Source organism: Pseudomonas fluorescens, from assembly GCF_900636825.1.
GTDB lineage: Bacteria > Pseudomonadota > Gammaproteobacteria > Pseudomonadales > Pseudomonadaceae > Aquipseudomonas > Aquipseudomonas fluorescens_BG.
The window spans coordinates 1,977,437-2,208,122 of the sequence record NZ_LR134318.1; the positions used below are offsets into that span (position 1 = coordinate 1,977,437).

Annotated in this window: 177 protein-coding genes, 10 tRNA genes and 6 pseudogenes (1 of these 193 only partly in view); 119 read left to right on the plus strand and 74 right to left on the minus strand. The window is 60.0% G+C overall.

Annotated elements, in window-relative coordinates:
* From EL257_RS09035 to EL257_RS09045, 3 genes are all read left to right on the plus strand, one after another.
* Positions 1–740: the 3' portion of an NADP-dependent oxidoreductase gene (locus EL257_RS09035; protein ID WP_126361794.1), read on the plus strand. The gene continues 295 nt to the left of window position 1, outside the view; the window shows 740 of its 1,035 coding nt (coding positions 296–1,035); its start codon lies beyond the left edge, outside the window; its stop codon occupies positions 738–740.
* A 66-nt stretch (positions 741–806) separates the two neighbouring features.
* Positions 807–1,409, plus strand: coding sequence for a recombination mediator RecR (recR, locus tag EL257_RS09040; protein ID WP_126361796.1), 603 nt, complete (start codon positions 807–809; stop codon positions 1,407–1,409).
* A gap of 311 nt (positions 1,410–1,720) precedes the next feature.
* Complete coding sequence (locus tag EL257_RS09045) at positions 1,721–2,869, plus strand: acyl-CoA dehydrogenase family protein (protein ID WP_126361798.1); 1,149 nt, start codon at positions 1,721–1,723, stop codon at positions 2,867–2,869.
* A 118-nt stretch (positions 2,870–2,987) separates the two neighbouring features.
* Here the strand turns inward: EL257_RS09045 and EL257_RS09050 are convergent, their stop codons facing one another.
* Positions 2,988–3,536: an adenine phosphoribosyltransferase gene (locus tag EL257_RS09050; RefSeq protein WP_007918333.1), complete on the minus strand. Its 549-nt coding sequence runs from the start codon at positions 3,534–3,536 to the stop codon at positions 2,988–2,990.
* Positions 3,537–3,611: 75 nt separating this feature from the next.
* The gene (gene fnr / locus EL257_RS09055; protein ID WP_126361800.1) at positions 3,612–4,346 is read right to left on the minus strand and encodes a fumarate/nitrate reduction transcriptional regulator Fnr; all 735 of its coding nucleotides are present in this window, start codon (positions 4,344–4,346) and stop codon (positions 3,612–3,614) included.
* Between the two features lie 153 nt (positions 4,347–4,499).
* Between fnr and EL257_RS09060 the strand changes: the two genes are divergently transcribed.
* Entirely contained in the window at positions 4,500–4,982 is a 483-nt protein-coding gene (locus EL257_RS09060) for a hypothetical protein (protein WP_126361802.1), read from the plus strand.
* On the opposite strand, the gene hemN is transcribed toward EL257_RS09060, so the two are convergent.
* From hemN to ccoG, 6 genes are all read right to left on the minus strand, one after another.
* Entirely contained in the window at positions 4,979–6,361 is a 1,383-nt protein-coding gene (gene hemN / locus EL257_RS09065; RefSeq protein ID WP_126361804.1) for an oxygen-independent coproporphyrinogen III oxidase, read from the minus strand. The two genes, EL257_RS09060 and hemN, sit on opposite strands and share 4 nt — an antisense overlap.
* 184 nt (positions 6,362–6,545) lie before the next feature.
* Positions 6,546–7,229, minus strand: a complete 684-nt coding sequence (locus EL257_RS09070; protein WP_126361806.1) for a sulfite exporter TauE/SafE family protein — start codon at positions 7,227–7,229, stop codon at positions 6,546–6,548.
* On the minus strand, positions 7,222–7,434 hold the full coding sequence (gene ccoS / locus EL257_RS09075; protein ID WP_039763029.1) for a cbb3-type cytochrome oxidase assembly protein CcoS: 213 nt from the start codon (positions 7,432–7,434) through the stop codon (positions 7,222–7,224). The genes EL257_RS09070 and ccoS overlap by 8 nt, the downstream gene beginning before the upstream one ends.
* 22 nt (positions 7,435–7,456) lie before the next feature.
* Entirely contained in the window at positions 7,457–9,907 is a 2,451-nt protein-coding gene (locus EL257_RS09080; RefSeq protein ID WP_126361808.1) for a heavy metal translocating P-type ATPase, read from the minus strand.
* A 213-nt stretch (positions 9,908–10,120) separates the two neighbouring features.
* Positions 10,121–10,660: a FixH family protein gene (locus EL257_RS09085; RefSeq protein ID WP_126361810.1), complete on the minus strand. Its 540-nt coding sequence runs from the start codon at positions 10,658–10,660 to the stop codon at positions 10,121–10,123.
* 11 nt (positions 10,661–10,671) lie between these two features.
* Positions 10,672–12,087: a cytochrome c oxidase accessory protein CcoG gene (gene ccoG / locus EL257_RS09090; protein ID WP_126361812.1), complete on the minus strand. Its 1,416-nt coding sequence runs from the start codon at positions 12,085–12,087 to the stop codon at positions 10,672–10,674.
* A 781-nt stretch (positions 12,088–12,868) separates the two neighbouring features.
* Here ccoG and EL257_RS09095 point away from each other — a divergent pair.
* Complete coding sequence (locus EL257_RS09095; protein WP_126361814.1) at positions 12,869–13,780, plus strand: metallophosphoesterase family protein; 912 nt, start codon at positions 12,869–12,871, stop codon at positions 13,778–13,780.
* 57 nt (positions 13,781–13,837) lie between these two features.
* Here the strand turns inward: EL257_RS09095 and ccoP (EL257_RS09100) are convergent, their stop codons facing one another.
* The 8 genes from ccoP (EL257_RS09100) to ccoN (EL257_RS09135) all read right to left on the minus strand — a co-directional run bounded on the left by ccoP (EL257_RS09100) (position 13,838) and on the right by ccoN (EL257_RS09135) (position 20,735).
* On the minus strand, positions 13,838–14,821 hold the full coding sequence (ccoP, locus tag EL257_RS09100) for a cytochrome-c oxidase, cbb3-type subunit III (protein ID WP_126361816.1): 984 nt from the start codon (positions 14,819–14,821) through the stop codon (positions 13,838–13,840).
* Positions 14,818–15,003, minus strand: coding sequence for a cbb3-type cytochrome oxidase subunit 3 (locus EL257_RS09105; RefSeq protein ID WP_126361818.1), 186 nt, complete (start codon positions 15,001–15,003; stop codon positions 14,818–14,820). The genes ccoP (EL257_RS09100) and EL257_RS09105 overlap by 4 nt, the downstream gene beginning before the upstream one ends.
* Positions 15,004–15,008: 5 nt before the next feature.
* The gene (gene ccoO / locus EL257_RS09110) at positions 15,009–15,617 is read right to left on the minus strand and encodes a cytochrome-c oxidase, cbb3-type subunit II (RefSeq protein ID WP_126361819.1); all 609 of its coding nucleotides are present in this window, start codon (positions 15,615–15,617) and stop codon (positions 15,009–15,011) included.
* Complete coding sequence (ccoN, locus tag EL257_RS09115) at positions 15,617–17,059, minus strand: cytochrome-c oxidase, cbb3-type subunit I (RefSeq protein ID WP_126361821.1); 1,443 nt, start codon at positions 17,057–17,059, stop codon at positions 15,617–15,619. Before ccoN (EL257_RS09115) ends, ccoO (EL257_RS09110) begins: the two co-directional genes overlap by 1 nt.
* A 481-nt stretch (positions 17,060–17,540) precedes the next feature.
* On the minus strand, positions 17,541–18,494 hold the full coding sequence (gene ccoP / locus EL257_RS09120; RefSeq protein WP_126361823.1) for a cytochrome-c oxidase, cbb3-type subunit III: 954 nt from the start codon (positions 18,492–18,494) through the stop codon (positions 17,541–17,543).
* Positions 18,491–18,688 (minus strand): cbb3-type cytochrome oxidase subunit 3, encoded by a 198-nt coding sequence (locus tag EL257_RS09125; protein ID WP_126361825.1) that lies wholly within the window; start codon positions 18,686–18,688, stop codon positions 18,491–18,493. Before EL257_RS09125 ends, ccoP (EL257_RS09120) begins: the two co-directional genes overlap by 4 nt.
* Before the next feature lie 3 nt (positions 18,689–18,691).
* A complete protein-coding gene (ccoO, locus tag EL257_RS09130) occupies positions 18,692–19,300 on the minus strand; it encodes a cytochrome-c oxidase, cbb3-type subunit II (RefSeq protein ID WP_126361827.1) in 609 nt (202 codons plus the stop codon).
* Between the two features lie 10 nt (positions 19,301–19,310).
* The gene (ccoN, locus tag EL257_RS09135; protein ID WP_126361828.1) at positions 19,311–20,735 is read right to left on the minus strand and encodes a cytochrome-c oxidase, cbb3-type subunit I; all 1,425 of its coding nucleotides are present in this window, start codon (positions 20,733–20,735) and stop codon (positions 19,311–19,313) included.
* 90 nt (positions 20,736–20,825) lie between these two features.
* On the opposite strand from ccoN (EL257_RS09135), the gene EL257_RS09140 reads away from it, so the two are divergent.
* Positions 20,826–21,506: an alpha/beta family hydrolase gene (locus EL257_RS09140; protein ID WP_126361830.1), complete on the plus strand. Its 681-nt coding sequence runs from the start codon at positions 20,826–20,828 to the stop codon at positions 21,504–21,506.
* 776 nt (positions 21,507–22,282) lie between these two features.
* On the opposite strand, the gene EL257_RS09145 is transcribed toward EL257_RS09140, so the two are convergent.
* The 6 genes and pseudogenes from EL257_RS09145 to inhA form a co-directional block, all read right to left on the minus strand.
* Complete coding sequence (locus tag EL257_RS09145) at positions 22,283–23,848, minus strand: methyl-accepting chemotaxis protein (protein ID WP_126361832.1); 1,566 nt, start codon at positions 23,846–23,848, stop codon at positions 22,283–22,285.
* Positions 23,849–23,950: 102 nt separating this feature from the next.
* Positions 23,951–24,742, minus strand: coding sequence for a CPBP family intramembrane glutamic endopeptidase (locus EL257_RS09150; RefSeq protein WP_126361834.1), 792 nt, complete (start codon positions 24,740–24,742; stop codon positions 23,951–23,953).
* Positions 24,743–24,958: 216 nt separating this feature from the next.
* On the minus strand, positions 24,959–25,147 hold the full coding sequence (locus tag EL257_RS28365) for a hypothetical protein (protein WP_419866593.1): 189 nt from the start codon (positions 25,145–25,147) through the stop codon (positions 24,959–24,961).
* A gap of 53 nt (positions 25,148–25,200) precedes the next feature.
* A pseudogene (locus tag EL257_RS09160) lies at positions 25,201–25,332 on the minus strand (DJ-1/PfpI family protein); the annotation flags it as partial.
* Positions 25,333–25,675: 343 nt separating this feature from the next.
* Positions 25,676–25,807: pseudogene (locus tag EL257_RS09170) on the minus strand (DJ-1/PfpI family protein); the annotation flags it as partial.
* Positions 25,808–25,916: 109 nt separating this feature from the next.
* Positions 25,917–26,603, minus strand: coding sequence for an isonitrile hydratase (gene inhA, locus EL257_RS09175; RefSeq protein ID WP_126361836.1), 687 nt, complete (start codon positions 26,601–26,603; stop codon positions 25,917–25,919).
* Between the two features lie 89 nt (positions 26,604–26,692).
* Between inhA and EL257_RS09180 the strand changes: the two genes are divergently transcribed.
* Positions 26,693–27,676 carry a GlxA family transcriptional regulator gene (locus EL257_RS09180; RefSeq protein ID WP_126361838.1) on the plus strand — a complete coding sequence of 328 codons (984 nt, stop codon included), beginning with the start codon at positions 26,693–26,695 and terminating at the stop codon, positions 27,674–27,676.
* A 203-nt stretch (positions 27,677–27,879) separates the two neighbouring features.
* On the opposite strand, the gene EL257_RS09185 is transcribed toward EL257_RS09180, so the two are convergent.
* From EL257_RS09185 to EL257_RS09200, 4 genes are all read right to left on the minus strand, one after another.
* On the minus strand, positions 27,880–29,706 hold the full coding sequence (locus EL257_RS09185) for a glycoside hydrolase family 15 protein (protein WP_126361840.1): 1,827 nt from the start codon (positions 29,704–29,706) through the stop codon (positions 27,880–27,882).
* The gene (locus EL257_RS09190; protein WP_126361842.1) at positions 29,699–30,499 is read right to left on the minus strand and encodes a glucose 1-dehydrogenase; all 801 of its coding nucleotides are present in this window, start codon (positions 30,497–30,499) and stop codon (positions 29,699–29,701) included. The genes EL257_RS09185 and EL257_RS09190 overlap by 8 nt, the downstream gene beginning before the upstream one ends.
* Before the next feature lie 90 nt (positions 30,500–30,589).
* Positions 30,590–32,158, minus strand: coding sequence for a family 2 encapsulin nanocompartment cargo protein terpene cyclase (locus EL257_RS09195; protein ID WP_331852536.1), 1,569 nt, complete (start codon positions 32,156–32,158; stop codon positions 30,590–30,592).
* Positions 32,159–32,235: 77 nt separating this feature from the next.
* Complete coding sequence (locus EL257_RS09200) at positions 32,236–33,222, minus strand: polyprenyl synthetase family protein (protein WP_126361846.1); 987 nt, start codon at positions 33,220–33,222, stop codon at positions 32,236–32,238.
* Positions 33,223–33,388: 166 nt separating this feature from the next.
* On the opposite strand from EL257_RS09200, the gene EL257_RS09205 reads away from it, so the two are divergent.
* Positions 33,389–34,561 (plus strand): MFS transporter, encoded by a 1,173-nt coding sequence (locus tag EL257_RS09205; protein WP_126361848.1) that lies wholly within the window; start codon positions 33,389–33,391, stop codon positions 34,559–34,561.
* A gap of 532 nt (positions 34,562–35,093) precedes the next feature.
* On the opposite strand, the gene EL257_RS09210 is transcribed toward EL257_RS09205, so the two are convergent.
* The gene (locus EL257_RS09210; protein WP_126361850.1) at positions 35,094–36,227 is read right to left on the minus strand and encodes a cupin-like domain-containing protein; all 1,134 of its coding nucleotides are present in this window, start codon (positions 36,225–36,227) and stop codon (positions 35,094–35,096) included.
* 130 nt (positions 36,228–36,357) lie between these two features.
* On the opposite strand from EL257_RS09210, the gene EL257_RS09215 reads away from it, so the two are divergent.
* From EL257_RS09215 to EL257_RS09235, 5 genes are all read left to right on the plus strand, one after another.
* Entirely contained in the window at positions 36,358–37,095 is a 738-nt protein-coding gene (locus EL257_RS09215; protein ID WP_126361852.1) for a thioesterase II family protein, read from the plus strand.
* Between the two features lie 847 nt (positions 37,096–37,942).
* The gene (locus EL257_RS09220; RefSeq protein ID WP_126361854.1) at positions 37,943–50,263 is read left to right on the plus strand and encodes a non-ribosomal peptide synthetase; all 12,321 of its coding nucleotides are present in this window, start codon (positions 37,943–37,945) and stop codon (positions 50,261–50,263) included.
* On the plus strand, positions 50,263–63,762 hold the full coding sequence (locus EL257_RS09225; protein WP_126361856.1) for a non-ribosomal peptide synthase/polyketide synthase: 13,500 nt from the start codon (positions 50,263–50,265) through the stop codon (positions 63,760–63,762). The genes EL257_RS09220 and EL257_RS09225 overlap by 1 nt, the downstream gene beginning before the upstream one ends.
* Positions 63,759–66,989, plus strand: coding sequence for a non-ribosomal peptide synthetase (locus EL257_RS09230; protein ID WP_126361858.1), 3,231 nt, complete (start codon positions 63,759–63,761; stop codon positions 66,987–66,989). Before EL257_RS09225 ends, EL257_RS09230 begins: the two co-directional genes overlap by 4 nt.
* A gap of 335 nt (positions 66,990–67,324) precedes the next feature.
* On the plus strand, positions 67,325–69,805 hold the full coding sequence (locus EL257_RS09235; RefSeq protein ID WP_126361860.1) for a TonB-dependent siderophore receptor: 2,481 nt from the start codon (positions 67,325–67,327) through the stop codon (positions 69,803–69,805).
* Between the two features lie 299 nt (positions 69,806–70,104).
* Here EL257_RS09235 and EL257_RS09240 read toward each other — a convergent pair whose 3' ends face one another.
* The 5 genes from EL257_RS09240 to pvdM all read right to left on the minus strand — a co-directional run bounded on the left by EL257_RS09240 (position 70,105) and on the right by pvdM (position 79,824).
* On the minus strand, positions 70,105–74,268 hold the full coding sequence (locus EL257_RS09240) for an amino acid adenylation domain-containing protein (RefSeq protein WP_232013071.1): 4,164 nt from the start codon (positions 74,266–74,268) through the stop codon (positions 70,105–70,107).
* A gap of 127 nt (positions 74,269–74,395) precedes the next feature.
* Positions 74,396–76,057, minus strand: coding sequence for a cyclic peptide export ABC transporter (locus tag EL257_RS09245; protein WP_126361864.1), 1,662 nt, complete (start codon positions 76,055–76,057; stop codon positions 74,396–74,398).
* A 161-nt stretch (positions 76,058–76,218) separates the two neighbouring features.
* Entirely contained in the window at positions 76,219–77,100 is an 882-nt protein-coding gene (locus EL257_RS09250) for a formylglycine-generating enzyme family protein (protein WP_419866616.1), read from the minus strand.
* A gap of 76 nt (positions 77,101–77,176) precedes the next feature.
* Complete coding sequence (locus EL257_RS09255; RefSeq protein WP_126361868.1) at positions 77,177–78,457, minus strand: aminotransferase class V-fold PLP-dependent enzyme; 1,281 nt, start codon at positions 78,455–78,457, stop codon at positions 77,177–77,179.
* Complete coding sequence (pvdM, locus tag EL257_RS09260) at positions 78,454–79,824, minus strand: pyoverdine-tailoring dipeptidase-like protein PvdM (protein ID WP_126361870.1); 1,371 nt, start codon at positions 79,822–79,824, stop codon at positions 78,454–78,456. The genes EL257_RS09255 and pvdM overlap by 4 nt, the downstream gene beginning before the upstream one ends.
* Before the next feature lie 249 nt (positions 79,825–80,073).
* Here pvdM and EL257_RS09265 point away from each other — a divergent pair, with 249 nt between their 5' ends.
* The gene (locus tag EL257_RS09265; protein ID WP_126361872.1) at positions 80,074–81,693 is read left to right on the plus strand and encodes a PvdJ/PvdD/PvdP-like protein; all 1,620 of its coding nucleotides are present in this window, start codon (positions 80,074–80,076) and stop codon (positions 81,691–81,693) included.
* 178 nt (positions 81,694–81,871) lie between these two features.
* Here EL257_RS09265 and EL257_RS09270 read toward each other — a convergent pair whose 3' ends face one another.
* The 3 genes from EL257_RS09270 to EL257_RS09280 are packed head-to-tail and all read right to left on the minus strand — an operon-like array spanning position 81,872 to position 86,420.
* Positions 81,872–83,266 carry an efflux transporter outer membrane subunit gene (locus EL257_RS09270; RefSeq protein ID WP_126361874.1) on the minus strand — a complete coding sequence of 465 codons (1,395 nt, stop codon included), beginning with the start codon at positions 83,264–83,266 and terminating at the stop codon, positions 81,872–81,874.
* Between the two features lie 7 nt (positions 83,267–83,273).
* Positions 83,274–85,247: a MacB family efflux pump subunit gene (locus tag EL257_RS09275; RefSeq protein ID WP_126361876.1), complete on the minus strand. Its 1,974-nt coding sequence runs from the start codon at positions 85,245–85,247 to the stop codon at positions 83,274–83,276.
* Complete coding sequence (locus tag EL257_RS09280; RefSeq protein ID WP_126361878.1) at positions 85,248–86,420, minus strand: efflux RND transporter periplasmic adaptor subunit; 1,173 nt, start codon at positions 86,418–86,420, stop codon at positions 85,248–85,250. It lies immediately after the preceding gene.
* A gap of 320 nt (positions 86,421–86,740) precedes the next feature.
* Between EL257_RS09280 and EL257_RS09285 the strand changes: the two genes are divergently transcribed.
* The 5 genes and pseudogenes from EL257_RS09285 to EL257_RS09305 all read left to right on the plus strand — a co-directional run bounded on the left by EL257_RS09285 (position 86,741) and on the right by EL257_RS09305 (position 93,512).
* Positions 86,741–87,223 (plus strand): sigma-70 family RNA polymerase sigma factor, encoded by a 483-nt coding sequence (locus tag EL257_RS09285; protein ID WP_126361880.1) that lies wholly within the window; start codon positions 86,741–86,743, stop codon positions 87,221–87,223.
* Between the two features lie 132 nt (positions 87,224–87,355).
* A complete protein-coding gene (locus EL257_RS09290; RefSeq protein WP_126361881.1) occupies positions 87,356–88,690 on the plus strand; it encodes a lysine N(6)-hydroxylase/L-ornithine N(5)-oxygenase family protein in 1,335 nt (444 codons plus the stop codon).
* Positions 88,691–89,105: 415 nt separating this feature from the next.
* Complete coding sequence (locus tag EL257_RS09295; RefSeq protein ID WP_126368037.1) at positions 89,106–89,528, plus strand: chemotaxis protein CheY; 423 nt, start codon at positions 89,106–89,108, stop codon at positions 89,526–89,528.
* A 135-nt stretch (positions 89,529–89,663) separates the two neighbouring features.
* A pseudogene (locus EL257_RS09300) lies at positions 89,664–90,289 on the plus strand (response regulator).
* A 7-nt stretch (positions 90,290–90,296) separates the two neighbouring features.
* Complete coding sequence (locus EL257_RS09305; RefSeq protein WP_126361883.1) at positions 90,297–93,512, plus strand: transporter substrate-binding domain-containing protein; 3,216 nt, start codon at positions 90,297–90,299, stop codon at positions 93,510–93,512.
* Between the two features lie 3 nt (positions 93,513–93,515).
* On the opposite strand, the pseudogene dkgB reads toward EL257_RS09305, so the two are convergent.
* Positions 93,516–93,605: pseudogene (gene dkgB / locus EL257_RS09310) on the minus strand (2,5-didehydrogluconate reductase DkgB); the annotation flags it as partial.
* Between the two features lie 147 nt (positions 93,606–93,752).
* Between dkgB and EL257_RS09315 the strand changes: the two are divergent.
* The 4 genes from EL257_RS09315 (at position 93,753) to EL257_RS09330 (ending at position 98,029) form a co-directional block, all read left to right on the plus strand.
* Positions 93,753–94,619, plus strand: a complete 867-nt coding sequence (locus tag EL257_RS09315) for a pirin family protein (protein WP_126361885.1) — start codon at positions 93,753–93,755, stop codon at positions 94,617–94,619.
* A gap of 153 nt (positions 94,620–94,772) precedes the next feature.
* The gene (locus tag EL257_RS09320; protein WP_126361887.1) at positions 94,773–96,215 is read left to right on the plus strand and encodes a mechanosensitive ion channel family protein; all 1,443 of its coding nucleotides are present in this window, start codon (positions 94,773–94,775) and stop codon (positions 96,213–96,215) included.
* An 84-nt stretch (positions 96,216–96,299) separates the two neighbouring features.
* The gene (gene xth, locus EL257_RS09325; protein WP_126361890.1) at positions 96,300–97,094 is read left to right on the plus strand and encodes an exodeoxyribonuclease III; all 795 of its coding nucleotides are present in this window, start codon (positions 96,300–96,302) and stop codon (positions 97,092–97,094) included.
* A 101-nt stretch (positions 97,095–97,195) separates the two neighbouring features.
* A complete protein-coding gene (locus EL257_RS09330) occupies positions 97,196–98,029 on the plus strand; it encodes an arylamine N-acetyltransferase family protein (RefSeq protein ID WP_126361892.1) in 834 nt (277 codons plus the stop codon).
* Here EL257_RS09330 and EL257_RS09335 read toward each other — a convergent pair.
* Together EL257_RS09335 and EL257_RS09340 are read right to left on the minus strand one after the other, a co-directional pair.
* On the minus strand, positions 98,026–98,361 hold the full coding sequence (locus tag EL257_RS09335) for a BrnA antitoxin family protein (RefSeq protein ID WP_126361894.1): 336 nt from the start codon (positions 98,359–98,361) through the stop codon (positions 98,026–98,028). The genes EL257_RS09330 and EL257_RS09335 overlap by 4 nt on opposite strands.
* Positions 98,362–98,364: 3 nt before the next feature.
* Positions 98,365–98,649 carry a BrnT family toxin gene (locus tag EL257_RS09340; protein WP_126361896.1) on the minus strand — a complete coding sequence of 95 codons (285 nt, stop codon included), beginning with the start codon at positions 98,647–98,649 and terminating at the stop codon, positions 98,365–98,367.
* A gap of 254 nt (positions 98,650–98,903) precedes the next feature.
* Here EL257_RS09340 and EL257_RS09345 point away from each other — a divergent pair, with 254 nt between their 5' ends.
* Positions 98,904–100,427 (plus strand): nucleobase:cation symporter-2 family protein, encoded by a 1,524-nt coding sequence (locus EL257_RS09345; protein ID WP_126361898.1) that lies wholly within the window; start codon positions 98,904–98,906, stop codon positions 100,425–100,427.
* Positions 100,428–100,653: 226 nt separating this feature from the next.
* Here the strand turns inward: EL257_RS09345 and EL257_RS09350 are convergent.
* Positions 100,654–100,729, minus strand: a tRNA-Asn gene (locus EL257_RS09350).
* Between the two features lie 219 nt (positions 100,730–100,948).
* Here EL257_RS09350 and EL257_RS09355 point away from each other — a divergent pair.
* Positions 100,949–101,179: a hypothetical protein gene (locus EL257_RS09355; RefSeq protein ID WP_126361900.1), complete on the plus strand. Its 231-nt coding sequence runs from the start codon at positions 100,949–100,951 to the stop codon at positions 101,177–101,179.
* Here the strand turns inward: EL257_RS09355 and EL257_RS09360 are convergent.
* Positions 101,176–101,376, minus strand: a complete 201-nt coding sequence (locus tag EL257_RS09360) for a hypothetical protein (RefSeq protein WP_126361902.1) — start codon at positions 101,374–101,376, stop codon at positions 101,176–101,178. The two genes, EL257_RS09355 and EL257_RS09360, sit on opposite strands and share 4 nt — an antisense overlap.
* 234 nt (positions 101,377–101,610) lie before the next feature.
* Positions 101,611–102,807: an amino acid aminotransferase gene (locus EL257_RS09365; RefSeq protein ID WP_126361904.1), complete on the minus strand. Its 1,197-nt coding sequence runs from the start codon at positions 102,805–102,807 to the stop codon at positions 101,611–101,613.
* A gap of 337 nt (positions 102,808–103,144) precedes the next feature.
* Here EL257_RS09365 and uvrB point away from each other — a divergent pair, with 337 nt between their 5' ends.
* Positions 103,145–105,160 carry an excinuclease ABC subunit UvrB gene (gene uvrB, locus EL257_RS09370; RefSeq protein ID WP_126361906.1) on the plus strand — a complete coding sequence of 672 codons (2,016 nt, stop codon included), beginning with the start codon at positions 103,145–103,147 and terminating at the stop codon, positions 105,158–105,160.
* Between the two features lie 104 nt (positions 105,161–105,264).
* Here the strand turns inward: uvrB and EL257_RS09375 are convergent, their stop codons facing one another.
* Together EL257_RS09375 and EL257_RS09380 are read right to left on the minus strand one after the other, a co-directional pair.
* The gene (locus EL257_RS09375) at positions 105,265–106,755 is read right to left on the minus strand and encodes an MDR family MFS transporter (RefSeq protein WP_172604545.1); all 1,491 of its coding nucleotides are present in this window, start codon (positions 106,753–106,755) and stop codon (positions 105,265–105,267) included.
* 49 nt (positions 106,756–106,804) lie between these two features.
* Complete coding sequence (locus tag EL257_RS09380) at positions 106,805–107,851, minus strand: HlyD family secretion protein (protein WP_126361910.1); 1,047 nt, start codon at positions 107,849–107,851, stop codon at positions 106,805–106,807.
* Between the two features lie 228 nt (positions 107,852–108,079).
* On the opposite strand from EL257_RS09380, the gene gltX reads away from it, so the two are divergent.
* The 10 genes from gltX to EL257_RS09430 all read left to right on the plus strand — a co-directional run bounded on the left by gltX (position 108,080) and on the right by EL257_RS09430 (position 114,115).
* Positions 108,080–109,561 (plus strand): glutamate--tRNA ligase, encoded by a 1,482-nt coding sequence (gene gltX / locus EL257_RS09385; RefSeq protein ID WP_126361912.1) that lies wholly within the window; start codon positions 108,080–108,082, stop codon positions 109,559–109,561.
* Positions 109,562–109,830: 269 nt separating this feature from the next.
* Positions 109,831–109,906 (plus strand) — tRNA-Ala (locus EL257_RS09390).
* A gap of 79 nt (positions 109,907–109,985) precedes the next feature.
* Positions 109,986–110,061 (plus strand) — tRNA-Glu (locus EL257_RS09395).
* 52 nt (positions 110,062–110,113) lie between these two features.
* Positions 110,114–110,189: transfer RNA gene (locus tag EL257_RS09400), tRNA-Ala, on the plus strand.
* Positions 110,190–110,269: 80 nt separating this feature from the next.
* A tRNA-Glu gene (locus EL257_RS09405) sits at positions 110,270–110,345 on the plus strand.
* Between the two features lie 182 nt (positions 110,346–110,527).
* Positions 110,528–111,067 carry a TetR/AcrR family transcriptional regulator gene (locus tag EL257_RS09410; RefSeq protein WP_126361914.1) on the plus strand — a complete coding sequence of 180 codons (540 nt, stop codon included), beginning with the start codon at positions 110,528–110,530 and terminating at the stop codon, positions 111,065–111,067.
* A 30-nt stretch (positions 111,068–111,097) separates the two neighbouring features.
* The gene (locus EL257_RS09415) at positions 111,098–111,931 is read left to right on the plus strand and encodes an alpha/beta fold hydrolase (RefSeq protein ID WP_126361916.1); all 834 of its coding nucleotides are present in this window, start codon (positions 111,098–111,100) and stop codon (positions 111,929–111,931) included.
* A gap of 47 nt (positions 111,932–111,978) precedes the next feature.
* The gene (locus tag EL257_RS09420) at positions 111,979–112,416 is read left to right on the plus strand and encodes an acyl-CoA thioesterase (RefSeq protein WP_126361918.1); all 438 of its coding nucleotides are present in this window, start codon (positions 111,979–111,981) and stop codon (positions 112,414–112,416) included.
* 176 nt (positions 112,417–112,592) lie between these two features.
* Entirely contained in the window at positions 112,593–113,552 is a 960-nt protein-coding gene (locus EL257_RS09425; RefSeq protein ID WP_126361920.1) for a tRNA dihydrouridine synthase, read from the plus strand.
* Positions 113,553–113,671: 119 nt separating this feature from the next.
* Complete coding sequence (locus EL257_RS09430; RefSeq protein WP_126361922.1) at positions 113,672–114,115, plus strand: Hsp20 family protein; 444 nt, start codon at positions 113,672–113,674, stop codon at positions 114,113–114,115.
* 49 nt (positions 114,116–114,164) lie between these two features.
* Here the strand turns inward: EL257_RS09430 and EL257_RS09435 are convergent, their stop codons facing one another.
* Positions 114,165–117,443, minus strand: a complete 3,279-nt coding sequence (locus EL257_RS09435; RefSeq protein ID WP_126361924.1) for a PAS domain S-box protein — start codon at positions 117,441–117,443, stop codon at positions 114,165–114,167.
* Between the two features lie 75 nt (positions 117,444–117,518).
* The gene (locus EL257_RS09440) at positions 117,519–118,403 is read right to left on the minus strand and encodes a LysR family transcriptional regulator (RefSeq protein WP_126361926.1); all 885 of its coding nucleotides are present in this window, start codon (positions 118,401–118,403) and stop codon (positions 117,519–117,521) included.
* Between the two features lie 139 nt (positions 118,404–118,542).
* On the opposite strand from EL257_RS09440, the gene leuC reads away from it, so the two are divergent.
* The 23 genes from leuC to EL257_RS09555 all read left to right on the plus strand — a co-directional run bounded on the left by leuC (position 118,543) and on the right by EL257_RS09555 (position 143,846).
* On the plus strand, positions 118,543–119,961 hold the full coding sequence (gene leuC / locus EL257_RS09445) for a 3-isopropylmalate dehydratase large subunit (RefSeq protein WP_126361928.1): 1,419 nt from the start codon (positions 118,543–118,545) through the stop codon (positions 119,959–119,961).
* 10 nt (positions 119,962–119,971) lie between these two features.
* The gene (leuD, locus tag EL257_RS09450) at positions 119,972–120,616 is read left to right on the plus strand and encodes a 3-isopropylmalate dehydratase small subunit (protein WP_025111182.1); all 645 of its coding nucleotides are present in this window, start codon (positions 119,972–119,974) and stop codon (positions 120,614–120,616) included.
* Between the two features lie 114 nt (positions 120,617–120,730).
* Positions 120,731–121,498, plus strand: coding sequence for a class I SAM-dependent methyltransferase (locus tag EL257_RS09455; RefSeq protein WP_126361930.1), 768 nt, complete (start codon positions 120,731–120,733; stop codon positions 121,496–121,498).
* 54 nt (positions 121,499–121,552) lie between these two features.
* Positions 121,553–122,635: a 3-isopropylmalate dehydrogenase gene (gene leuB / locus EL257_RS09460; RefSeq protein WP_126361932.1), complete on the plus strand. Its 1,083-nt coding sequence runs from the start codon at positions 121,553–121,555 to the stop codon at positions 122,633–122,635.
* Positions 122,636–122,701: 66 nt separating this feature from the next.
* A complete protein-coding gene (asd, locus tag EL257_RS09465) occupies positions 122,702–123,814 on the plus strand; it encodes an aspartate-semialdehyde dehydrogenase (RefSeq protein WP_007913448.1) in 1,113 nt (370 codons plus the stop codon).
* A gap of 272 nt (positions 123,815–124,086) precedes the next feature.
* A complete protein-coding gene (locus tag EL257_RS09470) occupies positions 124,087–125,097 on the plus strand; it encodes an aspartate-semialdehyde dehydrogenase (protein WP_126361934.1) in 1,011 nt (336 codons plus the stop codon).
* Between the two features lie 208 nt (positions 125,098–125,305).
* Positions 125,306–127,972 (plus strand): FimV/HubP family polar landmark protein, encoded by a 2,667-nt coding sequence (locus EL257_RS09475; protein ID WP_126361936.1) that lies wholly within the window; start codon positions 125,306–125,308, stop codon positions 127,970–127,972.
* 277 nt (positions 127,973–128,249) lie between these two features.
* Positions 128,250–129,074: a tRNA pseudouridine(38-40) synthase TruA gene (gene truA, locus EL257_RS09480; RefSeq protein ID WP_172604546.1), complete on the plus strand. Its 825-nt coding sequence runs from the start codon at positions 128,250–128,252 to the stop codon at positions 129,072–129,074.
* Between the two features lie 64 nt (positions 129,075–129,138).
* Positions 129,139–129,759, plus strand: coding sequence for a phosphoribosylanthranilate isomerase (locus tag EL257_RS09485; protein ID WP_126361940.1), 621 nt, complete (start codon positions 129,139–129,141; stop codon positions 129,757–129,759).
* A gap of 350 nt (positions 129,760–130,109) precedes the next feature.
* A complete protein-coding gene (gene accD / locus EL257_RS09490; protein WP_126361942.1) occupies positions 130,110–131,030 on the plus strand; it encodes an acetyl-CoA carboxylase, carboxyltransferase subunit beta in 921 nt (306 codons plus the stop codon).
* Positions 131,027–132,334 (plus strand): bifunctional tetrahydrofolate synthase/dihydrofolate synthase, encoded by a 1,308-nt coding sequence (folC, locus tag EL257_RS09495; RefSeq protein WP_126361944.1) that lies wholly within the window; start codon positions 131,027–131,029, stop codon positions 132,332–132,334. Before accD ends, folC begins: the two co-directional genes overlap by 4 nt.
* Entirely contained in the window at positions 132,318–132,968 is a 651-nt protein-coding gene (locus tag EL257_RS09500) for an SPOR domain-containing protein (protein WP_126361946.1), read from the plus strand. Before folC ends, EL257_RS09500 begins: the two co-directional genes overlap by 17 nt.
* Positions 132,969–133,066: 98 nt before the next feature.
* The gene (locus EL257_RS09505) at positions 133,067–133,627 is read left to right on the plus strand and encodes a CvpA family protein (protein WP_008083218.1); all 561 of its coding nucleotides are present in this window, start codon (positions 133,067–133,069) and stop codon (positions 133,625–133,627) included.
* 41 nt (positions 133,628–133,668) lie between these two features.
* Positions 133,669–135,174 (plus strand): amidophosphoribosyltransferase, encoded by a 1,506-nt coding sequence (gene purF / locus EL257_RS09510; protein WP_126361948.1) that lies wholly within the window; start codon positions 133,669–133,671, stop codon positions 135,172–135,174.
* A gap of 74 nt (positions 135,175–135,248) precedes the next feature.
* The gene (locus EL257_RS09515) at positions 135,249–136,460 is read left to right on the plus strand and encodes an O-succinylhomoserine sulfhydrylase (RefSeq protein WP_126361950.1); all 1,212 of its coding nucleotides are present in this window, start codon (positions 135,249–135,251) and stop codon (positions 136,458–136,460) included.
* Positions 136,457–137,233 carry an SDR family oxidoreductase gene (locus EL257_RS09520; protein WP_126361952.1) on the plus strand — a complete coding sequence of 259 codons (777 nt, stop codon included), beginning with the start codon at positions 136,457–136,459 and terminating at the stop codon, positions 137,231–137,233. Before EL257_RS09515 ends, EL257_RS09520 begins: the two co-directional genes overlap by 4 nt.
* 179 nt (positions 137,234–137,412) lie before the next feature.
* Positions 137,413–137,488, plus strand: a tRNA-Val gene (locus EL257_RS09525).
* A gap of 55 nt (positions 137,489–137,543) precedes the next feature.
* A tRNA-Asp gene (locus EL257_RS09530) sits at positions 137,544–137,620 on the plus strand.
* A 92-nt stretch (positions 137,621–137,712) separates the two neighbouring features.
* Positions 137,713–137,789: transfer RNA gene (locus EL257_RS09535), tRNA-Asp, on the plus strand.
* A gap of 482 nt (positions 137,790–138,271) precedes the next feature.
* Positions 138,272–141,103 carry a xanthine dehydrogenase family protein molybdopterin-binding subunit gene (locus EL257_RS09540; protein WP_126361954.1) on the plus strand — a complete coding sequence of 944 codons (2,832 nt, stop codon included), beginning with the start codon at positions 138,272–138,274 and terminating at the stop codon, positions 141,101–141,103.
* Positions 141,096–141,635, plus strand: coding sequence for a (2Fe-2S)-binding protein (locus EL257_RS09545; RefSeq protein ID WP_126361956.1), 540 nt, complete (start codon positions 141,096–141,098; stop codon positions 141,633–141,635). The genes EL257_RS09540 and EL257_RS09545 overlap by 8 nt, the downstream gene beginning before the upstream one ends.
* 2 nt (positions 141,636–141,637) lie before the next feature.
* Positions 141,638–142,873 carry a cytochrome c gene (locus tag EL257_RS09550; protein ID WP_126361958.1) on the plus strand — a complete coding sequence of 412 codons (1,236 nt, stop codon included), beginning with the start codon at positions 141,638–141,640 and terminating at the stop codon, positions 142,871–142,873.
* 1 nt (position 142,874) lies between these two features.
* Positions 142,875–143,846, plus strand: a complete 972-nt coding sequence (locus tag EL257_RS09555; protein WP_126361959.1) for an XdhC family protein — start codon at positions 142,875–142,877, stop codon at positions 143,844–143,846.
* A 45-nt stretch (positions 143,847–143,891) separates the two neighbouring features.
* Here the strand turns inward: EL257_RS09555 and EL257_RS09560 are convergent, their stop codons facing one another.
* Positions 143,892–145,175 carry an NAD(P)/FAD-dependent oxidoreductase gene (locus EL257_RS09560; protein ID WP_126361961.1) on the minus strand — a complete coding sequence of 428 codons (1,284 nt, stop codon included), beginning with the start codon at positions 145,173–145,175 and terminating at the stop codon, positions 143,892–143,894.
* Positions 145,176–145,357: 182 nt separating this feature from the next.
* Between EL257_RS09560 and EL257_RS09565 the strand changes: the two genes are divergently transcribed.
* Both EL257_RS09565 and EL257_RS09570 read left to right on the plus strand, forming a co-directional pair.
* Positions 145,358–145,434 (plus strand) — tRNA-Val (locus tag EL257_RS09565).
* Positions 145,435–145,618: 184 nt separating this feature from the next.
* Positions 145,619–146,041: an RDD family protein gene (locus EL257_RS09570; protein ID WP_126361963.1), complete on the plus strand. Its 423-nt coding sequence runs from the start codon at positions 145,619–145,621 to the stop codon at positions 146,039–146,041.
* A 523-nt stretch (positions 146,042–146,564) separates the two neighbouring features.
* Here EL257_RS09570 and csrA read toward each other — a convergent pair.
* Positions 146,565–146,759 (minus strand): carbon storage regulator CsrA, encoded by a 195-nt coding sequence (gene csrA, locus EL257_RS09575; RefSeq protein WP_003179932.1) that lies wholly within the window; start codon positions 146,757–146,759, stop codon positions 146,565–146,567.
* 249 nt (positions 146,760–147,008) lie between these two features.
* Here csrA and EL257_RS09580 point away from each other — a divergent pair, with 249 nt between their 5' ends.
* Positions 147,009–147,377: an SPOR domain-containing protein gene (locus EL257_RS09580; RefSeq protein ID WP_126361965.1), complete on the plus strand. Its 369-nt coding sequence runs from the start codon at positions 147,009–147,011 to the stop codon at positions 147,375–147,377.
* A gap of 104 nt (positions 147,378–147,481) precedes the next feature.
* Here the strand turns inward: EL257_RS09580 and EL257_RS09585 are convergent, their stop codons facing one another.
* From EL257_RS09585 to EL257_RS09595, 3 genes are all read right to left on the minus strand, one after another.
* Positions 147,482–148,171: an endonuclease gene (locus tag EL257_RS09585; protein ID WP_126361967.1), complete on the minus strand. Its 690-nt coding sequence runs from the start codon at positions 148,169–148,171 to the stop codon at positions 147,482–147,484.
* 4 nt (positions 148,172–148,175) lie between these two features.
* Entirely contained in the window at positions 148,176–148,466 is a 291-nt protein-coding gene (locus tag EL257_RS09590; RefSeq protein WP_126361969.1) for a DUF1654 domain-containing protein, read from the minus strand.
* 177 nt (positions 148,467–148,643) lie between these two features.
* Positions 148,644–149,732, minus strand: coding sequence for an asparaginase (locus EL257_RS09595; protein ID WP_126361971.1), 1,089 nt, complete (start codon positions 149,730–149,732; stop codon positions 148,644–148,646).
* A 349-nt stretch (positions 149,733–150,081) separates the two neighbouring features.
* On the opposite strand from EL257_RS09595, the gene EL257_RS09600 reads away from it, so the two are divergent.
* The 8 genes from EL257_RS09600 (at position 150,082) to EL257_RS09635 (ending at position 157,704) form a co-directional block, all read left to right on the plus strand.
* A complete protein-coding gene (locus EL257_RS09600) occupies positions 150,082–150,531 on the plus strand; it encodes a hypothetical protein (RefSeq protein ID WP_126361973.1) in 450 nt (149 codons plus the stop codon).
* Between the two features lie 199 nt (positions 150,532–150,730).
* Positions 150,731–151,687 carry a sugar ABC transporter substrate-binding protein gene (locus tag EL257_RS09605; protein WP_126361975.1) on the plus strand — a complete coding sequence of 319 codons (957 nt, stop codon included), beginning with the start codon at positions 150,731–150,733 and terminating at the stop codon, positions 151,685–151,687.
* A 57-nt stretch (positions 151,688–151,744) separates the two neighbouring features.
* Positions 151,745–153,298 (plus strand): sugar ABC transporter ATP-binding protein, encoded by a 1,554-nt coding sequence (locus EL257_RS09610; protein ID WP_126361976.1) that lies wholly within the window; start codon positions 151,745–151,747, stop codon positions 153,296–153,298.
* Entirely contained in the window at positions 153,295–154,272 is a 978-nt protein-coding gene (locus EL257_RS09615; protein WP_126361978.1) for an ABC transporter permease, read from the plus strand. The genes EL257_RS09610 and EL257_RS09615 overlap by 4 nt, the downstream gene beginning before the upstream one ends.
* Before the next feature lie 9 nt (positions 154,273–154,281).
* Positions 154,282–155,301 carry a LacI family DNA-binding transcriptional regulator gene (locus tag EL257_RS09620; RefSeq protein WP_126361980.1) on the plus strand — a complete coding sequence of 340 codons (1,020 nt, stop codon included), beginning with the start codon at positions 154,282–154,284 and terminating at the stop codon, positions 155,299–155,301.
* Positions 155,302–155,325: 24 nt separating this feature from the next.
* Positions 155,326–156,243, plus strand: coding sequence for a ribokinase (gene rbsK, locus EL257_RS09625; RefSeq protein ID WP_126361982.1), 918 nt, complete (start codon positions 155,326–155,328; stop codon positions 156,241–156,243).
* On the plus strand, positions 156,240–156,644 hold the full coding sequence (rbsD, locus tag EL257_RS09630) for a D-ribose pyranase (RefSeq protein WP_126361984.1): 405 nt from the start codon (positions 156,240–156,242) through the stop codon (positions 156,642–156,644). The genes rbsK and rbsD overlap by 4 nt, the downstream gene beginning before the upstream one ends.
* Positions 156,645–156,675: 31 nt before the next feature.
* Entirely contained in the window at positions 156,676–157,704 is a 1,029-nt protein-coding gene (locus EL257_RS09635; protein WP_126361986.1) for a nucleoside hydrolase, read from the plus strand.
* A 38-nt stretch (positions 157,705–157,742) separates the two neighbouring features.
* Here the strand turns inward: EL257_RS09635 and EL257_RS09640 are convergent, their stop codons facing one another.
* The gene (locus EL257_RS09640; protein ID WP_126361988.1) at positions 157,743–157,955 is read right to left on the minus strand and encodes a hypothetical protein; all 213 of its coding nucleotides are present in this window, start codon (positions 157,953–157,955) and stop codon (positions 157,743–157,745) included.
* A 130-nt stretch (positions 157,956–158,085) separates the two neighbouring features.
* Between EL257_RS09640 and EL257_RS09645 the strand changes: the two genes are divergently transcribed.
* Both EL257_RS09645 and EL257_RS09650 read left to right on the plus strand, forming a co-directional pair.
* Positions 158,086–158,388: a hypothetical protein gene (locus EL257_RS09645; RefSeq protein ID WP_126361990.1), complete on the plus strand. Its 303-nt coding sequence runs from the start codon at positions 158,086–158,088 to the stop codon at positions 158,386–158,388.
* Between the two features lie 168 nt (positions 158,389–158,556).
* A complete protein-coding gene (locus tag EL257_RS09650) occupies positions 158,557–158,874 on the plus strand; it encodes an I78 family peptidase inhibitor (RefSeq protein ID WP_126361992.1) in 318 nt (105 codons plus the stop codon).
* Between the two features lie 65 nt (positions 158,875–158,939).
* On the opposite strand, the gene EL257_RS09655 is transcribed toward EL257_RS09650, so the two are convergent.
* Both EL257_RS09655 and EL257_RS09660 read right to left on the minus strand, forming a co-directional pair.
* Positions 158,940–159,152, minus strand: coding sequence for a cold-shock protein (locus EL257_RS09655; protein ID WP_003179963.1), 213 nt, complete (start codon positions 159,150–159,152; stop codon positions 158,940–158,942).
* Between the two features lie 292 nt (positions 159,153–159,444).
* Complete coding sequence (locus tag EL257_RS09660) at positions 159,445–159,744, minus strand: hypothetical protein (protein WP_126361994.1); 300 nt, start codon at positions 159,742–159,744, stop codon at positions 159,445–159,447.
* Positions 159,745–160,114: 370 nt separating this feature from the next.
* Here EL257_RS09660 and thrS point away from each other — a divergent pair, with 370 nt between their 5' ends.
* The 9 genes from thrS (at position 160,115) to EL257_RS09705 (ending at position 167,567) form a co-directional block, all read left to right on the plus strand.
* Entirely contained in the window at positions 160,115–162,037 is a 1,923-nt protein-coding gene (gene thrS, locus EL257_RS09665; protein ID WP_126361996.1) for a threonine--tRNA ligase, read from the plus strand.
* The gene (gene infC / locus EL257_RS09670; RefSeq protein ID WP_172604547.1) at positions 162,037–162,588 is read left to right on the plus strand and encodes a translation initiation factor IF-3; all 552 of its coding nucleotides are present in this window, start codon (positions 162,037–162,039) and stop codon (positions 162,586–162,588) included. Before thrS ends, infC begins: the two co-directional genes overlap by 1 nt.
* Before the next feature lie 60 nt (positions 162,589–162,648).
* Positions 162,649–162,843 carry a 50S ribosomal protein L35 gene (gene rpmI, locus EL257_RS09675; protein ID WP_002553160.1) on the plus strand — a complete coding sequence of 65 codons (195 nt, stop codon included), beginning with the start codon at positions 162,649–162,651 and terminating at the stop codon, positions 162,841–162,843.
* 27 nt (positions 162,844–162,870) lie between these two features.
* Positions 162,871–163,227, plus strand: a complete 357-nt coding sequence (gene rplT, locus EL257_RS09680) for a 50S ribosomal protein L20 (RefSeq protein ID WP_002553161.1) — start codon at positions 162,871–162,873, stop codon at positions 163,225–163,227.
* A gap of 109 nt (positions 163,228–163,336) precedes the next feature.
* The gene (gene pheS, locus EL257_RS09685) at positions 163,337–164,353 is read left to right on the plus strand and encodes a phenylalanine--tRNA ligase subunit alpha (protein WP_126361998.1); all 1,017 of its coding nucleotides are present in this window, start codon (positions 163,337–163,339) and stop codon (positions 164,351–164,353) included.
* 26 nt (positions 164,354–164,379) lie between these two features.
* Positions 164,380–166,758 carry a phenylalanine--tRNA ligase subunit beta gene (pheT, locus tag EL257_RS09690; protein ID WP_126362000.1) on the plus strand — a complete coding sequence of 793 codons (2,379 nt, stop codon included), beginning with the start codon at positions 164,380–164,382 and terminating at the stop codon, positions 166,756–166,758.
* Between the two features lie 3 nt (positions 166,759–166,761).
* Entirely contained in the window at positions 166,762–167,064 is a 303-nt protein-coding gene (gene ihfA, locus EL257_RS09695; RefSeq protein ID WP_002553164.1) for an integration host factor subunit alpha, read from the plus strand.
* Complete coding sequence (locus tag EL257_RS09700; RefSeq protein WP_003179985.1) at positions 167,045–167,401, plus strand: MerR family transcriptional regulator; 357 nt, start codon at positions 167,045–167,047, stop codon at positions 167,399–167,401. Before ihfA ends, EL257_RS09700 begins: the two co-directional genes overlap by 20 nt.
* A gap of 89 nt (positions 167,402–167,490) precedes the next feature.
* Positions 167,491–167,567: transfer RNA gene (locus EL257_RS09705), tRNA-Pro, on the plus strand.
* A gap of 181 nt (positions 167,568–167,748) precedes the next feature.
* On the opposite strand, the pseudogene EL257_RS09710 reads toward EL257_RS09705, so the two are convergent.
* Both EL257_RS09710 and EL257_RS27915 read right to left on the minus strand, forming a co-directional pair.
* Positions 167,749–168,358: pseudogene (locus EL257_RS09710) on the minus strand (phage integrase Arm DNA-binding domain-containing protein); the annotation flags it as partial.
* Positions 168,358–168,569: pseudogene (locus EL257_RS27915) on the minus strand (hypothetical protein). The pseudogenes EL257_RS09710 and EL257_RS27915, both read right to left, overlap by 1 nt.
* A gap of 950 nt (positions 168,570–169,519) precedes the next feature.
* Here EL257_RS27915 and EL257_RS09725 point away from each other — a divergent pair.
* The 3 genes from EL257_RS09725 to EL257_RS09735 all read left to right on the plus strand — a co-directional run bounded on the left by EL257_RS09725 (position 169,520) and on the right by EL257_RS09735 (position 172,009).
* On the plus strand, positions 169,520–170,596 hold the full coding sequence (locus EL257_RS09725; RefSeq protein WP_126362002.1) for an acyltransferase family protein: 1,077 nt from the start codon (positions 169,520–169,522) through the stop codon (positions 170,594–170,596).
* Positions 170,597–171,438: 842 nt separating this feature from the next.
* Positions 171,439–171,570 (plus strand): hypothetical protein, encoded by a 132-nt coding sequence (locus EL257_RS28205; protein ID WP_269471995.1) that lies wholly within the window; start codon positions 171,439–171,441, stop codon positions 171,568–171,570.
* A 223-nt stretch (positions 171,571–171,793) separates the two neighbouring features.
* Positions 171,794–172,009, plus strand: coding sequence for a hypothetical protein (locus tag EL257_RS09735; protein WP_126362006.1), 216 nt, complete (start codon positions 171,794–171,796; stop codon positions 172,007–172,009).
* A gap of 488 nt (positions 172,010–172,497) precedes the next feature.
* On the opposite strand, the gene EL257_RS09740 is transcribed toward EL257_RS09735, so the two are convergent.
* Genes EL257_RS09740 through EL257_RS09750 form a run of 3 tightly spaced genes read right to left on the minus strand, consistent with a single transcriptional unit; the run spans position 172,498 to position 173,517 of the window.
* Positions 172,498–172,737 (minus strand): hypothetical protein, encoded by a 240-nt coding sequence (locus EL257_RS09740; RefSeq protein ID WP_126362008.1) that lies wholly within the window; start codon positions 172,735–172,737, stop codon positions 172,498–172,500.
* 53 nt (positions 172,738–172,790) lie between these two features.
* Entirely contained in the window at positions 172,791–173,189 is a 399-nt protein-coding gene (locus tag EL257_RS09745; protein ID WP_232013073.1) for a hypothetical protein, read from the minus strand.
* 43 nt (positions 173,190–173,232) lie between these two features.
* Complete coding sequence (locus EL257_RS09750; protein WP_419866594.1) at positions 173,233–173,517, minus strand: hypothetical protein; 285 nt, start codon at positions 173,515–173,517, stop codon at positions 173,233–173,235.
* 210 nt (positions 173,518–173,727) lie between these two features.
* Between EL257_RS09750 and EL257_RS09755 the strand changes: the two genes are divergently transcribed.
* On the plus strand, positions 173,728–174,057 hold the full coding sequence (locus EL257_RS09755; RefSeq protein ID WP_126362012.1) for a hypothetical protein: 330 nt from the start codon (positions 173,728–173,730) through the stop codon (positions 174,055–174,057).
* Between the two features lie 14 nt (positions 174,058–174,071).
* Here EL257_RS09755 and EL257_RS09760 read toward each other — a convergent pair whose 3' ends face one another.
* The 3 genes from EL257_RS09760 to EL257_RS09770 all read right to left on the minus strand — a co-directional run bounded on the left by EL257_RS09760 (position 174,072) and on the right by EL257_RS09770 (position 177,388).
* Positions 174,072–175,016 carry an alpha/beta hydrolase gene (locus EL257_RS09760; RefSeq protein WP_126362014.1) on the minus strand — a complete coding sequence of 315 codons (945 nt, stop codon included), beginning with the start codon at positions 175,014–175,016 and terminating at the stop codon, positions 174,072–174,074.
* A 112-nt stretch (positions 175,017–175,128) separates the two neighbouring features.
* On the minus strand, positions 175,129–176,127 hold the full coding sequence (locus EL257_RS09765) for an NAD(P)H-quinone oxidoreductase (protein ID WP_126362016.1): 999 nt from the start codon (positions 176,125–176,127) through the stop codon (positions 175,129–175,131).
* 61 nt (positions 176,128–176,188) lie between these two features.
* On the minus strand, positions 176,189–177,388 hold the full coding sequence (locus EL257_RS09770) for a YbfB/YjiJ family MFS transporter (RefSeq protein WP_126362018.1): 1,200 nt from the start codon (positions 177,386–177,388) through the stop codon (positions 176,189–176,191).
* Between the two features lie 112 nt (positions 177,389–177,500).
* On the opposite strand from EL257_RS09770, the gene EL257_RS09775 reads away from it, so the two are divergent.
* Together EL257_RS09775 and EL257_RS09780 are read left to right on the plus strand one after the other, a co-directional pair.
* The gene (locus EL257_RS09775; protein WP_126362020.1) at positions 177,501–178,370 is read left to right on the plus strand and encodes a LysR family transcriptional regulator; all 870 of its coding nucleotides are present in this window, start codon (positions 177,501–177,503) and stop codon (positions 178,368–178,370) included.
* Between the two features lie 218 nt (positions 178,371–178,588).
* Entirely contained in the window at positions 178,589–179,005 is a 417-nt protein-coding gene (locus EL257_RS09780; protein WP_126362021.1) for a hypothetical protein, read from the plus strand.
* A gap of 49 nt (positions 179,006–179,054) precedes the next feature.
* Here EL257_RS09780 and EL257_RS09785 read toward each other — a convergent pair whose 3' ends face one another.
* The gene (locus EL257_RS09785) at positions 179,055–179,777 is read right to left on the minus strand and encodes a pirin family protein (protein ID WP_126362023.1); all 723 of its coding nucleotides are present in this window, start codon (positions 179,775–179,777) and stop codon (positions 179,055–179,057) included.
* A gap of 217 nt (positions 179,778–179,994) precedes the next feature.
* Here EL257_RS09785 and EL257_RS09790 point away from each other — a divergent pair, with 217 nt between their 5' ends.
* Positions 179,995–180,945, plus strand: a complete 951-nt coding sequence (locus EL257_RS09790) for a GlxA family transcriptional regulator (RefSeq protein WP_126362025.1) — start codon at positions 179,995–179,997, stop codon at positions 180,943–180,945.
* 90 nt (positions 180,946–181,035) lie between these two features.
* The gene (locus EL257_RS09795; protein WP_126362027.1) at positions 181,036–182,493 is read left to right on the plus strand and encodes an ATP-binding protein; all 1,458 of its coding nucleotides are present in this window, start codon (positions 181,036–181,038) and stop codon (positions 182,491–182,493) included.
* On the opposite strand, the gene EL257_RS09800 is transcribed toward EL257_RS09795, so the two are convergent.
* Positions 182,470–185,373, minus strand: a complete 2,904-nt coding sequence (locus tag EL257_RS09800; protein WP_126362029.1) for an ATP-binding protein — start codon at positions 185,371–185,373, stop codon at positions 182,470–182,472. The two genes, EL257_RS09795 and EL257_RS09800, sit on opposite strands and share 24 nt — an antisense overlap.
* A 134-nt stretch (positions 185,374–185,507) precedes the next feature.
* Positions 185,508–185,939, minus strand: a complete 432-nt coding sequence (locus EL257_RS09805; protein WP_126362031.1) for a helix-turn-helix domain-containing protein — start codon at positions 185,937–185,939, stop codon at positions 185,508–185,510.
* Positions 185,940–186,149: 210 nt separating this feature from the next.
* Between EL257_RS09805 and EL257_RS09810 the strand changes: the two genes are divergently transcribed.
* From EL257_RS09810 to ycaC, 7 genes are all read left to right on the plus strand, one after another.
* Positions 186,150–187,073, plus strand: coding sequence for a LysR family transcriptional regulator (locus EL257_RS09810; protein ID WP_126362033.1), 924 nt, complete (start codon positions 186,150–186,152; stop codon positions 187,071–187,073).
* A 146-nt stretch (positions 187,074–187,219) separates the two neighbouring features.
* The gene (locus tag EL257_RS27715) at positions 187,220–188,998 is read left to right on the plus strand and encodes a hypothetical protein (protein WP_172604465.1); all 1,779 of its coding nucleotides are present in this window, start codon (positions 187,220–187,222) and stop codon (positions 188,996–188,998) included.
* Between the two features lie 436 nt (positions 188,999–189,434).
* The gene (locus EL257_RS09820) at positions 189,435–189,794 is read left to right on the plus strand and encodes a DUF6124 family protein (RefSeq protein WP_126362035.1); all 360 of its coding nucleotides are present in this window, start codon (positions 189,435–189,437) and stop codon (positions 189,792–189,794) included.
* 214 nt (positions 189,795–190,008) lie between these two features.
* A complete protein-coding gene (locus EL257_RS09825; RefSeq protein ID WP_126362037.1) occupies positions 190,009–190,425 on the plus strand; it encodes a DoxX family protein in 417 nt (138 codons plus the stop codon).
* Positions 190,418–191,044: an antibiotic biosynthesis monooxygenase gene (locus EL257_RS09830; RefSeq protein ID WP_126362039.1), complete on the plus strand. Its 627-nt coding sequence runs from the start codon at positions 190,418–190,420 to the stop codon at positions 191,042–191,044. Before EL257_RS09825 ends, EL257_RS09830 begins: the two co-directional genes overlap by 8 nt.
* 43 nt (positions 191,045–191,087) lie before the next feature.
* Positions 191,088–192,926 carry an amidohydrolase gene (locus EL257_RS09835; protein WP_126362041.1) on the plus strand — a complete coding sequence of 613 codons (1,839 nt, stop codon included), beginning with the start codon at positions 191,088–191,090 and terminating at the stop codon, positions 192,924–192,926.
* A 70-nt stretch (positions 192,927–192,996) separates the two neighbouring features.
* Complete coding sequence (ycaC, locus tag EL257_RS09840; RefSeq protein WP_126362044.1) at positions 192,997–193,620, plus strand: isochorismate family cysteine hydrolase YcaC; 624 nt, start codon at positions 192,997–192,999, stop codon at positions 193,618–193,620.
* A gap of 129 nt (positions 193,621–193,749) precedes the next feature.
* Here ycaC and EL257_RS09845 read toward each other — a convergent pair whose 3' ends face one another.
* Complete coding sequence (locus tag EL257_RS09845; RefSeq protein WP_126362046.1) at positions 193,750–195,177, minus strand: mechanosensitive ion channel family protein; 1,428 nt, start codon at positions 195,175–195,177, stop codon at positions 193,750–193,752.
* A 108-nt stretch (positions 195,178–195,285) separates the two neighbouring features.
* On the minus strand, positions 195,286–196,305 hold the full coding sequence (locus tag EL257_RS09850) for an alpha/beta hydrolase (protein ID WP_126362048.1): 1,020 nt from the start codon (positions 196,303–196,305) through the stop codon (positions 195,286–195,288).
* 233 nt (positions 196,306–196,538) lie between these two features.
* Here EL257_RS09850 and EL257_RS09855 point away from each other — a divergent pair, with 233 nt between their 5' ends.
* On the plus strand, positions 196,539–197,438 hold the full coding sequence (locus EL257_RS09855) for a LysR family transcriptional regulator (RefSeq protein WP_126362050.1): 900 nt from the start codon (positions 196,539–196,541) through the stop codon (positions 197,436–197,438).
* 76 nt (positions 197,439–197,514) lie between these two features.
* Here the strand turns inward: EL257_RS09855 and EL257_RS09860 are convergent, their stop codons facing one another.
* The gene (locus tag EL257_RS09860) at positions 197,515–198,702 is read right to left on the minus strand and encodes a type II secretion system F family protein (protein ID WP_126362052.1); all 1,188 of its coding nucleotides are present in this window, start codon (positions 198,700–198,702) and stop codon (positions 197,515–197,517) included.
* Between the two features lie 14 nt (positions 198,703–198,716).
* Positions 198,717–199,145: a type II secretion system major pseudopilin GspG gene (gspG, locus tag EL257_RS09865; RefSeq protein ID WP_126362053.1), complete on the minus strand. Its 429-nt coding sequence runs from the start codon at positions 199,143–199,145 to the stop codon at positions 198,717–198,719.
* A 205-nt stretch (positions 199,146–199,350) separates the two neighbouring features.
* On the opposite strand from gspG, the gene EL257_RS09870 reads away from it, so the two are divergent.
* From EL257_RS09870 to EL257_RS09975, 22 genes are all read left to right on the plus strand, one after another.
* Complete coding sequence (locus EL257_RS09870; protein WP_126362055.1) at positions 199,351–199,959, plus strand: lytic transglycosylase domain-containing protein; 609 nt, start codon at positions 199,351–199,353, stop codon at positions 199,957–199,959.
* A gap of 200 nt (positions 199,960–200,159) precedes the next feature.
* Positions 200,160–205,994, plus strand: a complete 5,835-nt coding sequence (gene mnxG, locus EL257_RS09875) for a manganese-oxidizing multicopper oxidase MnxG (RefSeq protein ID WP_126362057.1) — start codon at positions 200,160–200,162, stop codon at positions 205,992–205,994.
* Positions 205,995–206,172: 178 nt separating this feature from the next.
* A complete protein-coding gene (locus EL257_RS09880) occupies positions 206,173–208,086 on the plus strand; it encodes a YncE family protein (protein ID WP_126362059.1) in 1,914 nt (637 codons plus the stop codon).
* A 27-nt stretch (positions 208,087–208,113) separates the two neighbouring features.
* Positions 208,114–208,764, plus strand: a complete 651-nt coding sequence (locus EL257_RS09885; protein WP_126362060.1) for an SCO family protein — start codon at positions 208,114–208,116, stop codon at positions 208,762–208,764.
* Entirely contained in the window at positions 208,761–209,387 is a 627-nt protein-coding gene (locus EL257_RS09890; protein WP_126362062.1) for an SCO family protein, read from the plus strand. The genes EL257_RS09885 and EL257_RS09890 overlap by 4 nt, the downstream gene beginning before the upstream one ends.
* A gap of 9 nt (positions 209,388–209,396) precedes the next feature.
* Entirely contained in the window at positions 209,397–210,947 is a 1,551-nt protein-coding gene (locus EL257_RS09895) for an ABC transporter substrate-binding protein (RefSeq protein ID WP_126362064.1), read from the plus strand.
* A 15-nt stretch (positions 210,948–210,962) separates the two neighbouring features.
* Entirely contained in the window at positions 210,963–211,724 is a 762-nt protein-coding gene (locus EL257_RS09900; RefSeq protein ID WP_126362066.1) for a SurA N-terminal domain-containing protein, read from the plus strand.
* 219 nt (positions 211,725–211,943) lie between these two features.
* Positions 211,944–212,474 (plus strand): response regulator, encoded by a 531-nt coding sequence (locus tag EL257_RS09905; protein WP_126362068.1) that lies wholly within the window; start codon positions 211,944–211,946, stop codon positions 212,472–212,474.
* A gap of 81 nt (positions 212,475–212,555) precedes the next feature.
* Positions 212,556–214,262, plus strand: a complete 1,707-nt coding sequence (locus EL257_RS09910) for a GspE/PulE family protein (protein WP_126362070.1) — start codon at positions 212,556–212,558, stop codon at positions 214,260–214,262.
* Positions 214,243–215,046, plus strand: coding sequence for a hypothetical protein (locus EL257_RS09915; protein ID WP_126362072.1), 804 nt, complete (start codon positions 214,243–214,245; stop codon positions 215,044–215,046). The genes EL257_RS09910 and EL257_RS09915 overlap by 20 nt, the downstream gene beginning before the upstream one ends.
* Position 215,047: 1 nt before the next feature.
* Entirely contained in the window at positions 215,048–215,593 is a 546-nt protein-coding gene (locus tag EL257_RS09920) for a PilN domain-containing protein (protein WP_126362074.1), read from the plus strand.
* On the plus strand, positions 215,580–216,128 hold the full coding sequence (locus EL257_RS09925; RefSeq protein WP_126362076.1) for a GspMb/PilO family protein: 549 nt from the start codon (positions 215,580–215,582) through the stop codon (positions 216,126–216,128). The genes EL257_RS09920 and EL257_RS09925 overlap by 14 nt, the downstream gene beginning before the upstream one ends.
* Complete coding sequence (locus EL257_RS09930; protein WP_126362078.1) at positions 216,128–216,646, plus strand: hypothetical protein; 519 nt, start codon at positions 216,128–216,130, stop codon at positions 216,644–216,646. Before EL257_RS09925 ends, EL257_RS09930 begins: the two co-directional genes overlap by 1 nt.
* Positions 216,643–218,493: a secretin N-terminal domain-containing protein gene (locus EL257_RS09935; RefSeq protein WP_126362080.1), complete on the plus strand. Its 1,851-nt coding sequence runs from the start codon at positions 216,643–216,645 to the stop codon at positions 218,491–218,493. The genes EL257_RS09930 and EL257_RS09935 overlap by 4 nt, the downstream gene beginning before the upstream one ends.
* A 2-nt stretch (positions 218,494–218,495) precedes the next feature.
* A complete protein-coding gene (locus tag EL257_RS09940; RefSeq protein WP_126362081.1) occupies positions 218,496–218,969 on the plus strand; it encodes a type II secretion system protein in 474 nt (157 codons plus the stop codon).
* A 5-nt stretch (positions 218,970–218,974) separates the two neighbouring features.
* Entirely contained in the window at positions 218,975–219,349 is a 375-nt protein-coding gene (locus EL257_RS09945) for a type II secretion system protein (protein WP_007919395.1), read from the plus strand.
* Positions 219,324–219,863: a type II secretion system protein gene (locus tag EL257_RS09950; protein WP_126362083.1), complete on the plus strand. Its 540-nt coding sequence runs from the start codon at positions 219,324–219,326 to the stop codon at positions 219,861–219,863. Before EL257_RS09945 ends, EL257_RS09950 begins: the two co-directional genes overlap by 26 nt.
* Positions 219,860–220,252, plus strand: coding sequence for a curli production assembly/transport protein CsgE (gene csgE / locus EL257_RS09955; RefSeq protein WP_126362085.1), 393 nt, complete (start codon positions 219,860–219,862; stop codon positions 220,250–220,252). The genes EL257_RS09950 and csgE overlap by 4 nt, the downstream gene beginning before the upstream one ends.
* Positions 220,249–220,680 carry a curli assembly protein CsgF gene (locus tag EL257_RS09960; RefSeq protein WP_126362087.1) on the plus strand — a complete coding sequence of 144 codons (432 nt, stop codon included), beginning with the start codon at positions 220,249–220,251 and terminating at the stop codon, positions 220,678–220,680. The genes csgE and EL257_RS09960 overlap by 4 nt, the downstream gene beginning before the upstream one ends.
* Positions 220,681–220,709: 29 nt before the next feature.
* A complete protein-coding gene (locus EL257_RS09965) occupies positions 220,710–221,576 on the plus strand; it encodes a CsgG/HfaB family protein (RefSeq protein WP_126362090.1) in 867 nt (288 codons plus the stop codon).
* 1,776 nt (positions 221,577–223,352) lie between these two features.
* Positions 223,353–223,721 carry a DUF6124 family protein gene (locus tag EL257_RS09970; RefSeq protein ID WP_126362092.1) on the plus strand — a complete coding sequence of 123 codons (369 nt, stop codon included), beginning with the start codon at positions 223,353–223,355 and terminating at the stop codon, positions 223,719–223,721.
* A 74-nt stretch (positions 223,722–223,795) separates the two neighbouring features.
* Positions 223,796–223,999 (plus strand): antitoxin, encoded by a 204-nt coding sequence (locus tag EL257_RS09975; RefSeq protein ID WP_126368041.1) that lies wholly within the window; start codon positions 223,796–223,798, stop codon positions 223,997–223,999.
* Between the two features lie 83 nt (positions 224,000–224,082).
* On the opposite strand, the gene EL257_RS09980 is transcribed toward EL257_RS09975, so the two are convergent.
* From EL257_RS09980 to EL257_RS10005, 6 genes are all read right to left on the minus strand, one after another.
* Positions 224,083–224,376: a type II toxin-antitoxin system RelE/ParE family toxin gene (locus EL257_RS09980; RefSeq protein WP_081265248.1), complete on the minus strand. Its 294-nt coding sequence runs from the start codon at positions 224,374–224,376 to the stop codon at positions 224,083–224,085.
* Positions 224,357–224,563 (minus strand): hypothetical protein, encoded by a 207-nt coding sequence (locus EL257_RS09985; RefSeq protein WP_008077335.1) that lies wholly within the window; start codon positions 224,561–224,563, stop codon positions 224,357–224,359. The genes EL257_RS09980 and EL257_RS09985 overlap by 20 nt, the downstream gene beginning before the upstream one ends.
* 312 nt (positions 224,564–224,875) lie before the next feature.
* Complete coding sequence (locus tag EL257_RS09990; protein ID WP_126362094.1) at positions 224,876–226,327, minus strand: curlin; 1,452 nt, start codon at positions 226,325–226,327, stop codon at positions 224,876–224,878.
* A 26-nt stretch (positions 226,328–226,353) separates the two neighbouring features.
* Positions 226,354–226,818 carry a curlin gene (locus EL257_RS09995; protein ID WP_126362096.1) on the minus strand — a complete coding sequence of 155 codons (465 nt, stop codon included), beginning with the start codon at positions 226,816–226,818 and terminating at the stop codon, positions 226,354–226,356.
* A 73-nt stretch (positions 226,819–226,891) separates the two neighbouring features.
* Positions 226,892–229,120 (minus strand): Ig-like domain-containing protein, encoded by a 2,229-nt coding sequence (locus EL257_RS10000; RefSeq protein WP_126362098.1) that lies wholly within the window; start codon positions 229,118–229,120, stop codon positions 226,892–226,894.
* Positions 229,121–229,155: 35 nt separating this feature from the next.
* Positions 229,156–230,502, minus strand: coding sequence for a hypothetical protein (locus EL257_RS10005; protein WP_126362100.1), 1,347 nt, complete (start codon positions 230,500–230,502; stop codon positions 229,156–229,158).
* Between the last annotated feature and the right edge of the window lie 184 nt (positions 230,503–230,686).

Consider the following 230,686-nt stretch of genomic DNA (forward strand, 5'->3'; position numbering starts at 1 on the left):
CCACCGGTTGGCAGAGCCACAGCATCAGCGACGGCCGCAACATCATGCCGATCCCCGCCGGACTGCCGAGCCCGTCGATGGCCCTCGGGGTGCTGGGCATGCCAGGCATGACCGCATACATGGGCCTGATGGACATCGGTCAGCCGAAAGAAGGCGAGACGCTGGTTGTCGCGGCGGCGTCCGGTGCCGTCGGCTCGGTGGTCGGACAAGTGGCGAAGATCAAAGGCCTGCGCGCGGTCGGCGTGGCCGGTGGTGCCGAGAAGTGCAAATACGTGGTCGAGGAATTGGGTTTCGATGCTTGCGTCGACCACAAGGCCGATGACTTCGCCGAGCAACTGGCCAAGGCCTGCCCCGACGGCATCGACATTTATTATGAGAACGTCGGCGGCCATGTCTTCGACGCGGTCGTGCCGTTGCTCAATCCCAAGGCGCGCATCCCGTTGTGCGGCCTGATCGCCGGTTACAATGCCTCTGAAGCGCCAACCGGCCCCGATCGCCTGCCCATGCTGCAGCGCACCTTGCTGACCAAGCGCGCGCGGATTCAGGGCTTTATCGTGTTCGATGACTACGGTGATCGTCAGCCGGAATTCATCAGCGCCATGGTGCCGTGGGTGCGCGACGGCAAGGTGAAATTCCGTGAGGACGTGGTCGAAGGCCTGGAACAGGCGCCCGAGGCGTTTATCGGCCTGCTGGAAGGGCGCAACTTCGGCAAACTGGTGGTGCGGGTCGCCCAAGACTGAGTATTTGACGCTGGCCAGAGGCGCGGGTATAAACCGCGTCTCGTTGATTTGTCGGACTGTGTACCCATGAGCTTCAGCCCTTTGATTCGCCAACTGATCGACGCTCTGCGCATCCTGCCAGGCGTTGGCCAGAAAACCGCCCAGCGCATGGCGTTGCAGATGCTCGAGCGTGATCGCAGCGGTGGTTTGCGTCTGGCACAAGCGCTGGGCCAAGCCATGGAAGGCGTCGGCCATTGCCGCCAGTGCCGCACGCTGACCGAAGATGACCTGTGCCCGCAATGCGCCGACACCCGCCGCGACGACACGCTGCTGTGCGTGGTGGAAGGGCCGATGGACGTTTATGCCGTCGAGCAGACCGGTTTTCGCGGTCGTTACTTTGTGCTCAAGGGCCATTTGTCGCCGCTGGACGGATTGGGGCCGGAAGCGATCGGCATACCGGAATTGATGGCGCGGATCGAAGAGGCGGGCACGTTTAGCGAAGTCATCCTCGCGACCAATCCGACCGTCGAAGGCGAGGCTACGGCGCATTACATCGCGCAGTTGCTGCAGCACAAAGGCCTGATCGCCTCGCGCATCGCCCACGGCGTGCCGCTGGGTGGCGAGCTGGAACTGGTCGATGGCGGCACGCTGGCGCATTCGTTTGCCGGGCGTAAACCGATTTCTCTCTGATAAAAATCAAAAGATCGCAGCCTTCGGCAGCTCCTACAGGGAATTCCAACGTAGGAGCTGCCGAAGGCTGCGATCTTTTGATGCTCGATGTTTTTTAAACCAGGCTGATGGCGGCACGCTGGCGCATTCGTTTGCTGGGCGTAAACCGATCTCCCTCTGATAGAAAAATCAAAAGATCGCAGCCTTCGGCAGCTCCTACAGGGAATTCCAACGTAGGAGCTGCCGAAGGCTGCGATCTTTTGATCCTCTGTATCTTGTAAACCAAGCAAGCGCTCGGTTAACGTCGGCGAACCCTTCCGTGGAGCTCGCCCATGCCTGCCTTTCAGGAATACTTCGACCCCAGCCATCAACTGGTTCGCGATAGCGTCGGACGCTTTGTCGAACGCGAAATCCTGCCGGACATCGATCAGTGGGAAGAAGCCGAAAGTTTTCCTCGTGAGCTCTATCTGAAGGCTGGTGCTGCGGGCATCCTCGGCATCGGCTATCCCGAAGCGCTGGGTGGCAGTCATGAAGGCGATCTGTTCGCCAAGGTCGCCGCCAGCGAGGAGTTGATGCGCTGCGGCTCCGGCGGCCTGGTCGCGGGGCTCGGCTCGCTGGACATCGGATTGCCGCCGATCGTCAAATGGGCGCGGCCCGAGGTGCGTGATCGTGTTGTCCCTCAGGTGCTGAGCGGCGAAAAGATCAGCGCGTTGGCCGTGACCGAGCCGGGCGGCGGTTCAGATGTCGCCAACCTGCAAACCCGCGCCGTGCACGACGGTGATTTTTACCGGGTCAGCGGCAGCAAAACCTTCATCACCAGCGGCGTGCGCGCGGATTACTACACCGTGGCGGTGCGGACCGGTGCGCCGGGTTTCGGCGGTATCAGTCTGCTGTTGATCGAAAAGGGCACGCCGGGCTTCACCGTCGGCCGTCAGCTGAAGAAAATGGGTTGGTGGGCGTCGGACACTGCTGAATTGTTTTTCGATGACTGCCGCGTGCCGGCAGGCAATCTGATCGGCGCCGAGAACATGGGCTTTGCCTGCATCATGGGCAACTTTCAGAGCGAACGCCTGGCGCTGGCATTGATGGCCAATATGACTTCACAGCTGGCGCTGGATGAGAGCCTGAAATGGGCGCGCGAGCGTCAAGCGTTCGGCAAGCCGATCGGCAAGTTTCAGGTAATCAAACATCGTCTCGCCGAGATGGCCACGGCGCTTGAAGTGTCGCGCGAGTTCACCTATCGGCAGGCGGCGAAAATGGCCGCGGGGCAGAGCGTGATCAAGGAGATTTCCATGGCGAAGAACTTTGCCACAGACACATCCGACCGCATCACCACAGAGGCCGTGCAGATTCTCGGTGGGCTGGGTTATATGCGCGAAAGTCTGGTGGAACGGCTGTACCGGGACAACCGCATTCTGTCGATTGGCGGCGGGACGCGGGAAGTGATGAACGAAATCATCAGCAAGCAGATGGGGCTTTAAAGGCAAAAGATCGTCCGATCGGGGCCCGAGCCTTCGGCAGCTCCTACAGGGAAACGCACATTCCAATGTAGGAGCTGCCGAAGGCTCGGGCCGCGATCGGACGATCTTTTGATCTTGATTATTTATCGGTCAAAGCAAACTGCGTCAGGCAGAAGGTCGGAATGCCCATGTCCTCAAGACGCTGCGAACCTTGCAACTCCGGCAAATCAATAATTGCCGCCGCCTCATGCACCCGCGCGCCCATCCGGCGAATCAGGTTGGCCGCCGCGATCAGCGTGCCGCCGGTCGCGATCAAATCGTCGAACATCACCACCGAATCGCCCTCGCACAGGCTGTCGGCGTGCACTTCGAGAAAAGCTTCGCCGTATTCGGTCGCGTAGCCTTCGGCGAGCACGTCCGCCGGCAGTTTGCCTTGCTTGCGGAACAGCACCAGCGGCTTGTTCAACTGATAGGCCAGCACCGAGCCGATCAGGAAACCACGGGCGTCCATCGCGCCGATGTGGGTGAAGTCGGCCTCGACGTAGCGATGAGCGAAGCTGTCCATCACCAGGCGCAGGGCGGTTGGCGACTGGAACAGCGGGGTGATGTCGCGAAAAATCACGCCCGGTTTCGGAAAATCGATCACGGGGCGGATCAGGGATTTGATGTCGAAGGAGTCGAAGACCATCGGGGTGTCCTGGCAGGGCTGCAAACGGCGCAGTATACCCGCGGCTGAAACGATTCGCTCAACCGCGGGTCGCGATCAGCCTTCGATCGAGCCGCCGGCCAGCGCGCAGAGCTGGATCGGGTCGAGGATGTGAATCTCTTTGCCCTCGGCGGCAATCAGCTGGTTTTGCTGGAAGCGCGTGAACACCCGCGACACGGTTTCCACGGCGAGCCCCAGATAATTGCCGATTTCATTGCGCGACATGCTCAGGCGGAACTGATTGGCCGAGAAGCCGCGAGCGCGGAAGCGTGCGGACAGGTTGACCAGAAACGTGGCAATGCGCTCATCAGCGGTTTTCTTCGACAACAACAGCATCATTTGCTGATCGTCGCGAATCTCGCGGCTCATCACCCGCATCAACTGGCGGCGCAGCTGCGGCAATTGCAGGGCAAGCTCATCAAGGCGTTCGAAGGGGATTTCGCAAACCGAAGTGGTTTCCAGCGCCTGTGCCGATACCGGATGTTTTTCTGTGTCCATGCCAGACAGCCCGACCAGTTCGCTCGGCAGATGGAAGCCGGTCAGCTGTTCTTCGCCGCCGTCGCTCAGGCTGAAGGTTTTCAGGGCGCCGGAGCGTACTGCATAAACGGAATCGAACGTGTCGCCCTGGCGGAACAGGAACTCGCCTTTTTTCAACGGGCGCCCGCGTTTGACGATTTCGTCCAGCGCATCCATGTCTTCCAGATTCAGAGAAAGTGGCAGGCAGAGAGGGGCCAGGCTGCAATCCTTGCAATGGGCCTGGTTGTGAGCGCGCTGTTTGACTGGCTCGGACATTTCTTCAATCCTTGTGGGAAAACACACATAAGCCGTAAGGGTAACCCACCGAAGGACTCTCAGGCCAGCGCGTGCTATGCCGTCGCACCGAGATCAAGCCGCAGCAGATACGGCCGATAACCTGCTATCAGAACGCATGAAAGGAAGGATCCGATGACTGCCATTGGCACGCTGAACCCCGGGAACCATGGTGTTGCGACGTCACCGGAGGTTGCCACAGACGAATCTGCCGCAGACCGCCACGCCGATTCTGCAACGCAAACAACCCCGACCTTGGTCGAGGGCGTCAAAGTGTCGCTGTCCGGTGCGGCGATCGAAAAATCCGCAGCTGTCGGTGGCGAAAACAGCGACATCGACAACAGTGGTCTGCCAGAGAACATCCAGCAGTTGCTGAAAATGATCCGCAAAATCCAGAAAGAGATTGTCGAGAAGAAAGCCCGCATGGCAGCCGTCATGACCGACAAGACCCTCTCAAACGAAGAAAAAATCAACAAACTCGCGGCATTGCGTGGCGCCATCGCGGCGCTCAACAGCGGCTTGATCACTGCCAATCTGGCGTTGTCGAAAGTCATGAACCAATCCGCGCTGACGCCGGACCAGAACCTCAAGGTCGGTTCATTGCTGACCAAGCCCTAAATCACCCGGGAAAAACGCTGGCGATTCTGCTGGGCAAGGTAGGCATCGAAAATCATGCACACCGAGCGCACCAGCAAACGGCCCGCCGGCAACACTTCGATGCGCTCGCGCTCGACTTTGATCAGGCCATCGTCGGCCATGGCTTGCAGTTGCGGCCACAGCGCGCCGAAATAGCCCTGAAAATCGATATTGAACTGCTGCTCGATGGCGGCGAACTCCAGGCTGAAGTTACAGATCAGTTGCTGAATCACCGCGCGACGCAAACGGTCGTCGGCATTGCACACCAGGCCCCGACTGGTCGCCAGTTGCGCACTGGCGAGGCTGTTCTGCCAGGCATTGAGGTCACTGCTGTTCTGGCAATACAAGTCGCCAATCTGGCTGATCGCCGACACGCCCAAACCAATCAGGTCGCAATGACCGTGGGTGGTGTAGCCCTGAAAGTTGCGTTGCAGGGTGTGTTCTTCCTGCGCAATGGCCAACTCGTCATCGGGCAGGGCGAAATGATCCATGCCGATGTAGCGGTAACCGGCAGCGGTCAGTTGTTCGATGGTGCGTTGCAGCATCTCCAGTTTGTGCGCCGGGCTCGGCAATTCGCTGCTGTTGATCCGCCGCTGCGGCATGAAGCGTTCCGGCAGGTGTGCGTAATTGAACACCGACAGACGATCCGGTTGCAGGCTGATCACTTCCTCGACAGTGCGCGCGAAGTTATCCGGCGTCTGCTTGGGCAAGCCGTAGATCAAATCGATATTGATCGAACGAAATTGCAGAGTGCGGGCAGCGTCGATCACGGCGCGGGTTTCTTCCAGGCTTTGCAGGCGATTGACTGCGCGCTGCACCGCCGGGTCGAGATCTTGCAGGCCAATACTGACGCGGTTGAACCCCAGTTCTCGCAGCAGGCCCATGGTCGACCAGTCGGCTTCGCGCGGATCGATTTCGATGCCGTAATCGCCGGAATCGTCATCCAGCAAATTGAAATGCTTGCGCAAGTGCGCCATCAGCTGGCGCAACTCGTCGTGGCTGAGAAAGGTCGGCGTGCCGCCGCCGAAATGCAATTGCTCCACGGTTTGCGCCGGGTCGAGATGGCAGGCGATCAACTGGATTTCCTGCTCGAGCCGTTGCAGATAGGGTTGCGCGCGGCCGCGATCCTTGGTGATGACTTTGTTGCACGCGCAGTAGTAACAGATGTTTGCGCAGAACGGCACGTGCACGTACAGCGACAACGGCCGCTGCGCCTTGCGGCTGTCGCGCAGGGCGTGAAACAGGTCGAAGGTGCCGACCTGCCCGTGAAATTGCACGGCGGTCGGGTACGAGGTGTAACGCGGGCCCGCCAGATCGTAACGGCGGATCAGATCAGAGTCCCAACGAATGGCGTCGAGCATGCGGGCATTCCCCCGGATAGGCTGGCAGTGTGGCGAGTCTATCGAGGTGCGGCGATGGGGCTGTTGATTTGCGTCAACGGCACAGGATCAAAAGATCGTCCGAACGCGGCCCGAGCCTGCGGCAGCTCCTACAGCGGATTGCATTGCAAATGTAGGAGCTGCCGCAATCTGCGATCTTTTGATTCTAATGGCCCATAAGCCAATGTTGGTGAGGGCCCGGAAGGGTCCAGATTCCAAACAGAATCACCAGCACGCCGCCCGCCACGCGCACGCTGCGTTTGCGCAATATCGCGGTAACCCGTTCAGCCGCCAGGCCGGTGGCGAGCAGGACCGGCCAGGTGCCGAGGCCGAACGCAAGCATCAGCAGCGCACTGTCCAGCGCATTGCCCTGACTCGCTGACCACAGCAATGTGCTGTAAACCAGTCCGCACGGCAGCCAGCCCCACAGCGCGCCGAGCAGCAGTGCGCGCGGCAGGCTCGAAACGGGCAGCAAGCGATTAGCCACCGGTTGAATAAAGCGCCACAGTCCCCGTCCAAGCGACTCGATCCGCGTCAATCCGCTCCACCAGCCGGCGAGATACAAGCCCATGGTGATCAACAGCAGCCCGGCGAGCACGCGCATGAACATGGCCGCCGGGCTGTTGGCGACCGCCCAGCCGGCCAGGCCGATTAGCAATCCCGCCGTGGCATAACTGAGAATTCGGCCCAGGTTGTACGCCAGCAACAAGCGCAAGCGGCGGCTGCGCTGTTCCTTGGGAATCGCCAGGGTCAGCGCGCCCATCAAGCCGCCGCACATGCCCAGGCAATGACCGCCGCCGAGCAGGCCAAGAATCAGTGCCGAGACCAGCTGGGGCGCCAGTTCAAGCATGGGGCGGGGCCTTGTCGTCCGGTTTGCCGGCGTTGGCTTCGTCCACAGCAGCGGTGTGGTTCGGGTCCTGATCATCGAACAGGATGCTGTGGGCCGGGCCGTCGAGGTCATCGTACTGACCGCTGTCCACCGCCCAGAAGAAGATGTACACGGCGATGGCCACAATCAGCAAAGCAGCGGGGATCATCACGTAGAGAGCTGGCATCTGTACTCCAGGCCCGCGCGGCTCAGGCCGGTAGCGGGCGCGTTTCTGCCGAAGGGCGAGTGGCCGGCGCGCTCGGCAGGCGAGTCAGGCGCAGGGCATTGAGCACCACGGTCAGCGAACTGATCGACATGCCGACCGCCGCCCATATCGGGGTGATCCAGCCGAGGGCGGCGAACGGCAACATGAGGCCATTGTACAGCGCCGCCCACAGCAGGTTCTCGATGATCACCCGGCGAGTGCGTCGTGCCAGCGTGAAGGCTTGCACCAAGGCGTCGAGACGGTTGGACAACAACACCGCATCGGCACTGGTTTTCGCCAGATCGGTGGCCGAGCCCATCGCCACGCTGATGTCCGCCGCCGCCAACACCGGTACGTCATTGACGCCGTCGCCGAGCATCAAAACCTTGCGGCCTTCACGGTGCAATTGCTGCAAAACCTGGAGTTTATCGTCGGGACGCAGACCGCCACGGGCCTCGTCGATACCGAGTTCGGCGGCGACACTGGCGACCATCGGCGAACTGTCGCCGGACAACAGCAAAGTGCGCCAGCCCCGTGCTTTACAAGCTGCGAGCAAGGCCGGCGCATCATCACGCAGGCGATCGTCGAGGCTGAACCACGCCAGTGGGCCTTGAGCATCGCCGAGCAGCAGCCATTGCCCGGCTTCGTCGGGCATCGACGGCACGGCGGCACCGCTCAATGCGCAGGCGAATGCAGCCTGACCGATGCGCAAACGCTGCTCGCCGACCAACCCCTCGAGACCGAGCCCCGGAGTGCTGAGTACATCCTCGGCAGCCTTTGGCGCGCGGCCGAAAGCGCGAGCAATCGGGTGTTCCGAACGGTTTTCCAGCGCGGCGGCAAGGCTCAGGCATTGTTCGCTGTCGAGCGCGCCGAGCGGGTGGATCGAGCGCAGCACCAATCGGCCTTCGGTGAGCGTGCCGGTCTTGTCGAAGATTACCGTGTCGATCTGGTTCAAACCTTCCAGCACATGCCCGCGTGTCAACAGCAGCCCGAGTTTATGCAGGGTGCCGGTGGCGGCGGTGAGCGCGGTCGGAGTCGCCAGTGACAAGGCGCACGGGCAGGTCGCCACCAGCATGGCCAGCACGATCCAGAACGCCCGGGCAGAATCGAGTTGCCACCAGAGCAGGCCGATCGCCGCCGCTGCAATCAGCGAGAGCAGCAAAAACCATTGCGCGGCGCGGTCGGCGATTTCCGCCAGACGCGGTTTCTCCGCCTGAGCGCGATCAAGCAGGCGCACGATGGCAGACAGGCGCGTGTCTTGTCCGAGCGCCTGCACTTCAACGGTCAATGCGCCTTCGACGTTGAGCGTGCCGGCGGTGACCGTATCGCCCAGCGTGCGCGGTTGCGGCAGGTATTCGCCGGTCAGCAATGATTCGTCGATGCTCGACTGACCATCGATGATCTTGCCGTCGGCCGGCAGAATCGAGCCGGGCGGCACCAGAATCCGCTCGCCGAGGCGCAACTCGCTGAGCAGGATGCGCTCGCTCTGACCGCTGTCATCGAGGCGCAGGCACGAGGCCGGCAATAGATTGACCAGTTGCGCGGTGGCGGCAGCGGTGCGCTCGCGGGCGCGACGTTCCAGATAACGCCCGGCGAGCAGAAACAGCGCGAACATGCCCACCGCGTCGAAATACAGCTCACCCACGCCGGTGATCGAAGTCCAGATCCCGGCAAGGTAAGCGCTGCCGATGGCCAGGGAAACCGAGACATCCATGGTCAGGTGGCGAGTACGCAAATCACGTATTGCGCCCTTGAAGAAAGGCGCGCAGCTGTAGAAAACGATTGGCGTGGTCAGAAACAACGCGACCCAGCGCAGGATCGTATGCAGCTCCGGACTGAGATCGATGTTGAACTCCGGCCACGTTGCCATCGTCGCCATCATCGCCTGGAACCACAGCAGACCGGCGACACCGAGCTGACGCAGGGCCAGGCGGTTTTCGCTGGCCAGTTGTTCGCTGGCACGATCGGCTTGATACGGATGGGCGGCGTAACCGATATGGCGCAATTCGGCGAGTATCTGGCTCAGCGGCAGTTGCGCATCCGCCCAGCTCACATGCAAGCGATGGTTGGACAGGTTCAACCGAGCCTCGGCGATGGCGGGCAGGGCGCGCAGATGCTTCTCGATCAACCAGCCGCAGGCGGCGCAACTGATGCCTTCCATCAGCAGGGTGGTTTCGGCCAGTTCGCCGTCGTGGCGAACAAAGGGTTGCTGCACGTCGGCACGGTCATACAGCGCCAGTTCGTCGGTCAACTGCACTGGCAGCGCTTCGGGATTGGCCGAGGCTACGCTGCGATGCTGATAGTAGCTTTGCAGACCTCCGGCGACGATTGCTTCGGCCACGGCCTGGCAACCCGGGCAACAGAACTCGCGGGATTCGCCGAGGACGACGGCGGCGAAGCGGCTGCCGGAGGGGACGGGCAGGGCGCAGTGGTAGCAGGGAAGTGGGGTGGTCATGGCATTGTTGAGGGTGTGAGCCCTTGCATTGGGTGTGTCCGCTTGCCCTCACCCCAGCCCTCTCCCGGAGGGAGAGGGAGCCGATCGATGTGAGCCGGAAAAGCGGCTTCAGTCCCCGACATTGTCACTGTCATAAGCCCCGCTTCCAAGCAACCGAGATCAGTCCCCTCTCCCTCCGGGAGAGGGCTAGGGTGAGGGGCTCTTGATTTTGATTCACTTCTTCAAGTCTTCCGCGCCCTGCAGCGGTTCATCGCCGAGCAGCAGATCCTTGTCGTGGCTGACCAGTTCTTCTTCAAACATGCGCCAGATATGCTCATCTTGCGTGCCGAGCAGTTCCACGAAACGACGCCCTTCAACCTTGTCGTTCAGTTGCCCGATGTAGCGCCCGGTCTCGCTCTCGCTGCGGGTCAGAACGATCTTGCGATCCTTTTCCGGCTGGGTCGGCGAGATCAGGTTCAGTTCCAGCGTCTGCGGCTGGCTGGCTCCGCTCAAACGCAGATCCACTTCGCCGGTGACGTCATCCAGATGCACCGCCGCGCGCAGTTTCAGGTTCTGCGCGAGCAACTCGCGATCCAGCGAACGGTTGATGCCTTTGCCCGCCTCGTAGTAGTTGTCGTTGACCAGGTTGTCCGGGTTGTTCACCGCGATAGTCACCATGGACAAGGTCAGCGCCACCGAACAGGCCAGAATCGCGATGATGATCCATGGCCAAAGATGCTTGTACCAGGGACTTGCGGCGTTTGCTGCGGGCATGTTCAGTTCTCTCAACGGATTTGTGGGCCGATGAATCGGCTCTTGGCTTCAACGTGGACGCTGTCGTCATCGGCGTCCCTGAGGATAAATTTCACCTCGTTGGTGCTTGATGGCATTTGTTCCGGCGCACTTGATAACTCGACCGGCATGCTGAAAATTTCCCCGGCCGCGACCTTGATCTCGCGCTTGCCTTGCAGGCGCAGGTCCGGCAGACCTTCGGCTTGCAGCACGTACGTGTGGTCGCGCTGATCCTTGTTCATGATCTTCAGGCTGTAGACGTTTTCGATCCGGCCTTCGGCGTTTTCGCGGTACAGCACACGGTCCTTGCTGACATCGAAACCGACCAGCGAACGCATGAAGAATGCTGTCACCAACAGGCTGATCATCGCCAGCAATACCACCGCATAGCCGATCAGGCGTGGCCGCAGTTTATGGGTTTTCTGCCCCGAGAGGTTGTGTTCGGTGGTGTAGCTGATCAGCCCGCGCGGGTAATCCATTTTGTCCATGATGCTGTCGCAGGCGTCGATGCACGCGGCGCAACCGATACATTCGATCTGCAGGCCGTCGCGAATGTCGATGCCGGTCGGGCACACTTGCACACACATCGTGCAATCAATGCAGTCCCCCAGGCCGAGGGCCTTGTAATCGATGCCTTTCTTGCGCGGGCCGCGGCTTTCACCACGGCGCGGGTCGTAGGAAACGATCAGCGTGTCCTTGTCGAACATCACACTCTGGAAGCGCGCGTACGGGCACATGTAAATGCACACTTGCTCACGCAACCAACCGGCATTGCCGTACGTGGCGAGGGTGAAGAAACCGACCCAGAAATACGACCAGCCATCGGCTTGCCCGGTGAAGAATTCGAAGACCAGTTCGCGGATCGGCGAGAAGTAGCCGACGAAGGTCATGCCAGTGACAAAACCGATCAGCAGCCACAGCGAATGTTTGGCCGCTTTGCGCAGGAACTTGTTGGCGCTCATTGGCGCCTTGTCGAGTTTGATGCGCTGGTTACGGTCGCCTTCGGTGACCTTTTCGCACCACATGAAAATCCACGTCCAGACGCTTTGTGGGCAGGTATAGCCGCACCACACGCGACCGGCGTAAACGGTGATGAAAAATAGCCCGAACGCGGCAATGATCAACAGGCCCGAGAGCAGAATGAAATCCTGGGGCCAGAACGTCGCACCAAAGATGAAGAACTTGCGCTCCGGCAGGTTCCACCAAACCGCTTGGTGCCCACCCCAGTTCAGCCACACCGTGCCGAAGTACAACAGGAACAATGCAGCCCCGCCGAGCATCCGCAGATTGCGGAACACTCCGGTGAAAGCGCGGGTGTAGATTTTTTCACGTGAGGCGTAAAGATCGACGCTGTTGTTCGGGTTTTTGTTTGGCGGAGTTACGTCGTGTACCGGAATCTGATTGCTCATCGTTGCATCCCACGGCAGTGGAAAAATGCCTCGGTCGATACGTGCCCACCAAGGTCAAAAAAGGCTGTTGCAATGGCGCAATGATACGCCTGCAGGTCTGAATCATGGGTGCGACCTTTGGTCGCGTTGGGGGAAATCAATTGATGGTGTAATGACCTGGATCAATTGACTTGTGAAGTATGGACGCTATTGGGTGAAACCGACGGCCAATCGCTGCGTTGAGTGAATGGCCGTTGCTCATGCCTTTCGTGCCGGTTCAGGGCAAGCGGCCGCCCCCAAGGGAGTCGAGCCCGCTGGTATTGGTCGCGCGTCGGTCAGGGTTGGCAGAACGAGTGGGCCGCGAACGACCTTCTTCAGCATTCGTTGGTGCGAGCGGTTCGAGCTCTGGCGTGATGGATGCCGGCGCTGCGGATTCCGTGTCTGGCGGTGTATCGCTATTTTGCATGCTCGTCATTATTTCGTCCTTGATAATGCTCTCGCAGTCATTTGCGGGCGTAGCGGAAAATTAGGCTGAAGCAGATTTCAAGTCCAGCGCATAAGTGTCGCAAAGTATTGAATGATCGTTGAAATATATTAATTCAATTGGCTTACATCTGGCGTTTGCCAGCTTTGCCGGTTTTGCATAAGTTGTATCTCGCCTGTTCTTATAAATACGGCAACTTACTTAATTGCAATGGAAATGGAATTCAATGAAACTTAAAAGGCTGATGGCAATTGCCATGCGGCAACTTCGCTATTGCTGATCTCTTGCGCTTATGCGATTGAAGGAACGCCACGTCACATGGTATTCGCCTCGGATCCGCAGTACCCCTGGACCGATAAGACCGATACCGATGAACCAGAGGCGGACAACGTTTACGAAGTGCGCGCCAAATGGTTTATCGAGGCCCAGTTTGCGAGCATTTCCGAGTTCAGAAACAACATGGGCGGGCTGGCGCAGGTGCCGCTGATGATCAATGGCGACATGACGCACTTCGGCCACGGTTGGCAGCGGGCTTATCTCAACACGGCATTGAAGCGCCATTTTGGCGATGATTACCTATATGGTCTGGGTAATCATGATTATGAAAACAATGTAGACGATTGCTTTAGCAACAACTGTGCTGCGGGTAGTATCGTCGAGTTCAAAGAACATCATGAGAACAAGGTCGATAACTTTGATCTCAAGATATCAGGCTGGTTTCTGAATAAGCTGTACACTGGTAGTCTGGCTTACTCCAAGAACGTCGGCGAAGTTCATTTGGTGCAGCTCAACAATGAGCCAACCTACACCCGTTATATTGCTGATCCGCTCAATCCGACGACATTTGCAATTACGGATGCATTGGACTGGCTCGAATACGACCTGTCGGTGGCTCGCACTCAGGGCTACGCCATTATCCTCAACATGCATAAGCCTTATAACTGGGGCGATGATCCGAAGCAGTACCAGCGGTTTGTCGACATGATCAAAAAATATCAGGTGACGGCGATCTTTGGCGGGCATTTCCACTTTGACGGCGGTGAAATGCGAAGAATAGGTGATGTCCCGGTATTCGTGAGCGGCAGCGCTTCTCAGCAAACCTACCTGACCGCGACCTTTTCCGAGGACCGTAAACTACTGCACGTATCGCTGGTGAGAAACAATGACTGGCGGAACCGTAAGCTGATTGAGACCGTCCCTGTGAAATCGATCTTCGCCAACCGCCCGTAATGAAAAGCCCCCGCACAAGTCAATGGGCGGGGGCTTTGTCGTTGCCGCGGTGGTCGCTTACTGTGCTTCGGTTTCCGGTGCTTTCTCACCATGTGACAGGCTGTAAACATACGCCGCCAGCAGGTGAACTTTGTCGTTGCCTTGCAGTTGCTCCTGCGCCGGCATCTGGCCCTGACGGCCGTAACGGATGGTCTGTTGCAGTTGCGCGAAGCTCGAACCGTAGATGAACGCGCCCGGATGAGTCAGGTCAGGTGCGCCCATGGCTGGGGTGCCTTTACCGGCCGGGCCATGGCAGGCCACGCAGTTGGCAGCGAAGAGTTTCTGTCCATTGGCCGGATCGGCCTTGGTGCCTTCCGGCAGTTTGCGCCCATCAAGGTTGGTCACGACAAATGCTGCCACGTCGGCCACGCCTTGCTCACCGATTACTTCCGCCCAGGCCGGCATCACCGCGTGACGGCCGCCCATGATGGTGGTCTTGATGGTTTCCGGTTCACCGCCCCAGCGCCAGTCGGCGTCGGTCAGGTTCGGGAAACCATAGGCACCTTTGGCGTCGGAACCGTGGCACACCGAGCAGTTGGAGGCGAACAGACGGCCGCCCATTTTCAGTGCTTGCGGATCCTTGGCGACTTCCTCGATCGGCATGGCCGCGAACTTGGCGAAGATCGGGCCGAAGCGCGCGTCCGAACGGGCCATTTCCTTTTCCCACTCGTGGACGCCGGTCCAGCCGGTCTTGCCGTTGGCAAACGCGGTCTGCTTTTCGGTATCGAGATAGTCGTAGCCCGGCAGCAGGCCTTTCCAGTTGCCCAGACCCGGGTACAGCACCAGATAACCCAAGGCGAAAATGATCGTGCCGACGAACAGCATGAACCACCATTTCGGCAGCGGGTTGTCGTATTCCTCGATCCCGTCGAAAGAGTGCCCCACTGTCTCGTCCGTCTGTTCGCTGCGCTGGCCCTTGCGGGTCGACAGCAGCAGCCAGGTCAGGGCGAAGATCGTACCGAGACTGAGGACTGTGACGTACAGACTCCAGAATGTAGTCATTCTTTGTTACTCCTAGAAGCTTGCTCGACGTGCTTGATGGCTTCGGGATCATCCGCGAAAGGCAACATGGTCGCGTCTTCAAACTCCGACTTGCGCTTGGGGCTGAAGACCCACAGCGCCAGACCGATGAACGCCACCATCACGACAACGGTGCCGAGGCCTCGAATCATCCCGATATCCATCAGATTCACCGTTTGCTTTTGATGATGGTGCCCAGGCCTTGCAGATAGGCCACCAGCGCGTCCATTTCGGTTTTGCCCTTCACGGCATCCTGTGCGCCGGCGATGTCTTCGTCGGTGTAGGGGACGCCGAGGGTGCGCAACACTTCCATTTTTTTCGCGGTTTCCTTGCCGTCGAGCTTGTTTTCCACGAGGAACGGATAAGCCGGCATTTTCGACTCTGGCACTACGTTGCGCGGGTTGTACAAGTGCGCGCGGTGCCAGTCATCGGAGTAACGCGCACCGACGCGGGCGAGGTCCGGGCCGGTACGTTTGGAGCCCCACAGGAACGGGTGATCCCAGACGCTTTCGCCAGCCACCGAGTAATGCCCGTAGCGTTCGGTTTCAGCGCGGAACGGGCGGATCATCTGCGAATGGCAGCCGACACAACCGTTGGCGATGTAAACGTCGCGGCCTTCCAGTTCCAGCGCCGAGCGCGGCTTCATGCCTTCGACCGGCTTGTTGGTGACATCCTGGAAAAACAGCGGAACGATTTGGGTCAGGCCGCCAACACTGACGGCGATGACCATGAAGAAGGCCAGCAGGCCAATATTCTTCTCGACAGCTTCATGCTTCATCAGTGAGCTCCAACAACGGCGATCTGGGCAGCGGCTTCGGCTTCAACCGGGTTCGAGGCGCGTACGGTGCGCCATACGTTGTAAGCCATCAGGAACATGCCGCTGGCGAAGAATGCACCGCCCAGAGCACGAACGATGTAGCCAGGATGGCTGGCCTGCAGCGCTTCAACGAAGGAGTAGGTGAGGGTGCCGTCGTCGTTGATGGCGCGCCACATCAGGCCCTGAGTGATGCCGTTGACCCACATCGAAGCGATGTACAGCACGGTGCCGATGGTGGCGAGCCAGAAGTGCGCGTTGATCAGGCCGACGCTGTGCATCTGCGCCCGACCGAACAGTTTCGGGATCATGTGATAGATCGCGCCGATCGAGATCATCGCGACCCAGCCGAGCGCGCCGGCGTGAACGTGGCCAATGGTCCAGTCGGTGTAGTGCGAGAGCGAGTTGACGGTCTTGATCGCCATCATCGGCCCTTCGAAGGTCGACATGCCGTAGAACGCCAGCGACACCACGAGGAAACGCAGGATCGGGTCGGTGCGCAATTTATGCCACGCGCCCGACAGGGTCATCATGCCGTTGATCATGCCGCCCCAGCTCGGCGCCAGCAGGATGATCGACATTGCCATGCCCAGCGATTGTGCCCAATCCGGCAGCGCGGTGTAGTGCAAGTGATGCGGGCCGGCCCAGATGTACAGGGTGATCAGCGCCCAGAAGTGCACGATCGACAGGCGATAGGAATAGATCGGACGTTCAGCCTGTTTCGGCACGAAGTAGTACATCATCCCGAGGAAGCCGGTGGTCAGGAAGAAACCCACCGCGTTGTGGCCGTACCACCACTGGATCATCGCGTCGGTCGCGCCGGAATAGGCGGAGTAGGACTTGAACAGGTTCACCGGCAGGGAGGCGTGGTTGACGATGTGCAACATCGCGGTTACGACGATGAAAGCGCCGTAGAACCAGTTGCCGACGTAGATGTGCTTGGTCTTGCGCTTGGTAATGGTGCCGAAGAACACCAGCCCGTAGGTGACCCAGACAATGGCCAGCAAAATGGCGATCGGCCATTCCAGTTCCGCGTATTCCTTGGTGGTGGTGTAACCCAGCGGCAAGGTAATGATCGCGCCGACAATCACCGCCTGCCAACCCCAGAAGGTGAAGGCCGCGAGGCTGTCGGAAATCAGTCGGGTCTGGCAGGTTCGCTGCACGACATAGTAGGAAGTGGCAAACAGTGCACAACCACCGAAGGCGAAAATCACCAGGTTTGTGTGCAACGGGCGCAAGCGTCCAAAGCTCGTCCACGGCAGACCGAAGTTCAATTCCGGCCAGACCAGTTGCGAGGCGATGAAGACACCGAGCCCCATGCCAAGGATCCCCCAGACCACCGTCATGATGGCGAACTGGCGGACTACCTTATAGTTATAAGCAGTCGGACTGATTGCTGTGCTCATTCTAAGGTTCCACGGTTTAGGTGTTTTATTAGGATTAAAATCGGCCGCAAGTATGCAGAGAGCAGGGGGTCAATGCAACGCGCCATGACCTGAGTCAATGCTTTCCAACGCTGATTCTGCGGCCTTTCCATGCGCCGCGTAAGGTCAAAAATGGCCTCTGACAAAATGTCGCATGGAACGAAAAAAGCGCGGGGTCCGGATCGCCGTCATCAATGCCTGTTCGCAGGTCGTGTTCGGGGGACTGAGGGCAATCGGCGCAACAGCCGTTAACTGCCTGCCTTTGCGGCTAATCCATCAACCGGTGCATGGCGCGCATCGTTCGGGATTGATCTGAAGACCGACTTCAGCCGGTCCGCTTCGATCAAGCGTAGACCCGAATCCGGGGTTCCGAAAGGAGAGGTTGCGAGGGGTGCGACAATGCGTCGCAAGGGGGCGGGAAACTGCCGCGACAAAAAAGTCGCGACAGTTGTGTGTTCAATATCTATTTTGTATTGGCTTCACTTGTGAGTTTATCTTCATTCAATCCGTGGCTAAGGCTGTATACATAAGCAGCGAGCAATTGCACTTTATCGTTCCCCAGCAATTCATTCTGCGCAGGCATGTGTCCCTGACGACCATGGCGGATGGTCTGTTCCAGTTGGGTCAGGCTGGTGCCGTAAATGAAGCTGGCCGGATGGGTCAGGTTCGGTGCGCCCATCGCCGGCGTGCCTTGACCGCTGGCGCCGTGGCAAGCAACGCAAGTGCTGCTGAACGCTTGCTGCCCGGCCTGCAGATCCGCCTTGCTGTCGGCGGTCAGCGGCAGGCCGGCCAGTTCGTGGCGCACATAGGCGGCAACATTTTTCACCCCAGCCTCACCGAGCACTTCGCCCCACGCAGGCATCGCCGCCATTCGCCCACCCATGATGGTGGTCTTGATCGTCTCGGCATCGCCGCCCCAGCGCCAGTCGCTGTCGGCGAGGTTAGGGAAGCCGAACGCGCCCTTGGCATCGGAGCCATGGCACACCGAACAATTGGAGGCGAACAGACGACCGCCCATTTTCAGCGCCTGCGGATCCTTCGCCACTTCTTCCAGCGGCATCGCAGCGAACTTGGCGAAGATCGGGCCGAATCGGGCGTCAGCCTTGTTCATTTCCTTTTCCCACTCGTGCACGCCGGTCCAGCCATCCTCGTAGCCGGGCAGGATGCCTTTCCAGCTGCCAAGGCCCGGATACAGGACCAGATAACCCACGGCAAACACCAGCGTGCCGGCGAACAGCATGAACCACCACTGTGGCAGCGGATTGTCGTATTCCTCGATGCCGTCGAAGCTGTGGCCCATGGTCTGGTCGACGCTGCCCTTGGTTTCGCCCCGGCGCGTGCCGATCAGCAGCCAGGTCAGGCCGATCAGGCTGCCGAGGGTCAGTACGCAGATCCACGTACTCCAGAAGGTGGTCATGGCCGGGTACTCCTTGTTTCAGGGGCTGAATGTGTTTCGGGTTGTGGTTCGTCGGCGAACGGCAGCAGGCGTGCTTCGGCGAATTCCGGGGTGCGCTTGCGGTTGAACACCCACAGCGTCAAACCGACGAAGGCGACGAACACCACAACCGTGCCGAGGCCGCGGATCAGGCCTGCACTCATTTCAATGACCATGGCTCACCTCTTGCTCTTGATCGCAGTGCCGAGCACTTGCAGATAGGAAACGAGGGCATCCATTTCGGTTTTGCCCTTGAGGCTGGCCACCGCGCCGGCGATGTCGTCGTCGGTGTACGGCACGCCGAGGGTGCGCATGGTTTTCAACTTGGTTTCGGTGTGGCTGCTGTCGACCGCTTGGGTAACCAGCCACGGATAGGCCGGCATTTTCGATTCCGGCACGACGTTGCGCGGGTTGTACAAATGCGCGCGGTGCCAGTCATCCGAGTAGCGTGCGCCGACTCGCGCCAGATCCGGCCCGGTGCGTTTCGAACCCCAGAGGAACGGGTGATCCCAAACGCTTTCGCCGGCCACCGAGTAGTGCCCGTAGCGTTCGGTTTCGGCGCGGAACGGGCGGATCATTTGCGAATGGCAACCGACGCAGCCTTCGCGGATATAGATGTCGCGGCCTTCCAGTTGCAGCGCGGTGTAGGGCTTCATGCCTTCCACCGGTTTGTTGGTGACGTCCTGGAAGAACAGCGGGACGATCTGGGTCAGGCCGCCGATGCTCACGGCGAACACCATCAGCAGCATCAGCAGGCCGACGTTCTTTTCAATGGTTTCGTGTTTCATGGCGGACTCCTCAGGCCATCTGCGCGGCAGCGACGACTTCGGCAGGCTGCGAGGCCCGCACGGTGCGCCAGGTGTTGTAAGCCATCAGCAACATGCCGCTGAAGAAAATCGCCCCGCCGACCAGCCGCACGACAAAGCCCGGATGGCTGGCCACCAGAGTTTCGACGAAGGAGTAGGTGAGCGTGCCGTCCTCGTTGACCGCGCGCCACATCAGGCCCTGGGCGATGCCGTTGACCCACATCGAAGCGATGTAGAGGACGGTGCCGATGGTCGCGAGCCAGAAGTGCGCGTTGATCAGGCCAACGCTATGCATCTGCGCACGACCGAAGATTTTCGGAATCATGTGATACAGCGCGCCGATGGAAATCATCGCCACCCAGCCGAGCGCGCCGGCGTGAACGTGGCCGATGGTCCAGTCGGTGTAGTGGGAGAGGGCGTTGACAGTCTTGATCGCCATCATCGGCCCTTCGAAGGTCGACATGCCGTAGAACGCCAGCGACACCACGAGGAAGCGCAGGATCGGGTCGCTGCGCAACTTATGCCAGGCGCCCGAGAGGGTCATCATGCCGTTGATCATGCCGCCCCAGCTCGGTGCCAGCAGAATCAGCGACATCACCATGCCCAGCGACTGCGCCCAGTCCGGCAGCGCGGTGTAGTGCAAATGGTGCGGACCGGCCCAGATGTACAGGGTGATCAAGGCCCAGAAGTGCACGATCGACAGCCGATACGAATACACCGGACGTTCGGCCTGTTTCGGCACGAAGTAGTACATCATCCCGAGGAACCCGGCAGTGAGGAAAAAGCCTACGGCGTTGTGGCCGTACCACCATTGCACCATGGCGTCGGTCGCACCGGCATAAACCGAGTACGACTTGGTGAAACTCACCGGCAACTCAAGGTTGTTGACGATGTGCAGAATCGCCACGGTGATGATGAACGCGCCGAAAAACCAGTTGCCCACATAAATGTGTTTGGTCTTGCGCTGCATGATCGTGCCGAAGAACACGATGGCGTAGGCGACCCAGACGATGGTGATCAGGATGTCGATCGGCCATTCCAGCTCGGCGTACTCCTTGGAACTGGTGTAACCCAGCGGCAGGCTGATCGCCGCCAACAGAATCACAAGCTGCCAGCCCCAGAAGCAGAACGCGGCGATTTGCGGCGCGAATAATTGCGTCTGGCAGGTGCGTTGCACCGAGTAGAAAGAACTGGCGAACAGCGCGCAGCCACCGAACGCGAAGATCACCGCGTTGGTGTGCAACGGGCGCAGGCGGCCGAAACTGGTCCAGGGCAAATTGAAGTTGAGTTCGGGCCAGACCAATTGAGCGGCGAGAAAAACCCCGAGCCCCATGCCGACGATGCCCCACACCACCGTCATAATGGCGAATTGGCGGACCACCTTGTAGTTGTAGGCGGTACTGATAGAAGTGTTCATGGTTCCCCATCCACGGTTCAGCCGAAGTGAGCGCGCAAACCGCGCGAATCCTTCGCCTGGAGTTATAGGCAGACTAAAAGCGAGGCAAGCATGGACAAACAGCACAAGGCCAGTATTGACGGGGATCAATGGGCGCAGTGTGTGCGGGATCATGGGTGGCTTTGGGATGCCGCTGTTGGTGAGGCTTCGGCGACTCTGATCCTTGCTCACGGTGCAGGTGCGCCGATGGATAGCGACTGGATGAACGACATGGCTGGGCGGCTTGCCGGGCTTGGGGTCAATGTGTTGCGGTTTGAGTTTGCGTATATGGCGCAGCGGCGGGTTGATGGGGTTAAACGCCCGCCGAATTCTGCGGCGAAGTTGCAGGATTGCTGGCGGGAGGTGTTTGCGGTTGTGCGGCGTCATGTCGCTGGGGTTTTGGCTGTAGGCGGGAAGTCGATGGGCGGGCGGATGGCTAGTTTGCTGGTGGATGAGTTGGGGGCTGATGCGCTGGTGTGTTTGGGGTATCCGTTTTATGCGGTGGGCAAGCCGGAGAAGCCGCGGGTTGAGCATTTGGCTTCGTTGCGTACGCGGGCGTTGATTGTGCAGGGGGAGCGGGATGCTCTGGGCAATCGGGACGCTGTCGAGGCTTACGATCTATCGCCGAGTATTGAGGTGTTTTGGTTGGCCTCCGGGGACCATGATTTGAAACCGCTCAAGGTTTCCGGGTTTACGCATTCGGGTCATTTGGCGAGTGCTGCGCAGAAGGTGGCTGAATTTGTCCGTGACTGAGTTATAGCCGGGCCGAAATTTTGAACTTCATGAAGATAAGCCCCCTTTCCCCCTCGCCCCCTTGGGGGAGAGGGTTGGGGTGAGGGGGTTCGCTTTTGATCTTGGCTCTTGAGGGCATATCCGTTGCTGCGGTAACGGCTGCTTAGGGTTCCGCCCTTACGGCGGGTCACCTTTTTCAAACGCCAAAAAGGTAACCCAAAACGCTTGCTCCTACGTCCGGCCCTCGCAGGCTCGGGTCCCTTCGCTCCGGGATCAATCCGGGCGCAGCGGCTACGGTTTGCTTCGCTGCACCTCCTTCCGCTGTGTCTGGCTGCGCCAGACGGTCGCTGCGCTCCCACGCCCGGATCAATCCCTGCGCTCAGCCTTCCGACGTCGCCGGTGGATCAAGATCAAAAGCGGTACTCGAGCTTGCGCTCATTGTTGAGTGGGGCGGCTTCGCCGCGGGCAGCTGCGCTGCTTTGCTTTTCTGTGGGAGCGAGCCTGCTCGCGATGACGTCCTGACAACCGACCATTATCTACCGGCTGGACTCAATCCCTGTGGGAGCTGGCTTGCCAGCGATGGCGACCTCCCAGTCGACCAATCCCTCACTGACGTACTCGGTCCAAATGTGGGAGCGAGCCTGCTCGCGATAGCGGTCTGCCAGAGGCCACAAATCTCGGATCAAAAAAAGCCCGGACAGCTCTCGCTGTCCAGGCTTCCAAAGTCGAAAGATCGCAGCCTGCGGCAGCTCCTACAATGATCGGTGTAGGAGCTGCCGAAGGCTGCGATCTTTTACTTAGCGATTAAACCGCGCCACCAACGAATATTGCGTATTCGCCGTCTTGGTCAGCTCTTCACTCAGCAACGCCGAGTTATGCGCCTGTTCCGACGTCTGGTCCGCCAATTCCGAAATATTGCTGATGTTGCGGCTGATCTCTTCAGCCACGGCACTTTGCTCTTCGGTAGCAGCAGCGATCTGCGTGGTCATGTCGGTGATGTTGGCCACTGCTTCGCTGATGCCGACCAGTGCCTGATCCGCTTCCAGCACCCGCGCCACACCTTCTTCGGCCTGGCGATGCCCGGCTTCCATGGTTTGCACGGCGCTGGAGGCGGTCTGTTGCAGCTTGGCGATCAGGGCATGAATTTGCCCGGTGGATTCGCTGGTGCGTTGCGCCAGTTGGCGAACTTCGTCAGCTACGACCGCGAAACCACGGCCCATCTCGCCGGCGCGGGCCGCTTCGATGGCGGCGTTGAGGGCGAGCAGGTTGGTCTGGTCGGCGATGCCTTTGATCACGTCGACCACGCCGCCGATTTCGTCGCTGTCCTTGGCCAGTTGCGTCACTGTCAGGCCGGTTTCGCCGACCACTACGGACAGGCGCTGAATGGCTTCGCGGGTTTCCCCGGCGATGTCGCGGCCGCGGCCGGTGAGGCGATTGGCTTCCTGGGTAGCATCAGCGGTGCGTTGGACGTGGCTGGCGACTTCCTGGGTGGTGGCGGCCATCTGGTTAACGGCGGTGGCGACCTGTTCGGTTTCCACGCGCTGGCGTTCCAGCCCGGTCGAGCTGTTGTGCGCCAGCGCGTCGGACTGTTTGGCCTGATCGGTCAGGTGTTCCGCGGTGTCCTGCAAGCGGGTCAGGCAGGTTTTCAGACGTGCTTCCTGGCTGAGGATCGACATTTCCAGACGCGCCTGGGCGCCACGGCTGTCGGTGTACATCTGGGCGATCAGTGGGTCTGAAGTGGTCTGTTCGGCCAGGCGCAACAGGCGCTTGAGCCCGCGTTGCTGCCATTGCAGGCCCATCAGGCCCAGCGGCACCGACAGCGCAGCGGCGAGGGCGAAGCCCCACTGCGAGGTCAGCGTCGCGCCGATCATGAAGCTCAACTGGCTGACCAGAATGAACGGCAGCCAGTCCTGCAGGATCGGCAGCCATTTATCCGTCGAAGGAATCGCCGACTTGCCTTGGTTGATGCGTTGATAGAGCGCTTCGGCGCGGCGGATCTGCTCGGCGGTCGGCTTGACGCGCACCGACTCGTAACCGATCACCTGATTGCCTTCGAAAACCGGCGTGACGTAGGCGTTAACCCAATAGTGGTCACCGGATTTGCAGCGATTCTTGACAATGCCCATCCATGGCAAGCCTTGTTTCAATGTGCCCCACATGTGCGAGAACACCGCCGACGGCACGTCAGGGTGACGGACCAGATTGTGCGGCGCGCGGATGAGTTCTTCACGCGAAAACCCGCTGATTTCGACAAAGTCGTCGTTGCAGTAGGTGATCATGCCCTTGGCATCAGTGGTGGAGATCAACCTTTGCTGAGCCGGAAAAGTCCGCTCGCGCTGTGTAATGGGCTGGTTGTTACGCATGGTTTTTCAATCCGCAAGGCTTTCACAGGTTGTCGGCGTCGACAGGTTTTTATTGAAATTTTTTTTCAGATTCATGTACGGCGTCGCAAAATCGGGCTTGCCTCAGCTGGCCAGCATCGGATAGGTGAACAGGCTGAAATGCAGCAGGTTCAACCCGAAATGCGTGGCGATTGCCGCGCCGAGCCCGCCGAAACGATAGGCCAGACCATAGCCGACCCCGGCCAGTCCTGCCAGCAACACCCAGGTCCAGCCTGCACCCGCGTGGACCAGGCCGAAAATCAGCGAAGCGAGCAGCAGCGCAAGGTTTTCGCCGTAGGGCAGATGCTTGAGTCTGCGGCTCAGACCGCCCTGTATATAGCCGCGAAACAGCGCTTCCTCGACCAGCGTCACCAGCAGCAGGTTGTTCAGAACCCACAACCACGCCTGATCCGGCCACTTCGGCGCCCAACCGATCACTCCGAGCATCACCGCGCCGCCGAGGGCGAGGATCACGCTCAAGGGCAGGGCGAGGGCAGTCGCGCAGACCGTCAGGCGGAACGAGCGCCGCGCAACGATCCATGGGCAGACCAGCAGCAGCCAGAAGCCAATCAGCGGTTTATCCAGATTCAGGTACATGGCGAACGGCACCGCATTGTCGGTGAACCGTTGCGGGTGGATCGCCCGTCCGTTGAAGAATCCCGGCAGCCAGTGCAGAGCCAGGGCCAGCGCCAATACGATAAACAGGCCATGGCCGAGCCAGCGCGCGAACGGCACGTGTTGCTGGCGCACGGCAAAAGCGGCGATCGCCAGCAGCCCGATCGAGATCAGCGCGAGCCAGCCGAGTCGGCCATAGCTCAGCGCCAACCCGTAACCGATGCTGAGAAGCGCCAGATGAAGCCATGGCAAAGCCTTCATCGAAAGTCCCTGTGCACATTTGTGGAAGGGCTTTCTACACGGACGAGGGCGTGGGGACAAGTAAAGGTGTGGCGGAAAGCGGGGCGGATACCCACGACACGAACCTGTAGGAGCTGCCGAAGGCTGCGATCTTTTGATCTTGATCTTGAAAAAGCAAAGTCAAAAGATCGCAGCCTTCGGCAGCTCCTACAGGAGGATTTGTGCAGGGCTTGGGTTTTAGCGCAGGTTGAGTTTCGCCGCCGCGCGCTCGGTAATTTCTGTGCGCAGCTTTATCGATGGCGCGGCGCGCAACCTTGCCTCATCAACAACTGCGCTCGGCGCATACTCCAGCTGCAATTGCACCAGTTTGTAGGAGCTGCCGAAGGCTGCGATCTTTTGATCTTGATCTTGAAAAAGCAAAGTCAAAAGATCGCAGCCTTCGGCAGCTCCTACAGGAGGATTTGTGCAGGGCTTGGGTTTTAGCGCAGGTTGAGTTTCGCCGCCGCGCGCTCGGTAATTTCCGTGCGCAGCTTCAGCGATGGCGCGGCGCGCAACCTTGCCTCATCAACAACTGCGCTCGGCGCAGATTCCAGCTGCAATTGCACCAGTTTGTAGGAGCTGCCGAAGGCTGCGATCTTTTGATCTTGATCTTGAAAAAGCAAAGTCAAAGGATCGCAGCCTTCGGCAGCTCCTACAGGGGATTTGTGCAGGGCTTGGGTTTTAGCGCAGGTTAAATTCGCCGCCGCGCGCTCGGTAATTTCCGTGCGCAGCTTCAGCGATGGCGCGGCGCGCAACCTTGCCTCATCAACAACTGCGCTCGGCGCAGATTCCAGCTGCAATTGCACCAGTTTGTAGGAGCTGCCGAAGGCTGCGATCTTTTGATCTTGATCTTAAAAAGTCAAAAGATCGCAGCCTTCGGCAGCTCCTACAGGGGATTTGTTCAGGGCTTGGGTTTTAGCGCAGGTTGAGTTTCGCCGCCGCGCGCTCGGTAATTTCCGTGCGCAGCTTTAGTGATGGCGCGGCGCGCAACCTTGCCTCATCAACAACTGCGCTCGGCGCAGATTCCAGCTGCAATTGCACCAATTTGTAGGAGCTGCCGAAGGCTGCGATCTTTTGATCTTGATCTTGAAAAAGCAAAGTCAAAAGATCGCAGCCTTCGGCAGCTCCTACAGGGGATTTGTGCAGGGCTTGGGTTTTAGCGCAGGTTGAGTTTCGCCGCCGCGCGCTCGGTAATTTCCGTGCGCAGCTTCAGTGATGGCGCGGCGCGCAGACGGGCTTCATCGGCAATTGCACCCGGCGCAGTCTCCGGGCTGCCCGAGTTGAACGGCGGCGCCGGCGCATACTCCAGCTGCAATTGCACCAGTTGCGCAGTGTCGGCACCGACCAGTTCAGCGGCAAGCACCAGCGCGAAGTCGATCCCGGCGGTGATCCCGCCACCGGTGAACAGATTTCCGTCACGCACCACTCGATCCTTCACCGCTATTGCGCCCAGGGTTGGCAGCAAATCGTGGTAAGCCCAATGCGTGGTCGCGCGTTTGCCTTGCAGCAGGCCCGCCGCACCCAGCACCAGCGAGCCGGTGCAAACCGACGTCACATACCGAGCCTGCGCCGCCTGGCGCTTGATGAAGTCCAGCGTTTGTTCATCTTCCATCAGCGGCCCGACACCGCCGCCACCAGGGATGCAGATCACATCCAGCTGCGGGCATTCTTCGAAGGTTGTGGTGGGTTTCAGCAGCAGGCCGGTGCTGGACGTCACCGGCATCAGATCCTTCCAGACCAGATGCACCTGGACGCCTGGCAACGAGGCGAGCACATCATAAGGGCCGGTCAGGTCAAGTTGCTGAACTTGGGGAAACAACAAAAATCCGATCTGCAGCGTCATCGTTTTTGCTCCGTTGAAAGAAGTGGACGACTTCACTTTAGGCGCGTAGGTTCTGGCGCATACGCCAATAACCCCACGAATTACGCCAAATGCCCAAAGCCATTCACGTACTCGCGTTTGCCAACATGCAGATCCTCGACGTCACCGGGCCGTTGCAGGTGTTCGCCTCGGCCAACGATCTTTGTCGGCAACGCGGTTTGCCGACGCCCTATGCGCCGAGCGTGATCGCCAGCGGTGGCGGGGCAGTGATGTCGTCGGCGGGGCTGGCAGTGCTGGCCGACCCGTTGCCGCAAACGCCGAGCGATACGTTGATTATTGCCGGCGGCTGGGGCATTTATCCCGCCGCCGAAGATGCGCCGTTGGTGGACTGGGTGCGCGAACATGCGGCGAACTGCCGACGCGTCGCCTCGGTGTGTACCGGTGCCTTTCTGCTCGCAGCCAGCGGCTGGCTCGACGGCCGCCGTGTAGTCACCCACTGGACGCGCTGCGAACAATTGGCGCAGCAGCATCCAAAGCTGCAGGTCGAGGCCAATCCGATTTTCATCAACGACGGCCCGGTGTGGACCTCGGCCGGGGTCACGGCAGGTATCGATCTGGCGCTGGCCATGGTTGAGCAAGACTTGGGCAGCGACATCGCCCTCGACGTCGCTCGGCATCTGGTGGTGTTCCTCAAACGCCCGGGCGGTCAGTCACAATTCAGCGTGACCCTGTCGCTGCAGAACAAGGGCAACCGTTTTGATGAATTGCACGCATGGATCGCGGAAAACCTGACCTGCGACCTCGGCGTCCCGACCCTCGCCGAACAGGCCGGGATGAGCGAACGCAGCTTCATCCGCCATTACCGCGCCGACACCGGCCAGACCCCGGCCCGGGCTATCGAATTGATCCGTGTCGAAACGGCGCGGCGGTTACTGAGCGATACCGGTTTGCCGGTGAAACGCATCGCCGTCAACTGCGGATTTGGCAGTGAAGAAACGCTGCGCCGCAGCTTCCTCCGTGCCATTGGCGTGACGCCACAGGCTTATCGCGAGCGCTTTTCGGTTAACGCGGCCGCAGATGCTGTATTGCCTTGAAAGATGATTGACCGAGTGACGCCTTCAACCGGTGATGCCTTCCCTTAGGCCGCAGCTTCCACAACCAGATTGACGGGAGTGGTGAGCGATATTTCGGGGCCGCTTTGCGACCGATCTGGAGCAAGCTCCCTCGCCACAGGGGTGAGTGTTTGCCGTGTTTGTCTGTATTGAACACCGCGATTTCTTACAAGCCTCGCCGACCATTACGGCTGCCAGGAACTCTTTTCTCCATTCAATTTGCGATCAAGAAATGTCGCCGCACTGATCAATGCCAAGTGCGTCAACGCTTGCGGCGTGTTGCCCAGATGTCGGCCTTGGCTGTCGAACTCTTCGGCGTACAGCCCCAGCGGATTGGCATAACGCAATAATTGCTCGAATTCCAGATGGGCCTTATCCACTTGGCCGGCGCGGGCCAAGCATTCGACGTACCAGAACGAGCACGCGGCAAACGCGCCTTCGGTGCCGGTCAAACCGTCGATGTTGCTGTCTTCATTGCGATAGCGGTACACCATACCGTCGCGCACCAGGGTTTTTTCAATCGCCTCGAGTGTCGACAGCCACCGCGGGTCTTTGGCGCTGACGAAGCGCACCAACGGCATCAACAACAGTGAGCCATCGAGCGCCGTGCCGCCCTTGTACTGAACGAAATGCCCGCGTTCTTCATTCCAGAAATTGTCCCAGATGTCGCTGTAGATCGCCTGCCGGGTCTGATCCCAGCGGGCGAACGGCGCCGGCAGCGAGCGTTTCGAAGCCAGACGGATGGCTCGATCCAGCGCGACCCAGCACATCAGGCGCGAATGCAGAAAATGATGGGTTTCGCCGCGCATCTCCCAGATGCCGACGTCTTCGGTCTGCCAGGTCTCGCAGACCTGATCGACCACTTCGCCGACGTGCTTCCAGCCTTCATGGGAAATCGCGTCGCCATATTTGTTGACGAGATAGACCGCGTCCATCAACTCGCCAAAGATGTCGAGCTGGATCTGGTCATAGGCGCCATTGCCGATGCGCACCGGTTGCGCGCCGCCATGCCCGGCAAGGTGCGTCAGTTCGGTTTCCGGCAATTCCTGACGACCGTCGATGGCATAGAGGATATTAAGCTTCATCGGCTTGCCGCAGCAGTCGCTGACCCGTCCCCGGAGCCATTGCATGTAGGCATTGGCTTCGTCGACAAAGCCCAGGCGCATAAAGGCATAGACGGTGAACGAGGCGTCGCGGATCCAGGTATAGCGATAGTCCCAGTTGCGTTCGCCGCCCGGCGTTTCCGGCAGGCCGAAGGTGGCTGCGGCAAGGATCGCGCCGTGCTGGCGCGAGGTCAGCAGCTTCAGCGCGAGGGCCGAACGGTTGACCATTTCCCGCCAGCGTCCGCGGTAGTTGGACTGGCGAATCCAACCGCGCCAAAAACTCAAGGTACGTTCCATGCACAACTGCGCGGCGTCTTCGGCGAAGCGTGGATCATCTTCGCCACCCAGCAGGAACGACGCAGTCTGATCGCGCTGCAAAGTGAACGAAGCCACAGCCGCCTCGCTGTCGATCTGCAACGCTTGATCGGACGCCAGACGCAGCGACGGTTGACCCTGTGCACTGAAAATCACCGTCTGCCCGTCCATCTGCGCGCGGGTCTCGGCGCGGGCGTAGTCGTGGCGCACGGCGCAGCGCATCTGAAAAGTCGCCTCACCGCTGACCACTCGCACCCGGCGCATCAACAACGGCAGGGCGTCGGCGTGATCGCCAATCGGCAGCAGGTCGGTGATTTCCACCACGGCTTGGTCGCTCAGCCAGCGCGTTTGCAAAACGTTGGTGTCGGGCAGGTAAATCTGTTCACGCCGCGCGTCGGGCAAGTCCGGCGTCAGTTGGAAGATGCCCGCGTCAGGGGTATCCAGCAGCGAACAGAAAATCGACGGGCTGTCGAATTCCGGCCAGCAGAAAAAATCCACGCTGCCCTTGTCGTCGACCAGTGCCGCACTGCGCATGTCGCCAATTATGCCGTGGGCGTCGATAGCGCTTTGTCCTTCGTTCTGATGCTCAGCCATTGCCGCGAAACTCCGGATAAAGGCTCATCCCGCCGTCGATGAACAGCGTCGTGCCGACGATGTAGTCGGAAGCATCCGATGCAAGAAAAACCACCGCGTTGGCGACATCTTCGACATCGCCGAGGCGCCCGTAGGGGATCAGTTCCAGCAGTTTTTCACCCGCCGCGTCTTCGGTGGCTTTAGCGTTGATCGCCGTTCGGATTGCGCCCGGGGCAATGCTGTTGATGCGAATGCGCTGGTGACTGACTTCCTGGGCAAGGCTCTGCATCAATTGATCGACACCGCCCTTGGACGCCGCGTAATTGACGTGCCCGGCCCATGGAATGCGCTGGTGCACCGAACTCATGTGGATGATTTTTCCAGCTGCTCGGGACACACCCTGGCGAATGCCCTGACGCTGAAAAATTCGCAGCGCCGCGCGAGCGCAGAGAAACTGGCCGGTGAGATTGACACCGATCACGGTGTTCCAGTCTTCCAGCGTCATGTCCACCGCGGCCGCGTCTTTTTGCAGACCGGAATTGGCGAGCAGAATGTCCAGCGAACCGAAAGCGTCGAGGGTCTCGCGGAACAGCCGTTCCACCTCGTCTTCCTTCGAAACATCGGCACCGATGGCCAGTGCTTTACCGCCGTCGGCAATGATCTGTCGGGCCAGTTCCTCGGCCGGTTTGGCATTACTGTTGTAATTGATGACCACGGCGGCGCCGGCGGCGGCCAGTGCCTTGGCGGCGCCGTGGCCGATGCCGGAACTGGCGCCGGTGATCAAGGCTACTTGCTGGGCGAGGGAGATCTGCATGTCAAATCGCGCCTTGGGTCGGAGAGCTTATGTAGCTGACTGACGAGCGACGACGAGAGTTCAGCCGCAATCATGAAAAGATCGACAGCTTCAGACCTGATAACGCCCGCTGGTGCGGTGCCATTCGAGATTGCCGGCCAGCCAGCTCTTGATTCCGTGCAGATAGCGTTTGAGCAGCGGCGAGGCGTGCGGCAATACCGCACGTTCCGCCGCCTCGTACAGATGCATGATCTGGTCGTGTACGGCAGCACTTTGCATCATCGCTTCTGCGGGCGAACAACCCTGTTCACGGATCAATAACAACGGCAGGTTGAAATCGCCGATGCCGGCCTGCTGTTCCTTCAGCGCCGAAAACAGATCATTGGCGATAATCGTGGCGCTGGCGGCGAGAGCGGTGATGCGCCGCACATCGGGGGCGCTGTAGACATTGGCGGGCAATTCATAGCCGCCAATGATGTCGATCAGCGACAGGCAGGGCAGGAAACTGTTGACCTGACGGTGTGCCAGATATTCCCAGAGCGCGGGCGTCAGTCCTTCGATTCGCCACGCCGCTTCGGCGGTCATGGTGACAAACATGGCAATGATTTCATGGCGAACGCGGGCAACCTGCGCCGCTGTCGCCAAGCACTCCACCCGCGTCAGGTATGCACGCAGAGCGACCAGCACCGGATCGCTGTGCAATGCCAGCTCAAGCCCCGGCTGAAACTGTTCGCTCAAATAAACCGGTTCCAGCGCTGCCAGCGCCAGGGACAGGCGCGGCCCGACCATTCGTGGTTCAGACCCGGTTCGCTCATCATCGCAGTAGTAATCGTCCACGGCGAACAGAGCGGCAAAACATTGCGCTGCCAGCAGCAGCCGATCGGGATCATCGGTGTCGGTGTGACACAGCATGGCGAAGCGCCCGAAACCCATGGCACGAACCTTGTCGTGCTGACCCGGAAAAATGCCCACCTCGGCGATCCACGGCAGGAGGCGGTCGTCGACCTCCGCCGTCAGCGCGGCGTCGATTCGAAAAGGTGCCAGTGCGTACAAGGCTGGAACGGCCCAGGGTGATTTTTTCCGAACACCCGAACGTTGGGCTGATGATGGGTTCGCTGAGCTTCGGACGGCCTCAAACCACTCTTGCATGCTCTCGATCCCGAAGTGCTCAACCATCCGCCGAAACCACACCGTGAAAATGTCGGGCCGATGCTCGATCCGCTCGGCTATCTCCTGCAGTGACAGCCACTCCCAGTCTTGGGCTTCCTCCGGATTGATCTGCGGATCTGTCTGACTTACACCGATGAAGACATGATCGAATTCATGCTCGACCAATTGATTGGACACCTGTTCGTGATAGAGCATCGAGGCGACTTTCTGCAGTTTGCATGTCATGCCCATTTCTTCGTGCAATCGGCGGCGCGCGGCGGCCGCCGTCAGTTCTCCCGGACGAGGATGTCCGCAGCAGGTGTTGGTCCACAAACCTCCAGAGTGATACTTGCCCGATGCGCGTTGCTGCAGAAGAAGTCGCCCTTGCGGATCGAAAAGCAGGATTGAAAACGCTCGATGACGCAGGCCCTCATGATGCACTTGCAGCTTCGGTGCAACGCCGATCTGGCGGTCTTTGGAGGAGACGAGAATCAGCAAATCATCCATGGCGAGACTCCATAGCATTTGCATCGCTGACCTGGCCAGATTTCGTCCTTTATACCCGTACAGGCGTGCAGGCAACGTCGGGCGGGAGGCAACGACGACTGTCAGGGCAAGTGGCGGTGGATCATATCGGCCAGACCATGCAAAGGCGTGGTGTTGCCCGGCAGCGTTTGCAAGGAATCGTGGGCCTGTTCAATCAACTGTGTCGCGTGTTGTCTGGACATTGGTAATCCGTGCACCGATACGTAGGTGGCTTTGCCGTCTCTGGCGTCCTTTCCGGCGGTTTTGCCAAGCGTGGCACTGTCCAGGGTGATGTCGTGAATGTCATCGATGATTTGCAGAGCCAGGCCAATTGCGTTTGCGTAATGATCAAGTTCGGGAATGAGGGGATGCGATGACCCAGCGCACAGCGCAGCCATGCGCACACTGGCCCGAATCAGTGATCCGGTTTTCATCTGATGAAGGGTTTGCAATTGCATGACGTCGAGTGTCCCGCCAACAGCCGCGAGATCAAGCGCCTCGCCGCCCGTCAGCCCGATGGACCCGGACGCCCCGGCCAACTCTTTGACCAGTCGCGTCAGGCATTCGGCTTCGGCGGGCGTTTGACTCAGCACGTTGAACGCCTGTGCGAACAATGCATCGCCGACCAGAATTGCCAGCGCCTCATCGTACTGAACATGCACCGTCGCGCGTCCGCGGCGCAAATCATCGTTATCGAGGGCCGGAAGGTCGTCATGGACCAGCGAAGCAGCGTGGATCAATTCCACCGCGGTGGCGGCGTGATCCAAGGCGTCGGGCGCGACCGAGAATATTTCACCTGCTGCGTGACACAGCAGTGGACGCAGGCGCTTGCCCGTTCCGAGGACCGCATAGCGCATCGCATGATGCAGGCGCGGAGGCTCCGTGGTCGCGGGCGGTAATGCGCACTCCAGGGCAAACTGAATGCGGGGCAGCTTGGCCTTGCGCCATTGCTCGAACGACGCAGGCGTGCGGTCATACGCGACGTTGTTGAGCCTGAGAAATCTGTTCATCGGCTGTTTCTGCGCAGAAGATCGAAGCGTCATGAGAGCGCGATTGGCAAGAAAAGACACCTGTCAGATCTGACAGGTCAGTACGGGTTTTCGACAAATGGTCATCGTCGTTCAGCGGCTTCGCCAGTTTGAGGGCGCGGGGGATTTCACACTCCACCAACAATTCCCCGCTTCCACGCCACTCGCCGCTATGGCAACTTGGCCGCCCCTGATGAGGCTGCAATCGATGGCAAACCCCTACCGCGAATTATTCAACGCACCCGGCGCGGGCAAGTTTGTGCTGGCCGGGATGATCGCGCGCATGCCGATCTCCATGACCGGCATCGGCCTGATTACCATGCTCTCGCAGTTGACCGGGGGCTATGCGTTGGCCGGTGGTGTGGCGGCGACTTTCGCCTTGGCCACGGCATTTTGCGCACCGCAGGTGTCGCGTCTGGTCGACCGTTTCGGGCAGAGCAGAATCCTTCCGCTGTCGGCATTGATCGGTGGCGGCGCGCTGTTGATGGTGCTGTTGTGCACGCGGGTGCAAGCGCCGAACTGGACGCTGTTCATCTTCGCCGCGCTGGCCGGTTGCATGCCGAGCATGTCGGCGATGGTGCGGGCGCGCTGGACCGAAATCTATCGCGGGCAGCCGCAGTTGCGGACGGCGTACGCGCTGGAATCGGTGCTCGACGAGGTGTGCTTTATCGTCGGGCCGCCGTTGTCGGTGGGCCTGTCCGTTGCGGTGTTTCCCGAGGCCGGACCGTTGGCCGCGCTGGTGGCGTTGGCCGTCGGCGTGACGGCGTTTGTCGCCCAGCGCAGCACCGAGCCGGCGGTGCATCCGCGCGAGTCCGAGGACCAAGGTTCGATCATTCGCTCGCCTGACGTCCAGTGGTTGCTGGCGTTGATGCTCGCCATGGGCATTATTGTCGGGGTGATCGATGTGGTCAGCGTCGCCTTTGCCCGGCATCAGGGCCAGCCAGCGGCGGCGAGTATCGTCTTGTCGGTGTACGCCATTGGTTCGTGCCTGGCCGGTATAGCCTTCGGAGCGATGCGTTCGAAACTGCCATTGCCGCGGCTGTTTCTGTATGGCGGTGTGGCGACGGCGGTGACCACGTTGCCGCTGCTGCTGGCGAGCAATATCGTCGGCTTGTCGATCGCGGTGTTCATCGCCGGACTGTTCTTCTCGCCGACGCTGATCGTCGCGATGGCGTTGATCGAGCGCATCGTGCCGCCAGCCAAATTGACCGAGGGCCTGACGTGGCTGGTGACCGGATTAAGCATCGGCGTGGCGATTGGCGCCGCCGGGTCCGGTGCGCTGGTGGATGGATTTGGCGCGCGCAGCGGATTCTGGCTGGCGATTGCAGCGGGCGCGGTGGTGTTGGGCTCCGCGATACAAAGCTTCCGCCACCTGAAATGACGAGCTGCGGCACGCTGCGATCTTATGAGCTGATCTTCAAAAATCAAAAGATCGCAGCCTCGTTGCACCCGACAGCTCCAACAGGGGATGTGGGGTTATCGATGTAGGAGCTGCGGCACGCTGCGATCTTTTGATCCTGGTCTTCAAATCAAAAGATCGCAGCCTCGTTGCACTCGACAGCTCCTACAGGGGATGCGGGGTTATCGTTGTTGTAGGAGCTGCGGCACGCTGCGATCTTTTGATCCTGATCGTAAAAAATCAAAAGATCGCAGCCTCGTTGCACTCGACAGCTCCTACAGGGGATGCGGGGTTATCGTTGTAGGAGCTGCGGCACGCTGCGATCTTTTGATCTTGATCGTAAAAAATCGAAAGATCGCAGCCTCGTTGCACTCGACAGCTCCTACAGGGGATGCGGGGTTATCGTTGTTGTAGGAGCTGCGGCACGCTGCGATCTTTTGATCTTGATCGTAAAAAATCAAAAGATCGCAGCCTCGTTGCACTCGACAGCTCCCACACGGGGATGTGGGTGGGGTTACCAGCCTCGGCCGGAATTGACCCAGAAGTTTACCGACAATGATGTCGACACTGACTCCACCTGATGGAACCAGCCTTCCGGCAAGAACAGCAGATCACCAGCCTCCAGCGTCACGCGCAGAAACGTGACGTCCCGTGCCGCCGGGAAGCGTTCGTAATCCGGCGCATCGGGGTTGAAATCACAGCCGTCGAGCCCACCCTTCGGCGCGGTCGACCAAGTGCCCAGGGCTTCCCGATGATGCGGCGCGGCGAGGGTGAATTTTTTCTGGCCCCAGACCTGGGCAAACAGATTGTCGGTGTCATCGCGGTGCAACGGTGTCAGCGTGCCTTTGGGCCCGATCCAGATACGCGGCGGGATGAACAGCGACGCGTCGAAGTAGGGCGGGTATTGGATCTGCTGCATCAACTGCGCGGGCAAAATGTTGTTGCCCATATACGCAGGCGGCTCGCCGTCCGGGCCTTTGACCGCTGGCTTATCCAGCGAGGCGATGAAATCGGCCATCGATGTGGAGCGGAAATCACGCTCGGTGGAAAACGTCTTCTTCACGTAATCGCCATGGCGGGTGATGCCTTGCAGCTCGGCGAAATGCACCAGTGATTCTTCGCGGCTGAGCTTGAACAGCGGCCAGTCGTGCAGCGCATTGCTGATGACCACCGGGATGCCGTTGGGCAAATATCGACCGTGGAAATCGGTCACCGACAGATCCGCGCGCGCAACGCGTTCGATGCTGCGTTGGGTCGGCAGACTGGCGGTGAGTTTTTCGCTGAAGCGCGGCGGCGTTGGGTAGCGCTTGTTCATGTCGACTTTTTCCGCGACCCCGCCGCCATGCATCGCCTGCTCGATGATCTGTGGCAACAGCGTCGCCAGGCCCATGTTGCCGCCGATCTTCAGACGCCCGCTGGCGAACAGTTCTTCGACGTTGGCAATGCCACCCATGATGCCGAGGAAATCCTTTTCCGCGACTTCGATGGTCACGTCCGGGCTGGCGTGGCGCCCGGGCACGGTGCGGCTGCTGGCCTTGACCTCGGACCAGTAGGCCTGCTGCGGGCCAAACACGAATTGAAAGACGCCTTCGATGCCGACAGCGCCGGCATTGGCGAACAGTTTGCCCAGGATGCTCTGCAGGTCCACGGTGATCCCTCATTATTGGTTTTGACCTGAACACTTAACGAGCACCCGATGGGCGAATTTACTGGCGCGCGACTAATTTGCCCGGCAGGCCGTCCGTTTCTTCCTACAGATGAATTTTTCGAGGAAAAGCGTGGTGATCAAGCTGACCCTGCTGTGTCTGCCGTATTCCGGTGCCAGTGCCATGGTCTACAGCCGCTGGCGGCCGAAGCTGCCGCAATGGCTGCACTTGCAACCGGTGGAGCTGCCGGGGCGCGGCGCGCGTTTCGGTGAGCCACTGCACACCGATATGCGTGCCTTGGCGATGCAACTGGCCAAGGAGTTGCGCCCGACGCTCAAGACTCCTTACGCACTGTTCGGCCACAGCCTCGGCGCGCTGCTGGCCTGCGAAATGGCCCATGCCCTGCGCGCGCTGGGTTGCCCGGAACCGGTGGCGTTGTTCGCCTCGGGCACGGCAGCGCCAACCTTGCGTGCCGATTACGATCGCGGGTTTGCCGAGCCGAAGACCGATGCCGAGCTGATCGATCAGTTGCGTACGCTCAACGGCACAAGCGAAGAAGTCCTGGCCAATGCCGAATTGATGAACCTTACCCTGCCGATCCTGCGCGCGGATTTCCAGCTGTGCGGCAAATTCGAGCCGTTGCAGCGCCCGTTGCTCAACTGCCCTGTGCACGTGCTCGGCGGCAAAGCCGACCGCGCCACCACCGAACAACTGATCGGCTGGAGCCAGGAAACCCGCGGCAGCTTTTCGGTTGACCTGTTTGCCGGCGGGCATTTCTTTATCCATGAACACGAAGCCAAAGTGCTGCGCCTGATCAAGGATCATCTCGACGTGCACCATCGCCGCCACGCCATGGCCGCCACCGCCTGACCAACCGCCCCCGTGTAGGCGCTGCGGAACGCTGCGATCTTTTGATCTTGATCTTCGAAAGCCAGATCAAAGATCGCAGCCTCGTTGCACTCGTCAGCTCCTACAGGGGTTATGTAGGAGCTGCGGAACGCTGCGATCTTTTGATCTTGATCTTCGAAAGCCAGGATCAAAGGATCGCAGCCTCGTTGCACTCGTCAGCTCCTACAGAGGTTGTGTAGGAGCTTCGGAACGCTGCGATCTTTTGATCTTGATCTTCGAAATCCAGATCAAAGATCGCAGCCTCGTTGCACTCGTCAGCTCCTACAGGGGTTGTGTAGGAGCTGCGGAACGCTGCGATCTTTTGATCTTGATCGTCGAAATCCAGGATCGAAAGATCGCAGCCTCGTTGCACTCGTCAGCTCCTACAGGGGTTGTGTAGGAGCTGCGGAACGCTGCGATCTTTTGATCTTGATCTTCGAAATCCAGGATCAAAGATCGCAGCCTCGTTGCACTCGTCAGCTCCTACAGGGGTTGTGTAGGCGCTGCGGAACGCTGCGATCTTTTGATCTTGCTCTTCGATATCCAGGATCAAAAGATCGCAGCCTCGTTGCACTCGTCAGCTCCTACAGGATTGTGTAGGAGCTGCGGAACGCTGCGATCTTTTGATCTTGATCTTCGAACTCCAGGATCAAAGGATCGCAGCCTCGTTGCACTCGTCAGCTCCTACAGGGGTTGTGTGTCGCTTGAAAAGCCTCGTTTTACCGCCTGCCTGACAGTTGTTCTCATTCGCTAATTTTTCCGGTCTGCATTCGTTTTATAGGGACGACGTGCCTTTGTGCTGCCTGCCTACTGATCCGGATGCCAAGAAATGAATGCAGAAGACTCCCTGAAACTCGCTCGCCGGTTTATCGGGTTGCCCCTGGAAAAACGCCAGATGTTCCTCGCCGCCCTGCAGAGGGAAGGGGTGGATTTTTCGCGGTTTCCGATTCCGGCCGGGGTTGAGGCCGAGGATCGGCAGGCGCTGTCTTACGCCCAGCAACGGATGTGGTTTTTGTGGCAGCTCGATCCGCAGGGCGGCGCCTACAATCTGCCCGGCGCGGTGCGACTCAATGGCCGGTTGAATCTGGATGCGCTGGAGCGAGCTTTCGCCAGCCTGGTCGAGCGCCACGAAACCCTGCGCACCGTGTTCCAGCGCCAGGCTGACGAGAGTCTGCTGCAAGTGCCAACCAGTGCGCCGCTGCTGATTCGCCACCAAGACTTCAGTGCGTTGCCGGCCAGCGAGCGTGAGCAGGCCGTGGTCAATGCCGCCGAGCAACAATCGGTGCTGCCGTTCGATCTGGCTGTCGGCCCGCTGTTGCGCGTGACCTTGCTCAAACTCGCCGAGCAGGAACACGTCCTGCTGCTGACTTTGCATCACATCGTCTCCGATGGCTGGTCGATGAACGTGTTGATTGACGAGTTCATTCGTTGCTACGACGCCTTCGATGCCGGTCAGCCGCCGCAATTGCCCGCGCTGCCGATCCAGTACAGCGACTACGCCCTGTGGCAACGGCGCTGGCTGGAAGCGGGCGAGCAGGCGCGTCAGCTCGAATACTGGCAGGCGCAATTGGGCGACGAACATCCGGTGCTGGAGTTGCCGCTGGACCACTCGCGGCCGGCGATGCCGAGCTATCGCGGCACGCGCTACGAGTTCGCCGTCGACGAGCAACTGGCCGAACAATTGCGCAACACGGCGCAGCAGCATCAAGTCACCCTGTTCATGTTTTTGCTCGGCGCCTTCAACGCGCTGCTGCATCGCTATACCGGCCAGACCGACCTGCGCGTCGGCGTGCCGATTGCCAACCGCAACCGGGCTGAAATCGAAGGGCTGATCGGTTTCTTCGTCAACACTCAAGTGCTGCGTACGCAACTGGATGGGCAAACCCGCGTTGATGATCTACTGCGCGCGATCAAGGACACCGCGCTAGGTGCGCAGGCGCATCAGGATCTGCCCTTCGAGCAACTGGTCGAAGCGCTGAAACTGGAACGCAGTCTCAGTCACACGCCGCTGTTCCAGGTGATGTACAACCACCAGCCGCAAGTCGCCGATATCGCCGCGCTCAGCACCGCTTCGGGCCTCGTGCTCAATAGCCTCGACTGGCAAAGCCGTACCACCCAATTCGACCTGACCCTGGATACCTACGAGAAGGGCGGCAAGCTGCACGCCGCGCTGACTTACGCCAGCGACCTATTCGATGCCCCGACCATCGAACGCATGGCCCGTCACTGGTTGCGTCTGCTCGCGGCGATGGTCGCCGATCCGTCGCAGCGCATCGGCGAATTGCCGTTGCTGGAGGCCGATGAGCAGCACACGCTGGTGCATGAGTGGAATAACGTTCGCGCGGCGTATCCGAGCGAAACGCCGCTCCACCAACTGATCGAAGCGCAGGTCATGCGCACGCCGCACGCGCCGGCGCTGGTATTCGGCGAGCAGACCCTGAGCTATGCCGAACTGGATGCCCAAGCCAACCGTCTCGCCCGTCTGCTGCACGACCACGGCGTGCGCGCCGACAGTCTGGTCGGCGTTTGTGCGCTGCGTTCGGTGGAAATGGTCGTCGCGCTACTGGCGATCCTCAAGGCGGGCGGTGCGTATGTGCCGCTGGACCCGGAATACCCGCAGGAGCGTCTGGCGTACATGATCGAGGACAGCGGCATCACTTTGCTGCTGACCCAGTCTGAGTTGCTGCCGTCGCTGCCGACTGGCGGGGTGAAAGTCATCACCCTCGATCAGCCAGGTTTGCTCGACGAGTTTAGCGACACTCGGCTGGAGATCAGTGTTGATCCACTGAATCTGGCTTATGTGATTTACACCTCCGGCTCAACCGGCAAACCGAAGGGCGCCGGTAACAGCCACGCGGCGCTGGTCAACCGTTTGTGCTGGATGCAGGACGCCTACGGGCTGCACGCCAGCGATTCGGTGTTGCAGAAAACCCCGTTCAGTTTCGACGTCTCGGTATGGGAATTCTTCTGGCCGCTGCTGACCGGTGCGCGGTTGGTGGTCGCCGCGCCGGGCGTGCACCGCGATCCGCTGCAGCTCATCGATACGATCAATCGCTACGGGATCAGCACGCTGCACTTTGTGCCGTCGATGCTGCAGGCGTTCATTCATGAGACGGGCGTCGAAAGCTGTGTCGGCCTCAAACGTATCGTTTGCAGCGGTGAGGCACTGCCACTGGACGCGCAGAACCAAGTCTTCGCCAAGCTGCCGAACGCCGCGCTCTACAACCTCTACGGCCCGACCGAAGCGGCCATCGACGTGACCCATTGGACTTGCGTTGATGAAGGCGCGGACAGCGTGCCGATCGGCCGGCCGATCGCCAACCTGCGCACCCATGTTCTTGACGCCGAGCTGCTGCCGGTGCCGAGTGGCGTGGCCGGCGAACTGTACCTCGGTGGTGCGGGGCTGGCGCGCAGTTATCACCAGCGTCCGGCGCTGACGGCTGAGCGCTTCGTGCCGTGCCCGTTCCATGACGGCGCGCGCCTGTACCGCACCGGTGACCGTGTGCGACAGCGTGCCGACGGTGTGATCGAATACCTCGGTCGCCTCGACCACCAAGTCAAACTGCGCGGTTTGCGCATTGAACTCGGCGAAATCGAAACCCGCCTGATCCAGCATTCGCTGGTGCGCGAAGCGGTGGTGCTGGTGCAGGGCGGCAAACATCTGGTGGCTTATCTGGTGCTGGAAAATTCGCAGCCGGACGAGCAATGGCAGCAGGACGTCAAGGCGTGGCTGCTCGGCAGCCTGCCGGAATTCATGGTGCCGACTTACCTGATGACCCTGGCCAAGCTGCCGGTCACCGCCAACGGCAAACTTGACCGCAAAGCCTTGCCGCAACCGGACGCGGCGCCTCAGCAAGCCTTCGTGGCACCCAAAGATGCCCTGCAAAAAGCGCTGGCGGCGATCTGGGAAGATGTGCTCGGTCTCGAACGCGTCGGCCTGGAGGACAACTTCTTCGAACTCGGTGGCGACTCGATCATTTCGATTCAGGTGGTCAGCCGGGCACGGCAGGCCGGGATTCGCATCAGCCCGCGCGACCTGTTCCAGTACCAAACTGTGCGCAGCCTGGCGCAGGTGGCGACCCTGGAACAGCAGACGGCGGTCGATCAGGCGCCGGTGACCGGTGACGCCATTCTCGGGCCCATTCAGCAGGATTTTTTCAGCCGCGCCATGCCGCTGCGGCAACACTGGAACCAATCGCTGCTGCTGACCCCGCGCGACAGCTTGAACGCGCAGTGGCTCGATGCGGCGCTCACGCAAGTCATCAATCATCACGACGCCTTGCGCCTGCGTTTTGTCGAGGCTGCCGACGGTTGGCAGCAAAGCCACAGCCCCGTGGTTGAAAGTGCAGACCTGTGGCTGCGCGACGCCGAGTCCGCCGAGCAACTGACTGCGCTGTGCAACGACGCGCAACGCAGCCTCGACCTGAAGAACGGCCCGCTGCTGCGCGCCATGCTGGTGACGCTGGCCGATGGCACTCAGCGTCTGGCGTTGATCGTTCATCACTTGGCGGTGGATGGCGTGTCCTGGCGGGTGTTGCTTGAAGATCTGCAGCAGGCCTATGAACAATTGTCGGCGGGCGGCGGCGTTCAGTTGCCGAGCAAAACCAGCGCGTTCCAGCGCTGGACGGCACGTCTTGCCAGCGACGCATCGCGTTTCGACGAACAAGTTGCTTACTGGAAAGCCCAGCATTACGGCGCAAAGGATTTGCCTTGCGAGCGTCCGCAGGGCAGCCGGCGCAACGCCGATGGCGAAAAAATCGAATGGCGCCTCGACGCCGAGCGAACCCGCCAGTTGCTGCAACAGGCCCCGGCGGCGTATCGCACGCAGGTCAACGATTTGCTGCTGACTGCGCTGGCACGCACTGTCAGTCGCTGGAGTCAGCAGCCGAGCACGTTGATCGAACTCGAAGGGCACGGCCGCGAAGACCTGTTCGAGGACATCGACCTGAGTCGCACGGTGGGTTGGTTCACCAGCCTGTTCCCGGTCAATCTGAGCGCTGCCGACGATCTCGACGGTTCGATCAAGGCAATCAAGGAGCAACTGCGTGCAGTGCCGGACAAAGGTCTGGGCTACGGCGTGCTGCGTTATCTGGCGGCGCCATCGGTGCGCGCCGAACTGGCTGAGCTGACGCCGCCACGCATCACCTTCAACTACCTCGGCCAGTTCGACCGTCAGTTCGACGACGCGGCGCTGTTCGTGCCGTCCGCCGAAACCAGCGGCGTCGCACAGGATCCGACGGCACCGCTGGCGAACTGGCTGACCGTCGAAAGTCAGGTGTATGGCGGCGAACTGTCGATGAGCTGGGGATTCAGCCGCGAGATGTTCGACCGTTCGACCGTGCAGCAACTGGTGGACGATTACGCCAGCGAGCTGCACGCACTGATCGACCACTGCTGCAATCTGCCCGCCGCGCAAGCGACGCCATCGGACTTCCCGCTGGCTCGCGTGAGCCAGGCGCAACTGGACGCGTTGCCGGTGCCGGCCGGTCAGCTCGACGATGTGTATCCGTTGTCGCCGATGCAGCAGGGGCTGCTGTTTCACACCCTCTACGAGCAAGCGGCAGGCGAGTACATCAATCAGTTGCGTGTCGATGTGCAAGGCCTTGACCCTGAGCGGTTCCGCGCCGCGTGGCAAGCCACGGTCGACGCGCAGGACATTCTGCGCAGCGGTTTCATCTGGCAGGGTGAGTTGGCGCAGCCGCTGCAGATTGTCCACAAGCACGTGCAATTGCCGTTCACCACGCTCGACTGGCGTGAGCGCGACGACCACGCCACAGCGCTCGCGGCGCTGGCCGAGGCCGAGCGTCAGCAAGGTTTCGATCTGACCCGTGCACCGCTGTTGCGGCTACTGCTGGTGCAGACCGGCGCCGCGCAATGGCACCTTATTTACACCCATCACCACATCCTCATGGACGGCTGGAGTAACTCGCAGTTGCTCGGCGAAGTGTTGCAGCGCTACAGCGGTCGCACGCCAACGAATGGCGGCGGGCGATATCGCGATTACATCGCCTGGCTGCAACGACAGGACGCAGCGCTGAGTGAGGATTTCTGGAGCGCTCAGTTGGCCGCGCTGCAGGAGCCGACCCGACTGGCGCGCGCGGCCACCGCTAATGAGAGCGGCAGCGGCCACGGCGATCACTACCTGACCCTGGACGTGCCGGGCACGCAGGCGCTGGAACATTTCGCGCGCCGGCAGAAAGTCACCGTCAACACCTTGGTGCAAGCGGCATGGCTGTTGTTGCTGCAACGCTATACCGGACATGAAGCGGTGGCATTCGGCGCGACCGTGGCCGGGCGTCCGGCGGATCTGCCAGGCATCGAGCAACAGGTCGGTCTGTTCATCAACACCTTGCCGGTGATCGGCGCGCCGCGTCCGGATCAGACCGTTGGCCAATGGCTGCAAGCCGTACAGGCGCAAAACCTCAGCCTGCGTGATTTCGAGCATACGCCGCTGGCCGATATCCAGCGTTGGGCCGGGCAGGGCGGTGAAGCGCTGTTCGACAACATTCTGGTGTTCGAAAACTACCCGATTGCCCAAGCGCTGAACCAGGCCGGGCAAGGGCTGACATTCGGTGAAGTCGGCAACTTTGAACAGACCCACTATGCATTGAGCGTCGCGGTGACCCTCGGCGCGCAATTGGCCTTGCACTTCAGCTACGATCGCAGCCAATTCGCCGGCGCGGTCATCGCTGATATCAGTGCGCACCTGCTGCAATTGCTTGAGCAGTTCGCCGTGTCCGCCGAACGCAACCTCGGCGAAATTGCCTTGGCCAGCGCTGCGGAACAGGCACGCCAGCAAGCCGACAATCAGCCGCAGCCGTATCCGATCGATCTCGGCGTGCACCAGCGCATCGCCGCGTTGGCCGCCGAACGTCCGCAACGCACGGCGGTGATTTTCAACGGCCAGCACTTCAGCTATGGCGAAATCGACCAGCGTGCCAATCAACTCGCTCATGCGCTGATCGCCCGTGGCGTCGGCGCAGAAACCCGCGTCGGCGTGGCCTTGCCGCGCAGCGAAGCGGTGATTGTCGCGCTGCTGGCCGTGCTCAAGGCGGGCGGCGCTTATGTGCCGCTGGACACCAGTTACCCGCGCGAGCGCCTGGCCTATCTGATCGAGGATTCCGGGCTGGCGCTGCTGATCAGCGACTCGTCGGTATCGGCGCAATTACCGCTTGCCGAGTCGGTGCCGTTGCTGGAACTCGACCGTCTCGACTTGCGCGAATTGCCGATCACGGCGCCGACGGTGCAAGTCGATCCGGACAATCTGGCGTACGTGATTTACACCTCCGGCTCCACCGGTAACCCGAAAGGCGTCAGCGTCGCCCATGGCCCGCTGGCGATGCATTGCCAGGCCATCGGTGAGCGCTATGAAATGCGTGACAGCGACTGCGAATTCCATTTCATGTCGTTCGCCTTCGACGGTGCCCATGAGCGCTGGCTGACCAGCCTGACCCACGGCGCCTCGCTGCTGATTCGCGACGACACCCTGTGGACGCCGGAGCAGACCTATAACGCGATGATCGAACACGGCGTGACCGTGGTCGCCTTCCCGCCGGTGTACCTGCAACAACTCGCCGAACACGCCGAGCGCGTCGGCCATCCGCCGAAGGTACGTATCTATTGCTTCGGCGGCGATGCGGTGCCGAACGCCAGTTTCGAGCGGGTCAAACGCGCTCTCGATCCGGACTACATCATCAACGGCTACGGCCCGACCGAAACCGTGGTCACCCCGCTGATCTGGAAGGCCGGACGCGAAGTGTCGTGCGGCGCTGCCTACGCGCCGATCGGCAGTCGCATCGGCGATCGCAGCGCCTATGTGCTGGATGCCGATCTGAACCTGCTGCCGCAAGGCATGGCCGGTGAGCTGTACCTCGGTGGCACCGGGCTGGCGCGCGGTTATCTGAACCGTCCGGGGCTGACCGCCGAGCGCTTCGTCGCTGATCCGTTCAGCAGCACCGGCGGCTTGCTTTATCGCACCGGCGACCTGGTGCGTCAGCGTGTCGACGGCACATTCGATTACCTCGATCGCATCGACAATCAGGTGAAGATCCGCGGTTTCCGCATCGAGTTGGGTGAAGTCGAAGCGGCGCTGCAAGCCCTCGACGGCGTGCGCGAAGCGGTGGTGGTGGCGCAGGAAGGCAGCGCCGGCAGCGGCAAGCGTCTGGTGGCCTATGTCGTCAGCGATACGACGCGCACCGACTTCACCGATGAGCTGCGTGCGCAACTTCAGGCGACGTTGCCAGCGCATATGGTGCCGGCGTATGTGCTGCGACTGCAGCGTCTGCCGCTGACACCGAACGGCAAACTCGATCGCAAGAACCTGCCGAAACCGGACGTCAGCCAATTGCAACAGGCTTACGTCGCGCCGCAAACCGAGCTGGAGCGGCAACTGGCAACGATCTGGCAAGACGTGCTCAAGCTGGAACAGGTCGGCAGCAGCGACAACTTCTTCGAACTGGGCGGCGACTCGATCATTTCCATCCAGGTGGTCAGCCGCGCCCGGCAGGCCGGGATTCGCTTCACGCCGAAAGACCTGTTCCAGCACCAGACCATCGCCGCGCTGGCGGTGGTCGCGCAGACCGGCGAAGCGCTGCAACAGATCGACCAGCGGCCGGTGACCGGCAGCACAGCGCTGTTGCCGATTCATCAGGAATTTTTTGCGCAAGCGATTCCTGATCGTCACCACTGGAACCAGTCGGTGATGCTCAAGCCGACGCAGACGCTGGATGCGCAGGTGCTGGAACAGGCGCTGGACGCGTTGCTGCTGCATCACGACAGCCTGCGTCTGGAGTTTGTCGAGCAGGCTGACGGTTGGATCGCGCAATACCGTGATGTTGCCACGCAGGCGGGCGAGACCATTCTGTGGCAGGTCGAGGTCGCTGATCTTGCTGCCCTCGAGGCGCTGGGTGACAAGGCGCAGCGCAGCCTGCAATTGAGCGGTGGCTCGTTGGTTCGCGCGGTGCTGGCGAACCTGGCGGACGGCACTCAACGCTTGCTGCTGATCGTTCATCACCTGGTGGTCGATGGCGTGTCGTGGCGGATCCTGTTCGAAGACCTGCAGAACGCTTATCGGCAGATTGTTGCCGGTAACGCTGTGCAATTGCCGGCCAAGACCAGTGCGGTCAAAACGTGGGCGGCGGCTTTGCAGGAATATGCCGCGACGCCTGCGTTGCAGGCCGAACTGGGCTTTTGGCAGCAGCAGTTGCAGGGCGCGTCGGCAGCGTTGCCGTACGACCATGCCGATGGCGGGCAGCAACACGACCAAGCAGCGACGATCCGCAGCAAACTGGATCAGAACCTGACCCGCCAGTTGCTGCAAGAGGCGCCCGCAGCCTATCGCACGCAAGTCAACGATGTGCTGTTGACGGCATTGGCGCGGGTGATGGTGCGCTGGACCGGCGGCGACCATGCGCTGGTGCTGCTGGAAGGCCATGGCCGTGAAGATCTGTTCGACAGCGTCGATCTCACCCGCACCGTGGGCTGGTTCACCAGCGTGTTCCCGGCACGGCTTTCGCCAGCCGCTGACCGGGGGGCGTCGCTCAAACAGGTCAAGGAACAATTGCGCGCGATACCGCACAAAGGCCTCGGCTTCGGTGCACTCGCGCATCTGGGCGATGCGCCGGCGCGCGAAGCATTGCGCGGGCTGCCGGCACCGCGCCTGACGTTCAACTACCTGGGCCAGTTCGACGGCAGTTTTGCCCAAGCGGACCAGGCGTTGTTCGCGCCGACTGGTGAATCCGCTGGTGCTGAAGTCAATCTGCAGGGGCCGCTCGGCAACCCACTGGCGCTGAACGGCAAAGTCTTCGGCGGCGAGCTGGATCTGAGCTGGACTTACAGCGCTGCGATGTTCGATGCCGCGACCATCCAGCGTCTGGCCGATGATTATGTGCAGGAACTGACGGCGCTGATCGGCCACTGCTGCGATGCCAACAACCGTGGCGTGACGCCGTCGGACTTCCCGTTGGCGCGACTGTCACAAGCGCAACTGGATGCGCTGGTGCTGGAGCCGCAAGGCATCGATGACATTTACCCGCTGTCGCCGATGCAGCAGGGCATGTTGTTCCATTCGCTGCTCGAACAGGGCAGTGGCGACTACATCAATCAGATGCGCCTGGACGTCGATGGTGTCGATCCACAGCGTTTCCGCGCCGCCTGGCAAGCGGTGGTGGGTGCCCATGACATTTTGCGCACCGGGTTCTTCTGGCAAGGCGACTTGCCGCAACCGGTGCAAGTGGTGCAGCGGCAGGTAGAAGTGCCGTTCAGCGTCCTCGACTGGAACGGCAAGGCCGATCTGCACGCGGCGCTGCAAACTCTCGCCTCTGAAGAACGCGCATTGGGCCTCGACCTGACCTGTGCGCCACTGCTGCGTTTGGTGCTGGTGCGCACTGCAACTGATCGTCATCACCTGATCTACACCAACCATCACATCCTCATGGATGGCTGGAGCAGCGCGCAGTTGCTCGGCGAAGTCTTGCAGCATTATCGCGGCGAAGAGGTGCCGCGCCCGGTGGGTCGCTATCGCGATTACATCGCTTGGTTACAGGGTCAGGACGCGACGGCCGCTGAGCATTACTGGCTGTCGACATTGGGCAATCTGGATCAACCGACGCGCCTGGCGAATGTGATTGCGCGGCCACACGATGATTTACCGAGCGTCGGTTACGGCGATCATCACCACGTACTGGACGCCGATCTGAGCGCACGTCTGGGTGAATTCGCCCGGGCCTCGAAAGTCACCGTCAACACGCTGGTGCAAGCCGCGTGGCTGTTGCTCTTGCAGCGTTTTACCGGCAAGGACCGGGTGGCGTTCGGTGCGACGGTAGCCGGGCGCCCGGCGGATCTGCCGGGGGCCGAAGCGCAGATCGGGCTGTTCATCAACACCCTGCCGGTGGTCGCCGCGCCGCAATCGCATCAGAGTCTGGCCAGTTGGCTGCAAGCGGTGCAGGCGCAGAATCTGGCGTCACGCGAGTTCGAACACACGCCGCTGGCGGACATTCAGCGCTGGGCCGGGCAGGGTGGCGAGGCGCTGTTCGACAGTTTGATGGTGTTCGAAAACTACCCGATTGGCGAAGCTCTGGAACGCGGCGCGCCGCAAGGGCTGCGCTTTGGCGCGGTGGCCAATCAAGAGCAGACCAATTACCCGCTGACCTTGTTGGTGAGCATGGGCGCGCAGTTGTCGGTGCATTTCAGTTATCAGCGCGACAGTTTCACCGCGGAAAGCGTGACGCAATTGGGCGCTACTCTGCAGCGTCTGCTCGAGCAGATGGCCGAGCCGGGTGAGCGTTCGCTGGGCGAGTTGCAGTTGATCGACGTCGCACCGCCAATCGATTCCCGCTTTGATACCGAGCAGTGCATTCATCAGGCAATTGCCCATCAGGTGGCGACAGCGCCGGATGCACCGGCGGTGACCTTCGGCGCGTTGCAACTGACTTACGCCGAACTGGATGCGCAGGCCAATCGTCTGGCGCACCAACTGATCGAACTTGGTGTCGGCCCGGAAGTGCGCGTCGGCGTAGCGATGCCACGTTCCGAGCAGTTGCTGATCGCATTGCTGGCGGTGCTCAAGGCCGGTGGCGCTTATGTGCCGCTGGATCCGGACTATCCGGCTGAGCGCGTCGCCTACATGCTTGAAGACAGCCGTGCGCGCGTGTTGCTCACTGAGCAGGCGGTCGCTGCGACATTGCACGTGCCAAGCGCAACCCACGTGCTGCTGCTCGATCAGGTGTCGCTGAGGGATTATCCGCACAGCGCACCGCAAACATCCGTCGCACCGGACAACCTGGCCTACGTGATCTACACCTCGGGCTCCACCGGCAAACCGAAAGGCGTGGCGATTGCCCATCGCAATGTCATGGCGCTGATCGACTGGTCGGCCAAAGTCTACAGCCGCGACGATATCCAAGGCGTATTGGCCTCGACTTCGGTGTGTTTCGACCTGTCGGTGTGGGAGCTGTTCGTCACTCTGGCCAATGGCGGCTCGCTGATCATCGCGCGCAATGCGCTGGAGCTGCCGAACCTGCCGGCGCGAGATCAGGTGCGCCTGATCAACACGGTGCCATCGGCGATCGCTGCGCTGCAACGCGCCGGACAGATTCCGCCGAGCGTGCGCATCATCAATCTGGCCGGCGAGCCACTCAAGCAAGGGTTGGTCGACGCGCTGTATCAGCAGGCGACGGTCGAGCATGTCTACGACCTGTACGGCCCGTCGGAAGACACCACTTACTCAACCTGGACCCGCCGCCGCGCCAATGGCCAGCCACGCATCGGTCGCGTCCTCGAGCACAGCGCCAGCCATCTGCTCGACGCCGATCTGCATGCGGTGCCGTCAGGGGTGTCGGCTGAGCTGTACCTGTCTGGCGCCGGCATCACTCGCGGTTATCTGGGACGCGCCGCGCTGACCGCCGAGCGCTTCGTACCGAATCCGTTCGTCGGCAACGGCGAGCGCCTGTACCGCACCGGCGACCTGATTCGCCAGCGCGAACAAGGCGAACTCGAGTACATGGGCCGGATCGACCATCAGGTGAAAATTCGTGGCTTCCGCATCGAACTGGGGGAGATCGAGGCGCGATTGCTCGGCCAACCGGCGGTCAGTGAAGCGGCGGTGCTTGCCGTTGAGGGGGAGGGCGGTGCGCAACTGGTGGCCTACGTGGTCGCGCCGGCACTGGATCGGGATGACGACGCAGCGCAGCGGCAATTGCGCGACGGACTAAAGACTGGCCTCAAGTCTTCGTTACCTGACTACATGATTCCCGCGCACCTGTTGTTCCTTGAACAGTTGCCACTGACCCCCAACGGCAAACTCGACCGCAAGGCCCTGCCCGCGGTCGATGCCAGCCAGATGCAGGCCGCCTATGTCGCGCCGCAGAGTGAGCTTGAGCAACAGGTCGCGGCGATCTGGCAGCAAGTGCTCGAGGTTGAACGCATTGGTCTGAGTGATCACTTCTTCGAACTGGGCGGGCACTCGCTGCTGGCGGTCAACGTGGTGTCGCGCATGGCTCTTGAACTGGGCCTGACGCTGACCCCGCAACTGTTATTCCAGCACCCCGTCCTGAGCGATTTTGTCGCTCGACTCGATACAGGAGGCGGGGCAATCAACGAACAGAAACTGAGCAAGCTGGAAGCCCTGCTTGACGATATGGAGGAAGTCTGATGGACAAGAGTGTTGCTTTGAGGGTTGCCAAGCGCTTTATCACTCTGCCGCTGGACAAACGCAAACTGTACCTGGAGAAGATGCTCGAAGAGGGCGTCTCTCCGGCCAATCTGCCGATCCCGGAAACACGTTCCGGGTTTGCGGCGATTCCTCTGTCGTACGCTCAGGAGCGCCAACTGTTCCTTTGGCAAATGGACCCGCACAGCAGCGCGTATCACATTCCCAGTGCCTTGCGCCTCAAGGGGCAACTGGATGTCGCGGCGCTGGAGCGCAGCTTCAATGCAGTGGTCGCGCGCCACGAAAGTCTGCGCACCACGTTTGCCGAGCACGGTGAAACCTTCTGCCAGGTGATTCATCCGCAATTGTCGCTGACCATCACCTTGGCTGCGCTGCCGACAGACCTCGACGCCACTGGCGAAGAGGCGGCGATCAAGGCGTTTGTCGAAAACGAAACGGCGCGCCCGTTCAATCTGCAACAAGGCCCGCTGCTGCGCGTGGCATTGCTGAAAATCGCGCCAGACGATCATGTACTGGTGCTGATCCAGCACCACATCATTTCCGATGGCTGGTCGATCAAAGTGCTGGTCGATGAGTTGATCCAGCATTACGCCGCCGACACCGCCGGGCAGCCACTGGCGCTGCCGGAGCTCGATGTGCAATACGCCGACTACGCGATCTGGCAACGTCACTGGCTGGAAGCAGGCGAGCGCGAACGGCAACTGGCGTACTGGATCAAGACACTGGACGGCGAGCAGCCGGTGCTGGAGTTGCCGATCGATTTCCCGCGCCCGGCCATGCAAAGCCTGCGCGGTGCGCGCCTTGAGCTGAACCTGCCGACCGCCCTTGGCGATGCCCTCAAACAATTGGCCCAGCGCGAAGGTGCGAGCCTGTTCATGGTCTTGCTGGCCTCGTTCCAGGCGTTGCTGCATCGCTACAGCGGCCAGGCGCAGATTCGTGTGGGCGTGCCAACGGCCAACCGCAACCGGGTCGAGACTGAAGGCCTGATCGGTTTCTTCGTCAACACCCAAGTGCTGAATGCCGAGGTCGACGGGCAATTGCCGTTCAACCAATTGCTGGCTCAGGTCAAGCAAGCGGCGATGGCGGCTCAGGCGCATCAGGATCTGCCGTTCGAGCAATTGATCGAAGCCCTGCAACCGGAACGCAGCCTCAGTCACAGCCCGGTGTTTCAGGTGATGTTCAACCACCAGACCCGCCGTGATCAGGGCCGCGGCGCGGTACAACTGCCGCAGCTGAGCGTCGAGGATGTGCAGTGGGAAGGGCGCACCGCGCAGTTCGACCTGACCTTGAATACCTATGAATCGAATGACGGTCTTGCCGCCGAGCTGAGCTACGCCACCGATCTGTTCACGGCGCAAACCGTTGAGCGCCTGGCCCGTCACTGGCAGAACCTGTTGCAGGGCATCGTTGCCGCGCCAACCCAGCGTGTCGGCGAATTGCCGCTGCTGGAAAGTGCCGAACACGGCGTATTGTTGCAGGACTGGATGCGCGTTGCCGATCACAGCGCGCAGGCCGAATGCGTGCAGCTGGATTTCGCCGCGCAGGCACAGCGAAATCCGCAGGCCACGGCGCTGATCATTGGCGACGAGGTGCTGAGTTACGGCGAGCTGGATGCCCGCTCGAACCAACTGGCGCACCGGCTGATCGAGGCCGGCGTCTGCCCGGATCGACTGGTCGGCATCGCCGTTGAACGCAGCGTTGAAATGATCGTCGGCCTGCTGGCGATCCTCAAGGCTGGCGGCGCCTATGTGCCGCTGGACCCGGCGTATCCAGAGGATCGCCTGGCCTACATGATCGAGGACAGCGGTCTGCAAATACTGCTGACCCAGGCTCATCTGCAGGCGCAATTGCCGATCCCGGCGGACGTGCAAACCCTGTTGCTGGACCAGCCGAGTGCGTGGCTGGCGGCTTATCCACACACCGCGCCGAACGTCGCGGTGAACGCCGAGCACCTGGCATACACGATCTACACCTCCGGCTCCACCGGCAAACCCAAAGGCGTGATGGTTCGCCATGCGGCGCTGAGCAATTTTGTCGCGAGCATGAGCCGGCAGCCAGGCATTGCGGCGACCGACCGCATGCTGTCGCTGACCACGTTCTCGTTCGATATTTTTGGCCTGGAAATCTATGGCCCGCTGCTCGCCGGTGCCTGTGTGGTGCTGACCGGCAAGGACGTGCATCAAGACCCGCAAGCGGTGCTGGAGCTGATCGAACGTCATGCCGTGAGCATGCTGCAAGCCACGCCATCGACCTGGCGCATGCTGCTCGATCAGGAACACGCAGCGATTCTCAAGGGTCGCACGTTCCTCTGTGGCGGTGAGGCGCTGTCGCAGGAACTGGCCAATCGCATGCTCGCGCTGACGCCGAGGGTGTGGAACCTCTATGGCCCGACCGAAACCACTATCTGGTCAGCGCAACATGCGCTGAGCGCGGACGACAGCCGTGCATTCCTCGGCACGCCGATCGACAACACCGCGCTGTACATTCTCGGCAGTGACCTTGAGCTCAATCCGCTCGGTGCGCCGGGGGAATTGCTGATCGGCGGCGATGGCCTGGCGCGCGGTTATTCCCAGCGCCCGAGCCTGACCGCCGAACGCTTTGTGCCGGACCCGTTCTCGAAAAACGGCGCGCGCCTGTACCGCACCGGCGACCTGACCCGTTATCGCGCCGAAGGCGTCATCGAATACATCGGGCGGATCGACCATCAAGTGAAAATCCGTGGTTTCCGTATCGAGCTCGGCGAGATTGAAGCGCGTTTGCTCGCCCTCGACAGTGTGCGCGAAACCGTCGTGGTCGCGCAGGATTCCCCGATCGGTGCGCAACTGGTCGGGTACGTGGTGCCGTCCGCCAGCGGTAGTGACGAAGTCGACCTGCGCGCTGCGCTGAAAGCCAGTCTCAAGGCGGAACTGCCGGAATACATGGTGCCGGCGCACCTGTTGTTCCTCGCGCAATTGCCACTGACGCCTAACGGCAAAATCGACCGCAAGGCTTTGCCAGCACCCGACGCCAGCCAGTTGCAGTCGACCTATATCGCGCCACAAACCGCGACCCAACATACCGTCGCCGAGATCTGGCAAGCGGTGCTCAAACTGGAACGTGTTGGCCTGAGTGACAACTTCTTCGAACTGGGCGGACATTCCCTCCTGGTTACCCAAGTGGTCTCGCGAGTGCGCCAGGCGCTGAATGTGCAAGTGCCGCTGCGCACGTTGTTCGAACACAGCACGCTGGAAGATTTTGTTGCCGCGCTGGGTGTCGATCAGGCGGATCGAGAGCCTGCGCTAGTGGCGTTGCCGCGCCTGCAACCGCTGGCACTTTCCTATGCGCAGGAACGCCAGTGGTTCCTTTGGCAACTCGATCCGGCCAGCACCGCCTATCACGTCCCGGCCGCGCTGCGCTTGCGTGGCGAGCTGAATCTGGCGGCGTTGCGGCAGAGTTTCGAGGCGCTGATCGAGCGTCATGAATCTTTGCGGACCTGCTTCGTCGCGCAACAGGGCCAGACCCTGCAAGTGATTCAGGCCCATGGCACGCTGGATCTGCAAGTGCAGGACGCGGCGGGGCTGGACGATGCGGCGCTGCAAGCGCTGGTCGGCGAAGAAACCCTGCACCTGTTCGATCTGCAACGAGGCCCATTGCTGCGGGTGAAATTGCTGCGGCTGGCCGCCGATGACCATGCGCTGGTGATTACCCTGCATCATATCGTCTCCGATGGCTGGTCGATGAACATCATGGTCGATGAGCTGGTGGCGTTGTACGGCGCTTTCAGTCAGGGCCAGCGCGCGCAATTGCCGGCGCTGCCGGTGCAGTACGCCGACTACGCCGTGTGGCAAAAACAATGGATGGACGCTGGCGAGCGCGAGCGTCAGTTGAGTTACTGGACCGCGCAACTGGGCGACGGCGATCAGCCGCTGCTGGAGCTACCGACCGATCGCGCGCGCCCGACCGAGCAAAGCTACCGCGGCGCGCGTCGCGACATCCCGCTGAGCCACGAACTGGCGACAGCCCTCAAGCAGGTCGCGCAGGGTGAAAACGTTACGCTGTTCGCGCTGTTACTGGCCTCGTTCCAGACCTTGCTGCATCGCTACAGCGGTCAGGCCGATATTCGCGTCGGCGTGCCGGTGGCCAACCGCAATCGGGTCGAGACGGAAGGGCTGATCGGTTTCTTCGTCAACACCCAAGTGCTCAGAGCCGAGTTCGACAGTCAACAGACCTTCCGCAGCCTGTTGCAGCAAGTGCAAAACACGGTGCTCGGCGCGCAGGCGCATCAGGATCTGCCCTTTGAACAACTGGTCGATGCGCTGCAACCGGAACGCAGCCTCAGCCACAGCCCGCTGTTCCAGGTGATGCACAATCACCAGAGCCAGGCGCGTCAGGCACAAGGTGCAACGCGCCTGCCGCAGCTGGAGATCGAAGGTCTGCCGTGGGCTGCCAACACCGCGCAATTCGACCTGACCCTGAACACTTTCGAATCGACCGATCATGTCTGGGTCGAGCTGACCTACGCCACCGATCTGTTCGACGTCGCGACCATCGAGCGCCTGTCGCAACACTGGACGAATCTGCTTCACGGCATCGTCGCCGACAGCGCCCAGCGTATCGCTGAACTGACGCTGCACGACGCCGCCGAACGTGAGGCGAGCTTGCTGCAATGGAACCCGGCCGTGGCCGATTTCTCCAGCGAAGAATGCCTGCATCATTTGATCGAAGCCCAGGCCGCCCGCGCGCCGCAAGCGGTTGCGGTGACGTATGCCGAGCAGTGCTTGAGCTACGGTGAACTCAACAGCCGCGCCAATCGGTTGGCCCACCAGCTGATCGCCAGCGGCGTCGGCCCGGACGTGCGCGTGGGCCTGGCGGTGGAACGCAGCCTCGACATGCTCATCGGCCTGTTGGCGATTCTCAAGGCTGGCGGTGCCTACGTGCCGCTGGACCCAAGCTATCCGGAAGAGCGCCTGGCCTACATGATTGGCGACAGCGGCATTGCGCTGCTGTTGACCCAGAGCCATCTGCTCGGTCGTTTGCCGGTGCCGGATTCAGTGCGCAGCCTGATGCTCGATCAGGATCACGAAGACCTCGAAGGCTACAGCGATAGCAATCCGCACGTGCGCATGAGCGCCGACAACCTGGCGTACGTGATCTACACCTCCGGTTCGACCGGTCAGCCAAAGGGCACCTTGCTCGCGCACCGCAACGTGCTGCGCCTGTTCGAAGCCACCGGTGCCTGGTTCGATTTCGGCCCATCGGATGTGTGGAGCCTGTTCCATTCCTACGCCTTCGACTTCTCGGTGTGGGAGATTTTCGGTGCGCTGCTGTACGGCGGCAAGCTGGTGGTGGTGCCGTACGAGGTCAGTCGCTCGCCGGAAGATTTCTTCGCCTTGCTCTGCCGCGAAGGCGTTACCGTACTCAATCAGACCCCGTCAGCGTTCAAGCAACTGCTGCAAGTCGCTTGCGCCCCGCAACAGGCGGCGCAATCGCTGTCGCTGCGTTATGTGGTGTTCGGCGGCGAAGCGCTGGAAGTCAAGAGCCTGCGACCGTGGTTCGAGCGTTTCGGCGATCAGGCGCCGCAACTGGTCAACATGTATGGCATCACCGAAACCACCGTGCACGTGACCTATCGGCCGTTGTCGATGGCCGATTTGCAGCGCGACGCCAGCAGCCCGATTGGCGAGCCGATTCCGGACCTGTCGTGGTACCTGCTCGACGGCGACCTGAACCCGGTGGCCAAAGGTTGCATCGGTGAGCTGTACGTCGGTCGCGCCGGTCTGGCGCGCGGTTATCTGAACCGTGCCGATCTGACCACGTTGCGTTTCATTCCCGATCCGTTTGCCGCTGACGGTGGTCGTCTGTACCGCACCGGCGACCTGGCGCGCTATCGCGCTGACGGCGTGATCGAATACATCGGGCGGATCGACCATCAGGTGAAGATTCGCGGTTTCCGTATCGAACTCGGCGAGATCGAAGCGCAACTGCTTGAGCAAACGGGCGTGCGCCAAGCCGTGGTGCTGGCGCAACCGGCGCTCAGCGGACAGCAACTGGTCGCATGGCTGGTGCCAAGCGATGTCGCGTTGCTCGACGCCAGTCCCGCCGAACAGGCGCAGTGGCGCGATGGCGTGCGCGCGGCACTCAAGGACAATCTGCCGGATCACATGATCCCGGCGCACCTGTTGCTGCTGGCGCAATTGCCGCTGACGGCCAACGGCAAGCTCAACCGCAGCGCGTTGCCGTCGCCGGATGCGAGCCAGGCGCAACAGGCTTATCAAGCTCCGCAAAGCGAGCTGGAACAACGCTTGGCGGCGATCTGGCAAGACGTGCTGAAACTGCCGCAAGTCGGCCTCAACGATAACTTCTTCGAACTCGGGGGCGACTCGATCATTTCGATTCAAGTGGTCAGCCGCGCCCGTCAGGCCGGGATTCGCCTGAATCCCAAAGACCTGTTCCAGCACCAGACCGTGCAGCGTCTGGCGCTGGTCGCGCAGTGGGGCGCCGACGAGTCGAGCATCGATCAACAAGCGGTGACCGGCGCGGCGCTGCTGCTGCCGATTCAGCAGCAGTTTTTCGAGGACGACATCCCCGAGCGGCATCACTGGAACCAGTCGGTACTGCTCAAACCGCGTCAGCCGCTGGACGCCGATAAAATCGAGCAAGTGTTGCGTGCACTGGTTGCCCATCACGATGCCTTGCGCCTGAGCTTCACTGAGCGCGACGGCGTGTGGCAGGCCGAGCATCGTGCCGTTGAAGCACAGCCGCAAAACCTGCTGTGGCAGGAAGAGGTCGCCGATGCGGCTGCTTTGGAAGCCTTGGGCAACCGTGCCCAGCGCAGTCTGGATCTGCACAACGGGCCGCTGTTGCGCGGGGTGTTGGCGAATCTCGCCGATGGCACGCAGCGCTTGCAGTTGGTGATCCATCACCTGGCTGTCGACGGCGTATCGTGGCGGATTCTGCTGGAAGATCTGCAAAACGCTTACCAGCAGTTGCTCGACGCTCAGCCGCTGAATCTGCCGGCAAAAACCACTGCTTTCAAGGATTGGAGCGAGCATGTGCAGGGCTACGCCAACAGCGCGGCGTTGCAGCAGGAATTGGCTTACTGGCAGGCGTGCCTGAGCGATATCAGCGCCGATCTGCCGTGCAAACGTGTCGATGCTGCACAGAGCAATCGCGTGGCGCAAACGGTACAGACCCGACTTGGCGCTGAGTTGACTCGCCAGTTGCTGCAAGAAGCACCGGCGGCCTATCGCACCCAGATCAACGATTTGTTGCTGACTGCATTGGCGCGGGTCATCGGGCGCTGGAGCGGCCAGCTGTCGACGCTGGTTCAGCTCGAAGGTCATGGTCGCGAAGAACTGTTCGACGGCGTCGATCTGACTCGCACGGTCGGCTGGTTCACCAGCCTGTTCCCGGTGCGCCTGACCCCGGCGGCAACCCCGGGTGATTCGATCAAGCAGATCAAGGAACAGTTGCGCTCGATCCCTAACAAAGGCATCGGTTTCGGCGCACTGCGTCATCTCGGCGATGATCAGGCACAACAGAGCCTGCGCGCTTTGCCGACCCCGCGCATCACCTTCAACTACCTCGGCCAGTTCGACGGCAGTTTCGAGGGTGATGACGGCGCGCTGTTTGCACCAGCGCCGGACAATGCCGGCCTCGATCAGAGCGCGGACGCGCCGCTGGGCAACTGGCTGACCCTTAACGGTCAGGTGTATGGCGGCGAATTGCGCGTGGGCTGGACGTTCAGCGGCGAGCGTTTCGACAGTGCCGTGATCGAGGGACTGGCGGCGGAGTATGCCGAGGAGCTGGCCGCGTTGATCGGCCATTGCCTGACGCCGGGGGTTGAAGGTCTGACGCCATCGGACGTCCCGCTGGCCGGACTGACCCAGGCGCAGCTCGACGGCTTGCCAATCCGCCCCTATCAGGTCGAAGACATTTACCCGTTGTCACCGATGCAGCAGGGCATGCTGTTTCACACGCTCTACGCGCAGCAGTCCGGCGACTACATCAACCAGATGTGCGTCGCGGTCGATGGCTTGCAGGTCGAGCGTTTCCGCAACGCCTGGCAAGCGGCGCTGGAAAGCCACGAAGTGCTGCGCAGCGGTTTTGTCTGGGAAGGTGATCTGCCGAACGCGCTGCAAGTGGTGCACAAAGGCCTGCAAGTGCCGTTCAGCGTGCTCGACTGGCGTGATCGCAACGATCTGGCGGCTGACCTGAAAGCGCTGGAACATCAGCAACGCCAGCAAGGTTTCGATCTGCACGCCGCGCCGTTGCTGCGTCTGCTCGTGGTGCAGGTGGCAGCCGAGCGCTTCCATCTGATTTACACCTCGCATCACATCCTGATGGATGGCTGGAGCAATTCGCAGCTGCTCGGCGATGTCTTGCAGCGCTACCACGGCCACGCGCCGGCGATGGGCGCGGGGCGCTATCGCGACTACATCGAATGGCTGACGCAGCAGGACGCGCAGGTCACGGAAAACTTCTGGAAGGGCCAACTGGCCGACTTCGAGACACCGACCTACCTCGCCGATGCAGTGCCGCACGTCGCAGACGGGACTGCGGCCGGTCAAGGTGAATATCTGCTCACACTGGACAGCCAGCAAACAGCAGAACTCAACCGTTTTGCCCGCGCGCAAAAAGTCACGGTCAACACCTTGGTACAAGCGGCGTGGCTGTTGCTGTTGCAGCGCTATACCGGGCAAGACACCGTCACATTCGGCGCGACCGTATCGGGGCGCCCGGCGCAGTTGAACGGCGTCGAAGCGCAGATCGGCTTGTTCATCAACACTCTGCCGATCATCGCCAGCCCACGCGCCGAGCAGCCTGTGTCGCAATGGTTGCAACAGGTGCAGGCGCAAAACCTGCTGCTGCGTGAGCAGGAACATACGCCGCTGTTCGACATTCAGCGGTGGGCAGGGCAGAGCGGTGAGGCGTTGTTCGACAACATTCTGGTGTTCGAAAACTACCCGATTGCCGAAGCGTTGCAGCAGGCAGAATCAGCTGACCTGCGCTTCGGCGAGGTCGACCGTTACGAGCAGACCAACTACCCGCTGACGTTGATGGTCAACCTTGATCAGCAGTTGACCGTGCATTTCAGCTATCAACGCACGAGTTTTGCCGCGGCCACTGTGGCCAAGCTGGCCGCGCAGTTGCAGCAATTGCTCATCGAACTGCACGCCAGTGTCGACGGTTGCCTGGGCGAATGGAACCTGCTCGAAGCGGGCGACGAACAACGCGTTCTGCGTGACTGGAATCCGCAGCCAAGCCATGGCCTCGAGCCGATTTGCATCCACCAGGCCATCGAGCGGCAGGTGGCAGCGCAGCCAGATGCGCGCGCTGTGACGTTCGGTCATCAGGCGTTCAGCTATGGCGATATCGATGCCCGGGCCAATCGCCTGGCTCACCGTTTGATCGCCATCGGCGTTGCTCCAGAAGTTCGCGTCGGCGTGGCCATGCAGCGTTCCGACAGTCTGCTGGTGGCGTTGCTCGCGGTGCTCAAGGCCGGTGGCACTTACGTGCCGCTCGATCCGGATTATCCAGCGGACCGGCTCGCCTACATGCTCGAAGACAGCCGTGCCCGTGTGCTGCTGACCGAGACCGATGTCGCCGCGAGCTTGAGCCTCACCAGCGACACGCAGGTGTTGCTGCTCGATCAACTCGATCTTTCCGGCTACAGCACCGCTGCGCCTGTCACTGCGGTGAGTGTGAACAACCTCGCCTATGTGATTTACACCTCTGGCTCTACCGGTAAACCCAAAGGCGTATCGATCACTCATCACAACATCATGGCGCTGAGCGACTGGTCGAAAAATCTCTACAGCCGCGAAGACATTCAGGGCGTGCTCGCTTCGACTTCGGTGTGTTTCGACCTGTCGGTGTGGGAGCTGTTTGTCACCCTCGCCAATGGCGGTTCATTGATCATTGCGCGTAATGCTCTGGAGTTGCCGCAGCTGCCGGCACGGGATCAGGTGCGCCTGATCAACACCGTGCCGTCGGCCATCAATGCATTGCAGGACGCTGGCGATATTCCTGCTGGTGTTCGCATCATCAACCTGTGCGGCGAGGCGCTGAAACAGAACCTGGTAGACACGCTGTATCAGCAGGTCACCGTCGCCGATGTGTTCGACTTGTATGGCCCCTCGGAAGACACCGTTTATTCCACCTGGACCCGTCGCGAAGCGGGTGGCACAGCGAACATCGGTCGGCCGATGATGCGCACCGCCAGCTATGTTCTGGGCGGCGATTTGCTGCCGGCACCGTTGGGTGTTGCGGCGGAGCTGTACCTTGCCGGTGCCGGCCTCAGCCGGGGTTATCTGGGGCGGGCGGCGATGACGGCGGAGAAGTCCGTGCCCAATCCGTTCGCCGGCACTGGCGAGCGCATGTATCGCACGGGCGACCTGACCCGCTATCTCGCCGACGGCGCATTGCAATATGTCGGGCGTATCGATCACCAGGTAAAGGTGCGCGGTTTCCGTATCGAGCTGGGCGAAATCGAATCCCGTCTGTTGCAGATCGACAACGTCAGCCAGGCGTTGGTGGTAGCGCAACCGATCGCCTCCAGCCATCAGTTGGTGGCGTACGTGGTGGTCGATGATGCGGCGCTGGCCAGCGCCGAAACGTTGAAGACTCGACTCAAGGCGCATCTGCCGGACTACATGATCCCGGCGCACATGCTGTTCCTCGCCAGCCTGCCGCTGACCCCGAACGGCAAGGTCGATCGCAAGGCCTTGCCGAGTGTCGATACGTTTGTGCCGGCGGGAGATTTTGTCGCCCCGGTCGGTGAACTGGAACAGCAGATCGCCGCCATCTGGCAAACCGTGCTGGAGCTCGATCAGGTCAGCCGCGACGATCATTTCTTCGAACTGGGCGGGCATTCGCTGTTGGCCACTCAGGCCGTGTCGCGCTTGCGCCATTTGAGCGCCAGCACATTGAGCTTGCGCGATCTGTTCAATTATCCGCGCCTCAAGGATCTGGCGGCGTGGATGGCCGAGCAATCGACCAGCGCCCTCGACGGTTCGGCCAGCCAGGCGGTACCGCTGAAGGCCTGGGGCGCCAAGGCGACCGCGCCGCTGTCGTTGGTTCAGCGTCGCCTGTGGGTGGCAGAGCAATTGTCCGGCGGCAGTTCGGCGTACGGCATGCCGCTGGCGTTGCGCTTGCGCGGTGAACTGTCGGTCGCGCGCTTCATCGGCAGTTTTGCCGAAGTCGTGCGTCGCCACGAGGTGCTGCGCACTGCCTATACGCAGGATGACGAGGGCGATCCGATTGCGCTGATCGCCGAACAGGTCGAGGTCGATTTCCCGGTGCTCGATTTGTCCGGCCTGTCGCGCAGTGCGCAGGAAGAGCAGGTCGCGCAGGCGGTGCTGGAAAACGCGCGGACCCCGATCGATCTGGAGCAGGCGCCGTTGTGGCGCGGGCGCATTCTGCAGCTGTCAGCGACCGAGCATGTGCTGCTGTTTTCCATGCATCACATCATCTCCGACGGTTGGTCGATGGGCGTGCTGGTCAACGAACTGGTGCAGATCCATGAGCTGAGCAAGGCCGACGATGCCACGCCGTTGCCGGCGCTGGAGGTGCAGTATTCGGACTTTGCCTTGTGGCAACAGGAGCTGGAACGCCAGGGCATTCTCGGCCAGCAGGCGGATTACTGGCGAGAGGCGCTGCGTGGTTACAGCGGCCAGCTCGAACTGCCGCTGGACACGCCGCGCGGGGCGGTGGCGTCGTACGACGGCGACGCGGTGCAGTTCCGTCTGCCGGCAGCTTTGAGCCAAGCCTTGCGTGAGGTTGCCAGCGACGCGGGCGTGACCTTGTACAGCGCGCTGCTGGCATCGTTCCAGCTGCTGTTGCATCGGATCAGCGCCGGTGACGATGTGCTGGTCGGCGCCGACGTCGCCGGGCGTGAGCGAGCGCAACTGGAGCCTCTGATCGGCTTCTTCGTCAACGTCTTGCCGTTGCGTTCGCGCTTCTCGCCGGACACGACTTTTTCGGCATTCCTGGCGCGCACGCAGGACATCTTGCTCGGTGCGCTGGAGCATCAGGACCTGCCACTGGACATGATCGTCGAGTCCTGCGGCGTGCCGCGGCACAAGGGCATGAACCCGTTGGTGCAGGTGTTGTTCGTGATGAACAACCTGCCGGGCCGCACCCAGTCCATGGGCGGTTTGAGTGTCGAGCCACTGGCGGCGGTGCAGAGCCATTCTAAATTCGACATGGCATTGTTCGTTGACGAAGAAGAAGGGCAATTGCTGGGTAATTGGCAATTCGCCACAACCTTGTTCGGACACGAGCGCATTCAGTACCTGGTGAAGGCCTGGATAGCCCTGTTGGAACAGATCGTCGCTGATCAGGACATTCAATTGGGAGCTATCAGCATGCCAGTCGACAATTCAGCCGTGACCGCCACACCGGCGGTCGCCGCGCCCAGGGCCGACAAACTGGGCAAATTCCTCAAGCGTGGCGCGGCCCCGGTGGCCAGGGTGCGCCCGGCGCCGATCCGCGAATCGCTGATCGCTGCGCCACAGCCGTTCCCGCTGCTGATGGAGCCCAATGAGCCGCAGCTCGATCTGATCGAGTGGATCAAGCACAACCGGCCGCTGATCGAAGAAAAACTGGCGACTCACGCCGGCATTCTTTTCCGTGGTTTCGAACTCGATGGCATTCAGGGCTTTGAAGCGTTCGCCGAAGCGATCCAGCCAGGTCTGTACGGTCAATACGGTGACTTGCCGAAGAAAGAGGGCGGCAAGAATACCTACCGCTCCACACCGTACCCGGAACGCAAGATGATCCTGTTCCACAACGAGAGTTCGCACCAGGATCGCTGGCCGCGCAAGCAGATGTTCTATTGCGAGCAAGCGGCGCCGGTTGGCGGTGCAACGCCGGTGGTGGATTGCCGCTTGATGTACGAAAAACTGCCGGCTGCGCTGCGCGACAAGTTCGAGTCGAAAGGTTTGCTGTACGTGCGCACCTTCACCGACAACCTCGATGTGTCGTGGCAGCACTTCTTCAAGACCGAGGACCGTGCCGAAGTCGAAGCCCGTTGCCGCGCGGGCGGCATCGAATGGCGTTGGCTCGACAATAACGAACTGCAAACCCGCACCCCGGGGCCGGCAATCATTCGTCATCCGCTCACCGGGGCCAAGTCGTTTTTCAATCAGGTGCAACTGCATCACATCTACTGGCTTGAGCCGGATGTGCGTGAAGACCTGTTGTCGATGTTCGGCGCCGAGCGCATGCCGCGTCACGTGTATTACGGCGACGGCACACCGATCGAAGACGAAGTGATGCAACGCATCGGCGAGTTGTATGAAGAGTGCGCCGTGCGGTTCGACTGGCAGAAGGGCGACGCGATCCTGCTCGACAACATGCTGGTGGCGCATGCCCGCGACCCTTTCGAAGGTCCGCGCAAGATCGTCGTCGCCATGGGCGACATGTACGACCACAGCCGCCTCGAGCGCCCGAGCCTCGGCGCCCAGGTCGCAATGAACACTGAGGAAACCGGAGCATGAGCGAAGTGATCATTGACGCGCAGGAGGCGAATTTCGCACTGACGCCTGAGCAACAGGCGTCATTCGAGCGGCTCTCAGACACCGCCACTTGCGGCGAGGCTCTGCGCTGGTTGAGCGTGGTCGTCGACGGCGAGCTTGACCCGCAACGCTTGCAAGTCGCGTTCGACACGGTGCTGGTGCAACAGCCGATGCTGCTGGCAAGGCTGGGCAAGGTTGCCGGTTTCCATGGTTGGCGTCAGGCGGCGGCTGCTGCTGAGCATTTCCCGCTGACGGTTCATGCCGACGAACAAAGCGCCGACGCGGTTCGCGGGCAAATCAGCGAATCGCTGGGGCGCGCTTTTATTGTCGGCAAATCGGCCAGTGTGCAGGCAGTGCTTTATCGCCTGGCACCCGCGCAATGGCAATTGTTGCTGGGGGTCGCGCGCTACAGCGCTGACGCGCCTTCGCTGGATCTTTTACTGACGCACGTACAGCGGGCCTATGCCGGTATGCAGGCGGGGGAAGACGATGAACCTGGCGAGTTTGCCCAGTATCTGGAATGGCGCAGTGAAGTGATCCTCGATGAGGACGCCGCCACGGCTCGAACCTATTGGCAGCAACACTTGCAAGGCCAGCATGCGGACATCGCGACGCCGTGGCTGGCCGCTCGCCGCGCCGGGCCTGGAACAAGTGTCGCCGATTGCTGCGTGTCGCTGACCCTGCCACCAACGCAGTGCGATGCGCTGCAAGCCGTGGCCGAGCAGCTTGGTCAGCCTGTCTCGATGGTGCTGCAAGGGGCGTGGTGGCTGTTGCTCGGGCGCCTCAGCGGACTTGATCAGGCACTGGTCGGTCTGCAGCACGACAGCCGTGGCGACTACGACTATTTCGCCAGCGCCGTAGGGGTGTTCGAGAAAACCCTGCCGTTGTCGCTGGAGCTGCCGGCTAACGCACGCTTCAGTGATTGGCTGGGCCAACTGGCCACGCGTCTGGAAGAGCATCGCACCTGGCAGGAATATTGGGCACCGGAACTGGCGGCCGACGCGGCACGCCCGGCGTACGGCTTCAGCGTCGGCCGTATCGGCGTTGCCGCGAGCGGCGGCGGTTTGCGCTGGAGTGCTGCGCAGGCAGTGCACAGGCAAACGGACGCGTTTGAATTGCTGTTGCAGCTGCAGATGGACGAAAAGCTGCGTCCTGGCGGCGTTGATCTGCACTTCGCCAGTTCGCGTTATCCGGTCGCGGTAGCCGACGCCGTGCTGGAACAATTCGGCGAGCTGTTACGCGCGATTGTCGCCGCCCCGCACGGCGCGTTGGGCCAATTCAATTTGCTCAGTCACCCCGCAGCGCAACGCCTGCTGGCGATCAACCCGGCACCGCAGGCGCTGGCTGACCTGCGTTATTTGCCGCAGCGCATTGCCGACCTCGCGCGACTGACGCCAGACGCGGTCGCCTTGACCGATGCGCAGCAGCAGTTGAGTTACGGCCAGTTGCAGGCCCGCGTTGAAAGCGTCGCTCAAGGCCTGAGCCAACAGGGCGTCAGTGCAGGCTCGATTGTCGCGCTGGCATTGCCACGCTCGGCGGATCTGGTCATCGCGATGTTGGCGAGCTGGCGCATTGGCGCGGCGTATCTGCCGCTGGACGTGCAATGGCCGCAGGCGCGCCAGGCATCGATGCTGGAACAGGCTGGTGCGACATTGCTGATGACCGATGCGATGCATGTCTCGGCATGGCAAGGTCAGCCGCACAACGCGCTGACCCTGGCCGGCCTGCCGGCCTCGGACGCGCAATTGCCAGCGCTGTCGACCCAAGGTAACGACAGCGCTTACGTGCTGTTTACCTCCGGCTCGACCGGCGTGCCGAAAGGCGTGGTGATCGAGCATCGGCAGCTGCTCAATTACGTCGCTCAGGCCAGTCAGGCGCTGGGCCTTGAGCAGTGCCAGAACTTCGCTTTCAGTTCCACCGTTGCGGCGGATCTGGGCAACACGGCGTTGTTCGGCGCGCTGTTCAATGGCGCGACCCTGCACGTTGCCAGCGATGCGCAGATGCGGGACGGCGCCTTGTTCGCCGAGTACCTGCAGCAACAGCAAATCGATTGCCTGAAAATCGTGCCGTCGCATCTGGCGGCGTTGCTCGACCATCCGCAGCCACAGCTGCCGCGCACGCTGGTACTGGGGGGCGAGCCGATTGCGCCGACGCTGATCGAACGCATCGCGCAGTTGCGCAGTGATTGCCGGGTGTTCAACCACTACGGGCCGACCGAAGCAACGGTGGGAGTGATGATTCATCCGCTGCTGCTCGACGGTTCGGCCAGCGATTGTTCGGCGCTGAGCCAAGTGCTCGGCAACAATCAGGTGTTTGTTCTGGACGCTGATTTGCGTCTGGCTCCGGTGGGCGTGCTGGGCGAGCTGTATCTGGGCGGCGCGCAATTGTGCCGTGGTTATCTGAATGTCGAGGCCGATGCGCAGACCTTCATTCAAAGCCCGTTCGATTCGGCGCAGCGTCTCTATCGCAGCGGTGATCTGGCGCGCTATCGCGCCGACGGGGCGATCCAGTTGCACGGTCGGCGTGATCAGCAGGTCAAGGTCCGCGGGTTCCGTATCGAGCTGGCGGAAATCGAAGCCGAGCTGCTGCGCCTGCCTTCGATTGCCGAAGCGCTGGTGTTGCCTGCTGCGTCGGCCGAGCAAGGTCTGTTGGCGTTTATCGTGGCGCAGCAGGGCGCCACGGCGGATCTGCTCGACAGTGCGCGGGCTGGGTTGGTGGCGCGGCTGCCGGCGGTGATGATCCCGCAGCATCTGCAACTGATCGAACGGTTCCCGCGCCTGGCCAACGGCAAGATCGATCGCAAAGCATTGCAACAGTTGGCTGACAGCGCCGCCGATGATGAAGGCGCTGCGCCGCGCGATGCACTGGAGCAATTGCTCGCTGCGCGGATGGCGCAACTGCTCGGCGTTGAACGCCTGGGCATCGACCGAGATTTCTTTGCCGCCGGTGGTCATTCGCTGCTGGTGATCAAACTGGTGGCCGGTATCCGCAAGTTGCTGCAGTGCGAAATTCATCCGGGGCTGGTGTTCGATCATCCAACCGTGGCGGCCCTGGCGTTGGCGTTGCGCGCGGTTGAGAGCAGTCCCGGTCAACTGGAGAAAATGGCGCAGGTGCGCCTGCGCATGGACGCGATGACCCCCGAGGAAAAGGCTCGCCTGGCCGAACAGGCCCGGCAGCTGCAAGCCGCCAAGGCCGCGCAAATTAGCTGACATAGCAGGAAACAAAAGGCCGGCGCCAATAGCGCCGGCTTTTTTTGATTTTTTACGCTAATGATAAATAAACGCATTCCGGTTTTTGACAGATGCTGCGTCTTACTTAGGTATGTGGGCAAATCCGCACAGGCAAGGCAGCCAGTTCACCGGGTTTGTTCAGCAGAAAATATTTCGCCGTTGTCCAGCCGGATGACCGTGCCCGGGGAGGGGCCGGTCGGCCACGCACTGCCAGTCGCCCAAGCGGCGATCGACAGTACGCGGTTCACCTGTGCAGGCAGCGGCGGGCCCTTTGGCCCAATGGACTTTAACTTCTACCAATAATAGAGAGCACGATGTCAGCAATTCATGAGTTGAAACCTCTGTTCAAGGCACTCGTCATGTCGCGCAGCCTGCGTTCGCACCGAGTGTTGACCGGTTTGGGACTGGTCTGTGTATTGCCGTTCAGCGCTCAGGTGATGGCTGAAGACGTCAGCATCAATATTCCTGCGCAATCGCTGCCGCAAGCGCTGCAGGCGTTCGGCCAACAGACCAACCAGCAAGTGATCTACAACGCTGACGACATGACCGGGCTCAGAAGCCATGCGGTCAACGGCAAGATGAGCCCGCAGGCGGCCATCGCCGAAATGCTCCGTGGAACTGGCGTGCGCTACAGCATCGAGGGCAACACGCTGATGCTGGTCCGCGGTACCGCCACCCAGGGTCTGGAGCTGGGTGCGACCAGCATCAGCGCGCAGCAGGTCGCTGCCACCACTGAAGGCAGCAACTCGTACACCTCCAACGCCGTCACCATCGGCAAGGGGACCCACACCCTCAAGGAAATTCCGCAGTCGGTCACGGTGATGACCCGCAAGCAGATGGACGACCAGGATCTGGTTGACCTGAAAGACGCGCTCAACCAGACCACCGGTGTAGTCGGCCTGCAAGGCGTGGGCAAGGGCTTGATCATCTCCTCGCGCGGTTTCCAGATCGACGATTGGCAGTACGACGGTGTGCCGATCCCCCGTAACACCTATTCGCTGGGTAACTGGGCGACCCAGGATCTGGTCTTCTTCGACCGCCTGGAAATCCTCCGCGGTGCCTCCGGTTTGCTGCAAGGCACCGGCAGCCCGGGCGGCGCCATCAACCTGGTGCGCAAGCGCGGTCAGGCTGCGCCGACTGTGAGCGTGACCGGCAAGGCCGGCTCTTGGGATCATTACGGTCTGCAAGTCGATGCGGGCGGGCCGCTGAACCAGGCGGGCACCATCCGTGGTCGCCTTGTCGCCGATCAGGATCAAAGCAACTCGTTCATCGATTCCGAATGGGGTCGGACGCTTTCGCTGTACGGCTCGCTGGACTTCGACCTGAGTGAAGACACCACGCTGGGCCTGGCGGTCAGTCGCTCCGATGGCGACTCGCGCCCGATGATCCGCGGCTTGCCACGTTACGCTGACGGCAAGATGCCGGATGTCTCGCGCTCCACTTACACCGGTGCGCGCTGGAACAGTTCGGATATCGACGTCACCACGCTGTATGCCGACCTCGAACATCGCTTCAACGAAGACTGGGCGTTCAAGGTCGGTGCCGTGCGCATGACCGAAAGCAACAAGGCGAAGAACCAGCGCGTGCAAAGTGCCGGCGACGGTCTGGAAGCGGATGGCAGCGGTGTGCAGTACGCCAACTTCGTCACCGATTTCGACTCCACCAAAGTCGGCATCGACATGAACCTCAATGGCAAATTCGAAGCCTTGTCGATGCAGCAGGAAGTGATGTTGGGCGGCAACTTTTCCCAGCTCGAAACCGACGACCAGCTCGCTCGCACCTTCACCAACAGCAGCGACACGATTTTCAACCTCAACAAGGACCGTACCGATATCAGCTATGACAGCCTGATCGCCGCGAACGGTCGCGGCACGCTGAGCAAATATGACGTGCGCCAGAAAGGCCTGTACGGCACCTGGCGCGTCAAGCCGGTCGACGATCTGACTCTGGTGCTCGGTTCGCGCGTCAGCTGGTATGACTTCAGCTACAAATCCAAGGCGCAGTCCTCGTTCGGCGGCATAACACCCAACGATCCAAGCACCGCGACCGAAACCGGGGAAGTCACGCCATACGCCGGTATCGTCTATGACCTGAGCCGCGAGTGGGCGGTTTATGCCAGCTACACCGACGTGTTCCAGCCGCAGACCAACCGCGATGTCGGCGGCACCGTGCTCAAACCGGTCATTGGCAGCAACTACGAAATCGGCCTCAAGGGCGAGCTGATGGATGGCCGGGTCAACACGTCGTTGGCGGTGTTCCGCTACGACCAGGAAAACCGTGCGGTCAACGACATTGCCGGTGGCTTCGAGTGCGATGGTTCGTATTGCTCGACGGCCTCTGGCAAGGTGCGCAGCCAGGGTATCGACGCTGAGATCAGCGGCGAAGTGGTGGAAAACCTGCAACTGTTTGCTGGCTACACCTACAACACCACCAAGTACATCGAAGATCCTGTCAACGAAGGTCGTGTGTTCAGCACCTGGACCCCGAAGCACATGCTGCGCATGTGGGCCAACTACCAGTTGCCGGGTGAATGGGAACGCGTCAGCACTGGTCTGGGCTTCGTCACTCAGAGCCATACGCTGGGTTATGAAGGGACCTACGATGTCGCGGGCTACACCGTGTGGAACGCCCGTGTCGGTTACCAGTTGACCCCGGAAGTCGATCTCGCTGTGAATGCCAACAACCTGTTCGACAAGAAGTACATTGCCGCCGGTTACAACCAGCTGGACGGCAACAACAACTTCGGCGATCCGCGCAACCTGATGTTCTCCGTGAAATGGACCCCAAAGTTCTGATGCACTGAAGGGTCTCACCGAACCGGCCCACATTCTCGAGAGAGGGTGTGGGCCGGTTTTTTTTGGGGCGATATCCAGCCGAATCCATTGGGGAGCCGGGTACACCCACAGGGATTTGGTGTGACAAATAATCATTGTGGGAGCCAGCCCTGCTGGCGATGGCGGTGGGGCGGGTGAAATAGACGTTGGCTGATCTGATGCTGTCGCTGGCAGGAGCAGTTCCTGCAGGTTATGTGTCTGATCGGCAAAAAAAAACGCAGAAGCCAGCGCTTCTGCGTTTTCGTTTGCCGAGGTGGTGGTCAGCGGTTCAGTGCCGCCTCACACGCCAGAAACACCGATTCAAACGATTCCAGCAAAGATTCCCCGTAGATCATGCTGCGATGCGGCAGGGTCGAATGCACCGAGCCTTGCAGTCGTCCGCTGACGGTGTGATCACGCAGCACTTGTTCCGAGTGCAGCACCTGCTCGAGGGTCTTGTGTGACAGCGACCACCAGCAACTGGCTTCGACCTTGAGGGTCGGCAGTGTGAAGGCGTCATAGGACTTCACCAGCCGATCATGGATCGCGAACGCCTGGGCGTTCATGATTTCCTGTTTGATCGCTTCCAGCGTTGTCACCATTTCCTGCTCGCTGGTGGCGGCCTGTTGACTGGCCCATTGATAGAAGGCCTTGAGATCGCTCTGCGGATTCTCGGCGAGAAAGTGTGCCGCCGGTTCTGCCAGATGCGCAAACATCAGGCTGAACATTTCCGCTGCCGTTGCCAGTTCGTTTTGCGCGCTGAAGTACTCGGGATTCTCTTCCTCCAACGGTTTGCGCGGCAGATCTGCCGGCAACAGGCTGTCCGGCAGCGTGGTATCGACTAGGCCGAGGAAGCTGACTTCGCGCCCCTGACGCTCCAATTCGGCAGCAATGTCCATGGCGATGGAGCCGCCCAGCGACCAGCCCATCAAGCGATACGGGCCATCGGCCTGCTTGTCGATGATCTGTCGCGTGTAGTCGCTGATCATTTGCGCCCAGGTCTGCGCGTGCGCGTCTTTGTCGGCGAAGCCCTTGTGCATTACGCCAAACGTGCGCGCGTGTTGGCTCAGACGTTTCGCCAGCGGCTGATAACAGAACACGATGCCACCGCTGGGATGCAGGCAGAACAACGGCGGCGCAGTGGAGGCCGAGGTCGACAGTTCGACCACGCATTGGGCTTGCTGCTGATGTTCCATGGCAATGAACTGCGCCAGGGCTTCGACCGTAGCGTGGGCGAGCATTTGCTGAAGCGCGAGCTTGATGCCCAGGCGTGCATTCAACGCCGCAATGAACTGAATCGCCAGAATCGAATGTCCGCCCAACTCAAAGAAATTGTCATCGAGGCCGACCCGTTCAACGCGCAGCGTCTCTTGCCAGAGTTCGGCCAGTGCCTGTTCCAATGGGGTTTGCGGCGCTTTGAAACGATGGTGCGGCTGACTGAAATCCGGCAGAGGCAAGGCCTTGCGATCGAGTTTTCCACTGGGGCTGACGGGCAGGGCTACCAGCACCAGCAGGTGGCTGGGCACCATGTAAGCGGGTAGGCGACTTTTCAATTGCGCCTTGAGTGACGCGCTCAACACGTCAGGCGCTAGAGCACTGTCGCTCGGCACGACATAGCTCACCAATTGCATCCCGGCCAAACCTTCGCGGGCAATGACCACTGCTTCACGAACGGCTGACGATTGCAGCAGGCACGATTCGATCTCGCCCAGTTCGATACGGAAGCCGCGCACCTTGACCTGATGATCGAGCCGGCCGACGTATTCGATCACGCCATCGGCGCGATAACGGGCCAGATCGCCGGTGCGGTACAGGCGTCCGCCAGCGCCGCTGAAGGGATCGGGCATGAAGCGTTCGGCGGTCAGGTCCGGGCGCTGGAAATAACCTCGGGCCAACAGATCGCCGGCGATCACCAGCTCGCCGACAACGCCCACCGGTACCGGTTGGCCACCGCTGTCCAGCAGGTAAATGCACCGTCCGCCCAGCGGCCGGCCGATCGGCATGGTTTTCGGCAGCGGCGTTTGCCCGGTCACGTAGTCACTGCAATCGAGCACCGTGGCGCTGACCGTGGTTTCTGTCGGACCGTAGGTGTTGAGCAGGCGCACATGACCGAGACCGGCCTTGCCCCACGCGGCCACACCTTCCGGGGGCATGGCTTCACCGCCGACGATCACCTGACGCAATGAACCGTAGTCACGGACACCGGCGGCGGCAAAGTCCCGCGCCAGCATGTTCCAGTAGGTGGTGGTGAGGTCACTGACCGTGAATTGCTTGTCGAGCAATTGCCGATACCAGGTTTCGCTGTCCCAGATGTCTGCCCCGCGCACCACCACCGATGCGCCGCAAATCAGCGCCGGAAACAGCTGTTCGACGAAGGCATCGAAGTTGAACGTGGCAAATTGCAGTGAGCGATCCGCAGGCGTCAGGTCGAGGAAATCCAGGGCCACTTGCGCGTGGCGTGCCAGTGCTGCCTGAGTGATGCCGACGCCTTTTGGTCGGCCGGTCGAACCTGAGGTGAACATCACGTACGCCAGGTTATCGCCTTGGGTGTGGCAGGCCGGGTTGTCAGTATTCGCGCTGTCGAGGAGGTCGATGTCATCGACGCACAAAACACTGACTGCAGGCGACGCCGGCAGACGCTCGAGCACTGAACGCTGGCTGAGCAGCACGCTCAGGCCGCTGTCTTCGATCATCCAGGTCAAGCGTTCCTGAGGGTATTCGGGGTCGAGAGGCACGTACACACCGCCGGCCTTGAGCACCGCCAGCAGGCTGACGATCATCTGCGCCGAACGTTCGACCGCGATGCCCACGCGGACTTCCGGGCCCACGCCGCAGCCGAGCAGAGTGTGCGCCAGACCATTCGCCGCCGAGTTGAGTTGGGCGTAGCTCATGTGCACGTCATCGCAGATCAGCGCAAGGGCTTGCGGAGTGGCCCGTGCCTGGCGCTCGAAAAGCTGATGGACGCCTTCGCTCGGCAATGGCGTCGCCGGCGGGTTCCATGCTTCGCGTTGCCGGTGGCATTCAGCGTCGCTCATCAGCGGCAATTCGCTCAGGGCGACATCGGTGTGTGCGGTGATGGCGTGCAGCAAATTCTGCCAATGCTCGGCCAGGCGCTCGATGGTTGTCGGGCTGTACAGGTCGCAGCTGAACTCGATGTTGGCATCGATGCGGTTTAGGGAATAACTGACATCCAGCGACAGATCGAACTTCGCCGGCCCGCTGCCGGCATCGAGAAAGTCCAGCGTCAGCTCGCCCAGATTCATTGGCAGCGAGGCGCCAGCGTCGGTGCGCCAGTTGAACAATACCTGGAAAAGCGGATTGATGTGCTGACTGCTGTGCAGTTGAAGATCGTCGAAACTCAGTTCCAGCGGGTAGTCGGCATGGTCGAGTGCGGCCAGCGATTCGCGGCGCAAACGCAGCAGAAACTCCTTGCACGGCATCTGCCGATCGATGCGCACGCGGTAAACCTGAGTGCTGACAAAAAAACCGACCAGATCCTGAGTTTCACTGCGGTTGCGTGAGGCATTAGGCACGCCGACCGTGAAATCGTACTGGCCGCTGTAGCGGCTCAAGAGCAGTTGCCAGGCGCCCAATGCGACCACAAACGGCGTCAGGCCATGCTGTTGGCAGAAGCGATTGAGCGCTTGCGTCAGCGCATCGGGCAGGCTGAAGTCATGCTTTCCGGCCGGATGGCGATGCTGTTCATTGCGCGCAAAATCCACCGGCAGATCGAGTGGCGGCAGGGTCTGGCCCAAATACTGTTGCCAGTATTCAGCGCTGTTTTTGCAGGCGGGGCTGTGCAGGTAGGCGCCGCGCTGCCAGTCGGCGTAGTCGGCATACTGAATGGGCGGACGCGGCAGGGGCGTATCGATGCCCTGCACAGCTTGTGCATAGGCGCGCGTCAGATCCTGCAGCAGGATCGCGTTGGACCAGGCATCCGAAGCGATGTGATGCATGTTCAGCAGCAGCAAATGTTCGGTGTCGGCGACTTGCAGCAAGGTTGCCCGCATCAACGGCGCCTGCTTGAGATCGAAGGGCGCGCCGGCCTCGCTGGCGATGCGCTGAGCAATCTGTTGTTCGCGCGTGTCAGCGTCGAAGTCGCGCAGATCAGCGAACCCCAACTGCAGAGTCGCCTGCGCATCGACCACTTGCATGGCGACTCCGTCGATTTCGACAATCGCACTGCGCAGGACATCGTGGCGATCGATGACCTGGTTCAACGCGCGCTCCAGACGCTGTGCTTGCAAGACACCGCGCAGGCGCACGGCGCGTGGCAGGTTATAGGCGGCACTGTCGGGCGTCAGCTGTTGCACGAACCACAATCGCTGTTGCGCGAAGGAGAGGGGGGCCGGGGCGCGGTGGTGGCGGGCGGTGATGCCCTGGGATTGCTCGCCGGCATCTGCCATCAGCAGCGCCAGTACCTCATCATCGAGTAAGTCGTTCATCGGGCTCTCGTGGTTGGCAGCACCGTGAGCGCTGACGGCATGGCCGTCAGTCGGGTCCACGGCGATAAACATTCGGATTGAAGGGCCGGCGGGACAGTTGCCCGACCGGCTGCAAAGGTGCAATCGATCAAGCGGTCTCGAGCGGCTTCTTGTGGGTGACGACCCGGCCACCCTCCATGCGCACCAACTGATCGGCGACGTCGAAATAACGATCATCGTGGGAGATGACGATGATGGTCTTGCCCATCTGCTTCAGCTCCGGCAGCAGCTCGGTGTAGAAAATCCGGCGGAAGGCCGGGTCCTGATCGGCAGCCCATTCATCGAACACCAGCACCGGACGCTCTTCCAGCCAGGCGTTGATCAGCGCCAGGCGCTTGCGCTGGCCGGTGGACAGGTCAGTGGTGCTGAAAACACCGTCGTGAATGCTCACCTTGTGGGCGATTTCCAGACGTTCCAGATAACGGCTGGTGTCCGCTGGCACTTGCTGATCGCCCTGTACCAGCTCATCGAACAGGTAGTAGTCGGCGAAGATCGTGGTGAACAGTTGGCGGTAGTCATCGCGGGCCTGGGCATCGACCACCTGGCCATTGAGCAGCACCTCGCCGCGCTGTGGCGCATAGAGGCCGAGCAGCAATTTGATCAAGGTGGTTTTACCGCCGCCGTTCTCGCCGACGATGAACACGATGTCACCCTGGGCAATGTTCAGATTGACCGGGCCGAGTTCGAACGCGGCGCTGCCCTTAACCGCCGGGAAGGCGTAATGCACATTGCGCATTTGCAGCTGTTGTACTGCCGTCTGGTTCGCAGGAGCGGATTCGCGCAGCAGCAAGTGCGGTTCTGGCGAGGAAAACTGGTCGGCCAGTTCGGCGATGCGCTTGAAGGCAATGTTCGCGCGACTGACCACCGGCAGCGTGGTGACCAGGTATTCCAGCGGGCCTTTCATGTACAGCAGCACCAGCACGAAGCCGCTGAGTACGGCTTTGTCAGTGCCCAGCCAGAACGATTGCAGAGCCAGCGCCAGGCCGATCACCACGAAAAACAGCATCGAGCCGAAAGTCTTTGCCACGACGAATGTGTTGATCGAACGGATGTGCGTGTTGCAGATGTAATCAGCGGTACCTTCGATACGCTGGCTGAACATGCGCTGGCGGCGCGGGCGGTGGATACGCAATTCCTTGGCGCCCGCTGCAATCGCGCTGTAATGCTTTTGCAGTTCGTCCTCGGCCTCGCGCGCTGCTTCGAAACCTTTGATGCCTTTGGCGCGGGCAATGTATTGAACGACGGTGCCGATCACGATCGCGATCAACAACAGGGCGAACATCGGCAGCGACAGGTAGGCCAGGTAGCCCAGGCAGCCAAGGGTCACGGTGAAAGCGATAGCCAGCGGCGCGAAGGAAAAGGCGAAATCACTGACGGTGTCGACATCGTGGGTCAACACCGGAATCAGGCGGTGACTGCGAAACCGCTCGATCTGCTCGATCGGCGCCAGCAGGACTTTTTCGCCGAGGGATTTACGCAGACCGGCGATGATGTGCTGGCCGACATGGTTGGTGCCGATGTCCGACAGAATCGACGTCAGCAGGGCAAACGCGCAGAGACCGGCAAATGTCGCCAGCACCGTGACCGACGGTACGCCTGTGCCGTTCAGGGCTTTGTTGATGGTTGCCAGCAGCGCGGTGACGCTGACGCCGCCGAGCATGCCGAGCAGGATCGACAGCACCACGACGACCCGATAAGGCTTGAGCAGGCCGAGGACTTCGCTGATGGCTCCGCGCGATTTTGTGGTCATGGAGGTTTCCGCTTCTAGTGCCGCTAACGGCATCGTTTCAAGGATTGGGCTGGTTAAAAGACGAAACCCGCGGGCGGCGATTTAGCCGCCCACGGGTTTATCGAGGCTGAGGCGACGAGTGAGCGGCCAGCGACGCCCGGTGAGTGCCGTTACAGCTGTCTTTACAGATCGCGCGCTACGCGAAAACCGATCCAGTCGCCGCGCGTGTCGCTGTAGGTCGCATTGCGATTGCCCGAGCGCGAAAACACCGGTGCTTCGCCCCAATCGTTGCCTCGAATGCGGCGCACCTTGCAGTCGCCGGTCAGCCAGGCGCTGCCATCACTCGGCGCACCGACGTAGTTTTCGTTGTAGCAGTCAGCCGTCCATTCATAGATGTTGCCGTGCATGTCGTAAACGCCGAATGCGTTGGCCGCAAACCGGCCCGCCGGGGCGGTGAAGTTGTAGCCATCGGCCGCGCCATAGGTGTTGGCGTGTTTGGCGATGCTGTATTCCTTGCCTTCATCGAAAGGGAAGGGGAATGGCCCGGCGCTGCCGGCGCGAGCGGCGTATTCACGCAGTGATTCGCTGACCAGCCGGTACGCTTTGCCGGTTTTCTTCGACAGCCAGGCCACATAGGCCTCGGCCTCGGAGAAATCCATGCACACCGCTGGATGCTTGTCGGTGTACTGCTTTTTCGGATCGCTGCCCGCGTAGTCGGGAATGCCGGCCTTGCACGCGCGACCGGGACGTTTGTCGCCATCGGGCATCTGATAGCCGGTGTCAGCCAGGTAGGCGTCCCACTGTCCTTTGAGCACCTGGAACCGGCTGATCGCCAGCGGTTTGGCGAAGGTCACCGGGTGCATCGGGCCTTCGTCCGGCTCGCGGCCCACTTCGTCATCCGGGGTGCCCATGGTGAACGTGCCAGTGGGCAGCACGACCATTTCCGGACAGTCCTTGCAGTCCTTGAAGACTTTGCCCGGCTTGAGCGGCTCGGCCGCTTGCGCGGGTGCGCAAAGGACCCCGCCGAGCAATGCGGCCAGACCCAGCGCCGGCAGCCTCTTCATAGAAAAAATACGCAGTTCACTACTGTTCATCAGGATTCTCGATAACAGGTTGAAAGGAAAACCGGGGGCGGGGCGCTTAGAGCTGTCTGGCCAACAGCGCCATGAAACGATCAATCTGTCCTTCGTCGTTGAGCAGACCGGGTGCCGTGCGAATCACCGGTCCGACGTCGCGATTCACCGCGTCGGCAATCACCCGGTTCTGCATCAGATACGCAGCGACCTTGTCGCCGTCCTGGCCCTTGACCCGGAAGAAGGTGAAACCGGCCGACAGTTGCGGACTCAGCGGCGTGACCAGTTCGATTTGCCGGTGTTCCAGCAGGCGTTTTTTCAGGTAACTGTTGAGCGCGTGGATGCGCGCTTCGACGTCGGCTTTGCCCAATTGCAAGTGCAACTTGAAGGCTTCGTCCAGCGCCCAGCGATGTTCGAACGCGTGATAGCCGCCCGGCGTCATGGTGGTGGAAAACGCGGTGGCCTCGGAGAAGGTCGGGGTGATCGGCGTAACGTATCTGACTTCTTCAAAGCGGCTGCAGACGATGCCGGTGCCCCGTGGGCCGAACATCCACTTGTGGGTACCGGCGATGAAGAAGTCGCAGTTCATCTGCGCGAAGCTCAAATTGTCCACGCCGAAACCGTGCACGCCGTCGACCACGTAAATGATCCGGTCAGCATCGCTGCGGCCACGGTTGTGTTTGTCGACGATGGCGCCGATGTCACCGATCGGCAGTTTCATGCCGCTGCCTGAATGCACCCAGCACATGCCCAGCACGCGGGTTTGCGGGCGGATGGCGGCGTCGATGGCGGCGAGGATCTGTTCTTTGGTGGCGGTCTGCGGATCCTTGAACAGGCGGATCTTGCGCACCTGTGTACCCTCACGTTCCTTGCGCAAAGCGAGGATGGTGTGGGTGGCATAGTGTTCGTGGACGGTGGTGAGAATTTCCTGATCGGGGCGCACGTGCGCGCCACCGTAGATCATCGTCAGGCCTTCCGTGGTGCTGCCGGTCAGGGCGATCTGTTTTGCGCTGGCTTGCAGGTATTGGCCGGCCCAGACGCGGACGTTTTCCTCGCGTTGCTCGATCACGCCCAAGTCCCAGTCCATGGCCAGACCTGGGTTTTTGTCGAGGTCGGCGCGATGCCGTTCGATTGCGTCGCGCACTGGTTTGGGGTGCGAGGTGATCAGGAAGTTGGAAAAATGCAGGCAGTCCGGATCCTGATCGAACAATTGCTGCAACTGCGCCCACTTGTTGCGCGGCGTTGGCGCTGTCGCGGCGGCACTGGCGATGTTCGGCAGGCTGGCGCCCAATGGCAGCGCGGCGGCGAGCAGTCCCGCCTGTTTCAGGAAATCACGACGATTACTCATGGCTGCGTCGTTCCCTGAGCGTTGGCCAGCGCGGGTTTTGCGGCTTTTTCGACCTCATCCCAGACGCGCAGAAAGTTGCCGCCCCAGAGCTTGCCGATGTCCGCCTCGGAATAGCCACGCGAGAGCAGTTCAGCGGTGACGTTACGGATCTGGCCGACGTTCTCGAAACCTTTGACGCCGCCGCCCTCGTTGAAGTCGGAGCTGATGCCGACATGGTCGATGCCGATCTTGCGCACCGCGTACTCGATGGCGTCGCCGAGATCCTTGAGGCTGGCTTTGGGTTCCTCTTCGAGGATCGCGTAGAGGCGGCTGGCATACAGGCCGAACTTTTGCTCGGACCAGGCGGCGATGATCGGGTCGCCCGGCATCAGTGCCATCGCCAGATTCGGCAGGGGGGGCAGATCGAATTCCGCGCGCAGCTCGTTGAGGCGATCCTGGGTCTTTTGGGTCAACGGACGCAGGTATTGCGAGAACGCCACGATCTGTACCACGCCGCCGCTGTTCTTGATCAGCTGCATTTCCTTGTCGCTGAGATTGCGCGGAATGTCGACCATCGCCCGCGGCGCCGAATGCGAGGCAATCAGCGGCGTGCGGCTCAATTGCGCGACTTGCTCGAGGGCCTTGGTCGACATCTGCGACACGTCAATGATCACCCCCAGATCGTTGAGGCGCTTGACCGCCTGCTTGCCCAGATCGGAGAGGCCATCAAGGGCATCCGGCGAATCATTCAGAAACGGCAGCGGGCGCGACGAATCGGCCCAGTCGTTGTTGCCGATATAACTGAAGCCGAACATGCGCATGCCGCGCGCCGTCCACAGGTTCAGCAAGTCGAGATCATGCCCGAGCGGGTAGGCGTTGAGCATGCTGATGAAAATCGCGAACTTGCCTTCGCCATGCAGGCGGCGCATGTCGTCCGGGGTATAGGCGATTGCCACTTGATTGGGAAAGTCGCGCACCATGCCGGAGATGATCTTGTAACGGATCTCCTGCTGATTGCGCGCTTCATCGATGAAGCCGGCGGTAGGTTTGTGAGGCGCGTCGGGGCCATTCCACATTTCCGGCCAGCCGAATATGGTCAGCGCCGCTCCGGACAGGCGTCCGCGGCTGGCCTTCGCCAGATCGAACTGGCCGCTGCCATCCTTGTCGGCTTCGTGACCATCGGTGCCGAAGTTCTGGGTCAGGCTGACGTGGCTGTCGAAGGACAGCATGCGTTCGTGCAATTCATCGGCCTGTTTCACGATCTTGGCGGAATAGCCGAGGTCGTCCTTGAACCAGTGATGCCATACGGCAAAGCCTGCGCCGGCACTGATCGCCAGCGCCAGCGGCAGGCCGATGAATAACGCTTTTTTCGAACGTGGTTTTGTCATTGCCATCTCAGTCGGGTTCGCCATCGAGTGCAGGCGCAAAGCCTTTGCTATCTGGGAAGAACGAGCGGATGACCGGGGAATTTAGCTTGCCAGCTTAAAAGATCGCAGCCTTCGGCAGCTCCTACAGGGATATGCATTCCATGTAGGAGCTGCCGAAGGCTGCGATCTTTTCAAACCACATAAATTTACCTGCGCAACAAACGTTCTAGCTTGGATAAAGCCTGCTTCATGGCTGACACAGGTAGGGCAATGAAGATTTCTCGACGATGGTTCATGGCGGGCCTGGCGCTGACCGGCGCAGCCGTGCCTGCAGCTTATTTTGGGCATCGCGAATGGACGAAACCGGATCCGACGATCACCCCTGGCGAAGCGTCTTTCGACGTCGCCGACCTCGCCGGGCAACGCTTGGCCAGCGCTTTGCGCGGTGTCTGGGATATTCGTTTCGAAGGTCGGGATGCGGGCCTGGACGGGTTGCCGCCGACCGGTTTGCAGGTGTTTCTCGACATCGGCCAAAAGGGCCGTGGCGTCTGCGGGTTCCTCGATACGCCAGAGCGTCTGCGTTCCGGCGAAACGCCGCGTTACCGAATTGTCGGCGATCTGGCCGGCGCCGATGCGGCGAAGCTGACGTGGCGTTTGATAGGCGCGCAGGGCCAGATCAACTATGAACTGGAGATGATCCTTGATGAGGTCTGGGCCGATTTCGGCAACGCCGGCAAAGGGACGTTGAGCGGCAAAGCCTGGCGCCTGGATCGCCCCTTGGCCCTGCCGGAACAGGACAACGGCTTCGTCGCGGTCAAGCGCCTGTTTCCCGAGGCGCGCCAGCGTACGCCGCTGAATCCGACACTGCTGGCTTGGTTGATTTCTCCCGAGCACCGACTGTTTCACCAGTTGTGGCATGCAACGCGAGACAAGTGGCACACCCTGGCCGAGGACAAGCGCGAAGCACTGCGCGGCATCGGCTGGCAACCCGGGCCGCGCGACAAGGAGCGCGACGCCCGTGGCCCGCGCAAGGATCGCAACGGCTCCGGCGTGGACTTTTTTTTCATGCACCGGCACATGCTCGGCACTGCGCGCTCGATGCAGGATCTGCCGTCGTGGGAGTTTTTCCCGCTGCCCCAGCCGGAACTGCTCCGTGATCGCCCGGGTTTCGCTCGTTACTTCGACAATCACGATGGCACGGCACTGCCGCCCCCATGGCTGGCCGACGGCGACGACGAATACAGCAAGTGGGTCAGTGATCTGAAGACCGCCGAGACTTACGAAAGCAACTTTCAGGTCTGGGAATCGCAATACCGCGATCCGGCCTATCTGGCCAGGCTCACACTCGGCCAGTTCGGTTCGGAGGTGGAACTGGGGCTGCACGACTGGCTGCACATGCGCTGGGCGTCGGTGCCACGCGATCCCTCCAACGGTCAGCCGGTGCCTTTCGCCCGTGATCCGGCGGACTTCGCTGCGCGCTGGTACGGCCCGGAGAATGACTTCCTCGGCGACCCGTTTTCATCTCACGTCAATCCATCGTTCTGGCACTTCCATGGCTGGATCGATGACCGCATCGAAGACTGGTTCCGGGCGCACGAGCGGTTTCATCCGGGCGAGGTCAGTCGTTTGCAGGTCAACGGCGTGCCGTGGTTTGCGCCGGGACGCTGGGTGGAGATCGATGATCCGTGGCTGGGGCCAGTCACCCATGGCTGTAGCACCACGCCGGGATTGCAGACCGGCAAAACCGTAGAGATGGATCCGGAAACCATGAAGCTGGCGTTGCGCATCACCTTCCTCAATGACGAAGACAAGCTCGCCGGACTGTTTCGTCGTGTTCCGCAACGGCCGTGGTATGCGCGTAATCTCAAGCCAAAACAAACCTCGGCTTGAGACCGCGTCATTGTTCTTCGCGAGCAGGCTCGCTCCCACAGGTTTTGTGTTGGGCCGCAATTGCTGCAACACCTTGAGTCATTGTGGGAGCTGGCTTGCCAGCGATGGCGTTGTGTCAGGCAACTTTGATGTTGGGAGTGGCGGCCTCATCGCTGGCAAGCCAGCTCCCACAGAGTGATTACAGTGCCTGCCACCCGCCGCCAAGTGCCTTGTACAAGGCAATGCTCGCCTGCATGCGTGAAAGCCGCAGTTGCACGTTCTGGTCCTGGGCCGCATACAGCGTGCGCTGGGTTTCGAGCACGGTCAGCAAGTCTTCGGCGCCGGCCTGATAGCGGCTCTGGGCAATGTCGAATGCGCTTTGTGCCTGATTCAATTCTTCGCTTTGCCACCGCCGCTGTTCATCGAGGCCGCGAATGCTGTTGAGGGCTTTTTCGACGTCGGCGAAACCGTTGATGATTGCCCCTCGATAAGTCTCCAGCAACTCTTCCTGGCGGGCCGTGGCCTTGTCGCGTTCGGCGCGCAGCCGCCCATTATTGAAGATCGGAGCGATAAGCCCGCCAGTGAGGTTGTAGAACGGACTGCGCCACAGATCGCCCGCCTGGTTGGCGCCTGAGCCGATACTCGCGCTCAGGGTGATTTTCGGCAGCATCGCCGCGCGGGCCACGGTGACATTCGCTTGGGCTGCGGCCAGTTGCGCCTCGGCACGGGCGATGTCCGGGCGGCGGGTCAGCAGTTCGCTGGGCAGGCCGGCGCTGATCTGCGGCCATTGCAACTGATCGAATGACTCGTGAGTGTCCGGCAAATCTTGCACCGGGCGACCGAGTAGTGCGGCCAGCGCAATGCGGGCGTCCTCGGCCTGTTGCCGAACGGTCGGCAATTGGCGTTGTTGCGCGGCCACCAGACTTTTCTGCTGAGCCAGTTCCAATGCGGTGGCGGAGCCGGCGTCGTAACGCGTCTGCACCAGTTGCAGAACGTTTTGTGCGTTGGCCAGATTGAGTTGGGCAATTCGACTTTGTTCCTGCAGCGACAGCACCTGCGTGTAGCTGTTGGCGACGCCGCTGAGCAGGGTCAACTCGACGGTGGCGCGATCGAACTCGCTGGCTTGCAGGCTGAATTGCGCACTGTCGCGAGAGGCGCGCTTGCCGCCCCAGAAGTCGATTTCGTAGCTGGCGTTGAGGCCGACGTCGAAGTAATCAACAGCCTTGTTGCTGCTGTCGGCGTCCAGCTGGCGGTAGCCATCGCCACGCAACAGCTTTTGCCGATTGGCATTGCCGGTGCCCTGGATTTCCGGCAGCTGCGAGCCGCCGGCAATCGCCGTATCGGCACGTGCCTGGCGCACGCGAGCGATGGCAGCGGCCAGGTCGTAACTGCCGACCCTGGCCTGATTGATCAGTTGATCGAGTTGCGGGCTGGCGAAGCGCGTCCACCAGCGCGACGCATCTAGTTCGGCGTCGGCGCGGTGCGGCGATTGCCAGGCAGCGGGCGGCACGATATCGCTGTCCGGGCGTTGCGGGGAACTGCCGCAAGCGCTGAGCATCAGGCAAGCGGTCAATAGACTGAGGCGCGGTTTCATAGAGCGATCATTCACTGGTAAGGGCCGTAACCGGGTCGAGCCGGGCTGCTTTGCGGGCCGGCATGAAGCCGAAGACAACACCGGTAACCAGGGCGCAGCCAAAGGCACCGAGCACCGCCATCAACGAAAACGCTACGGCGACTTCACTGAGCACCAGCGCACCGCCGACTATCAAGGCCAGGACGATGCCGGCGATGCCGCCCACCACCGAGAGCATCACCGCTTCGGTCAGGAACTGGCGCAGGATGTCGCGCTGGCGAGCGCCAGTGGCCATGCGAATGCCGATTTCGCGGGTTCGTTCGCGTACGGTCATGAGCATGATGTTCATCACGCCGATGCCGCCGACCAGCAGCGAAATCGCCGCAATCGAACCAAGCATCAGCGACAGGGTGTTTTGTGTGCGCGCCTCGGCCTGGATCATCGCGGCGTTGTTGGTCAGTTCGAAATCCTTCTTGCCGTTATGCAGGCGCAACATCAATTGTTCGATGGCGTGTTCGGCTTCCTTGACCTTGCGCGCGTCCGCAGCGGCGATCACGACATATTCGGGATTGCGCGTGCCGAAGAGGCGGACGCTGGCGGCGGAGTAGGGCACGGCGATGCGGTTGTCGCTGTCCGAGTCGCCGGAGCTTGCACCTTTTTCTGCCAGCACCCCGACCACCTGGAACGGCACGTTCTCGATCAGGATGTATTGGCCGATGGGGTCGGCGACATCCTTGAGCAATTTGCTCCGAACCTTGTGACCGATCACCGCGACGGCGGCGGCGTTGAGCTCATCGGCTTCGGTGAAGTAGCTGCCCTGAACCACCGGCCAGTTGAAGATCGCCGGGAAATTGGTGTCGTTGCCGCCGACATAACTCAGGTGGTCGGCATTGCCGAAGCGCACCCCGGCGTCGGCACCGTTGACCGGCATGATGCGCTGCACTTGCGGCAGACTCGCCAGGGCATGCACATCGTCGAGGGTGACGATGCCTGACGGCGTGCGCGGGTTGGGGGCCGAGCCGCTGAGGTAAATGATGTTGGAACCGAACGCGCCCATTTGTGCCATGACCTGGCGCTTGCTGCCTTCGCCGACCGCGAGCATCACCACCACGGACGCGACACCGATGATGATGCCGAGCAGGGTCAGCGCCGTGCGGAAGCGGTTGATCCACATTACCCGCCACGCCGCATGCAACGCGTCGACCAGTTCGCCTTTCCAGGCGCCGGTGGCTTCGGCGCCCTCGCTCAGGCGTTTGCGCAGATCGACGGCCTGCAAGGCGCCGGGGTTGGCGGTGGTCTGCGCGCTGGGGTTGTCGCGGGCGCTGTCGCTGATGATCAGGCCATCGCTGATTTCGATGATGCGCTTGGCGCGGGCCGCGACTTCCCGGTCGTGGGTGATCAGGATGACCACGTGGCCCTGGCTCGCCAGCTCATCGAGCAACGCCATGACTTCTTTGCCGCTGTGGCTGTCGAGGGCGCCGGTCGGTTCGTCGGCGAGGATGATGTGGCCGCCGTTCATCAAGGCGCGGGCAATCGACACTCGCTGTTGCTGGCCGCCCGACAGTTGATGCGGGCGATTGCCCGTGCGTGAGGCCAGTCCCAGGCGTTCGAGCAGGGCGGCAGCACGCGCATGGCGTTCGGCGGCGGGGGTGCCGGCATAGATCGCCGGCATCTCGACGTTTTCCTGAGCCGAGCCGGACGGGATCAGATGGTAGCCCTGAAATACAAAACCAAAGGCTTCGCGGCGCAGCCAGGCCAACTCGTCGCTGTCCAGGCCGGCAACGTTTTCGCCGGCGAAGCGGTATTCGCCAGCGGTCGGGCGGTCGAGGCAGCCAAGAATGTTCATCAGCGTTGACTTGCCGGACCCGGACGCACCGACAATCGCCACGAATTCACCCGCGTGGATCGACAGGTCGATACCGCGCAGTACGTGCACTTCAGGTGCATCGCCGCCGCCGTAGGATTTGCGGATGTCCTGCAGGTCGATCAGGGGCGTTTGCATTCAGCCTCCGCTGCCATCGGCCGGACCGATCAGCAAGTGATCGCCTTCCTTCAGGCCCTCGAGAATCTGCACCTTGAGCCGATCACTGATCCCCGTCCGCACTTCGCGCCGCTGGATCTCGCCATTGGCCGCGACGACCTGCGCCGTTTGCCGATTCTCTGCACTTGCGCTCTGCAGGGCCGCGACCGGGGCGGTGAGGACGTCTTTCGCCTGATCGGCAACGAAGAACACCTGCGTGGTCATTTCGGCCATCAAGGCGTTGTCGCCGTTGTCGACATCAAGCAGCACGGTATACAGCACTACCCGGGCGCTGCCGCTTTTGTTCGAGCTGGCGGGACTGCCGCCGCCCTGGCTGGTCTGGTCCAGCGGTTTGGGCGGCACGGGCAGAATCTGCCGAACAGTGCTGCTCCAGCGCCGGCTACCGCCGCTCAGCGTGGTGAAATAAGCCGTCATGCCGGGTTTGACGTGGCCGATATCCGCTTCGGAGACCTCGGCCCACACGGTCATCGGCGACAGTTTGGCAATGCGTAAGATCAGCGGGGTCTGTTGTTGGGCATTGAGTGTCTGGCCTTCGCGGGCATCGAGGGCGACCACGGTGCCTTCCATCGGCGCGTAAATGCGCGTGTAGCCAAGCTCCGCCTGATCGCTGCGCAGGCTCGCTTCGGCCTGCCGGATCTGGGCGCGGAACATGTCGATACGCGCCTGCGTGGCCTTGAGTTCGGCGCGCGCGGTTTGCACGTCTTCTTCGCGAGTCGCGCCACCCGCCGCGAGATGCTGCTGGCGCTGATACTTCTGTTGCGCAAGTTCGTGCTGCGCCTGTTGTTCCTGCAATTGCGCCTTGAGGTTTTCAATCGAGAACTGGCTGGCGTCGAGTTTGGCTTTTTGCGTCGATGGGTCGATTTCAACGAGCAATTGCCCCTGCTTGACCACATCGCCGACTTCGACGTGAATTTTGCGGATCTGTCCGGACGCCTGGGCGCCGACATCCACGTAGCGCCGCGGCTGCAACGTGCCCAGCGCAGTCACGCTGCTTTCAATATCACCGCGACTGACTTGCACGGTGGCGTACTGATCCCGCCCCGGCGGCAGAATTTGCCAGGTGGCGACGGCGACGACGGGAATCAGACAAAGGGCTGCGAGCAGGGCGCGTCGGGCGGGGCGGGGACGTTTCATGCAGGGTTCCGGCCAGTGGAAAATCGATCCGTCATCCAGTCGGCACCGCACGCGGGGCCACGACCGGACGCTGGCGCGCAAAGCGACAGATACGGGGAGCTGTCCTTTAAACGAGGGACGCGAGAGTTTATTTAAGCCTTGAAATGCGCGGCAACAGGTATAGCTGCCAACAATTTATCGGGCAAATCGAAACAGCGCTTTAAATCTATATGAGAATTACTATAAATTACGCATCTGAAACTGCCAGCATCGTGCCACTGTCGTTTTGACGTGGCGGATGTGGCTCAAGGATCGAAACCGCAGTGCTGCGGCCGGGAGTCATGTTGGAAAACTACTATCGCGAGCTGGTGTGTTTCCTGAACGCCAAGCTGGGCAACCGCCAGGTTGCCGAGGATGTGGTGCATGACGCCTATCTGCGGGTGCTGGAGCGTTCCAGTGACACGCCCATCGAACAACCCCGGGCGTTTCTTTATCGCACGGCCTTGAATCTGGTCATCGATGATCATCGACGCAATGCCTTGCGCCAGGTCGAGTCGCTGGAAGTGCTCGACAATGAAGAGCGCTATTTCACCCCGTCGCCACATGGCAGCCTCGATCACGGTCAACGCCTGGAAATGCTCCAGCGCGCACTCGCGGAACTGTCACCGCTGTGTCGCGAAAGTTTTCTGCTGCGCAAGATCGAAGGCCTGTCGCACAACGAAATCGCCACAAGCCTGGGTATTTCCAAAGCACTGGTGGAAAAACACATCGTCAATGCCATGAAGCATTGCCGGTGGCGCATCAAACAATGGGACGCCCATTGATCCTCGCCTGGTAAATTTTGTTTCACCGTCCTCGTTCCTACTCAACAGACGATCTGCTGCCCTGCTTCGGGCCGGTCAGGTCACCCAGGCTTTATCCCCACGGTTGAGGGGTTCATCCAGAGGACACTGGAAATGACACAGGCAATTGCATCGCCCATCGTTCACGACCTGATCGGCGTCGGTTTCGGCCCTTCGAACCTGGCGCTGGCCATCGCTCTGCAAGAGCGCGGTCCGACCCAGGGCGAACTGGATGTGCTGTTTCTCGACAAGCAGGCCAACTACAGCTGGCATGGCAACACGCTGTCGACGCAAAGCGAGCTGCAGATTTCCTTCCTCAAGGATCTGGTGACCCTGCGCAATCCGACCAGCCCGTATTCGTTCGTCAATTATCTGAAGGACCATGGCCGTCTGGTCGACTTCATCAATCTCGGCACCTTTTACCCGTGCCGCATGGAATACAACGACTATCTGCGCTGGGTCGCCGGGCAGTTCACCGAGCAGAGCCGTTACGGTGAAGAAGTGCTGACCATCGAGCCGGTGCTGCATAACCATCAGGTCGAAGCGCTACGGGTGATTTCCCGTGGCAGCGACGGCCAGCAATTCGTGCGGACTGCGCGTTCGGTGGTAGTCAGCGCTGGCGGTACGCCGCGTATTCCGGAAGCTTTCAAGGCGCTCAAGGGCGACAGTCGCGTATTCCACCACTCGCAATACTTGTCACAAATGGCCCGGCAGCCGTGTGTGAACAACCAGCCGATGAGCATTGCGATCATCGGCGGCGGCCAGAGCGCGGCGGAAGCCTTTATCGACCTGAACGATTCGTTCCCGTCGGTGCAGGTCGACATGATCCTGCGCGGTTCGGCGTTGAAGCCTGCGGACGACAGCCCGTTCGTCAACGAAGTGTTTTCGCCGGAGTTCACTGATCTGGTGTTCCAGCAGAACAGCGTCGAACGCGAGCGCTTGGTCAACGAATACCACAACACCAATTACTCGGTGGTCGACATCGATCTGATCGAGCGTATCTACGGGATCTTCTATCGCCAGAAGGTTTCCGGGGTTGCCCGCCATGCGTTCCGCACCCTGACGACCATCGAGAAAGCCACCGCCACCGAGAACGGTATCGAACTTGCCGTGCGCAACAACGCTACCGGCGAAGTGACCGTGCGCCATTACGACGCCGTGGTGCTCGCCACCGGTTACGAGCGCCAGATGCACCGCAAATTGCTGGCGCCGCTGGAAGAATATCTGGGCGAATTCGAGGTTGATCGCAATTACCGCGTGATCACTGACGAACGTTGCAAGGCGGGTATCTACATGCAGGGCTTCTGCCAGGCCAGCCACGGTCTGAGCGACACGTTGCTGTCGGTGCTGCCGATTCGTGCCGATGAGATCGCCGGCTCGCTGTATGAGCACGGCAAGCACCGAGGGCACCGGTCGATGGCGGATCTGCTGTTGGCGACGGCCAGCTGAATCGGCATTGCTTGATACACCGCCTTCGCGAGCAGGCTCGCTCCCACAATGGTTCTGTGTACGCAGGACAAATGTGGGAGCGAGCCTGCTCGTGAAGGGGTCATCAAAAACGGCACACATTCTGTTCCTGAATCCTTCCTGAGTACCCGCAATCTTCGACATCACCACGTTTGCCTTGATGTGATACGTGTTCGATGCCACCACCCCGAATCAGCAGACGCTGATCCAGTCTGGCCGGTTCGTGGTCGGGCTCCTGCTGATGACCGCCATCATGATGGCGGTCGGCATTTTCCTGCAGATTGACAGAGCAAACCTCGGATCAATGACCGGTTTTTTAGGAATAGTCCTACAGATCCTGCCTTGGTCCTTGCGTAGTCTTGCGCCATCGAAAAATCTGACCTCCGGGAGTTTGATCATGATCAATAAAGCCCTGCGCATTCTGATCGCTGATCCGCAGCATTTTCAGCGAATGAAAATCGAGCGTCTGTTCAACGGGCTGGAGTATTACCGAGTGGCGCCAGCGCAAAATCTCGCCGAACTGTTGACGCTGGTGGACTATGGCTGCCAGCCATTCGATGTGGTGGTGATCAATGCGGAGCTTGCGGCGCACTCGCTGGATCTGCGCGGGTTTTTCCTCGATAACCCCCAGGTTCGTCACGCCTTGATTTACAACGAACCTTCGGGGCCCGCGGATACGACCTCCGGCGTCGTGCGGGACAACCTGCAAATCAGTCATATGGCATTGCCTGGTGCGCAGCTCATCAGAGACTTGATGGCGGTGGTCGATGCCCTCCGGTGGAAGCAGGAACGGCCGTCGCCGCAGCGCGCTTATGCATAAATTCCACTGTCTCGCAACTGTCAGGTCTGACAGGTGAACCCCGAGCTGTTCCGTGCAACAGTCCGTGCGCAGCCACAACGTCAGCAATCCGCGACGACCGTGGCGTCATCGTCATGTCTTGCACTGGGAGTATTCATGAAGTCAGCGCTGATCGTCGACGATCATCCAGTAGTGCGGGCCGCCATCAGGATCGTCCTGCAAAACGAGGGCTTCAAGGACATTCGCGAAGTCTCTAACGGCAGCGAGGTGGTGCCGCTGATTCGCGAGTTCAAGCCAAGGCTGGTGGTGCTGGATCTGCGTTTGCCAGCGCTCGACGGCCTGGATGTGCTGGCCAGAATCAAGGCCAACGAGCTGGACTGCCGGGTGCTGATCTTCAGCTCGCACGACCCCATGTTCTATCAGGAACGCTGCGTTCGCGCCGGCGCCATGGCCTACGTGACCAAAACCAATGACCTGCAACAATTGCACAAAGCCATTCAGGCGGTGATGTCGGGTTACACCTATTTCAGCTCACTGCCTGACAGCGCCAATACGCTCAATACGATGCAACTCACCGAAAAACAGATGATTGATCAGCTGTCCGATCGCGAGTTGAGCATTTTCCAGCAACTGGCGCAGGGCAAGGCCAACAAGGCCATTGCCGAAGAGATGCTTCTGAGCCACAAACCATCAGCACCTATAAAACCCGACTGATGAAAAAACTCGGGTTGAATTCAGTGGTGCACCTGCGTGGTTTTGCCAAGCGCAACCAGTTGATCTGAGGCGGGTATGAGGCTGACGTGGCTGATCGGCTTGCTCGGGTGGGGTTTTGCAGCGAGCTGCGGGGCCGCTGAAGCGCCGCAAGTATTGGAGGTACTCACGCGTTCGGCCCTGAATAACGTTCAATTGCGGCTGGACGTGCAGGACCGCCAATGGCTGCTGCAGCATCCGGTATTACGCATGGGCGTTTCCGGGCGTGACTATCCACCGTTTGAAATCACCCGCAACCAGCATGAGCTCGAAGGCCTGACGGCCGATTACGCCGATCTGCTGGCGCAACTGCTTGGCGTCAGGATTGAAGTACGCCGCTATGAAAACCGTCAGACTCTGATGGCGGCGCTCAAGGACGGCGAGCTGGATCTGTTGGGCACCTCCAACCAGTTCGAAACCGCCGACCCCGAAATCGTCCTGTCCAAGGCCTACGCGGAAGATCAGCCAATGCTGGTGACGCCGGTCGAAAAACCGCAGCTGGCGGAACGCGCTGGCACACGCATCGCCATGGTCGAGGACTACCTGCCATTGTCCACCGTGCAGAGGGTTTATCCGCAGGCAGATGTGCGGCGCTACTCCTCGGCGATGGATGCCTTGGGCGCCGTGGCGTTTGGTGCGGACGATGTGTACCTGGGCGATTTCATCAGCGCCAATTACCTGATCAACACCAATTATCGTAACGACCTGCAACTGGCCGGGCCGGCAGGTCTGGATGCCAACCCATTCGGTTTTGCCTTGCTGCGCCGCGATGTGCGACTCAAGCGTATTGTCGACAAGGCGCTGGCCGCGATCCCGATGGAGCTGCGTCAGCGTATCGAGCTGCGCTGGAGCGCCGGTCTCGCGGAGATGGCCGAGCTGTCGCGGGTACAACTCAGTGCCAGTGAACAGGCGTGGCTCGATCAGCATCCGCGGGTGCGGGTTGGCGTCATCGGAGATTTTGCGCCGCTGACATTCTTTGACGCCGACGGCCGCTTCAGCGGCTTGTCAGCACAACTGCTGAACCTGATCAGTCAGCGCAGCGGGTTGCAATTCGAAGTGGTGCGCGGCAGCTCGCTGGATCGGCAGATCGAACAGCTCAAGGCCGGTGAAATCGACGTGTTGCCGGTGGTCACCCCCAGCAGCGAGCGCGAAGCCGAACTGCATTTTACCCGCGCCTATTTGAATAATCCGTTTGTGCTGGTCGCTGCGGCTGCGGCGCAAAAACCGCTCACGCTGGATGATCTTCAGGGCAAACGACTGGCGATTTATCGCGGCCATCCGTTACGCACATATTTGTCGGCGAACGCACCTCGAATCCGTTTCATCGACGTCAGCAGCCCGGCCGCTGGCATGGCGCTGATCGCCAAAGGTCACGCCGACGCGACGGTAAGCTCTTTGCTGGTGGCGCGTTATCTGATCGCGCGTCAATACCGGGAGCGCCTGCGCATCACCGGCACGGTGGGTGATCAACCGGCACGTATTGCGCTCGCCACGTCGCCGCAATCCGCGACGCTGCACTCTATATTGAACAAGGCCTTGCTGAGCATTGCGCCGCAGCAAATGGATGAGCTGGTCGAGCGCTGGAGCCACGATGTGGTGGTGGATGAAAGCTATTGGCTGCGTCATCGCCGCGAAATCGTTCTCGGATTTGCCGCTGCTGCAGCCTTGCTGGTGCTGGCGCTGGTGTGGATCGGGTTTCAGCGCCGGCAGATTCGCCAGCGCCAGCACTGGCTGCAACGGTTGCAGGAAGCCAAGGATATTGCCGATGACGCCAATCGGGCCAAAAGCACATTTCTGGCAACCATGAGCCATGAGATCCGCACACCGATGAATGCCCTGATCGGCATGCTCGAGCTGGCGCTGAAACGCGCCGAGGAAGGCGTGACCGATCGCCTGGCGATACAGGTCGCCTCGAATGCCGGGCAGCAATTGTTGGCGTTGATCGGCGACATACTCGATATCTCGCGGATCGAATCCGGGCACCTTTCACTCGCCCCGGAGCGCGCCAATTTGCGTGAAATGGTGCTGTCGGTGTGCCGGGTTTTCGAAGGGCTGGCACGCCAGAAGCGCCTGCTCTGGCACATTGATGTGGATGCGCAGAGTGACGTCGATGTGCTGATTGATCCGACGCGTTTCAAGCAAGTGCTGTCGAACCTGCTCAGCAACGCGATCAAGTTCACCGAAGAAGGCGAGGTGCGATTGCAACTTGGGTTGGCCGCGAGCAACGCCGAGCGATTGGCCGTGAGGGTGATCATCGAAGACAGTGGCATTGGCATCAGCGCCGAGGATCGACAGCAGCTGTTCAACCCGTTCGTCCAGGCGGGCAATCCTTCTGACGCACGTAGCGGCTCTGGCCTGGGGCTGGTGATCAGCCGCAGCCTCTGCGAAATGATGGGCGGTACCCTGCGCCTCGACAGTCAACCGGGTCGCGGCACGCGGGTTGAGGTGAGGCTCGACTTGCCGTTGCTGGAGCCTCTGGCGCCGCGCCCGATTGGGCCTGAAACTCCAGCAGTACCGGCACGGTCACTCAACATTCTGGTGGTGGACGATCACCCTGTGAACCGTTTGTTGCTGTGCTGGCAATTGAGTGAACTGGGGCATCGCACCGTCGACACCCCCGACGGTGAACTGGGACTCGAGCGCTGGCGAGCGCAACCGTTCGATGTCTTGATCACTGACTGCAACATGCCCCGGCGCAATGGCTACGAACTGGCGCGAGCGATTCGTGAAGAGGAGGCGCGGAGCGGGCGCGTGCCGTGTCTGGTTCTCGGCTTCACCGCGAATGCGCAGGCCGAGGAGCGCTTGCGCTGTTTCGACGCCGGAATGGACGATTGTCTGTTCAAGCCGATCCGCTTGAGTGATCTGGAACAGGCGTTGAAAAGTTTCAGCCAGGTTGATGATCAAGACGAACCGACGGTGGAGACTGAGTTGCCGGAAATTGACCTTACCGCGCTGGAGCAGATGTCCGGCAACGATCGCGCGGTGATGGATCGCTTGCGCAACGAAGTGTTGAACAGTTTGAACCACGACCTGCGACGGCTCGCCGACTTCATTCACACGCCTGACCGCAGTGGTTTGCGTGATCTGGCCCACCATATCAAGGGTGGCGCGCAAATGGTCGGTGCGGCGCGGTTGGTCTCGGCTTGCGTTGACCTCGAACGCGCTTGCCAGGCAACCGAGGCGGTAGCGGTCGACTCTGCCATCAGCGCGTTGCGCGAGGTCATGCAACAGCTCGCGCAACGTTTGCGGGTTTGAGCGTCAATCCCAGGCCGGCGCGATGCCTTTTGGACTGGTCAGACGATGGCCGCGATCCAGCGTGGCAATCAGCGCGATATCCGCGTCACTCAAGGCCTGATGGCGATCAAGGCACCGCCGACTCAAACACTGTCATCGTCCCCCAGATAGAACGCTGAGGCCGATTTTTACGGTCTAGTGCATCGGTCGTCAGGGATTTAAGCTCAATCCATTGCGTCACACACTCAATCGGAGACGACCTTGAAAAAACTCATCGGCATCTATACCAGCCCGCGCGGCCATTGGGTCGGCGATGGTTTTCCGGTTCGCACGCTGTTTTCCTACGACAGATCAGGGCAACACATCAGCCCGTTCCTGTTGCTCGATCATGCCGGGCCCGCCGACTTCACCGCGACGACCGAACGGCGTGGTGTCGGCCAGCATCCGCACCGTGGTTTCGAAACCGTGACGATTGTTTACGACGGCGAAGTGCAGCACCGCGATTCGACCGGCAGCGGCGGCGTCATCGGCCCAGGCGATGTGCAATGGATGACAGCGGCGTCGGGAATCCTGCACGAGGAGTTTCACTCGGAAAACTTTGCCAAAACCGGCGGCAAACTGGAAATGGTGCAATTGTGGGTCAACCTGCCGGCCAAGGACAAAATGGCCGCGCCGGGCTATCAGACCATTCTCGACAGCGACATTCCGAATATTGCGCTGAAGGACAACGCCGGCCGCCTGCGCCTGATCGCCGGCGAGTTCGATGGTCGCACTGGCCCATCGCGCACCTTCACCCCGATCGACCTGTGGGATCTGCGCCTGAACGCCGGCAAGTTGCTGACGCTGGATGTGCACGCAGGTCGCAACACGGCGCTGGTGGTGTTGAAAGGTTCGGTGCAGCTCAACGGTGAGGAATCGATGCACCAGGGACAGTTGGCCCTGTTCGAGCGCGACGGTCATCAGCTGACCCTCGAAGCCAGCGAGGATGCGACGGTGTTGCTGCTCAGCGGCGAGCCGATTGACGAACCGATCGTTGGCCACGGCCCGTTCGTGATGAACACCGAGCAGGAAATCCACCAGGCCTTCGCCGACTTCCAGTCCGGCCGCTTCGGCCGCATGCACGCTTGACGCGCCACCGCCACGTACAACGCGCAATCCAACGGTAGCTCTGCGACTTTTGACTTTGTTTTTTAAAAATCAAAAGATCGCATCGTGCCGCAGCTCCTACACTTGCCCGATCTGTGCGATCTTCTCGCGATTGGCCTTCGTCGGAGTGGTTTGATGCTGTCTCTGCTCACTGAACACCCGTTGGTTTGTGCGTTGATCCTGATCGTTGTCGATCTCGGTCTGTGGCGCTTGATCAGTTCCCATGGCAGCGAGTGGAAACTGTTGGTGCGCGTGCTGATTTTCAGTCTGTTCAGCGTGTTGCTGTTCAACGAAGGCCTCAATCCGATGGAGCCTGCGCCGTGGGCGGACAATGTGCCGCTGCATCTGGCGGCGACCGGGTTGCAGATCGGCTGGTGGCTGTTCGGGGCACGCACCCTGACCGTGTTGATCGGCGCCGTGATGATGCAACGCGTCGGCCACACCGGGCGGCTGTTGCAGGACTTGCTTGGCGCAGTGATTTTCCTGATTGCGATCATCGCGGCGCTTGCCTACGTCCTGGATCTGCCGGTCAAAGGCGTGCTGGCGACCTCCGGCGCCTTGGCGATCATCGTCGGTCTGGCGTTGCAAAGTACCTTGAGCGACGTGTTTTCCGGGATCGTCCTCAACACCACCAAGCCTTATCAACTGGATGACTGGATTTCCATTGATGGCACCGAAGGCCGGGTCACCGACATTGATTGGCGGGCCACACGTCTGCAAACCAGTCAGGGCAGCATGGCCGTGATTCCCAATTCCCTGGCGGCCAAGGCGAAAATCATCAATTTCAGCCGACCGAGCAACATGTTCGGTGTGGCAGTCAGCGTGCAGGTCAGCCCCCATGCGCGCCCCAACTCGGTCATCGATGCGTTGGAGCGGGCGATGCAGGGTTGTCGGCAGTTGCTCGACACGCCGGCGCCCAGCGTCGCCTTGAAAAGCTCCGGTAGCAGCGGCGCGGAATATGAAATCAGCGGGTTTGTGGCGTCGATGGGCGAGAAACGCGTAGTGCGCAATCAGTTGTTCGATCTGGCCTATCGGCATTTGCAGGCATCCGGCGTGAATCTGCTGTCGAGCGATGAGAGCAGTGCGCCGAGTCTGCTGTCGCGGCCAAGGGCATTGCTCGACAGTTCGCCGATATTTTCCACGCTGCGTCAGGAAGAGAAAGACACGTTCAGCCAGAACATGAGTCATCAGACTTTCCGCGCGGGAGAAATCATTCTGGCGGGCGGCGAGGTCAGTGATCACCTGTTCATTATCGAGTCTGGCGTGGTCTCGGTGACTCTCATGCGCCATGGCGCGCCGTTCGAATCCGGACGCATGGGGCCGGGCGAGGTGATTGGCGAGGCGGGGATTCTTTCTGACACCGCATTGCCAGCGGATTTCTCGGCGAAGACCTTCTGCGTGCTGTATCGCATCGAGAAGACTTACCTCAAGCCTTGCCTTGATGCCCGCCACGACATCCATGACGCGATGCAGACGCTGCTCGATTACCGCCTGCACAAAGCGCAAGCGTTGACCGAGGAAGCACCGGTGGCCGTTGCGAAAAAAGGTTTTCTGCAATGGCTGCGCAATCGGGTCTGAGGCAACCCGCGAAGATTGAATGCAACCCGCACGGCGCTGCCACGGTCACAATTTCTAATCCCCACCGGGCAGGAGTTGCGGACGATGAAAAACCTGCGGATTGCCACTTACAACGTCAACGGCCTGCGCGCGCGGTTGCCGAATTTGCTTGATTGGCTCAAACGCGAGCAGCCGGACATTGCCTGTCTGCAAGAACTCAAATCGGTCGACAGCGCGTTTCCCGCCGCCGAGCTGGAAGCCGCCGGTTACGGCGCGATCTGGCATGGCCAGGCGTCCTGGAACGGCGTGGCGATTCTTGCCCGTGATGCGCAACCGTTGGAAAGCCGGCGCGGTTTGCCGGGCGACCCTGATGACAAGCACAGTCGTTACCTGGAGGCCGCGGTGCACGGCGTGCTGGTCGGTTGCCTGTATTTGCCCAACGGCAACCCCCAACCGGGGCCGAAGTTCGATTACAAACTGGCCTGGTTCGAGCGGCTGATCAGCTACGCGAAAGACCTGCAAAGCAGCGATCATCCGGTGGTGCTGGCGGGTGACTACAACGTTGTGCCCACCGACATGGACATCTACAACACGCGCTCATGGCTCAAGGACGCCTTGTTGCAACCAGAAAGCCGCGAGTGTTACCAGCGTTTGCTCGATCAAGGCTGGACCGATTCGCTGCGCCATCTGTATCCAAACGATCGCCTGTATACGTTTTGGGATTACTTCCGCCAGCACTGGCAAAAAAACTCCGGTTTGCGCATTGATCATCTCCTGCTCAATCCGGCACTGAGCCCGTATTTGCATGAGGCTGGCGTCGACGCCTGGGTGCGCAATGAACCACACGCCAGCGATCATGCGCCGACATGGATTCGCATTGGCTCACGCAAGAAGCGCTAAACGCGATTGGCGAAAGCAATTGTCGAAATTGGCGCCGGATCCCGTATACATGGCGGACCAACCGCGCAGTGACGTGCGGCCCGATGCCTAAGGAACGAGCAATGAGCGAGCCACGCCTGAAGAATCTGAAGCTGTACCTGCAACGCCTGGGTTTCGATGCGCCGCCGGCAGCGACTCTCAAGACTTTGCGCCAACTACAGTCGCGCCACACCGGCGTGTTTCCTTTCGAGAATCTGGCGACAGTCACCGGCGCGCCGGTGTTGATCGATCTGCCGTCCATCGAAGGGAAAATTCTCGTGGGCGGGCGCGGTGGTTACTGCTATGAACTCAATTATCTGTTCTATGCACTGCTGAGTGAGTTGGGCTTCGAGGTTCGGGCCATCAGCGGGCGCGTGGTCATGAATCAGCCCGAGGGCAGTTGGACGGCACGCACGCACCGCTTGAGCGTGGTGATCCTCGACGGCGTGCGCTACATCACCGACGTCGGCTTTGGCGGCATGGTCCCGACTGCGCCGCTGCTGCTGGACACGGACGCCGAGCAAGCTACCCCGCACGAACCCTATCGCATTGAGAAACAGGCCGATGGCTACCTTTTGCGTGCGTACGTGACGGGCGAGTGGCGGCCGATGTATCTGTTCGATCTGCAACGCCAGGAAGACATCGATTACACCGTTGGCAACTGGTACGTCTCGACCCATCCAGATTCACCGTTCGCCCAGCGCTTGATGATTGCACGCACCGGTGATGGCTGGCGCAAGACGCTCAACAGTGGCAGTTTTGCTCTGCATCGCACCGGTGCGGACAGCCAACGGCGCGAGCTGGCGGATGTCGACGAACTGCTCGGCGTGATCGAGCATGAGTTTGGCGTTAAGTTGTCTGACTCCGCGCCAGTACGGCAATCGCTGGCGCGGGTGATCACGCCAGTCTCGGTCTAGGGCTTCACAACCGGCTCCAGCACCCGGCGAATTTCACCGATGGCCGCCGACAGCTTGCGCTCGAGACTCTTGAGGTCAGTGGCTGTAATACCTTTTTTGAACTGCCCGGAAACGCCCGCATCCTCAGCCCGATCCGCTGCGCGAGGGTTGTCGAGCAACGCCTGTCGGAGCGTGTTGTTGATCACGGTCTGATAACCGAACCCTTCATTTTCCGCAGCGGTGCGCGCCGCCTCGATCACTGCGTCATCGAGCATGATGGTAATGCGGGTCTTACCCTTGTTGGGCGCCACAGCACCGCGTTTGCCTTGGGAAAAGTCGTATTCATCTTTCATTGATCAAGCCTCCAGAAAATAGGTGCGCCGTTCGCTCGGTGTCGCGAGACGTGCAGAAATAATTCGAACGACATTTGTTTCACGGTAGCTGTATGCGATGACCAGCAAACGTCCTTTGCCATCGAGCCCAAGGGAAATCCAGCGTTGCTCGTCATGGTCATTGTCCTCGACGGTCAGTGCGCGTTCGTCGTGCAAGACCGGTTCTGCCTCAGCGAGGCTGATGCCTTTGTGCTTGAGTTTGTTGGCTGCGTTCTTGCTTTTGTCGTACTGAATCTTGAATGACTTCATTATGCATACTTTATATGTATAAAAAAGGGCGCGACCGCACCGTCGGTCGCCATGAGCACTTCAGCGTAGTAACAGCGAACGACGATGCCGGAGGGGATGTGTTGCCGGATTTGTGGGGGATGGAAGAGGCGGGCTAGAAGGTTGGATGGCTACCTATTCAATTTGTGACTGATAAGTTGTATACAACTCTATGGACATTTGTCCCGAGTATTGAATACAGTGTGCCCATAACAAAAACCAGGGAACCCCCCACCATGAAAACGCCCCATGTTTCACACCAACGGCCCGAGGACGAAAATCTCGGGGTCGGCGCGAATATGGCTTACGGCCTGCAACATGTTCTGACCATGTATGGCGGCATCGTCGCGGTGCCATTGATCATCGGTCAGGCTGCCGGGCTGTCGCCGGCGGATATTGGTTTGTTGATTGCTGCTTCATTGTTTGCGGGGGGGCTGGCGACGCTGCTGCAAACCCTGGGTCTACCGTTTTTTGGCTGTCAATTGCCGCTGGTGCAGGGCGTGTCGTTCTCCGGCGTAGCGACCATGGTTGCGATCGTCAGCAGTGGCGGGGAGGGCGGTTTCCAGTCGGTGCTGGGCGCGGTGATTGCGGCGTCATTGATCGGCTTGCTGATCACGCCGGTGTTCTCACGCATCACCAAGTTTTTCCCGCCGCTGGTAACGGGCATCGTGATCACAACCATTGGTTTGACATTGATGCCGGTGGCCGCACGTTGGGCCATGGGCGGCAATAGCCACGCGCCGGACTTCGGCAGCATGCAGAACATCGGCCTGGCCGCCGTGACACTGGTGCTGGTATTGCTGCTGAGCAAGGTTGGCAGCTCGACGATTTCACGGTTGTCGATTCTGCTGGCCATGGTCATCGGTACGGTGTTGGCGGTGTTTCTCGGCATGGCGGATTTCTCCGGGGTCACTACCGGCCCGATGTTCGGCTTCCCGACGCCGTTCCATTTCGGCATGCCGACTTTCCACTTCGCAGCGATCCTGTCGATGTGCATTGTTGTCATGGTGACTTTGGTGGAAACGTCGGCGGACATCCTCGCCGTCGGTGAGATCATCGGCACCAAGGTCGATTCCAAGCGCCTGGGCAACGGTCTGCGCGCCGACATGCTGTCGAGCATGTTCGCGCCGATCTTCGGCTCTTTCACGCAAAGCGCGTTTGCCCAGAACGTCGGGCTGGTGGCAGTGACCGGCATCAAGAGCCGTTTCGTGGTGGCCACGGGCGGTCTGTTCCTGGTGGTCCTCGGCCTGCTGCCGTTCATGGGGCGGGTCATCGCGGCGGTGCCGACTTCGGTGCTGGGTGGCGCCGGCATCGTGCTGTTCGGCACCGTGGCCGCGAGCGGCATTCGCACGCTGTCGAAGGTGGACTATCGCAACAACGTCAACCTGATCATCGTTGCCACTTCGATCGGCTTCGGCATGATTCCAATTGCCGCGCCGAACTTCTACGATCACTTCCCTAGCTGGTTCGCGACCATTTTCCACTCGGGGATCAGTTCGTCGGCGATCATGGCGATTCTGCTCAACCTGGCCTTCAACCACTTCACCACGGGCAACTCGGATCAGCAGTCGGTGTTTGCCGCAGCGGAAGAGCGGACCCTGCGCTATCGTGATCTGGCGGCGTTGCGCGAAGGCGATTACTTCAGCGACGGCAAGCTGCATGATTGCGATGGCAAGGAAGTGCCGGTGATCGAGCCCGATGACCACGATCATGGGCATGGCGCGCCGAAGGTGCTGGTGAAAAGCAGCGAACATGTCTGACGGTTGTAGCTGAGTAGAGAAGGGCCGATCTGTTTGTACAGGTCGGCCCTTTTTCATTTTGAGATCAAAAGATCGCAGCCTTCGGCAGCTCCTACAGGTGCGGTGTTCATCCGCAAATGGGCGGAATATGGAACCTGTGTAGGAGCTGCCGCAGGCTGCGATCTTGTATCTTTTCGAGCGCCCACAAAAAAGCCCCTGAACCTTGCGATTCAGGGGCTTTGCTATTTGGCTCCACAACCTGGACTCGAACCAGGGACCCAGTGATTAACAGTCACTTGCTCTACCAACTGAGCTATTGCGGAATTGGTGCGTATGTTACTGATTCAAAAAGAGAAGTCAAGCATCGGTTGGTGACTTTTGCGATTCCTCGGGACGAACGGCATTTTGTCAGCGATTGGCGGTTACCAGAAACGCCTCGGGGGTCTACCATGGCAGCCCGGAAGTGGTGACACGCGCTGCCGGCCATTCGCCGCATAGGTACGCGCCATGACTCAAATCACTCGCAACAACGAGGTGCTCGCATGAGCACTGCACAGATCAGCCTGCCCAAAGGCATCGGCCCGCACGCTGAAAAACTCTTCGACGCCATCATTCAGGCCAGCACCGCCGACGAATTGAACCGCGCGGGCGGCAAGGCTGAAGGTTTCGTCCTCGGTCTTGAAAGCGCCAAGGCTATCAAGAGCCAGGTTGCCGAATCGCTGTATGTGATTTACGACGATGCCGCCAGCCAGCGCTCGTCGGAACTGGCTTAACCGCCAAAGGTAATTGTGCCGAGCATCAGCTTGGCATAGGCCGCCGTCGCTGCCAGTTGCACCAGCCACAGGACCAGGCCACCGAGGAATACCCCGGCGGCGATTTGCAGCACCAGACTTTTTTCGCGCTTGGCCGGTGCGCGCGGGATGAAATCATCCAGATCGTCACGGTCGGCGCGCAGGTTGTCGTTTTTCATCAGGCTTCTCTTCAATATTCTCGGGTGTAGACAAAACCGGTAGGAGCTGCGGAACGCTGCGATCTGTTGATCCTGACCTTGATCTCGAAGACAAGATCAACGGATCGCAGCCTCGTTTCACTCGTCAGCTCCTACAATTTGAATTGTGTGCAGTCTAGAGGTTGCAAGGAGTTTTCCGGGCAAATAAAAAACGGGAAGCCATCATGGCTTCCCGTTTTTCATCGCAGGGCGAAATCAGATGACCTGAACAATCGCGTCTGTCACAGCCTTGATGTTGCTCTGGTTCAGCGCGGCCACGCAAATGCGGCCGGTGTCCAGGGCATAGATGCCAAACTCGTTACGCAGGCGATGCACTTGTTCAGTGGTCAGGCCGGAGTAGGAGAACATGCCGCGCTGACGGCCGACGAAGCTGAAGTCGCGGCCCGGTGCTTTCGCTGCGAGCAGATCAACCATCTGCGTACGCATGCCGCGAATCCGCAGGCGCATTTCCGCCAGTTCGGCTTCCCACTGCGCGCGCAATTCCGGGCTGTTCAACACAGCGGCGACGATGCTCGCGCCATGAGTCGGCGGGTTGGAGTAGTTGGTACGGATCACGCGTTTGACCTGCGACAGCACGCGTGCGCTTTCTTCTTTCGATTCGCTGATGATCGACAGAGCGCCGACGCGCTCGCCGTACAGCGAGAATGACTTGGAGAACGAGCTCGAGACGAAGAACGTCAGGCCCGATTCGGCAAACAGACGCACGGCAGCGGCGTCTTCATCGATGCCGTCGCCGAAACCCTGGTAAGCCATGTCGAGGAACGGCACGTGACCTTTGGCTTTGACCACTTCCAGGACGTTGCTCCAGTCCGCCGGGGTCAAATCGACGCCGGTCGGGTTGTGGCAGCACGCATGGAGGATCACGATCGAGCCGTTCGGCAGGGCGTTGAGGTCGTCGAGCATGCCGGCGCGGTTAACGTCGTGAGTGGCGGCATCGTAATAACGATAGTTCTGCACCGGGAAACCGGCGGTTTCGAACAGCGCGCGGTGGTTTTCCCAGCTTGGGTCGCTGATTGCCACAACGGCGTTCGGCAGCAGCTGCTTGAGGAAGTCAGCACCGATTTTCAGTGCGCCGGTACCGCCGACGGCCTGAGTGGTGACGACACGACCGGCGCTGATCAGCGGCGAATCGTTGCCGAACAGCAGCTTCTGCACGGCCTGATCGTAGGCAGCGATGCCATCGATCGGCAGGTAACCGCGCGAAGCGTGTTGAGCGACGCGAATCGTCTCGGCTTCGATCACCGCGCGCAGCAGGGGAATTCGCCCCTCTTCGTTGCAGTAAACGCCCACGCCCAGGTTGACCTTGGTGGTCCGGGTATCGGCGTTGAATGCTTCGTTGAGGCCCAGGATTGGATCGCGGGGTGCCATTTCGACAGCGGAGAACAGGCTCATTATTACGGCGGCTCTGAATGGGGAGTGGAGGGACGTGTCGCGCTCCAGCCGGATGCACTAGAGCGGTGCACAAACGGGGAGCTAGTATAGAGGCCATTACTCGGCGATGGCGACAGGCGATTCGGCTTTTCCGCTAACTTTTCCCGAATATTTGTCGACCGTTAGTCGCTTGGCCTTGTCAGAGTCTTTACCGGATGTAGGACGTTTGCCTTGAAAGGTGAGGCAGTCGCCACCACATTGAGCACAATCCAGGTTTTTTCTTGCGCGACACCGGTCGTTTGCGGTCGTCCACGTGGTGCTCCGCTTTGCTCGGAAGGCCGCGATACCAGAGGTGTGTATGTCTCAATTCCAGCTAGTCACCCGCTTCGAGCCTGCCGGCGACCAGCCGCAAGCGATCCGCCAGTTGGTCGAGGGTATCGAAGCCGGGTTGGCACACCAGACGCTGCTCGGTGTGACCGGCTCAGGCAAGACCTTCAGCATCGCCAATGTCATCTCGCAAGTGCAGCGTCCAACCTTGGTGCTGGCGCCGAATAAAACCCTCGCGGCGCAGCTGTACGGCGAGTTCAAGGCGTTCTTTCCGAACAACGCCGTTGAATACTTCGTTTCCTACTACGATTACTACCAGCCCGAAGCGTATGTGCCGTCGTCCGACACCTTCATCGAGAAGGACGCTTCGATCAACGACCACATCGAACAGATGCGTTTGTCCGCGACCAAGGCGCTACTGGAGCGCAAAGACGCGATTATCGTCACCACGGTGTCGTGCATCTACGGCCTGGGCAGCCCGGAAACCTATTTGAAGATGGTGTTGCACGTCGATCGCGGCGACAAGCTCGATCAGCGTGCGCTGCTGCGGCGACTGGCCGATTTGCAATACACGCGCAATGACATGGATTTCGCCCGTGCGACCTTCCGTGTGCGCGGCGATGTGATCGATATATTCCCGGCGGAATCCGACCTGGAAGCGATCCGCATCGAACTGTTCGATGACGAAGTCGAAAGCATTTCCGCATTCGATCCGCTGACCGGCGAAGTCATCCGCAAGATGCCACGGTTCACCTTCTACCCGAAAAGTCACTATGTAACGCCCCGGGAAACCCTGCTCGACGCCATCGAACACATCAAAGTCGAACTGCAGGAGCGCCTCGAGTACCTGCGCTCCAACAATAAGCTGGTCGAAGCCCAGCGACTTGAGCAGCGCACCCGTTTCGACCTGGAGATGATCCTCGAGCTGGGTTATTGCAACGGCATCGAAAACTATTCGCGCTATCTGTCCGGGCGGCCGGCCGGTGCGGCGCCGCCGACGCTTTACGATTATCTGCCGGCCGATGCCTTGCTGGTCATCGACGAATCCCACGTCAGCGTGCCGCAGGTCGGTGCGATGTATAAGGGCGACCGTTCGCGCAAGGAAACTCTGGTGGAATACGGCTTCCGCCTGCCCTCGGCGCTGGATAACCGGCCGATGCGGTTTGACGAGTGGGAAGGGGTCAGCCCGCAAACCATTTTCGTCTCGGCGACGCCGGGCAATTACGAGGCTGAACACGCCGGCCGCGTGGTCGAGCAAGTCGTGCGCCCGACCGGGCTGGTAGACCCGCAGGTCGAAGTACGGCCGGCACTGACGCAGGTCGATGACTTGCTCTCGGAAATCACCAAGCGCGTGGCCGTCGAAGAGCGTGTTCTGGTCACCACACTGACCAAACGCATGGCCGAAGACTTGACCGATTACCTCGCCGACCACGGCGTGCGCGTGCGGTATCTGCACTCGGACATCGACACCGTCGAGCGGGTCGAGATCATCCGCGACTTGCGCCTCGGCGTTTTCGATGTGCTGGTCGGCATTAACCTGCTGCGCGAAGGCCTGGATATGCCAGAAGTGTCGCTGGTGGCGATTCTCGATGCCGACAAGGAAGGCTTTCTGCGCTCCGAGCGCTCGCTGATCCAGACCATTGGCCGCGCGGCGCGGAACCTCAACGGCCGGGCGATTCTTTACGCTGACCGTATGACCGGTTCGATGGAGCGGGCGATTGGCGAGACCGAGCGTCGTCGCGACAAGCAGATAGCGTTCAACCTGGCCAACGGCATTACTCCGAAAGGCGTGTTCAAGGATGTCGCCGACATCATGGAAGGCGCCACGGTGCCGGGCTCGCGCAGCAAGAAGCGCAAGGGCATGGCCAAGGCCGCCGAAGAAAACGCCAAATACGAAGCCGAACTGCGCTCGCCGAGTGAGATCACCAAACGCATTCGCGCGCTGGAAGAGAAAATGTATCAATTGGCGCGGGATCTGGAGTTCGAAGCAGCGGCGCAGATGCGTGATGAGATTGCCAAACTGCGCGAGCGATTGTTAGCGGTATGACAAGTCCTGTAGGAGCTGCCGAAGGCTGCGATCTTTTGATCTCGTTTTTACAATCAAAGTCAAAAGATCGCAGCCTTCGGCAGCTCCTACAGGATTGAGTCGGATCAGTGAGATTCGCCGGCCTTTAGCCCCGCCGGGAGCTTTTTGGTCAGTAGAATTGCCAGCATACTCACCCCCAGCGCAATCCCGACAAAGTGAAACGCATCGTTATAAGCCATGATCGCCGCCTGCTGATGGACGATCTCGCTCAACTTGGCCAACGCTGCCGTGTCACTGCCAAATCGATCGGTCATCGACGCCAGCCGCTCGGCCACTTGCGGATTGGTCGGCACCACCGCTTCACGCAAATAATCGAAGTAAGTCTTGGTCCGCGCATCCAGCAATGTTGCGAGCAACGCGATGCCGATTGCGCCACCGAGGTTGCGCAAGATATTGAACAAACTCGAGGCCGAGCCAGCGTCCTGGGGCAGGATGTAAGCCGTTGCGATCAACGAAATGGTGACCATGATCAACGGCTGCCCCAGCGCGCGGATGATCTGGATCTGATTGAACTGCGGGCCGGCAAAGTCCGGGTTCAGCACCCCCGAGGAAAAACTCGCCAGACCAAACAGGCCGAAGCCGATCGTGCACAGCCATTTCGGCGAGACGAACTTCATCAGTTGCGGCACCAGCGGAATCAGAAACAGTTGCGGCACGCCCATCCACATGATCACTTCGCCGATCTGCAGGGCGTTGTAGTTCTGGATCTGCGCCAGATACAGAGGCAATAAGTAGATCGAACCGTACAGACCTACGCCCATGCCCAGGCTGGAAATACTGGATAAACCAAAATTGCGATTGCGCAGAATTCCCAAGTTGATCAGCGGGTTGGGCTTGGAAATCTGCACGATCACAAAGGTGATCAGGCTCAACAGGGCGATGCTGCCCAGGGCCACGATCAGGCTCGATTCCAGCCAGTCCTTGCGATGGCCTTCTTCAAGAAATACCTGCAGGCAACCCAGGCCAATCCCCAGCGACAGAATGCCGGTGTAGTCGGTGCTTTTCAGCAATTCCCAGTGCGCTGCTTTTTTTTCCAGGCCGTAGAGCAGCCCGGCGATCATGATCAGCCCTGGCGGGATGTTGATGTAGAAGATGTATTCCCAGCCCCAGTTTTCCGTGAGCCAGCCGCCGAGCGTCGGGCCGATTGACGGCGCGAAGGTCGCGGTCATGGCAAACATCGCCATGCCTTTGGCGCGATGATGTTCGGGGAGTTTGATCAGCGTCAGGGTGAACGCCAGCGGAATCAACGCGCCGCCGGTGAAACCCTGCATGGCACGAAAGACGATCATGCTCTCCAGGCTCCAGGCCATTGAACACAGCAGCGATGAGACCAGAAACCCCAGCGATACCCACACCGCCAGGCGCCGCGCCGAGAGCAACTGCACCAGCCAAGCGGTCAGCGGGATCATGATGATTTCCGCCACCAGATAGGACGTGGAAATCCACGAACCTTCTTCTAGCGTCGCCGACAGCGCACCCTGAATATCTTTCAACGAGGAGTTGGTGATCTGGATGTCGAGCACCGCCATAAAGGCGCCAAGCATCACGCTCATCACCGCAATCCAGTCGCGCCGGCTAGGTTCGTCCACCGGGCGGATCAGTGAATCACCGGCCATCGGCGGCGTCCTGGATATTCACAGTGGCGGTGACGGACATGCCCGGGCGGATTTTCCCGCGCAACGGGTTATCCGCCTTGAAGGTCAGTTTCACCGGAATCCGTTGCACGACTTTGGTGAAGTTGCCGGTGGCGTTGTCCGGTGGCAGCAGACTGAACTGTGCGCCGGACGCGGCGAACAGACTGTCGACCCGCGCTTCGATCGGCGTATCGCCATAGGCATCGAAAGTCAGCTCGGCTTTTTGTCCGGGCTGCATGTGGCCGATCTGGGTTTCCTTGAAGTTGGCCTGGACCCAAATATCCTCGTCGGGAACGATCGACAGCAGATAGGCGCCAGCCTGCACGACCTGGCCGTTGCGCGCGGCGCGCTGGCCGACGAGGCCGCTGATCGGTGCGTGGATTTCGCTGCGGGTCAGATTGAGTTCGGCTTGAGCGAGATCGGCGCGGGCGTTGGCGATCTGCGCGTCGAGGCGTTTGATCTCGGCGCTCAGCGCGTTGACCTGCTGCCGCTGGCTCTGCGCATCCGCCTGCGCCTTGGCCACTTGCGAGCGGGCGATATGGGCATCGGCGGAGAGGGTGGTGACCCGTTCTTCGGAGACGTAACCGGGTTTGCGCAGGGTTTCTGCGCGAGACAGATCCATCTGCGAACGGCCGAGCGTGGCCTGCGTGGTCGCCACCTGCGCATCGCTGGCGGCGATCAGGCTCGATTGCTGGGTCAGCTTGCTTTGCGCTTGCAGGCGTTCGGCCTCGCGAGTGGCGAGCGCCGCATTGGCGCGGTCGACCGCGAGGCGGAAATCATTGGGTTCGAGGCGCAGCAGCAGTTGGCCTTTTTCCACGTGCTGATTGTCCTGCACCAACACTTCGTCAATTCGCGCGCTCAGTTGGCTCGAGACACGGGTGATTTCGCCCTGGACATAGGCGTTGTCAGTGCTTTCATAAAAGCGTCCCTTGAAGAACCAGTGAGCGAAGAAGCCGCCGGCGATCAGCAGGACGAGCAGTAGGAAAATCAACAGGCGACGCTTGAGTTGGGCTGGCATGGGCAAACTGTAGTCGAGTAATTGTAAGGAAAGTTATCAGCCGGCGAATCTCGCATACAGCCGATAAGCGGTAAATGCCTGCGTTTGATATTCGGCCATTCACCGCGCCTTACGGGCGTTCCAGGCGCAAACTTGGCTTAAATGCCCTGCCTGCTGGAGCGGGGCGGGTGTCGCCTGTTACCATTCGCCGCTTGATCGTTTTGCTTTTCATTCTTTTCGAGACATGCCATGACCACCGTCCGCACTCGCATCGCGCCATCGCCTACCGGGGACCCCCACGTAGGTACCGCTTACATCGCATTGTTCAACTACTGCTTTGCCAAGCAGCACGGCGGTGAGTTCATCCTGCGCATCGAAGACACCGATCAATTGCGTTCGACTCGCGAATCGGAACAGCAGATTTTCGACGCCCTGCGCTGGCTCGGTATCGACTGGAGCGAAGGTCCGGACGTCGGTGGCCCGCATGGTCCTTATCGCCAGAGCGAGCGCGGCGACATCTATCAAAAGTATTGCCAGCAACTGGTCGACATGGGGCACGCGTTCCCATGCTTCTGCACCGCCGAAGAACTGGATCAGATGCGCGCCGAGCAAATGGCTCGTGGCGAAACTCCGCGTTACGACGGCCGTGCGCTGCTGCTGTCGAAAGAAGAAGTGGCAGCTCGCCTGGCGGCAGGCGAGCCGCACGTGATCCGCATGAAGGTGCCGAGCGAAGGCGTTTGCGTGGTGCCGGACATGCTCCGTGGCGACGTCGAGATCCCATGGGATCGCATGGACATGCAAGTGCTGATGAAGACCGACGGCCTGCCGACGTACTTCCTCGCCAACGTGGTCGATGACCATTTGATGGGCATCACTCACGTTCTGCGTGGCGAAGAGTGGCTGCCATCGGCGCCAAAACTGATCCTCCTTTATGAATATTTTGGCTGGGAACAACCCGAGCTGTGCTACATGCCGCTGCTGCGTAATCCGGACAAGAGCAAGCTGTCCAAGCGCAAAAACCCGACCTCGGTGACCTTTTACGAGCGCATGGGCTTTATGCCGGAAGCGATGCTCAACTACCTCGGCCGCATGGGCTGGTCGATGCCGGACGAGCGCGAGAAGTTCTCGCTGCAGGAAATGGTCGACAACTTCGACCTCAAGCGTGTCTCGCTTGGCGGGCCGATCTTCGATATCGAGAAACTGTCCTGGCTCAATGGCCAATGGCTGCGCGATCTGCCGGTGGAAGAGTTCGCCGCACGCGTGCAGAAGTGGGCGTTCAATTCCGAATACATGATGAAGATCGCGCCGCATGTCCAGGGCCGTGTTGAAACCTTCAGCCAGGTAGCACCGCTGGGCGGGTTCTTCTTCGCCGGCGGCGTCAATCCGGACGCCAAGCTGTTCGAATCGAAAAAACTCTCGGGCGATCAGGTTCGCCAGTTGATGCAGTTGATCCTGTGGAAACTGGAAAGTCTGCGTCAGTGGGAGAAGGACAACATCACCGCAACGATTCAGGCGGTGGTGGAATCCCTTGAACTGAAACTGCGCGACGCTATGCCGTTGATGTTCGCGGCGATCACCGGTCAGGCGAGTTCGGTTTCGGTGCTCGATGCGATGGAAATTCTCGGGCCGGATCTGACCCGTTTCCGTCTGCGCCAGGCGATTGATTTGCTGGGCGGCGTGTCGAAGAAAGAAAACAAAGAGTGGGAAAAGCTTCTGGCCGCCATCGCCTGATAGCTTTACCCCCTGTAGGAGCTGCCGCAGGCTCGGGCCGCGATCGGACGATCTTTTGATCTTGTTTTCAAAAGGCAAAGTCAAAAGATCGCAGGCTGCGCCAGCTCCTACAGGTCTGCGTACGTTGTGAACCTCCCGGTTTACGGGAGGAGGGCGGTAAGTGATTGTTATGCCGACGAAAAATTTTGAAAAATTTCAAAAATAAGTTTGACAGGCTTTCGATACGCCCTTAAGATTCGCCCCGTCCTCAGCGATGACATCAACGATGAGGGGCTATAGCTCAGCTGGGAGAGCGCCTGCATGGCATGCAGGAGGTCAACGGTTCGATCCCGTTTAGCTCCACCAATTTACACTTCAAGGCCTGGCCACACCGGCCTTGAAGCGATCAACACTCAGCGTTGGTCAGTTGTATAGAAGGGTTTGCGTCCCCTTCGTCTAGTGGCCTAGGACACCGCCCTTTCACGGCGGTAACAGGGGTTCGAGTCCCCTAGGGGACGCCAGTTTTACAGAAGTGATGTTGCAAGATGTCACTCCGCCGTGAGGCGAAAAATCGGGGCTATAGCTCAGCTGGGAGAGCGCCTGCATGGCATGCAGGAGGTCAGCGGTTCGATCCCGCTTAGCTCCACCAATTTTACAGTTCAAGGTCTGGCCACACCGGCCTTGAATCGATCAGATCTCAGCACTGATCAGTTGTATAGAAGGGTTTGTGTCCCCTTCGTCTAGTGGCCTAGGACACCGCCCTTTCACGGCGGTAACAGGGGTTCGAGTCCCCTAGGGGACGCCACGATTACCCGCTCTGCGGGATTTTATAAGGGTCATTCAATTATTGAATGGCCCTTTTGTTTGTCTGGCGTTTGGCCAATTCTCCTTTTTCCTTACACTGTGCTTCAGACCAGCGGTCATATTCTTGACTTGCAGATTATTATTATGCGAATAATATTCTAATCGTAATATTCGGAGGCAACGATGAACGATAAAAAAGCTCAAACCCGCGAACGCATCCTCAAGGCTGCCAGCGCCGCACTGATCCAGCGCGGCCCGGCCGACCCGAGCGTGGGCGAAGTGATGGGCGCGGCCGGCCTGACAGTCGGCGGCTTCTACGCTCACTTCGAAAGCAAGGACGCGATGATGCTCGAGGCGTTCAAGCAATTGCTCGGTCGCCGCCGCGATCTGATTGCCGACATGGATGCCGACCTGACCGGTGAGGAGCGTCGCGCCTTGGTGGCGGCGTTTTACCTGTCGCGCAAACACCGTGATTCGAGCGATGCAGCGTGTCCGATTCCAGCCTCGATCGGCGAATTGGGCCGTTTGCCGGATTCGTTTCGTATCGCCCTGAACGAGCATCTGGAGTTGATGGTTGCGCAGTTGGCGGCCAGCCCAGAGGACACCGACAAAGCGCTGGCCGATGTGGCCTTGATGGTCGGAGGTCTGGCCCTCGCCAGGGCGCTCGGCCCTGGTGATTTATCCGATCGATTGCTGCGCGCTGCCAAGTCGGCGGTGCGTTGACCTGAAGGCAAAACGCCTGAGGAGAGAGCGATGAACACGTTGAAGTGGGTTCGTGGCGTTAATGGCACCTTAGGCTGGATCGCACCGGAACGGGTGGCGAGCAAAATGCGCCTGGCATTCATGACGCCGCGCGCGCTGCCGCTGCGTGATTGGGAATTGCCCATGTTGGCCAGTTCGGAGCGCATCACTTTGCGTTTCGGTCTCTCGGCGCTGCGCTGGGGCCAAGGCCCGACGGTGCTGCTGATGCACGGTTGGGAAGGGCGGCCAACCCAATTCGCCTCGCTGATCACCGCGCTGGTCGATGCCGGTTATACCGTCGTCGCGCTTGATGGCCCGGCGCACGGCCGTTCTCCAGGACACGAAGCCAACGTCGTGCTGTTCGCCCGCGCCATGCTCGAAGCGGCTGCCGAATTGCCGTCTCTGCAAGCGGTCATCGGGCATTCCATGGGTGGCGCCAGCGCGATGCTCGCCGTGCAACTGGGTTTGCGCACCGAAACCCTCGTCAGCATCGCCGCTCCGGCGCGGATTCTCGGCGTGTTGCGCGGTTTTGCCCGCTACGTCGGTATGCCGCCCCGGGCGCGATCGGCGTTCATTCGCCAAGTCGAGCAAGATGTCGGGATGCGCGCGGCGACGCTCGATGTCGCGCACTATCAACTGGATATGCCCGGCCTGATCGTACACGCCGAGGACGACAACTTCGTCTCGGTGAAGGAATCGCAACTGATCCATGAAGCCTGGTTCGACAGTCGTTTGCTGCGTCTCGAAAGTGGTGGCCATCAGCGTGTACTCGCCGACCCTCGCGTGATTGATGGGGTGTTATCACTGCTGGCGGGCCGCAGCCTGCAGGCGCGCCAATCAGCGTGAGCATCCGTTACACTGCCCCGGTTGAATAAATTGACCGGGAGTGGGGCATGGGTTGGGATCGGGCAACGCCGTTTACTATTGATCTGCAAGTCGGCGCCGAAGACATCGACGGGCTGGGCCACGCCAACAATGCGGTGTATGTCACGTGGCTGGAACGTTGCGCCTGGCGCCATTCGCAGCGTCTGGGTCTGGATCTCGTGGAGTATCGGCGACTCGACCGCGCGATGGCGGTCGTGCGTCATGAAATCGATTATCTGGCGGCGGCCTATGAGGGCGATGAGCTGCAATTGGCAACCTGGATCGTCGATTGGGATCAGCGCCTGAAAATGACCCGACATTTTCAGCTCAAGCGCCCCAGCGACAACGCCACCCTGTTGCGCGCCCAGACCACGTTCGTCTGCATCGAATTGTCGACGGGCAAGCCCAAACGCATGCCCGCCGAGTTTATCGACGGCTATGGCCCGGCGATCCAAATCCCAGCCTGACACAATCCCTGTAGGAGCTGCCGAAGGCTGCGATTTTTTGATCTTGATCTGCAAAAACCAAAATCAAAAGATCGTCCGAACGCGGCCCGAGCCTTCGGCAGCTCCTACAGGGATCTGCGGTTTTGCGCGATATCCAGTAAACTGCCGCACGTTTTTTCTTCAAGTAGTGTTTCTCCATGCAAATTGCTCTGGCGCCCATGGAAGGGTTGGTCGACGACATCCTTCGCGACGTGCTGACCCGCGTTGGCGGCATCGATTGGTGCGTGACCGAATTCATTCGGGTCAACGATCAGTTGCTCACCCCGGCCTATTTCCACAAATTCGGCCCGGAATTACTCAACGGCGCACGAACCGCTTCCGGCGTGCCGCTGCGTGTGCAATTGCTCGGTTCCGACCCGGTGTGCCTGGCGGAGAACGCTGCATTGGCCTGCGAACTCGGCTCTGAAGTGATTGACCTCAACTTCGGTTGCCCGGCCAAAACCGTGAACAAATCCCGTGGCGGTGCGGTGTTGCTCAAGGAGCCGGAACTGCTCAACCAGATCGTCGAGCATGTGCGCCGCGCAGTGCCAGCGCATATCCCGGTGACGGCGAAAATGCGCCTGGGCTTCGACAGCCCGGACGGTTCGCTGGTCTGCGCCACGGCGCTGGCCGAGGGTGGCGCCGAGCACATCGTGGTGCACGCCCGAACCAAAATGGACGGCTACAAACCGCCTGCGCATTGGGAGTGGATTCCGCGCGTGCAGGAGGTGGTCAAGGTGCCAGTGTTCGCCAACGGTGATATCTGGAGCGTCGACGACTGGCGCCGCTGCCGGGAAATCAGCGGCGTCGAAGACATCATGCTCGGTCGTGGCCTCGTGTCGCGCCCGGATCTGGCCAAACAGATCGCCGCTGCGCGCGCCGGCGAAGACGTCGTCGAGATGACCTGGGCTGAACTGATGCCGCTGATTCAGGACTTCTGGCTGCAAGCCAAAGCGCAGATGACCGCACGCCAATCACCGGGCCGATTGAAGCAGTGGCTGGCGATGCTGACGCGCAATTATCCTGAAGCCGCCGAGCTGTTTACTGTTTTGCGCCGCGAAACCGAGCCGGACCAAGTCTCGCGCTTGCTCGGTTTGTCGCTCGTCGAGGTTGCATGAAAAATTTGAAAATAATCTCTTGAAATCAAAACAGCGGTCCCTATCTAAGGGTTACGCGATGCCGAATTCGGGTCGCGGAGACACAAAACCTTGCTGATTGTTTTCAGGAGATTTGAATCATGAGTACTGCATTTTCCCTCGCGCCACTGTTCCGTTCCTCGGTGGGTTTCGACCGTTTCAACGACCTGTTCGAAACCGCCCTGCGCAACGAGCCAGGCAGCAGCTATCCACCCTACAACGTCGAAAAACACGGTGATGATCAATACCGTATCGTCGTCGCGGCCGCCGGTTTCCAGGAAGAAGACCTGGAGCTGCAAGTCGAGAAGGGTGTGCTGACCATCAGTGGTGGCAAACGCGATAGCAACGAAGGCGTGACCTTCCTGCATCAGGGCATTGCCCAGCGTGCCTTCAAGCTGTCCTTCCGTCTGGCTGATCACATCGAGATCAAGGCCGCCGATCTGCGTAACGGTCTGTTGAGCATCGACCTGCTGCGCGTGATCCCGGAAGAGGCGAAAGCCAAGCGCATCCCGATCAACGGGGAGCAGAAGCCGGTTCTGCAATAACACCGGGCAATGAAAAAGGGCGCCATTGGCGCCCTTTTTTTGTGCCTCGTTACTTCAGCAGCACTTTCAAATCCTCCAGCGCAACCGGCCGACTGTGCAGATAGCCCTGATACAAATGGCAGTCCAGACCTTGCAGGAACGCCAGTTGTTCCACGGTTTCCACGCCCTCGGCAATCACCTCCAGCTCCAGGCTGCGCGCCATGGCGACAATTGCGCGAATGATCTCGGCGTCGTTCGGGTCGGTCGTCGCGTCACGAATAAACGACTGGTCGATTTTCAACGTATCCACCGGCAGCCGCTTGAGGTACGTCAGCGATGAGTAGCCGGTGCCGAAATCGTCCATGGCGAAGCTCACGCCGAGCTTTTTGAGGCGGCGCATTTTACTGATGGTGTCTTCCAGATTCTGGATCACGATGCCTTCGGTGATTTCCAGTTTCAGCAGCGAACAGGGCAGGCCGTGACTGGTCATGCTGTGCTCGATGCGTTCGACGAAGTCGTTCTGGCGGAACTGGCGCGGGCTGATGTTCACGCAGAGGCTGAAATTCAGAGGATCCACCAGTTTCAGCGCGATCAGTTGTTTGAACGCATCGCAGGCCTCGTCGAGAATCCAGGTGCCGACCTCGAGAATCAGCCCGCTGTCCTCCAGCACTTTTATAAACTCGGTCGGCGATTGCGCGCCGAGCTGCGGATGATTCCAGCGCACCAGCGCTTCGGCGCCGATGATGCGGTTATCACGGGCATCGATCTGCGGCTGAAAGTGCACGTTGAATTCGCCGCGCGACAGCGCCAGGCGCAAGTCGGTCTCCATGCGCAGGCGTTCGCTGGCCGCTTTCTGCATGGTGTTGTGATACATCTGCGTGGTATTGCGCCCGGAATCCTTGGCCCGGTACAGCGCGATATCGGCGCGCTTGAGCAGGTCGGTCGGCGTTGAGCCGTGATCGGGAATCAATGCCACGCCGATGCTGGGCGTTACCTGCAAGCGTTGGCCGTCGAGGAACATCGGCTCCGAGAGCAATTCGCGCAGGGTGTCGGCGAGCGTGCGAACCTGCTCGGTGACGTCACTGCGCGACCCTTCCAGCCCGCTCAGCAGCACGACAAATTCGTCACCGCCAAGGCGCGCGACGGTGTCTTCCATGCGGACGCTGGCCTCGAGCCGCGCGGTGATGATTTTCAACACCGTGTCGCCGACCGGGTGGCCGAGCGAATCGTTGATGTGTTTGAAGTGGTCGAGGTCGAGGAACAGCAAGGCCCCGCGCAGATTATGGCGCTTGAGTAGAGCGATCTGCTGGCTCAGACGATCCATCAGCAGGGCGCGGTTGGGCAGGTTGGTCAACGGGTCGTGATAAGCCAGGTGGCGAATCTGTGCTTCGGCATTTTTCAACAGGCTGACGTCGCGTGCGGTCAGCAGCAGGCACGCGGTTTCATTCAAGGTGATCGGCTCGACCGAGACTTCCACGGTTAGCAGTTCGCCGCGTTTGTTGCGTCCGAGCATCTCCTGATGGTGTACGCGACCTTTGATCTGCAGTTCTGCAAGCAAAGTTGAACGCTGTTTCTCCTCGGCCCAGATGCCCACCTGATACACGGTTTTGCCCAGCACTTCGTCGGCGCGATAATCGGTGAGGCGGCAGAAACCGTCGTTGACCTCCAGATAGCGCCCGGTATCGCGTTCGGTGATCGTGATCGCGTCGGGGCTGGAGTGAAACGCCTTGGCGAATTTTTCCTCGCTGGCCTTGAGTGCTGCCTCCGAGCGCTGTTGCTGGGTGATGTCGCGCAGGGTGGTGACGATGCACGGCTGGTCGCCGACGCTGATCTGCCGGCTGGAGATCACGCACGTCAGCGACTGGCCGTCCTTGTGCTGGACGATGATCGCAACATTGCTCAGGCCTTGCTCGCGAATCACCCGTTCGATGCGTTGCAGGCTTTTCGCCGAGGCATCCCACAAGCCAATTTCTTCGGCGGTGTGGCCGATAACGTCGGCGGCGCTCCAGCCAAACGTCTGGCTGAAGCTGGAATTGATCTCGATGAACTCACCGGTTTCCTGACGAGTGACGCAAATCGGATCGGGGCTGACCTGGAACAGCGTGGCGAATTTTTCTTCCGAGGCGACCAGGCGTTGTTCGCGTTCGACTTGATCGGTGATGTCCAGCAGCGTGCCGGCCATGCGCAGCGGTGCGCCATTATCGTCGCGGTAAAGACGGGCGCGGCTTTCCAGATAACGTGAGCTGCCGTCGGGCAACTGCACGCGGTAGGTCAGCTGGTAATTGCCCGCCGGGCCCTCGCGCAAGCTGCGGTAGGCGTCGCGCATGGTGTCGCGTTCTTCGCCGGGCACGCCTTCGAAAAACTCTTCGAAGGATTCGTGAAACGGAATCGGCTCCAGCCCGTGCAGTTGCGCCGCACGCGCCGAGCCATAAAGCATGCCGCTGGGAATGTGCCAGTCCCAAGTGCCGAGCTGCGCCGAATCCAGCGCCAGGTCGAGGCGTTCCTGGCTGTCTTTCAGCGCATGTTCGGCAGCCTTGCGTTCGGTGGTGTCGAGGAAAGTGCTCAGCAGATAGGGCTGGCCTTCGAGTTCAACCTTTTGCGCGCTGAGAATTCCGTCGTGAACCTGGCCGTTGCTGGCGCGAAACTGCACCTCCATGCTGATCAGTTCACCCTTGGCTTTGGTCTTCTTCACCAGTTCGGCGCGTTGTTCGGGGTGCACCCACAGACCCAGCTCCAGCGTGGTGCGGCCAATCGCGCTCTGCACTGGCCAGCCGAACAGGCTTTCAAAATACTGATTGGCCTCGCTGATCAGGCCGTCTTCCTGACGGGTCAGCAACACCATGTTCGGGCACAGATGAAACAATGTGGCAAAACGCTTCTCGGAGCTGCTCAACGCCTGTTCGCGTTGGCGCTGGTGCGTGATTTCACGGATCACGCCGATCATGCGCGGACGGCCGTTTTTGTCCGGCAACAGGCTGCCGCTGATTTCCAGCCAGTGCAGGCTGCCGTCCGGCCAGCGGATGCGGTGGTGCATGGCCTGTTCCAGTGGTGCGCCGGCGATCACCGCATGGAAAGCGCGAATGGTTTTCGCCCGGTCTTCCGGGGGCAACAGGTCGAGATATTCCAGGTCCTTGGGCAGCGGTTGCCGGGGATCGAAACCGAACAGTGCCTGCGTTCCCCGTGACCAACTGATCTGCCCGCGCTCAATGTCCCAATACCAGGCGCCGAGCCGGGCGCCGTTCAGCGCGGCGAGCAACTGCGGCGCGCTCTCCCAGCTCTGCTCGGAATGACGCGGGTCAATCGCCTGAATACGCGGCATCGGCGGAGTTCGGTCAACAGATTTCGGCATTGTGGACGGGCCTTGAGCGGGTGGTGGCGTTAGGCACAGGGGCAGCGGCTCTAATAGGAGTAGCACAAGTTGGCCTCAAGTCCCTGGCAAGTCGATTTGTGCATCCAGCAATGCCATAAAGGCTTTTGCTGCATTCGATAGCGTCCGTTCGGTGTGCAGGATATAGCCTAGCTGGCGACTGAGCTGTATGCCCGGCAAAGCGATGCTTGCCACTTGATCATCGAGCATGGTGCGCGGCAGAACGCTCCAGGCGAGGCCGATCGAGACCATCATCTTGATGGTTTCCAGGTAGTTGGTGCTCATGGCGATGTTCGGCGTCAGGCCCTGGGCCTCGAATAATCGCTGAACAATATGGTGGGTAAAGGTATTGCCGCCTGGGAACACCGCCGGATGGCCGGCAATGTCTTGCAGGCTGACCGCGCCGTTATTGATCAGCGAATGCTCGGGGGCGACGACAAAATCCAGCGGGTCAGCCCACACGGGCGTCGCTTTGACCAGTGCGTGTGGCTCCGGCGCGAGGGTGATGACCGCCAATTCCGCGCGACCATGGAGAATTTCTTCGTAGGCCACTTCCGAATCGAGAAACTGAATATCCAGCGCGACCTGTGGGTAGCGACGGGTGAACTCCCTTAACAAGGGCGGCAACCGGTGCAAGCCGATGTGGTGACTGGTGGCCAGTGTCAGGCGCCCGCTGACTTCGCCAGTCAGATTGGTCAGCGCGCGGCGAGTGTCGTCGAGCACATTGAGAATCTGATAAGCCCGCGGCAGCAAGGCGCGGCCGGCTTCGGTCAGGCCGACTTCGCGACCCAGGCGATCGAACAGGCGCACCTTTAATTGCTGTTCCAGACCGGCAATGCGTTTGCTGATGGCCGGTTGCGTCAGGTGCAAACGTTCGCCAGCGCCGGAGAAACTGCCGGTCTCGGCAATGGCGATAAAAGCCTTGAGGTTAGCCAGATCCATGTCGCATTCCAGTTGGTTATCCAAAGCATAAAAAATATGAATTTGAGTTATTTAATCTAACCCCATAGGATCGGCCTCACAAGCCAAAGGGTTATAGATAAGCCCAGGGCATAGAAACAAGCTGATGAGGAACCGTCTGATGGCCGGCAAAACGCTCTACGACAAGCTCTGGGATTCGCACTTGGTCAAGCAGCGCGACGATGGCTCGGCGCTGATCTATATCGATCGTCACATCATCCACGAAGTGACGTCGCCGCAAGCCTTCGAAGGTCTGCGCCTGGCCGGGCGCAAGCCGTGGCGCATCGATGCCAACATCGCGACCCCGGACCACAACGTACCGACCACGCCGGAGCGCAAAGGCGGCATCGAAGCCATTGCCGATCAGGTTTCGCGTTTGCAGGTGCAGACCCTCGATGACAACTGCGATGAATACGGCATCGTCGAGTTCAAGATGAACGACGTTCGCCAGGGCATCGTCCACGTCATCAGCCCGGAGCAGGGCGCGACCTTGCCAGGCATGACCGTGGTTTGCGGCGACTCGCACACCTCGACCCACGGCGCATTCGGCGCATTGGCCCACGGCATTGGCACGTCCGAGGTCGAGCACGTACTCGCCACCCAGTGTCTCGTTGCCAAGAAAATGAAAAACATGCTGGTGCGTGTCGAAGGCCAATTGCCGTTCGGCGTGACCGCCAAGGACATCGTCCTCGCGGTGATCGGCAAGATCGGCACCGCTGGCGGCAACGGCCACGCCATCGAATTCGCCGGCAGCGCGATTCGCGACTTGTCCGTTGAAGGCCGCATGACCATTTGCAATATGTCCATCGAAGCCGGTGCCCGCGTCGGTCTGGTGGCCGCCGACCAGAAAACCATCGATTACGTGAAGGGCCGCCCTTTTGCTCCGAAAGGCGCCGAGTGGGACATGGCCGTTGAAGCCTGGAAAGACCTGGTTTCCGACGCGGATGCGCAGTTCGACACCGTGGTTGAACTCGACGCCACGCAGATCAAGCCGCAAGTCAGCTGGGGCACTTCGCCCGAGATGGTTTTGGGCGTCGATCAGAATGTGCCGGACCCGGCCAGGGAAATGGATCTGGTCAAGCGTGACTCGATCGTCCGCGCCTTGAAATACATGGGTTTGACCGCCAATCAGGCGATTACCGACATTCAATTGGATCGCGTTTTCATCGGTTCCTGCACCAACTCGCGGATCGAAGACTTGCGCGCCGCGGCGGTGATCGCCAAGGGTCGCAAAGTGGCGTCGACCATCAAGCAGGCCATCGTCGTGCCGGGCTCGGGTCTGGTGAAGGCGCAGGCCGAGGCTGAAGGTCTCGACAAGATTTTCCTCGAAGCCGGTTTCGAATGGCGTGAACCGGGTTGCTCGATGTGCCTGGCGATGAACCCGGACCGTTTGGAATCCGGTGAACACTGCGCTTCGACCTCCAACCGTAACTTCGAGGGCCGTCAGGGTGCCGGTGGTCGTACGCACCTTGTCAGCCCGGCGATGGCGGCGGCGGCAGCGGTGAATGGTCGTTTCATCGACGTTCGTGAATTGATTTAAGGAGCGCAGCATGAAAGCTTTTACCCAGCACACTGGACTCGTTGCGCCTCTGGATCGTGCCAACGTCGACACCGACCAGATCATCCCGAAACAATTTCTCAAATCGATCAAGCGCACCGGTTTCGGTCCGAACCTGTTCGACGAGTGGCGTTATCTGGATGTCGGTCAGCCGTACCAGGACAACTCCAAGCGCCCGCTGAACAAGGACTTCGTCCTCAATGCCGAGCGTTATCAAGGTGCCAGCGTGTTGCTCGCCCGCGAAAACTTCGGTTGCGGCTCCAGCCGTGAACACGCGCCGTGGGCGCTGGAAGAATACGGTTTCCGCAGCATCATCGCGCCGAGCTACGCCGACATCTTCTTCAATAACAGCTTCAAGAACGGCTTGCTGCCGATCATCTTGAGCGACGCTGAAGTCGACGAATTGTTTAAGCAAGTTGAGGCCGAGCCGGGGTATCAATTGCAGGTCGACTTGCAAGCGCAAACCGTGACGCGTCCGGATGGCAAGGTGTACCGCTTTGAGATCGATGCGTTTCGCAAGCATTGCCTGTTGAACGGTCTGGACGATATCGGCCTGACCCTGCAAGACGGCGATGCGATTGCGACGTTCGAGGCCAAGCATCGGGTCAGCCAGCCGTGGTTGTTCCGCGACGCCTAATGATTTGTGGTGATACCGAAAAGATCGCAGCCTGCGGCAGCTCCTACATAGAGCACCGTGTAGGAGCTGCCGCAGGCTGCGATCTTTTGATTCTTCAAATGAAAGGAAACTGCCATGACCAGCACCGCCCAACACACTCAGGTCGTACAAAGGCAATTCGGTGAACAGGCCGCCGCCTACCTGAGCAGCGCCGTTCACGCTCAAGGCACCGAATTCGCACTGCTACAAGCTGAGCTGACAGGGCAGGGCGAGGCTCGCGTGCTGGATCTGGGTTGCGGCGCTGGCCATGTCAGTTTTCACGTCGCACCGCTGGTCAAGGAAGTGGTGGCCTACGACTTGTCGCAACAAATGCTCGATGTGGTCGCGGCCGCTGCGATTGACCGCAACATCGGCAATGTTTCCACGGTCAACGGTGCCGCTGAACGTATGCCGTTTGCCGACGGCGAGTTCGACTTCGTGTTCAGTCGTTATTCGGCGCACCACTGGAGCGATCTCGGCGTGGCCCTGCGCGAAGTGCGTCGAGTGCTGAAGCCGGGCGGTGTGGCCGCTTTCGTTGACGTGTTGTCACCGGGCAGCCCATTGTTCGACACTTACCTGCAAAGCGTCGAAGTGCTGCGCGACACCAGCCATGTGCGCAATTATTCCGCCGCTCAATGGCTGCGTCAGGTCAGCGAGGCCGGTTTAAATGTCCGCAGCACCAAGCGTCAGCGCTTGCATCTGGAGTACACCAGTTGGGTTGAGCGCATGCGTACACCGCAAGTGATGCGTGCCGCGATCCGCCAGTTGCAGCAGTCGATGGGCAATGAAGTACGTGACTATTTTGAGATTGATGCCGACGGCTCGTTCAGTACGGATGTGATCGTACTGATGGCTGAACGCTAAGAATTTTTCCGGGCGCGCCTTGGCTGGCGCCCCGACTGAAGACACGAGGAAAGCATGAGCAAGCAGATTCTGATTCTCCCAGGCGACGGCATTGGTCCGGAAATCATGGCCGAAGCGGTCAAAGTGCTGGAACTGGCCAACGACAAATACAGCCTGGGTTTCGAGCTGAGTCATGATCTGATCGGTGGCGCAGCCATCGACAAGCACGGCGTGCCGCTGGCCGACGAAACCCTCGACCGCGCCCGCGCAGCCGACGCGGTATTGTTGGGGGCGGTGGGCGGGCCGAAATGGGACACCATCGAGCGTGACATTCGCCCTGAGCGCGGTCTGCTGAAAATCCGCGCGCAACTGGGTCTGTTCGGCAACCTGCGCCCGGCGATCCTCTACCCGCAACTGGCTGAAGCTTCGAGTCTGAAACCGGAAATCGTTGCCGGTCTGGACATTCTGATCGTCCGTGAACTGACCGGCGGCATCTACTTCGGCGCGCCGCGCGGCACCCGCACTCTGGACAATGGCGAGCGTCAGTCTTACGACACGCTGCCGTACAGCGAAAGCGAAATCCGCCGCATCGCCCGCGTCGGCTTCGACATGGCCATGGTTCGCAACAAAAAGTTGTGCTCGGTGGACAAGGCCAACGTGCTGGCGTCCAGCCAGCTCTGGCGTGAAATCGTCGAAGAAGTGGCCAAGGATTATCCGCAGGTCGAGTTGAGCCACATGTACGTCGACAACGCCGCCATGCAACTGGTCCGCGCGCCGAAGCAGTTTGATGTGATCGTCACCGACAACATGTTCGGCGACATCCTGTCCGACCAGGCCTCGATGCTCACCGGTTCCATCGGCATGCTGCCATCGGCCTCGCTGGACACCAATAACAAGGGCATGTACGAGCCTTGCCACGGCTCGGCGCCGGACATTGCAGGCAAAGGCATCGCCAACCCGTTGGCAACCATTTTGTCGGTATCGATGATGCTGCGTTACAGCTTCAACCTGCAGGATGCGGCCGATGCCATTGAAAAAGCCGTCAGCGTCGTGCTTGATCAAGGGCTGCGCACCGGCGACATCCATTCGCCCGGTTGCACCAAAGTCGGTACGCAGGAAATGGGCGACGCAGTAGTCGCCGCGCTGCGGAATCTGTAATCTCTCGGGCCCGCTGCGAAATTCAATACAAAGCAGCGGCCCACTTTTCAAGAAGGTGTAGTTGCGATGAAACGTGTAGGTCTGATCGGTTGGCGCGGGATGGTCGGTTCCGTGCTCATGCAGCGGATGTTGGAAGAGCAGGATTTCGATCTCATCGAGCCGGTGTTTTTCACCACGTCCAATGTCGGTGGCCAGGGCCCGTCGGTGGGCAAGGACATTGCTCCGCTCAAGGATGCTTACAGCATTGACGAGCTGAAGACCCTCGACGTGATTCTGACCTGCCAGGGCGGCGACTACACCAGCGAAGTGTTCCCGAAACTGCGCGAAGCCGGCTGGCAGGGTTACTGGATCGACGCGGCGTCGAGCCTGCGCATGAACGATGACGCAGTGATCATTCTCGATCCGGTCAATCGCAAGGTCATCGATCAGCAACTCGACGCGGGCACCAAGAACTACATCGGCGGCAACTGCACCGTCAGCCTGATGCTGATGGGCCTGGGCGGTCTGTTCGAAGCCGGTCTGGTCGAGTGGATGAGCGCCATGACTTATCAGGCGGCCTCTGGTGCCGGCGCGCAGAACATGCGTGAACTGATCAAGCAGATGGGTGCGACCCACGCCGCTGTCGCCGATCAACTGGCCGATCCGGCCAGCGCGATTCTCGATATCGACCGTCGCGTGGCAGATGCCATGCGCAGCGAAGCGTATCCGACCGAAAACTTCGGCGTGCCGTTGGCTGGCAGCCTGATCCCCTGGATCGACAAGGAGTTGCCGAACGGCCAGAGCCGCGAAGAGTGGAAAGCTCAGGCTGAGACCAACAAGATTCTCGGTCGCTTCAAAAGCCCGATCCCGGTCGACGGCATCTGCGTGCGCATCGGCGCCATGCGTTGCCACAGCCAGGCGCTGACCATCAAGCTGAACAAAGATGTACCGATCGCCGATATCGAAGGGCTGATCAGCCAGCACAACCCGTGGGTGAAACTGGTGCCGAACCAGCGCGAAATCAGCATGCAGGAGCTGAGCCCGACCAAGGTCACCGGCACGCTGAATGTTCCGGTGGGTCGTCTGCGCAAGCTGAACATGGGTTCACAATTCGTCGGTGCCTTCACCGTCGGCGATCAGTTGTTGTGGGGCGCGGCCGAACCGCTGCGTCGCATGCTGCGGATTCTGCTCGAGCGTTGATCGTTTGAAGTTGTGAAAGAACCCGTGCCTTGAGAGGTGCGGGTTTTTTTATGCATCGATTTCTCGGGGTGTTTGTACCGACCCCATCGCTGGCAAGCCAGCTCCCACAGTGTTCAGTGCTGTACACAAAATTTATGCACAACACAGAAACCTGTGGGAGCTGGCTTGCCAGCGATGAGGCCGGTGCAGGCCCCGCAAAACCCGGCAGAAATTGCCTGTGCGGCGGTCACCCGGTAAAGTGCCGCTCCCCCCGTTTTGCCAGAGGTAGTTCCATGACCCAGACTTTCGATATCGCCGTTATCGGCGCCACCGGTACTGTCGGCGAAACCCTCGTACAGATTCTCGAAGAGCGGGATTTCCCGGTCGACAACCTGCACCTGCTCGCCAGCAGTGAATCGGCCGGCAGTTCGGTGCTGTTCCGCAATAAAAACGTACGCGTTCGCGAGGTCGACGCGTTCGATTTCAGCAAGGTCAAACTGGCGTTTTTCGCCGCCGGCCCGGCCATCACGCTGAGCTACGCCGCCCGTGCCCACGCCGCCGGCTGCTCGCTCATCGACCTGTCCGGCGCGTTGCCGGCCGAGCAAGCGCCGCAAGTGGTGCCGGAAGCCAATCCCGCCGTGCTGGCCGGTTTGCAAGCGCCATTTCAGGTCAGCAGCCCGAGCCCGTCAGCGACTTCGCTCGCCGTGGTGCTGGCGCCGCTGCTCGATCTGATCGACCTGCAATACGTTAATGTCACCGCCAATCTGGCCGTATCCGCGCAAGGGCGCGAAGCGGTCACCGAGCTGGCGCGGCAGACGGCCGAACTGCTCAACATGCGTCCGCTGGAGCCGACTTTCTTCGACCGGCAGATGGCATTCAACCTGCTGGCTCAGGTCGGTACACCGGATGCGCACGGTCACACGCTGCTGGAAAAACGCCTGGTGCGAGAGCTGCGTCAGGTATTAGCGAAACCTTTATTGAAGATTTCCGCAACTTGCGTTCAAGCCCCGGTGTTTTTTGGCGATAGCTTTAGCGTGACCTTGCAGTCAGGCAGCGCTGTTGACTTGGAAAAGGTTAACGCCGCGCTCGAAGCGGCGCCGGGGATCGAGCTGGTTGATGCCGGCGATTACCCGACGGCTGTCGGTGACGCGGTGGGGCAGGACGTGGTCTACGTCGGGCGCGTGCGTAGCGGTGTCGACGACCCGGCGGAACTTAATCTGTGGCTGACGTCAGATAACGTACGCAAAGGGGCGGCGCTCAATGCTGTGCAGGTGGCCGAATTGTTGATAAAAGACCTGCTGTAAAAGATACTTGGCAACAATTTGTCGACTGATTCTAGGTGAGCGCTATGCTTGCCCGAAGCACTTGATGACGTGTCACCCTCCGGGACATTCCGGGGCATCAAAGAAATGATCGCGCGCGACATCTGTCGTCGTCGCGCGCAATGCCTTACGGCAGCGGTATTCAAAAGCTTCTCGCTGGCCGAGGAACGTTCAAACAAAGGATGAGGCTATGGTTCAAGTTCGCAAACTGGTGTTAGCAATAGCGGCCGCCTCGGCGCTGTCCTCCGGTATGGCGCATGCCCTCGGGCTCGGGGAGCTGACCCTGAAGTCGACCCTGAACCAGCCGCTGGTGGCTGAAATCGAGCTGCTCGATGTCAAGGATCTTACTGCCGCCGAAGTGGTGCCGAGTCTGGCTTCACCCGAAGATTTCGCCAAGGCCGGCGTTGACCGTCAGGCCTTCCTCAATGACCTCAGCTTCACACCGGTAATCAACGCCAGCGGCAAAAGCGTGCTGCGCGTCACGTCGAGCAAACCGTTGTCCGAGCCGATGGTGAAATTCCTCGTGCAGGTGATGTGGCCAAACGGACGTTTGTTGCGCGATTACAGCGTTCTGCTGGATCCGTCGAAGTTTTCTCCGCAAACCGCTGACGCCGCCGCGCAACCTGCGCCGTCGCAAACCATCACCGCGCCGACGACTGGCGCTACGCACTCGGCGCAATACACCACCACGCCGCGCGACACCCTGTGGGAAATTGCCGCGAAGGCGCGTAACGGCGGTTCGGTGCAGCAGACCATGCTGGCCATTCAAGCGCTGAACCCGGACGCGTTCATCGGCGGCAACATCAACCGCTTGAAAACCGGTCAGGTGTTGCGCATGCCCGATCCGGTGCAAAGCACTGCGTTGCCGCAGTCCAAAGCGATTGCCGAGGTCGCGGCGCAGAACGAAGCCTGGCGTCAGGGCCGTCGCTATGTGGCGAAGCCGGGGAGCGGTCAGCAACAACTCGATGCCACCAATCGTGGGCGCGGCAATACCGGCGCGGCACCGAACGCTCAGGACAATCTGAGCCTGGTCTCCGCCGAAAGCGCCAAGACCCGCGGCAACGGCCCGGCGGGTGATGCCAAGGCGCTCAGCAACAAACTGGCGGTCACTCAGGAAAACCTCGACACGACGCGTCGTGACAATGAGGAACTGAAAAGCCGCATGTCCGATCTGCAGAGTCAGCTGGACAAGCTGCAAAAACTGATCGAGCTGAAGAACAACCAACTGGCGAAACTACAGGCCGAAGGGGCGGGCGCTGCACCGGGCGTCAATGGCGCGGTGGCACCGGTTCCAGCCATCACCGCCGAGTTGGCCGCGACGCCACCAGCGACCCCGGCTGAAGCGGCCGCGGCCGCGCCGACCCCAGAGTCAGCGATGGCGCCACCTGCCGAAACGCCGGTTGAGCCGGTCGTCGAGCCTGTGGTCGAAACGACTCCCGCCGCTGCGGACGACGAGAAGACCTTCAACGAGCTGCTGACCAATCCGATTCTGTTGGGGTTGATCGGTGGCGGCGCAGTGGTGCTGTTGCTCTTGCTGCTGTTGCTGGCACGCCGCCGCAAGGCTCAGCAGGAAGCCGAGAAGCACGTGCGCATGGCGCGGGCGCTGGCTGAAGAACAGGAATTCTCGGCGGAACAGGATCTGCCGGAAAGCAGCTTCGCAGGTCTGGAAACGCCGGCAGCGAGCGTCACGCTCAATACGCCTCCGACACCAGCACCAGCGCCGGCACCGGCACCGGTCGTGGCGCCGGTGGTGATGACCACGCCGATTGCGGCGCCGCTAGTGGCACCGGCCGCCGAACGTTCTGACGACGTGCTGGACAAGGCCCAGTCGCACATCAACGCCGGTCGCTTGAATCAGGCTGCCGCGCTGCTGGAAGAGGGCGTCAGCCTGGAGCCGCAACGCAGTGATCTGCGCCTCAAGCTGATGGAGGTTTACGGTCAGCAGGGTGACCGCGATGCATTCGTCGGCCAGGAGCGCCAGTTGGTAGCCAATGGCGAAAACTTTGCCAAGGTCGAAGCGCTGAAAAGTCGCTTCCCGGCCATGGCACTGATCGCCGCTGGTGGTCTCGCGGCGGCTGCGGTCGCGGCCGAGCTGGACGCGCAATACGTCAAGGATTTGCTGCTGGATGAGCCTGAAGCCCCAGCGCCAGCGCCCGTTGAAGAGGATCTGGATAGCGCATTTGACCTGAGCCTGGACGATCTCGACAACATAACGCCAGTGGCGCCAGCGCCGATCGCCGAACCTGAAGCGCCGGTCGAGCTGGACGCATTCCCGGCGGACGATGACCTGAGCTTCGAATCGGTCCTGCAACAGCAAACCGCAATGAAAGACAATCTCGACGATCTGTCTGATTTCGACCTGGACATGGATCTCGGTGCCGAGCCGACGCCAGCGGTGAATCTCGCGGACGACGATTTCCTTCTGGATCTGGACGACGGCGTGAAAGATCTGCCGCCAGTCGAGCCGCCGGTGGTGGCTGACGTACCGCAGGATGATCTGGAGTTGCCGGCCGATTTCGATCTGTCGCTGGCCGACGAGATGGACAGCAATACGGCTGCAGAGCCTGACGCCTTCGGCGCAGAGCTGGACGACGTCAACGCCGAGCTTGATCGCCTGTCGCAGAGCATCGCCGAGCCGACCTTCACCGAAGCGGACGCCGCGATGGGTGACGATCTTGGTGAAGACGACTTCGACTTCCTCGCCGGCACTGACGAAGCGGCGACCAAGCTCGATCTGGCTCAGGCGTATATCGATATGGGCGATGCCGACGGCGCTCGCGACATCCTCAACGAAGTGTTGACCGAGGGTGACGAAAAGCAGCGGGGCGAAGCCAAAGATATGCTGTCCAGCCTGTAGTAAGTTCAGCGGTAAATGAAAACGGCAGCCCATTGAGGCTGCCGTTTTTGTTTGTGCTGGATGAAGGGTTATCAGTGCTGTCGTCATCGCTGGCAGCAGCCCGCTCCCACAGGTTGGGTGCACGCCGCAAATCAATGTGGGAGCTGGCTTGCCAGCGATGGCGGCAGATCAGGCGACAGAGAACCTCTGGCATCCCCCGCCCACCACCTTATAATGCCCGCCTTTGCAAATCAGCAGGCTGTCCCACTTGGCAAACATAGATAACCCGGTCGCCGAAATGGCCCCCGACGGCTTTTACCGCGTCGCCCTGGGCGTGGAGTACAAAGGTTCGCGCTACAGCGGCTGGCAGCGGCAGTTGACCGGTGTGGCAACCGTGCAGGAAGAACTCGAAAAGGCCCTGTCGAAAGTCGCCAATTCGCCGGTTTCCCTGCAATGCGCCGGACGTACCGACGCTGGCGTACATGCCTGCGGACAAGTGGTGCACTTCGACACGCAGGTTGATCGATCGCTGAAAGCCTGGGTCATGGGCGCCAATATCAATCTGCCTCACGACATCAGTGTCAGCTGGGCGCGAGTAATGCCGGCGCATTTTCATGCGCGGTTCAAGGCCATCGCCAGGCGTTATCGCTACGTGATCTACAACGATCAGATCCGCCCGGCGCATCTCAACGAAGAAATCACCTGGAATCATCGTCCACTGGATGCCGAGCGCATGGCGCAGGCGGCGCAGTATCTGATCGGCACCCACGATTTCAGCGCCTTCCGTGCTGGCCAGTGTCAGGCCAAGTCGCCAATCAAGAAGATGCATCACCTGCGCGTGACCCGACACGGCAAGATGATCGTGCTCGACATCCGCGCCAATGCCTTCCTGCACCACATGGTGCGCAATATCGCTGGGGTCCTGATGACCATCGGCGCTGGCGAGCGCCCGGTGGAATGGATGAAGGAAGTGCTGGAAAGCCGCGAACGCCGTTCCGGCGGCGTGACGGCGCATCCGTACGGTTTGTATCTCGTGCAAGTGGAGTATCACGATGAATTTCCGTTGCCCGAGCGTTTCATCGGGCCACATTTCCTTACGGGTTTCTCCGAACTTGACGGCTGACGCCTTCCGACGCTTTTGTTACCATCCGGGACGTTTTCGGCTTTTGCCTTGAGGTTTTCCTGACATGTCAGCCGTTCGCAGCAAGATCTGTGGCATTACTCGCATAGAAGATGCGCTGGCCGCCGTCGAAGCCGGCGCCGATGCGATCGGTCTGGTGTTTTACGCCAAGAGCCCGCGTGCGGTGAGCGTGCAGCAGGCACGGGCGATCATTCAGGCGTTGCCGCCGTTCGTGACTACCGTGGGTCTGTTCGTCAACGCCAGCCGCTGCGAGTTGGGGGAAATTCTCGATGCCGTGCCGCTGGATCTTTTGCAGTTCCATGGCGATGAGACCGCAGAAACCTGCGAAGGCTGGCACCGTCCGTACATCAAGGCGCTGCGGGTCAAGGCTGGCGATGACATCGGCGCTGCCGTCGACGCCTTTCCGGGCGCCAGCGGCGTGCTGCTCGATACCTACGTCGAAGGTGTGCCGGGCGGAACCGGTGAGGCGTTCGATTGGTCATTGATCCCGCGGGGTTTGAGCAAACCGTTCATCCTCGCGGGTGGCCTGACGCCGGAAAACGTCGGCGACGCGGTGGCACGGGTAAAACCTTACGCGGTCGATGTCAGCGGCGGGGTGGAAGCGAGCAAGGGCATCAAGGATGCCGCAAAGATTCGTGCATTCATCAACGCAGTAAAAAGCGCATAGGAATCTGTAGGAACCTGTAGGAACCTGTAGGAGCTGACGAGTGCAACGAGGCTGCGATCTTTTGATCTTAAAAAAACAGAATCAAAGGATCGCAACCTCGGTGCACTCCTCAGCTCCTACCACTCCCACACGGGTTCCGATAATGATGTGACGGCTGGCAGTCTGCCGCCGTCCATCAATGCACTTGCACAAAGCAGGCGCGGCTGAGGGTTTCCAGATGGCACGCAGGTCATGTTTCGCGCTGACCGTGGCTGTTCGGCAACCATCGCCACACACATGAATTTAGCTCAAGGGCATACGCGGGGCTGCGAACCAGAGCGTTCGGGCCGCCGGTACTGGAGAAAGAAAGCATGAGCAACTGGTTAGTAGACAAACTGATCCCTTCGATCATGCGTTCCGAGGTCAAGAAGAGCTCGGTGCCTGAAGGTCTGTGGCACAAGTGCCCGTCTTGCGAGGCGGTGCTGTACCGTCCTGAGCTGGAAAAGACCCTGGACGTTTGCCCCAAGTGCAATCACCACATGCGCATCGGCGCACGTGCACGCATCGACATCTTCCTCGATGCCGAAGGTCGCAATGAACTGGGCGCCGATCTGGAGCCGGTTGACCGTCTGAAATTCCGCGACGGCAAGAAGTACAAGGATCGCCTGACCGCAGCGCAGAAGCAGACCGGCGAGAAAGATGCGCTGATTTCCGTCAGCGGCACTTTGCTGGGTATGCCTGTGGTGGTGTCGGCATTCGAATTCAACTTCATGGGCGGTTCCATGGGCGCCATCGTCGGTGAGCGTTTCGTCCGCGCCGCCAACTACGCGCTGGAAAACCGTTGCCCGATGATCTGCTTCGCCGCTTCCGGCGGTGCGCGCATGCAGGAAGCGCTGATCTCGCTGATGCAGATGGCCAAGACTTCGGCAGTATTGGCGCGTCTGCGTGAAGAAGGCATCCCGTTCATCTCCGTACTGACCGACCCGGTTTACGGCGGTGTTTCCGCGAGTCTGGCGATGCTCGGCGACGTCATTATCGGTGAGCCGAAAGCCCTGATCGGCTTCGCCGGTCCGCGTGTCATCGAACAGACCGTGCGCGAAAAACTGCCAGAAGGCTTCCAGCGCAGCGAATTCCTGCTGGAGCACGGCGCAATCGACATGATCATTCACCGTCAGGAACTCCGTCCGCGTCTGGGTAACCTGCTGGCACAAATGACCGGCAAGCCGACGCCGAAATTCGTCGCTGCGCCAATCGAGCCGATCGTGGTTCCGCCGGCACCTGCCAACGTATGACCGAGCGCACCCTTGGCGAATGGCTCGCCTACCTTGAGCAGTTGCATCCGTCGGCCATCGATATGGGCCTGGAGCGTTCACAACAGGTAGCGTCCCGTATGGGGCTGGGTCAGCCGGCGCCTCGGGTGATCACGGTCACCGGCACCAACGGCAAGGGTTCTACCTGCGCGTTTGTGGCTTCGTTGCTGCGCGCGCAGGGCCTGAGCGTTGGTGTCTACAATTCTCCGCACCTGCTGCGTTACAACGAGCGGGTGCAAATCAATGGCGTCGAAGCCACTGATGCTCAGCTGTGCGAAGCCTTTGCAGCGGTCGAAGCCGGGCGTGGCGAAACTTCCCTGACTTATTTCGAGATGGGCACCCTGGCGGCGTTCTGGCTGTTTCAGCAGGCCGGGCTTGACGCTGTGGTGCTGGAAGTCGGTTTGGGCGGGCGCCTGGACACAGTCAACGTCGTCGATGCCGATATTGCGCTGGTGACCAGCATCGGCGTCGATCATGCCGATTATCTGGGCAGCACTCGCGAATCCGTGGCTTTCGAAAAGGCCGGGATTTTTCGTCACGGCAAACCGGCCTTGTGCGGCGATTTGAATCCTCCGCAACCGTTGCTCGACAAGACGCGTGAGCTGGCCTGTCCATTCTTCCTGCGCGGGCGTGATTTCGATCTCGGCATCACCGATCAGCACTGGCAGTGGCGCGGCGCCGATGCGCAGGGCAAGGTTATAGAACTGCGGGATTTGCCGTTGCTGGATCTGCCAATGGAAAATGCCGCGCTGGCATTGCAGGCGTATCTGCTGAGCGGCTTGCCATGGGATGCCGAGCAGATTGTCGCGGCCTTGCGAGCGACTCGCGTGGTCGGTCGTCTGGATCGGCGCTCGTTCGACTGGAACGGCAAGCGCCTGAATCTGTTGCTGGACGTTGGCCACAACCCGCATGCTGCCGAGTATCTGGCTCGTCGGCTGACCGCGCGGCCGCCGGTTGGCAAGCGTCTGGCGGTATTCGGTCTGCTGGCGGACAAGGATCTGGATGGTGTTGTCGGCGAATTGAGTGCTAGTGTCGAGCATTGGGCGGTGGCGCCGCTGGATTCTCCGCGCGCCCGCCCGGTTGCTGAGCTTCACGCGACATTGCAGGGTCTGGGTGCCTCGGTCACGTCTTATGACAGTGTTGCTGCCGCGCTGGAAGGGCAGTGTGAAGTGGCCACCAGCGACGACGAGATTCTGTTGTTCGGATCATTTTATTGTGTCGCCGAGGCCCTTGAATGGCTGGCCCGGCGCTCCACGGAGGAAGCGGCAAATGGCTTTGCTGGATAAAGCGTACAAGCAGCGCATGGTTGGCGCGTTGGTGCTGGTTGCGCTGGCGGTGATCTTCCTGCCCATGCTGTTTTCCCGTCAGGATGAGCAGCGTCAAGTGACCGTCGAGGCGCCTTCAGCGCCGCAAGCGCCGTCCTTGCCGCAGGTGCAAATGGATCCGGTGGCGGTTCCCGAACCCCAAGCCTTGCCACAAGAGCCTGTGCCGACTGACGAAGAAGTCGCTGAAGAAACCGCACCTCCCGCACCAGTGGCCGCGGCGCCGACCATACCCGCGCAGATTGCCCGTCCCGCGACACCGCCGCCAGTGGCCAAGCCGATCCCGGCGCCTGCCCAGCCGATCACATCGGCGACGAGCAAACCTGACACCACGCAGAGTCGCGTAGATGCCAATGGTCTGTCGGTCAGCTGGTCTGTGCAATTGGCCAGCCTGTCGAGTCGCGCGAGCGCCGAGAGCCTGCAAAAAAACCTGCGTAGCCAGGGCTACAATGCCTATATTCGCTCGGCTGATGGCAAGAATCGGGTCTTCGTCGGTCCGCTGATCGAGCGCGCCGAAGCTGATCGTCTGCGTGATCTGTTGAGCCGTCAGCAGAACCTCAAGGGCTTCGTTGTCCGTTTTCAGCCTGAACGTGGCTGAAATCTATCACCCCGATTGAAAAGCACTGACAATCGCAGCTTACCGACAGCCATGCGCTCTGCTAAAATGCGCCGCCTTATCCGTCTGTAGGCTGCACTGTGCCATTTACCTGGGTTGACTGGGCGATCGTTGCAATCATCGCCATCTCCGCTTTGATCAGTCTGAGCCGCGGCTTCGTCAAAGAAGCATTATCGCTGGTGACCTGGATCATCGCAGGAGCGGTTGCCTGGATGTTCGGTGGCTCATTGTCCGAGTACCTCGCCGGATACATCGAAACCCCATCGGCTCGCGTGATCGCGGGCTGTGCCATCATGTTTGTCGCCACACTGATCGTTGGCGCAATGATCAATTATCTTATCGGCGAGTTGGTTCGCGTCACCGGGTTGTCCGGGACCGATCGATTCCTCGGCATGGCCTTCGGCGCTGCGCGTGGCGTATTGCTGGTGGTCGTGGCAGTCGGGCTGTTGAGCCTGGGGCCGGTACAGCAGGACGGGTGGTGGAAAGAATCCCAGCTCGTGCCGAAGTTTCTATTGGTCGCCGATTGGTCCAAAAACCTGATCCTTGGGTGGAGCAGTCAGTGGCTTGCCAGCGGAATCAGCGTACCCGCTGATCTTCCGTTCAAGGAGCAACTCTTGCCGTCGGCGAAAACGCCTCAGTGAGTGTTGTTCAGTTCAGATCCATTAAGTAGGGGTTGCGTCGCATGTGTGGCATCGTCGGTATCGTCGGTAAGTCGAACGTCAATCAGGCGCTGTATGACGCGCTAACCGTGCTCCAGCACCGCGGCCAGGACGCTGCCGGTATCGTGACCAGCCATGATGGCCGGTTGTTCCTGCGCAAGGACAATGGCCTGGTGCGTGACGTGTTCCAGCAGCGTCACATGCAGCGCCTGGTCGGCCACATGGGTATCGGCCACGTCCGTTACCCGACCGCCGGCAGCTCGACGTCGGCCGAGGCCCAACCGTTTTACGTCAACTCGCCTTACGGCATCACTTTGGCGCACAACGGTAACCTGACCAACGTTGAACAGTTGGCCAAGGAAATCTACGAATCCGATCTGCGTCACGTCAACACCAGTTCCGATTCGGAAGTGTTGCTCAACGTGTTCGCCCACGAGCTGGCCCAGCGCGGCAAGCTGCAGCCGACCGAAGAAGACGTGTTTGCTGCCGTAACCGACGTGCACAACCGCTGCGTGGGTGGTTACGCCGTAGTGGCAATGGTCACCGGTTACGGCATCGTCGGTTTCCGTGACCCGCACGGCATTCGTCCAATCGTGTTCGGCCAACGTCACACCGACGAAGGCGTCGAGTACATGATCGCTTCCGAAAGCGTGTCGCTGGACGTGCTCGGCTTCACCCTGATTCGCGATCTCGCGCCGGGCGAAGCGGTGTACATCACTGAAGACGGCAAGCTGCACACCCGTCAGTGCGCAACCAACCCATCGCTGACTCCGTGCATTTTCGAACACGTCTACCTGGCGCGTCCGGACTCGATCATCGACGGCGTGTCGGTGTACAAGGCGCGTCTGCGCATGGGCGAGAAACTCGCCGAAAAGATCCTGCGCGAGCGTCCAGAGCACGATATCGATGTGGTCATCCCGATTCCGGACACCAGCCGCACCGCCGCGCTGGAACTGGCGAATCACTTGGGCGTGAAGTTCCGCGAAGGCTTCGTCAAGAACCGTTACATCGGCCGGACTTTCATCATGCCGGGCCAGGCGGCTCGCAAGAAGTCGGTACGCCAGAAGCTCAACGCCATCGAGCTGGAATTCCGCGGCAAGAACGTAATGCTGGTCGACGACTCGATCGTGCGCGGCACCACCTGCAAGCAGATCATCCAGATGGCCCGCGAAGCCGGTGCGAAAAACGTCTACTTCTGCTCGGCGGCCCCGGCGGTACGTTTCCCGAACGTGTACGGTATCGACATGCCAAGCGCGCACGAACTGATCGCGCACAACCGCTCGACCCAGGACGTGGCTGATCTGATCGGTGCTGACTGGCTGATCTATCAGGACTTGCCTGACTTGATCGAAGCGGTGGGTGGCGGCAAGATCAAGATCGACAACTTCGATTGCGCGGTGTTTGATGGCAAGTACGTCACCGGTGACGTCGATGAGGCTTACCTGAACAAGATCGAGCAGGCACGCAATGATGCCTCGAAGGTCAAGACCCAGGCGGTCAGTGCGATCATCGATCTGTACAACAACTGAGTGAACACCGGCCCTGAGGGGCCGGTTTTGTATCTGACTTTTAATTTTTCGAGAACAGGGCAAGGAGTGACAGCATGAGTCAGGAATGGGATGCCGGTCGGCTGGACAGCGACCTTGAAGGTGTAGCGTTCGATACTCTGGCCGTCCGTGCCGGTCAGCACCGTACGCCGGAAGGCGAGCATGGTGATCCGATGTTCTTCACCTCGAGCTACGTGTTCCGCACCGCCGCCGACGCGGCGGCGCGGTTTGCCGGTGAAGTGCCGGGCAACGTGTACTCGCGTTATACCAACCCGACCGTGCGCGCATTCGAAGAGCGCATTGCTGCGCTGGAAAGTGCCGAGCAGGCCGTTGCCACCGCAACCGGCATGGCCGCGATCATGGCTGTGGTGATGAGCCTGTGCAGCGCCGGCGATCACGTCCTGGTTTCGCGCAGCGTGTTCGGTTCGACCATCAGTCTATTCGAGAAATACTTCAAGCGTTTTGGCGTGGAAGTCGACTACGTCCCGCTGGCCGATCTCGCGGCCTGGGATGCGGCGATCAAGCCGACCACCAAATTGCTGTTTGTCGAATCCCCGTCGAACCCACTGGCGGAATTGGTCGACATCGCTGCGCTGGCGGAGATTGCTCATGCCAAAGGCGCAATGTTGGTGGTCGACAACTGTTTCTGCACGCCAGCCTTGCAGCAGCCGCTGAAACTCGGTGCGGACATCGTTGTGCACTCGGCGACCAAGTTCATCGACGGCCAGGGCCGTTGCATGGGCGGTGTGGTCGCTGGCCGCAGCGAGCAGATGAAAGAAGTTGTCGGTTTCCTGCGTACCGCCGGGCCGACACTGAGCCCGTTCAATGCGTGGATTTTCCTCAAGGGCCTGGAAACTCTCAACCTGCGGATGAAGGCCCACTGCGCCAACGCCCAGCAACTGGCCGAATGGCTGGAGCAGCAGGACGGTATCGAGAAAGTCCATTACGCCGGTCTCAAGAGCCATCCGCAGCACGAATTGGCTCAGCGTCAGCAGAAGGGCTTCGGTGCCGTGGTCAGCTTCGAGGTCAAGGGCGGCAAAGAGGGCGCCTGGCGTTTTATCGATGCTACTCGATTGATTTCGATCACCGCCAACCTCGGTGACAGCAAAACCACCATCACCCACCCAAGTACTACGTCCCACGGCCGTCTGGCGCCGCAGGAGCGTGAAGCGGCGGGCATCCGCGACAGCCTGATCCGTGTTGCGGTCGGTCTGGAGGATGTGGCGGATCTGCAAGCCGACCTGGCGCGCGGTCTGGCGGCGTTGTGATCGAGTTGTCCACGCCGAAATCCGCTACCCATGGCCGCGTTGCGCTGGTCACGGGGGCGGCGCGCGGTATTGGTCTGGGGATTGCGGCCTGGCTGCTCAGCGAAGGCTGGCAGGTGGTGCTGACCGATCTGGATCGTGCGCGCGGATCGAAAGTCGCGAAGGTGCTCGGCGAAAATGCCTGGTTCATCGCGATGGATGTTGCTGACGAGTCCCAGGTTGCACTCGGCGTTGCCGAAGTGCTGGGGCAGTTCGGTCGCCTCGATGCGCTGGTATGCAATGCGGCGGTTGCCGATCCGCACAACATCACCCTGGAAAGCCTTGATCTGGCCTACTGGAATCGCGTGTTGGCGGTGAATCTCAGTGGGCCGATGCTATTGGCCAAGCACTGCGCGCCTTATTTGCGCGCGCATAACGGTTCGATCGTCAATCTGGCTTCCACCCGTGCGCGCCAATCGGAGGCGGACTCCGAAGCGTATGCGGCAAGCAAGGGCGGATTACTGGCGCTGACCCATGCGCTGGCAATCAGCCTCGGGCCGGAAATCCGCGTCAATGCTGTCAGTCCGGGCTGGATCGATGCACGGGATCCGTCTGCGCGCCGCGCTGAGCCTTTGGCTGACGCCGATCATGCCCAGCATCCAGCGGGCAGGGTAGGGACGGTCGAGGATGTGGCGGCGATGGTGGCCTGGCTGCTGTCGCGCAACGCCGGATTCGTCACCGGGCAGGAATTTGTCGTCGATGGCGGCATGACCAAGAAGATGATTTACGAGCAGTAGCAGATTCGAGCTTCAAGCGGCAAGCAGAAGCATGATGGTGGTGTGCCTGCTTTCGCTGATCTTGCTTTTTCTTGAAGCTTGCAGCTTGCAGCTAAAATCTGTTTTTGAAAAAAACTCTAATCCTGCTATTGACTTAGGTTCGCTACCTGCGTAAATTTCGCGGCCTCGGAGATGCAAACGGGTGATTAGCTCAGCTGGGAGAGCGTCTGCCTTACAAGCAGAATGTCGGCGGTTCGATCCCGTCATCACCCACCACTCCCGAGAAACTTGCTCAGGCAAGAACGTAGGCTGAAAGTGCCTGCACCGACGCGCAGCGGTAGTTCAGTCGGTTAGAATACCGGCCTGTCACGCCGGGGGTCGCGGGTTCGAGTCCCGTCCGCTGCGCCATATTTTACGAGTCAGTATGATCTGATTCGCGATTGCATAGCACCGAAGCTTGCAATCAAACGAGTTACTTGAGCGCAAGCTCAAAGCGATACGCAGCGGTAGTTCAGTCGGTTAGAATACCGGCCTGTCACGCCGGGGGTCGCGGGTTCGAGTCCCGTCCGCTGCGCCATATCTGCTCCAAGGACCACTGAACGCCTTGAAGCACCGAAAGCAGCCATCGGCTGGTTCGGAATCGATAGCAAAGACCCTGGTCGAAAGACCGGGGTTTTTTGTGTCTGAAATTTGACCCCCTCTTTGTTTTCCTCCTTTCCCTGTCCTGCACAATCCCTGTAGGAGCTGCGGCACGCTGCGATCTTTTGCCTTTAATCTCAGCACCCCAATCCAGAAGATCGCAGCCTCGTTTCACTCGACAACTCCTACAGGAATGTCGAGCGTCCTGCGGTGCCGCGTCGCATTGATTTTTTGAATATTTAGTCAGGTTTTTGTAACTGGTTGTTTTCTGCGGGCTCAGAAACCTTTAAAGTTAACCTTTCGGTCAGCTTTGCACTGTCAACACAGCTCTTTGCTTCGCCAGAAAGAGCTTCTGCACGACTCGAGATTTCCCAGTAGATAACCAAAAGGGCGGACGTATAACCGCCCAGAGGATGATCCATGTCCAACCGTGAAATATCCCGGCGCTCGTTCCTCCAAGGCGGGCTGGTGGCGGGTGTGAGCGTCACGCTCACGCCGCTCAGCAGTCAGGCGCTGGCTGCCTTGATGGAAAACAGCGTGACCGTGCCGTCCGAGAAATGGCTCGGCAACAATGGCAAGGCACGCCAGCGTAACGATGCGTTGTCCAAGGTCTGCGGCAGCAAAGTGTTTGCCCGCGACATCCGCGCCAAGGACATGCCGGGCTGGCCGCAGCAGCAAGGCCACGCCATGCTGCTGAAAACCATCAAGGCCGACCGCATCTATGACGGCTACGATCTGTCGTGGCTAGGTGCCGATTTGCAGCCGGACCGCATCGTCACCGCGGCCGACCTGGAAAAAGACGGCATCGTTTTTCCGGAAGAGCATGCGCCCGATCCTTTGCTGCCTGAAGGCAAAGTGCCGATGTTCATCGGCCATCCAGTGGCGATCCTGATCTGGAACGATTTCGAGCGTTTCCGCCAAGCCAAAAATCAACTTAAATTCAATGACAAAGCGATTCGTTACGGTGCCAAAGTGCCGTTCTACGAAGGCGATCCTTACGGCAGCTTCCGCTACGTGCGTGTCGGTGGTGCGACCTCGGCGGACGAAGACGAATTCGCCAGCCTCAAGGATTCGATCCTGTTTCCGATGCTGAAAAACCGCCGTCCGGTGTGGGATTCGCAGCCCAATCTGCACGGCAATCTGACCGAACGCGGTTTGTTCTACGCCGACCGCATGAAGAAAGAGATCGACACCCCGCCAGACCACTGGCTGGTGTTCGACGAGCGCTACAAAACCCCTTCGATCGAGCCAGCCGCCCTTGAGCCAGACAACGGCAACGGTTGGTACGACCCGAAAACCAAAACCCTGCATTTCGTGGTAGCGACTCAGTGCCCGCTGGAGACTGCCACCGAGACGGCGAAAATGATCGGGCCGTCGCGCTTCGGGCTGGCCAATCTGAACATGCATCCCGGCTACACCGTTGGCTACGGCTCCAAAGACCACAACATTTTCGTTTATTACGCCGCTCTTGCTGCGTTGTACGGCGCCGGTGTGCCGGTGCGGCTGGCCAACGACCGCTATGAGCAGTTCCAGAGCGGTATCAAGCGGCACCCGTTCGATATCCGCTACCAGCTGGCCGTGGACAAGAACGATTACACCTTCAAGATTTTCCGCGCAGAAATGAGCGTCGATGGCGGCGGCCGGGTTAACTACAGCCCTTCGGTGGCGGCGGTTGGCGCCACGGCGGCGCAGTCGATCTACTACATGCCGCAGAACGATTTGCAGGTTACGGCGTATCACTCGCGCGCGGTGGAAGCCGGTTCGATGCGTGGTTACGGGACCCTGCAAAGCATGGCCGCGACCGAGATGATGGTCGATGAAATTGCCAATCGGCTGGGTGTCGACGCGATCGATTTGCGCCGTAAGAACGCCCTGCGTTCCGGCATGAAAAACACCCAGGGAGCGATCCCGGCCGGTGCGTTGCGTCTGCACGAAATCCTCGACAAAGCCTCGGTACACGAGGTCTGGAAAAACCGCGACGCGATCAAGAAACAGCGCGAAGCGGCCGATCCGGACAACTGGTACGGCGTCGGTTTTGCGATTTGCCAGAAAGACTTTGGCACCGGTTCGGAAGCGCCGATGGCCAGCATCGAGTTTACGGCCGACGGTCGCATCACTCTGCGCCATATCGGCATCGAGATCGGTACCGGCATGTCCACTTCGCAAGCCTTGGTCGTCGCCGACTTCCTCGGTAGCCCGGCGCACGAAGTGAAGACGGGCGAGACCGAATGGAAGGAACTGCAGCTGATCACAAGCGGCAACCCTTACATCATGAGCCAGGCCGAGCAGGACAATCTGCTGCGTAATCCGCGCTGGGTCGGCAAACTCGCCTCGGCGTCGTCTGCAACCAACTCGGCTTACTATTTCAGCCACGCCACCCGTGAAGCGGCGCGCGTGTTGTTCAACCATGGTCTGTGGCCAGCGGCGCTGGAGATTTGGCGGCAGGGCCCTTACGGCGGCCAGGCCAACCCTTACGTTGTTCGTCGCGAAGATGCCCATTGGGTGGACGGCAAACTCACCGCCAACGGCATGCAGCCGCTGAGCTTCGAAGAGCTGGCCAGACATGCGCATGAACGTGGTCTGGTCACGGCGGCCACTGTGCACGGCTTCAACCGCTGGAGCTGGGCCGAGGCCGAATACAGCATCGACGGTGTACGCGAGCGCCTGCCGCTCGACGGTCTGGCGGTGAAATACGGCGACGGTGCACCTAACGCGAAAAAAGCGTTGATGAACACGGCGGGCTTCCACTTGCTCGATCGGCAGAACATCAACTATCCGGTGGTGCAACTCAATAACGCTGCGGTGACTTACTACAGCCCGGTGGCGACGCTGGTCGAGCTGAAAGTCAACAAAGGTTCAGCGGAAGTCGAAGTGCTCAACCACCACTCTTGGGTCGAGTGCGGTCGGGTGCTGGTCGAAGAATTGGTCAAGGGCCAGCTCGAAGGCGGTATCGCCATGGGCATCGGCCACGCGTTGATGGAAGAGATGCCGCTGTACGAAGGCGGGCCGGGGGAGGGTGACTGGAACTTCAACCGTTATCGCCTGCCGATGGCCCGTCATGTCGCGGTGTGGAAGCAGACGGCAGAGATTCTGCCGGCGTTGTCGCCAAGCGACCCGTCCAAAGGCATTGCCGAGGTGGTGATGATCCCGATTGTCGGGGCCATCGGTAACGCCGTGGCGCATGCCATCGGTAAACGTGTTCGCGATCTGCCTATCACTGCTGCGCGCATCAAGGAGGCCCTCAATGGCTAACCGTCCGCTTCAACTGACTCTCAATGGTCAATCCGTCGGTCCGGTGGACATCCCTGATGACCTGCCGATGATCGACTACCTGCACGAATACAAAAACCTCACCGGTTCGCGTCTGGGCTGCGGCCAGGGCATCTGTCATGCGTGCGTGGTGATCGTCGACAACCCGGACGGCACCAGCGAAGAAGTGCGTACCTGCATCACCGGTGCGCATTACTTCGAGGGCAAAAAAGTCCGCACGATCGAAGGCCATGCCCAGCGCGACGAGTCGGGCCAGGTCACCGAATTGAACCCGATTCAGCAACGATTCGTCGACGAATTCGCCTTCCAGTGCAGTTACTGCGCGCCAGGTTTCGTCAACGCTGCGACCGTTCTGGTTGAAAAACTGCAACGTCAGCCGATCGTCAAAAGTCAGTTGGAAAAAGTCATCGAGGACAGCCTCGGTCATCATGTCTGCCGTTGCACCGGGTATGTGCGTTATTACAACGCCACCCGCAACGTCTTGACCGATCTCGGCTTGGTCAAGGAGGGTTAAACATGAAGCGTTTACTGACCCGCCTGACCTTAACGGTCGGCCTGGCTGCGCCTGTGTTGTTCGCTCACGCTGAAGATCAGGTCAAGCGCGGCGAGTATCTCGCCCGTGCCGCCGATTGCATGGCCTGCCACACCACAGCAGGCGGCGCGCCGTTTGCTGGCGGCCTGCCGATCGTGTCGCCGTTCGGCACGATTTACGGCACCAACATCACGCCGAGCAAAAAGTACGGCATCGGTTTGTACAACGATGACGAGTTCTTCGCGGCGCTGACGGAAGGCAAACGCCGTGACGGTGCGAACCTGTACCCGGCGATGCCCTACGCCTCGTATCACCTGATGCCCCGCGAGGATTCGGATGCGATTCATGCGTATCTGAAAACCATCGAACCGATCGAGCGGGCCGCGCCGGTCACGCGTCTGAGCTTTCCGTTCAACGTGCGTTTGGGGCTGATGGGCTGGAACGTACTTTATGGCAAAGCCTTGAAGCTGGAGCCGGCCGAAGGCAAAAGCGAGGCCTGGAAGCGTGGCCAGTACATGGTCGAGGTCCTCGGTCACTGCGGCGAATGTCACACCCCGCGCGGCTTGCCCGGCGCGATGGAGTTGGACAAACGCCTGACCGGTGGCGTTCTCAACGGCTATCTGGCGCCAAGCCTGTTGGCTACTGATCTGGCCGCACGCGGCTGGAACGAGCAGGATCTGAGCACGTTTCTTAAACACGGCATGAGCGCCCAAGGAACAATGTTCAACGAAATGTTCCCGGTGTTTCACAACAGCACCCAGGGTTTGAGCGATACGGATCTGGCGGCGATGGCGACGTTCTTGCTCGGCGATCAACCGCCAGCAGCCAAGCAGCTCGTAGAGGTGCCGGTCGAGAAACTCAGCGCCAGTGCGCAGCGTGGCCGTCAGGAATATTTGAATGTCTGTGCCGGCTGTCACGCAGTGGGTGGTGAAGGCAAGCCGCACATTGCTGTGGCCATGCGCGGCAACACCACGTTGCGCCTCGAAGATCCGCGCAATCTGTTGCGCGTGATCGAGGATGGGATTGGCGAGCAGAAATTCTCCGGGTTCGAGCACATGCAGCCGATGCCGGGTTTTGCCGACAAGCTCAGTTCTGCGCAACTGACCGATCTGCTCAACTATCTGCGTCAAGGATGGGGCGGGCAGCCTGGGGAATTGGCGGTGAGCGACGTGCAGAAGCTGCAAGCCGACGCGCCGTCCATCGAGCACAAGGCGCACTGACATGCAGCATCTCGATCTGCAAGTGGTGCGACGAGCGCTGCAGTGGTCGGTGGCGGGGCAGCGCATCTGGCTTTGCACTGTGCTGACAACCTATGGCTCCGCGCCGCGTGCGCCGGGATCGCTGCTGGCGGTGAACGAAGGCGGGCAATGGATCGGGTCGCTGTCGGGTGGCTGCGTCGAGGAGGACTTTCTCGAGCGCGTCGCTGAAGGCGCGTTTCTCGACGCGGTCAATGTCGTGCGTTACGGCGAAGGCGATGATCCGCGGTCGCGGGTCAGCCTGCCGTGCGGCGGCATTCTCGATGTGTTGGTCGAGAAACTTGACGCTGACTGTGAGGTGCAGGCGCATCTGCGGGAATTGGAGTCGGCGCTGCTCGGTCAGCGTCGGCTGATCCGCCAGGTCGATCTGCCTAGCGGTGCGCGCAACGTATTCGTTGATTGCGTGCAGGGCGCGCGGATCGAGCGTGAGTCTGATCGCGTGCGTATTCGTGTCGGCGCGGCACAGCGCTTGTTATTGGCCGGATATTCCAGCGTGGCGCAGGCGTGTGCCGAATTCGCCGTTGGGCTTGGGTTCGAAGTGATTCTCTGCGATCCGCGCGATGAAATCCTGGAAGGTGTGGTGCTTCCTGGCGTGGAGATTCGCCGGCAATTGCCATCGGTGTTTATTGCCGATGGCGGCTGTCACCGCGATACCGCAGTCGTCGCGCTGACTCATGATCCGCGCATCGATGACCTGGCGATGATGGAGGCGGTACGCACCGATGCGTTCTACATCGGCGTAATGGGTTCGCTGCAGACTTCGCAGAAGCGCTTCGAGCGCTTGCGCAGGATTGGCGGGCTGGGCGATGTTGAGCTGGCGCGAATCCACGCGCCAATTGGCCTCAACCTGGGCAGCAAGACACCGGCGGAAATTGCGTTGGCGGTGCTGGCGGATATCCTGCGCATCCGCAGTGGGATCGCTCGGGATCAGCTCTGAGCTGTGTGCGTTAAATGAAAAGGGCCGCTATCAGCGGCCCTTTTTTTACATCCCGAATTTATCCCGCAACCCGTAATACCATGCGCCCAGTGCGGCAAAGGGTGTGCGCAACATCTGCCCGCCGGGGAACGGGTAGTGCGGCAAATCGGCAAACGCATCGAAACGCTCAGCCTGACCGCGCAATGCTTCAGCCAGCACCTTGCCCGCCAGATGGGTGTAGGTCACGCCATGGCCGCTGCAACCCTGCGAGTAATAAATGTTGTCGCCGAGGCGTCCAACCTGCGGCAAACGCGACAGGGTCAGCAGGAAATTTCCGGTCCAGGCGTAATCGATTTTCACATCCTTGAGCTGCGGGAAAGCCTTGAGCATTTTCGGGCGGATGATCGCTTCGATATTCGCCGGATCTCGTGCGCCATATACGACGCCGCCGCCGAAGATCAGGCGCTTGTCGCTCGTCAGGCGATAGTAATCGAGCAGGTAGTTGCAATCCTCGACGCAGTAATCCTGGGGCAGCAGCGCGTTCGCCAGCTCATCGCCCAGCGGCTCGGTGGTGATCACCTGCGTGCCACATGGCATCGATTTCGCCGCCAGCTCCGGGACCAGATTGCCGAGGTAAGCGTTGCCGGCGACGATGATGAACTTGGCCCTGACCTTGCCCTGCGGCGTATGCACAACCGGGTTGGCGCCGCGTTCGATACGCACGGCGGGGGATTGTTCATGGATTGTGCCACCGAGGGATTCAACCGCCGCCGCTTCGCCAAGCGCGAGGTTCAGAGGGTGGATGTGCCCGCCACTCATGTCGAGCATGCCGCCAATGTATTGATCGCACGCAACTACTTCACGGATCCGGCGCTGATCGAGCAGCTCGAGTTGCGTATGGCCGAAGCGCTCCCAGAGGCGCTTCTGCGATTCCAGGTGGCCCATCTGCTTCGCCGTCAGAGCAGCAAACACGCCGCCGTCTTTGAGATCGCACTGAATGTTGTATTTGGCAACACGCTCGCGAATGATCCGGCCACCTTCGAAAGCCATCTGCCCGAGCAATTGCGCTTGTTGGGGGCCGACGCTGCGCTCGATCACATCGATATCACGGCTATAACTGTTGACGATCTGGCCGCCATTTCGCCCCGACGCGCCGAACCCGACCCTGGCCGCTTCCAGCACAGTCACGCGAAAACCGTTCTCCAGCAGAAACAGCGCCGAGGATAGCCCGGTGTACCCTGCACCGATCACACAAACGTCCGTCTCCACTTCACCCTGCAAGGCAGGGCGGGGCGGTACGGCATTGGCCGACGCAGCGTAATAAGATTCTGGGTAGGGGGTGTTCGCCATCCTGCAGCCTCTGTTTAATATATTTTACGAGTGGGCCGATCCTACCCGAGTTGAAAAACCTTCGCCAGCCACCCGAAAATCTCCGCCGCCGACCCGAAATTAAATATTTTGCATATTCATAGGGTTAGGTGAAAAAAGGTGTTGACACCCCTTTGGAATTCCGTAGAATGCCGCCTCACAGCAGGCACGTAGCTCAGTTGGTTAGAGCACCACCTTGACATGGTGGGGGTCGTTGGTTCGAGTCCAATCGCGCCTACCAAACAAAATCCGCTCTGCTGGGCGGTCTAGAAGGGCTCACCGAAAGGTGAGCCCTTTTTTGTTGTCTGCGATTTGCAGCTTGCTGCTCAAGGCCGCTTTCACGGATTTTTTATACGTGCTGACTTAAACAATCCTGTGTTGATGCCGATATGCCAGTATCTGCAAATATCCTAGGGTCGCCACGCATGGAAACGAACAGCACACAGGTCGAGTACCAAAAACCGAAAAATCTGGCTGGACTTGGACGTCGATGGGGCGGGCAGATCATTGATTCGTTTGTAACGATATCGCTGTTTTTCGCGGCAGGCCGAGCTGCAGAGATGGTCGGGCTGCCGTCGGCTGTTGCTGCTTACTTGGCGTTTGGCTCAGGCATCGGATACTACCTGTTCGCCGACGCGCTACCGAACGGTCAGAGCCTGGGTAAAAAGCTGTTGGGGATGTCGGTGATCGATGAGCGCAGCTATCTCAACTGCAACCTTTACCAATCCTTCCTGCGCAATATCACCACCCCATTTCTGAATATCCTGGACTGGATCTTTATCTTCTTTGGTTCGCGAAAGCGCCTCGGTGACATGCTCGCGTCGACGATTGTCATCCGCACCCGATAAGTGCTGCTTTTAGCCCGCCTGTCATGTTTGGCTGATTCGGTGCTGAACGTAGAATATCTCGTATATTTAACAGGTTACGTGTGGTTTTAACTGACCGGTTATCCAAAAGGTCTTGTTGCCGGTTGTGAATTTAAGTAACATCCGTCCCGCGTTCACCACCACGGTTTATGCATTTTTAAATCCCAAGCTTCCATCAGCTGCTTGGGATTTTTTTTGCCTGCGATTTGGCGTTTGGCTTCTGACCTTCCTCTAGTCCTCCGGCGAGGCGCTGTTTATTCGGCTACTGCTGACTGCTGATCGGCGTGGAAGGCGAAATTCTCCGCGTTCTATCGGAAACGTCCGACAGCCAGCTGCGGGCGCGAGAGGTATGATCGGCGCAACGGAAGAGGGGTAACGAGCGAGGGGAGTCAGTAGCTTCAAGCGCCGTGCCCAGCGGGGTGGAATGCGGGTAGCTAAACGGCGCGTGAATCTTTAGCCAGTCGTGCACGGCGGCAAAAGGACTGGCTATGTAAAACGGGATGGTTCAGGGCGTTTGTGGCTTGTCCGGAGCGGTCAGGCCGGCCTGAATGCGCTGGTAAATTTCTTCACGGTGCACTGCCACGTTTTTCGGAGCGTTGATGCCGATGCGAACCTGTTGGCCGCTTACGCCCAGAATGGTGATGGTGATGTCATCACCGATGTTTATGCTTTCACCGACTTTGCGGGTGAGTATCAGCATGGTCTTCTCCTTGATTGCTTTGTAGGGCACCTGATTCAGACAGTGCAGAGGTCGGTGGTACGTATAGATTAGTGCGAAGTCTCACGGTTTGGGTGCCTCTTTCTGACGCGCAGATGCAGCATTAATTCCCAGGCCGTAACTATACAGAGGCTGCAATGATCAATCTCGTTGTTTTGCGCCCATTTTGCGGGGCTCGCGAAGGATTTATGAATGTTAAGATTGCCGCTTTGAGAATTCGAGGGAAGCGTTGTGCGCAAATTGGTCTGGTTGGTCGCGGCACTGGCATTGGCAGGATGTGGTGAAGGCAAGAGCGTAGACGCACAAAAGTCGAAATCGACGGCAGCGACCGCTTCTGTCGTGGCACCTGCAGCACAGTGGGATCTGGAAGTGCGCGGCGAAACGCCTCAGGCGGTCAGTGATCTGAGTGGCTGGTTGATCGAGCATGCCTTTGTCCCGACAGTCGTCCGTGACAGCGACGGCAAGACGCGGATTCTGATTGGTCCGTTCAATACGCAGGCCGAAGCCGAAGCACGGAAGGTGCAGGTGGATGCCGCATTGGTGAAAGCCAAAAAACAGAATATTGAATCGGTCGTCATCGAACACCCGATCAAGCCGTAAGCGCTCAACCTGATGGGTTACTGGCTTTTCAACAAATCTGGCAGTTAGGCATGCAAAAAGGGCCTCGACATAACGGTCGAGGCCCTTTTCTTTTGCCTGATTGCTCAGCCGCAGGCTTTCAGATTGACCGGGCCGACAAATTCATTGCCGCGTCCCATCACGCAAGCCACGCTTTGATTACGCTGGCGCTCCCAATCCTGCACGGGATAGGTTTTGTCCCACGCCTCATACAATTGCCGATCCTGTTTTGACAGGCGCAAGCCGTATTGCTTGCTCATGTAGAAATAGGTGCGGGCGATCATGCCGCGAATCGAAGGGCGGGGCATGACCTTCTTCGCCTTGAAGTCGACTTGGGTCAAGCACGAGCCGTACTGCCCTGATTGTACCGGCAACCAGCCGTAGCTGAAGTTGCTGCGGTCGCCATTGACCTCGCCGATGCTCGGCACCAGGTTGTGCAGGTCGGCCTCGGCTTTTTGGTAGGTCGGGTCGTAGCGCGTGCAATTCTTGCGTCCGCCTTCCTGCCAGCATTGGCGCAGATGGCCGATCTGCCACGCCGGGACGATGTGTTCCCACTCGATGCGCGAAGCGCGCTTGGCGCTTTTGCGTGGCACATAACCGCAGGCCTTCAAATCGACCTTGTTGCCGGTGTACTTGCAGCCGCAATAAAACTCGGTGGACTGCGGCGCGTAAAGCTTCCAGGCCGCCTTCTTGGCTTCGGAGAACGTACGAGGCGCGCCAGCCTGGGCGCCCATGGCAATGAAAAGCAACAACAAAGCAAAACAGCGGACACTCATTAAATCAATCTTCCTTCGGCACAACCCAAAAAATCTGCACGCCACCGTCGTCGCGATAGGCGAGGGTGACGTTATCGTTCTCGTCGATTTCCTCGAGCAGACGCTCCCAATCGTCCATTGGCTCATCCGGCAAACGGAAGATCAGTGCGGCTTTGGCTTTTTGTGCGGTGGGGGAATTGATGATTTTCTGAACGCGCATGCCCATGCGTTCGTAAGCGTCAGGAGCATCAGAGGAAGCGGCCACGAGGTTATCCTTATTAAGCTGTACGTGCATACAGTATTTAACTGTAAGCATTTTCGCAACTGCTTAAAATTCAAGAAAAACCTCTGACAGCGGTTTTCGGAATTTGGTGTAAGGCGAGTCGTGTTTTTTGTAGGAAAAATGCAGAAGGGTTGTCGGCAACGCACCGCTCGCCCGGTAAGAGAGCGATGCGAAGGGCGCCTGATCAAGGACAGATCAGGCGAGGGTCAATCAATATTCCCAGAACATCCGTTGCAGCTCTTTGCTGTCGTTGGTTTTGGTCAGTGCGACCATGGCCAGGATGCGGGCTTTCTGCGGGTTCAGATCGTGCGCGACAACCCAGTCGTATTTGTCGTCTGGTTGTTCGGCGTTGCGCAGAACGAAACCGCCGGCATTGACGTGGGACGAGCGGATAATCTGCACGCCATCTTTACGCAACTGTTGCAGCGCAGGCACCACACGAGACGACACCGAGCCATTGCCGGTACCTGCGTGGATAATCGCTTTGGCGCCGGATTGCGCGAGCGCCTTGTAGGCGGTATCGCTGACGTTGCCGTAGGAATAGGCGATTTCTACGTCAGGCAGGCTCTTGATGTTTTTTATATCGAATTCGGAATCCATGGTGTGACGCTTGGCTGGCAAGCGGAACCAGTAGGATTTGCCTTCAACCACCATGCCCAGCGGACCCCAGGCACTTTTGAACGCCTCGGTCTTGATGTTGATCATCTTGCTGACGTCCCGACCGGACTGGATCTCGTCGTTCATTGTCACCAGCACGCCTTTGCCGCGCGCATCTTTGCTGCTGGCCACGGCCACTGCGTTATACAGGTTGAGCATGCCATCGGCGGACATCGCAGTGCCCGGACGCATCGAGCCAACGACAATGATCGGTTTGTCGGTTTTCTCGACCAGGTTCAGGAAGTAGGCGGTTTCTTCCAAGGTGTCAGTGCCGTGGGTGATGACGATGCCATCAACGTCTTTGCTGTCAGCCAGTTCGGCGACACGGCGACCCAACTGCAACAGGTTGCCGTTGGTGATGCTTTCAGAGGCAATCTGCATGACTTGTTCGCCGCGCACATTGGCCAGTTTGCTCAGCTCGGGAATGCCGGCAATCAATTGCTCGACACCCACTTTCGCGGCCTGATAAGTAGCGCTGTTGGCAGCGCTCGCGCCCGCGCCGGCGATGGTCCCGCCCGTGGCGAGTACCACGACGTTTGCGAGTTTGTTCTGGGTTTCGACTTCTTTCGCCTGAAGAGCGGTGGGCAGGAGCAGGAGGAGGGCCAAAGCGCCCGGAACCAAAGTGTTGAAAGCAGATTTCATTATTTTTCTCTCTAGTAGTGAGACGGTGCTGATGCAGGTTCATCTAGATGCACCCCAGACCGATCTGAATGCCTGGGGCGACGTGAGAAGAGCAGGATCCATACCAGCTGTACTGAGCGCGAAGGAAATGTTTAACCTGATGATTTCAATAAGGTTTTAATTAAGCAGCGAGTTATGGAATCCGTTGTTTATCCGGGTTACCGAACAGCGGTGACTTTCTCGTTCGGTTCGCCGAAAAGGACTACTCATCCTGTCGATGAATTCGCCTTTTCACTTCAGGGATTTCTGCTAAAGAAAACGTCGCACGCGCCGATGGCGGTTCAGGGAAACTAAAATTTATGGAGTCCACATGTCACTGACGATCGGTTTTTCCAACCCCGCCGCTGTCACCATCGGCGGTAAAACCGCGGCGACGATCAGCGCGATAAGCGATGACACCGACAAGGCATCGGCTCAGGCGTTGGGTACGCAAACCACTGAAAGCAAGCAAGTCAGGACCGGCGGCGGGCCTGTTCAGGAAGACACCAAAACCGAGAGCGGCGGTAATCAAAGCGTCACCGTAAAGACGCTGCTCAAGCGCATGCAAGAACTGCAAAAACAGCTTCAGGAACAGCAACAGCAACTGGCAGCAGCGCAAGCCAAGAGCTATCCGACGCCCGAGGCCAAGTCGCAGGCTGTCATGGCCATTCAGGGACAAATTGCCCAAACCAGCGCAGCGTTGGCGGAAGTGGCGGGTGCATTGGTCAAGGAAATGACCAAGAGCTCTACCAGCGGTAATTTCGTCAGCACCACGGTGTGAGCAGAGAAAGGGCAGGTCGCGAGATTCGCCCTACAATAAAAGACGATTTCTGATTGTTGACAAATCCCCGCGGGATTCGCATAGTTCGGTCAACGCAAACGTTTGCGCGACGTTACTCTCGGGTTGAGTCCGGGGAACGCGTCGTAGCTTACGCTGGCGCAAGCGTTGCTCACAATAATCATAAGATCGGAGTGAACCCATGAAGCTGCCATTCGCTGGACGTCTTCTTGCTGTCGCTATGCTGGCTGCCACAGCCGCCGCACTACCCGTCTCCTCGGCATTCGCCGAATCCGCCGAAAAACCCAAGGTCGCATTGGTCATGAAATCTCTGGCCAACGAATTCTTCCTGACTATGGAAGACGGCGCCAAGGCTTATCAGAAAGAACACTCCGCCGATTTCGACCTGATCTCCAATGGCATCAAGGACGAGACCGATACCGCTGGCCAGACGCGAATTGTCGAGCAGATGATCCTGGCGAAGGTCAACGCTCTGGTCATCGCGCCTTCTGACTCCAAGGCCATGGTGCCGGTGATCAAGAAAGCTGTGGATGCCGGCATCACCGTGATCAACATCGACAACCAGCTCGATCCGCAAATCGTCAAAAGCAAAAACATCAGCGTGCCTTTCGTAGGTCCGGACAACCGCAAGGGCGCGCGTCTGGTCGGCGAATACCTGGCCAAGCAGCTCAAGGCCGGTGACCAAGTTGGCATCATTGAAGGCGTATCGACGACCACCAATGCGCAGCAGCGTACCGCCGGCTTCAAGGATGCGATGGGCGCGGCGCAGATAAAAGTGGTTGCCCTGCAATCCGGCGATTGGGAAATCGACAAAGGCAACAAGGTTGCCGCATCGATTCTCAGCGAATACCCGGATGTCAAAGCACTGCTGGCCGGTAACGACAGCATGGCCGTCGGCGCCGTTTCCGCAGTCCGTGCCGCTGGCAAGGCGGGACAGGTGAAAGTGGTCGGTTACGACAACATCAACGCCATCAAACCAATGTTGAAGGATGGTCGAGTGCTGGCCACCGCTGACCAGTTCGCTGCCAAACAAGCGGTGTTCGGCATCGAGACTGCGCTGAAAATCATCAAAGGCGAGAAAGTCGACAGCGGCGCCAACGGTGTGATCGAAACACCGGTCGAGCTGGTTACCCAATAAGTCTTCTGGCGGCACAACGGCGCTCGTCCGTCCGGGCGAGCGCATGGAGAGTTCTTTATGTCAGTTTCCGCCCCGAACGCTGTCCTCTCGGTCAGCGGCATCGGTAAGACCTATGCGCAACCGGTGCTGACCGGCATCGAGTTGACGCTGATGCGCGGTGAAGTGCTGGCGCTGACCGGCGAAAATGGTGCTGGTAAAAGTACCTTGTCGAAAATCATCGGCGGACTGGTCACACCGACCACCGGCCAAATGCAGTTTCAGGGCAAGGATTATCGTCCGGGCAGCCGCACCCAGGCCGAAGAGCTTGGCGTGCGCATGGTCATGCAAGAACTCAATCTGTTGCCGACATTGTCGGTGGCGGAAAATCTGTTCCTCGATAATTTGCCGAGCAATGGTGGCTGGATCAGCCGCAAGCAGCTGCGCAAGGCAGCGATCGAAGCGATGGCGCAAGTCGGTCTCGACGCGATCGATCCGGACACATTGGTCGGTGAGTTGGGCATCGGTCATCAGCAGATGGTCGAAATCGCCCGCAACCTGATCGGCGACTGTCATGTGCTGATTCTCGACGAACCGACCGCGATGCTGACAGCCCGAGAAGTCGAAATGCTTTTCGAGCAGATCACCCGACTGCAAGCGCGCGGCGTGTCGATCATTTACATCTCTCATCGTCTGGAAGAGCTGGCCCGGGTTGCCCAGCGAATTGCCGTGCTGCGCGACGGTAATCTGGTCTGCGTTGAGCCGATGGCCAATTACAACAGCGAGCAACTGGTCACGCTCATGGTCGGTCGCGAACTGGGCGAGCACATCGATATGGGGCCGCGCAAGATTGGCGCGCCGGCATTGACGGTCAAAGGCCTGTCTCGCTCGGATAAGGTGCGCGATGTTTCTTTTGAAGTGCGCGCCGGCGAGATTTTCGGCATCTCCGGACTGATCGGGGCAGGGCGCACGGAGCTGCTGCGCTTGATTTTCGGTGCCGATGTCGCCGATAGCGGCTCCATCGCGCTCGGCTCGCCAGCGCAGGTCGTCAACGTGCGCTCGCCGGTCGATGCGGTGCGTAACGGCATTGCCTTGATCACTGAGGATCGCAAAGGCGAGGGCCTTCTGCTCAGTCAGTCGATCAGTGCCAATATTGCGCTGGGCAACATGCCGGAAATTTCCAGTGGCGGAATCGTCAACAATGGCGACGAAATTTCTCTGGCGCAGCGTCAGATCGACGCCATGCGCATTCGCAGTTCGAGCCCGACACAGCTGGTTTCAGAGTTGTCAGGGGGTAATCAGCAGAAAGTGGTGATCGGCCGGTGGCTGGAGCGTGATTGTTCGGTGCTGCTGTTCGACGAACCGACCCGCGGCATCGACGTCGGCGCCAAGTTCGACATCTATGGGCTGCTTGGCGAATTGACCCGTCAGGGCAAAGCGCTGGTGGTGGTTTCCAGTGACTTGCGTGAGCTGATGCTGATCTGTGACCGGATTGGTGTGCTGTCGGCAGGGCGCCTGATCGACACCTTCGAGCGCGACAGCTGGACTCAGGATGATTTGCTTGCCGCCGCATTTGCCGGCTACCAAAAACGTGATGCGTTGCTCAACGAAGCGGCGCCTAGGGATCTCCCATGAAAACTGCATCTTCTGCCGGCAAACGTAGTGGCAACTTCTACGGACTGGGCACCTATCTGGGTCTGGCCGGGGCCCTGCTGGCGATGGTGGCGCTGTTCTCGGTATTGAGCAGCCACTTTTTGTCCTATAACACCTTCAGCACTCTGGCCAATCAGATTCCCGACCTGATGGTGCTGGCAGTCGGCATGACATTTGTGCTGATCATCGGTGGCATCGACCTTTCGGTCGGATCAGTGCTGGCATTGGCCGCTTCGACCGTCAGCGTGGCCATTCTCGGTTGGGGTTGGGGCGTTTTGCCTTCGGCGTTGCTCGGCATGGCCGTGGCGGCACTGGCCGGTACCGTCACCGGTTCGATCACCGTCGCCTGGCGAATTCCATCATTCATCGTGTCCCTGGGCGTGCTGGAAATGGCTCGGGGTCTCGCCTATCAGATGACCGGGTCGCGCACCGCGTACATCGGCGATTCGTTCGCCTGGCTGTCCAACCCGATCGCCTTTGGCATCTCGCCGTCATTCATCATCGCCTTGCTGGTGATCTTCATCGCACAGGCCGTATTGACCCGCACGGTATTTGGCCGCTATCTGATCGGCATCGGCACCAACGAAGAGGCGGTGCGTCTGGCCGGGATCAATCCCAAGCCCTACAAGATTCTGGTGTTCAGCCTGATGGGACTGTTGGCCGGGATCGCTGCGTTGTTTCAGATTTCGCGTCTGGAAGCGGCTGACCCGAACGCGGGCTCCGGGCTGGAATTGCAAGTGATCGCGGCGGTGGTGATCGGCGGTACCAGCCTGATGGGCGGGCGCGGTTCGGTGATCAGCACATTCTTTGGCGTATTGATCATTTCCGTACTGGCCGCTGGCCTGGCGCAGATCGGCGCTACCGAGCCGACCAAGCGCATCATCACTGGCGCGGTGATTGTCATTGCTGTGGTGCTCGATACTTATCGCAGTCAACGCGCCAGTCGACGGGGCTGAGAGACCGAAATGGCAACGATCAAAGATGTAGCGGCGCTCGCAGGTATTTCCTACACGACCGTATCCCATGTGGTGAACAACACCCGCCCGGTCAGTCAGGAAGTGCGGCTCAAAGTCGAAGCGGCCATCAAAAGTCTCGACTATGTGCCCAGCGCAGTTGCGCGCTCACTGAAAGCCAAGACCACCGCGACCATCGGGTTGCTGGTGCCGAACAGTCTCAACCCCTATTTCGCCGAACTTGCGCGGGGAATCGAGGATTACTGCGAACGTAACGGCTATTGCGTGATCCTGTGCAACTCCGACGATAACCCGCAAAAGCAGCGCAGCTATTTGCGTGTGCTGCTGGAAAAGCGCATCGATGGTTTGATCGTCGCCTCCGCTGGCGGCGACAGCGGTCTGGCGCAGGGCTTGGCGAACGTGAAAACGCCGATGGTCATCGTCGACCGAGGACTGGACGGTGTCGATGCTGATCTGGTGCGCATCGATCATGAATACGGCGCGTATCTGGCGACCCGGCATCTGCTCGAGCTGGGTCACCGCGATATCGCCACCATCGGCGGTCCGGCCAGTACCAGCGTGGCGCAGATGCGTCAGGCCGGATACTGCCGGGCGCTGAAAGAGGCGGGCATCGCGGTGCGCCCGGCGCGCATGCTGGAAAGTGATTTCACCAGCACCGGCGGTTACAACGCTGCAGCGATGCTGCTGGAAAAAAACCCGCCCAGTGCGATTTTTGCTGGCAACGACATGATTGGTATCGGCGTGCTGCGTGCGGCTGCCGAACGCAACGTGCGCGTGCCACAGCAATTGTCGGTCATCGGCTTCGATGACATTCAGATGAGCCGTTACGTGTATCCCGCGCTGACAACTGTCGGCCAGTCGATCCTGCAACTGGGCGAGATGGCGGCGGAAGTATTGCTGCGAAGAATTGCGACACCGGATCTGGGCACGGATCAACGGATCGTGACCCCGAGTATTGTCCTGCGCGAATCGACCGCGCCGTTGTCCGGCGTGTTCACCGAATACCGCTGAAACCGAATTGACGAGTAGTGATGTATGCCAGCAAATGTAGTGGTAATAGGCAGCCTGAACATGGATCTGGTCACCCGGGCGCCGCGGCTGCCGCGGGGCGGTGAAACGCTGATCGGTCATTCATTCGCCACTGTTTCGGGTGGCAAGGGCGCCAATCAGGCGGTGGCCGCTGCACGTCTGGGGGCGCAGGTGGCGATGGTCGGCTGCGTCGGCAACGATGATTATGGCGTGCAGTTGCGCGACGCCTTGCTGGCCGAGCAGATCGATTGCCAGGCGGTGAGCATTGTCGAGGACTCCAGTGGCGTGGCCCTGATCGTGGTTGATGACAACAGTCAGAACGCTATTGTGATTGTCGCCGGCGCCAATGGCGCCATGACGCCGGCGGTCATTGACCGGTTCGATGCGGTGTTGAAGGCCGCTGATGTGGTGATCTGCCAGCTCGAAATTCCAGACGCTACGGTCGGTCATGCGCTCAAACGTGCACGCGCGCTGGGCAAGACAGTAATCCTCAACCCGGCGCCCGCCAGTCGACCGCTGCCTGCGGACTGGTTCGGCGCGATCGATTATCTGATTCCCAACGAAAGTGAAGCCGCCGCATTGACCGGGCTGCCAGTCGACTCGCTGCAGACCGCAGAGGCCGCCGCCAATCGTCTCATCGCCATGGGCGCGGGCAAAGTCATCATCACCCTCGGCGCTGAAGGCTCGCTGTTCGCCAACGGCAAAGGCTTCGAACATTTCCCCGCGCCCAAAGTGCAAGCAGTCGATACCACTGCCGCCGGTGACACCTTCGTGGGTGGCTTTGCCGCTGCGCACGCCAGTGGCAAGTCTGAAGGCGAGGCTATTCGCTTTGGGCAGGTCGCCGCAGCATTGTCGGTCACACGCGCTGGCGCGCAGCCTTCCATTCCAACCATGTCCGACGTACAGGCATTCAAACCCGCATGAAAAAAACTCCTTTGCTCAACGTCGCGTTGTCGCGGCTGATCGCCTCTTTGGGCCATGGCGATATCGTGGTGATCGGTGACGCCGGCTTGCCGGTACCGCCGGGTGTCGAGTTGATCGACCTGGCCCTGACTCACGGTGTCCCTGATTTCGTCAGCACTTTGAAAGTCGTGCTCAGCGAAATGCAGGTAGAAAGCCACGCGCTGGCCAAGGAGATCTTCGACAAGCAGCCCACGGCGTTGAGCGCGCTGGATGCGCTGCATGATGAAGGCGAGCTGGGCCGTCGCGATCTGCTCAATCACGAACAATTCAAGGTGCTCAGCCGACAGGCGCGGGCGATTGTTCGTACGGGTGAATGCCAGCCTTATTGCAACATCGCCCTGGTAGCCGGGGTGACGTTCTGATTTCCGATTTCACATGCACAAGGAATGCGCCATGCAACGCTATGCTCAAAAACTGCATCAACTGGTCCGGAGTCTGCTGCTTTTGTCCGTGATAACTGCCACCGGCGCTCACGCGGCGGAGAAAATCGATCTGATCATCGACACCGATCCGGGTGCCGACGACGTCGTCGCGTTGCTGTTTGCCCTGGCCTCGCCGGATGAGTTGAATATTCGTGCGCTGACCACCGTCGCCGGCAACGTGCGCCTCGACAAGACCTCGCGTAATGCGCGGCTGGCTCGCGAGTGGGCAGGGCGCGAAGACGTGCCGGTCTACGCTGGCGCACCGAAACCGCTAATGCGCACGCCGATCTACGCCGAGAATATTCATGGCAAGGAAGGCCTGTCAGGCGTCACCGTACATGAGCCGAAAAAAGGTCTGGCCGAAGGCAGTGCAGTCAGTTATCTCATCGACACCCTCAAAAATGCCAAACCGCACAGCATCACCATCGCCATGCTCGGCCCACAGACCAACCTGGCGCTGGCGCTGATCCAGGAGCCGGAAATCGTCCAGGGGATCAAGGAAGTGGTGATCATGGGCGGCGCGCACTTCAACGGTGGCAATATCACGCCTGTAGCAGAGTTCAACCTGTTCGCCGACCCGCAAGCTGCTGAAGTGGTGCTCAAGAGCGGTGTGAAGCTGACTTACCTGCCGCTGGACGTCACGCACAAGATTCTCACCAGCGACGCCCGCCTGAAGCAGATTGCCGCGCTCAACAATAATGCGAGCAAAATTGTCGGCGACATCCTCAATGAATACATCAAGGGTGACATGGAGCATTACGGCATTCCGGGCGGTCCGGTGCATGACGCAACCGTCGTGGCTTATCTGCTCAAGCCGGAACTGTTCACCGGTCGCTCGGTGAACGTTGTGGTGGACAGCCGTGAAGGGCCGACGTTTGGCCAGACCATTGTCGACTGGTATGACGGCCTCAAAGCGCCAAAGAACGCATTCTGGGTTGAAAATGGCGATGCCCAGGGCTTTTTTGATCTGCTCACCGAACGCCTGAAGCGTCTGAAGTAAGCAATCAGCCCGCAGGTGCCAGCCTGCGGGTTGCTTTTCTATTCAGTTGGCGCGTCTTCCGGCACGAGCTTTTCGGTCGGATAGCGCTCGAAAATCTGCTTGATGAATTGCTGAGCCCCTTGGGTTCCCAGCTCCTTGACCAATAGATCAATGCCGATCAGTGCCAGTTCTTCCGTCGTCCCCGGACTGTAAGAGCTGTGTCCGTCTGCCCATTTGGCGTTGATGGCGGCGTCGATGCTTACAGTGGTCATGATGAGGCTCGAAAGGTCGGGAGGTCTGAGTTGGAGTTAACCATTTTGTCTGGCATTTGGCACTGCGACTTAGGCATGAGCGGAGCGCTATGCGACACTTGGTCTTTTCCGGCTTTTCAGGGAACTCGCTGTGCAGATTGATTTGAATATCCCCGACGGCCTTACCCTTGACGCTGTACGCCAGCTTTTGGCCTCGGCGAGCGACGACGTGCACAATCAACTGCGCGTGACCAAGGGTGGCATCGCCTATTTGTCCACCGTAACGGGCGGGCAGGACATCGATGGCTTGCTGTTTCGCCTGGAAACGTGGGCCAAGGGTTCCGGCTATGTAGGAAACGTCGCCGCCAGCGACGAGGTCTGGGTGATGCAGATTTTCAACGCGCTCAAGGACAACTGGCCAAATCCGCCGTTTGACTACATCGATGTCTATTAAACGCCGTTAATATCCAGTCACGATTGTTAGATGAAGTGACGAATGCCGCTCAGGCAAACTCGGCGTTTTCCGATCGTGGGGGCAGGGTGTTTGCACTGGCCTTGAAACCAAGCGCCGGATTAGCGGTCGCACGATCTCAGCTTAACTTTTTGAAATAGAGGAGGCTTCATGCCTTTGAAGTTCGCGACACTGGGTGCACTTATGGCCGCTGCCTTGCTGGCGGGTTGCAGTACGAGTTCCAGCGAGTCGGCAAAGGATCCAGTGGCAGCCGAATCCAGTCATACCCGTTGTGATGCGGCCGCCGCGCAGTTCACCATCGGCAAGAAAGCTTCGCCGGAACTGTTGGAGCAGGCCCGCACCAGGGCCGGCGCGCAGAACGCGCGGTTCCTCAAGCCTGACGACATGATCACATTGGAATACCGCTCTGATCGCTTGAACCTGAACACCGACAACAACCTGCTGATCACGCGCGTCAACTGCGGCTGACCGCTTTTGTTGCAGGCATAAAAAACCCCGTCACATGAACGGGGTTTTTTTAGTGCGCCGGGAAATTACTCTGGGCGAACCTGTGCAGCTTGCATACCCTTTTGGCCTTTCTCAGCCACGAAAGAGACGGTCTGGCCTTCTTTCAGGCTTTTGAAACCGTCGGATTCGATAGCTTTGAAGTGTACGAACAGGTCGTCACCGCCACCTTGAGGAGTGATGAAGCCGAAGCCTTTTTCATCGTTGAACCATTTAACGGTGCCGGTTTGGCGATTAGACATGGTGTATCTCCAAGAAACATATATTTTCAGTAGTACTGTGCTGCTCAGGCCAACTGGGCACACCGGGATATCATAGTCGAAATGTTCGCTTTGGTAGCCCCCCGGACGTGCTGTTTGCCAATCAGTCGTGTTTTCTTTACCGCCTGTTTCTGCTGAAAGCCCCGGTTTGCAAGGCTTTCAGCGAAACGTAAAGACGATAAAAAAACCTGTAAAACCTGCATAAATCGTCTGAAAAGGCTCATTTCCGGTACTTTTTCCGCCTTTCAGCCGATCAGGACGCTTGGTTTTCTCATTATTTCGCTGGGGTATTTGCCTTGCATTTGGCGATTTGCCCAAGAGCTTTTTGCTGCAGCTCAGGAGTCGCTTTGTTGTCCATCAGTGCCTGAATGTCGCTGGCCGGATATGACTTGATGGCGTCAGCACCACAGGCGCAATGGGATTTGGCCGCAGCAGCGCCGATCTGTTGGGTCGCTGCCTGGGTGCACTGGGCCATGTACTTCTCGCGCTCGCCTTTCGGCCAGTCGGCATGGGCGCTCAGTGGCAACAGCAGAACGACGGGGGCGACGACGGCGAATAAGCTTTTCAGACGCATGCGAGGATGCTCCTTGTGGGTCAATGTCTTGTTATCTGAGGGCGCAAGGGCCGATCAAGTTCAGCACTCTGGCATAAAAACGGACAATTCGCCTTCTGCCAAATCAGGGCGTAAGCGACCGCTCATCTGTGCTAGGATGCCGGGCTCAAGCGTTTTCAGGCTTCGGAGGACCTTCAGTCCCGAGGCGGTCGGCGTGCGAATATTTCCGATTTGAATCCCAGTCACTCTGGTTCGGTTTTCCGGTTGGCCGCAAGGCTCCTGCCGCTGTAAGGCAGGCGTTCGTCATTGAATGGCCTGGATCGGATCTTGTACTGGCTCATCCCAACCCACGTGACCTTTGGTAGGGGTCACCACTAGGAGAGGAGGCGCCATGCCAACTATTACTCTTCCCGACGGCAGTCAACGTTCATTCGATCACCCGGTTTCCGTAGCCGAGGTCGCCGCATCCATTGGTGCAGGTCTGGCCAAAGCCACCGTGGCCGGCAAGGTCAATGGCCAACTGGTCGACGCCAGCGACATCATCAGCAGCGACGCGACCCTGCAAATCATCACGCCAAAGGATGAAGAGGGGCTGGAGATCATTCGCCACTCTTGCGCCCACCTGGTGGGGCATGCAGTCAAGCAATTGTACCCGACCGCAAAAATGGTCATCGGGCCAGTGATTGACGAAGGCTTCTATTACGACATCGCCTACGAGCGTCCCTTCACGCCCGAAGACATGGCGGCTATCGAACAGCGCATGCAGCAGCTGATCGAGAAAGATTACGACGTCATCAAGAAAGTCACTCCGCGCGCCGAAGTGATCGAAGTGTTCAAGGCACGCGGCGAAGACTATAAGCTGCGCCTGGTCGAGGACATGCCGAACGAGCAGACCATGGGTCTGTACTATCACGAAGAATACGTCGACATGTGCCGTGGTCCGCACGTGCCGAACACACGCTTCCTGAAGTCCTTCAAATTGACCAAGCTGTCGGGCGCCTACTGGCGTGGCGACGCCAAGAACGAGCAATTGCAGCGCGTTTACGGCACCGCTTGGGCAGACAAGAAGCAACTGGCCGCTTACATCCAGCGCATCGAAGAAGCGGAAAAGCGCGATCACCGCAAGATCGGCAAGCGTCTGGGCCTGTTCCACACCCAGGAAGAATCCCCGGGCATGGTGTTCTGGCACCCGAACGGCTGGACTCTGTATCAGGTGCTTGAGCAGTACATGCGCAAGATCCAGCGCGACAACGGCTATCTTGAGATCAAGACGCCGCAAGTTGTCGACCGCAGCCTGTGGGAGAAATCCGGGCACTGGGCCAACTACGCCGACAACATGTTCACCACTCAGTCGGAAAACCGCGACTACGCCATCAAGCCGATGAACTGCCCTTGCCACGTGCAGGTGTTCAATCAGGGTCTGAAAAGCTACCGCGAGCTGCCGATGCGTCTGGCCGAGTTCGGTGCCTGCCACCGTAACGAGCCATCGGGCGCGCTGCACGGGATCATGCGCGTGCGTGCGTTCACTCAGGACGACGCCCACATCTTCTGCACTGAAGAGCAGATGCAGGCCGAATCCGCCGCATTCATCAAGCTGACCATGGATGTCTATCGCGATTTCGGCTTTACCGAAGTCGAGATGAAGTTGTCCACTCGTCCGGAAAAACGCGTGGGTTCCGACGAGCTGTGGGATCGCGCTGAAGCGGCACTCGCTGCAGCCCTTGATTCTGCGGGGCTGCCGTACGATCTGCAGCCGGGAGAGGGCGCGTTCTACGGTCCGAAGATCGAGTTTTCGCTGAAAGATTGTCTCGGTCGCGTCTGGCAGTGTGGTACCTTGCAGCTCGATTTTAACCTGCCTGTCCGTTTGGGCGCTGAATACGTCTCCGAAGACAACAGCCGCAAACACCCAGTGATGTTGCACCGTGCGATCCTCGGTTCATTCGAGCGATTCGTCGGGATTCTGATCGAGCACTACGAAGGTGCTTTCCCTGCGTGGCTTGCGCCGACCCAGGCGGTGATCATGAATATCACTGATAAACAGGCAGATTTTGTTGCAGAAGTAGAAAAAACTCTCAACGAAAGCGGATTTCGTGCCAAGTCCGACTTGAGAAATGAAAAGATCGGCTTTAAAATCCGCGAGCATACCTTGCTCAAGGTTCCCTATCTCTTGGTTATCGGAGATAAGGAAGTCGAGATGCAGACTGTCGCTGTGCGTACTCGTGAAGGTGCTGACCTGGGCTCGATGCCCGTCGCCCAGTTCGCTGAGTTTCTCGCGCAAGCGGTTTCCCGGCGTGGTCGCCCAGATTTGGAGTAATTATTATTAAGCGTGAAATGAGACAAGATAAACGAGCTGCACCGAAAGCCCCGATCAACGAGAATATCTCGGCACGCGAGGTTCGGTTAATTGGCGCTGATGGCGAGCAGATTGGCATCGTCTCGATTGATGAAGCGCTTCGTATTGCTGAAGAAGCAAAGCTTGATCTGGTGGAAATCTCCGCAGACGCAGTCCCACCGGTTTGCCGGGTGATGGACTACGGCAAATCGATCTTCGAAAAGAAGAAACAGGTTGCTGCAGCGAAGAAAAACCAGAAGCAGATTCAGGTAAAAGAAATCAAGTTTCGTCCAGGGACGGAGGAAGGGGATTACCAGGTAAAACTGCGCAACCTGGTACGTTTCCTGAGTGATGGGGACAGGGCCAAGGTATCCTTGCGATTCCGCGGCCGTGAGATGGCCCACCAGGAGCTGGGGATGGAACTCCTCAAGCGGGTTGAAGCTGACCTGCTCGAGTACGGTTCGGTCGAACAGCATCCTAAGATGGAAGGACGCCAGCTGATCATGGTCATCGCCCCGAAAAAGAAGAAGTAATCAACAGGGCACGGCAGGCCTTCTGATTATGTTTATCAACTGAATGCGGAGTATCCGAACATGCCAAAAATGAAAACCAAAAGTGGTGCTGCTAAGCGGTTTCTGAAAACTGCTAACGGTATCAAGCACAAGCACGCTTTCAAGAGCCACATCCTGACTAAAATGTCGACCAAGCGTAAGCGTCAACTGCGCGGTAGCAGCTTGCTGCATCCGTCTGACGTGGCAAAAGTCGAGCGCATGCTGCGCCTTCGTTAATTTAGTCAAGAATAGAGGAAGTAACTCATGGCTCGTGTAAAGCGTGGCGTCATTGCCCGTAAGCGTCACAAAAAAATTCTGAAACTTGCTAAAGGCTACTACGGCGCACGCTCCCGCGTATTCCGTGTTGCCAAGCAAGCGGTAATCAAGGCAGGCCAATACGCCTACCGTGACCGTCGTCAGAAAAAACGTCAGTTCCGCGCTCTGTGGATCGCTCGTATCAACGCTGGTGCTCGTGTTAACGGTCTGTCCTACAGCCGTTTCATCGCTGGCCTGAAAAAAGCGTCCATCGAGATCGACCGTAAGGTTCTGGCTGATCTGGCAGTGAACGAAAAAGCGGCGTTTGCTGCGATTGTCGAGAAAGCTAAAGCCACCTTGGCTTAAGTACCCCCGACAGTCACCCGGCCTCACCTCTGTGGGGCCAGGTGTTAAACGTCATAAATAGGGGAAGAGCCTTCAAGCTCTTCCCCTATTTTGTATCTGGAGTCTGTACATGGAAAACCTGGATGCGCTGGTCTCTCAAGCACTAGAGGCTGTGCAAAGCGCTGAAGATATCAATGCCCTGGAGCAAATCCGGGTTCAATACCTTGGTAAAAAGGGCGAATTGACTCAGGTGATGAAGACCCTGGGGAATTTGCCGGCAGAAGAGCGTCCGCAAGTCGGCGCCCTGATCAACGTTGCCAAGGAACGTGTTACAGGCGTTCTCAACGCGCGCATGGCTCTGTTCGAGGAAGCCGAACTGGCTGCCAAGCTGTCCGCCGAATCCATTGACGTGACTTTGCCCGGCCGCGGCCAGACCTCAGGTGGTCTGCACCCGGTTACCCGGACTCTGGAACGTGTTGAACAGTTCTTCACCCGCATCGGCTATGGCATTGCCGAAGGCCCAGAGGTCGAAGACGACTACCACAACTTTGAAGCGCTCAACATCCCAGGCCACCACCCGGCCCGGTCGATGCATGACACCTTCTATTTCACTGCCAACATGTTGCTGCGCACCCATACCTCGCCGGTACAGGTCCGCACCATGGAATCGAAACAACCGCCGATCCGCATCGTCTGCCCAGGCCGTGTGTATCGCAGCGACTCCGATATCACCCACTCGCCGATGTTTCACCAGGTCGAAGGCCTGCTGGTTGATCGCGACATCAACTTTGCCGATCTCAAGGGCACCATCGAAGAATTCCTGCGCGTGTTCTTTGAAAAAGAACTGGCCGTACGTTTCCGTCCTTCGTACTTCCCGTTCACCGAGCCATCCGCCGAAGTCGATATGGAATGCGTGATGTGCAGCGGAAAAGGCTGCCGCGTCTGCAAACAGACCGGCTGGCTGGAAGTGATGGGCTGCGGCATGGTTCACCCGAACGTGCTGCGCATGTCCGGCATCGACCCGGAAGAATTTTCCGGCTTTGCCTTCGGCATGGGCGTCGAGCGTCTGGCCATGCTCCGTTACGGCGTGAACGACTTGCGTCTGTTCTTCGACAACGACCTGCGGTTCCTCGCGCAATTTCGCTAGTCGTAACGAATTCTTAGGAGAGCAGGATGAAATTCAGTGAACAATGGCTGCGTGGCTGGGTTAGCCCGCAGGTAGACCGCGACGAGCTGGTTGCTCGTCTGTCGATGGCCGGCCTTGAGGTCGATAGCGTTACGCCGGCCGCCGGTGTATTCAATGGCGTCGTGGTCGGCGAGGTGCTGAGCACCGAGCAACACCCGGATGCCGACAAGCTGCGCGTGTGCCAGGTCAGCAATGGTGCGGAAACGTTCCAGGTCGTGTGCGGAGCGCCAAACGTGCGTCCGGGCCTGAAGATTCCATTCGCCATGATCGGTGCCGAACTGCCGGGCGATTTCAAGATCAAGAAGGCCAAGCTGCGTGGCGTTGAGTCCAACGGCATGTTGTGCTCGCAGGCTGAGCTGCAGGTTGGCGAAGGCAATGACGGCCTGATGGAGCTGCCGGCCGATGCGCCAGTGGGCGAAGATTTCCGAGTGTACCTGGATCTCGAAGACGCCAGCATCGAGGTCGATCTGACCCCGAACCGTGGCGACTGCCTGTCGCTGGCCGGTCTGGCCCGTGAAGTTGGCGCGTTGTATGACGCCCCGGTGACTCGTCCGGTCGTAAATGTCGTCCCGGCCGCACACGATGAAGTGCGTCCGGTGGAGGTGCTTGCACCGGCCGCATGCCCGCGTTACCTGGGTCGGGTTATCCGTAACGTAGACTTGTCCAAGCCAACCCCATTGTGGATGGTTGAGCGTCTGCGTCGCGCCGACGTACGCAGCATTGACGCTGCGGTCGATATCACCAACTACGTGATGCTCGAGCTGGGTCAGCCGCTGCATGCGTTCGACCTCGCCGAAATCAATGGCGGCATCCGCGTGCGCATGGCGGAAGAGGGCGAAAAGCTGGTTTTGCTCGACGGTCAGGAAGTCAGTCTGCGTAGCGACACGCTGGTCATCGCCGACCACACTCGCGCCTTGGCAATTGCCGGTGTGATGGGTGGCGAACACAGCGGCGTTTCCGCGACGACTCGCGACGTGTTTCTGGAGTCTGCGTTTTTCGATCAGATCGCCGTGGCGGGCAAGGCTCGTTCCTATGGCCTGCACACTGACGCATCGCACCGCTACGAGCGCGGCGTCGACTGGCAACTCGCCCGTGAAGCCATGGAGCGCGCCACTGGCTTGCTGCTGGAAATCACCGGCGGTGAAGCCGGGCCGATCATCGAAACCGTCAGCGAGCAACATCTGCCGTCGATCGCGCCGATCACGCTGCGTTCCCAGCGCATCACCCAGATGCTCGGTATGGAAATGGATTCGGCACAGGTCGAGCGTCTGCTCAGTGGCCTGGGTCTGAAGATTTCTGCCGACGGGGCAGGGCAGTGGCGCGTGGAAGTGCCAAGCCATCGCTTCGATATCAGTCTGGAAGTCGACTTGATCGAAGAGCTGGCTCGCTTGTACGGCTACAACCGTTTGCCGGTTCGTTACCCGCAAGCCCGCCTGGCACCACAAGCCAAGGCTGAAGCGCGTAGCGATTTGCCTGAGCTGCGTCGCTTGCTGGTGGCGCGTGGTTATCAGGAAGCGATCACTTACAGCTTCATCGATCCGCGTCAGTTCGAGTTGTTCAGCCCGGGCGTCGAGCCGCTGTTGCTGGCCAATCCGATCTCCAACGACATGGCAGCCATGCGCTCGTCGCTGTGGCCGGGTCTGGTTAAAGCACTGCAGCACAACCTTAATCGTCAGCAAGATCGCGTGCGTCTGTTCGAAAGTGGTCTGCGCTTCGTCGGTCAACTTGAAGGCTTGAAGCAAGAGCCGATGCTGTCCGGTGTGGTCTGCGGCAGCCGTCTGCCGGAAGGTTGGGCGCAAGGCCGCGACACCGTTGACTTCTTCGACGTCAAAGCCGATGTGGAAGCAGTTCTGGGCTTCGCGGGGGCGTTGGATTCGTTCAGTTTCGCCCCGGGCAAACACCCGGCGTTGCACCCTGGCCAAACCGCGCGCATTGAGCGCGAATGCCGCGAAGTCGGTTTCATCGGCGCCATTCACCCGGAATTGTCGAAGGCGCTGGGTCTGGATCGTCCTGTGTTCGTTTTCGAGCTGGTTCTGGCCGAAGTCGCACTCGGTAAAATGCCGAAATTCCACGAGTTGTCGCGCTTTCCTGAAGTGCGTCGTGACCTTGCATTGATCGCGCACAAAGACGTCGCGGCCTCGGCCGTGCTGGACGTAATCCGTGAAAATGCAGGCGAATGGCTCACAGATCTCAGGCTGTTTGACGTATATCAGGGTAAAGGCATTGATCCTGATAGAAAAAGCCTCGCAGTTGGCTTGACCTGGCAGCATCCATCGCGCACTCTTAATGACGATGAGGTGAATTCGACGACGCAAAATATCCTCACCTCGCTCGAACAAAGGTTGAACGCCACGTTAAGGAAGTGACGTATGGGGGCTTTGACGAAAGCTGAGATGGCGGAACGTCTGTATGAAGAGCTGGGCCTGAACAAGCGGGAAGCCAAGGAATTGGTCGAACTGTTTTTCGAGGAAATCAGGCACGCTCTTGAAGACAACGAGCAGGTCAAATTGTCGGGTTTCGGCAATTTCGACCTTCGGGACAAACGCCAGCGGCCTGGCCGCAACCCGAAAACGGGGGAAGAAATCCCGATCACGGCTCGCCGTGTGGTCACCTTTCGTCCAGGGCAGAAGTTGAAGGCCCGAGTTGAGGCTTATGCTGGAACCAAGTCATAACGACGAACTACCCGTCATCCCGGGCAAACGCTACTTCACCATTGGTGAAGTCAGCGAGCTGTGTGCCGTAAAGCCACACGTGCTGCGCTATTGGGAGCAGGAGTTTCCTCAACTCAACCCCGTCAAACGCCGCGGAAACCGCCGGTATTATCAGCGCCAGGACGTGCTGATGATCCGGCAGATTCGCGCGCTCCTTTATGATCAAGGCTTCACCATCGGCGGCGCACGCCTGCGCCTGTCCGGCGACGAAGCCAAAGATGACACCACTCAATACAAGCAGATGATCCGGCAGATGATTGCTGAATTGGAAGATGTGCTGGTGGTTCTCAAGAAATAAAAAGCTGCGTTTGAATACTTCCAGTTTTCAAAAGCTTGCGATATATTCTTGAGCGCTCTTCGAGGTGAAGGGCGATCCGCAACACCAGTCGGGGCGTAGCGCAGTCCGGTAGCGCACTAGCATGGGGTGCTAGGGGTCGAGTGTTCGAATCACTCCGTCCCGACCATTATTTCTGATTTAAATCAGACACTTAAGCCGATCAGATGGATCGGCTTTTTTGTGCCTGCGCAAAACTTGCGCGAAACTACCCGGTGATTTCGCTGATATTCAAATCAAGAATTGCCTCTGCCCAGATGATTTCGGCATGGTCTTTCTGGTAGGTCTTCGTCATGGTCTCGCTTGCATGGCCGGCGCTGCGCCGTAATGGGCGCGAGGTCGATTGTGTTCTGCAGCCAGAACGGTGACTTCTCCCGGATGGCCTTCGACGATATGTCGCTTGCGTTGCTTCTTCTCGATGCGATTAATAGTGCTGGCGGCCCGGTTGTTCGGGCAGCGGCCTTTGGCCGCTGCGTGGTTGAAAATGTCGATCAGCAGCGCGCGGCACTGGTTCGCAGCGCGCGGCGTTAAGGCGTCCAGCATCTCCGCGATCATGCGTATCGTGATCTGGTCGACCGCTTTGCCTTCGAACTGTTTCCGGAAACGGCGGAAGTGCACGGCGTATAAGCCCAATGTTCCTTTCGCCAGCTCCCGTGGCGGCAGCACCTCGCGCTCGTATATGTCCAGGAACCCGGCAAATGATTCCGATGTGCTGCCCATCACGGCGCCGGCCAGGTCAGCGCCGCGCATGAACTCCAAATTCAACTGCTTCGCGGCATCGATCGCTTTGATCCGGTCGGCGCCGAACTGGAACCACTTAGCGTCGGTGGGCCGGCGGCAGCTATAGGCCGAGCGCCGCGAATCGAAGTACAGGTTCTGCGGTAGGCTCTTGTTCGCCTTGTTGCGCGGCCGTGGGACCATCATGCAGCTCCTTTCAATACCATCGCGATCAGGTCATTGCCGTCCGACCGGCCGAACGCTGTCCAATCAACGTACCAGAGTTTGCCGATTTGCTCGCCGGGCACCTAGCCGTTTCGGATGTAGTGGCGGATTGCTTGGGGGCACGGAGGCGTGTCGCTCTCGCCCAGCGCCGGCACTGGAACTCACTGATCTTGAGCAGCTCTTTTCTCATTGTGATGCTTCACGCCACGCGTGGCGGTAGAAGGTAGTTATTCGGTTTTAGTAGGGAACCACTCGGTGTCGTATTCGAGCTGCGTCACCAGTCAGGAGTTAGGCAAGGAAGCTGTCGCTCGTAGGTGAGGTAGCCGTATAGCTTTTCAATCCAGTCGGGGACCTCTTCCATGAATTTCGACTTGTAGATCGTAGTAGGTGGTCGACGGCCTTCTCGAACTCCTAAATAGTTTCGCTGATCCTCGACTTGAGCAAACCTGCGTTTTTCAGTCAGCAATTTTGACTCTAAGGACATGAGCCTCTCTCAGAGAGTTCCGCTCCTGCGTGAGCCGATCGTTGTCTCCTACCAAGCCCTAAATATTTTTCAGCGCCCGCTTCAACTGAAGTGTGAGCGCTTCGAATTCGTTCTCGTACATTCGGAGTTGATGCCGGCAGGTTTCGATCGGCGCCAGAGGAACTGGGGGGCGACCAATAGTGCAGGGGGCGGCGGCGATACATCCATGGGAAGTCTTGTGATCGCGCCCGGAAGGGGGGGGCGGATCGGTCTTCGGGGTGACGGTATTGGATGGACCTATATTGACGGCGTTCTTACTGCGCCTTCTCCTACGCAGTTGACTCCTGAAGAATAGTCAGGAGGAATCAAGGCGAGTTGGATCATCGGCAGGCCTCTGCTGCTCAATCAATGGCACCAGCTCTGCTATCTCTCCAGTTAGGAGACGCTTCCTATGAGGAGGTCGCTACTGCAAAGTCTGGGCAAGCTTACTATCGAGCCCTAACCGCTTCCGTCGTTTCCGTGGAAAACCCAGACTGGCCCGATCCCCCTTCGGTGTAAAACAATGTCCTTTTATGCCGCCCTACACGGCTTTTTTTTCACGGTGAGGGTGTTCTTGGTTGAGCAAAACGATAAACTCCGCACCTTCCGAACGTCGGGGCGCATGGAGTTGTATCGCAATGAAAAGAATTGAAGGCAGAATTGTCTTTCTGGACTATATGCGAATATTTGCGTTTATAAGCGTGTTAATAGGGCATAAGTTTTATATTGAATTGCTTGAGTCTACCGTAAATCCCAATATTCATTCGACATTGAAGGTATTCATCTCGCTTCTATTGCCGGTTACAGCTGCCGGAGGGGCAGGGGTTGTTGTTTTTTTTCTTACATCTGGTTATATCATAACGCATGTATTATCTGCTGAAAGGCCGGTCGAATTTCTAATTAAAAGAGTGTTCAGAATTTATCCGCTGTATGCTTTTGCGGTAATTATGCAGGTACTGTTGGAGTCATATGTTCAAGGTATTTCAATGCCAAGCCTTGGGGTGCTAATTCCAAGGTTGTTGCTAATTGGAGACTTTTTAGGAACACCTATGGGGCTGGGGGGCGTCGAGTGGACGCTTCGCATTGAGGTCGTTTTCTATTTATTCATGGCTTTGCTGTCGTGGATAGGGTGTTTATCTGTCCCAAAAGTAATGCCATTAATTTATGTTTTGACAACCTTGAGTCTTTACCTGGCTCAGCCGTTCCCCAGCGCACCCGGTTTGTCATTGGGTTATTTTACGTTATACGCCCCTTTCCTTTTCATCGGTTCGTTGATCTATCTAGCTCATGTGAAACTCATAAGTGCTGCATTGTCTTGGTTCGCTGGGGCATTGATAGTGCTCGTGTTTCTTCTGGAAGTTCCGGTTATCCAGCCAAACTGGAAGGATCAGAACTTTGCAGTGTTGGCAATTGCAATCTTCATGATGGCGTATTCTTATATGGATAGGTTGGCTGATGGTGCTCTAATCCGGCTTTTATCGAACCTTACGTATTCAGTATATTTGTTTCATAACTGGATTTGGGGTTATGTCGGCATATTAGTTGACAAGGTAGGGGTACTTTCTATTCCACGAAGTTTTCAGATTCTTGTAGTGTTGTTCGTGTTGTGTTATTTGGCCCATCGTACTATTGAACGGTACGGCTTGCATGTTGGGAAAAAGGCTCTAGCGATTTACAATGAAAAAAACGCTCTCAGGATTATTGCTAGGCAATGAGGGCTCCATCATAAAAATCCCTTAATAAAAGATGCCCGACTCTACCGACATAAGCTTCTTTCTTGCTATTCGATTGCAGCAAGCGCCAGAGCAATCAACCGTATGCCAAAGTTTGCTAGGTTACTGCGTGCATGGGGTGCTAAGGGTCGAGTGTTCGAATCACTCCGTCCCGACCATACTATTCAATGACTTAGGCCAATGTTCGCAGCATTGGCCTTTTTCATGCGCGTGACTTTTGCGCCTGCAAGCATCACGTCAGCGATTGCAAATGCATGCTTTTCGAAGTCTTCAGCCGCCCAAGTCGACACGTCCGTTTGGCTGTTTGGCGATCCGTTTGTTCCGCCATGTATTCTATGACTGATACATCTATGATTGATCCCCGTAACTCGGATGCACTCATCCGCTCCGCGGGTTGCCGTTGAGTGCGGAGGGGAGATGAATCGGCCGACGATCACGGTTGGAACAACCGCGACGAGATTCTTGCCAGCGACAGGTGCATTTGCACAGCATGCGGGCAATGGCCTGCACCAAGCCAAATTACAACGTGGTATCACGAAAAGCATGCCTGCTGCACTTTCTGCGGCCTTACCGGCGTCGTTGTTCGCTCCAAATCCGGATTGCCACTTGCGGCGTATCAAGACTGCCGTATTCCTGAGTAGCGGACAGGTCGAGTTCAGCCTGCCGGGCCGAGCGGCGGGTGCTGTGCGATATCGGCGTAAGCTTGGATCGCGACGTCGCGCCCGCGGAAATTTTTTGATCGGGCTTACGACTACTTTGCCCGCCGTCCGGAACCGCCAGCCCTCGGCCGATGCCGAAAGAGCAACCACAATGAGGGCATGGCAATGACCGAAGAAAAAACTGAAATCCCAGAGGAAGAAGTACCGGATCAATCGACACCTGCGCATTCCACAGAAGAGGAGCGCGAGCGCTTGAAGGACTTCAACAAGGACGGCATCCCGCCGGGCAGTTGCTGATCGGCCCGCTCAGGCGGGCTATGCGGCTTCTTTCAGCCTTTTGATGATTCGCTGGCTTCGCCGATCACCATCCTGCGCATCTCGCGCATCAGCATTCACACGCAAAGCCTCGTCATTGAACGGGGCTTTTTTCATGCCCGCTCGTCGAGCGAATCGCACTCCCGGATTCCGTCTCCTCTCTCAACTGTAAGCGCAGACCCTGCGCCACTGACGGGAGAGAGTGATGATTGACGACAATAACGGCCCTGAAGCGCCATACCCTGGACCAAGCGAGCAAGCGCCTGACTCTGGCGAAGGCCATGATTCCGGTCTTGATCAGGCTGAGTCGGAGCCAAAGCAGGGCACTGACGAACGGCCGGAAGACTGGAATCCGCCGCCCGGTAACCCCGGCTCTGATCAGGACGCCCAGACGGGCCGCGATAACGGCGGAGCGAAGTAGACTCCATCCCAAGCGCGCTCACATAACCCGACCGAGAGTCGGGTTTTCATTGCCTCGCAGAATGATCTAGCTAATTGAAGAGCGGCTGAACGGTATTTGGATGATGTCGACGAAAGAGGGGCAAGACAGCAAAAAGGAGCCGGCGGTGGACTTTCAGCCCAAACCGCCGGCAATGAGCATGGTTACTCTACGCTGCAGATCCAGCGATGGTTGTATCGGTAAGGAGCACGAATGAAGTGCACATCCGAAACCAGATTCAAACCGCGCTCTTGAAGTGCCTCGGTCAGTTGTACGAGTGTCTCTGCTTGGATAGTCATTGCTGTCACCTCGTCAGATTTACTGCGTTCATAATTCTTGACCGAGGGGGCAGGGCGCTAATTCATTTTTTTTGCAGTCGCACCTTTTGACTATGCGCCGGATGAAGCGCGGCTGTCGTAACTGCTAAGGGCGTTAAACAAGTTTCCCCGCAAGTGCAGGAAATCCATCAGCTAGAGCCTTCCCCGAACAATCCTTTGCAATTTCACCTCGTCTGCATAGCTGCGGAGCTTTGCTTGCTGGGCCGAAAGCAGCGAACACATTTTCATCAAAAGGATCGCTTCCTTCGGCGCAGCCGAGCGCCCAGCGCTGGCGGTCAGTTCACTCACCGACCAGCCGAGAATTGCAGCGGCGTCTTCAAGGTCGAAGAACAGTTCCTGCTGGGCAGTCCTGGGTCCATCGAGTTTCTGCATGAGATCTACCCCGTCCAGTCACTGTTCGAATGCGGTGTTCTCGGTGACTGCGCTCAGCCTTTAGGGCGCGCGGTCCTTTCAAGCGTCACAACGCAGGCGGCATAGAAGTTTTTGTGAAACTCGAAAATCGTTTTATCCCGCTTCACTTCGTCCTGATATTGCGGAATTTCGTAGGCCTGTTGAATCAAGGTCTTGTACAAGCCGCCTACGTATTCGTTTTCCTTCTCTGCCGCGTCAGCCATTTGTTCGAGCGTGGCCACGGGTACGCCGCCCTGTCTGGCTTTCATGACGGCTTTGGCCGAGTTTTCAACCCGTGTGCATTCCGCCAGACCATCGTCTGGCAAATCGGCGCTATGCGCGTAAACACTGATCAACATAGCCGCCGTTGCTGCAAGACATCTTTGGATCATGACGCGCCATCCTTGATTTTGAGCACGAACCTTAGCATTCATGGCTCAGCGCCACCATCGAATCGCCTTGATCAGTCGGGAAAATTTACTGCGCGGGTTTTTTCATATCGTTCGTGTCGCTGGAACCGGCAGCGTCCTTTTGCGTTTCGTGTGATTCGGCACCGGAATTTGAGCCCGACGCTTCTTCGCCTTTTTTGTCAGCCTTGTCATCTTTCGATGCAGAACTGCCATGATTCATGCCCGGAACAGCGGCGGGGGGCATGGGAGATCCCGCCGTTGTGTCGGCCGCCAATGAAAAGAGTGGGCTCATCGAAAGAAGACCGGCCAGTCCGCAGACAGCAATTTTGTTTTTCATAACGTCGATATCCAAGCCAAGGGATGTACTCCTTGGAAGCGCTCAACTACGGAACGTGCGGACGACCGGACCGGCGGCACAGCGCCGTTCGCATTCGGCAGAGTCGATACGAATAGCCGCATGACTATCAATTCAAAAAAACAGGGAGAAAGCGGCAAAGTGCTGGCCCCCGAGCGCCGCGGTCATCGGCAAAATCGCCTTTTTTCAAAAGGTTAGGTTGGCATCATGCGGACGATTGTCATCACCGTTGCAGCGCTTTCTCTGGCTGTTATCGCCTCGGGGCTTCAGGCAAAGGAATTGAGCAAGGGGCATCGATTCGCCTGTGTCTGGGGCTCGGATATTGCTGCCGGCGCCCAACAATCGAAACTGTCTGGAGTCTCCCTGTACGGCGCGCGCAAGCAGTTGCAAGTCCGCAGGTTTCAGCAACCGTGGATGCGCATGACCGCGATGGGAATTACCGAGCAGACCTACAACAGCAGCTCGAAGCTAAGGCCGGCGGCGGTGAAGCAGACGTATTACGAGCAATGTGTCCGGCATGAACTGGCGCGGCGCTGAAAGTCGCACACGGATCAGGAGTCGCGGGACGCTTTGACGCTGGTCGGCCCGGCAACGCGTGGCAGCGGTTTCGTCTGCATCAGCGCATCGAGCGCTTTGCGATATTGCTGCCCGCCGAGCGCCATGCTGTTGTTGTGCGTCGCGCCCGGCACCAGCAGCAGGCGTTTGGGTTGCTGCGCGGCGTTGAATAATTGCTCACTGAAACGCGGCGGCACGAAAGCGTCTGCCAAACCATGGACCACCAGCAATGGCATGTGGATCTCGGCGATTTTGTCGATGGAGTCGAATTTCTGCGACAGCAGCCAGCGCACCGGCAATGAGGTATTGGCCACGGCGGCGGCAACGTCCGCCAATGACGTAAACGTCGACTCGATCACCAGACCGCGCACCGGCAGCGGTGTATTTTTGCGCGCGGCATCCTGACCCAGTTCTGCGGCCAGATCGATTGCAACAGCTCCGCCGAGCGAATGACCGTAGATCAGCCGTTTATTCGGATCGGGTTGCAGGAGCTTGAAGCGCTCCCACGCCACCCGCGCATCTTCGTAAACGCTGCTTTCCGAGGGTAGATCGCCTTTACTCTGGCCAAATCCGCGATAGTCGATGGCCAGTACCGAATAGCCCGCCGCGCGCAACTGCTCGATGCGAAACAACTGCCCGGTGAGGTTCCAGCGTACGCCATGCAGATAAAGGATGGCCGGCGCGTTGGGCTTTTCCGCCGGCCACCACCAGGCGTGAATATTCTGCCCGGCGCTGAAACTCTTCGGTTGCAGATCAAGTTCCTGCACGCTGCCAGGCAAGCCGCGATACCAGCCAGCGGTGCCCGGTTCGATGCGAAACAGCAGTGTGCGTTCGGTATGTTCGAGTACGGCACAACTCGTCGGCACGCCGATAATCAGCGCGGCCATGCAGGCGAACGCTAAGCGGCGGCGACGCAGACGGGTCATGAAGGCAATGAACATTAAACGTTTCACCACGGCGCAGACAAAGAACGCTTTTTACCAGATAGCTCGGTCCGCGCGTGGGATTTACGACCACCGTACGTGTTCAACGATTTCAAAATGCTGCAAACAATCAGCCGACCTGCAGCACGATTTTGCCGATATGGTCGCCGGCCTCCATGTGTGCATGGGCTTTGGCCGCGTCGTTGAGCGCAAAAACCTTGTCGATGAGGGGCAGGCAGCGGCCGGACGCCAGTGCTGGCCACACATGTTCGCGCAGCTCACTGGCAATCGCCGCTTTTTCCGCAGCGGTGCGTGCTCGCAATAGCGATCCGGTGATCACCGCGCGTTTGGCCATCATCGCCAGCAAGTCAAAATCATTGGCCCGGGCGCCCCCTAGAAAACCGAGCATGACCAGCCTTCCGTCCATCGCCAGGGCGCTGACATTACCGTTGAGATAAGAGCCACCCATGATGTCGAGAATCACATTCACGCCTTGACCGTCAGTTTTCTCGGCCACGACCTTGGCGAAGTCTTCCTCGCGATAGTTGATAGGCTGACCGCCGAGCTTACTGATCGCCGCGCATTTGTCAGCGCTGCCTGCGGTGGCAAAGGCATCGATGCCGAATTCGCGGCAGAGCATCAGGGCGGTGGTGCCGATGCCGCTGGTGCCGCCGTGGATCAACGCGCGCTGGCCCTTGCTCGCGCCACCGAGACCGAACAGGTTGGCCCACACCGTGAAAAACGTTTCCGGGATGGCGGCGGCCTGCACCCAGTCGAGCCCATTGGGGATTGGCAGCGTCTGACCGGCCGGCACAGCTGCGTATTCGGCATAACCGCCGCCATTGGTTAGGGCGCAGACCCGATCGCCGACGGCGAACGCATTCACACCGGCGCCGACAGACACCACGACGCCGGAGACTTCCAGGCCGGGAATCGGGTTCATGCCGGGTTTCATCGGATATTGCCCGGCACGTTGCAAGGCGTCCGGGCGGTTGACGCCGGCAGCGTGCACTTGAATCAGCACTTCGCCTTCCGCTACATCCGGTAGCGGCACGCGTTTGACTTGCAAGACATCAGGGCCACCGGGTTCGGTGATTTCAATGCGCGTCATTTCAGCGGGCAAAGACATGTTGAATCCTCCAGGAAAAAGGTCTGTAGATGGGAACGCAGTCGGCGAGCAATGATTCCCTTCAATTGGCGCAGCAGCGGCTATCGGCGCCAGAGGCCGGCAGCCATTTCGTGACGAATTCCAGCAATAACGCCACGACGATCGCGCCGCAGGCGACCACAAACAGCGTCGCGTGGTGGCCGCCATTCGCGTTGAACAGCGCTGAGTAAGCGAAACCCGCGAGTGCCTGGAACGAGGCAAACGACACTGTGGCGCGACTCCAGGCGATTTGCTGACGAGCGTGCTGCGGCACCAGCTCATGCACCCGCGCCAACGCCAGCGGGACGATGCCCGGTGGAAATGAACCGAGGATCACCGCAAGCACCGCCAATGCCGCAAAAGTATGCGAAACAGCCAGCAGCCCCAGAGCAATCGCTTGAACCACCAGCACCAGGCGAATGCTCAAACGGGCGCCGAAATGATCGGCGAGGAAACCGTAACTCACTGGACCGACAATCGCGCCCAAGCCGTACATGACCCAAACGAGTCCGCCGACATGTGCACCGGCGCCGACCCCACGCGCGACGTAATCCACCAGAAACACCATGGCTGGCACCAGGCCGGCGGCCATGAAGGCGTACTGCGCGAACAACACATACACATCGCGAGGTATTGGCGCAGGCGCGGCATCGTGGTGAATGACGGCATGTCGCAGATCCGCGGGCCAGCCGAACCAGCTCACTGCGGTCAGCAGCAGCGCAATCGCGCCGAGCCCCACCCAGGTGGCTTGCAGACCAAGCTGCAACAGCGGCGGAACAATCGTCCCCGAACCGGCGATGCCGAGGCCGATGCCAAGGAAGATCGCACCACTGGCCAGGCCTTTGCGCGCCGGCGGAACATGGGGCAACACCGTTGCCGCCACCAGCACCATGATCGCGCCGCCAGCGATGCCTGACAGCAAGCGCCAGCCGAAAAACCAGCTCACAGACAACGGCAGTGCACAGGCGAAAAATGCTGCGGTCACGGCCAGCATCATCAGTCGCAGGGCGTTCTTGTTGCCCAGATGATGTGCCATGGGTCGGCCGAGCAGGGCGCCGATCAGGTAACCGATCAGATTGGCGGCGCCGAGATAGACCACATCGCTGGCGGAAAACCACTGCGCCTCGATCAGCGAAGGAATCAGCGGTGTGTAGGCAAACCGTGCCAGTCCAATGCTGACCAGGCTGGCGCAAAGGCCAGCGATGATCGGCATCCAGGGAGCACCAGAGGTTGAGGTACGCATGATTTCAGTTTCCGAGAAAGATTCATGGCGCCCAGCATATCGGTTATCGTTGCTGCGTTTATGCAGCGAATTTCCATCGTTATGATGCGTAAATGCATCATAAGGAGGCAGGGTGAATTGGGATGATGCACGGGTGTTTCTCGCTGTCTGCCGCGCCTCGACATTGCGCGGAGCCGCGCGAATCCTCAATGTCGATCAGGCGACGGTCGGGCGACGTATCGCCGCGCTGGAAAAATCCCTCGGGGCCACGTTGTTTCTGCGCACCTCCGACGGTTACGCACTGACTGCGGTGGGTGAGGCGGCGCTGAAGAGCGTGGAAAAAATGGAGCATTCAGCGCTAGAGCTGGAGCGGCAGATTCAGGGTCTGGACGACCGGCTGACGGGCAGCGTGCGGGTCAGCACCACCGATTCGCTGGCGATCGATTTCCTCATTCCGGCAATCGCTTGCCTGCATGAGCAGCATCCGGATGTGCAGGTGCACCTCGACGCTTCGACGCAGATTCTCAGTCTGGCCAAGCGCGAGGCGGATATCGCCGTGCGCAATACGCGGCCCGACAATCCTGATTTGATCGCGCGGCGAATTGCGCGCTGGCCCGTAGGACTTTTCGCTGCTCAGGCTTATGTCGACGACCACGGGGTTCCCGAACCGGGCACAGCCTTTGAAGGCCATGATCTGGTGGTCTATCAACCGTATCTGAAAAAAGACCTGACGCTGGTCAGTGAACCGCTGACACGCGGGCGCATCGTCGCGACGCTAAGCTCCAGTCTGCTGGTGCGGCGTTCGATTGCGGCAGGCCTGGGTGTTGGGGAGATTCCGGTATACATGGGCGAACGCGACGGCCTCGTCAGAATCTGGCCGCAGCGAGTCCGCCCTGAGCCCTACGACGTGTGGCTGGTGACCCACGCGGATTTACGCCATACCGCGCGTGTACGGGCAGTGATCGCGCAGATCGTCGAGGCGTTTGCTCTGGAGAATGAATAAGCTCGTTACGGGGTTTTGGCAGGGCTACAAAACCTGACGAAACGGCCTACGTCCGGCTCAGAAACTGCCGGCTTGTTAGGAAGGGAGGAGGATTCTATTGTTGACGCCAACGGCCAGGGAAGGTCTCGGTAACCGAAAAAGGTGTCGAATTGAAAGTCAGGGAAGTGCTGCACAATCCAATCTGTGACACGTCGAGCAAGGGGTGGAATACGCAAATCATGAATGCCATCAGCCGCGAAGAGTTCAATGCCAGAATCGAGACCATCGAAACCCGAATGGATACTCGGGTGAACGAAGTGTCGGCAAAAATCGATGCGTTTCTGGTGGCTCAGGCTGAGCGCGACAAAGCTCAACTCGAACGAGACAAACGCTACGATTCGATTGCGACGCAGATGCAGGACACTGCGCGAAGGGCAGAGGATGCGGCCAGGCAGGGGGCGACAGTCAAGGCGAATGTCTGGGCGGCCACTGTCGTGCAATTGGTTGGCATCGTTGCGATCGTTGTCGGCGCTTGCTACGCCAATCAGGCCAACACGTATGTGGCGATTCAAACTACGCTGGCGGCCATTCAGGCAGGCAAGGAGTTCCGGCCACCGAGCCCTTTCGATTTTTCTTTACCTGAATCGCCCGAATAAAAAACGGCCTTCACTGGAAGGCCGTTTTCGTGGGCGCTGACGCACTGCCTCATGGCATCTCTGGCAATTCCTGCGGCCGCAAATCGAACACCAACACCTCGGCATCCACGCCGTTGCTCACGGTCAGCGCTTGTTCTTCACGAACCCGCACACCGTCGCCTTCCTGCAACTGCACGCCGTTGAGTTCGACACTCCCGCGCGCTACATGCACATAGGCATAACGGTTGGCAGGCAGTTTCAGCGTGGCGCTTTCCTTACCGTCGAACAGGCCGGCGTAAACTCGGGCGTCCTGACGCACCTTCAGCGATCCATCGCTGCCGTCCGGCGAAATGATCAGTTGCAAGCGGCCGCGTTTTTTCTGTGCGCTGAAATGCTCTTGTTGATAGCGCGGTTTTGCGCCGCTGACCTCTGGCACGATCCAGATTTGCAGGAAGTGCACAGGTTTCGTCGCCGAATGGTTGAACTCGCTGTGCGCCACACCGCTGCCGGCGCTCATGAGTTGCACATCACCAGGGCGGATGACTGAACCGGTGCCCAGAGTGTCTTTGTGTTCCAGCGCGCCTTCGAGTACGTAGGAGAAAATTTCCATGTCGCGGTGCGGATGTTGGCCAAACCCTTTACCAGCGGCGACGCGGTCATCATTGATCACCAGCAGGTCGGAAAAACCCTGCTCACGCGGGTTGCGGTAGCTGGCGAAAGAAAAAGTATGAAAGGACTTCAACCAGCCATGATTGGCGAGGCCACGATCGGAGGCTTTGCGAAGAGTCAGCATGATGAAATCTCCTTACGGGACGTGAATTCGTCCGAGTGAGGAGAAGGTTACTGTTTACCATGCTGCTCAAAAAGTAGATGGAAATTGAAAGACTGTCCTGCTCAGGTTGACAGTTTTGCGGTAACGTTCACCAATTCTTCGGCGCGCCCGACTCGCACTTAGCCATAATGTGCAGCGGCTAGACGCGTTTAAATTCTTGATCCCGGTGACGTATTCCATGAAAACCGTGGCAATGGTGCTGTTTCCCGATTTTCTTCTGCTCGACATGGCTGGGCCGCTCGAGGTGTTTTCGGTTGCCAACCGTTACTTGCCGGCAGAGTCGCACTATCAACTGGTCACCCTCGGCACCGAGCAGGGAGCGCTGCGCGCATCCAACGGTGTGAAGGTGCAAGCCGACCGGCACATTGATGAAGCCTGTGAACATTACGACCTGCTACTGATCCCCGGCGGTCCGGGAGCATACAACGAAAGATTTCCGGCGTTGTTCGCCTGGCTGCCTTGCGCGGTGCAGCGTGCTGGCGGTTACGGTTCGATCTGCACCGGCGCTTTCATATTGGGGCATGCCGGATTGCTCGATGGTTATCGCGTGACCACTCACTGGAACTACACCGAGCGTTTGATCAAAGGTTTTCCAAAGGCGAGCGTCGCGACCGACCAGATCTTTGTTGAAGATCGTAACCTGATCACTTCCGGCGGGGTGACCGCAGGCATCGACCTGGCACTCGCGGTGATTGCCCGGGACCACGGCAAGAAGCTTGCGCAGGATGTCGCGAAAGTGCTGCTGGTGGTGATGAAGCGGCAGGGCGGTCAAGCGCAGTTCAGCCCGTTGATGGCCGCAGTCGCCCCAGTGGAAACCCCCATTACTCGGGTGCAGAACCAGGTCCTGGAACATCTCGACGAAGCATTCTCTGTGGAACGCATGGCCGGTCTGGCGAATATGAGTGCACGCCACTTCGCCCGTTTGTTCGCCCGCGACGTTGGCATGACCCCCATGGAATTCTTGCAGAATGCGCGCATCGATTGTGCGCGGAACCTGCTCGAAACCAGCGATCTGCCGCTGAAGACCGTGGCCTACAAAAGTGGCTTTGGCAGTGTTCGACATATGCGGTCACTGTTTGCCGAAAAGCTCGGACTGACCCCCGCGCAGTACCGCGAACAGTTCAGTTAGAGCGGTTCTGTCCGTCTGGCGCACCCCGATGTCCGTGCTGCGCCGTGCTTAATGGTTGTACCGTCACCAGACACTGCCAAGATAGCTGTCATGAACAGCCATCACGATTTGAGTTCGGCGTCGGTGCTGCGTTTCGGCCCTTACGCGTTTCATACGCGCCAACGGCTGATCCTCGAAGGGGATCGGCAACTGCGTATGGGCGGTCGTGCGCTGGACATTCTGCAAGTGCTGGTCGAACGCGCCGCAAGAGTGGTCAGCAAAGAGCAACTGATCGCTCTGGTCTGGCCGACTTCGGTGGTCGAAGAGATCAACCTGCGCGTGCACATCGCGGCGCTACGCCGCGCCCTGCGTGATGGAGAAAACGGTCAGCGCTACATCGTCAATGTGCCCCAGCGCGGTTACAGCTTCATCGCGCCGGTGCAGTACGACATCACCGCTCAACCGGTTTTCCAGCACTTGCAAGCGCCGCAACATAATTTGCCTGCGCGACTGACACCGGTGACCGGTCGCGATGCTCTGGTCGGCGATCTGGTGCGACAACTGCCGCTGTGCCGAATGATGACCCTCACGGGGCCGGCTGGTGTGGGCAAAACCACGGTCGCACTGCGCGTGGCCGAGCTGATGCTGGAGCATTTTTGCGATGGCGTTTGGCGGGTTGATCTGGCTTTGATCGATGACACCACGCCGCTGCTCGATGCGGTGCTGGACACCCTCGAGACCGACTTCGACATCCTGACACAGCGCCATGCCTTATTGATTCTGGATAATTGCGAACATCTGCGCGAACGCTGTCAGGCGCTGGTGCGCCGCTTGCTCGACGCTGCGCCGCGCCTGTCGGTGCTGGCGACAAGCCGCGAGGCGCTACAGGTCCATCCGGAAAAGCTTCAGCCTTTAGGACCACTCACCGTGCCAAGGTCTTCGGCGTCGATCAGCATAGAAGAGGCAATGAGTTATTCGGCAGTTCAGCTGTTTGTCAGTCGTGCGCGGACCCGTCAGCAGGGCTTCGTGCTGCGTGAACAGGATCTTGAAGCGGTGTGTGACATTTGCCGCCGACTTGACGGATTGCCCTTGGCGATCGAGCTGGCGGTAACCCAGATCGATGCGCTGGCGCTGGTCGGGTTGCAAGCGCAAATGGGCAATTGTCTGCAATTGCTCAGTCACGGTCGGCGCACCGCCGTTCCGCGCCATCAAACGCTCAAGGCCGCGCTCGACTGGGGCTATCACCGCCTCAGTGGACTCGAACAATTGGCCCTGCAACGGCTGTCGGTATTTCACAAAGTCTTCACGCTTGATGACGCGTCGGCCGTCATCACCTGTGCCAGTCTGACGCCGCCAGTGCTGACGACAGTCCTTGCGCAACTGGTCGGTAAATCGTGGCTGAGCATGGAGCGGCGCATTGGCGGTGAGCGCTACCGGCTGCTCAATACCACTCGCAGTTACGCTTGGGAGCAATGGCTTGAGCAGGAGGAGTGGATCGATTTCGAACAACGCTATGCGCGCTACCTGAATCGCGAGAAACGCGCGTCAGTGCTGCAATTGGCGGTCTAGCTGATCCAGCAAGTCGCGCACCTTTCGCAGGTCTGGAGTGGCATAGCCTTCGGTGAACCGTTGGTAGATCGGCATCAACAGATCCAGTGCCTCGCGATAGCGATTTTGCCGTTGCCACAGCTGCGCCAGAGAGGTAGCGCTGCGCAGCTCCCAGGCGAGCGCGCCTTGGGATTGGGCAACGGACAGGGCTTGCTGAAGGATTTGTTCTGCGACCTGAAGATTGTCGCTGGCTGAACGGACGCTTTCGCGAGCAAGCTCGCTCCCACAGTAGTCCGCGGTCGATACCACTCCGATGTAGGAGCGAGCCTGCTCGCGAAGGCTTTGGTCGGAGCACTGCAAATCCTCAGCCATCATCCGCGCCGCCCGTGCCCGCAAAATCTCCGCTGTGCTCCAGCCCGCCTCACCCATGCATGCCCGTTGCATTAATGCCTCGTCAACGAAGCGCTCATCGAGCGTGACCATGACTTCCCGAATCAATCCACTGTCCGCGGTCTGCATCGGCGCCGCGTTGTCAGCGTCGATCACTTGCGCGTAATGCCGGGCCCACGTATGGAACAGCAGCACGGAATGTTTCTGCGATTGTTCGAGCAACAGTTGCAGCAATGCCCGGGCGTTCTGCCGGTCGCCGTTGTAATGAGCGATCAAACACGACGCCAGGGCCAGGGTGTAACAAATCGACGTGCCGTGGTTGATCTGCAGGGCGATGTCCAGTGCCTGCCGCGCGGTGCGCCATGCTTGTTCAGGAAAACCCTGCAGCCACAACACCCGCGCGAGCACCGTCAGCGAGGCTACGCTCTGATCGTACTGCACGCCGAAACCATGGGTGAATCGATTGAGGTGGCCACTCTGAGCCATGCGTTCGATGACCTGTTCGGCGTGTGTCCGGGCTTGCGGCTGGTCGCCGGCGTAATGCAGCGCCAGCACGCGCAGACGGTGCGTGCTCAGCGACAGCAGCGGATCATCGTGGGCGCCGAGCTGATTGAACTGTTCACTTTGCGCCAGCGCCGCGCGGTAATGTCCGCAGCTGAGATTGACGGCCATGTGCCCGGATACCGCGCGGAGCTGACCGGCGACATCGCTGTGTTCCTGCGCCATTGCGTGAGCATCGACGAACGCCTGGATGGTTTCTGCGGTGCCGCCCCACATGTGATAACAGGCGCTGCCATGCGCCAGTTGCAAGGCAATCGTCAGGTGCGGGCAGGGCGGGCGCAGGCTTTGCGAACGCTGCAACGCTTGGCGCACATAGCCGCCGTATTCCTTGAGCAGCGACAGCTCCTGCCAGAGCGGCGCTGATGCCGCGGTCAAGCGGACACCGAGATCGCCGGGGCCGTCACCGTTGAGGCTCCAATCCAGTGCTGCGCGCAAATCCTCGAGGCCTCGAGCGTAGCGCTCGATCCACAGCTTCGTCGGCGTGTGCTCCCAATCCATTTGCGCCTGGTCCATCAGCGCCAGGCAGCGTTGTCCGTGGCGTTCGCGGGTTTCTTCGAATTCCGCGGCGAGGTCGAGTTTTTCCAGGGCATAGCGACGCGTCGTGTCGAGCAATCGGTAGAAAACCTCCTCATCGCCGACCTCGACACTGAGCAGCGATTTTGCGACCAGTTGGGTGATCGACGCGAACACCGCTTCGGGCTTGATCTCCGGGCCGACAATCACTGCCGCCGCCGATTCCAGCGTGAAACCGCCGCGAAACACGCTCAACCGGCGCAGGCCGGTCTGCTCACAGCGGTTGAGTAGATTGAAACTCCAGTCCAGCGTGGCGCGCAGGGTCAGGTGCCGTTCCAGAGGGCTCTGCTGGCCCGCGACCAAGGGCGGCAAGCGCCCCTGCAATTGAGTCAGCAAACCCTTCAGCCCCAACTCGCCGACCTGCGCGGCGGCCAGCTCCAATGCCAGCGGAATACCGTCCAGCCGATGGCAGATTTCGATCGCCAAGGGTAACTGTTCGTCTTCCAGTTCGAAGCTTTCCAGCGCCGCGGTGGCGCGTTCGACAAACAGCTGCAGGGCTGAGAATCCCAGTGTCTGCTGGCGATCCAGCACGGCTGTCATCGACGGGTAATCGAGAGAATCCAGACGCTGCACGTATTCGCCTTCAGCGCGCAGGCTTTCGCGGCTGGTGGCGAGGATATGCACCTTCGGTGCCCCGCGCAGAATGCTTTCGCTGAGGGTCGCCACCGCGTCGATCAAGTGCTCGCAATTGTCGATCACCAGCAACATCTGGCGTTGGCTCAGGCCTCTGATCAGGCTCGCCAGCGGATCGCTGTCGGCCAGCGTCAGATCGAGCAGGGCGGCCAGATGCGACCCGATCAGGCGCGGATCATTGAGGGGAGCCAGATCCACCAGCCGAATACCATCAGGGTATTGCCCGATCAACTGCTCGGCCACGCGCAGGGCCACGGTGGTTTTGCCAATGCCACCGGGGCCGACCAGGGTGATGCAGCGCTGGCGCGGCAGTTGCGTCATCAGACTGTCGACCAGCGCCTGGCGCCCGATCATGCGCGTGCGGCGCAGCGGCAGGTTGTGGCGGGCGGCGCTGGCGACGGGCCGTTGCTCAATCGATTCGAAAACAATCGGCGCGACAAAACTATAGCCGCGCTGCGCCACGGTAATGATGTAGCGCTGGCCGGCCTGGCCGTCGCCCAGTGCCTTGCGCAGCGCCGCCATGTGGACGCGCAGGTTGATCTCTTCGACCACAGTGTCGGGCCAGACCGCCGCCATCAATTGTTGCTTGCTCAGCACTTCGCCGGCATGCGCCAGCAGCGTCAACAGAATGTCCATCGCCCGGCGACCGAGGCGCAACGGCTGCTCGCCCTCCAGCACCAGACGCTGCTTGGGAACAATCCGATAGGGGCCGAAACCGATGGCCTGATTCGGGGAAAAACTCAACAGCTCACTCCTGCGGTGCCGCGACGGACAGGACGAATCGGGGCCTGGCGCGCGCGCAGACCTTCCAGTTCGTGATGTCCCGGCATAATCCTCAGGTTTTGGCGTCAGCGCAACGGCTGGCGCCTAGCCACTCTTCAAAAAGGCACGTGGCGTGGGCGGCTGGTCTTGGGTTCACGCATGACCTGACAGCGCCAGGCGAACGGGTTGATCCCTTCGCTGCGGGTGAACATGTGGCAGAAGTGCGCCTGATCGCAAAAGCCGCATTCCAGGCTGATTTGCGTCAGGCTCATATCGGTGTGTTGAATCAGCAGTTTGGCCCGGGCGATGCGCTGTTTGCGGATCCAGTCCTGCGGCGACAGCCCGGTGCTGCATTTGAAGGCGCGCGAGAAATGGCTGCGTGACAGCGAACAGGCGCGGGCCAGTTCGGTCACTTCAAGGCTTTCGCCCAGACGTTCGAGAATCAACAGTTTCACCTGGCGTTCGCGCTGCGGACTGAGTCCGCCGGTGGCGCTTTTGCGCGGTTCGCTGGCAGGGGCGAGGGCGACGGTTTGCTGTAATTGAGCCATGGCCAAAGTCCGTGTCGGAGGGGAAGGCACGGGTAGCGCTTCCCTCAGGTCGAAAAACAACGCTGAGCAGAGGTATTCATTGTTGGGCGCGCGCACGTTGTCTGACGAGTTAATCGTTGTTAATTTCGCTCTGGCCCGGCGTTCACAGGCCGGTGGATCGCGTAAAGTGCGTAGCACTTGCGTCTGGCTGGTTATAAGGAATCCGTGCCCATGAACCGTAATGATCTGCGCCGCGTCGACATGAACCTGCTGGTGATTTTCGAAGCGCTGATGTTCGAAAAGAACCTGACCCGCGTGGCGGAAAAACTGTTCATGGGGCAACCGGCGGTAAGCGCGGCGTTGGGCCGTTTGCGCGATCTGTTCGACGATCCGTTGTTGCTGCGCAATGGTCGCGGCATGGAACCCACGGCCCGCGCGCTGGCGATTCTCAAGGAACTGCAACCGGCGATGGACGTGATTTCCGGCGCCGTCAGCCGCGCCAAGGAGTTCGAGCCGGCGAGCAGTTGCGATGTGTTCCGCATCGGTTTGTCGGATGACGCCGAGTTCGGCTTGTTTCCGCCGCTGCTGCGTCAGCTTCAGCAAGAGGCGCCGGGTATCGTTGTGGTGGTGCGGCGCGCCAACTATTTATTGATGCCGGCCTTGCTGGCCTCTGGGGAAATCTCTGTCGGCGTCAGTTACACCACCGATTTGCCGGCCAATGCCAAACGCAAAAAACTGCGCGACATTCCCTGCAAAGTCCTGCGCGGCGATGACCGTCCGGAGCCGCTGACGCTTGACGAGTATTGCGAGCGTCCGCATGCGATGGTGTCGTTCTCCGGGGACTTGAGCGGCAACATCGACATGGATCTGGCCAAGATCGGCCGTTCGCGCCGTGTTGTCCTCGGTGTTCCACAGTTCAGCGGTTTGCGCGCCTTGCTCGCCGGCACCGAAATGATCGCAACCGTGCCAGATTACGCCGCATGCGCATTGGTTGATGGCTGCGCCTTGCGCGCCGAGGATCCACCGTTCCCGATTGACGCGGCGCAGTTGTCGATGGCGTGGAGCGGGGTGCACGACAACGACCCGGCAGAGAAGTGGCTGCGCGCACGGATCAGCCAGTTCATGGCGGCGCCGCTGGATATTGCCCAGACGTGATACCCAACTCAGAGGGCAAGCTGCCCACCGCTCGTCGAAAATAGCCCCGCACCTGTCATTGTTGACAGTAGCGGTGGTGACACGTTTGCGTGTGTGATAGGCCAGTGTCCATTGGGGCAACTTAGGCCATGCACAGGAGCGCGAGGATGAATAGCCCGAAGAACACGATAGTGATAGATGGCTTATTACCCCCATATGTTCTGGAGAGCTGGACGCCCACGCTGCTGAATCCAAAGTCAGCCAGATATTCACTGACGTTTGCCTGCGATGCTGTCCTTGAGCCCACGGACCGACTGAGCGCCAAATGGCAGGGCGCACCGGGGACGCCACCTGAAGGCACCTATTCCTCAGATTTCGTCGAAGTCGGCGACCGGCGCCCGGTAGTTCTGCCTATCCCTTATTCGTTGGCGGCGATCAATCAAGGTAGGACGGTGACACTTACCTACCAGATCATTCGCGGCAGCTCGCCGACAGTGACATCGCTACCGCAGATATTGTATGTCCTGCCACTGGCGCAAGCAGATTTGCCCCGAGTAATGATCGTGCAGGCAGACGAGGAGGGACGAGGTCTCGATTTATCCGTTAAAGACTTGGCTCAATTTACCTTGAGAATCGATGCATGGCCTTTGATCATGCAGGGACATTTTTTTTGGGCCCGGCTTAAAGGCACAAACGCAGACGGTAGTGTGTTTGATCAACAGTACTGGCGTGCGCCGGAAAGTGTGGTCGATCTGGATTTTTTCCGATTCGGCTTCTTCGCGCAGGATTTTCCCGCCGCTGTGCTGCAGGGGCTCAAGGATCGCAGCGTGCTGACCGTGGAGTTCAGTGCATCGCTCGATGCCAGTGAGGAAGAAACCGATGCCGTGGTTTTTGCGCCACGCCATTACATCGTCAGCACCGCAACGCCGCCGTTGCCAGATAAGCCTGAAATCGTCTCTGTGACAGATGCGGCCGGCCAAGCCATTGCCGACGGAGGAGAAACAGCGCACACCCGTGTGACGATCAGCGGCACCGCGATGCCTGACGAACAAGTGGAAGTGTTTGACGGGTCAGACTCCAAGGGGCCGGTTCGTGCCGGTTCGGGTATCTGGTCTCTCTGCCTATCTGAATTGGCCGTCGGTGCTCATTCGTTCACAGCCAAGGCTTTGTACGGCGATGGTCATATCACCGACCCTTGGGCAATCAGCGTCAAACCGGTGGTGAGTGGGCAATTGAGCATCGAGGAAGCGCCTGACAACGTCAGCCTTGATCCGCTTCGCGCACTCACTTCACTGACTGCCGTGTTGGACTATGACATGCGGCCCACCGATAGAATCAGTGTGACGGTGACGGCCGCTGAGGGCACACCCGCTGCAGGCTCGCATACCACTGCGCCAGTGGTGGCCGGTACAACGCGTCCGAGAAGAATCACATTGCCCAAAGCACTGGTGGCATACAGCATCGGAAAATCAATGGCGGTGAATTTTACCTACACACGGGACGGTTCCCTGCCGGTGGCGTTGCCGCCGCTGCGCCTTGACGTGCTGCCGATTGCTATGGACAGACTTCCCGCACCAGTGATTACTCAAGCCAATGGCACCGAGTTCCTGAACTTGAGTGATGTGCAATCCGGCGCAACGCTGTTTTTTGGCGATTGGCCGCATATTGCGATGTACCAGCGACTCCACCTGGTTTTGCAAGGCCAGAAAGTTGATGGCCCGCATGACTTACAGTTTTGGGCTGGTAACAGTATCGTGCCTCGATCATGGGTGGAGAATGGCAGTTACAGCGTGACTATTGCGGCCCGTTATCTGCGCCAACTGAGCGAAAACAGCAAGCTGGTCATCCGTTTCAGTGTCAACCTGGATCAGGTGCCCGACCCGGAAAAGGCGACCGTCTTTCAAACTCGCGAATACACCATACGGGGAGTGCCTCTTAACCAATAGCTGTTTTTGATCCGCCTTCGCGAGCAGGCTCGCTCCCACAGGGTTCGGTGTGATGCCTGGTTTTTCGGTGTATTAAACATCGCTGTTTAAGCAACACCAGCAGACACTCTTTCAGGCTACGCAACCTTGCGCCTTTGCCTACAGCTACGCCAGAATCCGCCGGCTTGTGCGCTTGTGGTCCGGTCTCTATTGTTTGCGGGTCGCTGAAAAGATCAGCGATCGGGTTTAGCGATCCGGCTCCGACTACAGACGCAACAACGCTCCGCTCTCGATTGTGGTTTTCCCTTTTTGCAATCGCGTAATGGTGGCTGTGCGTGGGAGACCGAAAGGTCTACCCGGGGTTTCTGTGACCCGGATCGCTAACCTGCGTACAGCCGCCACCCCCAACTTGTTTAGCGATAAGTCGTGGCGGCTCAGACCCTCACGGAGATTCACCATGTTCAAAGTCACACCCAACCCGCCAAACACCAAGCCCGCGTCCCCCCACGAAACCCTCGATTCCAGAAAACTCAACGAAGCCGCCGACCGCGCCCTCGACCATTACCTCTGTCCACCCGGCTCCACGCCGCCCCCACGCAGAATTCGTGGCATGTACGCCGTGACCGCCGACAACAAAAACGAAGAGCTGCTGGCCGATGCCAGCGCAACACTCGCCTCGGCCAAAACCCTGGCCCAGGACGTCGCCAACCTGCTGCCCGTGTCCCAGCGCCGGGCGTTGCTGGGGATTGCGCAACTGATCATGCTCGGCGAGCTGGCGGTGAATCGGGTGCTGGATAACCTCGATCTACCTGCCTGAACACATTCCCTGTGGGAGCGAGCTTGCTCGCGAAGGCGTCGGGTCAGCTATAAATACGTTGAATGACACGTCGCTTTCGCTGGCAAGCCAGCTCCCACAGGGATCTGCGGTGTTCTGGGAGTTTCGGCACGCCGCAGAACTAAGCACACCCATCCAATTTCCCCCCACCCATCCCCGGCATGATTCACCCCAATGACTATTCAAGGGTGGGCCCATGCACGTTTCTCAACGGGATGAACAGGCACGCGATTTCGGTTTGCTGTTTCTGCGGGTGACCGGCGGGTTGTTCCTGTTGTGGGTTCACGGCCTGCCCAAGCTGCTGGACTTCACCGCGCAACTTCAACTGATCGAAGACCCGTTCCACCTCGGCGCCCACCTCACGCTCATCCTGGCGATTTTTGCCGAAGTTGTCTGTCCGCTACTGATCATCGCCGGGGTGCTGGCGCGATTGGCCTGCTTGCCTATTCTCTTTGTGCTGCTGGTGGCGTTGCTGATCGTGCATCCGCAGTGGAGTGTCGCCGAAGGGCAATTCGGCTGGTTGCTGCTGATCCTGTTTACCACTGTGTTTATCGCCGGGCCGGGACGGCTGGCGATTTCTGTTCGTTTGCCCGGAGTGTTGCGTTATGCCTGAAGTCCTCAATCCACAAGCACCGGGGGCCGATGAGACGGTCACGTTGATCATCAAACACTCGGTAAAAACCGGCTTTGAGTCGGCGTATGAAGCCTGGCTGCGCAACATCGTCCGGGTTGCCGGGCAACGCGAAGGGCATCTGGGCGTGGACGTGGTGCGCGGCAAGCGCGGGCGTCTCGACTTTTATACCTGTGTGCTGCGCTTCAGCTCCACCGAAGCGATGCAAGGCTGGCTGGAATCGCCGCAACGTCGCGCGCTGATCGATGAAGCCGCGCCAATGCTTGCGGACGGCGATCAGACCGAAGTCGCGCCGATCAATGAATTCTGGTTCTCGCCTTTGGCTGATGCCGCTTCGCCGCCGCCACGCTGGAAACAGGCCGTGGTCTCGCTGCTGGTGATTCTGCCGCACACCTTGCTGGTGCCGCTGATCTGGGGCCCGTTGCTGGCGCTGCATCCGATTCTTTCCAACTACGTCATCGCGACGTTCCTGATCACCCTGACCATCGTCCTTTCGGTGGTGTACGTGGTGATGCCGCCGGTCACCCGGTTGTTTACGCCGTGGCTCGAAGCGAACCAGGCCCATGAACACCTCGATTCCCAAGAAACCTCGCTGCGTTGAGCGCGCGGGGTTTGCTCCTTTTCACTTTGCTTGAGGAACTGCGATGAGCGCCGATCTGATTTTATTCAATGGCCAATTTCATACCGTAGACCGTACCAAACCGCTGGCCAGCGCCGTGGCCATCACCGATGGCCGTTTTGTGGTTGTCGGCAACGACGCGCAAGCCATGGCCCTGCGCGGCCCGAATACACAAGTGGTCGACATGCATGGCCGCTGCGTCATCCCTGGCCTCAACGACTCGCACTTGCACCTGATTCGGGGCGGTTTGAACTACAACCTCGAACTGCGCTGGGAAGGCGTGCCGTCGCTGGCCGACGCACTGCGCATGCTCAAGGATCAGGCCGATCGCACGCCAACTCCGCAATGGGTGCGCGTGGTCGGTGGCTGGAACGAATTCCAGTTCGCCGAAAAACGCATGCCCACCCTCGAAGAGATCAACCAGGCGGCGCCGGACACCCCGGTGTTCATCCTGCATCTCTATGATCGTGCGCTGCTCAACCGCGCCGCTCTGCGCGTGGCCGGCTACACCCGCGACACGCCGAACCCGCCGGGTGGCGAGATCGTGCGCGACAGCAACGGCAACCCGACCGGCATGCTGGTCGCGCGACCAAACGCGATGATTCTGTACTCGACGCTGGCCAAAGGGCCGAAGCTGCCGCTGGAATACCAGGTCAACTCGACCCGCCAATTCATGCGCGAACTCAATCGCCTCGGTCTGACCAGTGCAATCGATGCCGGCGGCGGTTTCCAGAACTATCCGGACGATTACCAAGTCATCGAGCAATTGGCCAAAGACGACCAGTTGACCGTGCGCATCGCCTACAACCTGTTCACGCAAAAACCGAAAGAAGAGCTGAGCGATTTCCAGAACTGGACCGGCAGCGTCAAATTGCATCAGGGCGATGACTTCCTGCGTCACAACGGCGCCGGTGAGATGCTGGTGTTCTCGGCGGCAGACTTCGAAGACTTCCTCGAACCGCGGCCGGACTTGCCGCAGACCATGGAGCAAGAGCTGGAGCCGGTGGTGCGCCACTTGGTTGAACAGCGCTGGCCGTTCCGTCTGCACGCGACGTACAACGAATCGATCAGCCGCATGCTCGACGTGTTCGAGAAGGTCAATCGCGACATTCCGTTCAATGGTTTGCCGTGGTTCTTCGACCATGCTGAAACCATCACCCCGCAGAACATCGAACGGGTGAAAGCACTGGGCGGCGGCATTGCGATTCAGGATCGCATGGCGTTCCAGGGTGAGTACTTTGTCGACCGCTATGGCAAGCAAGCTGCCGAAGCGACCCCACCGATCAAACGCATGCTTGCCGAAGGCGTACCGGTTGGCGCGGGCACCGATGCCACGCGGGTGTCGAGCTACAACCCGTGGACTTCGCTGTATTGGATGGTCAGCGGTCGCACTGTCGGCGGCCTGGCGCTGTACGAAGAAGGCTTGCCGCGCACCACCGCGCTGGAATTGTTCACCCACGGCAGCGCCTGGTTCTCTTCGGAGCAGGGCAAGAAAGGCCAGATCAAAGTCGGGCAACTAGCGGACCTGGCGGCACTGAGCGCGGATTTCTTCCACGTCGAGGAAGAAGCGATCAAGTGGATTGAGTCGGTACTGACCGTGGTCGGCGGCAAGATTGTCTACGCCGCTGGCGACTTCGAAGATCTCGGTCCGCGTTCGATTCCGGTGCTGCCGGACTGGTCGCCCGTGGTGAAAGTCCCGGGGCACTGGCGGCCGAATTCGCCGTTGCAGGCGCAAGTTCACCAGTGCAGCGGCCCCTGCGCCGTGCACACCCACAGCCATGAAAAGGCGCGGATGTCGAACGCCCCGGTCAGCGATTTCGCCGGTTTCTGGGGCGCGTTCGGTTGCTCCTGCTTCGCTTTCTGATTCTGTAAAAAGCGCCGGCCATCCGGTCGGCGCTTAGCGCTTCATCCATCCGTCCACGAAGGAGTTTCCCATGAGCGTTCCTTACACCCGTCTGAACAAAGATGATGCAGTGGTGCTGCTGGTCGATCACCAGACCGGTCTGATTTCGCTGGTGCAGGATTTCACCCCGAACGAGTTCAAGAACAACGTGCTGGCGCTGGGCGACATCGCCAAGTTCTTCAAGCTGCCAACCATTCTGGCCACCAGTTTTGACGCAGGTCCCAATGGCCCGATCGTGCCTGAGCTGCGTGAGCAATTCCCGGACGCGCCGTTCATCCAGCGTCCAGGCCAGATCAATGCGTGGGACAACGAAGACTTCGTCAAGGCAATCAAAGCGACCGGTCGCAAGCAACTGATCATCGCCGGTGTGGTGACTGACGTTTGCGTTGCATTCCCGACGCTGTCGGCCATTGCTGAAGGCTATGAAGTGTTTGTCGTGACCGATTCGTCCGGCACTTTCAATACCACTGTGCAGCAAGCGGCGTGGGCGCGGATGTCGGCGGCGGGTGCACACCTGCTGAACTGGTTCTCGGTGGCGTGCGAGCTGCAAGGCGACTGGCGCAACGACATGGAAGGCCTGGCGCATCTGCTGTCTGAGCGTCTGCCTAACTATCGCAACCTGATCAACAGCTACACCAAGTTGACCGCCAAGTAAGATCAAAAGATCGCAGCCTGCGGCAGCTCCTACAGGGAATTGCAGTGCAGGCTGCGATTTTTTGCGCTCAACTCCTACAGGGAATTGCGTTCCCATGCAGGAGCTGCCGAAGGCTGCGATCTTTTGCTTTCAACGCTTCTGCAACCATCCCAGAAACCCGCCTTTTTTCACCGCTACCGGTTTGGCCATCAACGCGAGACGACTGTTCTGCTGACGCACCGCCTGCAACTTGTTCAACGCCCGGCTGACCTCGCTGCGCTTGTCCATGCACTCTCGGGTCAACTGCTTGTCGAGACGATAGATGATGCTCGACGTCAGCGCCGTGAACGTCGCTTGCGACGGCGTGTCGGCGAGAATGCTCTGCTCGCCCATGACTTCGCTTGGGCCCATGCGCCCGGCCTCGGTCTGCCCAACACCATCCGGCACTGTCGCGCTGACCACCCCCGTGGCGATCACGAACAGGCTGTCCGGCACTTCGTTGAGATCCAGCACCACCTGGCCCGCGGTGTATTGCTGAGCGACCATCGATTCGGCGAGGCGATCGCGTTCTTCTGCGCTCAACGAGCGGAAGATTTTTACTTCATCGAGCAATGCACGGGCACGGCTCGACGGTTCGATCACGCCGTCCGGATGCCGCGAAATGCCCGCCGCTTCGAGATGTCGGTGGGCGAGGTCGAACAGTTGATTGCGCACTTCGCTTTTCTTGCCCAGCTCGGCGATGAAGCCACTGGCGACGTATTCCGACATGGTTTCGCCGGCTTCTTTCAGCACAGCCTTCGGTGCCGGTGTGAGCAACAGCGAGCTGCTGCCCTGCAGGGTGCGGTCGAGCGCATCGAGTACCCGGCGCGGACGAATGTGGTTGGGCACCTTGATGCTGATCGACACGCCATGCATGTTGCTTGGACGGCTGAGGTTGACGATTTTTGCCTTCGCGGCCACCGAATTCGGCACCACGGCCATGGTCCCAGCGCTGGTCAGCAAATGCGTGGCGCGCCAATCGATATCGAAGACTTTGCCTTCGACGCCGTCGATCATCACCAGATCGTCTACCTGATACGGCTTGGTGGTGTTCAGCACGATGCCGGAAAACACGTCGGCCAAAGTGCTTTGCAGTGCCAGACCGACGACGATGGCGACCACGCCCGACGTTGCCAGCAAACCTTTGACCGGCAGTTCGAGCACGTAGCCGGCGGCGGCGACGATGGCGACCAGAAACACCAGCGCGCCGATCACGTCCTGCAACAACCGGCCGCTGTGGCCGATGCGGCGCATCAGTGCCAGGCCGATCACCTCGGTCAGCACCCGCGCCGCGTACAGCCACCAGAGAATCCCCAACGCGGTCGCACCCAGTTGTGCCACGCGATCATCATCAAACTGTGGCGCTTGCAGCGGACTGACACCGGCATTGATCACCAGTGCGCTGAACGCCATAAAAAGCGCCAGACGCACAGCGACTTTCGGCGCACGGTGCTTGAAGGGCGTGAACTGCCAGAGCAGCGCATCGAGCAGCAGCAGGGCGGCGCTCCAGGACAGCAGGTGGGTATAGAAAAGGGTCATGACTGGAACTCCGCAGTGTCTGCCAATAAAAAGATCGCAGCCTGCGGCAGCTCCTACAGGGATATGCATTCCAATGCAGGAGCTGCCGAAGGCTGCGATCTTTTGCCGTTAAGGCTGCAAGTGAGTCTTCAGTTCGGCCGCCGCTTGACGCACCGCCGCTTGCACTTCCGGGATCTGGCTCAGCGGATTGAGCAGGCCGAAGTCATGAATCATCCCGTTGTAACGCACCGAAGTCACCGCCACGCCGGCCGCATCCAGATGCCGCGCATAACCTTCGCCTTCGTCACGCAGCACGTCGAACTCGGCGGTCTGCACCAGCGCGGCGGGCAAGCCTTTGAGCTGTTCGGCGCTGGCGTTGAGCGGCGAAGCGTGGATCTGCGCACGCTCTGCCGGGTTGGTGGTGTAGTTGTCCCAGAACCACTGCATCATGCCCTTGGTGAGGAAATGACCTTCGGCGAATTGCTGATACGAGCCGTCATCAAACTGTGCGTTGGTTACCGGCCACATCAGCAACTGGAAACGCAGGGCCGGGGTTTTCTGTTCCTTGGCCATCAGCGCCACCACCGCCGCCATGTTGCCGCCGACGCTGTTGCCGGCCACCGCCAGACGCTTGCCGTCGACACCGATGTCCTTGCCGTGCTCGGCCACCCATTTGGTTGCGGCGTAAGCCTGATTGATCGCCGTCGGGTACTGCGCTTCCGGCGACGGCGTGTAATCGACATACACCGCCACCGCGCCCGAGCCCACTACCAGGTCGCGAATCAAGCGTTGGTGCGTCGGGAAGTCACCCAGCACCCAGCCACCACCGTGGAAGAACATGAACACCGGCAACTCGCCTTTGACCTTGGCCGGACGTACCACTTTCAGATTGATCGTCTGGCCATCGACCTTGATCGCCTTGTCGCTGACTTCCACACCCGACAAATCAACCTTGACCGACGCCTGTGCGCCGGTGAGCACCGCCCGGGCGTCTTTCGGGCTGAGTTGCTCAAGGGGTTTGCCACCGCCGGCGGCGAGGGCATTGAGAAACGCTTGGGTGTTGTGTTCGACGCCAGTGCTTTCGGCGGCGAAAGCGCTGCCAACGGAGAGAGCGAGGAGGGAAGCGGCGAGGGTCTGCTTGATGTTCATATTCAATTCCATTTTTGAGTATTTACAGGTTTCTGTAGGAGCTGCCGAAGGCTGCGATCTGTTGATCCTGCTTTTGCCATCACCCGATGTCCGCAGATCAAGATCAAAAGATCGCAGCCTGCGGCAGCTCCTACGTGTTCAGGGTTGTGTTCAAACCGTGAGCACAGATTAATGGGCTGCTGAAAAGTGAAAAAGCGGCTATAAAGCGTTTAACTGTCCACCAGAGAGTGACAATGAACCCGTTCGAAGACATGCGTATTTTTTGCCAGGTCATGGACTCCGGCAGTTTCACGTCGGCGGCTGATCAGTTGGGGCTGTCCAAGCAGTTCGTCAGCCGTCGATTGATGCAGCTGGAAGAGCGTCTCGGGGTGCGGTTGCTCAATCGCTCGACCCGGCGCCTGGACGTCACGCCGCTGGGCCAGAGTTATTACGAGTCGGCGCTGCGTTTGCTCGGCGAAGTCGAGCAGGTGGAGCAGGGCATCGCCGGGCAGACGGCGGAACCGCGCGGGACGATTCGTCTGAGTGCGCCGCTGTCGTTTGCCGTGGCGCATCTGGGTTGTCTGCTGCCGATGTTCTTGCAGCGCTATCGCGAGGTCACGGTGGAAGTTGATCTGAGTGATCGCCCGGTGGATCTGCTGGGCGAGGGCTACGATCTGGCGTTGCGGATCGGCGTACTGGAAGACTCGACGCTGATCGCCCGCCGTATCGCCAGCATCGAGCGCGTTTACTGCGCCAGCCCGGCCTACCTCGCCGAACGCGGCACGCCGCTCGAGCCTGACGATCTGCACAGCCACGATTGTTTGCCATACGGCCATGGCCGCTCGGTGCAATGGCGCTTCAACGAAGGGCCCGGCAAACCGCTGCTGGTCAATGTCACTGGACGCATGCGCGTGAACAACGGCGAATTGCTCAGGGACGCGGCGGTGCAGGGGATGGGCATTACCTATCTGCCGACATTCATCGTCGGCGCGGCACTGAAAGACGGGCGACTGGTGCCGGTGCTGGATGACTTCCGCCCGGAGCCGCTGACGCTTTCGGCCGTTTATCCGCAGCATCGCCAGGCCTCCAGACCGGTGCAGGCGCTGGTCGAGTTCTTGCGTGAACGCCTGAACGAAAGCCACGTCGCCCTCTGATCCGTACGCAAATCAAACTGTAGGCGATTGTCGTATCTGCGCACCTACCTGGATCGGGGGCTGAAGGTTTCCCGGTTCAATGGATGCTCGACGCCAACTCGAATATCGGGATGTACATCAGGATCACGATGACCCCGATCAGCAGGCCAATGAAGGTCATCAGCAGCGGTTCGAACAACTTCACGAACCACTCGAGCCAGCGGCTGATTTCCTCGTCGTAGAAGTCGGCGCTGCGTTCCATCATCTGTCCGAGGTTGCCGGACTGTTCACCGGCCCGCAGCAGACGCAGCGATACCGGTGTCACCAAGTGATTGAGCTCCAGCGCGGTGGACAGCGATTGCCCCTCGCGCACCCGTTCGCAAGCCTGGTCCAGCCGGACCCGTGAGGCCACGGTGAGCAAGCCGCGCACCATGCCCATGGCGGTGACTAGCGGAATCCCGCCTTGCAGCAGAATCCCCAGCGAACGATAAAACCGCGCCAGCTCGTACATGAAAATCCGTTGATGCACGGCCGGCAGCTTCTCCACCAACCGGTCCAGCCCACGGCGAAACGCCGGTTGCTTTTGCAGCACGGCGAGGGCGATGACCAGTGCCGCCAGTGCGGCAAAAAATTCGGCCTGATGCGCATGCAAAAACATGCCGCTGCTCATCAACACCTGCGACAGCCACGGCAGGTTATTGCCCAACCCTTCGAACACCAGACTGAAGCGCGGCACCACATAACCCATCAGGAACAACACCACGCCACCGCCGACCACCAGCAACAGCATCGGGTAGATCGAGGCACTGATGATCTTCTGCCGCACCTCGTCCATGCGCTGGCGATAACTGACGTAACGGCCCAGCGCCTCGCCGACTGCGCCGGTCTTTTCACTGGACTGCACCAGCGCCACGTACAGGGGCGGGAACACGGCCGACAACTGGCCCAACGCCTGCGAGAACGATTTTCCCTCGTAAAGCAGGCGTACCAGTTCACTCAAGGTTTTGCGGGCAGCGGGGGCGCTTTCTTTTTCGGCGAGGCTCTCCAGCGCATCGATCAGCGGCAGGCCGGCATTGATCAGTGTGGTCAGTTCCTGGCTGAACAACACCAGATTGAACGTCTCGCGCTGGCGCAATCGCAGCGAACGCCAATGCTTGTCGGCGTGCAGGCTGAGCACCCGCAAACCTTGATCCTCGGCAATGCGCCGCGCCTCACTGTCCCCCGGCGCTTCCACGCTCAAGGACACCACCCCAGCCTTGCCGACCGCCTTCAAATGAAATCGCATGGGCCGCGCTCCGCTCACTGCCAATTGGTTACTTCAGCGTTCTCGCCTTCGCCGCCGGGCTGGCCGTCCTTGCCCATCGACAGCAAGTCGTACTCGCTGTTTTCGCCGGGGTAGCGGTAGGCGTAATTACGTCCCCACGGATCCTGCGGCAGTTTTTTCTGCAAGTACGGCCCCGTCCATTTCGCTTCGTCACTCGGCGCCAGCACCAAGGCTTGCAGGCCTTGTTCGGTGGACGGGTAGTGGCCGACTTCGAGTCGATACAAATCCAGCGCCTTGCTCAGGCCTTCGATCTGCGCCTTCGCCACCTTCACTTCGGAGCGACCGAGTTGGGCGAAGTATTTCGGCGCGACGATCCCGGCCAACAGGCCGAGCACCACCAGCACCACGAGCAATTCGAGCAGGGTGAAACCGCGTTGGCCACGCGGACGAAATTGCAGCTTCATGATGACCTCCCGTGAGTGGCAGCCGTGTCGCCTGAAGGACTCATGCAATTGCCGTGCTCAGCCCTCGCCGGAAATGCCTGATTGGCTGAAGCGCCCGTAAAACGGGCCTGTCAAGTGTCGGCACAGTGCTTGCGTATGGCTCAAACGTGATCGGCCATTGGGGCATTTCCCCCAACTTATCGGGGTCGATCCGGGGAGGCCCGACATGAAATTCCTTGCCAGCGGATTGCTCGGTTGTGTATTGCTCAGCGGCGCCGCGCAGGCCGATGTGTTCATCTCGGTGGACGCCAAGGGCAGCTATGTACTGTCCAACGTGCACCGGCCCGGACGTGCTTACGAACGGGTGATTCACGAGGCTGAGGCCACGGTGGTCAGCCTCGATCAGCAGCCGCAAATGATCGCCAGTCAGCCCTACGCGGAACTGGTTTCGGCAGCGGCGAAAGTCAACCAGTTACCCGAAGCGCTACTGCACGCGGTGATCAACGCCGAATCGCGTTACAACCCCGGCGCCACGTCGCCCAAAGGCGCGGGCGGGCTCATGCAGTTGATGCCGGACACCGCGCGTGAACTGGGCGTGACCGACGTCTACGACCCCAAGGCCAACATCCAGGGCGGGGCCAAATACCTCAAGCGCCTCATGACCCTGTTCGACAACGACATCACTCTCGCCGTAGCCGCTTACAACGCAGGGCCCGACGCGGTGCTCAGCCGGGGCCGGGTGATTCCGCCGTTCGCCGAAACCCAGCGATATGTACCGAATGTGTTGCGCCAGTACCGGCGTTTGCAGGGCTTGGCGATGGATGCCCCGCTGTGATCTCCAGCCCGTTTTTCCCCCACTTACGGGGAAACCGAGCGGGCCCGATTAGTGGGGGAATCGGGTGGGGAATATCCCCGGATTCTCAGATCCTTACGGTAAGACATTGAACAGTAATGCAAATTTTTGTGGCACGCGGATTGCTCCGAGGCATTTGTCGAGAAGTGTGCCCACGAGCACCCATTACGAGGTTCCTGATCATGGCTGGCTTTCGTACCCCTCCGTCCCTGATTAACTGGCTGCTGATTCTGGCCTCGATGCTCAGCGTCGAGCTGGCCGGCGCGGCCGTGCGTTGCGAGCGCAACCTGGTCGCCAACGTCGTCGCCTTCGATCAACCGCTGATGTTCAACCGCCTCGGTGCGCAGAACGCCAACGGCATGATGTACGCCCTGCGCCGCGACGTCGTCGATGAACACGACGTGTCGCTGGCCTATGGCGGTGCGGCGGTGCCGGGCAAAGTCTCGCTGCGCCCGGACAAACGTCCGCGTCCACTGGTGCTGCGCGTGGCTGCCGGGGATTGCCTGACGATCAATCTGCAGAACCTGCTCGACTATCAGGCCAACCCGAACAAGCATTTTGAAAACGAGGACGAAGAAGAGGGCGCGGAAAACGCCAACGGCGCCGAAGACTTCAAAGTCGATGAGCAGGTGGTTGATCGTCACGTTGGTTTCCAGGTCAACGGCCTGCAAGCGGTGAACAGCATCGATGACATTTCTTCGTTCACCGGGCGTAACGCCAACAGTCTGGTGCCACCTGGCGCGAGCCGTTCCTACACTCTGTACGCCGAGCGCGAGGGCGCGTTTGCCGTCAGCAGCCGTGGCGCAACCTTCGGTGGCGAGGGCGCGGCCGGTAACGTCGCCAATGGTTTGTTCGGCCAGGTTGTCGTTCTGCCGAAGGGCGGTCGTACCTATCGCAACACCCTCACCGAAGAGGAAATGCGCTTGGCCACCACGGGCCGCGCACCGACCGGCCAACCGATCGTCGACTATCAGGCGCGCTACCCGCAACGCGAGCCTTGGTTGCGTGAAGGCAAGGCCGGCACGCCGATCATCGGCATGGTCGATGGTAATGAAATCATTTCCAGCGAAAGCGACGCGATTGTCATGGGCAGCAACGCCGACGGCAGTTTTCCGCCGAGCACCTATCCGCTGGAATCGGTCGGCAAACGCAACCCGGCGATCCCCAACCGACTGGACGCGTTTCGTGATTTCGCTTCGCAATTTCAGGACGAAACCGCTGCCACACAAGCGTTCCCGGCCTATTGGGCCGACCCGGTGATGGCCCACGTGCTGGAACCGACTCGCGACTCGTTCATGATCAACTACGGCTCCGGCGGCATGGGTGCTGAAGTGGTCGCCAACCGCTTGGGTGTGGGACCGATGCACGATTGCCTGTCCTGCGCATACGAAGAATTTTTCCTTAGCTCGCACACTGTCGGCGATGTGGCGATGCTGGTGGACGTCCCGGCCAACGCCGGGCTTGAAAACATCCTCCCTGGCCAGACGCCCAGCGCGGACCAGATCGGTGTGAAAGCGACCATGGCGCTGTACCCATCGGAACCGTCGAACGTCAACCACAGCTACATCGGTGACTTCGTCAAATTCCGCAACACCCACAATGGCCATGAGCAGCACATCTTCCACTTGCACGGCCATCAGTGGCTGTTCAACCCCAACGACGACAATTCTGATTACGTCGATGCCCAAGGCATCGGCCCGGGTGCCGGTTACACCTACGAAATCGCCAATGGCGGTTCCGGCAACCGTAACCGTGTGGCCGGCGACGCGATTTATCACTGCCACTTTTACCCGCACTTTGCCCAGGGCATGTGGGCCATGTGGCGTGTGCACGATGTGTTTGAAGAGGGCACCCGGCTCGACGTTTCGCAGCAGGGCGCCGACGGCTATCACAGCGAACCGTTTGCCCTGCGCAGCGGTAAACCGGCCTCCGGCGCGCGCGCCTTGCCGGACGGCGAGATCGTCGCGGGCACACCGATTCCGGCGATCGTTCCGCTGCCGGGCAAAGCCATGGCGCCAATGCCGGGCAAAGTCGTGGTGGTGCCGAAAATCGGTGAAACCCTGATCGCCGGCAATGATGACGACGCGGATGAAGAAGAGGGCGATGATGACGGCGAGCACCATGACGGCAACGCCGGTGGTCAAGCCATCGGCTCACTGGCGCTGGTCGATCGCAGCGAAGCCAACCGCAATGCTGATGGCAGCCTGAAAAACCCTGGCTATCCGTTCTGGATCGGCGGCATGGAAAGTTCGGTAGGCCAGCGTCCGCCAACACCGCCGCTGGATATGCTCGATGCGACCACCGCGCAAGCACTGAAAGCCAGCGGCAAAGCGCTGTGGGCCAACCTTGATCCGGCGCAATCCGGTGGTTGGGATGGCGGTTTGCAGCGTCATGCACTCGACGGCGTCGCGGCCGGTGGCGAAGCGCACACCGTGACCACCTCGCTGGACTTCTCGAAGGAAGTCACCCGCGCGAAACCGATTTACCTGCCGGAAGAAGGCACCGAAGTCGAACAAGCCGCGATGTCTTTCCACGCGAAAAAAGATCACCCAAGTTATGCCTTGCTGCCCGGCAATCAAGTGGTGGCCAAGGCGTTTCGCACCAACGGTGCCTTGCCGATGGCTGGCGCGCCGTACTACGAACCGTGCATGGACGACCGGCAAAAACGCCTGACCGGCAGCGCTGGCAGCGGCGAGTTTGCCAGCGGTGAGCGCATCGACGGCATGTCCTTTGTCGGCGCCTCGACCTACACCGCCGACCGGCCACGCATCTACAAAGCCGCCAACATCCAGTTCGATGCGGTGTACAACAAAGTCGGTTATCACTTTCCGCAGGCGCGTATTCTCGCGCTGTGGGAAGACGCTTGGCCAGTGATCACCAAGCAGCGTCCGCCTGAGCCGCTGGTAATGCGCATGAACACCTTCGACTGCGTGCAATACCAGCAGACCAACCTGGTGCCGGCCACTTACGAGATGGACGACTATCAGGTGCGCACGCCGACCGACGTGATCGGCCAGCACATTCACCTGCCGAAGTGGGACCTGACCTCGGCGGACGGCTCGTCCAACGGCTGGAACTACGAGGACGGCGTGCTCTCGCCCGGCGCCGTGCAGGAACGCATTCACGCGATCCGCGAGTTCAACCAGTGCGCCGGCGCCGACCCGCGTGACGGCACTCAAGCCTGCCCGAAAGCCAGGAACCATCCGTTCTTCGGTCAGTACGGTCGCGCCGATTGGGTCGGCGCGCGGACGGCGATGCAGCGCTGGTTCGTCGATCCGGTGGTCAACGCCAAAGGCGTCGATCGCGGCCTCGGCACTATTTTCACGCACGACCACTTAGGCCCATCGACGCACCAGCAGATTGGTCTGTACGCCACTGTGTTGGCCGAACCGGCCGGTTCGACTTGGTTCCACGCTGAAACCGGCGAGCCTCTGTACAGCGGCGCGCGGCAGGACGGCGGGCCGACGTCGTGGCAAGCAGTGATCAACACCGGCGACCTCGATGGCGACGGCAGAAACGACAGTTTCCGCGAGTTCTTCCTCGAATACAGCGACTTCCAGCATGCCTATGAAGCCGGCGTCTATGTCGGTGCCGGCCCTAACGGTGTGCCGAATGCGCAGGCGTTCCCGGCCACCGCCGACAGCTTCCGCTACGCGATCAACCCGCCGGTGCGCAACAACGCCAGCAACCTGCTGGAAGGCGTGCTGGAAGTGCAGGGCGGTCAGGTGCCGGGCTGCCCGAGTCGGCCATGTCCGCAGGCAATCTCGGTGGATGATCCAGGCATGTTCGTCGTCAACTATCGCAACGAGCCGCTGGCCCTACGGGTGTACGACCCGAACAAGGTCGGCCCGGACGGCAAGCGTGGCATGCAGGCCGACGGCCTCGGTGGTGATCTGTCGTTCGCCATGCAAAGCCGTACCGACCGGGCAATTGCGGCGATGAACCTGGCGCCGAATCTGCTCACCTCGGCCACCGGGCCCACCGGCGGCACCACGCTGTTCCCGCCGCACATCAACAAGGGCGGCGCCGAACCGGGCGATCCGTTCACGCCAATGCTGCGCACTTACACCGGCGACAACGTGCGGCTGCGGGTGCATGCCGGCGGCCATGAAGAAGAGCACAACGTCACCCTGCACGGTGTTAAGTGGCTGCAGAGCGGTTCCGGTTTCGGCAACAGCTCCAACTCCGGCTGGCGCGCCTCGCAGATGATCGGCATCTCCGAGCAGATGGGCTTCATCGCACCCGTGTCGATGCTCTCCAGTTCGGCTGCGACCACCGGCGATTATCTGTACTCGATGGACGCCTCGATCGAAGGCTATTGGAGCGGTATCTGGGGCGTGATGCGCAACTACACCGCCAAACGCAGCGACCTGTTCGCTATCCCGAACAACCCGAGTCCGGCCGGCATGCGCAACACCGTGGCGTTCGAGGGCAGTTGCCCACGGATCAGCGCCAACCCCAATGGGATCGGCACCCGGCCGACGGTGCAGCGCAACTATGACGTGGTGGCGGCGCTGGCCAACGACATCCTCGGCAATTCGCTGGGCCTGACCATCGGCGACCCTGCAGGTCTCGGCCAGCATGTCGGTGGCGCGCTGAATCCGGCGGGTGGCAGCCTGGTGCTGAACTCGCGCACGGTGAGCATTCCACAGGTCACCGTGACCGATCCGGAGGATGGCGAAACCATCACCATTGGCGGGCAGAGCGGGCCGCTGCATGACCCGACCGCGATCCTCTATGTGCGCAAATCCGATCTCGATCCGGTCAGTGGCAAGCTCAAACCCGGCATCCCGGTCGAACCGCTGGTGCTTCGCGCCGCGGCGGGGGATTGCCTCAACATCACTCTGGAAAACCGTCTGCCGAGCGTGATGCCGGATCTGACCCAGACGGCGGTAATGCAGGGCATGGTCAAGCGTGATCGCAACAGCGGTCTGGGTTCGACCACCTTCAGCAACAACCTGATGCGGCCGTCCAGCCACGTCGGCCTGCACGCGCAATTACTGGCGTATGACATCACCAAATCCGACGGTGCCAACGTCGGCGCCAACCCGATCCAGACCGTGCCACCGCGCGTCGGCAGCAGCGGCGCGTACCCGACCCGTACCTATCAGTACTACGCCGGGCACCTGGAACGTGAGGGCAAACCGGTGACCCAACTGGGCCGCAGCGTCGACAACATCAACGCCACGGCGGTGGAGTTTGGTGGCTTGAACATCACCCCGGCGGACGTGATCAAGCAACCGCAAAAAGGCCTTGGCGGCGCGATGAGCATTCTGCCGATCGGCGCAACCTGGGTCGACGATGCGCGCAAGGTCAACGCCACGGTTACGGCGCCTGGGCAAACCAGCTACCGCGACTTTGCGATGGTCTGGCACAAGGCGCTGAACACCCGTTGGGCCAATGGACGGCCAGTGGAGGGGATCGCTGCCGAGGGCTTAGGCGTCCCGACCGACCCGCAGGACAACTCGAGCATGGCGATCAACTACAAGACCGAGCCGCTGTGGTATCGCTTCGGCCTGGCCCCGGACGCACCGTTTGGTCACGCCGATGGCGCGGGTTACGGCGATATGGTCAACGCGCACATGGCTTACAGCAATGCGCTGGTTGGCGGCGATCCGCAGACGCCGGTGCTCTATGCCAAACCGGGGCAGCCGTTCCGCACGCATATTTTGATGCCGAGCGGTGGCAGTCGTGGCACCACGTTCCAGCTCGACGGGCATGTCTGGTCGGTCAATCCGTTCCAGGCCGAGAAGAGCGACATCGGTGGTTATCCGATGGGTTCGCCGGGCGTGGGTTCGGTGCGCTTCGGCTACAACCCGATGTCGATGTACATCGGCGCCCACGAAAGCGTCCTGCCGGCCGCGCACTTCAGCTTCATGATCCCGAGCGCCGGCGGCAGCAACGCGATACCGGGGGACTACCTGTTCCGCGACTACGCCGCCTACGGCAACACCTCCGGGTTATGGGGCTTGCTGCGCGTCACCAATGAACCCGAACCGGCGCCGCAGGGGCAGTAGAAGCAGGTCCCACAGGGGCTGCGGTGGGCAGTGAGGTTGCGGGATGAATGCAAATCCCATGTAGGAGGGAGCCTGCTCGCGATTGAGGCAACTCGGTTTCGGACGGTGCGGCGGATGCCGCCATCGCGAGCAGGCTCACTCCTACAGGGAATGGGTGTGCAAATGAGGGGAGGGTGGTATGAGCAGGATCAGCAACATCATCGGTGTTTGCACGCTGGCCATGGCCATGGCCGGGGCTTCGCTGGCGCTGGCGCAAACCGCGCCGGCTCAGACGCTGGCTCGTGACGGTGTGGCCGTGGACTTCAACCTCAAGCCACTGGCCGCTGACGGCAAGCTACGTGAAGGCGAATTCGCCGACGTGCAGTTTCGCATCACCGAAAGCGCTTCCGGCCAGCCGCTGTCCGGGGTGGCACCGGGCGCCTGGGTCGATCCCGAAACGGTTGCGGCGGACCAGGCCCAGGGCCGCGACCAGAGCTGTAAATCCCGCGTTGGCGTGTTCCTCAAATCCAACATCGGCGCACGACCGTTGCTCGACCTCAACAGCTATTTCCTGCTGGTGATGAACCGCGACGCCAGCATCGCCGTGGTCGATCCCTCGGTGTCCGTCGGCGGCATCACCAGCACTCTGGCGCGCATCGAACTCAAGCAAGCACCGATGGATTGGGTGACGCCGAAAGACAACAAACGCGTGTTCGTCTCGATGCCCACCGCCGGTGAAGTGGCGGTGATCGACAGCGAACAATTCAAAGTCCTCGACTCGATCAAGGCCGGCAGCCAACCCGTGCGCGTCGCGCTGCAACCGGACGAACGCCTGCTCTGGGTCGGCAACAACGCGAGCAAAACCGAAGAGTCCGGCGTCACGGCGATCGACAGCCAAAGTCTCAAGCCCCTCAAACATTTGCAGACCGGTCGCGGCCATCACGAAATCGGCTTCAGCAAGGACAGCCGTTTCGCCTTCGTCAGCAACCGCGATGACGGCACTGTGAGCGTGGTCGACGTCGCCAGCCTGAACATCGTCAAGCAAGTCAAAACCGGTTCGCATCCATTGTCAGTCGCTTATTCAGCGCTGTCCGGCGCGGTGTATGTGGCCGATGGCAAGCAAGGCACCGTGACCGTGATCGACGCCAACAACCACACCATCCGCCAGGTGATCAAACTGCAACAAGGCCTAGGCCCGATGGGCTTCAGCGCCGACGGGCGTTTCGGCGTGGTGCTCAACACTGTGGAAAACCGCGCGAGCATCATCGACGCCGCCACCAACACGGCCATTCATGATCTGCAGGTCAGCGCCGAACCCTACCAAGTGGTGTTCACCGAGGCGTATGCCTACATCCGCGGACTGGCGTCGCCTAAAGTCACCATGATCAACCTGTCCTCCCTCGGCGAAGGTCGTCAGCCGATCAGCCAGGGTTTTGAAGCCGGCCCGCAAGCGCCGCGCATGGCCGGTGATCTGCCGCTGGCCTCAAGCCTCGCGGTGTCGCGCGACGATAACGCGGTGTTTGTGGTCAACCCGGTCGACAACACCACCTATTTTTACGCCGAAGGCATGAACGCGCCGATGTCCGGTTATCCCAATCGCGGCCAGATCGCCCGCGCAGCCATGGTCATCGACCGCAGCCTGCGCGAGGTCTCGCCGGGCCTCTACAGCGCCAGAGTGAAACTGCCGGCAGCGGGGCGTTTCGGCGTGGCGTTCCTGCTCAATCAACCGAACATCATTCACTGCTTCACCGCGCAGATCGAAACCAATGGCGCCTTGGTAAAACACTTTGGCGCACCGAAAGTCGAGTTCCTTCTCGACAAGACCACCGCAGCGCTCAACGACCCTTATGTCGTGCGTTTCCGCATCGTTCAAGGCAAAGACAAGGCCCAGCGCCGCGGCGTGAAAGACGTGCAATTGCGCTACTACCTGGCGCCGACCTCGCACCCTCGCGAAGTGGCGGCGCTGGAAGTTGCCGACGGCGTGTACGAAGCGCCGATCACCCTCGACCGCAGCGGTGCGTGGTATCTGCACGTGCGCGCAGCCTCGTTGGGTGCCGGTTTTGATGACAAGACTTTCGCCAGTGTTCGGGTTGCCCCCGGCCAGGCGCGTTGATCCGATCCGTTGAAGAGGAATTTCGACATGAACCGAATTGCATCCAGTGGCCTGCTGACGCTTTGCCTGTTGAGCCTCGGCGTTCAACAAGCCCAAGCCCATTCAGCGGACGAACACGCCGGGCACCAAGCGCCGGCCAGCAGCACTCAGGAACACGCCCAGGTCAAATTCGCCAACGTGCCGCTGCTCGATCAGGACGGTAAAACCGTGCGCCTGGAGCAGGATCTGGTGCAGGGCAAAATCGTCGTGATCAGCTTCATCTACACCAGCTGCACCACGGTGTGCCCGGTGGTGTCTTCGATCATGGGCAAGGTGCAGAAACAGCTCGGTGCGCGGGTGGGCGAAGAAGTGCAGCTGGTGTCGATCAGCATCGACCCGCAGCGTGACGACCCCAAACGCCTGCAAGATTACGCCCGTGCCTTCCAGCGCGGGCCGGGCTGGAGCTGGTTGACCGGTTCGCCGCAATCGATTGGTGAAACGCTTAAAGGCCTCGGCAGTTTCAGCGGCGACTTGAAAAACCATCAGCCGCTGATCCTCGTCGGCGACGGCAACAATCGCCACTGGACGCGCTACTACGGCTTCACTGATCCAGCGCTGCTGGCCAAGGAAGTCGAGAAACTCAGCGGCCAGCGCACCCACGCCAAGCACACCGCCATCGCCATGGAGCAACAGCCATGAGAATGCTCGACTGGATGTCATTGACCGTGTGTTTCTGGATTTTCAGCAACGTGGCGTTGGCCCACGACGGGCATGCGCCCCCAGCGCCGGCAGACCCGGCACCAGCCGCAGCCACGGCCAAAGGCACTCACGATGCGCAAGCCTGGTTCACCGACACGCCGCTGCAAAATCAGAATGGCGAGACCCTGCGCTTCTACAGCGATGCCCTGCAAAACCGCGTAGTGCTGCTCAATGTGATTTTCACCAGTTGCACCGACGCCTGCCCGTTGATCACCCGCAAACTCAAGGAAGTCCGCGAGCTGTTGGGTGACAAGGCCGACGGCATTACCTTTATTTCCCTTACCAGTGACCCGCTGCGCGATACGCCGGCGGTGCTCAAGGCTTACACCTTGAAGCAGGGTTCCGATGACCCTCATTGGCTTTTTCTCACCGGCGACAAGGCGCAAATGGACCTGGTGCTGAGCCGCATCGGCCAGATCATCCCGACGCCCGAGCAGCACTCCACGCAGTTGATCGTCGGCGACGTCGCCAATAAACGCTGGAGCAAAATCCGCCCCGATGCCCCGGCCGCCGCCATTGCCCAGCGCTTGCAGTTGCTGACAATGCCCGTGGCTGGTCGCTGAGTTCGCGCCATGAACCTGCGCCGGGTACTCGCCCTGATCCTGCTCGCTGGTACCTGCCTTGGCGCGGGCGCTGTGCCGCTGACCCCGGAGGAAGCGGCGGGCAAACGCCTGTACCGGCAGGGCTTGTCGGCGAGTGGCGAAGCGATCATGGCGCGGGTGGGCCCCGCGGATGTATTGCTGCCGGCCACCAGCCTGCCGTGCGCCAATTGTCACGGCGCCGATGGCCTCGGTCGACCCGAAGGGGGCATGCGTCCCCCGGAACTGAATTGGTCGCGACTGACCAGCACCTACGGTCAGCAACAGGTCAATGGCCGCAGTTATCCGGCCTACACGGAAAGCAGCCTGGCAACGGTGATTCAACTCGGCCGCGACCCTGGCCACAATCGCCTCGACCCGAGCATGCCGCGCTTTGTGCTGTCGATGAAGGATCAGCGCAACCTCACCGCGTATCTCAAACGCCTGGCCGATGAACGCGACCCCGGCCTCGACGGCGAGATCTTGCACCTCGGTACGTTGCTGCCCAGCGCAGGGCCGTTGGCGGAGGAGGGCATGACCATCGCTGCGGTGCTCAACGGCAGCGTGGCGCGGATCAATCAGGCGGGCGGCATTCACGGGCGGCAGTTGAGTCTGACGGTGCTCGATCCCGGCCCGGATCGCGCCAGTGCCGGATTGGCCCTGCAACGCTTGATCGAGCAGGAACAGGTTTTCGCCCTGATCGCTCCGTTGGCGCCGGCCCTCGACAGCGAACTGCCTGCGCGTCTGGAGCAGGCCGGCGTGCCGCTGATTGGCGCGCTGTCGCTGCTCGGTCCGATGCAGGCCAGTCCGCAGATTTTCGAACCGTTGCCGGGCTTGCGCGAGCAGTTGATCGCGTTGGCCGATTACGCCACGGCCAGCCTGCGCGTGCTGCAAGGGCCGACACTGATCGCTTATCCCGATGACCCCGCACAGACGCTGGCAGCGCAAAACCTCGGCGCGTACTTGCAAAGCCACGGCTGGCAAAACGTCCATCTGCAAGGCTACGACCCGATGGCCGAGGCGTTGCCGTTGGGCTCGCGGTCGGTGTTTTACCTTGGCAGCGGTAGCGGTTTCAGTCGCTTGGCGACGAGGCTGCAGAGCGCCGGGCAGGTGCCGTACCTGTTCGCCGCTTCCAGCCAGGTAGCCGGCGACCTGCTGCAAGTCCCTGACGGATTTACCCGGCGCGTGTTTCTCGCTTATCCGTTCGTGCCCAGCGACTGGACGCAGGCCGGGCGCATCGGGTTGACGGTTTTACGCGAAGCCCAAGGCCTCGGCGCCCAGCACGCGGTGCTGCAAGTCGGCGCCTACGCCTCGATGCTGCTGCTCATTGAAGGCATGAAGCAGGCCGGGCGCGACGCCAGCCGCGAAAAACTGGTGGCAGCGCTCGAAGGTCTGCACGACTTCGACACAGGCCTGACCCCGCGTTTGAGTTTCGGCCCCGGTCGGCGTCTGGGCTTGAGCGGTGCGCACGTGGTCACTGTGGATTTGCCCGATCAGCATTTCTATCTGGTCGCGCCTTATAAACCGATCACTGCCAGCCCCTGAACGGAGGGCCCGATCATGAAACGCACGACGCTGATATGGCTGCTGACCTGCTGGCTTCCGCTGGCGTGGGCCAATAACGAACCGGCCGTGGCGCGGGTCAACGGCGAGGAAATTTCCGGGTTTCGCTTTGAACGCTTCTTTGCCGAATACCTGGAAGATCAGGGTCGCGCGGTGACGAGCATTCGTAGTCCCAAGGCTTATAAACAGCTGCGACAGGATGCGTTGCAGACGCTTATCGACAAAGAGTTGCTGTGGCAGGAGTCGCAAAAGCGCGGTGTGCAGATTGACGAGCAAGTGGTCCGCGCCCAGATCGAGAAAACCCGCATTGCCATCGGCGGCGCGGATAAATTCGTCCGGCGCCTGCAGGATGCCGGTTTCGATGAGGCGTCCTTCACCGAGTACACCCGCCGCGAGCTGGCGGCGCAGCAGACGTTTGCCGCGTTGATTCGGGCGAACACTCTGCAACCCCGGCAGCTGTTGATCAGAGTGCCGTTGCAGGCGGATGCGGCCAAAAATGCGCAGGCGCGTCTACGCTTGATGCAAATGCGCGCCTCGATTGTCAGCGGGGCGTCGTTTGCCAGCCAACCGGTGCGTTCACCGTTTGGCTGGCATGTGATTTATTTGCCGAACCACTTGGAAACCGCCGATGTCACAGATTTGCAGGGGCTGGATACAGTCAGGGCAGAGCTCGCCCGACAGCAACAGACCCAGGCTCGTCGCCAAGTGCTCGCGCAGTTACGGGTGCAGAACAGGATCGAACGAATTGACGACGACTGAAGGTTCCCCCCCAATAGTGGGGAATGGCTTCGATGCCCATTCAGGTGCTTCCCCGTTTCTGGGGAACGGGGTACCGGGACGAGCGGGCATCGTCATAGATTTCAAGGACATGAAGACACAATAATACCGGCACTCAGCCTGGCATGAAGTGTGCGTTACCTCTGGTAAGGCGTACTCTCAGAGCGGGGTCATCGGACCTGCGGTATCAAGGAGTCGACCTTGGTTAACAAAGTACTGGTTGTCGAAGACGAACAGCTGCTTGCACGCAACCTTCAGGATTATCTGTCGGCGCAAGGGCTGGACGTCCGGATCGCACATGACGGAGCAACGGGTATCGGCCTGGCCGAAGCGTTTGCCCCCGACGTGCTGGTGTTCGATTACCGCTTGCCCGATATGGAAGGTTTTGAAGTGCTCGACGCAGTCCGCCAGAACAGGACGTGCCATTTTGTGCTGATAACAGGTCACCCCACCGCTGAAGTCTGTGAGCGGGCGCGGCAACTGGGAGTCAGCCACATCCTGTTCAAACCTTTTCCATTGGCGGAACTGGCCCGAGCGGTCTGCGACCTTCTTGGCATCAAGCGCGAAGCGAAACCCGGTGCGAGCCCTTCCGAGGGCTTTGTCGAACGACGCCAGAGCAGGACCGAGAGCTTCCCGTTGCAGTTGTACGATGGCAGTTGGGTGTTGGCGGATCGGCGACGACAGTCGCGTGCCATGGCACCGGACGACGATCAAATGCTCACCGGGGAGTAATGGCGCGATCAGACGTTCCGGCTTATGCCGCCAAGGTTTGCCGCGCCGAAAGGGCTTCAAGCCCCGGTTGGAGAGCAAGCCATGGAACGTCTGTCCGTTGTCGTCGAACCGCTGCTGGCACCGAGCGCACCAGAACGCTTTTCCAGTGAACAGCTTGCCCAGGCCCGGGCGCGGGCCGCCACTTCCGGCGAACGCGTTCTTGAGGCTCTGAACGTCCTTTGTGAACTGGCGCCAATGCCGTTCATTGACACCCTCGGCGCCACCCTGCATTACCCGGTGCTCGACACCGACAGCCTGTTTGCCGCGACGCCGGTGTTCGACCGGGTCACTCTCGCACAATGCCTGAAACGTGAATTCATCCTGCTGCGCCACAACGACGCGGTCATCGGCGTATTCGCCGACCCCTTCGACCCGGCGCGTCTGGCCTGGATTGACGACTGCCTGCACGGCGCGCCGTTGTATCTGGTGCACGCCGACGACCTCAAGGCCTATCTGGCCCGTCACGAAGAAAGCTTCCACGCCGTCGAATCGCTGAACGCCCAGGGCGACACCCATCACGAAATCGATACCCTGCAAAGCCTGTCGCTGACCAGCATTAGCGAAGACGCCAGCAGCGTGGTGAAACTGGTCAACTCGACCTTGTACGACGCGCTGAAAATGCACGCCAGCGACATCCACCTCGGCACCACCGGCAGCGGTCTGGTGATCAAGTACCGCATCGACGGCGTGCTCAATAACATCAGCAAAGTCCAGGGTGCCGAATTCTCCGAGCAGGTGATCTCGCGGGTCAAGGTCATGGCCGAACTGGACATCGGCGAGAAACGCGTGCCGCAGGACGGTCGCTTCAAGATCGGCATCAGTGGCCGCCAGATCGACTTTCGCGTGTCGATCATGCCGAGCATTTTCGGTGAGGACGCGGTGCTGCGGGTGCTCGACAAACAGGATCTCGCTGACAAGGTCTGCGGCGTGCAATTGCAGGCGCTGGGCTTTGAAGACGAAACCCTGCGTCAGTTGCGCCGCCTCGCCGCCGAACCCTATGGGATGGTGCTGGTCACCGGCCCGACCGGCAGCGGCAAGACCACCACGCTGTACGCCATGATCACCGAGATCAACCACGGCGTGGACAAGATCATCACCATCGAAGACCCGGTCGAATACCAATTGCCGGGGGTGCTGCAAATCCCGGTCAACGAGAAAAAAGGCCTCACCTTCGCTCGGGGCTTACGCTCGATCCTGCGCCACGACCCGGACAAAATCATGGTTGGTGAGATTCGTGACCCGGACACCGCGCAGATCGCCGTGCAATCGGCGCTCACCGGTCACCTGGTGTTCACCACCATCCACGCCAACAACGTCTTCGACGTGATTGGCCGCTTCACCCAAATGGAAATCGACCCGTACAGCCTGGTCTCGGCGCTCAACGCGATCCTCGCCCAGCGTCTGATCCGTCTGGTGTGCAGCAGCTGCAGCGCGCCGGTCAATCCGAGCGATGAAGAGCTGCGCGCCTCGGGCCTCGATCCGCAGAAAGTCGATCACTACCACTTCGTCCACGGCAAGGGCTGCGGCCACTGCCGGGGCAGCGGTTATCGCGGGCGCACGGCGATTGCCGAGCTGCTGCACCTCGATGACGAACTGCGCCAGATGATCGTCGAGCGCCAACCGATCACTCAAATCAAAGCCCTGGCCTGCGCCCGTGGTTTGCGCCTGCTGCGCGAATCGGCGCTGGAGCTGGTGGAGCAAGGTCGCACCACGCTGGAGGAGATCAATCGTGTCACTTTTATCGCGTGAGCGTTTTGTCGCCGTGCTCGGCGCCAGCGGTGTTGGCCTCGGTCAACGGCGTGGCGGCGACACCCTGTGGCTGGGCAGCGTCGGCTACATCGACGAAGGCTTCCAGAGCTACGCGGTGGCGCTGGACACCCTTGATCGCCTGCTCGGTGAGCACGCCCGCGCCGGTGCCGAATTGAGCGTGGTCATTTCCGGACACTTCAGCCGTTTTTGCCTGGTGCCATGGAGCGCGCAGATCAGCAGCCCTGAAGAGCTGCGCGGCTTCGCCCAATTGTGCTTTGAAGACCTGTTCGGCGCGCCAACGCAGCCGTGGAGTCTGGTGCTGTCCGCCGAACCGGCCGGTTACGACCGCATCGCCAGTGCTTTGCCACAAGACTTGCTCGAGCGCCTGCGCGTGCTGGTCAGCGGTCGTGGGTTGCGCCTGCGTTCGGTGCAGCCGTACCTGATGGCCGCGTTCAACCGTTTCGACAAAAGCCTCGATGCCGGCGACTTCCTCTTTGTCGTCGCCGAGCCGCAACGCAGCGTGTTGTTGCTGGCGAGGGAAGGGCGCTGGGCTGGCGTGCGTTCGGTGGGCGGCAGCGATAGCGATGCCGCGTTGAATGCCCTGATCGGTCGCGAACGGCAACTGCAAGCCTCGACCAGCGAACGCGCTTTCAACGTTTATCTGCATGCGCCGGCGCGCCTCGATGCACATCCGGACGTGGCGGGCGTGCAACTGCGCACCCTTGAAGACGACTCGATGAACGTGCGTGACGGCTTGTACGTCATGTCCCGGGCGGTGGCCTGAGATGCGCGCGCTCAATCTCGACTTCCAGCCACGGCCACGTTCTGGCCTGTTGGGTTGGAGCCTGCTTGGCGGCGGCGTGCTGCTGGCGCTGCTGTGCGTCGGCGCGCAACAGCACCTCGACGCGCACACCGAACGGCAACAAGGCCACCTGCAAACCACCCAGCGCCAGCTCAGCGGTGGTAGCGACGCGAAAAGTACCTTGAGCCCGGCGCAAACCCGCGAGCAAGCACAAAACCTCGCCGAGATGCGCAAGGTCTCGCAGCAACTGCGCCGGCCATGGGAACGCCTGTTCGCCATGCTCGAAGCGATGCCGCGTGAAGACGTTGCGCTGCTGACTCTGACCCCGGATGCGCGCAAAGGTCAGTTGCGCATCAGCGCCGAAGCGCGGGATCTGCAAGCGATGCTCGACTTCCACAAACGTCTGGAAGCCAGCGAAGAACTGTCCGACGTGTCGTTGCTCAGCCACGAAATCGTCGTCAAATCGCCGGAGCAACCGGTGCAATTCAACCTGTCGGCGACTTGGGAGATTGGCGATGCGAATCCCTAGACTGATCGTCCACGAATACCTGCAAGGCCTCGGCATTCCGGGCCTCGCCGGGCTCGCGCTGTTGCTGGCCGCATTGGCCTGGGCGCTCGGCGGCTTGCTGCCGGGCTTGCAATCGTTGCAGCAGCTGAGCCAGCAAACCGAAGACGCCGGCGATTACCTGGCCAGGGTTGAGGATGGCAGCATTGCGCCGCCAGTAGTGCCGCAGCGTCAGCTCGACGACTTCCGCAACAAACTGCCGGCGCAGCCGCAAGCCACCGTGGCGATCGATCGCATCTACGCCCTTGCAGCCCAGGAACACATCACTCTGGCGCGCGGCGAATACGCCCTCGGCGTCGACCCGAAAACCCATCTGGCGCGCTATCAGATCCTCTTGCCGGTGCGCGGCAGCTACCCGCAATTACGCCGTTTTCTGCATGCCTTGCTCGGTCAGTTACCGGCGGTGGTGGTGGAAGACGTCGAATTTCAGCGCAAAAAGATTGGTGACACCGACCTCAACGGCCGGATCCGTATGACCCTCTACCTGTCGAGGTCGTGATGAATACCAAGCGCGTGACAGGTTGGCTGGCGTTCTTCGGTGTGGCCGCGGCAGTGGCGTGGTTGCCGGAATATCTGGCGCCGGGCGAAGACGCCGATTCCAGCGAAATCGTCGTAGCGACTCCGGCAAAAAACGCCAGCCGTGGCGCGTTGCCGGCCAGCAATGCCAAGACCAAAACAGCGCCGATCAAGGATCTGAGCCCGGCCGGTGATCTGTTCGCCGCCAAGAGCTGGAAGGCCGCGCCGACGATGGCGACGGTCACCGAAATTGCCGTTAACCCCGCAACAGTGGTGCAAGCCCCGAGCCTGCCACCGGTGCCGTTTCAGTTCGTCGGCAGGCTGCATGACCGCAGCGACCTGCAAGTGTTTTTGCAGAACGGCGAAAAAATCTACGTCGTGCGCAACGGGGATGTGATCGACGACACCTGGAAGATCACTGGCATCTCGGATGTGGAATTGAGTCTGGTCTACCTGCCTTTGCATTTGTCGCAGACCCTGTCTGTGGGGAGTACGCAATGAACCGTTCCCGTTTGCTGATGAGCCTGGGTCTGTGTGCCGGGCTGGCCGCGTGCAGCTCTGCACAAGTGGCCAACAAGGAAGCGTCTGACCTGATTGAACAGGGTCAGTACGAGGCGGGACTGGCGCGCATCGAAGAAGGCCTGCGCGAGGATCCCCGCGACACCGAGCTGCACCTGCTGCTCAACAGCGGCCGGGCGAAAGCGATCACTGCGCTGCTCACCGCTGGCGATACCGACCGTTCGCGCCGCGATTTCGCTTCGGCGCGGGTGGCCTACAACCGCGCGTTGACCATCGAACCGAACAACCGTCGCGCCCAGGACGCGCTGCGCCAGCTCGATTACCTGCGCAGCATGGACGAAAAACTCGAACTGGCCCGTGGCGACCTGCGTCGGGGCGACATCTACGGTGCTGATCGGCAGGTCAGACAGATCCTCGAACTCGACCCGAACAACCAGGGCGCGCTGGAGCTGCAAGGCAATATTCGGCTGGTGCAGAGCCGCAACGTGATTGCCTACCCGCAACTGCGCACCAAGCTTGATCGTCCGGTGACCCTGGAATTTCGCGACGCGAACCTCAAGACCATTTTCGAAGTGCTGTCGCAAGTCGCGGGACTGAATTTCATCTTCGACAAAGACCTGCGCCCGGACATGAAAGCGACGATCTTCGTGCGTGACGTGCGCATCGAAGACGCCGTGACCCTGCTGCTGCAACAGAACCAGTTGCACCAGAAAGTGGTGAACGAAAACACCCTGCTGATCTACCCGGACTCCCCGCAGAAAGTGAAGGATTACCAGGAGCTGGTGATGCGCACCTTCTACCTGACCAGCATTGACGCGAACACGGCGCTGAACATGGTGAAAACCATGCTCAAGACCCGCGACGTGTTCGTCGATGAACGCCTGAACACCCTGACCATGCGCGACACCGAAGACGCCGTGCGCATGGCTGAGAAACTTCTGCAGTCGCAAGACCAGTCAAACCCGGAAGTGGTGCTTGAAGTGGAAGTGATGGAGGTCGCCACCCAGCGCATTCTTGACCTGGGCCTGCAATGGCCGAACACCTTCGGCGTGGTCAACAGCGACGGTTCGGCGGTGACCCTGCTTGATCAACTGAAAGGCATCAACTCCAGCCGGATTTCAATTTCGCCGTCGCCGCAAGCCAAGATCAACGCGCAGGACAACGACATCAACACCCTTGCCAGCCCGGTGATTCGCGTCAGCAACCGCGAGCAGGCGCGCATCCATATCGGTCAGCGCGTGCCGATCATCAGCGCCACGTCCGTGCCGTCGACGCAAGGCCCGGTGATCACTGAAAGCGTCACCTACCTGGACGTCGGTCTGAAGCTCGAAGTGCAACCGACCGTACACCTGAACAACGAAGTGGCGATCAAGATTGCCCTGGAAGTGAGTAACGCCACGCCGCTGGAACCGACCCGTCAGGGCACGATTCCGGTGCAGGTCGACACCCGCAACGCACAAACCTCGCTGCGTCTGCACGACGGCGAAACGCAGATCCTCGCCGGCCTGATGCGCAACGATCACGGCGCCACCGGCAACAAGATTCCCGGCCTTGGCGACATTCCGGGGATCGGCCGGCTGTTCGGCAGCAACAAGGACACTGTCGGCAAATCCGAACTGGTGCTGTCGATCACCCCACGGATCGTGCGCAACCTGCCGTATCAGAGCCCGTCGGACATGGAGTTCTCCACCGGCACCGAAACCAGCATGCACATTCAGGCACCGGATCGCTCGATGCAGACTTACACCACACCGGCGCCTGTCGTGCAGCCGCGCGGCGTCGGTGAATCGGCCGTGGCCAGCACCCGTGTCAGCGTCGAAAAGGACTGATCATGAACGCCTCTCAGCGCGGTTTTACCTTGATCGAAGTCGTGGTGACGCTCGCCCTGATCGGCCTGTTGGCGAGCATGGCCGCGCCGCTGACCGAGACTTTGGTGCGGCGCGGCAAGGAGCAGGAATTGCGCAACGCGCTGTACCAGATTCGCGATGGCATCGACGCTTACAAACGCGCCTTTGATGCCGGTTACATCGAGAAGTCGCTGAACAGCAGCGGCTACCCGCCGAACCTCAACGTGCTGGTCGAAGGCGTGCGCGATGTGCGCAGCGCCAAGGGTGCCAAGTTCTACTTTTTACGCCGCATCCCGCGCGATCCGCTGGTGCCGGCCAAACGAGATGACGAAGGGGGTTGGGGCGTGCGCGCCTACAACAGTTCGGCTCAGAACCCGCGCGATGGCGAAGACGTCTTCGACGTCTATTCGGTAGCGCGCGGCAAGGGCCTCAACGGCATCGCCTACCGCGAGTGGTGAACCTCATGCGCCGCGAGAAAGGTTTTACCTTGCTGGAGTTGATGGTGGTGATGGCGATCATCGCCACGCTGATGACCATCGCGCTGCCGCGCTACTTCAACAGCCTCGAAGCGTCGAAGGAAACCACCCTGCGCCAGAGCCTGTCGGCGATGCGTGAGGCGCTGGATCATTTCTATGGCGACACCGGCCGCTACCCGGATTCCATCGAGCAACTGATCGAGCAACGTTACCTGCGCAACGCGCCACTCGATCCGATCACCGAACGCAAAGACCAGTGGGTGCTGATCGCGCCACCGGACGGCGTCGCCGGTGGTGTGGCCGATATCAAAAGCGGTGCTACCGGGAGGGCGCGTGATGGCAGCCAGTATTCCGAGTGGTAACCGCGCGCAGCAGGGTGGCTTTACTTACCTGGGCGTGTTGTTCCTGATTGTGGTGATGGGCATGGGCCTGGCCAGCGCCGGCGAGTTGTGGTCGACGGCCTCACGTCGCGACCGTGAACGCCAATTGCTCTGGGTTGGCACTCAGTACGCACAAGCGCTGCGCAGCTACTACCGCAGTTCGCCGGGGCTGGCGCAGTACCCGAAAGAGCTGGCCGACCTGCTTGATGACCAGCGTTTTCCCGAGGCGAAGCATCACTTGCGTCAGCTCTATCCGGATCCGATCGGTCAGGGTGAATGGGCGCTGCAACGCGGTTTCGACGGACGCATCACCGGTCTCAACAGCCCCTCCACGGAGCTGCCGTTGAAGCAGGCGAATTTCCCGACGCAGTGGTCGGACTTCGACGGCATGCAACGTTATTCAGACTGGCAGTTTGTTGCCGAAAAAGCCTTTCTCGATGGCACCAATGGCCCGGCCAAAGGCCAGTCGAATCTGCCACAGGCGTTGCAGCCATGACTCGTCAATGGTGGTGCGCGCTGATCTTCACCGTCGCGGCGTGCTGCGCCCATGCCGGTGAAGAAGACGAAATGATGGGCTTCATCGTCGACGACACGATCTCGCACATCGGCCACGACTTTTACTACTCGTTCAGTGAGCGCCTGCGCGACACCAGCCCGATGGATTTCAACCTGGTGGTGCGCGAGCGGCCCGACGCGCGGTGGGGCAGCCTGGTGACAGTGGAATATCAGCAACGCCTGGTTTATCGGCGCTTCCTGCCGCCGAATACCGTGGAACTGAAAGACGAGGCCTACGCGGCCGCCGATTGGGTTCGACGCCAGGTTGTCCAGCGCAAGCTGGAGGCACTGTTGCAGGACACCACCGACCTTGAGAAGGACGAACTATGAACAGCAAAACGTTCTCACGGCGCAGCGGATTGTGGGTCTCGGGGTTGTTGATCGGGCTCGCCAGCGCTGCCGCCGTCCACGCCACCGAACTGGTCTACTCGCCGGTCAACCCGTCATTCGGCGGCAACCCGCTCAACGGCACCTGGCTGCTCAACAACGCTCAGGCGCAAAACGATCACGACGATCCGGACATCAAGAGCCGCTCGACGGTGGCCGGGACGTCGGCGCTGGAGCGCTTCACCAGTCAATTGCAATCGCGGCTGCTAGGGCAGTTGCTGGACAACATCTCCACCGGCAACACGGGGAGCCTGTCCACCGACACTTTTATCGTCAACGTCATCGACGACTCCGGGGCACTGAGCATTGAAGTGACCGACCGAGCGACCGGTGAGATTTCGGAAATTCAGGTGAACGGCCTCAACCCATGATGGGCTGACGGTTCCGGGGAGAGACGAACATGAAAAAGATCATCGCGTTAGGGCTGCTGTTGGCGACATTACAAGGGTGCAGTCTGCGTGAGCCGATGTCGGCCGAGCAGGACACCGAAACTCCGACCCTGACGCCAAGGGCCTCGACTTATTACGACTTGTTGAAGATGCCACGACCCAAGGGTCGGCTGATGGCGGTGGTATACGGTTTTCGTGACCAGACCGGGCAGTACAAGCCGACGCCAGCGAGTTCGTTTTCCACCAGTGTGACCCAAGGCGCGGCGTCAATGTTGATGGACGCGATGCAGGCCAGTGGCTGGTTCGTGGTGCTGGAACGGGAAGGGCTGCAGAACCTCTTGACCGAGCGCAAGATCATTCGCGCGTCGCAGAAGAAGCCGAATACGCCGGTGAACATTCAGGGTGAGCTGCCACCGTTGCAGGCGGCGAACATGATGCTTGAGGGCGGGATCATCGCTTATGACACTAACGTGCGTAGCGGTGGGGAAGGGGCGCGGTATTTGGGGATTGATTTGCAGCGCGAATATCGGGTGGATCAGGTGACCGTCAACTTGCGTGCGGTGGATGTGCGCAGTGGGCAGGTGTTGTCGAATGTGATGACCAGCAAGACGATTTATTCGGTGGCGCGCAGTGCGGGGATTTTCAAGTTTATCGAGTTCAAGAAGTTGCTTGAGGCGGAGGTTGGCTACACCACGAATGAGCCGGCGCAGCTTTGTGTGTTGTCGGCGATTGAGGCGGCGGTGGGGCATATGGTGGCGCAGGGGATTGAGCGGCGGTTGTGGCAGGTGGCGGGGGACGCTTCTACGCCTGGGCAGGATGATGTTTTGAATCGGTATTTGACGCAGAACAAGATTGATCCTGATGCCGAGGTCGAGTGAACGTGGCGGCCTTCGGGCCGACCAGGTTCTTGCCGATGTACTCAGTTCCACGGTGGGAGCTAGCCCTGCTGGCGATGGCGGCCTTATAGCCGACCAATCTCCGGCAGATGTACCGGGTTTCAACTGTGGGAGCGAGCCTGCTCGCGAAGGCTTTTTGTGAGGCGGCGGGGTTCTTTCTGGCCGTGTACATATCCAGTCCTGCGGTAACGGCTACTTAGGGTTTCGCCCTTACGGCGACTCACTTTTTTTCAAACGCCAAAAAAAGTAAGCAAAAAACGCTTGCTCCTACGTGCGGCCCGCTCGCTGGGGCTCGGGGTTCCTTCGCTCCGGGACCGATCCGGGCGCAGCGCCTACGGTTTGCTTCGCTGCACCTCCTCTCGCTGTGTTTGGCTGCGCCAAACGGTCGCTACGCTCCCACGCCCGGATCAATCCCTCCACTCAGCCTTCCGACGTCGCCCGTGGATCAAGATCAAAAGCAGGCGAGCTGACACTCGGCCTATTGAGTGGTGAAGAGCACGGCGTGCTTGGCTTGCTCGCGAAGGCGGCCTGACAGCCGACCAATCTCTTGCTGACAGCACGCGATTCAATTGTAGGAGTGAGCCTGCTCGCGATAGCTATCTCTCAGACTCAGTTGCCATTGCGGATGTACCAAATCCTTGTGGGAGCTGGCTTGCCAGCGATGGCGGCCTTATAGCCGACCAATCTCCGGCAGATGTACCGGGCTTCAACTGTGGGAGCGAGCCTGCTCGCGAAGGCTTTTTGTCAGGCGGCGGGGTTCTTTCTGACCGGGTACATATCCATCCCTGCGGTAACGGCTACTTAGGGTTTCGCCCTTACGGCGACTCACTTTTTTTCAAACGCCAAAAAAAGTAAGCAAAAAACGCTTGCTCCTACGTGCGGCCCGCTCGCTAAAGCTCGGGGTTCCTTCGCTCCGGGATCGATCCGGGCGCAGCGCCTACGGTTTGCTCCGCTGCACCTCCTCTCGCTGTGTTTGGCTGCGCCAAACGGTCGCTACGCTCCCACGCCCGGATCAATCCCTCCACTCAGCCTTCCGACGTCGCCCGTGGATCAAGATCAAGAGCAGGCGAGCTGACACTCGGCCTATTGAGTGGTGAAGAGCACGGGGTGCTGGCTTGCTCGCGAAGGCGGCCTGACAGCCGACCAATTTCTGGCAGATGTACTCAGCTCAAACTGTGGGAGCTAGCCCTGCTGGCGATAGCTATCTATTGGGCACTGAAGATATTGCGAATGTACCCAGGCCCTGTGGGAGCTGCGGTGCGAGGATTCGACTTGCCAGCGATGGCGGCCTGATAGACGACCAATCCCTGCCGGTTGCACACGCTCACTATAGGAGCTGCCGAAGGCTGCGATCTTTTGACTTTGATTTTTCAAGATCAAGATCAAAAGATCGCAGCCTTCGGCAGCTCCTACAGATGCGTATTTCAATTCGGAATGTTTAAAGGTTGTTTCGATTTTGCAGAACCTTCCCACAAGGTTTTCAGGTTGTCCGTCGGACGTCCGGTCTCTAGCCTGTGTTTGTCGCTGCCAATTCAGCGAACGGGATTGGAAACCCCGACGTGAACCGAGCGCATTTGCGCTTTTCATGACGTATGCTTGCGCACCTTTATTGTGTGCACTCCGTTATGGCGGCTGTGCGCGGGAGACCTTCGGGTCAACCGGGTTCTCCGTTCCCCGGGTTTCCAGCCTGCGTACAGCTGCCACCTATTCGTTCGGAAACCGAATGGGCCAGCTTCACTTCAGGATCGGAGAATCACCATGAAAAAACCAACCCCCAACCCACCAAAACCAGACACCAACACCACATCCCCCTACGCCTCAGTCGACAGCAAAAAACTCCACGAAGCCGCCGACCGCGCCCTCGATTTCTACCTCAATCCCACCGCCCACATCATGTCCAGCGCCAACGAGCCGGAACCCATGTACCTCGCCAATCCCAGGTACAACACCGAATCCCTGCTGGCCAACGCTAGCGAAACCCTCGGCTCAGCCAGCGAAATGCTGATCAACTTCGCCGCCTCGCTGGAAACCTCACAGCGCAAGACAGCATTGGGCATCGCACAAGTCGTCATGCTGGGCGAACTGGCCGTAAACCAGGCCTTGGATCACGTCGAACTCAAGAACTGATTGCTCTCGATTGATCGTTCCCACGCGTGGGAACGATCAAACCCAAGGCGTTTTCAATTCATTCCGAAGGCACCATGGATCCCCTGTTTTCCACAACCGTTCCCGATTTCGAAAGCGAAGAACAGGCCGCCAGCTACGACCGTTGGTTACGTGCCAAAGTCCATAAGTCGATCAATGACCCGCGCCCCAGCATTCCGAATGAGCAGGTAATGGCAGAGATGAAGGCATTGATGGCGGAACGGCGAATTAAGCATGAGGCTCGTGAGGCGTTGCGCTAGGAAGATCCGGTTTCTAAAGATTGATCGTTCCCAATAAAAAACCGCGCTCCTGAAGGCAGCGCGGTTTTTTGTTGATGAATGGCTTAGAAAGAATCGCGTCTCGGATACTCCTGACGCGCATGCAGAACGTTCACGATTTCGATCCGATCTGTCACTCGATAAATGATCAGATAGCTGGAATTTACGACGATCTCCCGAGTGCCGGTGATCCGGCCTGATCGATAGAGATAGGGATGATCAGGAAGATAAGCTATGGCCTTTCCAACTGCCTTCAAGATCTCTTTGGCTGCTCCAACATTCCTTTCGACTATGTATTCGAGCACTGTTACCAGCTTCGCCCGTGCTTCGGGCCTCCACTCAATCGGCCTCGAAACCATTGTCTTTTGCCTTGATCAAGGCATGTATCTCGGCCATTACTTGTTCATGCGAAAGATTCGGACGCGGATCATCGAGAGACGCTTGTACTTCCGCCCTGAACCAGCGGTCATAGCTCGCAGCCTGTTCTTCAGGATCAAGGTTCGAGACGACTGGGCACAGTGGGTCAATCATCTTTGGGTCGATCATGGCACCTCCTGGATCAATGTCTGGAAGTCTATTCGGTAAGGGGAATGTTGTCGTGGTTGTCTGGATGAATTGCACGTTGGTCGAGCTCCTTTGGGTTCAGGTTGTCCCGAAAAATCCTAGTCCTTGCGCTTCCGACGGCCAACCGCCAGAGGTAGTAGGAAAACGTGCAGCTTTTCCAGAAACCATTCCTTTTTCTGTAGGACGTGGCTGATCTGACGCTTTAAAGAACGCGTGTCGTTGATCGGTCCTACGGACACAAAAAAACCGCGACCCCCCTTCACCAGAGAATCGCGGCCCATCAACACCCAACCCCTACTGCTGCAAAACCGTCGCCTGGTTAGCCGACCCAAACTGCTGAATATTTGCCGTCTGCGTGACCCCACTCTGATCAACATTGGCAATGTTCCCCGTGCCGCCCTGAGTCACATACGCCACGTTCATCGTGTCCGCCTGTTTCACGGTGATCATGTTGTCACTGCCATACAACTGCGCGGTATACGCCTGGTTGCCAGTCCCGGATTGATCGAACTCAGCACTGTTGCCGGTGCCATTCGAAGAACCCTGCACCAGGTTGCCGGTGCCGCGCTGATCGGAAATCAAAATGTTGTCGCTACCATTCTGATCAAAATACAGCTCGTTGTAGGAATCAGCCTGACTGACCGTGGTCTTGTTGCCAGTCCCGGTCTGGCTGGTGGTCATGACATGTCCGACACCATCCTGAGTGAAACTGGCGATATTGGCATTGCCCGCCTGAGTAATGGTTGCACGTTGGTTGCTGCCGAACTGGCCGCCGGCTTGCGGGCCTTTCCAGTTGCTGGCGTAGACCTTGTTGTCGGTGCCCACGGAGGTGGCGCTGAGTACGTGACCGTCGCCGTTCTGGTAGGTGAAATGCATGTTGCCGTTGCCGACCTGATACAGCGCCAGTGTTGAGTTGACCGACTCGAACTGGTCGGCGTAGATCGCGTTGGTGTTGCCGACCTGGGTGACGACGGCGCTGTTGTTTTCGCCGAAGCTCTGGTCGACCACGGTTTCGTTGCTGTCGCCGTATTGGTTGACGGTGGCTTGGCTTGCGAGTTGCGAGTCCTGCCAGATTTCGCTGCCGTTCATGTTGCCGAATTGGTTGAGGGAGATGTTGCCGCCGGTGCCGTTGCGCTGATCCGCGTAGGCGTAGTTGCTTTCGCCGGCTTGGTTGATGCCGATCTGGCCGCCGTTGTGCAGCACTTGTTCGGCGGTGCCGTAGTTGGCGGTGCCGTATTGGGTGATTACCGCGCTGTTGCCGCTGCCTTCATAGAGTTGTTCGATGTTGGCTTCGTTGCTGTCGCCGAACTGTAAAGTTCTGGCTTCGCTGCCGTTCTGCGAGTCCTGATAGACGAACGAAAAGTTGCCGGTGCCTTGCTGCTGTTGCAGCGCGTTGTTCGGTGAGCCGAAGCCCAGTGACTGGCTGGCGTGGGCGGTGTTGAAGGCGCCGGCCTGTTGCTGGGTGATGGTGGCGTTGTTTTCGTAAAGCTGTTCGGCGTAAGCGGCGTTGTAGTCGCCGACCGCGTCTTGGGTGATCACGCTGGTGGCGTGGTCCTGCACCGCTGCAGCGTCGTTGCCCTGGCCCAGTTGGGTCTGGGTGGCGGAACTGAACGAGGCTTGGGTCTGTTTCACATCCGCGATGTTGGCGGTACCGGCCTGGCTCTGGGTGGACAGGCTGTCGTCGGCCATGGCCTGGGCACTGATCATGACCAGGATGGCGGCGGTGAGGGGCGTCAGTTTGAACATGATGAACTCTCCGATGAGTGCAGTGCTTAGCGATATTGCTTGACCGAAACGCTCATGCCGTTGCCCGACTGGGTCACGGCGCTTTGCAGCCCCGCGCCGGTCTGCTCGATGCTGGCGTCGTTGTTGTTGCCGTTTTGCGAAATCTGCGCCCGGTTATGGCTGCCGTTCTGCGTGATGTAGGCGGCGTTGCCGGAACCGTTCTGGTTGATCAGCGCCATCAGGTCGCTGCCCTGTTGCAGGATGTACGCCTCCTGATTGCTGCCCGACTGCACGATCTGACCGAGCAGCGACTGACCGTTCTGTTGCAGCAGGGCGACGTTGGCCTGGCCGAGTTGCTCGATCAGGGCTTGCTGACCCACGGGTGGGGGCAGTTCGCCGAGGTCGCTGCTGGTCGCAACCAGGTCGTCGTTGTCCATCAGGTCGTCGGCGCGCACGCCCGCACTGCTGCACAACAGGAGCAGGCAAAGCAGGGCGGCGGTCGGCGTGTTCATGGTGAAAATCCTGTGTGGCATCAACCGGTTTCGAACCGTGCCCCAGCCACCCGCAAGTGGCTGGGGCGCAGGCCTACAGCGTGGTCACCGAGACCGTGCGCACGGTGCCCTGGGACGAGCGGATCGTCGCGGTCGGGTTGGCCGATGGCACCACCAGCGTGTTGTTCAGCGTCAGCCGCCAGCGTCCGGTCAACGGCACGGTGGTGGTGCCGAGGGTCACCACTCCGGTCGGGGTGGTGACCTGCACGGTGATGGTGTTGCCGGTTGTCACCGACGAGGTGCCGGTGAAGTCCCAGTTGAAGCGACCGCCGGAGCGTGCCTGCACGGTGGAAGCGGTGACGGCGAACGTTTCCGCCGCTGGCCGTGGCGACACTTGCACCGTGACCGTGGCCGGCGTCGACAGCGCACCGAAGTTGTCCCGGGCGATGTAGGTGAAGGTCGTGGTGAATGCCGTGGTCACGGTGGCCGGTGGGGTGTAGGTGATCACCGTGCCGTTGCTGCTGACCGTGCCGCGTCCGGCGGCGGGTTGGGTCAGACTGGCGACGGCCAGCGGCACGTTGCCTTCCGGATCGGTGTCGTTGGCCAGCACATTGATCGGGATCGCCACACCGAGCGTGGCGACGGCGTCGGCGACGGCGGTCGGTGCCTGGTTCGGCGCAACGGTGATCGTTACGGTGGCCGGGTTGGCCGAGGCGAGGCCTTTGGCATCCTGCGCTTTGTAGGTGAAGGTTGTGGTCAGTGGCGCGTTGACCACCGCCGGCGGGGTGTAGACGACAGAGGTGGTGCCGTTGAGGGCGACGGTGCCTTGGCCGGCGGCCGGTTGGGTCAGCGCGGTAATGCCCAGCGGATTGTCCTCATCAGGATCGCTGTCGTTGGTCAGCAAACTGAGGGTGATCGGCACACCAAAACTGGTGCTGCCAACGTCGGCGTTGGTGATCGGCGCCTGGTTCTCACCGGTGTCCGGCGCGCTGCCGACCACGACGACAGCCTCGGTGTCACCGCCGCCAGCGGCAGATTTCACCGTCACGGTCGCCGGTGGCTGAGTCAGATCGGCAACGGTGATGCGCTGCAGGGTGCCGGTTTTCGACAGGCGTCCGTAGCCTTGGGCAACCATGTCCGGGATCGCCACTTCATCGCTCGATGTCGCTTCGATCAGCAGGCTGTGGTTGGCCCAGTTGTAGCGCGCGGTCTGCACTTTCACCACGTCGGTGAGCTTGGCCGACACGGCGGTCGGCCGCGTGGTGCCGGCGGGGTTGGTGGCCGTCACGACAACGACCGGAGGCACTGCGCCAGTGCCCAATCGGTGGCCGAAGAACAGACCGTTGTTGTCACCCAACAGATTGGTCTGGCACGGCGTCTGCGGAGGGCCGGGGAGCAGCGCAACGCTTTCGCGGAAGCACAGGGTCGAGCTGTTACTCGCCTTGGCAAACACTTCGGCACGCACGCCAGCGGCGGTGCGCCGGTAGGTGGCGCGGTCAATTTCGACCTGGGTTTGCTGACGATTGTCGAGCACTTTGCCGGACAGGCTGAACACGTTGGACTGGATGGTGCCGGCAGGCCCGGTGATTCGCAGGAAGTTGGTATTGAACGGACTGCCCGTCACCGCTTCGTTGAGATTCGGGTCGCCAACAAACGTTTCCGTGGCACCGGTGTCCGGGTTCACTTCGGTGTAGGGGCCGTTGACGCTGCGCAGGAACGGGCCGATTGCACCGCCGACAGCGCCGGAGAAATTACCCGGCGCGCCGATGCCGATGTCGCGAGTGATGTTGATCGCGCGCCGACCGGGCGCGGTGACGTTGACCGTTTCCACGCCATACGGGTGAGTGATGGTGTACGTGCCCGCAACGGGCACGTTTACCCGCAGGCGAATCCGCGCGAAGCTTTGCTGATCGCCATCGGCCGGGTTTTCCGAGGCGAACGCTGCTTCAATCCCGGCGACATAAGCATCCACGCCATAACCGGCAGCGTTGTCGGGGATCACAGTTTCGGCGAGGAACCAGAAGGCTTCCGGTGGCCAGTTATCGGGGAAGATCATCGGCTGAGCATCATCGTAGATACCCGGCTCGGCGAGCAAGATGCACATGTACGCCGGCGGCGTGGTAGCCGCCACGCGCGAGCTCGCGGCGCGCGACTGGCAGAGTTCCATCGATAGCTGGTTTTCGTCCTGATACCACATCGGGAATTTCCCGGTGGCGAAGGTGTAGGGGCCGGGGTCGACGGCGGCGAGTTGCGCATAGGCACTGCCGGTCAGCGAGAGAGCGAGCCCGAGCGCGTTGAGCGCAAAGCGTGGCCACTTGTTCATGATGCCTCCTGATGCGGATCTGGGCATGTGAGCGTTCATTGCACGATGACCACTTCTTCGGTATCGCTGCCGCCGTTGGACGACGTCACGCGAACCCGCGACGGAGGGATCGGCGAGATCCCTGTGGCCAGGGTTTTCACCGCGCCGTCGCCACCGAGCGCACCGATGGCAGCGCCGCTGCCGGAGGTCGCGATGAGGAGTGGTGGCGAGGTTTCGTCGCTGGTCGAGGCCACCACGGTCAGTTGCCCGGAGCTCAGGCTGTACTGAGCGCTCTGGATCACCACCAGGTCGGTCAGGGCCATCGGCAAGGTGGTTGGCGTGCTGCTGGCGATGGCCAGGTGGTTGTCGGCGGTCACCTGCAGAGTGGTCGGCAAGGTCGGATTGGCCGACGATTGCGCGTACCAACTGCCGGTGCTGTTGGCTTCGGTCATGTTCAGGACTGGCGTGCTGCTGGTAACGGCTGCCGTGCCGGGGGCTGGCGGTGCAAGGACGAACACGTCTTGCTGCGCCACCGGTGCGCTGTCACCGGCCTTGCGCGAATAGGTGCTGCGCTGCGGGATCATCGGCGTTGGCCGCACCACGGTCGACAACTTGCCGGAGACCGCGAACGTCGTGCTGCGCAGATCCAGTCCGTTCGGGCCTTCGATACGCACGAAGTTGGTATTGAACGGACTGCCGGTGACGGCCTCGTTGAGGTTCGGGTCGCCGACAAATTGTTCGGCGGCGCCGGTCAACGGGTTGGTCTCGGTGTACGGGCCGTTGACGCTGCGCAGGAACGGGCCGATGTCACCCTTGAGCGCGCCGTCGTAGGTTTGCGGCGAGCCGATACCGATGTCGCGGGTCATATTGATCGCGCGGCGACCGGGGGTGTCGATGTTGAACACGTCGACGCCATACGGGTGAGTGATCACGTAGGTGCCGGCGGTGGGCACATCGACGCGAATGCGGATGCGCGCAAAGCTGACTTGATCGCCCTCGACCGGTTCTTCGGCAGCGAACGCGGCTTCGATGGCGCTGACGTAACCCAGATCGATCCCGCGGGCAGCATCGACAATTGCCGTTTCGCCGGTGAACCAGAACGCTTCGTCGGGAAAGTTGCTCGGAAAGACGATCGGTTGTGCGTCATCGAACACGCCGGGGGTCGGCAACAGCGAACACATGTACGAAGGCGCGCCCGGTGCACTTGGCACTCGCGAGCTAAGCGCTTTCGACAGGCACAGATCGAGCGTGCGCCCGTGAGTGTCTTGATACCAACTGGCGAAACCGCCATTGGCCGGCATGTACGGACCCGGATCCACAGCAAACAATGCGGCCTGAGCGATGCCCTGGGCCAAGGCGCTCACGACCAGGACGGTCGCGGTTTTGGTCAGTAAAGGGTGCATGAGTTAATCCCTCTATCAAAGTACCTGCCCCTTGGGGTTGGGTCAGTTGCACAGGGCCTGTACACCTTCCATGCCAAGGTGCGGTTGTGAGCGTAAGAGGGCCGGGGTAGAGCGCTTTGCAGCCATGAGGCTGAGGTTTTCGGTCAGCGTGGAAAGGGCCTCATTCCCCAGGATTGGGGACGGT

Bases quoted from the DNA above. Each gene is read 5' to 3' on its own strand.
- EL257_RS09910 (WP_126362070.1), top strand. From the start codon at position 212,556: ATGGAACGTCTGTCCGTTGTCGTCGAACCGCTGCTGGCACCGAGCGCA.
- EL257_RS09895 (WP_126362064.1), top strand. From the start codon at position 209,397: ATGAACCTGCGCCGGGTACTCGCCCTGATCCTGCTCGCTGGTACCTGC.
- EL257_RS09990 (WP_126362094.1), bottom strand. From the start codon at position 226,327: ATGTTCAAACTGACGCCCCTCACCGCCGCCATCCTGGTCATGATCAGT.
- EL257_RS09365 (WP_126361904.1), bottom strand. From the start codon at position 102,807: ATGAGCCTGTTCTCCGCTGTCGAAATGGCACCCCGCGATCCAATCCTG.
- EL257_RS09335 (WP_126361894.1), bottom strand. From the start codon at position 98,361: ATGAAAGATGAATACGACTTTTCCCAAGGCAAACGCGGTGCTGTGGCG.
- EL257_RS09150 (WP_126361834.1), bottom strand. From the start codon at position 24,742: ATGAAGGCTTTGCCATGGCTTCATCTGGCGCTTCTCAGCATCGGTTAC.
- EL257_RS09285 (WP_126361880.1), top strand. From the start codon at position 86,741: ATGTTGGAAAACTACTATCGCGAGCTGGTGTGTTTCCTGAACGCCAAG.
- EL257_RS10000 (WP_126362098.1), bottom strand. From the start codon at position 229,120: ATGAACAAGTGGCCACGCTTTGCGCTCAACGCGCTCGGGCTCGCTCTC.
- ccoG (WP_126361812.1), bottom strand. From the start codon at position 12,087: ATGAGCAATCAGATTCCGGTACACGACGTAACTCCGCCAAACAAAAAC.
- folC (WP_126361944.1), top strand. From the start codon at position 131,027: ATGACCGAGCGCACCCTTGGCGAATGGCTCGCCTACCTTGAGCAGTTG.
- EL257_RS09485 (WP_126361940.1), top strand. From the start codon at position 129,139: ATGTCAGCCGTTCGCAGCAAGATCTGTGGCATTACTCGCATAGAAGAT.
- EL257_RS09785 (WP_126362023.1), bottom strand. From the start codon at position 179,777: ATGCTGACTCTTCGCAAAGCCTCCGATCGTGGCCTCGCCAATCATGGC.
- EL257_RS09600 (WP_126361973.1), top strand. From the start codon at position 150,082: ATGTCACTGACGATCGGTTTTTCCAACCCCGCCGCTGTCACCATCGGC.
- ccoS (WP_039763029.1), bottom strand. From the start codon at position 7,434: ATGCCAGCTCTCTACGTGATGATCCCCGCTGCTTTGCTGATTGTGGCC.
- EL257_RS09225 (WP_126361856.1), top strand. From the start codon at position 50,263: ATGGACAAGAGTGTTGCTTTGAGGGTTGCCAAGCGCTTTATCACTCTG.
- EL257_RS09420 (WP_126361918.1), top strand. From the start codon at position 111,979: ATGGGTTGGGATCGGGCAACGCCGTTTACTATTGATCTGCAAGTCGGC.
- EL257_RS09340 (WP_126361896.1), bottom strand. From the start codon at position 98,649: ATGAAGTCATTCAAGATTCAGTACGACAAAAGCAAGAACGCAGCCAAC.
- leuB (WP_126361932.1), top strand. From the start codon at position 121,553: ATGAGCAAGCAGATTCTGATTCTCCCAGGCGACGGCATTGGTCCGGAA.
- EL257_RS09790 (WP_126362025.1), top strand. From the start codon at position 179,995: ATGAAAACCGTGGCAATGGTGCTGTTTCCCGATTTTCTTCTGCTCGAC.
- EL257_RS09255 (WP_126361868.1), bottom strand. From the start codon at position 78,457: ATGAGTAATCGTCGTGATTTCCTGAAACAGGCGGGACTGCTCGCCGCC.
- EL257_RS09655 (WP_003179963.1), bottom strand. From the start codon at position 159,152: ATGTCTAATCGCCAAACCGGCACCGTTAAATGGTTCAACGATGAAAAA.
- EL257_RS09735 (WP_126362006.1), top strand. From the start codon at position 171,794: ATGATTGACGACAATAACGGCCCTGAAGCGCCATACCCTGGACCAAGC.
- EL257_RS09930 (WP_126362078.1), top strand. From the start codon at position 216,128: ATGAATACCAAGCGCGTGACAGGTTGGCTGGCGTTCTTCGGTGTGGCC.
- EL257_RS09045 (WP_126361798.1), top strand. From the start codon at position 1,721: ATGCCTGCCTTTCAGGAATACTTCGACCCCAGCCATCAACTGGTTCGC.
- EL257_RS09230 (WP_126361858.1), top strand. From the start codon at position 63,759: ATGAGCGAAGTGATCATTGACGCGCAGGAGGCGAATTTCGCACTGACG.
- EL257_RS09885 (WP_126362060.1), top strand. From the start codon at position 208,114: ATGAACCGAATTGCATCCAGTGGCCTGCTGACGCTTTGCCTGTTGAGC.
- EL257_RS09900 (WP_126362066.1), top strand. From the start codon at position 210,963: ATGAAACGCACGACGCTGATATGGCTGCTGACCTGCTGGCTTCCGCTG.
- EL257_RS09830 (WP_126362039.1), top strand. From the start codon at position 190,418: ATGCCTGAAGTCCTCAATCCACAAGCACCGGGGGCCGATGAGACGGTC.
- EL257_RS09440 (WP_126361926.1), bottom strand. From the start codon at position 118,403: ATGGATCTGGCTAACCTCAAGGCTTTTATCGCCATTGCCGAGACCGGC.
- EL257_RS09410 (WP_126361914.1), top strand. From the start codon at position 110,528: ATGAACGATAAAAAAGCTCAAACCCGCGAACGCATCCTCAAGGCTGCC.
- EL257_RS09105 (WP_126361818.1), bottom strand. From the start codon at position 15,003: ATGGATATCGGGATGATTCGAGGCCTCGGCACCGTTGTCGTGATGGTG.
- EL257_RS09250 (WP_419866616.1), bottom strand. From the start codon at position 77,100: ATGAAGAGGCTGCCGGCGCTGGGTCTGGCCGCATTGCTCGGCGGGGTC.
- ccoP (WP_126361816.1), bottom strand. From the start codon at position 14,821: ATGACTACATTCTGGAGTCTGTACGTCACAGTCCTCAGTCTCGGTACG.
- EL257_RS09835 (WP_126362041.1), top strand. From the start codon at position 191,088: ATGAGCGCCGATCTGATTTTATTCAATGGCCAATTTCATACCGTAGAC.
- EL257_RS09590 (WP_126361969.1), bottom strand. From the start codon at position 148,466: ATGCTTACAGTTAAATACTGTATGCACGTACAGCTTAATAAGGATAAC.
- ccoN (WP_126361821.1), bottom strand. From the start codon at position 17,059: ATGAGCACAGCAATCAGTCCGACTGCTTATAACTATAAGGTAGTCCGC.
- gspG (WP_126362053.1), bottom strand. From the start codon at position 199,145: ATGAAGCTGCAATTTCGTCCGCGTGGCCAACGCGGTTTCACCCTGCTC.
- EL257_RS09620 (WP_126361980.1), top strand. From the start codon at position 154,282: ATGGCAACGATCAAAGATGTAGCGGCGCTCGCAGGTATTTCCTACACG.
- asd (WP_007913448.1), top strand. From the start codon at position 122,702: ATGAAACGTGTAGGTCTGATCGGTTGGCGCGGGATGGTCGGTTCCGTG.
- ccoO (WP_126361827.1), bottom strand. From the start codon at position 19,300: ATGAAACACGAAACCATTGAAAAGAACGTCGGCCTGCTGATGCTGCTG.
- EL257_RS09585 (WP_126361967.1), bottom strand. From the start codon at position 148,171: ATGAGTGTCCGCTGTTTTGCTTTGTTGTTGCTTTTCATTGCCATGGGC.
- EL257_RS09595 (WP_126361971.1), bottom strand. From the start codon at position 149,732: ATGAAATCTGCTTTCAACACTTTGGTTCCGGGCGCTTTGGCCCTCCTC.
- EL257_RS27715 (WP_172604465.1), top strand. From the start codon at position 187,220: ATGAATAGCCCGAAGAACACGATAGTGATAGATGGCTTATTACCCCCA.
- EL257_RS09360 (WP_126361902.1), bottom strand. From the start codon at position 101,376: ATGAAAAACGACAACCTGCGCGCCGACCGTGACGATCTGGATGATTTC.
- EL257_RS09650 (WP_126361992.1), top strand. From the start codon at position 158,557: ATGCCTTTGAAGTTCGCGACACTGGGTGCACTTATGGCCGCTGCCTTG.
- EL257_RS09280 (WP_126361878.1), bottom strand. From the start codon at position 86,420: ATGAAACGTCCCCGCCCCGCCCGACGCGCCCTGCTCGCAGCCCTTTGT.
- EL257_RS09080 (WP_126361808.1), bottom strand. From the start codon at position 9,907: ATGACCACCCCACTTCCCTGCTACCACTGCGCCCTGCCCGTCCCCTCC.
- EL257_RS09925 (WP_126362076.1), top strand. From the start codon at position 215,580: ATGCGAATCCCTAGACTGATCGTCCACGAATACCTGCAAGGCCTCGGC.
- EL257_RS09245 (WP_126361864.1), bottom strand. From the start codon at position 76,057: ATGACCACAAAATCGCGCGGAGCCATCAGCGAAGTCCTCGGCCTGCTC.
- EL257_RS09760 (WP_126362014.1), bottom strand. From the start codon at position 175,016: ATGTTCATTGCCTTCATGACCCGTCTGCGTCGCCGCCGCTTAGCGTTC.
- EL257_RS09980 (WP_081265248.1), bottom strand. From the start codon at position 224,376: ATGGTTTCGAGGCCGATTGAGTGGAGGCCCGAAGCACGGGCGAAGCTG.
- EL257_RS09470 (WP_126361934.1), top strand. From the start codon at position 124,087: ATGACCCAGACTTTCGATATCGCCGTTATCGGCGCCACCGGTACTGTC.
- EL257_RS09570 (WP_126361963.1), top strand. From the start codon at position 145,619: ATGGAAACGAACAGCACACAGGTCGAGTACCAAAAACCGAAAAATCTG.
- EL257_RS09970 (WP_126362092.1), top strand. From the start codon at position 223,353: ATGAAAAAACCAACCCCCAACCCACCAAAACCAGACACCAACACCACA.
- ccoP (WP_126361823.1), bottom strand. From the start codon at position 18,494: ATGACCACCTTCTGGAGTACGTGGATCTGCGTACTGACCCTCGGCAGC.
- EL257_RS10005 (WP_126362100.1), bottom strand. From the start codon at position 230,502: ATGCACCCTTTACTGACCAAAACCGCGACCGTCCTGGTCGTGAGCGCC.
- EL257_RS09770 (WP_126362018.1), bottom strand. From the start codon at position 177,388: ATGCGTACCTCAACCTCTGGTGCTCCCTGGATGCCGATCATCGCTGGC.
- EL257_RS09820 (WP_126362035.1), top strand. From the start codon at position 189,435: ATGTTCAAAGTCACACCCAACCCGCCAAACACCAAGCCCGCGTCCCCC.
- ycaC (WP_126362044.1), top strand. From the start codon at position 192,997: ATGAGCGTTCCTTACACCCGTCTGAACAAAGATGATGCAGTGGTGCTG.
- EL257_RS09060 (WP_126361802.1), top strand. From the start codon at position 4,500: ATGACTGCCATTGGCACGCTGAACCCCGGGAACCATGGTGTTGCGACG.
- EL257_RS09890 (WP_126362062.1), top strand. From the start codon at position 208,761: ATGAGAATGCTCGACTGGATGTCATTGACCGTGTGTTTCTGGATTTTC.
- EL257_RS09275 (WP_126361876.1), bottom strand. From the start codon at position 85,247: ATGCAAACGCCCCTGATCGACCTGCAGGACATCCGCAAATCCTACGGC.
- EL257_RS09330 (WP_126361892.1), top strand. From the start codon at position 97,196: ATGAGCGAGCCACGCCTGAAGAATCTGAAGCTGTACCTGCAACGCCTG.
- EL257_RS09860 (WP_126362052.1), bottom strand. From the start codon at position 198,702: ATGCGATTTCATTTGAAGGCGGTCGGCAAGGCTGGGGTGGTGTCCTTG.
- uvrB (WP_126361906.1), top strand. From the start codon at position 103,145: ATGTCTCAATTCCAGCTAGTCACCCGCTTCGAGCCTGCCGGCGACCAG.
- EL257_RS09555 (WP_126361959.1), top strand. From the start codon at position 142,875: ATGCAGCATCTCGATCTGCAAGTGGTGCGACGAGCGCTGCAGTGGTCG.
- EL257_RS09195 (WP_331852536.1), bottom strand. From the start codon at position 32,158: ATGCAAATGCTATGGAGTCTCGCCATGGATGATTTGCTGATTCTCGTC.
- EL257_RS09050 (WP_007918333.1), bottom strand. From the start codon at position 3,536: ATGGTCTTCGACTCCTTCGACATCAAATCCCTGATCCGCCCCGTGATC.
- EL257_RS09640 (WP_126361988.1), bottom strand. From the start codon at position 157,955: ATGACCACTGTAAGCATCGACGCCGCCATCAACGCCAAATGGGCAGAC.
- EL257_RS09855 (WP_126362050.1), top strand. From the start codon at position 196,539: ATGAACCCGTTCGAAGACATGCGTATTTTTTGCCAGGTCATGGACTCC.
- EL257_RS09805 (WP_126362031.1), bottom strand. From the start codon at position 185,939: ATGGCTCAATTACAGCAAACCGTCGCCCTCGCCCCTGCCAGCGAACCG.
- EL257_RS28205 (WP_269471995.1), top strand. From the start codon at position 171,439: ATGACCGAAGAAAAAACTGAAATCCCAGAGGAAGAAGTACCGGATCAA.
- truA (WP_172604546.1), top strand. From the start codon at position 128,250: ATGGCCCCCGACGGCTTTTACCGCGTCGCCCTGGGCGTGGAGTACAAA.
- EL257_RS09975 (WP_126368041.1), top strand. From the start codon at position 223,796: ATGGATCCCCTGTTTTCCACAACCGTTCCCGATTTCGAAAGCGAAGAA.
- rplT (WP_002553161.1), top strand. From the start codon at position 162,871: ATGGCTCGTGTAAAGCGTGGCGTCATTGCCCGTAAGCGTCACAAAAAA.
- EL257_RS09430 (WP_126361922.1), top strand. From the start codon at position 113,672: ATGAGTACTGCATTTTCCCTCGCGCCACTGTTCCGTTCCTCGGTGGGT.
- EL257_RS09345 (WP_126361898.1), top strand. From the start codon at position 98,904: ATGAAAACGCCCCATGTTTCACACCAACGGCCCGAGGACGAAAATCTC.
- inhA (WP_126361836.1), bottom strand. From the start codon at position 26,603: ATGACGCTGCAGATCGGATTTTTGTTGTTTCCCCAAGTTCAGCAACTT.
- EL257_RS09610 (WP_126361976.1), top strand. From the start codon at position 151,745: ATGTCAGTTTCCGCCCCGAACGCTGTCCTCTCGGTCAGCGGCATCGGT.
- EL257_RS09935 (WP_126362080.1), top strand. From the start codon at position 216,643: ATGAACCGTTCCCGTTTGCTGATGAGCCTGGGTCTGTGTGCCGGGCTG.
- EL257_RS09425 (WP_126361920.1), top strand. From the start codon at position 112,593: ATGCAAATTGCTCTGGCGCCCATGGAAGGGTTGGTCGACGACATCCTT.
- EL257_RS09220 (WP_126361854.1), top strand. From the start codon at position 37,943: ATGAATGCAGAAGACTCCCTGAAACTCGCTCGCCGGTTTATCGGGTTG.
- EL257_RS09305 (WP_126361883.1), top strand. From the start codon at position 90,297: ATGAGGCTGACGTGGCTGATCGGCTTGCTCGGGTGGGGTTTTGCAGCG.
- leuD (WP_025111182.1), top strand. From the start codon at position 119,972: ATGAAAGCTTTTACCCAGCACACTGGACTCGTTGCGCCTCTGGATCGT.
- EL257_RS09295 (WP_126368037.1), top strand. From the start codon at position 89,106: ATGATCAATAAAGCCCTGCGCATTCTGATCGCTGATCCGCAGCATTTT.
- EL257_RS09725 (WP_126362002.1), top strand. From the start codon at position 169,520: ATGAAAAGAATTGAAGGCAGAATTGTCTTTCTGGACTATATGCGAATA.
- EL257_RS09985 (WP_008077335.1), bottom strand. From the start codon at position 224,563: ATGATCGACCCAAAGATGATTGACCCACTGTGCCCAGTCGTCTCGAAC.
- recR (WP_126361796.1), top strand. From the start codon at position 807: ATGAGCTTCAGCCCTTTGATTCGCCAACTGATCGACGCTCTGCGCATC.
- EL257_RS09455 (WP_126361930.1), top strand. From the start codon at position 120,731: ATGACCAGCACCGCCCAACACACTCAGGTCGTACAAAGGCAATTCGGT.
- csrA (WP_003179932.1), bottom strand. From the start codon at position 146,759: ATGCTGATACTCACCCGCAAAGTCGGTGAAAGCATAAACATCGGTGAT.
- EL257_RS09765 (WP_126362016.1), bottom strand. From the start codon at position 176,127: ATGTCTTTGCCCGCTGAAATGACGCGCATTGAAATCACCGAACCCGGT.
- EL257_RS09940 (WP_126362081.1), top strand. From the start codon at position 218,496: ATGAACGCCTCTCAGCGCGGTTTTACCTTGATCGAAGTCGTGGTGACG.
- EL257_RS09185 (WP_126361840.1), bottom strand. From the start codon at position 29,706: ATGGCTGAGCATCAGAACGAAGGACAAAGCGCTATCGACGCCCACGGC.
- EL257_RS09070 (WP_126361806.1), bottom strand. From the start codon at position 7,229: ATGCTTGAACTGGCGCCCCAGCTGGTCTCGGCACTGATTCTTGGCCTG.
- EL257_RS09380 (WP_126361910.1), bottom strand. From the start codon at position 107,851: ATGCCAGCCCAACTCAAGCGTCGCCTGTTGATTTTCCTACTGCTCGTC.
- EL257_RS09755 (WP_126362012.1), top strand. From the start codon at position 173,728: ATGCGGACGATTGTCATCACCGTTGCAGCGCTTTCTCTGGCTGTTATC.
- purF (WP_126361948.1), top strand. From the start codon at position 133,669: ATGTGTGGCATCGTCGGTATCGTCGGTAAGTCGAACGTCAATCAGGCG.
- ihfA (WP_002553164.1), top strand. From the start codon at position 166,762: ATGGGGGCTTTGACGAAAGCTGAGATGGCGGAACGTCTGTATGAAGAG.
- EL257_RS09240 (WP_232013071.1), bottom strand. From the start codon at position 74,268: ATGAACGACTTACTCGATGATGAGGTACTGGCGCTGCTGATGGCAGAT.
- EL257_RS09960 (WP_126362087.1), top strand. From the start codon at position 220,249: ATGAACAGCAAAACGTTCTCACGGCGCAGCGGATTGTGGGTCTCGGGG.
- EL257_RS09415 (WP_126361916.1), top strand. From the start codon at position 111,098: ATGAACACGTTGAAGTGGGTTCGTGGCGTTAATGGCACCTTAGGCTGG.
- EL257_RS09950 (WP_126362083.1), top strand. From the start codon at position 219,324: ATGGCAGCCAGTATTCCGAGTGGTAACCGCGCGCAGCAGGGTGGCTTT.
- EL257_RS09825 (WP_126362037.1), top strand. From the start codon at position 190,009: ATGCACGTTTCTCAACGGGATGAACAGGCACGCGATTTCGGTTTGCTG.
- EL257_RS09085 (WP_126361810.1), bottom strand. From the start codon at position 10,660: ATGCCCGCAGCAAACGCCGCAAGTCCCTGGTACAAGCATCTTTGGCCA.
- EL257_RS09540 (WP_126361954.1), top strand. From the start codon at position 138,272: ATGTCCAACCGTGAAATATCCCGGCGCTCGTTCCTCCAAGGCGGGCTG.
- ccoO (WP_126361819.1), bottom strand. From the start codon at position 15,617: ATGAAGCATGAAGCTGTCGAGAAGAATATTGGCCTGCTGGCCTTCTTC.
- EL257_RS09545 (WP_126361956.1), top strand. From the start codon at position 141,096: ATGGCTAACCGTCCGCTTCAACTGACTCTCAATGGTCAATCCGTCGGT.
- EL257_RS09125 (WP_126361825.1), bottom strand. From the start codon at position 18,688: ATGGTCATTGAAATGAGTGCAGGCCTGATCCGCGGCCTCGGCACGGTT.
- xth (WP_126361890.1), top strand. From the start codon at position 96,300: ATGAAAAACCTGCGGATTGCCACTTACAACGTCAACGGCCTGCGCGCG.
- EL257_RS09560 (WP_126361961.1), bottom strand. From the start codon at position 145,175: ATGGCGAACACCCCCTACCCAGAATCTTATTACGCTGCGTCGGCCAAT.
- EL257_RS09515 (WP_126361950.1), top strand. From the start codon at position 135,249: ATGAGTCAGGAATGGGATGCCGGTCGGCTGGACAGCGACCTTGAAGGT.
- rbsK (WP_126361982.1), top strand. From the start codon at position 155,326: ATGCCAGCAAATGTAGTGGTAATAGGCAGCCTGAACATGGATCTGGTC.
- EL257_RS09550 (WP_126361958.1), top strand. From the start codon at position 141,638: ATGAAGCGTTTACTGACCCGCCTGACCTTAACGGTCGGCCTGGCTGCG.
- fnr (WP_126361800.1), bottom strand. From the start codon at position 4,346: ATGTCCGAGCCAGTCAAACAGCGCGCTCACAACCAGGCCCATTGCAAG.
- EL257_RS09500 (WP_126361946.1), top strand. From the start codon at position 132,318: ATGGCTTTGCTGGATAAAGCGTACAAGCAGCGCATGGTTGGCGCGTTG.
- EL257_RS09880 (WP_126362059.1), top strand. From the start codon at position 206,173: ATGAGCAGGATCAGCAACATCATCGGTGTTTGCACGCTGGCCATGGCC.
- EL257_RS09205 (WP_126361848.1), top strand. From the start codon at position 33,389: ATGGCAAACCCCTACCGCGAATTATTCAACGCACCCGGCGCGGGCAAG.
- EL257_RS09435 (WP_126361924.1), bottom strand. From the start codon at position 117,443: ATGCCGAAATCTGTTGACCGAACTCCGCCGATGCCGCGTATTCAGGCG.
- rpmI (WP_002553160.1), top strand. From the start codon at position 162,649: ATGCCAAAAATGAAAACCAAAAGTGGTGCTGCTAAGCGGTTTCTGAAA.
- EL257_RS09870 (WP_126362055.1), top strand. From the start codon at position 199,351: ATGAAATTCCTTGCCAGCGGATTGCTCGGTTGTGTATTGCTCAGCGGC.
- EL257_RS09795 (WP_126362027.1), top strand. From the start codon at position 181,036: ATGAACAGCCATCACGATTTGAGTTCGGCGTCGGTGCTGCGTTTCGGC.
- EL257_RS09945 (WP_007919395.1), top strand. From the start codon at position 218,975: ATGCGCCGCGAGAAAGGTTTTACCTTGCTGGAGTTGATGGTGGTGATG.
- rbsD (WP_126361984.1), top strand. From the start codon at position 156,240: ATGAAAAAAACTCCTTTGCTCAACGTCGCGTTGTCGCGGCTGATCGCC.
- EL257_RS09965 (WP_126362090.1), top strand. From the start codon at position 220,710: ATGAAAAAGATCATCGCGTTAGGGCTGCTGTTGGCGACATTACAAGGG.
- EL257_RS09290 (WP_126361881.1), top strand. From the start codon at position 87,356: ATGACACAGGCAATTGCATCGCCCATCGTTCACGACCTGATCGGCGTC.
- EL257_RS09235 (WP_126361860.1), top strand. From the start codon at position 67,325: ATGTCAGCAATTCATGAGTTGAAACCTCTGTTCAAGGCACTCGTCATG.
- accD (WP_126361942.1), top strand. From the start codon at position 130,110: ATGAGCAACTGGTTAGTAGACAAACTGATCCCTTCGATCATGCGTTCC.
- EL257_RS09700 (WP_003179985.1), top strand. From the start codon at position 167,045: ATGCTGGAACCAAGTCATAACGACGAACTACCCGTCATCCCGGGCAAA.
- EL257_RS09095 (WP_126361814.1), top strand. From the start codon at position 12,869: ATGGTATTCGCCTCGGATCCGCAGTACCCCTGGACCGATAAGACCGAT.
- pheT (WP_126362000.1), top strand. From the start codon at position 164,380: ATGAAATTCAGTGAACAATGGCTGCGTGGCTGGGTTAGCCCGCAGGTA.
- EL257_RS09270 (WP_126361874.1), bottom strand. From the start codon at position 83,266: ATGAAACCGCGCCTCAGTCTATTGACCGCTTGCCTGATGCTCAGCGCT.
- EL257_RS09265 (WP_126361872.1), top strand. From the start codon at position 80,074: ATGAAGATTTCTCGACGATGGTTCATGGCGGGCCTGGCGCTGACCGGC.
- EL257_RS09180 (WP_126361838.1), top strand. From the start codon at position 26,693: ATGCCCAAAGCCATTCACGTACTCGCGTTTGCCAACATGCAGATCCTC.
- gltX (WP_126361912.1), top strand. From the start codon at position 108,080: ATGACCACCGTCCGCACTCGCATCGCGCCATCGCCTACCGGGGACCCC.
- leuC (WP_126361928.1), top strand. From the start codon at position 118,543: ATGGCCGGCAAAACGCTCTACGACAAGCTCTGGGATTCGCACTTGGTC.
- EL257_RS09190 (WP_126361842.1), bottom strand. From the start codon at position 30,499: ATGCAGATCTCCCTCGCCCAGCAAGTAGCCTTGATCACCGGCGCCAGT.
- EL257_RS09780 (WP_126362021.1), top strand. From the start codon at position 178,589: ATGAATGCCATCAGCCGCGAAGAGTTCAATGCCAGAATCGAGACCATC.
- EL257_RS09660 (WP_126361994.1), bottom strand. From the start codon at position 159,744: ATGCGTCTGAAAAGCTTATTCGCCGTCGTCGCCCCCGTCGTTCTGCTG.
- pheS (WP_126361998.1), top strand. From the start codon at position 163,337: ATGGAAAACCTGGATGCGCTGGTCTCTCAAGCACTAGAGGCTGTGCAA.
- EL257_RS09140 (WP_126361830.1), top strand. From the start codon at position 20,826: ATGGACAAACAGCACAAGGCCAGTATTGACGGGGATCAATGGGCGCAG.
- EL257_RS09995 (WP_126362096.1), bottom strand. From the start codon at position 226,818: ATGAACACGCCGACCGCCGCCCTGCTTTGCCTGCTCCTGTTGTGCAGC.
- EL257_RS09745 (WP_232013073.1), bottom strand. From the start codon at position 173,189: ATGAATGCTAAGGTTCGTGCTCAAAATCAAGGATGGCGCGTCATGATC.
- ccoN (WP_126361828.1), bottom strand. From the start codon at position 20,735: ATGAACACTTCTATCAGTACCGCCTACAACTACAAGGTGGTCCGCCAA.
- pvdM (WP_126361870.1), bottom strand. From the start codon at position 79,824: ATGACAAAACCACGTTCGAAAAAAGCGTTATTCATCGGCCTGCCGCTG.
- EL257_RS09845 (WP_126362046.1), bottom strand. From the start codon at position 195,177: ATGACCCTTTTCTATACCCACCTGCTGTCCTGGAGCGCCGCCCTGCTG.
- EL257_RS09355 (WP_126361900.1), top strand. From the start codon at position 100,949: ATGAGCACTGCACAGATCAGCCTGCCCAAAGGCATCGGCCCGCACGCT.
- EL257_RS09475 (WP_126361936.1), top strand. From the start codon at position 125,306: ATGGTTCAAGTTCGCAAACTGGTGTTAGCAATAGCGGCCGCCTCGGCG.
- EL257_RS09615 (WP_126361978.1), top strand. From the start codon at position 153,295: ATGAAAACTGCATCTTCTGCCGGCAAACGTAGTGGCAACTTCTACGGA.
- EL257_RS09920 (WP_126362074.1), top strand. From the start codon at position 215,048: ATGCGCGCGCTCAATCTCGACTTCCAGCCACGGCCACGTTCTGGCCTG.
- EL257_RS09850 (WP_126362048.1), bottom strand. From the start codon at position 196,305: ATGAACATCAAGCAGACCCTCGCCGCTTCCCTCCTCGCTCTCTCCGTT.
- EL257_RS09635 (WP_126361986.1), top strand. From the start codon at position 156,676: ATGCAACGCTATGCTCAAAAACTGCATCAACTGGTCCGGAGTCTGCTG.
- thrS (WP_126361996.1), top strand. From the start codon at position 160,115: ATGCCAACTATTACTCTTCCCGACGGCAGTCAACGTTCATTCGATCAC.
- EL257_RS09810 (WP_126362033.1), top strand. From the start codon at position 186,150: ATGAACCGTAATGATCTGCGCCGCGTCGACATGAACCTGCTGGTGATT.
- EL257_RS09740 (WP_126362008.1), bottom strand. From the start codon at position 172,737: ATGCAGAAACTCGATGGACCCAGGACTGCCCAGCAGGAACTGTTCTTC.
- EL257_RS09605 (WP_126361975.1), top strand. From the start codon at position 150,731: ATGAAGCTGCCATTCGCTGGACGTCTTCTTGCTGTCGCTATGCTGGCT.
- mnxG (WP_126362057.1), top strand. From the start codon at position 200,160: ATGGCTGGCTTTCGTACCCCTCCGTCCCTGATTAACTGGCTGCTGATT.
- EL257_RS09320 (WP_126361887.1), top strand. From the start codon at position 94,773: ATGCTGTCTCTGCTCACTGAACACCCGTTGGTTTGTGCGTTGATCCTG.
- EL257_RS09145 (WP_126361832.1), bottom strand. From the start codon at position 23,848: ATGCGTAACAACCAGCCCATTACACAGCGCGAGCGGACTTTTCCGGCT.
- csgE (WP_126362085.1), top strand. From the start codon at position 219,860: ATGACTCGTCAATGGTGGTGCGCGCTGATCTTCACCGTCGCGGCGTGC.
- hemN (WP_126361804.1), bottom strand. From the start codon at position 6,361: ATGCTCGACGCCATTCGTTGGGACTCTGATCTGATCCGCCGTTACGAT.